Origin of the sequence: Vreelandella arctica, assembly GCF_037070215.1 — a bacterium.
Lineage (GTDB): Bacteria > Pseudomonadota > Gammaproteobacteria > Pseudomonadales > Halomonadaceae > Vreelandella > Vreelandella arctica.
Map to the genome: position 1 here is coordinate 1 of NZ_JBANSN010000007.1, position 226,152 is coordinate 226,152.

Annotated in this window: 205 protein-coding genes, 2 tRNA genes, 2 pseudogenes and 2 riboswitches; of the genes and pseudogenes, 125 read left to right on the top strand and 84 right to left on the bottom strand. The window is 54.2% G+C overall.

Annotated elements, in window-relative coordinates; translation table 11 throughout:
- From V8L70_RS08065 to V8L70_RS08075, 3 genes and pseudogenes are all read left to right on the top strand, one after another.
- Nucleotides 1-119, top strand: a pseudogene (locus V8L70_RS08065) (IS1595 family transposase); the annotation flags it as partial.
- Nucleotides 120-268: 149 nt separating this feature from the next.
- Nucleotides 269-997 (top strand): SDR family oxidoreductase, encoded by a 729-nt coding sequence (locus V8L70_RS08070; RefSeq protein WP_101145036.1) that lies wholly within the window; start codon nt 269-271, stop codon nt 995-997.
- Between the two features lie 71 nt (nt 998-1,068).
- Complete coding sequence (locus V8L70_RS08075) at nt 1,069-1,605, top strand: DinB family protein (RefSeq protein ID WP_008956996.1); 537 nt, start codon at nt 1,069-1,071, stop codon at nt 1,603-1,605.
- Nucleotides 1,606-1,735: 130 nt separating this feature from the next.
- Here V8L70_RS08075 and pgi read toward each other — a convergent pair whose 3' ends face one another.
- From pgi to ptsP, 4 genes are all read right to left on the bottom strand, one after another.
- The gene (gene pgi, locus V8L70_RS08080) at nt 1,736-3,403 is read right to left on the bottom strand and encodes a glucose-6-phosphate isomerase (protein ID WP_101145035.1); all 1,668 of its coding nucleotides are present in this window, start codon (nt 3,401-3,403) and stop codon (nt 1,736-1,738) included.
- A 197-nt stretch (nt 3,404-3,600) separates the two neighbouring features.
- Nucleotides 3,601-5,343: a PTS fructose-like transporter subunit IIB gene (locus tag V8L70_RS08085; RefSeq protein ID WP_101145034.1), complete on the bottom strand. Its 1,743-nt coding sequence runs from the start codon at nt 5,341-5,343 to the stop codon at nt 3,601-3,603.
- On the bottom strand, nt 5,340-6,311 hold the full coding sequence (pfkB, locus tag V8L70_RS08090) for a 1-phosphofructokinase (RefSeq protein ID WP_101145033.1): 972 nt from the start codon (nt 6,309-6,311) through the stop codon (nt 5,340-5,342). The genes V8L70_RS08085 and pfkB overlap by 4 nt, the downstream gene beginning before the upstream one ends.
- Nucleotides 6,311-9,181, bottom strand: a complete 2,871-nt coding sequence (gene ptsP / locus V8L70_RS08095) for a phosphoenolpyruvate--protein phosphotransferase (RefSeq protein ID WP_101145032.1) — start codon at nt 9,179-9,181, stop codon at nt 6,311-6,313. The genes pfkB and ptsP overlap by 1 nt, the downstream gene beginning before the upstream one ends.
- A gap of 289 nt (nt 9,182-9,470) precedes the next feature.
- On the opposite strand from ptsP, the gene cra reads away from it, so the two are divergent.
- Nucleotides 9,471-10,448, top strand: coding sequence for a catabolite repressor/activator (gene cra / locus V8L70_RS08100; RefSeq protein ID WP_101145031.1), 978 nt, complete (start codon nt 9,471-9,473; stop codon nt 10,446-10,448).
- Between the two features lie 24 nt (nt 10,449-10,472).
- Here cra and V8L70_RS08105 read toward each other — a convergent pair whose 3' ends face one another.
- Nucleotides 10,473-10,949, bottom strand: coding sequence for a methylglyoxal synthase (locus V8L70_RS08105; RefSeq protein WP_008956990.1), 477 nt, complete (start codon nt 10,947-10,949; stop codon nt 10,473-10,475).
- A gap of 219 nt (nt 10,950-11,168) precedes the next feature.
- Between V8L70_RS08105 and gap the strand changes: the two genes are divergently transcribed.
- The 4 genes from gap to V8L70_RS08125 all read left to right on the top strand — a co-directional run bounded on the left by gap (nt 11,169) and on the right by V8L70_RS08125 (nt 14,266).
- Complete coding sequence (gene gap, locus V8L70_RS08110; protein ID WP_008956989.1) at nt 11,169-12,170, top strand: type I glyceraldehyde-3-phosphate dehydrogenase; 1,002 nt, start codon at nt 11,169-11,171, stop codon at nt 12,168-12,170.
- A gap of 161 nt (nt 12,171-12,331) precedes the next feature.
- Nucleotides 12,332-12,853, top strand: a complete 522-nt coding sequence (locus V8L70_RS08115; RefSeq protein ID WP_101145030.1) for a DUF3455 domain-containing protein — start codon at nt 12,332-12,334, stop codon at nt 12,851-12,853.
- Between the two features lie 118 nt (nt 12,854-12,971).
- Nucleotides 12,972-13,526, top strand: a complete 555-nt coding sequence (locus V8L70_RS08120) for a sigma-70 family RNA polymerase sigma factor (protein ID WP_232774470.1) — start codon at nt 12,972-12,974, stop codon at nt 13,524-13,526.
- The gene (locus V8L70_RS08125) at nt 13,523-14,266 is read left to right on the top strand and encodes an anti-sigma factor (RefSeq protein ID WP_008956986.1); all 744 of its coding nucleotides are present in this window, start codon (nt 13,523-13,525) and stop codon (nt 14,264-14,266) included. Before V8L70_RS08120 ends, V8L70_RS08125 begins: the two co-directional genes overlap by 4 nt.
- A 30-nt stretch (nt 14,267-14,296) precedes the next feature.
- Here V8L70_RS08125 and trkA read toward each other — a convergent pair whose 3' ends face one another.
- Genes trkA through V8L70_RS08145 form a run of 4 tightly spaced genes read right to left on the bottom strand, consistent with a single transcriptional unit; the run spans nt 14,297 to nt 19,072 of the window.
- Nucleotides 14,297-15,670 carry a Trk system potassium transporter TrkA gene (gene trkA, locus V8L70_RS08130; RefSeq protein ID WP_008956985.1) on the bottom strand — a complete coding sequence of 458 codons (1,374 nt, stop codon included), beginning with the start codon at nt 15,668-15,670 and terminating at the stop codon, nt 14,297-14,299.
- Entirely contained in the window at nt 15,667-16,389 is a 723-nt protein-coding gene (locus tag V8L70_RS08135) for a response regulator (RefSeq protein WP_101145028.1), read from the bottom strand. Before V8L70_RS08135 ends, trkA begins: the two co-directional genes overlap by 4 nt.
- Complete coding sequence (locus V8L70_RS08140; RefSeq protein ID WP_232774468.1) at nt 16,379-17,572, bottom strand: sensor histidine kinase; 1,194 nt, start codon at nt 17,570-17,572, stop codon at nt 16,379-16,381. Before V8L70_RS08140 ends, V8L70_RS08135 begins: the two co-directional genes overlap by 11 nt.
- 9 nt (nt 17,573-17,581) lie before the next feature.
- Nucleotides 17,582-19,072 (bottom strand): TrkH family potassium uptake protein, encoded by a 1,491-nt coding sequence (locus V8L70_RS08145; protein ID WP_008956982.1) that lies wholly within the window; start codon nt 19,070-19,072, stop codon nt 17,582-17,584.
- Between the two features lie 289 nt (nt 19,073-19,361).
- Between V8L70_RS08145 and zwf the strand changes: the two genes are divergently transcribed.
- The 4 genes from zwf (at nt 19,362) to V8L70_RS08165 (ending at nt 24,124) form a co-directional block, all read left to right on the top strand.
- On the top strand, nt 19,362-20,867 hold the full coding sequence (gene zwf, locus V8L70_RS08150) for a glucose-6-phosphate dehydrogenase (RefSeq protein WP_101145026.1): 1,506 nt from the start codon (nt 19,362-19,364) through the stop codon (nt 20,865-20,867).
- Nucleotide 20,868: 1 nt separating this feature from the next.
- Nucleotides 20,869-21,534: a 6-phosphogluconolactonase gene (gene pgl, locus V8L70_RS08155; RefSeq protein ID WP_101145025.1), complete on the top strand. Its 666-nt coding sequence runs from the start codon at nt 20,869-20,871 to the stop codon at nt 21,532-21,534.
- Nucleotides 21,535-21,605: 71 nt separating this feature from the next.
- The gene (locus V8L70_RS08160) at nt 21,606-22,268 is read left to right on the top strand and encodes a bifunctional 4-hydroxy-2-oxoglutarate aldolase/2-dehydro-3-deoxy-phosphogluconate aldolase (protein WP_008956979.1); all 663 of its coding nucleotides are present in this window, start codon (nt 21,606-21,608) and stop codon (nt 22,266-22,268) included.
- Nucleotides 22,269-22,528: 260 nt separating this feature from the next.
- Nucleotides 22,529-24,124, top strand: a complete 1,596-nt coding sequence (locus tag V8L70_RS08165; RefSeq protein WP_008956978.1) for a solute:sodium symporter family transporter — start codon at nt 22,529-22,531, stop codon at nt 24,122-24,124.
- Nucleotides 24,125-24,283: 159 nt separating this feature from the next.
- Here the strand turns inward: V8L70_RS08165 and V8L70_RS08170 are convergent, their stop codons facing one another.
- From V8L70_RS08170 to V8L70_RS08190, 5 genes are read right to left on the bottom strand one after another with little or no spacing between them, the layout of a single operon-like run.
- Complete coding sequence (locus V8L70_RS08170) at nt 24,284-25,180, bottom strand: SMP-30/gluconolactonase/LRE family protein (protein WP_101145024.1); 897 nt, start codon at nt 25,178-25,180, stop codon at nt 24,284-24,286.
- Between the two features lie 18 nt (nt 25,181-25,198).
- Nucleotides 25,199-25,801 (bottom strand): 2-dehydro-3-deoxy-6-phosphogalactonate aldolase, encoded by a 603-nt coding sequence (locus V8L70_RS08175; protein ID WP_101145023.1) that lies wholly within the window; start codon nt 25,799-25,801, stop codon nt 25,199-25,201.
- A gap of 30 nt (nt 25,802-25,831) precedes the next feature.
- The gene (locus tag V8L70_RS08180; protein WP_101145022.1) at nt 25,832-26,818 is read right to left on the bottom strand and encodes a 2-dehydro-3-deoxygalactonokinase; all 987 of its coding nucleotides are present in this window, start codon (nt 26,816-26,818) and stop codon (nt 25,832-25,834) included.
- Nucleotides 26,819-26,821: 3 nt separating this feature from the next.
- Nucleotides 26,822-27,970 (bottom strand): galactonate dehydratase, encoded by a 1,149-nt coding sequence (gene dgoD / locus V8L70_RS08185; RefSeq protein ID WP_101145021.1) that lies wholly within the window; start codon nt 27,968-27,970, stop codon nt 26,822-26,824.
- A 42-nt stretch (nt 27,971-28,012) separates the two neighbouring features.
- Nucleotides 28,013-28,732 carry a FadR/GntR family transcriptional regulator gene (locus V8L70_RS08190; RefSeq protein ID WP_008956973.1) on the bottom strand — a complete coding sequence of 240 codons (720 nt, stop codon included), beginning with the start codon at nt 28,730-28,732 and terminating at the stop codon, nt 28,013-28,015.
- A gap of 311 nt (nt 28,733-29,043) precedes the next feature.
- Here V8L70_RS08190 and V8L70_RS08195 point away from each other — a divergent pair, with 311 nt between their 5' ends.
- Nucleotides 29,044-29,715 carry an inorganic diphosphatase gene (locus tag V8L70_RS08195; protein ID WP_232774458.1) on the top strand — a complete coding sequence of 224 codons (672 nt, stop codon included), beginning with the start codon at nt 29,044-29,046 and terminating at the stop codon, nt 29,713-29,715.
- Between the two features lie 99 nt (nt 29,716-29,814).
- Here the strand turns inward: V8L70_RS08195 and V8L70_RS08200 are convergent, their stop codons facing one another.
- The 4 genes from V8L70_RS08200 to edd all read right to left on the bottom strand — a co-directional run bounded on the left by V8L70_RS08200 (nt 29,815) and on the right by edd (nt 34,625).
- Complete coding sequence (locus V8L70_RS08200) at nt 29,815-30,777, bottom strand: carbohydrate kinase family protein (protein ID WP_101145019.1); 963 nt, start codon at nt 30,775-30,777, stop codon at nt 29,815-29,817.
- A gap of 65 nt (nt 30,778-30,842) precedes the next feature.
- A complete protein-coding gene (locus V8L70_RS08205) occupies nt 30,843-31,712 on the bottom strand; it encodes an aldo/keto reductase (RefSeq protein WP_101145018.1) in 870 nt (289 codons plus the stop codon).
- Between the two features lie 55 nt (nt 31,713-31,767).
- A complete protein-coding gene (gene glk, locus V8L70_RS08210; RefSeq protein WP_101145017.1) occupies nt 31,768-32,736 on the bottom strand; it encodes a glucokinase in 969 nt (322 codons plus the stop codon).
- The gene (gene edd, locus V8L70_RS08215; RefSeq protein WP_101145016.1) at nt 32,733-34,625 is read right to left on the bottom strand and encodes a phosphogluconate dehydratase; all 1,893 of its coding nucleotides are present in this window, start codon (nt 34,623-34,625) and stop codon (nt 32,733-32,735) included. The genes glk and edd overlap by 4 nt, the downstream gene beginning before the upstream one ends.
- Before the next feature lie 280 nt (nt 34,626-34,905).
- On the opposite strand from edd, the gene cobT reads away from it, so the two are divergent.
- The 11 genes from cobT to V8L70_RS08270 all read left to right on the top strand — a co-directional run bounded on the left by cobT (nt 34,906) and on the right by V8L70_RS08270 (nt 45,284).
- Nucleotides 34,906-35,955, top strand: coding sequence for a nicotinate-nucleotide--dimethylbenzimidazole phosphoribosyltransferase (gene cobT / locus V8L70_RS08220; protein WP_101145015.1), 1,050 nt, complete (start codon nt 34,906-34,908; stop codon nt 35,953-35,955).
- Nucleotides 35,952-36,956 carry an adenosylcobinamide-phosphate synthase CbiB gene (gene cbiB / locus V8L70_RS08225; RefSeq protein WP_101145014.1) on the top strand — a complete coding sequence of 335 codons (1,005 nt, stop codon included), beginning with the start codon at nt 35,952-35,954 and terminating at the stop codon, nt 36,954-36,956. The genes cobT and cbiB overlap by 4 nt, the downstream gene beginning before the upstream one ends.
- Complete coding sequence (gene cobD, locus V8L70_RS08230) at nt 36,953-38,056, top strand: threonine-phosphate decarboxylase CobD (protein WP_101145013.1); 1,104 nt, start codon at nt 36,953-36,955, stop codon at nt 38,054-38,056. The genes cbiB and cobD overlap by 4 nt, the downstream gene beginning before the upstream one ends.
- A complete protein-coding gene (locus tag V8L70_RS08235; protein WP_101145012.1) occupies nt 38,040-38,591 on the top strand; it encodes a bifunctional adenosylcobinamide kinase/adenosylcobinamide-phosphate guanylyltransferase in 552 nt (183 codons plus the stop codon). Before cobD ends, V8L70_RS08235 begins: the two co-directional genes overlap by 17 nt.
- 16 nt (nt 38,592-38,607) lie before the next feature.
- Nucleotides 38,608-39,378, top strand: a complete 771-nt coding sequence (gene cobS, locus V8L70_RS08240) for an adenosylcobinamide-GDP ribazoletransferase (protein WP_101145011.1) — start codon at nt 38,608-38,610, stop codon at nt 39,376-39,378.
- On the top strand, nt 39,315-39,968 hold the full coding sequence (locus V8L70_RS08245; RefSeq protein WP_101145010.1) for a histidine phosphatase family protein: 654 nt from the start codon (nt 39,315-39,317) through the stop codon (nt 39,966-39,968). Before cobS ends, V8L70_RS08245 begins: the two co-directional genes overlap by 64 nt.
- Complete coding sequence (locus tag V8L70_RS08250) at nt 39,920-40,345, top strand: bifunctional adenosylcobinamide kinase/adenosylcobinamide-phosphate guanylyltransferase (protein ID WP_101145009.1); 426 nt, start codon at nt 39,920-39,922, stop codon at nt 40,343-40,345. The genes V8L70_RS08245 and V8L70_RS08250 overlap by 49 nt, the downstream gene beginning before the upstream one ends.
- A gap of 67 nt (nt 40,346-40,412) precedes the next feature.
- Nucleotides 40,413-40,648, top strand: a riboswitch (cobalamin riboswitch).
- A 143-nt stretch (nt 40,649-40,791) separates the two neighbouring features.
- Nucleotides 40,792-42,630 carry a TonB-dependent receptor domain-containing protein gene (locus V8L70_RS08255; protein WP_101145008.1) on the top strand — a complete coding sequence of 613 codons (1,839 nt, stop codon included), beginning with the start codon at nt 40,792-40,794 and terminating at the stop codon, nt 42,628-42,630.
- A complete protein-coding gene (locus V8L70_RS08260) occupies nt 42,611-43,534 on the top strand; it encodes a cobalamin-binding protein (RefSeq protein WP_198555966.1) in 924 nt (307 codons plus the stop codon). The genes V8L70_RS08255 and V8L70_RS08260 overlap by 20 nt, the downstream gene beginning before the upstream one ends.
- On the top strand, nt 43,534-44,514 hold the full coding sequence (locus tag V8L70_RS08265) for a FecCD family ABC transporter permease (RefSeq protein ID WP_101145007.1): 981 nt from the start codon (nt 43,534-43,536) through the stop codon (nt 44,512-44,514). The genes V8L70_RS08260 and V8L70_RS08265 overlap by 1 nt, the downstream gene beginning before the upstream one ends.
- Complete coding sequence (locus V8L70_RS08270; RefSeq protein ID WP_101145006.1) at nt 44,514-45,284, top strand: ABC transporter ATP-binding protein; 771 nt, start codon at nt 44,514-44,516, stop codon at nt 45,282-45,284. The genes V8L70_RS08265 and V8L70_RS08270 overlap by 1 nt, the downstream gene beginning before the upstream one ends.
- A 3-nt stretch (nt 45,285-45,287) precedes the next feature.
- Here the strand turns inward: V8L70_RS08270 and V8L70_RS08275 are convergent, their stop codons facing one another.
- Complete coding sequence (locus V8L70_RS08275) at nt 45,288-46,178, bottom strand: NAD-dependent epimerase/dehydratase family protein (RefSeq protein WP_101145005.1); 891 nt, start codon at nt 46,176-46,178, stop codon at nt 45,288-45,290.
- Nucleotides 46,179-46,346: 168 nt separating this feature from the next.
- On the opposite strand from V8L70_RS08275, the gene V8L70_RS08280 reads away from it, so the two are divergent.
- The gene (locus tag V8L70_RS08280; RefSeq protein ID WP_101145004.1) at nt 46,347-46,958 is read left to right on the top strand and encodes a Yip1 family protein; all 612 of its coding nucleotides are present in this window, start codon (nt 46,347-46,349) and stop codon (nt 46,956-46,958) included.
- Between the two features lie 33 nt (nt 46,959-46,991).
- Here V8L70_RS08280 and V8L70_RS08285 read toward each other — a convergent pair whose 3' ends face one another.
- The 3 genes from V8L70_RS08285 to V8L70_RS08295 are packed head-to-tail and all read right to left on the bottom strand — an operon-like array spanning nt 46,992 to nt 49,833.
- Complete coding sequence (locus V8L70_RS08285) at nt 46,992-47,756, bottom strand: ABC transporter ATP-binding protein (RefSeq protein ID WP_101145003.1); 765 nt, start codon at nt 47,754-47,756, stop codon at nt 46,992-46,994.
- On the bottom strand, nt 47,756-48,820 hold the full coding sequence (locus V8L70_RS08290) for a FecCD family ABC transporter permease (protein WP_101145002.1): 1,065 nt from the start codon (nt 48,818-48,820) through the stop codon (nt 47,756-47,758). Before V8L70_RS08290 ends, V8L70_RS08285 begins: the two co-directional genes overlap by 1 nt.
- Nucleotides 48,817-49,833 (bottom strand): ABC transporter substrate-binding protein, encoded by a 1,017-nt coding sequence (locus V8L70_RS08295; RefSeq protein WP_101145001.1) that lies wholly within the window; start codon nt 49,831-49,833, stop codon nt 48,817-48,819. Before V8L70_RS08295 ends, V8L70_RS08290 begins: the two co-directional genes overlap by 4 nt.
- A 64-nt stretch (nt 49,834-49,897) precedes the next feature.
- A riboswitch (cobalamin riboswitch) is annotated at nt 49,898-50,089 on the bottom strand.
- 335 nt (nt 50,090-50,424) lie between these two features.
- On the opposite strand from V8L70_RS08295, the gene V8L70_RS08300 reads away from it, so the two are divergent.
- From V8L70_RS08300 to cobJ, 9 genes are read left to right on the top strand one after another with little or no spacing between them, the layout of a single operon-like run.
- The gene (locus V8L70_RS08300) at nt 50,425-52,182 is read left to right on the top strand and encodes an AAA family ATPase (protein ID WP_101145000.1); all 1,758 of its coding nucleotides are present in this window, start codon (nt 50,425-50,427) and stop codon (nt 52,180-52,182) included.
- On the top strand, nt 52,179-52,772 hold the full coding sequence (gene cobO, locus V8L70_RS08305) for a cob(I)yrinic acid a,c-diamide adenosyltransferase (RefSeq protein ID WP_101144999.1): 594 nt from the start codon (nt 52,179-52,181) through the stop codon (nt 52,770-52,772). Before V8L70_RS08300 ends, cobO begins: the two co-directional genes overlap by 4 nt.
- The gene (locus V8L70_RS08310) at nt 52,772-54,142 is read left to right on the top strand and encodes a cobyrinic acid a,c-diamide synthase CobB (RefSeq protein ID WP_101144998.1); all 1,371 of its coding nucleotides are present in this window, start codon (nt 52,772-52,774) and stop codon (nt 54,140-54,142) included. Before cobO ends, V8L70_RS08310 begins: the two co-directional genes overlap by 1 nt.
- Nucleotides 54,129-55,265: a cobalamin biosynthesis protein CobW gene (gene cobW / locus V8L70_RS08315; protein ID WP_101144997.1), complete on the top strand. Its 1,137-nt coding sequence runs from the start codon at nt 54,129-54,131 to the stop codon at nt 55,263-55,265. Before V8L70_RS08310 ends, cobW begins: the two co-directional genes overlap by 14 nt.
- A complete protein-coding gene (gene cobN / locus V8L70_RS08320) occupies nt 55,265-59,101 on the top strand; it encodes a cobaltochelatase subunit CobN (RefSeq protein WP_101144996.1) in 3,837 nt (1,278 codons plus the stop codon). Before cobW ends, cobN begins: the two co-directional genes overlap by 1 nt.
- A complete protein-coding gene (locus V8L70_RS08325) occupies nt 59,079-60,242 on the top strand; it encodes a cobalamin biosynthesis protein CobG (RefSeq protein ID WP_101144995.1) in 1,164 nt (387 codons plus the stop codon). The genes cobN and V8L70_RS08325 overlap by 23 nt, the downstream gene beginning before the upstream one ends.
- Complete coding sequence (locus V8L70_RS08330) at nt 60,232-60,861, top strand: precorrin-8X methylmutase (RefSeq protein ID WP_022523073.1); 630 nt, start codon at nt 60,232-60,234, stop codon at nt 60,859-60,861. Before V8L70_RS08325 ends, V8L70_RS08330 begins: the two co-directional genes overlap by 11 nt.
- Entirely contained in the window at nt 60,858-61,583 is a 726-nt protein-coding gene (locus V8L70_RS08335; RefSeq protein ID WP_101144994.1) for a precorrin-2 C(20)-methyltransferase, read from the top strand. Before V8L70_RS08330 ends, V8L70_RS08335 begins: the two co-directional genes overlap by 4 nt.
- Nucleotides 61,580-62,329, top strand: coding sequence for a precorrin-3B C(17)-methyltransferase (gene cobJ, locus V8L70_RS08340; RefSeq protein WP_101144993.1), 750 nt, complete (start codon nt 61,580-61,582; stop codon nt 62,327-62,329). Before V8L70_RS08335 ends, cobJ begins: the two co-directional genes overlap by 4 nt.
- 12 nt (nt 62,330-62,341) lie before the next feature.
- Here the strand turns inward: cobJ and V8L70_RS08345 are convergent, their stop codons facing one another.
- Nucleotides 62,342-63,079: a cobalt-precorrin-6A reductase gene (locus V8L70_RS08345; protein WP_101144992.1), complete on the bottom strand. Its 738-nt coding sequence runs from the start codon at nt 63,077-63,079 to the stop codon at nt 62,342-62,344.
- Between V8L70_RS08345 and cbiE the strand changes: the two genes are divergently transcribed.
- The 10 genes from cbiE (at nt 63,078) to rho (ending at nt 71,341) form a co-directional block, all read left to right on the top strand.
- Nucleotides 63,078-64,301, top strand: a complete 1,224-nt coding sequence (gene cbiE, locus V8L70_RS08350; RefSeq protein WP_101144991.1) for a precorrin-6y C5,15-methyltransferase (decarboxylating) subunit CbiE — start codon at nt 63,078-63,080, stop codon at nt 64,299-64,301. The two genes, V8L70_RS08345 and cbiE, sit on opposite strands and share 2 nt — an antisense overlap.
- Nucleotides 64,298-64,681 carry a cobalamin biosynthesis protein gene (locus tag V8L70_RS08355; RefSeq protein WP_101144990.1) on the top strand — a complete coding sequence of 128 codons (384 nt, stop codon included), beginning with the start codon at nt 64,298-64,300 and terminating at the stop codon, nt 64,679-64,681. Before cbiE ends, V8L70_RS08355 begins: the two co-directional genes overlap by 4 nt.
- Nucleotides 64,681-65,484 carry a precorrin-4 C(11)-methyltransferase gene (cobM, locus tag V8L70_RS08360; protein WP_101144989.1) on the top strand — a complete coding sequence of 268 codons (804 nt, stop codon included), beginning with the start codon at nt 64,681-64,683 and terminating at the stop codon, nt 65,482-65,484. The genes V8L70_RS08355 and cobM overlap by 1 nt, the downstream gene beginning before the upstream one ends.
- Nucleotides 65,481-66,245, top strand: a complete 765-nt coding sequence (gene cobF, locus V8L70_RS08365) for a precorrin-6A synthase (deacetylating) (protein WP_101144988.1) — start codon at nt 65,481-65,483, stop codon at nt 66,243-66,245. The genes cobM and cobF overlap by 4 nt, the downstream gene beginning before the upstream one ends.
- Before the next feature lie 70 nt (nt 66,246-66,315).
- The gene (locus tag V8L70_RS08370; RefSeq protein WP_101144987.1) at nt 66,316-66,756 is read left to right on the top strand and encodes a YtoQ family protein; all 441 of its coding nucleotides are present in this window, start codon (nt 66,316-66,318) and stop codon (nt 66,754-66,756) included.
- 583 nt (nt 66,757-67,339) lie between these two features.
- A complete protein-coding gene (locus V8L70_RS08375; protein WP_101144986.1) occupies nt 67,340-67,990 on the top strand; it encodes a hypothetical protein in 651 nt (216 codons plus the stop codon).
- An 87-nt stretch (nt 67,991-68,077) separates the two neighbouring features.
- Complete coding sequence (locus V8L70_RS08380; RefSeq protein WP_157826446.1) at nt 68,078-68,623, top strand: hypothetical protein; 546 nt, start codon at nt 68,078-68,080, stop codon at nt 68,621-68,623.
- A 105-nt stretch (nt 68,624-68,728) separates the two neighbouring features.
- A complete protein-coding gene (locus tag V8L70_RS08385; protein ID WP_101144984.1) occupies nt 68,729-69,247 on the top strand; it encodes a hypothetical protein in 519 nt (172 codons plus the stop codon).
- 179 nt (nt 69,248-69,426) lie between these two features.
- Nucleotides 69,427-70,023 carry an AbiU2 domain-containing protein gene (locus V8L70_RS08390; protein WP_157826445.1) on the top strand — a complete coding sequence of 199 codons (597 nt, stop codon included), beginning with the start codon at nt 69,427-69,429 and terminating at the stop codon, nt 70,021-70,023.
- 361 nt (nt 70,024-70,384) lie between these two features.
- Complete coding sequence (rho, locus tag V8L70_RS08395) at nt 70,385-71,341, top strand: transcription termination factor Rho (RefSeq protein ID WP_101144982.1); 957 nt, start codon at nt 70,385-70,387, stop codon at nt 71,339-71,341.
- A 67-nt stretch (nt 71,342-71,408) separates the two neighbouring features.
- Here the strand turns inward: rho and V8L70_RS08400 are convergent, their stop codons facing one another.
- Entirely contained in the window at nt 71,409-72,593 is a 1,185-nt protein-coding gene (locus V8L70_RS08400; RefSeq protein ID WP_101144981.1) for a DEAD/DEAH box helicase, read from the bottom strand.
- A 163-nt stretch (nt 72,594-72,756) separates the two neighbouring features.
- Nucleotides 72,757-73,221, bottom strand: a complete 465-nt coding sequence (gene soxR, locus V8L70_RS08405) for a redox-sensitive transcriptional activator SoxR (protein WP_101144980.1) — start codon at nt 73,219-73,221, stop codon at nt 72,757-72,759.
- Between the two features lie 109 nt (nt 73,222-73,330).
- On the opposite strand from soxR, the gene V8L70_RS08410 reads away from it, so the two are divergent.
- The 4 genes from V8L70_RS08410 (at nt 73,331) to V8L70_RS08425 (ending at nt 75,638) form a co-directional block, all read left to right on the top strand.
- On the top strand, nt 73,331-73,756 hold the full coding sequence (locus tag V8L70_RS08410; protein WP_101144979.1) for a VOC family protein: 426 nt from the start codon (nt 73,331-73,333) through the stop codon (nt 73,754-73,756).
- A 285-nt stretch (nt 73,757-74,041) separates the two neighbouring features.
- Nucleotides 74,042-74,467: an N-acetyltransferase gene (locus V8L70_RS08415; protein ID WP_008956380.1), complete on the top strand. Its 426-nt coding sequence runs from the start codon at nt 74,042-74,044 to the stop codon at nt 74,465-74,467.
- Between the two features lie 168 nt (nt 74,468-74,635).
- A complete protein-coding gene (locus V8L70_RS08420; protein ID WP_101144978.1) occupies nt 74,636-75,058 on the top strand; it encodes a Replicative DNA helicase in 423 nt (140 codons plus the stop codon).
- Nucleotides 75,059-75,152: 94 nt separating this feature from the next.
- The gene (locus V8L70_RS08425) at nt 75,153-75,638 is read left to right on the top strand and encodes a YehS family protein (RefSeq protein WP_101144977.1); all 486 of its coding nucleotides are present in this window, start codon (nt 75,153-75,155) and stop codon (nt 75,636-75,638) included.
- Between the two features lie 43 nt (nt 75,639-75,681).
- On the opposite strand, the gene V8L70_RS22895 is transcribed toward V8L70_RS08425, so the two are convergent.
- The gene (locus V8L70_RS22895) at nt 75,682-75,822 is read right to left on the bottom strand and encodes a hypothetical protein (RefSeq protein ID WP_431313215.1); all 141 of its coding nucleotides are present in this window, start codon (nt 75,820-75,822) and stop codon (nt 75,682-75,684) included.
- A 143-nt stretch (nt 75,823-75,965) separates the two neighbouring features.
- Entirely contained in the window at nt 75,966-76,445 is a 480-nt protein-coding gene (locus V8L70_RS22900; RefSeq protein WP_431313216.1) for a class I SAM-dependent DNA methyltransferase, read from the bottom strand.
- Between the two features lie 201 nt (nt 76,446-76,646).
- Here V8L70_RS22900 and V8L70_RS08435 point away from each other — a divergent pair, with 201 nt between their 5' ends.
- The 3 genes from V8L70_RS08435 to V8L70_RS08445 all read left to right on the top strand — a co-directional run bounded on the left by V8L70_RS08435 (nt 76,647) and on the right by V8L70_RS08445 (nt 79,432).
- Nucleotides 76,647-77,054 (top strand): DUF4019 domain-containing protein, encoded by a 408-nt coding sequence (locus tag V8L70_RS08435; RefSeq protein WP_101144976.1) that lies wholly within the window; start codon nt 76,647-76,649, stop codon nt 77,052-77,054.
- A gap of 180 nt (nt 77,055-77,234) precedes the next feature.
- Nucleotides 77,235-78,584 (top strand): NfeD family protein, encoded by a 1,350-nt coding sequence (locus V8L70_RS08440; protein WP_101144975.1) that lies wholly within the window; start codon nt 77,235-77,237, stop codon nt 78,582-78,584.
- Nucleotides 78,585-78,643: 59 nt separating this feature from the next.
- Nucleotides 78,644-79,432, top strand: coding sequence for a slipin family protein (locus V8L70_RS08445; protein ID WP_101144974.1), 789 nt, complete (start codon nt 78,644-78,646; stop codon nt 79,430-79,432).
- 52 nt (nt 79,433-79,484) lie between these two features.
- Here V8L70_RS08445 and V8L70_RS08450 read toward each other — a convergent pair whose 3' ends face one another.
- Both V8L70_RS08450 and V8L70_RS08455 read right to left on the bottom strand, forming a co-directional pair.
- On the bottom strand, nt 79,485-80,087 hold the full coding sequence (locus V8L70_RS08450) for a YqaA family protein (protein WP_008956387.1): 603 nt from the start codon (nt 80,085-80,087) through the stop codon (nt 79,485-79,487).
- 14 nt (nt 80,088-80,101) lie between these two features.
- Nucleotides 80,102-80,920 carry a DUF1206 domain-containing protein gene (locus V8L70_RS08455; RefSeq protein ID WP_101144973.1) on the bottom strand — a complete coding sequence of 273 codons (819 nt, stop codon included), beginning with the start codon at nt 80,918-80,920 and terminating at the stop codon, nt 80,102-80,104.
- A 236-nt stretch (nt 80,921-81,156) separates the two neighbouring features.
- Between V8L70_RS08455 and V8L70_RS08460 the strand changes: the two genes are divergently transcribed.
- Entirely contained in the window at nt 81,157-81,948 is a 792-nt protein-coding gene (locus V8L70_RS08460; RefSeq protein ID WP_101144972.1) for an AraC family transcriptional regulator, read from the top strand.
- Here the strand turns inward: V8L70_RS08460 and V8L70_RS08465 are convergent.
- Together V8L70_RS08465 and V8L70_RS08470 are read right to left on the bottom strand one after the other, a co-directional pair.
- Nucleotides 81,934-82,539: a LysE family translocator gene (locus V8L70_RS08465; protein ID WP_008956390.1), complete on the bottom strand. Its 606-nt coding sequence runs from the start codon at nt 82,537-82,539 to the stop codon at nt 81,934-81,936. The two genes, V8L70_RS08460 and V8L70_RS08465, sit on opposite strands and share 15 nt — an antisense overlap.
- Nucleotides 82,540-82,642: 103 nt before the next feature.
- Nucleotides 82,643-83,563: a glutaminase gene (locus V8L70_RS08470; protein ID WP_101144971.1), complete on the bottom strand. Its 921-nt coding sequence runs from the start codon at nt 83,561-83,563 to the stop codon at nt 82,643-82,645.
- A gap of 215 nt (nt 83,564-83,778) precedes the next feature.
- On the opposite strand from V8L70_RS08470, the gene V8L70_RS08475 reads away from it, so the two are divergent.
- Nucleotides 83,779-84,642 carry a bifunctional transcriptional activator/DNA repair enzyme AdaA gene (locus V8L70_RS08475; RefSeq protein ID WP_101144970.1) on the top strand — a complete coding sequence of 288 codons (864 nt, stop codon included), beginning with the start codon at nt 83,779-83,781 and terminating at the stop codon, nt 84,640-84,642.
- Here the strand turns inward: V8L70_RS08475 and V8L70_RS08480 are convergent.
- From V8L70_RS08480 to V8L70_RS08505, 6 genes are read right to left on the bottom strand one after another with little or no spacing between them, the layout of a single operon-like run.
- Nucleotides 84,639-85,505, bottom strand: coding sequence for a phosphodiesterase (locus tag V8L70_RS08480; protein ID WP_101144969.1), 867 nt, complete (start codon nt 85,503-85,505; stop codon nt 84,639-84,641). The two genes, V8L70_RS08475 and V8L70_RS08480, sit on opposite strands and share 4 nt — an antisense overlap.
- Nucleotides 85,498-86,580 carry an ABC transporter ATP-binding protein gene (locus V8L70_RS08485; RefSeq protein WP_101144968.1) on the bottom strand — a complete coding sequence of 361 codons (1,083 nt, stop codon included), beginning with the start codon at nt 86,578-86,580 and terminating at the stop codon, nt 85,498-85,500. Before V8L70_RS08485 ends, V8L70_RS08480 begins: the two co-directional genes overlap by 8 nt.
- A 58-nt stretch (nt 86,581-86,638) precedes the next feature.
- Nucleotides 86,639-87,427, bottom strand: a complete 789-nt coding sequence (locus V8L70_RS08490; protein WP_008956395.1) for an ABC transporter permease — start codon at nt 87,425-87,427, stop codon at nt 86,639-86,641.
- The gene (locus V8L70_RS08495) at nt 87,424-88,320 is read right to left on the bottom strand and encodes an ABC transporter permease (RefSeq protein ID WP_101144967.1); all 897 of its coding nucleotides are present in this window, start codon (nt 88,318-88,320) and stop codon (nt 87,424-87,426) included. The genes V8L70_RS08490 and V8L70_RS08495 overlap by 4 nt, the downstream gene beginning before the upstream one ends.
- A 2-nt stretch (nt 88,321-88,322) precedes the next feature.
- The gene (locus V8L70_RS08500; RefSeq protein ID WP_101144966.1) at nt 88,323-89,339 is read right to left on the bottom strand and encodes an ABC transporter substrate-binding protein; all 1,017 of its coding nucleotides are present in this window, start codon (nt 89,337-89,339) and stop codon (nt 88,323-88,325) included.
- A gap of 11 nt (nt 89,340-89,350) precedes the next feature.
- Nucleotides 89,351-90,373, bottom strand: coding sequence for a LacI family DNA-binding transcriptional regulator (locus V8L70_RS08505; protein WP_008956398.1), 1,023 nt, complete (start codon nt 90,371-90,373; stop codon nt 89,351-89,353).
- Between the two features lie 231 nt (nt 90,374-90,604).
- Between V8L70_RS08505 and V8L70_RS08510 the strand changes: the two genes are divergently transcribed.
- Complete coding sequence (locus V8L70_RS08510; RefSeq protein ID WP_101144965.1) at nt 90,605-92,071, top strand: cobyric acid synthase; 1,467 nt, start codon at nt 90,605-90,607, stop codon at nt 92,069-92,071.
- Here the strand turns inward: V8L70_RS08510 and V8L70_RS08515 are convergent.
- Nucleotides 92,031-92,429 (bottom strand): RidA family protein, encoded by a 399-nt coding sequence (locus tag V8L70_RS08515; RefSeq protein WP_101144964.1) that lies wholly within the window; start codon nt 92,427-92,429, stop codon nt 92,031-92,033. The two genes, V8L70_RS08510 and V8L70_RS08515, sit on opposite strands and share 41 nt — an antisense overlap.
- 170 nt (nt 92,430-92,599) lie before the next feature.
- On the opposite strand from V8L70_RS08515, the gene V8L70_RS08520 reads away from it, so the two are divergent.
- Complete coding sequence (locus V8L70_RS08520; RefSeq protein ID WP_101144963.1) at nt 92,600-93,163, top strand: hypothetical protein; 564 nt, start codon at nt 92,600-92,602, stop codon at nt 93,161-93,163.
- Between the two features lie 31 nt (nt 93,164-93,194).
- Here the strand turns inward: V8L70_RS08520 and V8L70_RS08525 are convergent, their stop codons facing one another.
- The 3 genes from V8L70_RS08525 to V8L70_RS08535 all read right to left on the bottom strand — a co-directional run bounded on the left by V8L70_RS08525 (nt 93,195) and on the right by V8L70_RS08535 (nt 97,310).
- Nucleotides 93,195-94,376 (bottom strand): vWA domain-containing protein, encoded by a 1,182-nt coding sequence (locus V8L70_RS08525; protein WP_101144962.1) that lies wholly within the window; start codon nt 94,374-94,376, stop codon nt 93,195-93,197.
- A 3-nt stretch (nt 94,377-94,379) separates the two neighbouring features.
- Complete coding sequence (locus V8L70_RS08530; RefSeq protein ID WP_101144961.1) at nt 94,380-95,234, bottom strand: AAA family ATPase; 855 nt, start codon at nt 95,232-95,234, stop codon at nt 94,380-94,382.
- A gap of 105 nt (nt 95,235-95,339) precedes the next feature.
- Nucleotides 95,340-97,310 carry a sigma-54-dependent Fis family transcriptional regulator gene (locus V8L70_RS08535; protein WP_101144960.1) on the bottom strand — a complete coding sequence of 657 codons (1,971 nt, stop codon included), beginning with the start codon at nt 97,308-97,310 and terminating at the stop codon, nt 95,340-95,342.
- 290 nt (nt 97,311-97,600) lie between these two features.
- On the opposite strand from V8L70_RS08535, the gene V8L70_RS08540 reads away from it, so the two are divergent.
- Together V8L70_RS08540 and V8L70_RS08545 are read left to right on the top strand one after the other, a co-directional pair.
- Entirely contained in the window at nt 97,601-99,415 is a 1,815-nt protein-coding gene (locus V8L70_RS08540) for an NAD(P)/FAD-dependent oxidoreductase (RefSeq protein WP_101144959.1), read from the top strand.
- Between the two features lie 15 nt (nt 99,416-99,430).
- Nucleotides 99,431-100,495 carry a 2,3-butanediol dehydrogenase gene (locus V8L70_RS08545; protein WP_269801086.1) on the top strand — a complete coding sequence of 355 codons (1,065 nt, stop codon included), beginning with the start codon at nt 99,431-99,433 and terminating at the stop codon, nt 100,493-100,495.
- A 62-nt stretch (nt 100,496-100,557) separates the two neighbouring features.
- Here V8L70_RS08545 and V8L70_RS08550 read toward each other — a convergent pair whose 3' ends face one another.
- Entirely contained in the window at nt 100,558-101,322 is a 765-nt protein-coding gene (locus V8L70_RS08550; RefSeq protein ID WP_101144958.1) for an SDR family oxidoreductase, read from the bottom strand.
- Nucleotides 101,323-101,471: 149 nt separating this feature from the next.
- Between V8L70_RS08550 and V8L70_RS08555 the strand changes: the two genes are divergently transcribed.
- The 5 genes from V8L70_RS08555 (at nt 101,472) to V8L70_RS08575 (ending at nt 109,510) form a co-directional block, all read left to right on the top strand.
- A complete protein-coding gene (locus tag V8L70_RS08555; RefSeq protein WP_198555965.1) occupies nt 101,472-103,235 on the top strand; it encodes a GAF domain-containing sensor histidine kinase in 1,764 nt (587 codons plus the stop codon).
- The gene (locus tag V8L70_RS08560; protein ID WP_101144957.1) at nt 103,222-106,413 is read left to right on the top strand and encodes a response regulator; all 3,192 of its coding nucleotides are present in this window, start codon (nt 103,222-103,224) and stop codon (nt 106,411-106,413) included. The genes V8L70_RS08555 and V8L70_RS08560 overlap by 14 nt, the downstream gene beginning before the upstream one ends.
- Nucleotides 106,410-106,802, top strand: coding sequence for a response regulator (locus V8L70_RS08565; protein ID WP_101144956.1), 393 nt, complete (start codon nt 106,410-106,412; stop codon nt 106,800-106,802). Before V8L70_RS08560 ends, V8L70_RS08565 begins: the two co-directional genes overlap by 4 nt.
- Nucleotides 106,789-108,456 carry a GGDEF domain-containing response regulator gene (locus V8L70_RS08570; RefSeq protein WP_101144955.1) on the top strand — a complete coding sequence of 556 codons (1,668 nt, stop codon included), beginning with the start codon at nt 106,789-106,791 and terminating at the stop codon, nt 108,454-108,456. The genes V8L70_RS08565 and V8L70_RS08570 overlap by 14 nt, the downstream gene beginning before the upstream one ends.
- 457 nt (nt 108,457-108,913) lie before the next feature.
- Complete coding sequence (locus V8L70_RS08575; protein WP_198555964.1) at nt 108,914-109,510, top strand: OmpW/AlkL family protein; 597 nt, start codon at nt 108,914-108,916, stop codon at nt 109,508-109,510.
- A gap of 83 nt (nt 109,511-109,593) precedes the next feature.
- Here V8L70_RS08575 and pepQ read toward each other — a convergent pair whose 3' ends face one another.
- From pepQ to V8L70_RS08610, 7 genes and pseudogenes are all read right to left on the bottom strand, one after another.
- Nucleotides 109,594-110,889 carry a Xaa-Pro dipeptidase gene (gene pepQ, locus V8L70_RS08580; protein WP_101144953.1) on the bottom strand — a complete coding sequence of 432 codons (1,296 nt, stop codon included), beginning with the start codon at nt 110,887-110,889 and terminating at the stop codon, nt 109,594-109,596.
- Between the two features lie 43 nt (nt 110,890-110,932).
- Nucleotides 110,933-111,844: a LysR family transcriptional regulator gene (locus V8L70_RS08585; RefSeq protein ID WP_035557189.1), complete on the bottom strand. Its 912-nt coding sequence runs from the start codon at nt 111,842-111,844 to the stop codon at nt 110,933-110,935.
- A gap of 49 nt (nt 111,845-111,893) precedes the next feature.
- Nucleotides 111,894-112,967: an ABC transporter ATP-binding protein gene (locus V8L70_RS08590; RefSeq protein WP_035557192.1), complete on the bottom strand. Its 1,074-nt coding sequence runs from the start codon at nt 112,965-112,967 to the stop codon at nt 111,894-111,896.
- Nucleotides 112,964-113,980, bottom strand: a complete 1,017-nt coding sequence (locus tag V8L70_RS08595; RefSeq protein ID WP_035557195.1) for an ABC transporter ATP-binding protein — start codon at nt 113,978-113,980, stop codon at nt 112,964-112,966. The genes V8L70_RS08590 and V8L70_RS08595 overlap by 4 nt, the downstream gene beginning before the upstream one ends.
- A 7-nt stretch (nt 113,981-113,987) precedes the next feature.
- Nucleotides 113,988-114,944 (bottom strand): ABC transporter permease, encoded by a 957-nt coding sequence (locus V8L70_RS08600; protein ID WP_101145731.1) that lies wholly within the window; start codon nt 114,942-114,944, stop codon nt 113,988-113,990.
- Entirely contained in the window at nt 114,941-115,990 is a 1,050-nt protein-coding gene (locus V8L70_RS08605; RefSeq protein ID WP_008956414.1) for an ABC transporter permease, read from the bottom strand. The genes V8L70_RS08600 and V8L70_RS08605 overlap by 4 nt, the downstream gene beginning before the upstream one ends.
- Before the next feature lie 185 nt (nt 115,991-116,175).
- Nucleotides 116,176-117,756 (bottom strand): annotated as a pseudogene (locus V8L70_RS08610) (ABC transporter substrate-binding protein).
- Between the two features lie 275 nt (nt 117,757-118,031).
- Here V8L70_RS08610 and V8L70_RS08615 point away from each other — a divergent pair.
- Entirely contained in the window at nt 118,032-118,601 is a 570-nt protein-coding gene (locus V8L70_RS08615) for a hypothetical protein (RefSeq protein WP_035557206.1), read from the top strand.
- 57 nt (nt 118,602-118,658) lie between these two features.
- Here the strand turns inward: V8L70_RS08615 and V8L70_RS08620 are convergent, their stop codons facing one another.
- Nucleotides 118,659-119,045, bottom strand: a complete 387-nt coding sequence (locus V8L70_RS08620) for a glutaredoxin family protein (protein WP_008956417.1) — start codon at nt 119,043-119,045, stop codon at nt 118,659-118,661.
- Between the two features lie 278 nt (nt 119,046-119,323).
- On the opposite strand from V8L70_RS08620, the gene mpl reads away from it, so the two are divergent.
- Genes mpl through V8L70_RS08635 form a run of 3 tightly spaced genes read left to right on the top strand, consistent with a single transcriptional unit; the run spans nt 119,324 to nt 122,064 of the window.
- Nucleotides 119,324-120,775: a UDP-N-acetylmuramate:L-alanyl-gamma-D-glutamyl-meso-diaminopimelate ligase gene (gene mpl / locus V8L70_RS08625; RefSeq protein ID WP_101145732.1), complete on the top strand. Its 1,452-nt coding sequence runs from the start codon at nt 119,324-119,326 to the stop codon at nt 120,773-120,775.
- Nucleotides 120,772-121,437 carry a flavin prenyltransferase UbiX gene (locus V8L70_RS08630; protein WP_101145733.1) on the top strand — a complete coding sequence of 222 codons (666 nt, stop codon included), beginning with the start codon at nt 120,772-120,774 and terminating at the stop codon, nt 121,435-121,437. Before mpl ends, V8L70_RS08630 begins: the two co-directional genes overlap by 4 nt.
- A 3-nt stretch (nt 121,438-121,440) precedes the next feature.
- Nucleotides 121,441-122,064, top strand: coding sequence for a LysE family translocator (locus V8L70_RS08635; protein WP_198556008.1), 624 nt, complete (start codon nt 121,441-121,443; stop codon nt 122,062-122,064).
- 19 nt (nt 122,065-122,083) lie between these two features.
- On the opposite strand, the gene V8L70_RS08640 is transcribed toward V8L70_RS08635, so the two are convergent.
- Genes V8L70_RS08640 through V8L70_RS08650 form a run of 3 tightly spaced genes read right to left on the bottom strand, consistent with a single transcriptional unit; the run spans nt 122,084 to nt 125,305 of the window.
- Nucleotides 122,084-123,481 carry a bifunctional DedA family/phosphatase PAP2 family protein gene (locus V8L70_RS08640; RefSeq protein ID WP_101145734.1) on the bottom strand — a complete coding sequence of 466 codons (1,398 nt, stop codon included), beginning with the start codon at nt 123,479-123,481 and terminating at the stop codon, nt 122,084-122,086.
- A gap of 40 nt (nt 123,482-123,521) precedes the next feature.
- Entirely contained in the window at nt 123,522-124,454 is a 933-nt protein-coding gene (locus V8L70_RS08645; protein WP_008956618.1) for a diguanylate cyclase domain-containing protein, read from the bottom strand.
- Nucleotides 124,451-125,305: a hypothetical protein gene (locus V8L70_RS08650; RefSeq protein ID WP_101145735.1), complete on the bottom strand. Its 855-nt coding sequence runs from the start codon at nt 125,303-125,305 to the stop codon at nt 124,451-124,453. The genes V8L70_RS08645 and V8L70_RS08650 overlap by 4 nt, the downstream gene beginning before the upstream one ends.
- Nucleotides 125,306-125,651: 346 nt before the next feature.
- Here V8L70_RS08650 and V8L70_RS08655 point away from each other — a divergent pair, with 346 nt between their 5' ends.
- From V8L70_RS08655 to lipB, 11 genes are all read left to right on the top strand, one after another.
- A complete protein-coding gene (locus tag V8L70_RS08655) occupies nt 125,652-126,959 on the top strand; it encodes a glutamate-5-semialdehyde dehydrogenase (RefSeq protein ID WP_101145736.1) in 1,308 nt (435 codons plus the stop codon).
- A gap of 9 nt (nt 126,960-126,968) precedes the next feature.
- Nucleotides 126,969-127,628 (top strand): nicotinate-nucleotide adenylyltransferase, encoded by a 660-nt coding sequence (gene nadD, locus V8L70_RS08660; protein ID WP_101145737.1) that lies wholly within the window; start codon nt 126,969-126,971, stop codon nt 127,626-127,628.
- Nucleotides 127,629-127,706: 78 nt separating this feature from the next.
- Entirely contained in the window at nt 127,707-128,093 is a 387-nt protein-coding gene (gene rsfS / locus V8L70_RS08665) for a ribosome silencing factor (RefSeq protein WP_008956614.1), read from the top strand.
- Nucleotides 128,090-128,557, top strand: a complete 468-nt coding sequence (gene rlmH, locus V8L70_RS08670; RefSeq protein ID WP_008956613.1) for a 23S rRNA (pseudouridine(1915)-N(3))-methyltransferase RlmH — start codon at nt 128,090-128,092, stop codon at nt 128,555-128,557. Before rsfS ends, rlmH begins: the two co-directional genes overlap by 4 nt.
- 71 nt (nt 128,558-128,628) lie before the next feature.
- Nucleotides 128,629-130,536, top strand: a complete 1,908-nt coding sequence (gene mrdA / locus V8L70_RS08675; RefSeq protein ID WP_101145738.1) for a penicillin-binding protein 2 — start codon at nt 128,629-128,631, stop codon at nt 130,534-130,536.
- Between the two features lie 3 nt (nt 130,537-130,539).
- Entirely contained in the window at nt 130,540-131,700 is a 1,161-nt protein-coding gene (rodA, locus tag V8L70_RS08680) for a rod shape-determining protein RodA (protein WP_101145739.1), read from the top strand.
- Nucleotides 131,701-131,821: 121 nt separating this feature from the next.
- Nucleotides 131,822-132,895, top strand: coding sequence for a lytic murein transglycosylase B (mltB, locus tag V8L70_RS08685; RefSeq protein WP_101145740.1), 1,074 nt, complete (start codon nt 131,822-131,824; stop codon nt 132,893-132,895).
- A complete protein-coding gene (locus tag V8L70_RS08690; protein ID WP_101145741.1) occupies nt 132,892-133,938 on the top strand; it encodes a septal ring lytic transglycosylase RlpA family protein in 1,047 nt (348 codons plus the stop codon). The genes mltB and V8L70_RS08690 overlap by 4 nt, the downstream gene beginning before the upstream one ends.
- Before the next feature lie 97 nt (nt 133,939-134,035).
- The gene (locus V8L70_RS08695) at nt 134,036-135,250 is read left to right on the top strand and encodes a D-alanyl-D-alanine carboxypeptidase family protein (RefSeq protein WP_101145742.1); all 1,215 of its coding nucleotides are present in this window, start codon (nt 134,036-134,038) and stop codon (nt 135,248-135,250) included.
- A 53-nt stretch (nt 135,251-135,303) separates the two neighbouring features.
- On the top strand, nt 135,304-135,615 hold the full coding sequence (locus V8L70_RS08700; RefSeq protein WP_035557238.1) for an HP0495 family protein: 312 nt from the start codon (nt 135,304-135,306) through the stop codon (nt 135,613-135,615).
- Between the two features lie 2 nt (nt 135,616-135,617).
- On the top strand, nt 135,618-136,280 hold the full coding sequence (gene lipB / locus V8L70_RS08705) for a lipoyl(octanoyl) transferase LipB (protein ID WP_035586226.1): 663 nt from the start codon (nt 135,618-135,620) through the stop codon (nt 136,278-136,280).
- Between the two features lie 54 nt (nt 136,281-136,334).
- Here lipB and lipA read toward each other — a convergent pair whose 3' ends face one another.
- Both lipA and V8L70_RS08715 read right to left on the bottom strand, forming a co-directional pair.
- A complete protein-coding gene (gene lipA, locus V8L70_RS08710) occupies nt 136,335-137,393 on the bottom strand; it encodes a lipoyl synthase (protein ID WP_008956605.1) in 1,059 nt (352 codons plus the stop codon).
- A gap of 172 nt (nt 137,394-137,565) precedes the next feature.
- On the bottom strand, nt 137,566-138,552 hold the full coding sequence (locus V8L70_RS08715) for a LysR family transcriptional regulator (protein ID WP_008956604.1): 987 nt from the start codon (nt 138,550-138,552) through the stop codon (nt 137,566-137,568).
- 248 nt (nt 138,553-138,800) lie between these two features.
- Here V8L70_RS08715 and V8L70_RS08720 point away from each other — a divergent pair, with 248 nt between their 5' ends.
- The 6 genes from V8L70_RS08720 to V8L70_RS08745 all read left to right on the top strand — a co-directional run bounded on the left by V8L70_RS08720 (nt 138,801) and on the right by V8L70_RS08745 (nt 146,606).
- Nucleotides 138,801-141,437 (top strand): DUF3141 domain-containing protein, encoded by a 2,637-nt coding sequence (locus V8L70_RS08720; protein ID WP_101145743.1) that lies wholly within the window; start codon nt 138,801-138,803, stop codon nt 141,435-141,437.
- A 293-nt stretch (nt 141,438-141,730) separates the two neighbouring features.
- Complete coding sequence (topA, locus tag V8L70_RS08725; protein WP_101145744.1) at nt 141,731-144,358, top strand: type I DNA topoisomerase; 2,628 nt, start codon at nt 141,731-141,733, stop codon at nt 144,356-144,358.
- A complete protein-coding gene (locus V8L70_RS08730; protein WP_008956601.1) occupies nt 144,355-144,816 on the top strand; it encodes a DUF6586 family protein in 462 nt (153 codons plus the stop codon). The genes topA and V8L70_RS08730 overlap by 4 nt, the downstream gene beginning before the upstream one ends.
- A 52-nt stretch (nt 144,817-144,868) precedes the next feature.
- Complete coding sequence (locus tag V8L70_RS08735; protein ID WP_008956600.1) at nt 144,869-145,333, top strand: ferritin family protein; 465 nt, start codon at nt 144,869-144,871, stop codon at nt 145,331-145,333.
- 154 nt (nt 145,334-145,487) lie between these two features.
- Nucleotides 145,488-146,117 carry a L,D-transpeptidase family protein gene (locus V8L70_RS08740; protein WP_008956599.1) on the top strand — a complete coding sequence of 210 codons (630 nt, stop codon included), beginning with the start codon at nt 145,488-145,490 and terminating at the stop codon, nt 146,115-146,117.
- 225 nt (nt 146,118-146,342) lie between these two features.
- Nucleotides 146,343-146,606: an Lpp/OprI family alanine-zipper lipoprotein gene (locus V8L70_RS08745; RefSeq protein ID WP_008956598.1), complete on the top strand. Its 264-nt coding sequence runs from the start codon at nt 146,343-146,345 to the stop codon at nt 146,604-146,606.
- Between the two features lie 154 nt (nt 146,607-146,760).
- On the opposite strand, the gene V8L70_RS08750 is transcribed toward V8L70_RS08745, so the two are convergent.
- Complete coding sequence (locus V8L70_RS08750; protein ID WP_101145746.1) at nt 146,761-147,927, bottom strand: L,D-transpeptidase family protein; 1,167 nt, start codon at nt 147,925-147,927, stop codon at nt 146,761-146,763.
- Between the two features lie 109 nt (nt 147,928-148,036).
- On the bottom strand, nt 148,037-151,486 hold the full coding sequence (mfd, locus tag V8L70_RS08755; RefSeq protein ID WP_198556009.1) for a transcription-repair coupling factor: 3,450 nt from the start codon (nt 151,484-151,486) through the stop codon (nt 148,037-148,039).
- 261 nt (nt 151,487-151,747) lie between these two features.
- Between mfd and V8L70_RS08760 the strand changes: the two genes are divergently transcribed.
- The 9 genes from V8L70_RS08760 to sthA all read left to right on the top strand — a co-directional run bounded on the left by V8L70_RS08760 (nt 151,748) and on the right by sthA (nt 161,603).
- Nucleotides 151,748-153,202, top strand: coding sequence for a glyceraldehyde-3-phosphate dehydrogenase (locus V8L70_RS08760; protein WP_035586224.1), 1,455 nt, complete (start codon nt 151,748-151,750; stop codon nt 153,200-153,202).
- A 320-nt stretch (nt 153,203-153,522) separates the two neighbouring features.
- Nucleotides 153,523-154,872, top strand: a complete 1,350-nt coding sequence (locus tag V8L70_RS08765; protein WP_101145748.1) for a Na(+)-translocating NADH-quinone reductase subunit A — start codon at nt 153,523-153,525, stop codon at nt 154,870-154,872.
- Nucleotides 154,872-156,098, top strand: a complete 1,227-nt coding sequence (locus V8L70_RS08770; protein WP_101145749.1) for an NADH:ubiquinone reductase (Na(+)-transporting) subunit B — start codon at nt 154,872-154,874, stop codon at nt 156,096-156,098. Before V8L70_RS08765 ends, V8L70_RS08770 begins: the two co-directional genes overlap by 1 nt.
- Entirely contained in the window at nt 156,098-156,919 is an 822-nt protein-coding gene (locus tag V8L70_RS08775; RefSeq protein WP_101145750.1) for a Na(+)-translocating NADH-quinone reductase subunit C, read from the top strand. The genes V8L70_RS08770 and V8L70_RS08775 overlap by 1 nt, the downstream gene beginning before the upstream one ends.
- A gap of 2 nt (nt 156,920-156,921) precedes the next feature.
- Nucleotides 156,922-157,590 (top strand): NADH:ubiquinone reductase (Na(+)-transporting) subunit D, encoded by a 669-nt coding sequence (locus V8L70_RS08780; protein ID WP_101145751.1) that lies wholly within the window; start codon nt 156,922-156,924, stop codon nt 157,588-157,590.
- Nucleotide 157,591: 1 nt separating this feature from the next.
- Nucleotides 157,592-158,209: an NADH:ubiquinone reductase (Na(+)-transporting) subunit E gene (gene nqrE, locus V8L70_RS08785; protein ID WP_008956590.1), complete on the top strand. Its 618-nt coding sequence runs from the start codon at nt 157,592-157,594 to the stop codon at nt 158,207-158,209.
- Between the two features lie 71 nt (nt 158,210-158,280).
- The gene (nqrF, locus tag V8L70_RS08790) at nt 158,281-159,513 is read left to right on the top strand and encodes an NADH:ubiquinone reductase (Na(+)-transporting) subunit F (protein ID WP_008956589.1); all 1,233 of its coding nucleotides are present in this window, start codon (nt 158,281-158,283) and stop codon (nt 159,511-159,513) included.
- Between the two features lie 266 nt (nt 159,514-159,779).
- Nucleotides 159,780-160,034 (top strand): (Na+)-NQR maturation NqrM, encoded by a 255-nt coding sequence (nqrM, locus tag V8L70_RS08795; RefSeq protein WP_008956588.1) that lies wholly within the window; start codon nt 159,780-159,782, stop codon nt 160,032-160,034.
- A 177-nt stretch (nt 160,035-160,211) separates the two neighbouring features.
- The gene (gene sthA / locus V8L70_RS08800) at nt 160,212-161,603 is read left to right on the top strand and encodes a Si-specific NAD(P)(+) transhydrogenase (protein ID WP_008956587.1); all 1,392 of its coding nucleotides are present in this window, start codon (nt 160,212-160,214) and stop codon (nt 161,601-161,603) included.
- Between the two features lie 38 nt (nt 161,604-161,641).
- Here sthA and V8L70_RS08805 read toward each other — a convergent pair whose 3' ends face one another.
- From V8L70_RS08805 to leuS, 6 genes are all read right to left on the bottom strand, one after another.
- Entirely contained in the window at nt 161,642-162,841 is a 1,200-nt protein-coding gene (locus V8L70_RS08805; RefSeq protein WP_101145752.1) for a GGDEF domain-containing protein, read from the bottom strand.
- A 289-nt stretch (nt 162,842-163,130) separates the two neighbouring features.
- Nucleotides 163,131-164,099 carry a PA2778 family cysteine peptidase gene (locus tag V8L70_RS08810; protein ID WP_101145753.1) on the bottom strand — a complete coding sequence of 323 codons (969 nt, stop codon included), beginning with the start codon at nt 164,097-164,099 and terminating at the stop codon, nt 163,131-163,133.
- 10 nt (nt 164,100-164,109) lie between these two features.
- Nucleotides 164,110-164,514, bottom strand: a complete 405-nt coding sequence (locus V8L70_RS08815) for a PA2779 family protein (protein WP_008956584.1) — start codon at nt 164,512-164,514, stop codon at nt 164,110-164,112.
- A gap of 85 nt (nt 164,515-164,599) precedes the next feature.
- Complete coding sequence (gene holA / locus V8L70_RS08820) at nt 164,600-165,667, bottom strand: DNA polymerase III subunit delta (RefSeq protein WP_101145754.1); 1,068 nt, start codon at nt 165,665-165,667, stop codon at nt 164,600-164,602.
- Nucleotides 165,664-166,158, bottom strand: coding sequence for an LPS-assembly lipoprotein LptE (locus V8L70_RS08825; RefSeq protein ID WP_008956582.1), 495 nt, complete (start codon nt 166,156-166,158; stop codon nt 165,664-165,666). Before V8L70_RS08825 ends, holA begins: the two co-directional genes overlap by 4 nt.
- Complete coding sequence (leuS, locus tag V8L70_RS08830) at nt 166,155-168,764, bottom strand: leucine--tRNA ligase (RefSeq protein ID WP_101145755.1); 2,610 nt, start codon at nt 168,762-168,764, stop codon at nt 166,155-166,157. The genes V8L70_RS08825 and leuS overlap by 4 nt, the downstream gene beginning before the upstream one ends.
- A gap of 161 nt (nt 168,765-168,925) precedes the next feature.
- Between leuS and V8L70_RS08835 the strand changes: the two genes are divergently transcribed.
- Nucleotides 168,926-169,447 (top strand): zinc ribbon-containing protein, encoded by a 522-nt coding sequence (locus V8L70_RS08835; protein WP_101145756.1) that lies wholly within the window; start codon nt 168,926-168,928, stop codon nt 169,445-169,447.
- A gap of 4 nt (nt 169,448-169,451) precedes the next feature.
- On the opposite strand, the gene V8L70_RS08840 is transcribed toward V8L70_RS08835, so the two are convergent.
- On the bottom strand, nt 169,452-170,765 hold the full coding sequence (locus tag V8L70_RS08840; RefSeq protein ID WP_101145757.1) for a hypothetical protein: 1,314 nt from the start codon (nt 170,763-170,765) through the stop codon (nt 169,452-169,454).
- A gap of 682 nt (nt 170,766-171,447) precedes the next feature.
- Between V8L70_RS08840 and V8L70_RS08845 the strand changes: the two genes are divergently transcribed.
- Together V8L70_RS08845 and V8L70_RS08850 are read left to right on the top strand one after the other, a co-directional pair.
- The gene (locus V8L70_RS08845; protein ID WP_101145758.1) at nt 171,448-172,089 is read left to right on the top strand and encodes a hypothetical protein; all 642 of its coding nucleotides are present in this window, start codon (nt 171,448-171,450) and stop codon (nt 172,087-172,089) included.
- A 941-nt stretch (nt 172,090-173,030) separates the two neighbouring features.
- On the top strand, nt 173,031-173,813 hold the full coding sequence (locus V8L70_RS08850; protein ID WP_101145760.1) for a hypothetical protein: 783 nt from the start codon (nt 173,031-173,033) through the stop codon (nt 173,811-173,813).
- A gap of 442 nt (nt 173,814-174,255) precedes the next feature.
- On the opposite strand, the gene V8L70_RS08855 is transcribed toward V8L70_RS08850, so the two are convergent.
- The gene (locus tag V8L70_RS08855; protein WP_232774684.1) at nt 174,256-174,387 is read right to left on the bottom strand and encodes an RlmF-related methyltransferase; all 132 of its coding nucleotides are present in this window, start codon (nt 174,385-174,387) and stop codon (nt 174,256-174,258) included.
- 192 nt (nt 174,388-174,579) lie between these two features.
- Nucleotides 174,580-174,726: an RlmF-related methyltransferase gene (locus V8L70_RS08860; protein WP_232774672.1), complete on the bottom strand. Its 147-nt coding sequence runs from the start codon at nt 174,724-174,726 to the stop codon at nt 174,580-174,582.
- A 377-nt stretch (nt 174,727-175,103) separates the two neighbouring features.
- On the opposite strand from V8L70_RS08860, the gene V8L70_RS08865 reads away from it, so the two are divergent.
- Nucleotides 175,104-176,717, top strand: coding sequence for an endo-1,4-beta-xylanase (locus V8L70_RS08865; RefSeq protein WP_232774673.1), 1,614 nt, complete (start codon nt 175,104-175,106; stop codon nt 176,715-176,717).
- Between the two features lie 163 nt (nt 176,718-176,880).
- Here the strand turns inward: V8L70_RS08865 and rlmF are convergent, their stop codons facing one another.
- Entirely contained in the window at nt 176,881-177,825 is a 945-nt protein-coding gene (gene rlmF, locus V8L70_RS08870; protein ID WP_101145761.1) for a 23S rRNA (adenine(1618)-N(6))-methyltransferase RlmF, read from the bottom strand.
- Nucleotides 177,826-177,901: 76 nt separating this feature from the next.
- Here rlmF and V8L70_RS08875 point away from each other — a divergent pair, with 76 nt between their 5' ends.
- Nucleotides 177,902-178,585, top strand: a complete 684-nt coding sequence (locus V8L70_RS08875; RefSeq protein WP_101145762.1) for an NAD(P)H-binding protein — start codon at nt 177,902-177,904, stop codon at nt 178,583-178,585.
- A 72-nt stretch (nt 178,586-178,657) separates the two neighbouring features.
- Here V8L70_RS08875 and V8L70_RS08880 read toward each other — a convergent pair whose 3' ends face one another.
- From V8L70_RS08880 to pgaA, 4 genes are read right to left on the bottom strand one after another with little or no spacing between them, the layout of a single operon-like run.
- Nucleotides 178,658-179,068, bottom strand: coding sequence for a hypothetical protein (locus V8L70_RS08880; RefSeq protein WP_101145763.1), 411 nt, complete (start codon nt 179,066-179,068; stop codon nt 178,658-178,660).
- On the bottom strand, nt 179,058-180,308 hold the full coding sequence (pgaC, locus tag V8L70_RS08885; protein WP_008956184.1) for a poly-beta-1,6-N-acetyl-D-glucosamine synthase: 1,251 nt from the start codon (nt 180,306-180,308) through the stop codon (nt 179,058-179,060). Before pgaC ends, V8L70_RS08880 begins: the two co-directional genes overlap by 11 nt.
- Nucleotides 180,305-182,266, bottom strand: coding sequence for a poly-beta-1,6-N-acetyl-D-glucosamine N-deacetylase PgaB (pgaB, locus tag V8L70_RS08890; RefSeq protein ID WP_101145457.1), 1,962 nt, complete (start codon nt 182,264-182,266; stop codon nt 180,305-180,307). Before pgaB ends, pgaC begins: the two co-directional genes overlap by 4 nt.
- The gene (gene pgaA / locus V8L70_RS08895) at nt 182,263-184,689 is read right to left on the bottom strand and encodes a poly-beta-1,6 N-acetyl-D-glucosamine export porin PgaA (protein WP_101145456.1); all 2,427 of its coding nucleotides are present in this window, start codon (nt 184,687-184,689) and stop codon (nt 182,263-182,265) included. Before pgaA ends, pgaB begins: the two co-directional genes overlap by 4 nt.
- A 341-nt stretch (nt 184,690-185,030) precedes the next feature.
- On the opposite strand from pgaA, the gene V8L70_RS08900 reads away from it, so the two are divergent.
- Nucleotides 185,031-185,447: a GFA family protein gene (locus tag V8L70_RS08900; RefSeq protein ID WP_035586089.1), complete on the top strand. Its 417-nt coding sequence runs from the start codon at nt 185,031-185,033 to the stop codon at nt 185,445-185,447.
- 39 nt (nt 185,448-185,486) lie between these two features.
- Here the strand turns inward: V8L70_RS08900 and V8L70_RS08905 are convergent, their stop codons facing one another.
- Nucleotides 185,487-186,413, bottom strand: a complete 927-nt coding sequence (locus V8L70_RS08905; RefSeq protein WP_101145455.1) for a LysR family transcriptional regulator — start codon at nt 186,411-186,413, stop codon at nt 185,487-185,489.
- A 153-nt stretch (nt 186,414-186,566) separates the two neighbouring features.
- On the opposite strand from V8L70_RS08905, the gene leuC reads away from it, so the two are divergent.
- The 18 genes from leuC (at nt 186,567) to V8L70_RS08995 (ending at nt 206,778) form a co-directional block, all read left to right on the top strand.
- Nucleotides 186,567-188,018, top strand: coding sequence for a 3-isopropylmalate dehydratase large subunit (gene leuC, locus V8L70_RS08910; RefSeq protein ID WP_101145454.1), 1,452 nt, complete (start codon nt 186,567-186,569; stop codon nt 188,016-188,018).
- 3 nt (nt 188,019-188,021) lie between these two features.
- A complete protein-coding gene (leuD, locus tag V8L70_RS08915) occupies nt 188,022-188,669 on the top strand; it encodes a 3-isopropylmalate dehydratase small subunit (RefSeq protein ID WP_008956190.1) in 648 nt (215 codons plus the stop codon).
- A gap of 159 nt (nt 188,670-188,828) precedes the next feature.
- The gene (gene leuB, locus V8L70_RS08920; protein WP_101145453.1) at nt 188,829-189,908 is read left to right on the top strand and encodes a 3-isopropylmalate dehydrogenase; all 1,080 of its coding nucleotides are present in this window, start codon (nt 188,829-188,831) and stop codon (nt 189,906-189,908) included.
- A 213-nt stretch (nt 189,909-190,121) separates the two neighbouring features.
- Entirely contained in the window at nt 190,122-191,234 is a 1,113-nt protein-coding gene (asd, locus tag V8L70_RS08925) for an aspartate-semialdehyde dehydrogenase (protein ID WP_101145452.1), read from the top strand.
- A gap of 182 nt (nt 191,235-191,416) precedes the next feature.
- Nucleotides 191,417-193,528, top strand: coding sequence for a type IV pilus assembly protein FimV (locus V8L70_RS08930; RefSeq protein WP_101145451.1), 2,112 nt, complete (start codon nt 191,417-191,419; stop codon nt 193,526-193,528).
- A gap of 9 nt (nt 193,529-193,537) precedes the next feature.
- The gene (truA, locus tag V8L70_RS08935) at nt 193,538-194,476 is read left to right on the top strand and encodes a tRNA pseudouridine(38-40) synthase TruA (RefSeq protein ID WP_101145450.1); all 939 of its coding nucleotides are present in this window, start codon (nt 193,538-193,540) and stop codon (nt 194,474-194,476) included.
- Entirely contained in the window at nt 194,473-195,111 is a 639-nt protein-coding gene (locus V8L70_RS08940) for a phosphoribosylanthranilate isomerase (RefSeq protein ID WP_101145449.1), read from the top strand. The genes truA and V8L70_RS08940 overlap by 4 nt, the downstream gene beginning before the upstream one ends.
- Nucleotides 195,112-195,299: 188 nt before the next feature.
- Nucleotides 195,300-196,487: a tryptophan synthase subunit beta gene (gene trpB / locus V8L70_RS08945; RefSeq protein WP_045812255.1), complete on the top strand. Its 1,188-nt coding sequence runs from the start codon at nt 195,300-195,302 to the stop codon at nt 196,485-196,487.
- Between the two features lie 23 nt (nt 196,488-196,510).
- Nucleotides 196,511-197,314 (top strand): tryptophan synthase subunit alpha, encoded by an 804-nt coding sequence (trpA, locus tag V8L70_RS08950; RefSeq protein WP_101145448.1) that lies wholly within the window; start codon nt 196,511-196,513, stop codon nt 197,312-197,314.
- Between the two features lie 94 nt (nt 197,315-197,408).
- Entirely contained in the window at nt 197,409-198,431 is a 1,023-nt protein-coding gene (gene accD, locus V8L70_RS08955; protein WP_101145447.1) for an acetyl-CoA carboxylase, carboxyltransferase subunit beta, read from the top strand.
- The gene (gene folC / locus V8L70_RS08960; protein WP_101145446.1) at nt 198,424-199,767 is read left to right on the top strand and encodes a bifunctional tetrahydrofolate synthase/dihydrofolate synthase; all 1,344 of its coding nucleotides are present in this window, start codon (nt 198,424-198,426) and stop codon (nt 199,765-199,767) included. Before accD ends, folC begins: the two co-directional genes overlap by 8 nt.
- Nucleotides 199,754-200,470, top strand: coding sequence for an SPOR domain-containing protein (locus V8L70_RS08965; RefSeq protein WP_101145445.1), 717 nt, complete (start codon nt 199,754-199,756; stop codon nt 200,468-200,470). The genes folC and V8L70_RS08965 overlap by 14 nt, the downstream gene beginning before the upstream one ends.
- A 3-nt stretch (nt 200,471-200,473) precedes the next feature.
- A complete protein-coding gene (locus tag V8L70_RS08970; RefSeq protein WP_008956201.1) occupies nt 200,474-201,049 on the top strand; it encodes a CvpA family protein in 576 nt (191 codons plus the stop codon).
- A gap of 87 nt (nt 201,050-201,136) precedes the next feature.
- Complete coding sequence (purF, locus tag V8L70_RS08975; RefSeq protein WP_008956202.1) at nt 201,137-202,657, top strand: amidophosphoribosyltransferase; 1,521 nt, start codon at nt 201,137-201,139, stop codon at nt 202,655-202,657.
- Between the two features lie 12 nt (nt 202,658-202,669).
- Complete coding sequence (locus V8L70_RS08980) at nt 202,670-203,884, top strand: O-succinylhomoserine sulfhydrylase (protein ID WP_008956203.1); 1,215 nt, start codon at nt 202,670-202,672, stop codon at nt 203,882-203,884.
- Between the two features lie 201 nt (nt 203,885-204,085).
- Entirely contained in the window at nt 204,086-204,667 is a 582-nt protein-coding gene (locus tag V8L70_RS08985) for a cytochrome b (RefSeq protein WP_101145444.1), read from the top strand.
- Between the two features lie 83 nt (nt 204,668-204,750).
- The gene (locus V8L70_RS08990) at nt 204,751-205,335 is read left to right on the top strand and encodes a YceI family protein (protein ID WP_035557424.1); all 585 of its coding nucleotides are present in this window, start codon (nt 204,751-204,753) and stop codon (nt 205,333-205,335) included.
- Between the two features lie 96 nt (nt 205,336-205,431).
- A complete protein-coding gene (locus V8L70_RS08995; protein ID WP_101145443.1) occupies nt 205,432-206,778 on the top strand; it encodes an MATE family efflux transporter in 1,347 nt (448 codons plus the stop codon).
- Here the strand turns inward: V8L70_RS08995 and V8L70_RS09000 are convergent.
- The 4 genes from V8L70_RS09000 to V8L70_RS09015 all read right to left on the bottom strand — a co-directional run bounded on the left by V8L70_RS09000 (nt 206,775) and on the right by V8L70_RS09015 (nt 210,861).
- The gene (locus tag V8L70_RS09000) at nt 206,775-208,259 is read right to left on the bottom strand and encodes a uracil permease (protein ID WP_035557427.1); all 1,485 of its coding nucleotides are present in this window, start codon (nt 208,257-208,259) and stop codon (nt 206,775-206,777) included. The genes V8L70_RS08995 and V8L70_RS09000 overlap by 4 nt on opposite strands.
- Before the next feature lie 139 nt (nt 208,260-208,398).
- On the bottom strand, nt 208,399-209,589 hold the full coding sequence (locus tag V8L70_RS09005; protein ID WP_008956208.1) for an amino acid aminotransferase: 1,191 nt from the start codon (nt 209,587-209,589) through the stop codon (nt 208,399-208,401).
- Nucleotides 209,590-209,928 carry a 4a-hydroxytetrahydrobiopterin dehydratase gene (locus V8L70_RS09010; RefSeq protein WP_008956209.1) on the bottom strand — a complete coding sequence of 113 codons (339 nt, stop codon included), beginning with the start codon at nt 209,926-209,928 and terminating at the stop codon, nt 209,590-209,592.
- 30 nt (nt 209,929-209,958) lie between these two features.
- Nucleotides 209,959-210,861 carry a GGDEF domain-containing protein gene (locus V8L70_RS09015; RefSeq protein ID WP_101145442.1) on the bottom strand — a complete coding sequence of 301 codons (903 nt, stop codon included), beginning with the start codon at nt 210,859-210,861 and terminating at the stop codon, nt 209,959-209,961.
- Between the two features lie 266 nt (nt 210,862-211,127).
- Here V8L70_RS09015 and cobA point away from each other — a divergent pair, with 266 nt between their 5' ends.
- The 4 genes from cobA to dcd all read left to right on the top strand — a co-directional run bounded on the left by cobA (nt 211,128) and on the right by dcd (nt 214,935).
- Nucleotides 211,128-211,928 carry a uroporphyrinogen-III C-methyltransferase gene (gene cobA, locus V8L70_RS09020; protein ID WP_101145458.1) on the top strand — a complete coding sequence of 267 codons (801 nt, stop codon included), beginning with the start codon at nt 211,128-211,130 and terminating at the stop codon, nt 211,926-211,928.
- Nucleotides 211,929-212,115: 187 nt separating this feature from the next.
- Nucleotides 212,116-213,405, top strand: a complete 1,290-nt coding sequence (locus V8L70_RS09025; RefSeq protein ID WP_101145441.1) for a coiled-coil domain-containing protein — start codon at nt 212,116-212,118, stop codon at nt 213,403-213,405.
- A gap of 151 nt (nt 213,406-213,556) precedes the next feature.
- A complete protein-coding gene (gene apbC, locus V8L70_RS09030; protein WP_052703755.1) occupies nt 213,557-214,357 on the top strand; it encodes an iron-sulfur cluster carrier protein ApbC in 801 nt (266 codons plus the stop codon).
- Nucleotides 214,358-214,368: 11 nt separating this feature from the next.
- Nucleotides 214,369-214,935, top strand: coding sequence for a dCTP deaminase (dcd, locus tag V8L70_RS09035; RefSeq protein ID WP_101145440.1), 567 nt, complete (start codon nt 214,369-214,371; stop codon nt 214,933-214,935).
- 88 nt (nt 214,936-215,023) lie between these two features.
- Here the strand turns inward: dcd and purN are convergent, their stop codons facing one another.
- Both purN and purM read right to left on the bottom strand, forming a co-directional pair.
- Complete coding sequence (purN, locus tag V8L70_RS09040) at nt 215,024-215,773, bottom strand: phosphoribosylglycinamide formyltransferase (protein ID WP_101145439.1); 750 nt, start codon at nt 215,771-215,773, stop codon at nt 215,024-215,026.
- Nucleotides 215,770-216,837, bottom strand: coding sequence for a phosphoribosylformylglycinamidine cyclo-ligase (gene purM, locus V8L70_RS09045; protein ID WP_101145438.1), 1,068 nt, complete (start codon nt 216,835-216,837; stop codon nt 215,770-215,772). Before purM ends, purN begins: the two co-directional genes overlap by 4 nt.
- Before the next feature lie 225 nt (nt 216,838-217,062).
- On the opposite strand from purM, the gene V8L70_RS09050 reads away from it, so the two are divergent.
- A complete protein-coding gene (locus V8L70_RS09050; protein ID WP_035557450.1) occupies nt 217,063-218,208 on the top strand; it encodes an AI-2E family transporter in 1,146 nt (381 codons plus the stop codon).
- Nucleotides 218,205-218,912 carry a DnaA regulatory inactivator Hda gene (hda, locus tag V8L70_RS09055; RefSeq protein WP_101145437.1) on the top strand — a complete coding sequence of 236 codons (708 nt, stop codon included), beginning with the start codon at nt 218,205-218,207 and terminating at the stop codon, nt 218,910-218,912. The genes V8L70_RS09050 and hda overlap by 4 nt, the downstream gene beginning before the upstream one ends.
- Before the next feature lie 141 nt (nt 218,913-219,053).
- On the opposite strand, the gene V8L70_RS09060 is transcribed toward hda, so the two are convergent.
- Nucleotides 219,054-219,428, bottom strand: coding sequence for a phasin family protein (locus tag V8L70_RS09060; protein ID WP_101145436.1), 375 nt, complete (start codon nt 219,426-219,428; stop codon nt 219,054-219,056).
- A 234-nt stretch (nt 219,429-219,662) separates the two neighbouring features.
- Here V8L70_RS09060 and V8L70_RS09065 point away from each other — a divergent pair, with 234 nt between their 5' ends.
- Entirely contained in the window at nt 219,663-221,039 is a 1,377-nt protein-coding gene (locus V8L70_RS09065; RefSeq protein ID WP_101145435.1) for a class II fumarate hydratase, read from the top strand.
- A gap of 20 nt (nt 221,040-221,059) precedes the next feature.
- On the opposite strand, the gene V8L70_RS09070 is transcribed toward V8L70_RS09065, so the two are convergent.
- Nucleotides 221,060-222,130 carry an endonuclease/exonuclease/phosphatase family protein gene (locus V8L70_RS09070; protein ID WP_101145434.1) on the bottom strand — a complete coding sequence of 357 codons (1,071 nt, stop codon included), beginning with the start codon at nt 222,128-222,130 and terminating at the stop codon, nt 221,060-221,062.
- Between the two features lie 216 nt (nt 222,131-222,346).
- On the opposite strand from V8L70_RS09070, the gene V8L70_RS09075 reads away from it, so the two are divergent.
- Both V8L70_RS09075 and V8L70_RS09080 read left to right on the top strand, forming a co-directional pair.
- Nucleotides 222,347-222,423: transfer RNA gene (locus V8L70_RS09075), tRNA-Val, on the top strand.
- Nucleotides 222,424-222,446: 23 nt separating this feature from the next.
- Nucleotides 222,447-222,523: transfer RNA gene (locus V8L70_RS09080), tRNA-Val, on the top strand.
- Nucleotides 222,524-222,598: 75 nt separating this feature from the next.
- Here the strand turns inward: V8L70_RS09080 and V8L70_RS09085 are convergent.
- From V8L70_RS09085 to V8L70_RS09100, 4 genes are all read right to left on the bottom strand, one after another.
- A complete protein-coding gene (locus tag V8L70_RS09085; protein ID WP_101145433.1) occupies nt 222,599-223,078 on the bottom strand; it encodes a GAF domain-containing protein in 480 nt (159 codons plus the stop codon).
- A 101-nt stretch (nt 223,079-223,179) separates the two neighbouring features.
- A complete protein-coding gene (locus V8L70_RS09090) occupies nt 223,180-223,971 on the bottom strand; it encodes a MetQ/NlpA family ABC transporter substrate-binding protein (protein ID WP_008956223.1) in 792 nt (263 codons plus the stop codon).
- A gap of 103 nt (nt 223,972-224,074) precedes the next feature.
- Nucleotides 224,075-224,728 carry a methionine ABC transporter permease gene (locus V8L70_RS09095; protein WP_008956224.1) on the bottom strand — a complete coding sequence of 218 codons (654 nt, stop codon included), beginning with the start codon at nt 224,726-224,728 and terminating at the stop codon, nt 224,075-224,077.
- Nucleotides 224,709-225,767 carry a methionine ABC transporter ATP-binding protein gene (locus V8L70_RS09100; RefSeq protein WP_035557469.1) on the bottom strand — a complete coding sequence of 353 codons (1,059 nt, stop codon included), beginning with the start codon at nt 225,765-225,767 and terminating at the stop codon, nt 224,709-224,711. The genes V8L70_RS09095 and V8L70_RS09100 overlap by 20 nt, the downstream gene beginning before the upstream one ends.
- Between the last annotated feature and the right edge of the window lie 385 nt (nt 225,768-226,152).

Sequence of the window (226,152 nt, forward strand, 5' to 3'; positions counted from 1 at the left end):
GGACAGCGTACTTACCTAATTACTTGGCATGGCGACGGTTATTTGAAACCACAAGGCCAGCCGAGGAAGCGTGGCTTCGTGCGGCGATAGGCGCTGACCAACAGCAGATGCCAACATAGCCTTATATATACAGTAGTTGCCGGGTTTAAAGAAATCAATAGCAAGTAAATGAGTTAATTCGCTAGGGAGCATGATGGAGCTACCCAAGCCACTAGTACGGGGGGTAATGTGCTAGGTGGGTTAGGTAGCTAAAAAGCGAGGAAGCACTATGAACGTTGTTATTGTGACAGGCGGAAGCCGAGGTATTGGGGCAGCAACAGCAATCCTGCTTGGCTCCAAAGGCTATGCGGTGTGTGTCAACTATCTGGCGAACAAAGACCGTGCGAATAAGGTGGTCGATTCCATTGTACGGGATGGGGGCCAGGCGTTTGCCCATCAAGCGGATGTCAGCAAAGAAGCAGACGTTGTCCGCCTGTTTGATGCCGCCGAGGCGCACTTTGGCGGTGTTACCCACTTGGTCAACAATGCAGGGATTTTGCTTACTCAATCCAAGCTGGTGGATATCGAGCTTGAGCGCTTTAACCAAGTACTCAATAGCAACGTGGTCAGCTGCTTTCTCTGTTCCAGGGAAGCCGTCAGGCGCTTCCAAGCAGGTGGTGCCATCGTCAATGTTTCATCACTTGCCTCAAAAACAGGCTCGCCCTTTGAGTATGTTGACTACGCTGCATCGAAAGGGGCCATGGATACCCTAACCAAGGGGTTGTCTCTTGAAGTGGCTGCCTCAGGGATTCGTGTTAACGCCGTTCGTCCCGGATTTATCTACACTGATATGCATGCCGATGGTGGCGAGCCTGGGCGAGTCGATCGCTTAGCACCACAGATTCCCATGCGGCGTGGCGGTACCGCGGAAGAAGTTGCGAATACCATCGCCTGGTTGCTGTCGGACGAAGCCTCTTACGTGACGGGGTCATTTATTGATGTAGCAGGCGGGCGGTAGCGGGGTTATCTGCCCATATTTAACGCGTTCTGTAGGGATGCTGCTTTTGACAAGGAAAGGTCTTTTAATCCATGAAACTTCAACAACACTTCGAGCAATTGGCCACTTACAATCAGTGGATGAACGCCAAGGTATACGGCGCCGCTAGCCAGATGAGTGCCGAAGAGCTAAGCAACGATAGAGGTGCGTTCTTTGGCTCTATTTTTGGCACCTTAAACCACATCGTGGTTGCCGACACTCTCTGGCTTAAGCGGTTTGCAACCCATACTTCCTCAGCTACAACGCTTGCGGTAATGATTCCTTTGCCCATTCCAGAGCGCCTTGATCAAAACATGTTTGACGATTTGGAAGGCCTGAGGGCGCATCGCCAATGGCTAGATAGCGTGATTATCAACTGGATAGCCGCGCTGACTGACGACGACCTCAATACCGTGTTGAATTACCAAAACACTAAGGGAGTGGAATCAAGCAGGTGCTACTCAAGCCTGATTGTTCACTTCTTCAATCACCAAACCCACCACCGTGGGCAGGTAAGTACTTTGTTCTCCCAGGCCGGTATCGATATTGGTGTCACTGATCTATTGGAGCTGATTCCGAATGAGTCTTAAGAAGTATGCTTAGACGCCGGAAACCGAGTTGCTGGAAACCGTCAGTTATTACGAACCGAAGGTTTCAGGGTTGCGAAACGCCTTGGCTTTCTCAAGCCAAGGCGTTTTTTTACCCGGTTACCAAACTAGCCTAGCGCTTCTTCCTCGCGGGCTTTTTATCGGTACTGGCAGTCGGGCCGGTTTCCTTTTCGCTGCCGCCATTAGGGAAGTGAGCACGAACCAGTTCCAGCAGGCCTTGAGTGGAGGCGTCGAAGTCGGCGGCGTGGGCGTCGATGCGTTCGCTGATTTCACCCGCGATGCGTTTGCCGAGCTGTACGCCCCACTGGTCAAACGAGTTGATGTTCCAGATAACGCCTTGGACGAACACTTTGTGCTCATAAAGCGCAATCAGCGCGCCCAGGTTTTTCGGCGTTAGCTCGTCCAGCAGTAGCGTGCTGGAAGGGCGGTTGCCGGGGCAGCTGTAGGGGTCGTGCTGGCTTAGCTCTTTGCTGTCCCCCTGGCTGCCTTCCATAAAGGCGTTGGCCTGGGCGAGCATATTGGTCAATAGAGCGAAGTGGTGGTCTTCGACTCCCGGCTCGGGCTTGAGCGAGGCAATAAAATCAATCGGTACGTAGCGGGTGCCCTGGTGCAGTAGCTGGAAGAAAGCGTGCTGGCCGTTGGAGCCAGTTTGGCCCCACACAATCGGGCCGGTTTTGTAGTTCACCGGGTGGCCAAAAATATCCACCGACTTACCGTTAGACTCCATATCAAGCTGCTGCAGGAAAGAGGGCAACTGATTCAGCGCTTGATCGTAGGGCACGATGGCCTGGGTTTCGGCACCAATAAAGTTGATGTACCAAATACCAATCAGCGCCATTAGTACGGGCATGTTTTGCGAGAAGGGCGCGTTGATGAAATGGTTATCCATCTCATGAGCGCCTTCGAGCAGCTCGATAAAGCCTTCGAAACCGACCGAAAGCGCAATAGGCAGGCCGATGGAGGACCACATGGAGTAGCGGCCGCCCACCCAGGCCCAGAACTCGAACACGTTCTCTTCGCGAATGCCGAACTCCATCGCCGCTTTGCGGTTGGTGGAGGCGGCAATAAAGTGCGCACCCACGTCGGCGTCTTCGCCAGCGTTCTCTAGGAACCAGCGCCGTGCGGTTTTGGCGTTTAGCAGCGTCTCCTGTGTAGAAAAGGTCTTGGTAGAGACGATAAACAACGTAGTCGCCGGGTCGAGGCGCGAAAGCACCTTCTGGATATGGGTGCCGTCTACGTTGGAAACGAAGTGAAAGTGCAGTTCCGGATGGCGGTATTTGAGCAGTGCGCGCACCGCCATATTAGGGCCGAGATCCGAGCCGCCAATACCGATATTGACCACATCTTTAATACGTTTGCCGCTGTAGCCTTTCCACTCGCCATTGCGCACCGCTTCAGAGAACAGCTTGATCTGCTCACGTGTCCGGGTGATCTCGGGCATAACGTCTTCGCCGTCCACATACACCGGCTCATCGCCTAAGTGACGCAGAGCCGTATGCAGTACCGGGCGGTTTTCCGTAACGTTGATAATATCCCCGGAGAACATCTGTGCCCGGCGCTGTACCAGTGCCGAGTGGTCGGCTAGTTCAATCAACTTGGTAAGCACTTCATCGGAAACATGGTGCTTGGAGTAATCAAGAAACAGACCGCCCACCCGAAGGCTCATTTTCTCAAAGCGCTGAGGATCATTGGTGAAGTAGTCACGAATGCGGTCGTTAGCGGTTTTGTCGCGTAGGCGGTCAAGCGCCTGCCAGGTGACACTACGAGTGAGCTGAAACATAGGGCGATCCGTTTGTTATTAAGTGAATGTAGTAACCAGAACCGAATGGCAAACTAAACGTGGCGTTATGTAAAAATACTACATAAAAAGCGGCGAGGAGTAGAGGGTATTTATGACTAGACTTGCATTAACTGCGTAAAGCTACGTATTTGTGTGGGCAGGCAATTGTGCCTGCCCACACAGGGTAGGGTCAGCCGTTAGGTAGCAACCGCTACTTGAGCCGCGCCGCGTTTGATAAACGCATAGCCTAACCCGGTAACCAGTGAGCCCGCTATAATAGCGCCCAGGTAGAGCAGCGCCGGGGTAATGGCGTTGGGGATCAGCAGTACGAAGATACCGCCATGGGGCGCCATTAGCTTCGCACCCACCAGCATCGAGAGCGCGCCGGTGAGTGCCCCGCCCGCGATACAGGCCGGAATGACCCGCAGCGGATCTTTCGCCGCGAAGGGGATCGCGCCTTCACTGATAAAGCAGAGGCCCAGCACGAATGAGGCTTTACCCGCTTCGCGCTCCGGTGCTGAGAACTTGTTGCGCGCGACAAAACTGGCAATCCCCATACCAATGGCAGGCACCATCCCCGCTGCCATAATCGCCGCCATGGGGCCGTAAGTTTCCGAGGCGAGCAGGCCCACGCCAAAGGTATACGCGGCTTTGTTGACCGGGCCACCCAGGTCAAAGCACATCATTGCGCCCAGCAGAATACCCAGCAGTACCGCATTGGTGGAGCCCATGGATTCGAGGAAACTGGTCAGCGCATTCAGCAGTGCCGCGACCGGCTCACCAATCACGTAGATCATGGTCAGGCCGGTAACCAAACTGGCGACCAGCGGAATGATCAGAATCGGCTTCAGGGATTCAACGCTGGAGGGCAGTTTGACGTAACGAGTGACCGCCAGCGCCACATAGCCCGCCAGGAAACCGGCCAAAATACCGCCGATAAAGCCGGAGCCGATATTGGACGCCAGCATGCCGCCAATCATACCCGGTGCGATGCCGGGGCGGTCGGCAATAGAGTAAGCGATATAACCTGCCAGTACCGGAATCATCAGCGCAAAGGCGGTGCCACCACCGATTTGCATCAGCGCGGCGGCCAAGGTGCCTTCCTGCTCAAACGCTTCAATGCCAAACACAAAAGAGAGCGCAATCAGCAGGCCCCCCGCCACGACCATCGGCAGCATAAAGGAAACGCCGGTGAGCAGGTGCTTATAAACGCCTTTCTCTTTGACGCTCTTAGTGTCGCTAGCGGTATTGGCCGAACCGCTATTTTCCAGTGCCGCGTTTTCCAGCGCGGCTTCAATGGTGGGGCGCGGCTTTTTCAGCGCGTTGCCGGTAGACGTGCGGTAGATGCGCTTGCCTGCAAACCGCGACGGATCAACGTCGATATCGCAAGCTAGTAGCACCACATCGGCCTGAGCGATCTCTTCTTCCGTTAATTTGTCTTGTGCGCCCACCGAGCCTTGAGTTTCCACGCGAATGGCGTGGCCCATGGCTTTACCTGCTCCCGAGAGCGCTTCGGCGGCCATAAAGGTGTGGGCGACGCCGGTAGGGCAGGCGGTGACCGCGACAATTTTCTTGCAACCCGCGCTGCTTGAAGCGTTAGAAACGGAAGTTGCAGGCGCGGCAGGCGCGCTGTAAATCGGCGCTTCACGCTTGGCCTGGGCCAGAAAACCGCTAGGGTCGGGGAGCGCGCTGGCAATCGGTGCCTGGAACAGGCGCTTGCCTTCGAAGCGTTCCGGGGCGGGCACGTGATCGGCGGCGACCACAATCAAATCGGCGTTAGCAATCTGATCAGCAGTAGCAGCCTGCAGTGGCGCGATTTCGCCATGCATTTCAACGTGTACCGACCAGCCTTGGCGCTGGGCAGCCTGCTCCAGGCGCTTGGCAGCGAGGAAGGTGGTAGCCATGCCGCTGGGGCAGGCGGTAATCAGAATTATGTTCATAGCGTAGCTCCCTCGGTGATGGAGTCATCAAGACGCCGTATCCGGGTGTGTTGTTGGAGTGAGTCGAAATCCGCAGCGTTGGCGTTGCCGACACCGACATGGCGTACGGCCTCGGCAGAGAGTGCGGTAGCAAAGCGCAGCGTTCGTTCCGGGTCGTGTTGATTAAGTAAGCCGTGGAGCATGCCCGCGACAAAGGTATCGCCAGCGCACACCGTGTTGGTTGCCGTCACCTTGGGGGGCGTGGCGTGCCAGGCACCTTGGGCGTTCACCCACAGCACGCCTTCGGTACCCGCTGAAACAAGCGCATGGGCGATGCCGCTTTGATGTAGCCGCTTGGCGGCCGCCAAGCGTGCTGGCGTCGTGTCGAGAGTGTCCCCTGCCCAGTCGGCGAGTTCATTTTCATTGGGCTTGATGCCCGCCGGGTGGGCGTCGATGGCGGCGTTAAGAGCCGGGCCGCTGGTATCCACCCATAGCGGCGCACCACTGGCGTTCAAGTGCTCCAGTAGCTGGCGAAAACCATCCAATGACAGCCCTGGGGGCAGGCTGCCAGCGACAACCACTGCCTGGGGTGGCATCGCGCTGCTCAGTTCGGCGTCCAACGTGTCGATTAGCGTTTGTAAATGTGTGGCGTCAATCGGCATGCCGGGACCGTTGATATCGGTAACGCGGCCACCCTGTTCAGCCAGTTTGGCATTGATACGCGTGCTGCCAGGCACCCGCACGAAGGCATCGGCCAGCCCCAGCTGTTTGAAAGCCAGGGCGAAGGGCGCGTCGTTCTCGCTGCCTAAAAAGCCGCTGACCGTGACGCTATGACCAAGCTCTGCCAATACACGGGCAACATTAACGCCTTTACCAGCGGCTTCGAGCTGCGCGCTGGTAGGGCGGTTGACGCTGCCCAATACTAAGGCGTCAAGGTTAAACGCTAAATCCAGCGCTGGGTTGAGCGTAATGCAAAGCACGCGGGCCATTAGCGCGCCTCCAGTGCATCACGCACTTCGTCACTGGTCGCTTGTGAAAGCGCTAGCTGAGCGATGGCCTGGGCGTCTGCAAAATCAAACTCGCGCAGGCGAGCTTTCACCAAAGGAATCTGCCGCGCGCTGACCGAGAGTTCATCCACGCCCAGGCCAACTAATACGGGAATAGCCACGGCATCCGAGGCCAGCTCACCACACACACCGACCCACTTGCCTTGGCTATGCGCTGCGGCCACGGTCATCTGGATTAGACGCAGCACCGCCGGGTGTAGGCCATCGGCCTGGGCAGAAAGCTCCGGATGACCGCGGTCAATCGCCAGGGTGTACTGGGTCAAATCATTGGTGCCCACCGAGAAGAAGTCCACCTCGGCGGCAAGGCTGGGTGCCAGCAGCGCGCTGGAAGGTACTTCAATCATCACCCCGAGCTGCACATCGGTAGCGCGCTGGGAGGCGGGGATCTCTTGCAGCAGGCGATCATAGATCACCTTGACCGCACGAAACTCGGCAATGTCCTTGATCATCGGTAGCATGATGCGCAAAGGGTGATCTTTGCTGGCCATCAACAGCGCGCGCAGTTGGGTCTCGAGCACGTCGGGCTGGGTCAGTGCCAGGCGAATGCCGCGCAGCCCCAGGAAGGGGTTATCTTCCTGGGGAACCGGCCAGTAAGGCAGCGGCTTGTCACCGCCCACATCCAAGGTACGTGCCACCAGCGGGCGGCCGCCCAACGCTTCCACCGCTTGGCGGTACTCTCCAATCTGGGTAGTCAAATCCGGGGCGCTGGCGTGGGCCATGAACAGAAATTCAGTACGCAGCAGGCCAACACCCTCGGCGCCGCGCTCTACTGCATCGGCAGCGTGGGCGGTATTGCCCAGGTTGGCGGCGACTTCGACACGGTGGCCATCGCGAGTTTGACCAACCTCAAAGCGGGTTTTCCAGGCAGCTGCTTCGCGCTGCTGGTGGTCGAGCAACTGCTGCTCGGCACGCTGTAACCGCTCTTCGGAAGGTTGCGATGTTACCCGGCCACGATCACCATCCAAAATCATCATGCTGGCGTTGTTGAGCGCCATCACCGCTTGCCCCGCGCCAACGACGGCAGGAATACCCAGTGCGCGGGCCAGAATGGCACTGTGGGCTGTCGCACCACCGCGTACAGTGAGCAGGCCACGCACACGGGAGGTATCCAGGCGCGCCACATCGGAAGGGCCGATGTCGTCCATGACCAGAATATAGGGGTGGTCAGGCGGTTCAGGAAGCGTCACATCGCAGAGCACGCCAAGTACGCGGCGGCCCACGTCGCGGAGGTCGGCGGCGCGTTCGGCCAGCAGGCGGTCGGCCAGCATTTCCTGGGCGTGGGCAGCGGTTTCAATCGCTTCCCACCAGCCCGCTTCCGCTGAGCGTCCTTCGCGAATGGCATCCGAGGCCGCGTGGTGAAGTTCCGGGTCGACGAGCATCTCTTCGTGCATCGAGAGAATATCGGCGACTTCGCCGCCCTGGGCATTGCGAACCAGCGCCTCCAGTTGGGCCGCGCCCTCTTTAATGGCGTGATTCAAGCGGATGAGCTGTTGCTCCGCGTCATCGGCGTGCTCGGGGTAGTCGAACAGCATGGGGCGGATAACAAACACCGGGGCAATGGCCAAGCCCGGAGAAGCGGCCACGCCGGTATGGGGCGTGTCGGCAGCCAGTGGCTCGACGGCCGGTTGAGTCGTGCTGGCTTCGGGCGCGGTGTCAAAGCCGCCGTCAAGGGACGTCACTTTCTCGCCCAAGCCAGCCTCAATCGTTTCCGCCACGCTCTCGAGCGCTTGACGCGCGTTATCACCTTCGGCGGACAGCACCAGCCATTGGCCGCGGCGAGCGCCCAGGCCGATCACCTTGGTCAAGCTGGCCGCCGAGACCAGCGTGGCGCTGCCTTCTTCCAGCCGCACATTGATCGACATTGCCTGGGCGCGGGCGACTTGCACCAACTGCTTGGCGGGGCGGGCGTGCAGGCCATGAGGGTTAAGCACCCGCACGCGACGGGTTTGCGTGCTAGCGGTCTCGCCCGCCAGCAGGGAAAGCAGTTGAGTGCTGTTGCATGTGAGCAGCGAGTCGCTGGCGCCGCTATCCAGCAGTGCCATTAATTGCTCTAACAGCGGACGGTGGGCATCACCGTGGGCAGCTAAGCAGAACAGCGCATGGACCGGGTGGCCAGCGCTTTCCAAGGTATGCGACGCTGGCGTGGCGACCCCAAGCGCGGGCTGATTAACCCCTTGCGAGCTGCTGGCCAGCCACAACCCCTTGCCTAACCAGGTGGGTTGAGCGGCGGCGACAGCGGTAATGAAGGCGTTATCGACGCAGCCACTTTGACGCAGGCGGGCGGCGGAGGCCAGGGCGAGCTCTTGGGGGGCGCGAGCGGGAAAGTTGACACAGAGCGTATCAGCATCCAAGCGTGGCTCAAGCGTTGGTTTGGACAGCAGGCGCGCCACATCGGCAGCGGAACTGGCGCTGGCTAACTGTTCGGCAACCCCTTCACGATCCAGCACGTGAGTGAGCTGGCGCAAAATATCCAAGTGCTCATCGTTCTGGGCCGCGATGGTCACCAGCACATGCACCTGTTGACCGTCGTGCCACTCGATTCCTTGGGGAAACTGCAGCACGCGGACGCCGGTCTGCTTCACATGTTGGCGGCTTTCTGGCGTGCCATGGGGGATCGCGATGGCATTGCCCAGGAACGTCGATGACTGGGCTTCGCGGGCGTGCAGGCCGTCACGGTACTCGGCCTCAACCAGTCCGGCGTCTACCAGCGCTTCAGCGGCACTGTCCAGCGCGGTTTGCCAGCTATCCGCGTGGCGGCCTAGCAGGATGTCATCGGGGCCGAGTGTCAACATAGCATTCTCCTGTAAACGCGCTCTGTTGCTGCGAAGTACTTCCGGTGAGTACTTTGGGCCGAGTGCAGGGCGTGTACATAAGTGATCGTCGTTAAATGATCATGGTAATGGCATTGATGCCAGTGGGATGAATCGACCCTTCAGCGGTGATTCATCCTTGCCAATGAATCTAGTGTTAGTGCTATGCTGAATCGATTCACTTCGTGACGCAAGGTTCGTGCTTTTAGACTTTGGTCTGGTAGGCGCTTACTTGCTGATAAACTGCCCGGTCACACCAAGGGGAACCCGAATGACACTCGCCGATATTGCCCGGCTAGCCGGCGTCTCGCGCACGACCGCTAGCTACGTGATTAATGGCCAGGCCGAGCAGCGCCGTATTAGCGTGGCAACGATTGAGAAAGTGATGGCAGTAGTACGTCAGCACCGTTACCACATAGACCCGCAGGCGGCCGCTCTGCGTCGTGGGGCTAGCCGTCTGCTGGGCCTTATCGTGCCGGACCTGGAGAACATCAGTTATGCCCGGCTGGCGAAACGCCTGGAGCGTGGTGCGCGGGAGCAGGGCTATCAGTTGCTGATTGTCAGTTCGGATGACTGTGCAGAGAGCGAGCGAGCACTCGCCCTGGCGCTGCGTGCCCAGCGCTGTGAGGTGTTGATCACCGCCAGTTGTCTGCCCAGCGACGACACCTTCTACGCCGATCTGGTAGACGAGGGCTGGTGTGTGGTGGGCATGGATCGTGGCCTGAATCCCGCACTGTTTTCCAGCGTGGTGAGCAATGACTGCGAAGCGGCCGAGGCGTTGACACGCTCGGTAATCGGTGGGGCGACCAAACGTGTGGCGTGGCTGGAGGCAATGCCGAACCTGTCGATCAGCCGCGAACGGCGGGGCGGTTTCCAGGCGGCATTGAGTGGCACGGAGGTTGTGCCGCTGATCTTGAGTGGAGTGAGCTATGAGCGTAGCGAAGGGGCGCGCCTTGCAGCCCGGCTGTTGGATGAGGAGGGCGGCGCCGATGCACTGGTAACGGCGTCGTACACGCTGCTGGAAGGGGTCTTTGATGTGTTCTTGGAGCGTGGCGGCTTGCCAGACAATATCCGTTTGGCCACCTTTGGCGATCACCGGCTGCTGGATTTTCTCCCCCAGCCGGTCAATTCAGCGTTGCAGGATTATGACCGGATTGCTGCGTTGACGCTGAACTGCGCGTTGGCCGCCTTGGACGGCCACTACGAGTGCGGGCTGCAGGTAGTTGCCCGCCACCTGCACACCCGCTGAACAGGGCGTTCTGATGCTTGCTGCTTAGACCGTTCTGGCCTGGGCCCAAGCGTTGGCATCCGGAATCGACATATCGTAGCTTTCGCCCAGATAGGGCGATGAAAGCAGGAAGTCTGCGGTGGCCGCATTGCAGGCAACAGGCACATTCCACAGGGCGGCCAAGCGCAGCAGCGCCTTGACGTCGGGGTCGTGAGGCTGCGGCGAGAAGGGGTCCCAAAAGAAAATCAGTACATCAAGGCGCTGTTCGGCGATGCGTGCACCAATTTGTTGGTCGCCGCCCAACGGCCCGCTCATCAACCCTTCAACGTCGAGTCCCAGCGCGGTTTTCAAGCGCCCGGCGGTGGTGCCGGTGCCGATCAGCTCATGCTGGCTGAGCACGCTTTGCCAGCGGGTCGCCCACTCCAGCATTTCGACCTTCTTACCGTCGTGGGCAATCAGTGCAATGCGTTTGCGTGCTTGTAGAGTGCGGATAGCTTGGCGGGGCGGTTGTGCATCACTCATGGCGGAACCCTTTACTTGTATTGGCTTTCTAAGACCAGCTTTTAATGTTGGACTACGGTAGCGTTTATATAGTAATTTTACTACATATTGGATATTTACAAGCCTTTTGGGGCCGTTGTTATACGAATTTTCAGCCTCATGACGCTTAAATACGTATTTTTAGTAATTTTTTTACTAAATGCGACACTTGCTACCATTGGTTAATTGAGGAGCTATATCATGACAATAAGAGTTGCGATTAACGGGTTTGGCCGTATCGGCCGCAATGTACTGCGCGCCCTTTACGAGAACAGCTACCGCGACCGTGTACAGGTTGTCGCTATCAACGATTTGGGCGATCCTTCGCTGAACTCCCACCTGTTGCGTCACGACACCGTGCATGGCCACTTCCCTTTCAAGGTAGAGCATGACAACGAGAGCATCACGGTGGATGGTGATCGTATCGCGATCTCCTCCGAGCGTGACCCAGCACAGTTGCCGTGGTCGTCGATGAATATCGACCTGGTGATGGAGTGCACAGGGCTGTTTACCAAGCGTGAGGCGGCTGCCAAGCACATTACTGCTGGCGCCAAGCGGGTGCTTATTTCCGCGCCCAGCCCCGACGCCGATGCCACCATTGTATACGGCGTGAATGACGATATTCTAACCGCCGAGCATACGGTGGTTTCCAACGCCTCCTGCACCACCAACTGCCTGGCGCCGGTAGCAAAAGCGCTGAACGATGCGGTAGGGATCGAGAACGGTCTGATGACCACGGTGCACGCTTACACCAACGACCAGAACCTGTCGGATGTTTACCACTCTGACCCTTACCGCGCTCGTAGTGCGACCCACTCCATGATCCCGACCAAAACCGGGGCAGCAGCGGCGGTAGGTTTAGTATTGCCGGAACTGGCTGGCAAGTTCGATGGCTTGGCAGTTCGCGTGCCGGTGATCAACGTGTCGCTGGTGGATCTTACTTTCACCGCCAGCCGCGATACCACCAAAGAAGAAATTAATGCCATCGTCGAGAAGGCTGCTGCGAATTCGCCGGTGCTGGCGGTTAATGCCGAGCCGCTGGTCTCCATCGACTTCAATCACGATGCCAACTCATCCACCTTCGATACCAATCACACCCGTGTAAATGGTCGCTTGGTTAAGATTATGGCGTGGTACGACAACGAGTGGGGCTTCTCCAACCGCATGCTGGACACCGCCATTGCGATGCAGAAGACCGCTTAAGCTATAGCGAACACTGCTAACTATTCCTACTCGTTACCCTGAGCCCTTGCTCAGGGTTTTTTTATTTTTTAAAAATAGTGCATCCAAAACGTCTTCTCGCGGGTATTCCCTATACAGCCGCCATTGTAGGCAGCTGATAACAACCCTTTTAGGAGACTGAAATGACACTTCATCATCTAACGCGCGCTACCTTGGCCGCCACTCTGATTGCATCCTTCAGTCATGCCGCTTTGGCCGAAACGCCTGCGGATGTCCAAGTACCGGACGGCAACACTATCGCCCTCGAAACAGTTGGCGTTGGCGCTATTACCTATATGTGTGAAACCAACGACGACGGCAATATGGGCTGGGTATTCAAAGGCCCACACGCTACGCTTAATGCTAGCGACGGCAGCCAAGTAGGAAGCTACTATGGCCCGCCAGCAACATGGGAAGCGCTGGATGGTTCAAAAATTACCGGCACCCAGCTAGCCACGGCCGCCAATGGCGATGGCAACATTCCGCTCCAGCTTGTTGAAGCCAACCCCGCTGAAGGGGAAGGCGCAATGACAGGCGTTAGCTACATTCAGCGTTTAAACACCCAGGGTGGCGTTGCGCCCAATGTGGCTTGTGATATGGAACATGACGGTGCAACCGCCGTAGTTACCTATCAAGCGGATTACATCTTCTGGGCGGCTGAATAAGTCGACTGGAGCGCTAATTCCGCTGGGGACTCGTTTGTTGAGTCCCTAGCGGATATGCTGTCTGTGAAAACGACGACTGGCGTCGGTGCCGTCACCAGGGAGCTAGGGTTTGACTGACGTGTCTTCAGAATTTGATCATGCTGCTGTATTGGCCAAATGTGCCCGCGGCGAGCATGACGCTTTGCACCAACTCTATATTCACGAAGGTGCCAGGCTTTTAGGTGTGGTACTACGAATCGTTAAAGATCGTGGCATGGCGGAAGATATTGTTCACGATGCCTGCCTAAATATTTGGCAACGCGCCGATAGTTTTGACCCTGACAAAGGGTCTGCGCGAGCATGGATATTTAGTGTCGCGCGTCACTTGGCATTAAATGCTATTCGTTACCGTGACCGTGAAATTACCTTCGATAGCGACGCACCCACCGAATTAGGTCAGGACGAACATTTCCAGCACGCTGATGTTGCCGAAGAAGCCTTTGATTGGCAGACCGGCCAGCGGATGGATAGCTGTTTAAAGCAACTGGAGCCCGAGCGGCGTAACTGTGTACTTCACGCCTATGTCGATGGCCTCAGTCACGCGGAAATTGCTGCCCATACTGGGGCGCCCCTCGGTACCGTTAAAGCCTGGATAAAACGCAGTTTACTGCGCTTACGGGAGTGTATGGCATGACCCGCCCTAATGATAACGAACGCGAAGATGACCATGCCTTGGCGGGTGAATACGTGCTAGGCACACTGTCGTTAGAGCAGCGCAAAGCGCTGGAAGCTCGTTTGCCCAATGAGCCTGAACTGCAAAAAGCCGTGATGGCTTGGGAAGAGCGTTTCTTGCCCTATACCGCTATCACCGATCCGGTATCGCCCTCTGATTATTTATGGCCACGTATTGAGCGCAGCCTAAAGGCACGAGAAGCGTCCGCTAAACGTACCAGTTCTGTTGTTGTGCCTCCAAGGCCTCGGCGCATGCTACACAGCTTGCCACTTTGGCGTGGCGCTGCCGGGTTTGGCCTGGCGGCGGCGTTAGTCATGGGCGTAATGCTGGCAAATGAAGTCACTGAGCCAACTATTTCAACTACGCCCGAGTACATGGTGGTTCTGCTCGCGCCGCAAACTCAGTCAGCGGGCTGGGTAGTCCAGGCCTCATCGCGACAGGAAATAGAGCTGATCCCGCTGGGTACGTTCGAAGTGCCTGAAGGGAAGGCGCTAGAGTTCTGGACCAAGGCGGATGAGTGGCAGGCTCCGGTATCACTGGGGTTAGTCGAACCTGGTCAGCCCATTCGGATGCGCTTAGACCAGTTGCCGCCGCTTGAAGATAACCAACTGTTTGAGCTAACGCTGGAAGACGAAACCGGTTCGGCCACCGGTCTGCCCACCGGTCCCATTGAGTTTATTGGTCGCGCGGTCGAGATTTAGCCACTCTAAAAGCGCCTGTTAAAAGTGTTTTTAAAAGAACGATAAGCCAACTTGGAACAGGCGTTCCACGTCGCGAATGCGGCGCTTGTCGATCACGAACAAAATCACGTGATCGCCGCTCTCAACCATCACATCGCCGTGTGCGATGATGACCTCTTTGCCGCGCACAATTGCCCCAATCGTGGTGCCTTCCGGTAGGTCGATCTCGCGGATGGTGCGGCCGACCACTTTAGACGACTGCTTGTCACCGTGGGCAATGGCTTCAATCGCTTCGGCGGCGCCCCGGCGCAGCGAGTGGACGTTGACGATGTCGCCGCGTCGCACGTGCGTCAGCAGGCTGCCGATAGTCGCCTGCTGGGGCGAAATAGCGATATCGATCTCGCCACCCTGCACCAAATCCACATAAGCGGCGTTGTTAATCAGCGTCAGCACCTTCTTGGCGCCTAACCGCTTGGCCAGCAGCGAGGACATGATATTGACCTCGTCGTCGTTGGTCAGCGCGCAGAAGATATCGCACTCTTCGATGTTCTCTTCTTCCAGCAGGCGCTTGCTGGTGGCGCTGCCGTGGAGCACCACGGTGCGATCCAGCCGCTCGGAAAGCGTGGTGCAGCGCTCCAGGTTGTGCTCGATGATCTTGACCTGGTGGCTATGCTCTAGATGCTCTGCCAAGCGTTCGCCGATATTGCCACCCCCGGCAATCACCACCCGACGAAAATCCCGCTCGACCCGGCGTAGCTCACTCATGACCGCACGGATATCGCGACGAGCGGCGAGGAAAAACACCTCATCGTCGGCTTCGATGACCGTATCGCCGCGGGGAATAATCGGTCGATTGCGCCGGTAGATCGCCGCCACACGGGTATCCACGTTGGGCATATGGCGGCGAAGAAAGGCTAAATCCTGACCTACCAGCGGGCCGCCGTAGAAGGCTTTCACCGCCACCAGCTGTACCAGTCCACCGGCAAACTCCAGAACCTGTAGGGCGCCGGGGTGCTCGATCAGGCGGCGTACGTGGTCGGTCACCACCTGCTCGGGGCTGATGAGTACATCAATGGGAATCGCTTCGTGGGCAAAAAGGCCTTTACGGGTTAAATACGCCGTAGCGCGCACCCGGGCGATCTTGGTCGGAGTGCGAAACAGCGTGTGGGCGACCTGGCAGGCGATCATGTTAATTTCATCGCTGCTGGTCACTGCAATCAACATATCGGCGTCTTCGCAGCCTGCCTGGCGCAGCACAATGGGGTATGAGCCCGCGCCGGTCACGGTGCGGATATCGAGTTTGGTGTGCAGGTCGCGCAGTTTTTTGGCATCGGTATCAACGACAGTGATGTCGTTCTCCTCACGGGCGAGGTGTTCTGCCAAGGTGCCGCCGACCTGGCCGGCGCCGAGAATAATGATCTTCATGGGCTATTGTCCTCACGGTCAGGCTCAAGGGAGAGCCGGTAACCAATGCCGGGTTCTGTTTGTAACAGGGTAGGCGACTGGGGATCGTCGCCGAGTTTGTAGCGCAGTTTGCTCACCACAATACGCAAATAGTGGCTGTCGTCCTGGTGGGTAGGGCCCCAGATCTGACGAAGTAGCTGGGTCTGAGTCACGACGCGTCCAGCGCAAGCGATAAGATGGGCCAGAACGGCAAACTCCTTAGGCGTTAAATGAACCGCGATGTTATGCAAACTGACTTGGTGGGCGGCGATATCGACCACCAGTCCGCCATGCTTGAATCGCTGAGCACTTGGGCTGGCGCGCCGTCTTAATAATGCCCGAATACGGGCCAACAACTCTTGGATACCAAATGGCTTGGTAACGTAGTCGCTTGCACCGTTATCCAGGGCACGCACTTTTTCTGCCTCGTGCCCGCGAACCGAAACGATGATAACGGGCACTTCATAATGCTGGCGGATGGCATCGAGTACCTGCTGACCATCCATATCGGGTAGGCCAAGATCCAACAGAACGATGTCCGCGTTGGGTGCAGATGCACCGGCGCTGAGTTTTACCAGTCCTTCACGACCAGTGGCGGCCTCGATCACCTGAAACCCCTGGGAGGCAAGGCTGATGCGCAAGAAGTGGCGAATATGCGGTTCGTCATCGATGACCAATACTCGCACTTGATTACTGCTCATTGTCTGCCTCCTCGCGGGGGGAGGGTAGCGGCAGTGACATGGTGATCGTAGTGCCGATCCCTGCGGGCCCTTGACTGGCGTGGATCTGCCCTGCGTGGGCGCCCAGCATACCGCGGCAAATCGCCAGCCCCAGGCCACTTCCATGTCGGCTGCGATCACCTTCATGGCCAGTAACGAACATATCGAATACCCGTTCGCTCAGCGCTGGCGGAATTCCGGGGCCCTCGTCGGTGACTGAAAATAGCAGGGTAGGCGTATCATCAGTGTTGGGCTTAGTAGAGCCACTTTTCCCAGCTCTGTCAGTGCCGGAGCAGCAGGCTTCGATAGTGATGCAGCCATTTGGGGGCGAGAAACGAGCCGCATTCTCCAGCACATTGACCAGGGCCTGTTCGATCAGGGCCGGATGCACATAGAGCAGCGGCAGGTCGTCAGGCCAGTGCTGCTTTATCTGGAGGTCATCAAGGATACTGCCCAGGCGCTTACGAGCCGATGAGACCAGATCGTCAAACGCGACCCAGTCACGCTCGATTTTCATATCGCCATGGCCGAGGCGGGTCATGTCCAGCAGGTTCTGTATATAGCGATTTAGCCGTTCGCTTTCGCTCAATACGCCATCCAGCAGCTCGAAGCGATCCTGCTGGGTCAACTGAGCATCCAGGGTGCGCAAAGAGCTGGCGGCACCAATGATTGATGCCAGCGGGGTACGCAAGTCGTGGGATACCGATGAGAGTAGCGCGGACCGCAGCCTTTCCTGCTCTTCTGCAAGGCGCGCTTCACTCAGCTCCAGCAGCCGTTGTCGGCTATCGCCAGCGAGCTTACCCACTACGAGTGCCACCAATAGGAAGAATAGCAGCGTCAGTAGCTGCTCCTGCTCTTCGACCGCAAATGAAAAATGCGGGACGGTAAAGCAGAAGTTAAAGGTCAGAAACCCCAGCAGGGCGCTGAGCAAAGCCGCATAGCTCCCAGCCACAACAGCGCTGGTGAGTACTGCGGTAAGAAAGATCAACGAAAGATTGGCTAGTGCCAGCCAAGCGTACAGACCCCAGGCGATCAGCAGCGCAGCGCCGGTACTCGCCAGGGCGATGAGGATTTCAAACGGCGTGGGAGCGCGCAGCCGGCGAACGAAGTGCGAGTCGGACCTGCTAATTGATTTGCCAAGCGGCATGATGTTGTCGTCCTTCATGGTAATTCGCTAGCGGCGCCAGAACATCGGGGTCAGCAGTACGACGACCGTCAAAATTTCCAGACGTCCCATCAGCATGCCGATACATAGTAGCCACTTTGCAGCGTCGGGCAGGGAGGCGAAGTTGCCCGCAGGGCCAATGATGTCACCCAGACCGGGACCTACATTGGTAACCGCCGTGGCGGCACCGGAAAGGGCGGTTACCAAATCAAGTCCCAACGCGGAAAGGCCTAGTGCTAGTGCGGCGATGGTAATGAAGAAAAAGAACGAAAAGGCGACTACGCTGCGTGAAATGTCGCTGGTTACCGGCTGCTGATTGTAGCGAGTGGTAAATATGCCATTGGCATGGATCAAGTAGTGCAACTGATTACGCAGCATCAAGGTGGCAATCTGCAGGCGGAAGATTTTCATCCCACCGCTGGTCGAACCGCTGCAACCTCCGACAAAGGTGAGGTAGAAAAATGCCATCATCGGGAGTGCACCCCAAAGCGTATAATCGTCAGAGGCATAGCCGGTGGTGGTTACTATGGATACGACGTTAAAGGTGACGTGGGTCAACGACTCAAACCAGTTATCTCCGTGAGCAACCCGCCAGAGGCTAATAAGCAGAACCGCGGTAAGCAGCAGCTTTAACAGCCCCCGTACCTGCTGGTCTTGCCATAAGGCGCTACTTGAACCTCGTATGAAACGGATATACAGCACAAAGGGAAGCGCGCCGCTGAGCATGAAAAAGCTGGCCATCCAGAGCAGCCAAGGTTGCCCGCTATAGGCCCCAAAGGAGGCGTCTGAGTTGGCAAATCCGCCGGTGGAAAGCGATGTCATGCCATGTACGGTGGCGTCCAACAGCGTCATCCCACCGGTCCAGTAACTGCCAATCGCGACCAGGGTCAAAGCCACATAAATGGTAAGGGTTGCTTTGGCGATACCACCCGTACGCGGCATCACTTTATCCGACCAGTCGGATGATTCAGTATGGAACAGCCGCATACCGCCTACTTTCAGAAACGGCAAGATTGCGATGCCCATGACGATAATGCCGATGCCGCCCATCCACTGCATTAGCCCTCGCCACAGTTTCAGGCCATCGGAAAAGTGTTCGATGCCGACCAGGATGGTCGACCCCGTGGTGGTAATCGCCGAAACCGATTCAAAGACGGCATTGGTAAACGTCAATTGGGGGGCGCCAAGTACGAGCGGTAGGCTGGCAAAACCGCTGATGGTGACCCAGCTGGCAGCGGTCAGAATGAACATCTGCCAGGGCTTCAGCTCAAGCGTGGCCCGGAAGGTGAGTAGCCAGGTAAGTGCGGCCGCCCCCACTATGAACAGCACAGAGATACCAAAGGCGGGTGCGTCGGGGTCATGCTCGATAAGCAATATAATCAGGGGAGCCAGCATGAATAGGGCCAGTACTACCCAGAGAATCGACATGATTTTAAAGACAGGGGCCCAGTGCCGATAAACATCCCTACTGCGATGAAACAACGGTGTAAAAGGTGTCATATACCTGACTCGCCATTTAGTATTCTTAAGCATGCGCTAAGAGAACATGCCCTTCCATAAAAAGTCTGTAAAAACCAAGCCGTTTGGATAATTATTTGTGAAATGGCTCTGCTGTCACGGTTCCATTTCGCGCTTTAGCGACGCAGAGAGAATGTTATGAACTGTTGGCGGTAGATAATCCCAATTTTTGTAGTAAAATTACACAAATTATTGCGTACAATGTCTTCTTTCAGGTAGGTTTTAGGTAATCTAACTACATTAGATTGACTAACTATAAATAGGAGCAACGATGAGCCAGTCCAATGCTTCCCAAGGTGCGCCGCTGGGCGATCCAGATAATGCTATCGATTTAGCGCTGTTTGGGGCGCTGGGTGATCTTGCCATGCGCAAGCTGTTTCCTGCCTTATACCATCTTGACCGTGAAGGCTTAATGCCTGAAAGCACGCGCATCATGGGACTGGCTCGCCAAGAGCACGATGTGGCGTCGTTTCGGCAACTGGTTAACGACGCGCTGCAAAAGCGACTGAAAAGCGGCGAGCAGGACAAGCAAAGCTTGGAACGCTTTCTCGCCCGCCTGGATTACCTGCAACTCGATTTTTCCAGTGTCGACGGGTACGACGCAATCCGCCAGTGGCGAAAGGGGTCACCCCGCCCGATGGTGGTGTATCTTTCCGTTGGCGCGCGTATTTACGGTGATATTTGTCGTCACCTTCAGGCCAGCAAAAGCCTGGATGAAGAGTCCCGCGTGGTGGTTGAAAAACCGATTGGTTCCGATCTGCACTCCTCAATTGAAATTAACGACGCCATTGGCGAGGTGTTTCCCGAGTCGCGGATTTATCGCATCGACCATTATTTGGGCAAAGAGACCGTACAGAACCTGATCGCACTGCGTTTTGCCAACCCGCTATTCGGTACTCAGTGGAATCAGAACAACATCTCCCATGTGGAGATCACCGTAGCGGAAAAAGTGGGCATTGAGGGTCGCTGGGGCTACTTCGATGAAGCGGGTCAGTTGCGCGACATGGTGCAAAACCACCTGCTGCAGCTACTGTGCTTAATCGCCATGGATCCACCCTCGAACCTGGATGCCGATGCCATCCGTGACGAGAAGGTGAAAGTGCTTAAAGCACTCAAGCCCTTTGTGGGCGAAGCGCTAGATCGAGACGTGGTGCGCGGTCAGTACATCGCGGGCAACAGCGACGGTCAGTCGGTACCCGGCTATCTAGAAGAAGAGGGCGCCAATACCCAGAGCCAGACCGAAACCTTTGTCGCGATGAAAACCGAAGTGGCTAACTGGCGTTGGGCGGGCGTACCGTTTTATTTGCGCACCGGTAAACGGATGCCGGAAAAACTGTCGCAGATCGTGATTCACTTCCGCCAGCAGCCGCACTATATCTTCGACCCGGACCAGCGCAATATTGCCTCCAATAAGCTGATTATCCGCTTACAGCCGGAAGAGGGCATCGCCCTCCAGGTGTTGACCAAAGACAGTGGCCTGGATAAAGGCATGCGCCTGCGGCCTGGCCCGCTACATTTGGACTTTAACAGTGCCTTCCCGAAATCGCGCATTCCCGATGCCTACGAACGACTATTGCTGGAAGTCATGAAAGGGCAGCAGTATCTGTTCGTTCGCCGCGATGAAATCGAACACGCATGGCGCTGGTGCGACCAGCTCATTGACGGCTGGAAAAAACGTGACACGTCGCCGCGTCGTTACCCTGCAGGTTCTTGGGGACCGGTCGCCTCCATCGCTATGATTACCCAAGACGGCCGCAGCTGGTACGAGGATTATTAATATGAGCCAAGCACGCCAACAGCTCGCCGAGCAGCTTGCCGAAGCGGTGTTTCAAGCCCTGCAAGAAGATTTAAATCATCAAGAGCGCGCTCTGTTAGTCGTCTCAGGTGGCTCGACGCCGGTACCGTTTTTTAAGGCGCTGTCGGCCAAGCCACTGCCGTGGGAGCGCATTGACATTACCCTTGCCGACGAGCGGTGGGTCGGAGAGGAAAGCACCGATAGCAACGCCAAGCTGGTACGCGAACACCTGTTGCAGGGTGAAGCGACGGCTGCCCAATTTATACCGTTAACTTGTGATGCCTCGACACCGGAAGAAGGTGTCGAGGAAGTCGCTAAGCGAATGGATGCATTGGCGTGGCCTGCCAGCGTCGTAATTCTGGGCATGGGCGGCGATGGTCACACTGCCTCGCTGTTCCCTGATAGCCGTGAGCTTGACCTGGCACTTTCCACGGATGAGTTGCTGGTGGCAGTGCGCACCCCTAGCCAGCCGCAGCCACGAATTACCTTCTCAGCGGATCGCTTACATCAAGCGCGCCGTCATTTTCTACATATTACCGGCGACGATAAACGCGCCGTATTGGCCAAGGCATTGAACGGCGACGACGTACGTCAACTGCCGATACGTGTCTTTTTAACCTGCCCCCTGGCGATTTACTGGGCGCCCTAAGGTCAATCCTTTAGGCCCGCCCTTGAGAATTAACCGCCTTAGTCAATAATAATTTGCTTGGAGACTCACTCATGACTATCGATAAACAGTTACCGTCTACACGTACCGCCGAGCTTGATAGCATCTGCTTAAAAGCCGAAGTGATTCCCGTCATCACTATTGAGCGCTTGGAAGACGCTGTCCCGTTGGGTCGCGCACTGGTGGAAGGAGGATTAACCGTACTGGAAGTCACCCTACGTACCGATTGTGCTCTGGAAGCGGTTAAACGCATGCGTGAAGCGCTGCCCGGTGCCAGCATTGGCGTGGGCACGGTATTAACCCCGGCCCAGTACCGCCAAGCCGAGCAGGTCGGCGCTGATTTTGTGGTAACTCCCGGTGCTACCGATGCCCTCTATCGCTATGGCGTTGAAAGCCCTGTACCTATGCTGCCAGGCGTCTCAACCGTTTCTGAGTTGATGACTGGCTGGCAGTACGGCTACCGTCGGTTTAAGTTCTTCCCTGCGGAATCCAGCGGTGGCGCTAAAGCGATCAAAGCGTTTGGAGCGCCGATTCCTGAAGCACGCTTTTGTCCCACTGGCGGTATCACTGTTGATAACGCCGATGACTATTTATCGTTGCCCAATGTGATGTGTGTCGGCGGTTCATGGTTGACGCCTAAAGCAATGGTGGAAGCGGAAGATTGGGACGGTATCCGTGAACTCGCACGCCAATCAGCCGAGCGTTTTCATCATTAAGTAAGCTGCCGCTGCGTATCGATAGCAGCGCTGGCAGCCGCCCTGGTTTATGTTTTTAAACGTCATGTTTAAGAACTGAGCCGGGGCTTTTTTATGCGCTGATTGTGTCCACTTGGCGCTTTGAAGGAGCGACTAAGACCAAAGATGTATAACGGGGCTATATTCAGCTCGTCTAAAATGACTGAATAATATGTCTGACATTTTAATCCGCGCATACCGTAACGTGCGTGCCACTTATAAAGATGATGAGGTAAGTCAATATGCACGCGTTGACCCTGGCGTCTTTCCTGTTCTTTACAGGACTTGTCGCCTTCATTACTTGGCGCATTACGCGCCGCGATGACCACTCAAGCACCAGCGGCTACTTTCTCGCCGGTCGCACGCTAACCTTTCCGCTGATTGCTGGCTCACTATTGATGACCAACCTCTCTACCGAGCAAATGGTAGGGTTGAACGGGGCTGCCTTTGCCGATGGTTTAAGTGTAATGGCCTGGGAAGTGGTAGCGGTTATTGCGCTGGTAGCGCTGGCGCTATTTTTCCTGCCGCGATTTTTGAAAAGTGGCATTGCCACGTTACCGCAGTTACTCGAAATACGTTTCGATAAAACCACACAGCTAATCACCAATATCATTTTCTTGATTGCCTACGCGGTGATTCTGCTGCCGATTATCCTCTATTCGGGCGCCATCGGGTTGCAGGGAATGCTTGATCTTCCTGGATTAACCGGCATTGAGTCGTCCTCGACGCTGCTCTGGTTAACGGTGTGGATCGTCGGCATTATCGGCTCGGTGTATGCGCTGTTTGGCGGGCTGCGCACGGTAGCGGTGTCCGACACGCTTAACGGCGTCGGGCTGCTGATCGGTGGTTTTGTGATTGTCTACTTCGGCCTGCAGGCCGTGAGTGGCGGCACAGGTATTATGGAAGGTTGGAGCATCCTGAAAGAGAGCGACCCGGATAAGCTGAATTCGATTGGTGGCGCTGATCAGCAGGTGCCTTTTTTCACTCTGTTTACCGGCGTATTCCTGATCAACCTGTTCTACTGGAGCACTAACCAGCAGATTATCCAGCGTACTTTTGCGGCCAAAAACCTTGCTGAAGGGCAGAAGGGCGTTCTGTTGACCGGTCTCTTCAAGCTGCTGGGGCCGCTGTACCTGGTTCTGCCGGGCATCATTGCTTACCATCTTTATGCTGACCAGGGCGTACGTGCCGATGAAGCCTACGGCCATTTGGTGTTTAACGTACTGCCCCCTTACCTCACCGGTTTCTTTGCCGCAGTGATGGTGGGTGCGATTCTGTCGTCGTTTAACTCGGCGCTTAACAGCACCACCACGATTTTCAGCCTGGGCATCTATAAAGGTGTGCTGAATAAAGAAGCTACCGAAGAGCAGGTGGTTAAATCAGGCAAGGTGTTTGGCTGGATCATGGCCATCATTACCATGATCATTGCGCCGCTGCTGGCCGGCCAGGAAAGCCTGTTTGGCTACCTGCAGAAGATGAACGCGATCTACTTTATTCCAATTCTGGCGGTGGTGCTGGTAGGCCTGCTGACCAAGCGTGTTCCGCCTATGGCTGCCAAGATTGCTCTGGTGGGCGGTTGCTTATTGATTGCTGCCGGTTACTTTGTGCCACCGTTCACGCTGCTGCCGCAGGTCATGCACGAGTTCCACTTCGTGGCGCTGGTATTTGTGTTACTAGTGGCGGTGATGCTGATCATCGGCAAGCTTCGCCCGCGTGAAACGGATTGGATTCAGGAGCACAGCGGCGACGTCGACCTAACCCCCTGGAAAGGCGCCGTGCCTGCTGGCATCGTGTTGGTCGTATTAGTGATCGTTATGTATATAAGCTTTGCTGGTTAAGCTGGGATTGTCGGGAACGAGGCCGCGTCGTTGCGAGGAGCGCAGCGACGCGGCAATCTCAACTTCCGGTGGCAGATACCCCGAGATTGCTTCGCTTCGCTCGCAATGACAGTGAGTGAGCTTGCAATGACAGTGAGTGAGCTTGCAATGACAGGGAATCTACTCTAGGCGCAGCGGCGGCTCAGCTAGCCCAGCAATATCGAGTTCGACCACATAAAGCGAACCTGCCGTTGGCTCTTGGGCTAGCTGCTCAGCGCTAAATCCCTCTTGGGCCGTGGTGATATAGAGCGTTTTTAGGTCGGGACCTGCAAACGCTGAACAGGAAGGTTGGCTGACCGGCAGCTTGACACGGCCTATCACTTTTCCGTCATGATTCAGGCGCACAACTTGTCCCGCACCCCACAGTGCTAGCCAAAGACAGCCTTCGCCATCGACTACCGCGCCGTCGGGGTTACCTAGGGTAGAGGAGAAGTCCGCCCAGGGCTGCGGTTCGCCTTCTGGCCAACCTTCATTATTGAGCGCCCAGCGCATCACCACGCCCGTCACCGTATCGGTAAACCAAGCAAAACAGCCATCGGCTGAGAAGCAAATAGCGTTAGGAATCGTTAAGCCTGAGCGTAACCGTGTGAGCTCGCCACGATGTAGGCGGTAAAGGCTGCCCGCGCCTTTTTCGGCCTTCTTGCCCATGGTGGAAAGCCACAGACTGCCATGGCAATCGACACGGGCATCATTGCTACGCGTGATCGGGTTATCGGCCTCGAAATCACAAAACGCTTCTACGCTACCGTTATTGGAATCGAACCTGCATAAGCGATCTTCACCGACTAACAGCAGCCCGCCGCCTTCAAGCGGCGTGGCCAGCGAGACCATATGATCAAGCTGATAGTGGCCGCTTTCCCCGGTAGCGGGGGAGAGCCAGTGCAATCGCTTTCCGAGAATATCGCACCAATAAAGGCGCTGATTAATAGCATCCCACTGCGGGCCTTCCCCCAGTGTGCAGCGGCTATCAACCGCTAACTCGGCCTGCCACGTTGAAACACTGATGTCTGTATTCATTGTTGTTTGCTCTCCTTATTATTCTCCCGCTGACCAAGCATCAACAAGGGCTTGCGCTTGTTGCCGTACCTGAGCAGCGCTTTGGCCGGGTTTGTATAGCGCACTGCCCAGGCCTGCACCGTCAACGCCAGCGGCGCGCCACTCAGCGAAATTATCGACCCCAACGCCACCCACGGCATAGAGCAGTGTGCCTGCCGGTAGCACTGCACGTACCGCTTTCATGCCTTCTAAGCTTACCTGTACCGCGGGGAAGAGTTTAAGCCCGGTTGCGCCAGCGTCCAGCGCATCAAAGGCTTCAGAGGGCGTGACAATCCCCGGCCAACTCGCCATACCCAGCCGGTGGGTTTCTTCAATCACCGCTGGCCGACAGTTGGGCGAAACGATCAAGCGTCCCCCAGCGGCGTGAACATCGCGTACTTGAGCTGGCGTGAGCACCGTACCTGCACCAATCACTGCACGCTCGCCAAATGCGTCTACCAAGCGACGAATGCTATCTAGTGGGTTGGGTGAGTTAAGCGGCACCTCAATTTGGGTGATGCCCGCGGCTAGCACCGCTTCCGCGATATCCACGGCCTCATCAGGCGTTACACCGCGCAAAATACCAATCAGTGGCAGCGACATGGGTAATTTCTCCGTTAATAGTGAGCAGCATTAAGCCTTCAATGCATGATGAGCAAGCCGAAGGCCTGCTAGCACGGCCTCATCGCCATCCACATGCCGTGTCTGAAAACCGATTGCATTGAGGGCTAACGTATAGCGCTGACAAAGGGCTTGGTTACCGATTAGCGTGATGGGCGCTTGGCTTGACGGCTCACGGCAGGCGCCAGCGAGTTCAAGGCCGATAGCGAGCCCGGAGAGCCTGGCCGCCAGTATGGCCCCTCGCATTTTGCCGATAGGTAGTCGACCATCGAGTAAATCTTGCGCACGCAGGCCGAACAGACGGCTGCTAAAGGTTTCGGGCGCTTCATAGCTTTCGCTGACCGCTGTCACAAAGGCGTCACGACAGGCCGCATCATTCAAGTCATCACTGCCGATGGAGTGCTGCAAAACCGATTGGCGTGCCAAGAGCTGATAAAGCTCACCTGTCAGATAGGTAGTGAACTGGGTGACGGCGCCTGCTTCCAGGGTAGCCCATTTGGCGTGCGTGCCGGGCAGACAAGCGAGGCCTGAAAAGTCAGGCGTATCGGCGACCAGACCCGCCAGCTGGGTCTCTTCGCCGCGCATCACGTCAAAGTGTTTTGTCGCGCTGCGGGTTTGGCTTAAACCAGGCAGCAGATAAACGTGCAGCTGGCTGCCCGTAAGCGTTGGCGTCACCGCACCCTGGCTGAGTTGATCGAGCCGCGTTGGCACGGGCAGGTAGGCGGCTTCCAGCCAGCCCTGACGGGCGCCCGCCATCCCACAAACCATCACATCCGTCTGGCCGGAGGCAGGCAGCCAATCACCCACTAACCGTAGCAGCTCGGCTGCATACTCATCGGCTTTAAGCGATAGCATGCCCTTGTCGCTGCTGGCTTGGGCAATTACCTGGTCGTGTTGATCCAGACCCCAGGCGCGCAGGTTGCTAGAGCCCCAGTCCACGGCAATCCAGGCCAACTGATATGCTATTTCAGTCGTTTCACGCATCGCGCTTGATTCCATGGCTTACCACTCCGCAATTGAACCGTCTTCATGCGTCCAAACCGGGTTACGCCAGCGGTGCCCCACTTTGGCGCGCTCCTCAACGAACTCTTCGTTGATCTCGACGCCAAGCCCTGGGCCTTGGGGAATGGCGCAGAAACCGTCTTCAATGGCGAGCGGCGATTTATCGACCAAGTAGTCGAGAACGTCGTTGCCCTGGTTGTAGTGGATGCCCATGCTCTGCTCTTGAATAAAGGCGTTGTGGCTGACTGCATCCAGCTGTAGCGATGCGGCCAGCGTTAACGGACCGAGCGGGCAATGGGGTGCCAGGGCGACATCGTAGGCCGATGCCAGGGCGTTGATCTTTAGCCCCTCGCTGATCCCGCCGCAGTGGGAAATGTCGGGCTGAATAATGTCGATCATGCCGTCGGCCAGTAGGTCGCGGAACTGAAAGCGGGTGTGCAGCCGTTCCCCGGTGGCTAGCGGGTAACCCAGGCCACCGGCAATATCCTTCAGGCAAGGCAAGTGCTCCGGGGCGACCGGCTCTTCCACGAACATCGGGTGAAAAGGCTCCAGCTCGCGCAGCAGTGCTTTGGCCATTGGCCGATGCACACGGCCATGAAAGTCGATCCCAATGCCAACATCCGGGCCCACGGCGTTTCGCGCTTCCGCGACTCGTGCTACTGCTTCATCAATCTTGCGATGGGAGTCGACGATCTGCATCTCGGGGGTGCCGTTCATTTTGAAAGCCGTAAAGCCTTTTTCGACCAGCGCTTTGGCGCCAGCGCCCACGTCGCTTGGTCGATCGCCGCCGGTCCATGCGTACATACGCATTTTGTCGCGCACGGCACCGCCTAACAGCTGGTGAACGGGCACACCCAGGTCGCGACCTTTAAGGTCCCATAGCGCCTGGTCAATACCGGCAATCGCACTCATCAGAATAGGGCCACCGCGGTAGAATCCGGCGCGATACATGATGTTCCAGAGGTGTTCGATTCGGTGCGGGTCCTGGCCGATTAGGTAGTCGGAAAGCTCGTGCACGGCGGCTTCAACGGTTGCGGCGCGGCCTTCAATCACCGGCTCGCCCCAACCGTAGCAGCCTTCGTCAGTCTCGATTTTGAGAAACAGCCAGCGCGGAGGAACTTGCCAGGTCTTGAGCTTGGTAATTTTCATGTCCGGTCATCCTTTTGGATAGGAAATATTTAGTGAGTAATGTTAGCTAACAATGCCAAGGTCAATGGCGGTGCGGCGCAGCACTTCTCTGGCGGCGGTTTCTGCAGCGCTGGCATCGCGATGGCGAATAGCGTCAAGTACTTGACGATGGCGGGCGAGGCTGTCGTCCAAGGTGTCAGTACGGTGTTGAGAGCCATGAATCAACGCCATGATAGATGGGCGCAGTAAATGCCCCATTTGTCGCCAGACTAAATTGTGACTAGCGCGATAGGTGGCATCGTGAAAGGCAACGTCGTATTCCGCATGCTCATCGCGCGCATCAACGCTGCCTGCGGTGTTTTCCATACCCGCAAAGGCGCGCTCCAAGCGTTCGAGGTCTTCAGCTTCAGCGGCCTGGGCGGCGAGCCCGGCGACTACTGGTTCGGCAGAAAAACGAAAGGCGTAAATAGCCCGTACCAGCTGAGGGTCAAGATTGACCAGGCCGGTCATCCACTCGCTCATCAGCGGGTCAAGCAGGTGCCAGTCGCCCATTTCTCGCACCAGCGTGCCCCTACCCGCCGTACGTTCCAGTAGCCCTGCCGCGGAGAGGCTGGTTAGCGCATTGCGCACCTGATTGCGGCTCACCGCAAAGTGTTTGCTGATATCAAGCTCGCGGGGGAAGGTAGCACCCGGCTGCCAATGGCCTGTCAGCAGCGCCTGGGCGAGTAGGCGCGCTAACTGTTCAGCGCCCCCCTGGTGGGGCGGTAGAGCGTCCAGCGTCATGTTTATCTCTTATTTTTTATTGGATGAATCTTAGTCTAGTAAATGTCTGACATTTAAACAAGTCATGCCATAAGAGTCTTTAGATAGCCGGTGACGCCTTACCCAATCAAAAAAGCCCACACCGGTTTGCAACAGATGTGGGCCAGTGACTAACGACTCGTGGGGATGCCGTGGCGTAGCATCCAATTTTGAAAAGTAAGAAATGCCAACTTCAGACTGTCATTACTCCGTCATTTCTCCTCGCTAACGTATCTCAATAACCAATGGAGAACATGATGCGGAAAAAACTATTACTCACAGGTGTCGCGTGTATGACGGCTTTAGCGTCTGCTGCTCAGGCTGAGGTGCTAGGCGGATTGGCGTTTTCTGACACTACGCCCATTGCCCAAAACATGAACGCAGCAGATGAGTTCACAATTGTAGGTGATGACGACTTGATGACTATGGATGCCATCAATGCAGATGGCTCGGTAAGGGCTATTGTTGAAATACCAACGGGTACATCGGCGAAATGGGAAGTCAGTAAAGATGATCCCAAAGCGGTTTATTGGGAATATAAAGACGGTGAGCCGCGCGTGGTGAGTTATCTGGGGTATCCCGGTAATTATGGCGCTATTCCAGGCACGGCTCTGCCAAAAGAGTTGGGCGGTGATGGGGATCCGCTCGACGTGATCGTTTTGGGTCAAGCCGTTCCTCGTGGTGAAATTGTCGACGTGAACGTGATCGGTGTACTGAAAATGCTGGATGGCGGCGAGCAAGATGACAAGCTAATTGCCGTTCTCACCCAGGATTCACCTTTTGCACACATTGAAAGCATGGCGCAGTTGGATAGCGAGTACCCAGGTGTCAGTCAGATCATTGATCTATGGTTTGCCAATTACAAAGGGCCTGATGGCGGGATGGAAGGGCTTGGATTTGACGATGCAGAATCGGCAAGGGCGGTGCTAGAAGCCGCAGCTGAAAACTTCGCAGCGATGCAATAGTATTCAAATCACAGTAATTGACATGCCCAACTAACATTGGTGACCGCTCTGGCGGTCACCAAACTCGCTGATCAAACAAGCCAACCTTACTGGCCAGTGTTAAGTGTTCCGGATCGCCTCGATATCCCTATACGTTGGCAGCGCTGCGTAGGCACCTGGCCGAGTGACCGCGTGGGCACCGCAGTGGCAGGCGGTATCCACTGCGCGACGAAGAAAGTCGGCATCGTTGTGCCAGTTCTCATTGATGCCGTGGGCCGAGAGTTCCGCCAGCAGCCCGCCAATGAAAGCGTCGCCACCCGCGGTGGTATCGACTGCTTCAACCTTGGGTGGTGTGATGCGCTGGTCGATACCGACGCCTTTGAGTACGACATCGTTGGGGCCGTCGGTGATTAAGATAACTTTTACCCCTGCCGCTAGCCGCTCTGAAAGCCACGACTCCGCAGGGTGGTCGGCACGCAAGTAGTCGAGCTCTTCCTGGGAGAGCTTGAGCAGCTCAGCGCCGTCTAGCAGCTGCGTGACTAAGCTGGCATCCGCTTCGCCACCGGGCCATAAATTGTGACGCAGGTTGGCGTCTACGCTGACCAGGCAACCTGCCCGTTTGGCCATGGTGGCCATTGCCAAGGTGACATCGGCAATCTCAGGGTCAGTCAGGCTGTTGCTACACAGGTGTAAAATAGCGGGGTTCTCAAAGACACCGTGGGGTAGGTGCTCAAGACGATAAAGCAGATCAGCCGCGGGTGGGCGATAAAAATCAAAAGTGCGCTCGCCCACGTCATCCCGGGAAACAAACGCCAGCGCTGTGCGGGCTTCTCGGGTAAATACCACGCCGCTGGTGTCGACGCCGTGACTGTTGAGTTCGCGCACGATGAAGTGCCCAAACGTATCGTCGCCCACCATGCCTAGAAACTGGCTGGGTACGCCTAAACGAGCGCAGGCGACCGCCACATTAGCGGGAGCACCACCGGCGTAGGGCGTAAAGGTTTCCTGTGCATCCGTTGCCGCCCCTAGACGGCTGGAGAGCATATCCACCAGTGCTTCCCCAAAGGCGATGATTGGCGTCATCAGTGGCTCCTTAGTGTAATTAACGTAATAGTTGTTTTGTACCGCGTCGTTTTATACAAATAGCCTTATGCCACGCAGTGGCCGCGGGCGGCTTCTAGCAATTCATACCAGGCTTCCCGAGGTAGCGTGGCAGGGCCTTTGAGCATGTCGTTGATTCGCTCAGGTTTAACGCTGCCAATGACCGGTACTGGCGAGTTAGGAAGACTGCGCAGCCATGCCAGCGCTAAAGCACTAGGGGTGCTATCAAGCTCTGTTGCCCACTTATCCAAACATTCGCCAACGGCGCCTTGCATCAACTGCCCACCTGCCAAAGGTGACCACGCCATGGGCGTGTGGCCATCGGCACAGAGGTCATCAAAGCTACCGTCAAACAGCGGCGTTGTGTGGGCAATCGAGAGCTCGATTTGGTTAGCTGATAAGCGGTGATGCATGGCGCCCTGCAAGCGCCGCCACTGGCTGGGCAAATGGTTGGAAATCCCCGCAGCGCTAATTTTGCCTGCTTCTATGGCATCGTCCAGCGCCCGGCCGGTCACTTCCGCATTCATCAGAAGATCAGGGCGGTGAATCAGAAAATGGTCGAGACGTTCGACATTCAAACGCGCAAGTGAGGCATCAATGGCACTATGAAGATAAGCAGGGCTGGCGTTGTAGTGCTTTACCTTACCCGAACCGGGTGCAGGGTTGTCGTTGGCGATGCTCGCTTTGGTGACGACATTGACCCGCTGAGCCAGGGCAGGGCGCGCCCGCAGTGCGGCGCCAAAAAGCGTCTCGCCTTGGCCGTTGCCGTAAATGTCCGCATGGTCAAACCAATTAAGGCCCTGTTCCAGGTGCGCTTCGATCCAGTCCGCCAATCCCTCAGGTTCGTGCATGGCGGGTGTTTCGTGCAGGCGCATCATGCCGAGTAAAAACGGCACATCAAAAATGGCGGCGGGCATAGCAGGTTCCGTATTGGTGTTGTTAGGAGTGTTGTTAGAGGTGCTAGAAATGTTATTAAAAAACCTCTTCGTTATGCAGTGCCTCAGCGGCGCCTAATAAGCCTGTCCATGGGGCGGTAACCACCCAAATGGGGATATCGGCATTATAAGCACCCATGCGTCCTTTATTGACGAAAGCGGCGCGCAGTTCACTTTTGGGTAACCAATCGAGCAGGCGCGGCAGAATGCCCCCACACAGATAAACACCGCCCCTTGCGCCCATGGTCAACGTGGCGTCGCCGCATACATCGCCCAGAATTTTTAGAAAACGCAGCAGGGCGGCAGTGGCGAGGGTATCGCCTTCATTAGCGGCTTTTGTGACATCCGCCGGGCTAGCTAAGCGTGGTTCAGCACCTTCAAACGTGCAGTAGGCTTGATAAAGTTCTAACAAACCCTGGCCGCATAAGACCCGCTCTACACTGATACGTGTACGACGCTGTTTAAACACATCCACAATCGCTCGCTCGGTATCATCCGTGGGCGCGAAGGTGACATGGCCGCCTTCAGTAGGCAGTGGAATCCAGGCGCGTTGGCCGGGGAATACCCCGGCAACGCCTAGCCCCGTGCCAGGCCCGATGACAAGACGTGTGGCGTGCGCTTGTGACTTGCCCGGCTGGACTTCAACCAATTCACTGGCAGCGACATGAGGCACACCCAGCGCCTGGGCGGTGAAGTCGTTAATGACTTTAAAAACAGCGAGGTTCAGCGCTTGCTGAACCTCGCTTTTTAAAAATTCCCAGTGGTTATTGGTCATCTTGACCCGCTCAGCGTGAACGGGGCAAGCAAAGGCTAAGCACGCCTCTTGAGGTGCTTTATCGCCGGTAGCACCGACACGCTGTAAATAATCCTGCACCGCTTCAATAACGCCGGGGTAGTCAGCGCAGGGAAGATTCACAATATCGTGCGGCGTGATCTCGCCTGGCGTGACTAACGCCAGGCGTGCATTGGTGCCACCTATGTCGCCAATGAGGGCCGGTCGGCTCATTGGTCCTCCTGCTCGATTTTTTCCAGCTCCCGCGCTAGTACTTCTGCCTCAAAACCACCAAACACGCCCGCTCCCTCTTCGGCCTTGGTGGCCAAGTGGCGGAAGCCGCCAAAGAGCTCACGGCCCATGCCAAAGTGGTTGTGTTCCAGATTGGCTTCGGCGCACGGACGGGCATTGAATTTTGCGGCGTCTATCAATACGTTTAGCTCGCCGCTGTCGGCATCCAGGCGAACGATATCACCATCCTGAAGTTTCGAAAGCGGCCCACGGTCAACGGCCTCTGGTGTTACGTGGATAGCGGCCGGAACCTTACCCGACGCCCCAGACATACGTCCGTCCGTTACCAGGGCAACTTTATAGCCGCGGTCTTGAAGCACACCCAAGAACGGAGTGAGCTTGTGTAGTTCAGGCATGCCGTTGGCTTTGGGCCCCTGAAAGCGCACCACCACAATCACATCACGATCAAGCTGGCCGGATTCAAACGCCGCTTTTACCTGATTTTGATCATCAAACAGCTGTACCGGCGCTTCGATGACGCGATGATCCTGTTTTACTGCCGAGATTTTAATCACGCCGCGGCCGAGGTTGCCGTCAAGCACGGTAAGCCCGCCGGTGGGCGAGAAGGGATTACTAACCGGACGCAGAACGTCTGAATCATGGCTGGACGTAGGGCCTTCTTTCCACGTGAGCTTGCCCTCTTCAAGGAAAGGCTCCTGAGTGTAGGCCATCATATCGGTGCCAAAGACGGTAGCGATATCCGCATGGATAAGCCCAGCACCAAGTAGCTCACGAATCAGCAGGCTCATACCACCAGCAGCCTGGAAGTGGTTAACATCCGCTTGGCCATTGGGGTAGATACGGGTCATGCTGGGCACCACGGCGGAGAGGTCCGTGAAGTCATCCCAGTTAATGGTAATGCCCGCCGCAGCCGCCATGGCAACCAAGTGCAGGGTATGGTTGGTAGACCCGCCGGAGGCCAGCAACCCTACGATAGCGTTAACGATCGCACGTTCGTCAATCTGCTTGTAGAACGGACGGTAATTGCCGCTTTGCTCGGTATTGCGAATCGCTTGTTCAGTGGCGTAACGAGTAAGTGCTTCGCGCAGCGGAGTACCTGGGTTAACAAAAGAGGCGCCGGGCAGGTGTAGCCCCATCATCTCCATCATCAGCTGGTTGGAGTTGGCAGTGCCGTAGAAGGTGCAGGTGCCAGGGCTGTGATACGACTGTGATTCGGCTTCTAAAAGCTCATCGCGACCTACTTTGCCTTCTGCATAAAGCTGACGCACTCTAGCCTTCTCATCGTTAGGTAGGCCCGTTGTCATGGGGCCGCCGGGGACAAAAATGGCGGGTAGATGGCCAAAGCGTGCGGCACCAATAAAGAGACCTGGCACGATTTTATCGCAGATACCTAAATACAGCGCTGCATCAAACATATTATGGGAAAGCGCAACCGCGGTTGCCATGGCGATCACATCACGGGAGAAAAGCGATAGCTCCATGCCCGGTTGCCCTTGGGTAACACCGTCGCACATGGCGGGCACACCCCCGGCAAACTGAGCGGTTGAGCCCATGCCGCGTGCGGCTTCTTTAATAGCGGCAGGATAGTCTTCAAATGGCCGGTGGGCTGAAAGCATATCGTTATAGGACGATATGATGCCCAAGTTGGCGCTATTGGTTAACTTCAGTCGGCCCTTATCGGTAGGCACGTCGCAACCTGCAAAGCCGTGCGCTAGGTTCCCACAGGAAAGTTCACCGCGATGTACGCCTTGCTTATGCTGGTCAGCCATATGAGATTCATAGAGAGCACGCCGGTGCTTGGAGCGCTCACGGATGCGCTGGGTAACCTCAGCAACGGTGGGGTTTAGAGTGGCAGGTGTTGAGCTCGGCATAGGGACCTCTGCATGATAAAGACGGTGTGTAACACATGTAGTTATTTTACATTTTTTAGTGTCGATATAAGAGACTTTACGGCAATAAAAACCACAATTGTAGTTTTATTACCCGAATATGGGGCGTCGAATTTTTCCCGCAAATGCGCGGATGAATCCAAAGAACCCCAACAGCTTGGTAGAGCCACCAGTGAAATAGCAAGTATAGCACTCAGGCTTTTGCTACCCTTTTGCGCGCTACGTTTAATATTTCTTGTCTACTCACCAAGCCGGAGCCTGCATGCACGCGATTCTTGACGACATCCAGCCAGTTAATTTTCATGCAGGTGAGCAAGCGCGTCGCTACTTGGATACGTTAACCAAGCCGCCAGGCAGCTTAGGTGACCTAGAGGCGTTAGCCATTCAGCTTAGCGCTATCACTGGCGAACTGAAGCCCAGCGTAATACCGCCGGCCGTGATTGTGTTTGCCGCCGATCATGGCGTTGCCGCGGAGGGTGTTTCAGCCTTTCCGCAAGCGGTGACTGCTCAGATGGTGGCTAACTTTGCCCAGGGCGGCGCGGCGGTTAACGTGTTTGCCCGGCAGATTGGCGCGCGTGTTGAAGTGGTGGATGTCGGCGTGGCGAGCGATATCACGGCAGCTGGTGTGGTGAATGCCAAGGTATCCCGCGGTACCGCCAACATGGCGATAGAAGATGCGATGCAGCCTGAGCAGGCAGCAGAGGCCATTAATGCAGGCGTGGTGGCGGTAGAGCGGGCAATAAAGGCGGGGGCAAAGTGCCTTATAGTCGGGGAGATGGGTATTGCCAACACCACCGCCAGCAGCGCCATGTTAGCAGTGTTAACCGGCGAGCCGGTAGCAAGCCTAGTGGGCGCTGGCACGGGCATTGACCCACAGCAGCTAACCCATAAAGTGGCCGTCATTGAGCGTGCCATCGCGGCGCGCAATGCTGATTCACAGGCACCCTTAGAGGTGTTGACCAAGCTGGGCGGGCTGGAGATCGCCGCCATGACCGGCGCGTATTTAGCTGCAGCAGCGCATCGGTTGCCTGCGATTGTGGATGGCTTCATCGCCACCGTCGCCGCACTCACCGCCTGCCGGATGTGTCCCGCAGTGCGCGGCTATTTGATTTTTGGCCATCGTTCCCAAGAGCCGGGGCACGATGTTGCGTTACGTGCACTAGACGCCAAGCCGCTGCTGGATATGGGCATGCGGCTAGGCGAGGGCAGCGGCGCGGCGCTGGCGTACCCCTTGCTGCAGGCGGCCACAGCGATGATGGCGGAAATGGCCACTTTCGCAAATGCCGGTGTTAGCGATAAGGCATCACCATGATCCCAGGCGCCACTTTTGGCGGTATTGTGCTGATCATCTTAGCGATCATAATTGATTTGCTCATCGGCGATCCGCGCTCACTGCCACACCCGGTGGTGCTGATCGGGCGGTTTATCAGTCGTTTTGAACAGCTTTGGAATCGCGGGACTGCGCAGCAGCGTAGAGTGTGCGGCTTCCTGCTGACGCTCATCGTGGTAGGTGGCGTATGGAGTATCAGCTGGCTGCTGCTAGCAGTGTTAACGCAGTTGCACCCTGGGTTGGCTTTGGTCGCCGAACTCTGGCTGCTCTCTACGACACTGGCGATCAAAGGATTGGGCGATGCGGCCCGCGCGGTGGTAGAACCGCTAACCAAGGGCGATTTGCCCGCCGCACGCCAAGCGCTGGGCATGATTGTGGGCCGCGACACCCATCGCTTGGATGAAGCGGAAATCACCCGGGGCACTGTGGAAACCGTGGCTGAAAACACCGTGGACGGCATCACTGCGCCGCTGTTTTTTGCTCTTATTGGCGGGGCACCGCTAGCGCTGGCGTATAAGGCGGTAAATACTCTGGATTCGATGGTCGGCTATAAAAACCAGCGTTATGCTGATTTTGGTTTTGCCTCCGCGAAGCTGGACGATGTGGCCAACTGGGTACCCGCACGCTTAACCGCGCTGTGTCTATGGCTCGCTGGCCTGCTGCTGAGCACTTTTACTGTTTTAACGTTACGCTGGAAAGGTGCGCTACGTGGCACGTGCCGGGATGCGCCTCGCCATCCCAGCCCGAACGCTGGTTGGCCGGAAGCCATGGTAGCGAGGCTGCTGGGTGTACAGTTGGGCGGCACCAACTTCTATAAAGGCGTGGCTTCCCACCGTGCGACCCTGGGCGAGCCGCTTGAGACGCTGAGTGTTGCTCATATCGGCGCTACTGTCCGTTTGATGCACGGCGCCTGGATGCTATTTATGTTGCTGTCAGTGGTCGTGATAATGGGGCTACTATTCATTTTTCAGGGGCTATTATGAGCAAATTAATATGGCCCAGCCACGGTGGCCAGGCCGAGGCACTATTAGCCCACTTTGGGTTGCCCGCCGATCATCGCCTGGACGACTTTAGCGCCAACCTCAATCCCTTGGGGCCTCCGGCGTGGGTTCGCGATTGGTTAGCAAAACAACTGACAGGTCTTGAACGCTACCCCGCGCCCGATTATTCCGCTGCTCGTCAGGCCATCTCCGCCCACCACCAGCTTCAGCCCGAACAGGTGCTGTTAACCAACGGCGGTGCCGAGGCCATCTTTCTGACCGCTGCGTTACATGCGGGTAAGCGAGCCGCTATACTGACCCCAAGCTTTGGCGAGTATGCCCGCGCCTGTCATGCCCACTGGCTGTCGATTAGCGAGATTCCGCTGTCCCCACTGGATTTCAGTCTGGATATTGATGCGCTGATAGCTGCGTTAAGCGATACCGATGTGCTGTTTCTATGTCGCCCGAATAATCCTACTGCAACGCTAATCGACTTCTCGACCATGGTGGTCTTGCTGGAGCACACCGCTGCTCTGAATTGCCGCGTGGTGGTCGATGAAGCCTTTATCAATATGGTGGGTAACAATCAAGAAGAGGCTTCGCTGGCAACGTTATTGGCGCGCTATCCGCATCTGATCTTGCTCCATTCTATGACCAAATTTTATACCCTGCCGGGGCTCCGGCTGGGCTACCTACTAGCAGATGCGGCCACGGTTCAAGCGGCACAGACCCATCAACCGCCCTGGAGCGTTAATCACTTAGCGGCAGAATTGGTAGCGCCGCTGCTGGCGGATGATGCCTTTACCCGACGCACTCAGCGGTGGTTGGTCAGTGAGCACCCACGCATGACACAAGCGCTCGCTCAATTGGGGCTACAAGTGGTGCCCAGCCAAGCGTGCTTTTTCCTGCTCCGCCCGGGGGCCGAACAGCGTGCAAGCGGCATCACTAGCGACGTGCTGTTTGAGCGCCTGTTGCGCCGGGGCGTACTGGTGCGCCATACGCATAATTTTGCCGGGCTTAATGGCGAATGGCTGCGAGTGGCGCTACGCGACGAGCCCGCCAATCGACGCTTGGTAAAGGTGCTGAATGATTGTCTTCGTTAGCGGTGGTGCGCGTTCTGGTAAAAGCGATGTTGCCGAGCAGCAGGTTGTGAATGCAGCGGGCAGTTCGCCCTGTTACTACTTAGCCACCGCAGACGTATACGACGCCGAAATGGCCGCGCGCGTAGCCCGTCATCGTCAATCCAGACAAGAGGAGTGGCAGAGCGCTCAGTGGAAAACACTGGAAGAGCCACTTGCCATTGATCAAGCGCTGGCTAAGGTGCCAAGTGGTAGTGCCGTGCTGCTGGATTGCTTAACGCTCTGGGCCAGCCAGGTGCTGTACGCCAGTGAGCTGAGCGAAGAGGAGGGCTTGGCGCTGCTAGCAAGCGCACTTGCCGATGCCCGAGCACGTAGCCTCTATCTAGTGATTGTCTCCAATGATATCAACGAAGCGCTGCCGCCCTCGGATGCTGAAACCTGGCGCTATCTGGCGTTTCTTCAGCGCGTTCACCGCTGGCTAGCGGCAGAGGCGGACTCGGTAATAGAAGTGGTGGCGGGGTGCGTCATTGATTGGAAGTCCGCAAAGGCATTTTGTTAATGAAGGAGCTGTCGATTTGAGAAATGCCCTGTTCGGTCTTCTGCTTGCGCTGCAGTTCCTTACTCGCGTCCCAATTCCAATAGCCGTTCCCTGGACACCTGATACCCGACGCTGGGCAGTACGCGCCTATCCGTTAGTGGGGCTGTTGATTGGCACTGTGCTAGCGCTAGTGGCGCTGGGGATGCAAAACGTTCCCGCGCCGATCACCGCGCTGACATTGCTAAGCATTTGGGTGGCTATTTCGGGCGGGCTGCATTTAGACGGCGTTATGGATATCGCCGATGCGCTGGGTAGTAATCAGCCCCTGGCGCGTCGTTGGGAAATCATGAAAGACCCGCAAATCGGCAGCTTTGGTATGTTGGCGCTGGTGTTTCTGCTTGCCTGGAAGGCTATGATGCTGTGGGCATTGCTGGCTTATCACGCACCCTGGTGGTGGCTATTAGCAGTCCCCGCGCTAGGGCGCTGGGCAGGCGTGGCGTTACTGGTGCTGACTCCCTGCGCACAACAGAAGGGCTTGGCCTGGAGCTGGCAGCAGTCGCTTAGCGGCCAGGATGTGGCGCTTGCATTGGTGCCGATCGTGCTGATGGCATTGCTAGCGCCCGCGATAGTGTTGATGGTGCTAACGGTCACTGTTTTTGTGTTACTAATCCGCTGGCTAATGTTGCGACTGTTTAACGGAATTAACGGCGATACGGTAGGCGCCACCATCGAAGGGGGAGAGCTTTGGCTACTGATCTTACTGTGGAGCTGGTGGCAGTTCGCCACGGTATCACCGCTTGGAATTTAGAGCGTCGTTATCAAGGCCAGCGCGATATTCCGCTGCTGCTTCCTGACGCTGAAGTTGGGCTTCTAGCACTGCGCGACGCGTTGGTGGATGAGCGGTTTGATGCTATCTACTCAAGCGACCTTAACCGCTGCCAACAAACCCTGGCGTGGACAGAAGTCACAAAGGCTGGCGTGCCACTCACTCTTGAACCACGCCTGCGGGAACTCGATTTTGGCGAGTACGAAGGCAAGGTTTACGACGAGCTAAAAGACTTGCCGCACTACCGTGCCTGGATTGATAGCGTGGGCGAGCTGCAAATTCCTGGGGGCGAATCGGCGGCTCAACTGCGCGAGCGTCTTGATGACTGGCTTTATGATTTGGCGACCAACTCTCTTGCCGATGGCCACAAAAAAGTCTTGGCTGTCACCCACGGCGGCGTGATCCGTGAGCTACGTCGCCGCTTTGAGACGATCCATTTCTGGGACGGTACCGTGCTTCAAGCGCAAGGCAGGCGCTGGCAGCTTATTTATCAAAAAGACGAACATGGCAAAGGGGAATGGCAATGCAGCTCTTCATCGGCGGTGCCTGCGCTGGCAAACGCGACGCCGTAATCGCTCGCTTTCCCGAAGCGCAGTGGTGGCTGCTTGATGCTGCGCAGCCTTTCATCGTTAGCCAGCAAGCGCTAGTCGCCAATACGCCGCTGATTATCACTGGCGTGCTTGAGTGGCTAGGTGCTGCTCTTGAACGTGATGATAACGATGCCCTGCGCCAGCAGTGGCAGCGCGATATGATCCAGCTTTGCCAGCGCGCCGACGAGTTAAACGCGGCGTTAATCATGATCGCCACCGACGTCGGCCGTGGGGTTGTGCCCATGGAACCAGGGCAGCGGCGCCTGCGTGATCTCAATGGCTGGTTCACCCAAGACGCCACCGCCCAAGCTGAACAGGTGTGGTATGTGCGCCATGGGTTGGTGATGGCGCTCAAGTAGCCACTGGCGGCTTTCCTGTGCGTGATACCCCGCTCCAATTCAATTGACCTCCCTTTGGCAAGTTGCTAGTTTACGCCCACTCTCAGGTGCTGGCGGCTGAAAAGCCGCTAGTGAAACGGGAAGTTGGTGAACGCCTCGCGCGATTCCAACGCTGCCCCCGCAACGGTGATCGAGATAAGAACGGCTAAAACGCCACTGTGCTTACGCACGGGAAGGTGGTCGTTCGGAAAAGCGTGGCTCTGCTCTTGCTAGAGACGCCTTTCGCTCGTCAGCCCGGAGACCGGCCCGAGAGTAATGGTTCTAACTGAACCAACCATGCCGAGACGCGGAGGGCGTTCTTAGGGCAGTGAACGGTAGCGCAACGCTATCGTTACTCCCTTGTTTTGCCCTGCGCTCGGTCAAAAAACTGCGTTGTGCGGGTGAGCACGACGAGCAAGGGGTCTCACATGAACCACCGTTTTCACACCTCCGCCAAACGGGCGGCGTTTTGTATGGCTGCGTTACCGCTAGCCATCTCCTTTTCTGCCCAGGCCCAATATTCTGAAGCGACGACCGAATTAGCCGTGCTAGATCCCGTCGTTGTGACTGCTGCGTTAGCGCCCCGCACCGCCAACGAAAGCCTCTCTTCCGTTACTGTGCTGGATGAGGCCACTTTTCGCCGCCAAGACCCAGTAAGCATTACCGACCTGTTGCGTGGACAACCTGGTGTTGATGTCTCTAGTAATGGCAGCTTTGGTAAAAACAGCAGCGTCTTTATTCGTGGCACTGGTAGTAGCCAAAATGTTCTCTTAATTGATGGTATTAGATTGCGTTCCGTTACCAGCGGTGGGGCTGCTTGGTCATACCTTGATCCGCGCATGTTTGACCGCGCTGAAATCGTTCGCGGCCCACGGGGTAGCCTTTACGGTGCAGATGCGGTCGGCGGTGTTATTCAGCTTTTTACGCCTGATGGTGACGAAGAGGGCCCGCAACCGAGAATCTCCGTCGGCGGTGGTTCATTCAATACCCAGCGGTTAAGCGCAGGCGTTTCGGGACGCGAGGGAGGCACGCGTTACAGCTTTGCCGGTAGTCATTTCAATACCGACGGCCAGCCCATTCGACGGGGTGGTGAAGACAAAGGCTACGACAACACTTCTGCGCTGGCCCGTGTTGCGCATACCTTTGAAAGCGGTGCTGAGGTGGGTGTGCTGGCGCTGCGCGCTCGCGGTAACAACGAATATGATGGCGGAGAGAATGATTTCGTCCAGCAGGTGGCGGGTATTTACGGTGAGTTGCCGGTTACCGATACCTGGCGCAGTCGTTTAACGCTTAGCGAATCACTCGATCAAAGCGATAATTATGATGATTTTGGTGATTCAGTATTTAACACTAAAGTGCGAACTGCACGATGGGAGAATACCTTTACTGCTGGTACTCACGAGCTCATTGCTGGTGCAGAGTATCAAAATGACAGCATCGCAGACAGTGACACTGGTTTTGGAACTTATGCTGAAGAAGAGCGGGATAACCGGGCAGTATTTGCCCAAGGGCTATTAGACTTTTCTCCATTAACGCTACAAGCTAGTTTTCGCCTTGATGATAACGAAGCCTATGGCGATGAATTGACCGGTAGCTTGGCGGCAGGCTACGCATTGGATGGTATTCACATGCTAAGGGCAAGCTTTGGCACTGCTTTCAAAGCTCCTACTTTCAACCATCTTTACTATCCGGGATTTAGCAATCCCGAGCTTGAGCCGGAGAGTTCTGCAACAGGTGAGGTGGGTGTGCGGGCACAGTACAAGCACTGGTACTGGGATTTAGCTCTCTATCAATCTGATTTCGATAACTTGATTATCAACGTCGATACCAGCGGGGATGATTTTGTCGATACCCCTCAAAACGTCGATAACGCCCGTATCCGTGGAGCTGAACTGGCTAGCGGAATTGATCTGGATTCATGGACAATTCAAGCGGCATTTACCTATACCAACCCTGAAAATCGTGATACCGGTAACCGTCTCCACCGGCGTGCCAGCGAAAGTCTGCGCCTTGATATCGACCGTGACCTGGGCGACTGGTCGTTGGGCGGTTCATTTGTTGCCCAGAATCACCGTTACGAAGATGCTAACAATGAAGAGCGTCTTGGGGGTTATGGCCTAGTGAATCTTCGGGCTGGATGGGCGTTTGCGCCGCTCTGGACGGCGCGTGTTACGGTAGAAAATGCCTTTGATAAAGAGTATGAAACGACGAGCGACTACATCAACGCTGGCCGAGCAGGATTCTTGAGTGTTCACTTTGGTCAATAAAAAGAGTGATTTAGCGCGCGGGGCCTTGGGCCTCGCGCTGTTGCTAATGGCGTCTGTGTCGTATGCCAACGATCACTCACGCTGCGCAGTGGATGATCGTGACCGAGAAGTCTGCCTTCACAATGCTGCTCAGCGAATTGCCACGCTCTCGCCTGGCGCAACCGAGCTGACCTATGCGGCTGGCGCGGGCGGTCAGGTAGTCGCCGTCGTCTCGTATAGCGACTATCCGCCGGAAGCCAAGCAAGTGGCGTCTGTGGGCAGCCATACCCGAATTGATTTAGAAAAGCTGGTGGGCCTGGCGCCGGATTTAGTGATTGGCTGGGTAACCGGCAACCCCGCTGAGCAGCTTGAAACCCTCGAAGCCTTGGGCATGCCGGTGTTCTATATAGAGCCTCGCGATATGGACGGCGTGGCCAGCGCCATCGAGCGCTTGGCGCGGCTGGCCGGAACGGAAGCGGCCGGGCAGGCGGTGGCCGATAATTTCCGTACTACCATGAATGCCTTGGAAGACCGCTATCGAGACCGCGAGCCGGTAGCCACGTTCTACCAAGTGTGGGATGAGCCATTAATGAGTGTTAACGACCAGCACCTTATCGGCCAGGTGGTTGAGATTTGTGGCGGTAAGAATGTGTTTGGCGAGCAAACGCGCCTTGTGCCGCGTATCGACGATGAAGCTGTGTTGGCAGCCAACCCTGAAGCGATCGTGGCGGGTGGCATGGGCGAAGAGAACCGCCACTGGCTGACGCATTGGGAGCAGTACGCCAACTTGAAAGCGGTTGCGGAAGATAACCTTTTCTTTGTGCCGCCTTCACTGATTCAGCGGCCCACGCCGCGCCTGATGGAGGGCACACAACTCCTGTGTGAAAAGCTTGACATCGCCCGCCAAAAACGTGAGCGCAGCTAATGCTAGCGCGCCTGGGTCTCCCGCTTAGCCTGCTATTACTAGCGGCGCTGGCTTCGCTAATCATCGCCATTGGCGTCGGCAGCGCGCAGATTTCACCGGCTGAAATTTGGCAGGTTTTGATGGGCAACAGAATGCAGGACGATGCACTGGCGCGAACCATGGTGATGGAGCTGCGCTTACCCAGAGCGTTATCGGCGTTTGCCGTAGGTGGTTTGTTGGCGGTAGCCGGTGCACTAATGCAGGTGCTGCTGCGTAACCCTCTTGCGGACCCATACGTGCTGGGCCTTTCCGGCGGCGCTTCCATTGGTGCACTGGCTGCCATGCTCGGTGGGTTAGGCGGGCTGGTGATTTCTGGTTCGGCATTTGGCGGCGCACTGCTATCGACGTTTTTAGTCTTTGGCTTGGCCCACGGCAGCGGCGGCTGGACACCTTCGCGGCTGCTGCTTACCGGCGTGGTGGTCGCAGCGGGGTGGGGCGCGGTGATTACCCTAATGCTGGCGATGAGCCCTGCCGAACGCCTGCCGGGTATGCTCTACTGGCTGATGGGCGATCTCTCCTATGCGCGCACGCCTTGGCCGCCGTTACTGCTGTTACTGGCCACCTGCGTGGTGCTGATTCCGCTTGGGCGTAGCTTGAATGTGCTGGCCCGTGGCCCACAGCAAGCCGCCGCACTGGGCGTTGCGGTTCGGCCGCTTGAGTGGTGTATCTACGTTGCCGCTAGTTTACTAACCGCCGCTGCAGTCACCACGGCTGGTAGCATTGGTTTTGTCGGTTTAGTGGTGCCGCATATGCTGCGTCTGCTGTTAGGCAATGATCAGCGGCTGATACTACCGGCCTGTGCACTGGCAGGCGGCACGTTATTAGTGCTGGCCGACACCCTGGCGCGCACGATGATTGCCCCGGAACAGTTGCCCGTAGGAGTAATCACCGCGCTATTGGGTGTGCCTACCTTCCTGTTTCTGCTCTACCGGAGCCGCTGATGAGCGTACTGGCTACCCGCGATCTCATCATCGATGTGCCTGGCCGTGAAGGTGGTACGCCGCTTAATATCACCATCGAGCCAGGGCAGGTGTGGGGCGTGTTAGGGCCTAACGGGGCGGGTAAAACGACGCTATTACACACCTTAGCTGGCCTGCAGGCGCCACGTTCAGGCAGTGTTCAGCTTAACGATTTAGCGCTTAGTCAACTGCGCCGCCGCCATGTTGCTCAGCGATTGGGGTTGGTGTTTCAGGATCGCCAGGATGGCTTTCCCGCAACCGTGCTGGAAACCGCGCTGATTGGCCGTCATCCCTATCTCTCGCCGTGGCAGATGGAGGGCGCCGATGACTACGCCCGTGCCGAAGCTGCGCTTGAGCGATTAGATGTGGCGCATCTGCATGACCGTTTAGTCAGCACGCTTTCCGGCGGCGAACGCCAGCGGGTAGCGATTGCCACCGTGCTGACCCAGGCGCCCAACCTGTGGCTGGCCGACGAGCCCACCAACCATCTTGATCTTCACCACCAGAGCGCCGTCATGGCGCTGATGGCAGAGCAGGCTGCCCAGGGGCAGGCGGTCATCATGTGCTTACACGACCTAAACCTGGCTGCCCGCTGGTGCGACCATATTTTACTGCTCTACCCCAATGGAGAGGCGTGCTGGGGCCCGCGGGATAGCATGCTGATGCCCAGTGCTTTAGAAAGCCTCTACCGCCAGCGGCTAGCGGTGGTAGAGGTGGATGGGGCACCGGTGTTTGTGCCGATAAAGGGCTAATGCCTACTGGGCCAGCTCTTCCCGCCAGGAGTGGCGTGGTTCAAAGCCGACCAGACGACGGGCTTTTTCGATGCAGTAGAAGGTTTCGAATTCGCCCATTTCGCGCTTGATGGGTACGCCGGAGTAGAAGCGCTCTATCACCTGGGCGTTGGTCAGGCCCACTGATAGCTCGTTATTCGCCACGTTAAACACCTGATAGCCCAGGCCATCCGTTTTCAGGCAGCAATCGACCATCTGGCCCAGGTCGCGGGCGTCGATGTAGGCGAATATATTGCGGCGGCGCAGGGCAGGATCATCCATGTAGGCTGGGAAATCCTGACGGTATTCGTGGGGCTCGATAACGTTGTTGATGCGCAGGCCGTAGATATCGATGCCCGAGCGCGCCTGGAAGGAGCGTGCCGTAACTTCGTTAACTACCTTGCTCATGGCGTAGCTATCTTGAGGCACGGTGGGGTGCTCTTCATCGACGGGCAAGTAGTCGGGTTTTTGCTCGCCATCAGCGAAACAGACACCGTAAGTGGTCTCGCTAGAAGCGAAGATGACCTTGGGAATACCTAGCTTGGTGGCAGCATCAAGAATGTTGTAGGTACTTAGCGTATTGATGCGGTAGGTCTCGTTATCCGGCCTATGCAGAATAGCTGGTATGGCCGCGAAGTGGACAATCGCATCATAGCGCGGCACGCCGGTGCCGGGTTCCAGCTCATCGAATCCCGCGTTGGCTTGGCAAGCATTAAACACTTGCCCAGCATCGGTCAGATCTGTTTTCAGGGTAGCAATGCCGGGCACATCAGACGCCACCCAGTCCAAATTGGTTACGCGATGGCCTTGATCGCGAAGATAAGCGGTCGCATGACGACCAGCTTTGCCACTGCCGCCAGTGAACAGAATACGCATATGAACTCCACCAATGAATAGAATGAGCTACTCCACCTTAGCAAAGAACATTCCTCATCTCCGAAAATGATTTTGTGTTCTACACTAAAATTTGATTCGGAGCGTTATTGATCCGATCGATCATTGTCTGGCCCTAATAGTTCAACTACAAAAAAATGAGAGGTCGTTATGGTCAATCATGTTTGGGGACTCCTCCATCATCCTGAACAGGAGTGGTACAAGATCAATGAGGAGCATGAGTCTGTTAGTCATCTCTATGCTCACCATGTCCTGTTGCTCGCTGCCGTTCCAGTTGTCTGTGCCCTGATAGGTACCACCCAGGTAGGCTGGACTTATGGTGGCTCGGAAACCTATAAAGTCTCCCTTGCTAACGGTATTGCTTTGGGCGTGGCTTTTTATTCGCTGATGCTAGTGGCAGTGGGTGTTGTGGGCAGTATGATTTACTGGATGGCTCGTAATATAGATAATCGGCCCAGTCGCCGCGATTGTCTTATTTTCGCGGGGTATATTGCGACACCGATGTTCCTGTGTGGCGTTTTTGCGCTCTATCCGGCTTTCTGGTTTTGTGTGCTGGGTATGGTGATCGGCCTACTCTATAGCACCTATCTGCTCTATAAGGGAACGCCCAGCTTTCTGGGAATCAGTCATAAGCAGGGGTTTATTCTGTCGACCACGACGCTGGGTATCGGTGTTTTGGTGCTGGAGGCGCTGCTTGTCGTCGTCGTACTTCTGTGGAGTATGGGGACGGATCACAGTGTGGTTTGGCACCTTTTCCGATGAATGCACGTCGTAGCGCTTGGTAGCGACGCTAGCTTAAATCGCACTCCGAAAAAGCATGATCTGCTTGCCATCGGCAGGGTCGTCAATCATGCGAGCATGCACCCCAAAGGTTTGCTGTAGCATGTTGGGAGTGAGCACGTCTTGGGGTAGGCCGCTATCGATCAAGCGGCCGCTATCCATCACGCCGATGCGGTCACACTCCATGGCTTGGTTAAGATCATGCAGCGAGATAACCACCGTGATCGGTAGTTGCCTGACCAATTCTAGAATCGAAAGCTGGTGGCGAATATCCAGATGATTGGTGGGTTCATCTAGCAGCAGGATTTTAGGCTGCTGTGCCAGCGCCCGGGCAATATGCACGCGCTGGCGCTCACCGCCTGACAGGGTATGCCAAAGGCGATCTGCCATATGCGCCATATCCACATCCACCAGTGCCTGAGCCACGATGGCATCATCTTCAGTTGACCAAGGGCGCAACGCGGTAAGAAAGGGCGTCCGGCCAAGCGCCACTACGTCACGCACGCTAATTCTATCGGTTGTGTCGGCCTGTTGCTCGACTAGCGCAATAGATTGAGCAATCGCTCGCTGCTTTAGCGTGTGTAGGGACTGGCTACCCATTCGCACACGTCCTGCTTTAGGTTTGTTCAAGCCTGCCAACAGGCGAAGTAGCGAGGTTTTGCCCGAGCCGTTCGGCCCTACCAAGCCAAAGGTTTGGCCGGGTTCGACGGTAAGGTTAACGTCAATAAGCAGGGGCGTGCCATGCACCGCCCAGGCGAGTTGCTCAGCTGATAACTGCATTAAGACCTCTTGCCGCGCACGAGAATTAGCGCAAAGGCAGGCGCGCCGATCAGCGACGTAATCACCCCGATAGGGAGTACCTGGCCGGGCACCAGCACCCGGGAAAGAATATCCGAGCCGATTAAAAATACCGCTCCCGCCAAGGCGGTGGCCGGTACCAGCCGGGTATGACGGCTACCGACGATAAAGCGCATGGCATGGGGGATCACCAAGCCAACAAATCCGATGGCCCCCACGATAGACACCATCACTGCCGTGACCAGTGCCATGGCGATAATCAGCATTCCACGCACTGGACGCACCGCGATGCCCATGGAGGCGGCGCTGTCGGCACCGAAGGTAAACGCATCCAGGGAGCGTCGGTGCCACAGGCAAACCAGTAGCCCAAACAGCGCAGCAGGCACGGCCAAGGTCACATCGGCCCAGCGCACTCCGGAAAGATTGCCCATCAGCCAGAACATGATGCCCCGGGCCTGCTCGGCGCTTGCTGACTTGGTAATGATAAAAGCGGTCAGCGCATTGAACAGTTGCGAGCCTGCAATGCCCGCCAAAATAATTGCCCCGGCGGCTTGAACGCCGCGCCCGCCACCGACGCCGCTGTTGGCCGCATGGGCGAGCATCACCACAATACCAAAGGAGAGCAGGGCGCCGATAAAGGCGCCTAGGGAGAGCGAAAGCGCTCCAGCGCCCAGTCCGGCGACCGCCACTGCCACCGCCCCGGTAGAAGCCCCGGCGGAAATGCCCATCAAGTAAGGATCGGCCAGGGGGTTACGCAACAGTGCTTGTAGCACCACCCCGGCCAGGGCCAGACTGGTGCCGCAACAGGCGGCGACCACGGCGCGGCTGAGGCGATAGTTCCAAATAATGCCCGCGTCGATGCGGTCTACCGGGTAACTTGTTCCTATTAGCTGATTGGCGAGCACTTTGACAATGGTATCCACGGGAATCGGCGTCTCACCGATGGCGGTGCCCGCGATCAGTGCCGTTACCAGCACGAGCGGCGTTATCCATAGCCAGCGCAGCCCGAAGCCTGCGGAGGAAGCTCTCGTTAGCGCTATGCTCATTCGTTAAACGACATATTGGATAGTGACTCGGCAAGTGTTTCAAGGCCGTAAATAGTGCGCATGGTGGCGCTCATGGCGTGGGCGTCCATCTCGACGATACGGTTATTTTTAACAGCGTTCATCTCCCGGGTGACCGGGTCACTGCGTAAAAACTCGCGTTTTGCTTCAATGTTGTCGGCAGGAAAACGGCGGCGATCCATGTTGGCGATAACAAGTACATCGGGGTCGGCTCTGGCGATGCTCTCCCAGCCCACCGTGGGCCACTCTTCGTCAGACTCGATGACATTACGAATGTCGAGTTTTTCCATCATATACCCCGGAGCCCCCAGTTGCCCTGCCACGAAAGGGCTAACCCCCAGGTCTGTCGATGAAAACCAGAATGCTGCCGATAAGTCTTCCGGTAAATCAAGGCTGCTCGCCAGGTCGATGGCGCGCTGTTCGCGGGCGGCAAGGTCGGTTATCAGCGCCTCGCCAGCGTCTTGAACATCGTAGATATCGGCTAACTCGGTGATCCCTTTATAGATGGAGTCAGTCGAGAAGGCGGCGGTGCGGGTGCCATCGCCACCGGTCGAGTTATCTTTGGTGTCGCAATCGGCGGGCATGATGTAAGTATTGATGCCCAGCTCATGAAACTGTTCACGGGTGGCGACACTGCCGTTGGGGCCCACGTGCCACTCATACTGCACCGCCACCAGATCAGGCCGTTTATTGACCACTGCCTCGAAGCTTGGGTCGTCGTTGGCGATCCGCTCGATCGCTTCATTGGCATCAGAAAACTGGGGAAGAACCGGATTAAACCACACCGAGGTGCCATTTATTCGATCCGCGAGCCCCAGCGAATAGAGAATCTCCGTGGCTGACTGGCCTACCGTCACCGTTCGCTCGGGTGCTGACACCACACTGATGTCTATGCCGCAATTGGTTAGCGTAATAGGGTAGTCAGTGGAGGCGTAAGCCGCCTGGGCAAGGCCAATAGCACTCGCGGCGATGGCCGTGGTCAATCTCAACATCATGTACACTCCCGTGCATGATGAGCTTAGCATTCGGGCAGAAAATACTGACCGAGCCACTTCGCTCGAGGTAAGTAATATATCGGCAGTTCTCCTGACTGACGGGTCATAGCTAGCTCGCCTTCCCAGACAATGTGTCCAGTGGCATCAAAGAGCATCGCTCGCCGCCTACAGTTGCGGGGGCAGTTCCGTTTCGCGGCAAGCCGCGGCGGATTCTCTATTAAGTTCCGGGGGGAACACCGACGTCGGCCATTCTAGGTTGCAGGTAGATAGCGAACAACAGAAAGCCTAAGGATCTTATGAGATCCCACTATAATCGCAATGTTATAACATTATATTTTGATGTGGCGTAAAAATCCAGCGGCATTCTTAGCGTCAGCTGATATACGCCTTCGCAAAGTTAACTAATTACAACAGATTGGCCTCGCCGCCATGCCTTCCTCTATACTGAACGCCTTTTAAATTCCCGCTTCTTTATGAATGGTTTTATTATCACTCAGCTAGTTACCATGAATCATATTCAAGTACCACGCTCCCCAGATCAGTTGGCTATTAGTGATCGGTTAGCGGGCTTGGCCAGCACGGGAGGTGCCGGTGAGTGAGTTTCCCTTTGCGGCAGTGGTTGGCCAGGAGGCGCTGAAAACCGCGCTGCTCCTTAACGCCATTAACCCGCGTATCGGCGGGGTGCTGATCAGCGGGCCAAGAGGCAGCGCCAAGTCGACCTTAACCCGTGCTCTAGCCGCCATTTTGCCTAGAGATAGCGAAGGGCAGAGTGCTCCTTTTGTCACTCTGCCGCTGGGTGCCAGCGAAGACAGGCTGGTTGGCAGTCTGGATCTGCAAAAGGTACTGGCCAATGGCGAAGCTACCTTTCATGCTGGGCTGCTGGCTAAAGCCGACGGCGGGGTGCTCTATGTGGATGAAGTCAATCTGCTACCGGATACCCTGGTTGATTTGCTGCTAGACGTGGCCGCCAGCGGTACCAATATTGTTGAGCGCGATGGCATTAGCCACTCCCACCCGGCGCGCTTTAGCCTGATCGGCACCATGAACCCGGACGAAGGCGAGCTGCGCCCTCAGTTGCTTGACCGCTTTGGCCTCTGCCTTGAACAGGCTGGAACCATAAGCATCGACGAGCGCATTGCCATTGTGCAGCAACGGGAAGCCTTTGACCGCGACCCCACTGGCACGCTCGAACGCGTTGAGGATGCCCAGGCCGCTCTGGTCGGGCGCATTGCTAAAGCGCAGCGCTTGCTCAAAGAGATCACCACCGACACCTGGGTGTATCGAACGATTGCCAACTGCTGTGAAGCCGCGGGCGTTGAAGGTCTGCGGGCAGACGTTACCTGGCACCGCGCCGCCCAGGCCCATGCGGCCTGGCGTGGTGTGGCTAGCGTGGAGCAGCAGGATATCGACACCGTTGAACCCTGGGTGTTGGCTCATCGGCGTACCCAACCGCCTGAGCAGAGCCCGCCATCATCTCCACCTAATGGAACACCTTCGAAAGACGAGAGCGGTTCGTCGTCGGGCAATAACGCATCGACCGCTGGTTCATCCCAACAGAGCGCTGAACAGGGCCAGTGGGGCGCAATGCCTCCCATAGCCCAGGAAGCGATTATCCAACCAGCGGTGAAATTGCCCGATAGCGAAGATCTTTTTAAGCTGGCCAACCGCACCGATACCAACGCTAGCGCTGGAAAAGGTGGTGCGTTGGGCCAGGGGCGATCCCAAGTGACGACTTCCCGGCTGGATGGGTTTGCGACCGTTATCGCCAATCGCGGTCAGTGGCCTTGGCAGCAGCTAAAGATGCGCAAGACCCGCTCTGGGCAGGCGACAGCGCACCTGGTGCTGCTGGACACCTCCGGTTCCACCCTGGGTCAGCGCCTGCTGGGCCAGGCAAAGGGGCTGGTCGAATCGCTGGTTAGCCAAGCCTACGCCGCGCGGGAGCAGGTGGCGGTGCTGGGGTTTGGCAACGGCGGTGTCGTGCCGATACTTTCCCGCCGCCGGGCGCCGAAAAACGCGCGGAGCACTCTGGATAGTGCCAAAGGCGGTGGCGGTACCCCGCTGCGGGAAGCGATTATTGAAGCCAAGCGGCTGATCCGCCAGTGGCAGCGCCGGGAGCCCGGTCTGAAGGTGCGCACCTATCTGATCACCGATGGCCGCACACGGGAAACCGTTGACGATCTCGCCCCGCTGGAGGACTGCCTGCTGATCGATACCGAACAGTCCAAAGTCAAACGCGGGCAGGGCGCACGCATCGCCAAGCAGTTGGGCGCGCGTTACTGGCCTGCCTCGTTTGGCAAACCATCTTTGGCGCCTACAGTCTCTGCACATCAACCTGGAAGCTTCTCATGAGCGACGCAAGCCATTTAGATCGCATGCAGCGTAAAAAAGACGTGGTCGATGAACGAATCAGCAAGGCGACGGAAGAGCGCGGCGTGCTGATTCTGCTCAAAGGCAACGGCAAGGGCAAAAGCAGCTCCGCCTTCGGCACCATGGCGCGCTCACTGGGGCACGACCAGCAGTGCGCGGTGATTCAGTTCATCAAAGGCCGCCGCGAAACCGGCGAGTATCTGTTCTTTCGTGATCATCCCAAGCTTGACTGGCACATCATGGGCCACGGCTTTACCTGGGAAACCCAGAACCGCGAGCGGGATATCGAGGCTGCCGAGGCCGCCTGGGCAGTCGCCAAAGGGCTGCTGGAGAATCCCGCCTATCATATGATCGTGCTGGACGAGATGAGTTATATGTTCAAGTACGGCTATCTCGACCCCGAACCGGTGGTGGAAGCGCTTAAGCGCCGCCCGGCGCACCAGAACGTCATCATTACCGGACGCACCATGGCCACGCCGCTGCAGGAAATCGCCGATACCATCAGCGTCGTTCAGGACGAACGCCACGCCTTTCGCGGCGGCGTTAAAGCCCAGGCGGGGATCGAATACTGATGACGACACCAACCGCTCGCTGCCCCGCGCTATTTATCGCAGCTCCGGCCTCAGGCCAGGGCAAAACCACCGTCACGGCGGGCCTGGCGCGCCTATTGCGCAACCAGGGCAAGGTGGTGCGAGTGTTCAAGACCGGCCCGGACTACCTGGATCCGCAGATATTGGCCCAGGCCTCCGGCCAGCCGGTGGATCAGCTGGATCTCTGGATGGCAGGCGAAGCCTACTGCAGCCAGCGGTTTTATGACGCCGCCTGTGAAGCGGATTTAATTTTAGTCGAAGGCGCCATGGGGTTGTTCGACGGTGAGCCCTCCAGCGCCGATCTGGCGGCCCTGTTCGATATTCCCATGGCGATCGTCATGGATGTAAAAGGCATGGCGCAAACCGCCGCCGCGCTGGTCTCGGGGTTAGTCGGCTTTCGCGACGACATCCATATCGCCGGGCTAATTGCCAATGCCTGCGGCTCGCAGCGCCACCGCGAACTGATCGAAGGCGCGCTGCCAGCGACGATTCCTTTGCTGGCCGCCATGCCCCGCGACCCCGCGCTGTCGCTCCCCGAGCGCCACCTGGGCCTCGTCCAGGCGGCGGAAATTCGTGAGGATCTGGAAGCCCGCTTCGAGGCGGGTGCCAAAGCGCTGGAAGCCGCCGGGCTGCTGGACGCGCTCGCCGAACTTTCACCCGTGATCTTTACCCCCCCCCAGGAACAGCTTGCGGCCGTTAAGCCGTTGCTCAAAGGCCACACCATTGGCGTGGCCCGCGATGCTGCCTTCAGCTTCGTCTATCAGGCCAACCTTGATCTGCTGGAGCAGATGGGCGCCACGCTGCACTTCTTTTCACCGCTGACGGATAGCCACCTGCCGGAATGCGACGCCCTCTGGCTGCCCGGTGGCTACCCGGAGCTTCACGCTCAAACCCTTGCTGATAACGGCGCCATGCGCTCGGCCATTGAGGCTTTTTATAGCGCCGACAAGCCCATTCTGGCCGAGTGTGGCGGCCTGCTGTACTGCCTGGAAAGCCTGACCGACTACGACGATATTACCCATACCATGCTGGGCCTGCTGCCTGGGCAGGGCGCCATGCGCGGGCGCCGTGGCTGCCAGGGGATGCAAACCGCCGAGCTGCCGGAAGGCCCGGTTCGCGGTCACGCGCACCACCGCTCCATGGCGGAAGGCACCCCCGAGCCGATTGGCCACGGGCGACGCCAGCGGCATCCTGCACCGGGGGAGGCGATCTACCGTCAAAAGCGTCTGACGGCGACCTATTTACATCTGTTTTTCCCTAATAATCCTGACGCTGTGGCAAGGCTCTTTTCTGCCAGCCCGGCGTACTGCGAACCGCAACACAGCGAGGCATTTACCCATGCAGCCCAATAACGTACAGCTGAATAAGATTCCTGCCACGGTCGTGACCGGTTTTCTCGGCAGCGGCAAAACCACACTGCTGGCCAACATTCTGCGCCAAGTCACCGGAAAGCGGATCGCCGTGATTGTTAATGAGTTCGGCGAACAGGATATCGATTCCAGCCTGCTGCGCAGCTGTGCGCTGGGGTGTGAAGAGGGTAGCGAAGGCGGGCAGCTAGACGGGGAAGACGGCAGCATCTATGAACTGGCCAACGGCTGTATCTGCTGCACTGTGGAAGAAGAGTTTCTGCCGGTGATGAAAAAGCTGGTGGCCCGCCGCGACGATATCGACCACATCCTGATCGAAACCAGCGGCCTGGCGCTGCCCAAGCCGCTGGTGCAGGCGTTCAACTGGCCCGACGTCCGCCAGCACTGCACCGTGGATGCGATTATTACCGTGATCGACGGCCCCGCCGTGGCCGCCGGGCGCTATGCCAGCGACGTGGATAAGGTGGCAGCCCAGCGCCTCGCTGATGAAAGCCTGGATCACGACCCCAGCCTGCGCGAGCTACTCGATGACCAGCTCAGCGCAGCGGATCTGGTGCTGGTCAGCAAGGCCGACCTGCTCAGCCCGGAAGAGCGCACAAAGGTGGAAGCAGTGATTCAGGCGCGGGTGAGTGCCTCGGTGAAAACGCTATTTATCGATCAGACCCAGACCACCGACACCACCCAGCTGGAAGCGCTGATGGGCATTGGTGCGGCCAGCGAAAAAAATATCGATAGCATCACCAATCACCACGACAAGCACCATGCCGTCGGCGCTCACCACGATCACGCCCACGATAATTTTGACTCCTGCGTGATTACCCTGGGCGAAGTCGATGGCGATGTTCTGGCCGACAAACTGCAACAGCTGCTAAAAAGCCACGAGATCTACCGCGCCAAAGGCTTTGCAGCGATTCCCGGCAAGCCCATGCGCCGGGTCATCCAGGCGGTGGGCGAGCGCCTGGAAGGCTACTTCGACCGACTGTGGAGCCAGGACGAGACGCGCCAGACCCAACTGGTGATCATTGGCAAATCGCTGGATAGCCAATTGCTGCAAGACGAACTTGCCGCTGCTGAAATGAACCCTGAACAGGCGCACACGGCTAGCTAATGCACTTATTTGCCGTCAAGCCCGGAGGCTTTGTCGATGATGAAGGCATCATCGACCTGCAACAGAGCCCCGCCGAGGTCGTAATACTCTCCGCCGCCGATAGCAATCTCTCGGCGCTGGCCCAGGCGGTCGATCGTCTGGGCGAGGCGTACCCTTCGGTGCGGCTGGCCAACTGGATGAACCTGGTAAAACCGGCCGCCTATGATCTCTACGAAGATCGGGTGCTGGAAAAGGCTCAACTGGTCATCGTCTCGCTGCTGGGCGGCAAGGCCTACTGGCAGTACGGTCACGAACGCCTGCTGGCCTGGGCGGCGGCCAAACCCGAGCGCCAGTTGATAATGGTGCCGGGCTGCGATGCCCCGGATGATGCCCTGCTGGAAGATTCCACCATCGCCTTCGATGACGCTTACCGCGTGTGGCGCTACCTGCGAGAGGGCGGCACCGATAACGCCGAGCAGCTGCTGCGTTTTGTCGCCAATGAGTATATGGACAGCCAGTGTGTAGATAGACACCTGGGCGACTGGCAGGAGCCCAAGGTCATTCCGCCAGCGGTGATTTACGCGCCGCAGGAGCAGCAGGCGTCAGGTCTCAGCGAGTGGCGCGATCGCCAGGTGCCCGGGCGGCCGGTGTGCCTGCTGCTGTTTTATCGCAGCCATTTGCAGGGGGCGAATACCGACGTACCCGACGGTATGATCGCGGCGCTCAAAGACCAGGGGCTTGAGCCGTTGGCGGTGGCCGTGGCGTCCCTAAAAGAAGGGCCGTGCATTGATTTTATCAATCATCTGATTGAGCAGACCGGCGCCATGCTGGTGATCAATACCACCAGCTTTGCGGTCAACCGCAACGCTGACGGATTAGATGCCCTGGGGGAAGAATTACCTGACAACCTTTTTGTAGGCCGACCCGTGGTACTCCAGGCGATACTTGCCAGCAGCACCTCAGAAGACTGGCAGGGCATGGCCGCCGGGTTGCATAGCCGCGATGTGGCGATGCAGGTGGTGCTCCCCGAGATGGACGGGCGCATCATCACCCGGGCGGTGGGCTTTAAAGCTGAAGCCCACTACAACCCGCGCTGCCAGCTGGCAGTGACCCACCACGTGATCCACCCGGAGCGGGCCGCCTTTGTGGCTGAGCTGGCGCGGCGCATTTGTTCGCTGCGGCTGACCCCCAACGGGCAGAAGCGTGTCGCGCTGATCATGGCCAACTACCCCAATCGCGATGGCCGGATCGGCAATGGAGTCGGGCTGGATACCCCCGCGTCGACGCTGCAGATTCTAAGCGCCCTGAAAGGGGCGGGTTACCCGCTCAGCGAGCTGCCGGAAAATGGCGATGAATTGATCCGCCTGCTTCAGGGCTCGGTGACTAACGATCACGCCAGCCTCGACCAGCGTGCCTGCTGGCAGAGCATCAGCGTTGATGACTACCTGACCTGGTTTCAAACCCTGCCCGGCGAGCTGCAGGAAACCGTATGGACGCGCTGGGGCGCGCCTCACGAAGACCCCAAGTGCCGCCAGGGGCGATTGATGATCGCGGGCGTTCGTCTGGGTGAGACCTTCGTGGGTATCCAGCCGGAAAGGGACTTTATCGACGATCTAACCCAGTCCTACCACGATATGGAGCTGGCGCCGCCGCACAGCTACCTGGCGTTTTATTTTTGGCTGCGCGAGCACTATCAGGTGGACGCGGTCATCCATGTCGGCAAGCACGGTAATTTAGAATGGCTGCCGGGCAAAAGCATTGCCTTGAGCGCCAACTGCTGGCCGGACATTGCCCTGGGGCCGCTGCCGCACTTTTATCCGTTCATCGTCAACGACCCCGGCGAGGGCGCCCAGGCCAAGCGCCGCAGTCAGGCGGTGATTATCGACCACCTGATGCCGCCGCTGGCGCGGGCCGAACTCTATGGCCCCATGGCTGAGCTTGAAGCGCTATGTGATGAGTATTACCAAGCACTGAATATGGATACTCGCCGGGAAGCGCTGATACGTGACCAGATTTTAGCCCACCTGCGCCAAACCGGTATTGACCAAGAGCTTGCTCACAGCAGCGACGATACCGAACTTCTCAACGAGCTGGATACCTTTCTGTGCGACATCAAGGAATCGCAGATTCGTCACGGCCTGCACATACTCGGCACGCTGCCGCCGGAAGAGAAGCGGGCGGGTACCTTGGTGGCGCTGTTGCGACTACCCCGGGGCGAAGCGGTGGCAAGCCGCGGCCTGCTGCACAACCTGGCAAGCGATCTAGGCTTGGATTTTGATCCGCTAGCCGCGGGCAACGAGCCCTGGCAGGGGCCCGAGCCGCCTATTTTAAGCCAGCAGCTCGATGCTCCCTGGCGCACCGGGGCGGATACCCGCGAGCGCCTGGAACTGCTGGCCGAGCGCTGGGTGGCCGACTACGTATTGGCAAACGGCTGCCTGGACGGCCTGGCCCAGGATTACCCCGCTACGGCAGAGCAACTGCGCTACGCCCGCGACCAGCTATGGGTCACCATGCAGCGTGGCGTGAAGATGGAGATTCAGTCGCTGCTCGATGGCCTTGAAGGCATCTTCGTGCCCGCCGGGCCCAGCGGCGCCCCCAGCCGGGGGCGGCTGGATACGCTGCCCACCGGGCGCAACTTTTTCAGCGTGGATAACCGCTCGATTCCATCGCCCGCTGCCTGGACGCTGGGCGAAAAATCCGCCCAGGCGTTTGTCGAGCGCTACCTGCAGGATCACGGCGACTACCCGCGCCGGTTGGGGCTATCCATCTGGGGCACCGCCACCATGCGTACCGGCGGCGATGACATCGCCCAGGCCTTTGCGCTAATGGGCGTGCGGCCCATCTGGTCGCTGGGTTCTCAGCGGGTGAGCGACTTTGAAGTCATTCCCTCGATGTTGCTCAATCGCCCACGGGTCGATGTCACGTTGCGGGTCTCAGGATTCTTCCGCGATGCCTTTCCCAACGTGATTCGGCTGTTTGACGCCGCCGTGCAGGCGGTGGCGCGCTATGAAGAGCCGGGCAACTGCAACACCATCCGCGAGGCGGTGATTTCCCGCCAGCAGGAACTGGAAGACCAGGGGCTAAGCCCGGAGATGGCCGCCCAGGAGGCGAGCTACCGAATATTTGGCAGCAAGCCCGGCGAATACGGCGCGGGCCTCAACCGGCTGATTGAAAACCGTTCTTGGGACAGCGCCGACGATTTAGCCGAGGCCTACATGGCGACAGGCGCGTACGCCTACGGTCAGTTCAAGGCCTCCGGTACAGCCGCGCGGGCGGCGTTCGAGCAACAGCTCCAGGGCCTGGATGCGGTGATGCAAAATCAGGATAACCGCGAGCACGATATTCTCGATTCCAACAGCTATTACGCTTTTCAGGGCGGCATGGCCAACGCCACCCGCTCGCTAAGCGGGAAGGCACCGGAGATTTACCACGCCGACCACGCCAACCCCGCGATGCCCAAGATTCGCACTCTGAAAGAAGAACTGGCGAAGGTGATTCGCTCGCGGGTGTTGAACCCCAAATGGATAAACGCCATGCGTGAGCACGGCTATAAAGGCGCCTTCGAAATGGCCGCCACGGTGGATTACCTTTTCGCTTATGACGCCACCACTGATCTGATTGCCGACTACCAGTACGCCCAGGTGAGCGACGCCCTGGTGCTCGACAAAGCCAATCAGCAGTTTCTGCGCGAGCACAACCCGGCCGCCCTGGAAGAGATGGCCGAGCGATTACTCGAAGCCGCCCAGCGTGGTATGTGGCAAGCCCCCGGCGAGCATGGCGAGGCGCTTCAGGATTTGCTGCTGGAAATGGACGAAGCCAAAGAGACCAATGGTCATGACGCCCAGCCCGCGCATTAAAGGCTGGTGCCCCGGCGCGTGGCGACCCATGGCCACCGGCGATGGTTGGCTTGTACGCGTGCGTCCGCCGCTGGGTGAGCTTTCACAGGAACAGGTAGTGGCACTGTGCAACGCCGCCGAGACCTTCGGCAGCGGTTTAATCGAGCTAACCAGCCGGGCCAACCTGCAGCTGCGTGGGGTGACCGACGAAAGCTGGCCGCTACTGATGGCGTTTCTGGTCGAGCATCAGTTGGTGAGCGATGACCCGGAAGCAGAACGCCTGCCACAGCTGATGCTGGCGCCCGCCTGGCAAAAGGGCGATGACACCCATACCATTGCCCGCTTGTTGCAGGCGCGGGGCAGTGAATTGGCATCCATGCCCGGCAAGGTCGGCATCGCCATTGACGCGGGAGAAGCGCCGGTACTGGGCGATAACGCCGCTGATTTTCGCATCGAGCGCTCAACGGAAGGCGGCCTGCTGGTACGCGCCGATGGTTACGCGCTAGGCACGGTGGTGAGCGATATTGATGCCGCCGTCGAGCAGCTGATACGCCTGACCCACTGGTTCGTGGACACCGGCGGCTGGGAGTCAGGCCGCATGCGGCGGCATACAGCAACGCTGCCCGATTGGGCGCCCGCTGATACCGCCCCCGCATCCCCCGGCGAGAAGCTGGCGCTGGGCGAACATGGCGAGGGCATGGTGGTGGGGCTTCCCTTTGGCAGGGTGGCGGCTGATACGCTGCGCGAGGCGGTCTTTCCGGCAAGTGGCTCGCAAACAAGTATCAGTGCTGTGCAGGTCACCCCCTGGCGGCGCCTGTTGTTGAAGGATTGCGATACACTACCCGCGGTGGATGGCTTGATCCGGCATAATAGCGACCCGCGGCTAGCGATGGACGCCTGCCCCGGCGCGCCCTTTTGCGAACAGGCGAGTGTCGCCACCCAGCCGCTTGCCGAGAAGCTAAGCGGCTGGGTGGAAGGAACCGTGCATATATCCGGCTGCGCTAAAGGCTGTGCCCGTCAACGAACGGCAGCGCTGTGTCTTACCGGCCGCGATGGTCGCTTTGACGTGATAATCAATGGCCGCGCCGATAGCGCACCGCAGGCCACCGGGCTAAGTGAATCTGAAGTTATACGTTATTTGGAGAGTTTGGGTGCCCTATAAGTACGAAACCAGTGGCCCGGCGATTTACCGGGAATCGTTTGCGATTATTCGCAGTGAAGCCGAGCTTGGCCGCTTTTCAGTGGAAGAAGAGACCGTGGCGGTGCGCATGATTCACGCCGCCGGGCTGGTGGAATTGGCCGCGCATATTCATTTTCAAAACGACGTGGTCAATAAGGCCCGCGCCGCGTTAGAGCAGGGCGCACCGATTCTTTGCGACGCACGGATGGTTTCCGAGGGCATTACCCGCAAGCGGCTGCCCGCTGACAACGAGGTTATCTGCACCCTCAACGATGAGCGCACGCCCGGCCTCGCCCAGGAAATGGCCAACACCCGCTCGGCGGCGGCGCTGGAACTGTGGCGGCCGCACCTGGAAGGCGCCGTGGTAGCCATTGGCAACGCGCCTACCGCGCTGTTTCACTTGCTCAATATGCTCGAAGACCCGGCGTGCCCGCGTCCGGCGGCGATTATCGGCTGCCCGGTAGGCTTTGTCGGCGCGGCCGAATCCAAGGAGGCGCTGTTGGCTAACCCGGCACTGCCCAGCTGTATCGTCCGCGGTCGTCTAGGCGGCAGCGCCGTGACGGTGGCGGCCATCAACGCCATGGCGGATCGCATCGAATGACCCAGGGGACGGTAGTTGGCGTTGGCCTGGGGCCAGGCAGCCAAGACTTGATGAGCGTGCGCGCCGACCGCCTAATACGCGGGGCGACCCACGTGGCGTATTTCCGTAAAAAGGGCCGCTGCGGCCATGCGCGCACCATCGTGGAGGGCATGATCCCGCCCGGCGCAATCGAGCTGCCCATGGAGTACCCGGTCACCACGGAAATTCCCTTTGACGACCCACGTTACAACGAGTTGTTATCGACCTTTTACGAACGCAGCGTGGCCCAACTGATCGAGATGGCAGAAGCCGGGTGCGATGTGGTAGTCCTGTGTGAAGGCGACCCGTTCTTCTACGGCTCCTTTATGCACCTCTATACGCGGCTGCTAAACCGCGTGCCCGTCTCGGTGGTGCCGGGGATTACCGGGATGTCGGCGGCGTGGACGGCCACCGGGCAGCCAATTACCTGGGGCGATGACATCCTGACCGTCCTCATGGCCACGCTACCCGAAGACGCGTTGGCCGAACGCATCGCCCAGACCGATGCGCTGGTGGTGATGAAGATTGGCCGCAACCTGGCCAAGCTACGCCGGGCCCTGGTTCACGCTGGTCGTGAAGGCGAGGCATGGCTGATCGAGTACGCCGCCATGACGCAACAAAGAGTGCTTCCATTAAGTGAGGTTGGCGAAAGCGTGCCGTACTTCTCGATTGTGCTGATCCATGGCCACGGGAGGCGGCCATGAGCGGCTGGCTAAAAATCGTCGGCCTGGGGCCGGGCTCAGAAGCCATGATTACCCCCGAGGTAACGGCTGCGCTGCTGGATGCCACCGATGTAGTGGGTTACGTGCCCTACGTTAATCGGGTCGCACCGCGTGCTGGATTAGTCCGCCACGGTTCCGACAACCGCGAAGAGATCCGCCGGGCGGAGCAGGCGCTACAGCTGGCGCTTGAGGGCCACCGGGTAGTGGTGGTGTCTTCCGGCGACCCTGGCGTGTTTGCCATGGCCGCCGCGGTGTTCGAGGCCCTGGAAGCGGGCGATGCCCAGTCGCGCAAGCTGGATATTCAGGTGCTGCCAGGCATTTCCGCCATGCTAGCCGCCAGCGCAAGCGTCGGCGCACCGCTGGGGCATGACTTCTGCTGCATTAATTTATCCGATAATTTGAAGCCCTGGGCGCTGATTGAAAAGCGCCTGCGCCTGGCTGCCGAGGCCGACTTCGCCATGGCGTTCTACAACCCGCGCTCCAAGGCGCGCCCAGTGGGTTTCGAGCGCACGCTAGACGTACTGCGGGAAGCCTGCGGGCCGGATCGATTGATTATCTTCGCCCGCGCGGTTTCAACCCCGGAAGAGTCAATTCGCGTCACCACCCTAGGCGAGGCGAAGCCGGACATGGCCGATATGCGCACCCTGGTGATAGTCGGTTCTCAGCAGACGCGATTGATAGAGCGCAGTGGATCGCCGCTGGTTTATACGCCGCGTTCTGCTGATTAAGCGTACTGAATATTAAGAGGGGCTATCAAGCCAGCTAATCACGTCATCAATACGATGAAGTTCGTGGCGGGGTGGCAGCGCTGGCCGTTCGATCATCACAATGGGCAGGCCGAGGGTTCTTGCCGCGGTGAGTTTGGACGCGGCCCCTTCGCCGCCGGAATTTTTACACACGATGCGCTGGATGCGCTGATTTTCCAGCAGGGCGAGATCGCCTTCCAGCGTAAACGGGCCTCGATCAATCACGGTGCTGACATCCGCCAGTGGCAACGGGCTGCTAGGCCGGTCAACCAAACGCAGCACGTAATGGTGCTGGGGCTGGGCGGCAAAGGCCGCAAGGTGCATGCGGCCAATGGCGAGCAGCACTCGCTGGGGCGGGCCCGCCAGGGTGCTGACGGCTTCATCGATACTTGCCACGCTTTGCCACTGGTCGCCCTCAACAAGTTGCCAGGCAGGCCGGGTAAGAGCGACGGCCTTTACGCCGCACTGTGCCGCCGCGGCGACTACGTTCGTGCTCATCTGCGCGGCAAAAGGATGGGTGGCATCGACAATATGGGTGATGCGCTCCCGGGCCACAAAGGCGGCAAGGCCGCTAACGCCGCCAAAACCGCCAATGCGGGACGGCAGCGGCTGGGGTTTAGGCGTGGCAACACGACCTGCATAGCTGAAAATGGCGGGAAGCCCGCGCTTGGCAACCGCACTGGCCAGGGCGCTGGCCTCCGAGGTTCCCCCGAGAATTAGGATCTTGATCATGGTTGAAATTTCTCACGCTCCAGTGGGTCAGGCTCCCTGGCTGACCCTTTTAGGCTGGGGGGAGGGTGGCACACAGGCGCTAACGGCGGCAAGCCGCGCCGCACTGGAAAGTGCCGAGGTGGTGTTCGGCGCGCGCCGTCACCTGCGTCTTTTGCCGCCCCTAAATGCCGAGGTGATTGAGTGGCCGGTGCCCTTTGCCGATGGCATTCCCGCGCTATTAGATCAGCGCGGCCTCCGGGTGGTCATGCTGGTCTCAAACGACCCATTCTGGTTTGGGGCGGGTACCACCCTGGCGCAGCATCTCGGCGCTGACGAGTGGCTGGCATTGCCAGCACCTTCCACCTTCAGCCTGGCGGCTGCACGCTTAGGCTGGCCGCTAGAGCGCTGCGCCTGCCTGGGCCTGCACGCCAAACCACTGACCCGCATTCGGCCTTACCTGCATGTCGGTAGGCGTTTGCTGGTACTGGTAAGGGACGGCGAAGCGGTGGCCGAACTCGCCTCTCTGGTCAGCCGGTTTGGCTTTGCGGCTTCCCAGCTAACGGTGCTGGAAGCCCTGGGCGGCGATAACGAGCGAATTCGCCACAGCCGTGTCGACGCCAACTTGCCCCAGGACATCGCCCACCCGGTGGCGGTAGGGCTGGAAGTAGCCGGTAGCGGCCCCGCCTTACCGCTGACGCCCGGCCTGCCGGATCATTTTTTTGACCACGACGGCCAGATCACCAAACAGACCATTCGCGCCATCACCCTGGCGGCGCTGGCCCCCATGCCCGGCGAGCGGTTGTGGGATATCGGCACCGGTTCAGGCTCTATCGCCATTGAGTGGTTGCTCGCTCATCCGGATAATCAGGCGGTAGGCTTCGAGCAAAACGCAGAACGGGCAGCGCGAGCGCGCAGCAATGCAGACAACCTGGGCGTTGACTGGCTTGAGGTAAAAGAGGGCAGCGCGCCGGACGTACTGAACGATACGCCGCTGCCGGATGCGGTATTTATCGGCGGCGGGTTATCTCAAGCGCTTTTGAACGACTTATGGCAGCGCCTGCCCGAGGGTGTGCGCGTCGTCGCCAATGCCGTCACCCTGGAATCCGAAGCGCTTCTGGCCCACTGGCAGTACAAAGTCGGTGGCGAACTGATACGCCTGGAACTTGCCAACGCCGCCCCTATCGGCACCCGGCGAGGCTGGAAGGCCAGCTACCCGATTGTTCAGTGGCGGGGCGTTCGATGAAGGGGCAGGCGTTGCACGTCGCCGGATTTGGCTTTCGTCGCGAGGCCACGATTGAATCCCTCGGCCAGGCGCTGGATCAGCTGATCGACCAATACGGTGATGTCGATAAGCTGGCGGCGGCTTGCTCCATGCTGCCGTTAGTCGAAGAACTGGGCCGACTGCGAGGCATTGAGGTCATCGCCCTAGCCGACGCCGAGCTACCGACAGTGACAACGCTTACTCATTCAGAACAAAGTTTGCAGGCCCGAGGCACGGGCAGCGTGGCCGAGGCCGTAGCGCTGTTAGCGGCGGGCCCTAATGCTAAGTTAGTGGGGCCAAGAATCATCTCAGTGGATCGACAGGCCACCGCCGCGTTGGCGTTAGCAGAAGGAAATAGATAATGACCGTACACTTCATTGGCGCAGGCCCCGGCGCACCGGATCTGCTTACCCTACGCGGGCGCGACCTTATCGCCGCCTGCCCGGTGTGCCTGTACGCGGGTTCACTAGTGCCGGAGGAAATCCTCGAACACTGCCCGGCAGGAGCAAGGGTGATCAATACCGCGCCGCTCTCGCTGGATGACATCATGCAGGAGATCAGCCGCGCCCACGGCGAAGGCCAGGATGTCGCCCGGCTGCATTCGGGGGATCTATCGGTGTGGTCGGCCATGGGCGAGCAGCTGCGCCGCCTGCGCGGGATGGATATCCCCTACAGCATTACCCCCGGCGTACCAGCCTTTGCGGCTGCTTCGGCAACTTTGAGCCAGGAGCTGACGCTACCCGGTGTGGCCCAGTCGGTAGTGCTCACCCGCACGCCGGGCCGTGCCAGCGCTATGCCCAGCGACGAGACGCTGGCCAATTTCGCCCGCACCGGCGCCACGCTGGCCATTCACCTCTCCATCCATAATCTTTCCCAGGTCGTCGAGAGCCTGACGCCTTACTACGGCGAGCAGTGCCCGGTGGCGATTGTGTGGCGGGCAAGCTGGCCCGATGAGCGTGTGGTTCGCGGGCGGCTAGCCAGTATAGAAGCGTTGATCGACGTCACCATGCAGCGCACCGCGCTAATTCTGGTGGGCCCGGTGCTCGAAAGCGAAGACTTCCAGGAGAGCAGCCTCTATGCCGTTGGCTACGACCGCCGCTTTCGCCCCCAGTCGGCGGATTCGCCTTTTGCCACGGCAAGCCAAGACCAAGAGAGCGAGTCATGATCACGCTGTCGCTAATAGGCATCGGCACCGGCAACCTCGACCACGTCACCCTGGCCGCCGTGCGCACCCTCAATAACGCCGACCTGATCCTGCTGCCCCGTAAAGGTGAGGTCAAGTCGGATTTGATCGACCTGCGCCGCTTGCTCTGCGAACGACTGTTGGAAGAACCGGTGACCACACAGATCGTCGAGTTCGATCTGCCCAGCCGTGATGGCCGCAATGACTACCTGGGCGCGGTGGACGACTGGCACGCTGCCATCGCCGGCGTCTGGGCGCAGCTAATCGATGAACATCAACCCAACGGCGGGCGGGTAGGGATGCTGGTGTGGGGCGACCCCTCGCTTTACGACAGCAGCCTGCGCATTACCCAGCGCCTAAGCGCTGCGAGTAAGCAGGTTGATGTAGAGGTAGTGCCAGGCATCACCAGCCTGCAAGTGCTCACCGCCGAACACAAAATCCCTCTCAACGCCCTCGCCGAGCCGATCCAAATCACCACCGGCCGCCGCCTGCGCGAGCGCGGCTGGCCAAACGATGCAGCCACGGTAGCCGTGATGCTGGATAGTGGTGGGGCGTTTACCAAGCTGCCACAAGACGATACCTACATCTGGTGGGGCGCCTACCTGGGAATGGATAAACAGTGCCTGATCAAAGGCTGGCTAAGCGACGTCGGCGACCAGATTATCCAGCGCCGGGCGGAGTTGCGCGACACCCACGGCTGGATAATGGATATTTATCTGCTGGCTAGGCAGCCCTTGCTATAACGCCGGTATTAATATGGAATGATTTTCCATAAAATAGTGCTACTGACCAACTAACCTTTGAGGAATGGCCATGAGCTTTTACGTTTACCTATCCGGCGAGATCCACACCGATTGGCGCGAAGAAATCCAACGCGGCGCCGAGGCCGCGGGCCTGGATATCGTGTTTACCGCACCGGTCACCGACCACGCCGCCTCTGACGCCGCCGGCGACCACCTGGTCAAGCCGGAAAATGGCTTTTGGCGCGACCACCAGTCCTCCAAGGTCAACGCCATCCGCACCCGCACCATGATTGAGCAGGCGGATCTGGTCGTTGTACGTTTCGGCGACCAGTACAAACAGTGGAACGCCGCCTTTGATGCAGGCTACTGCGCCGCCCTCGCCAAGCCCTACATCACACTGCACAGCGAAGACATCGTCCACCCGCTGAAAGAAGTCGACGCTGGCGCGAACGCCTGGTGCACCACGACGGATCAGGTAGTCGAGACACTGCGCTACGTTCTGAAAGCGTAAAGAATCGAAAACGTGCCTGATCCATCTCACTACCATTGCTGTCATGCTTGAGAGGGGATAGGGCAACGTGCGACACGATCAGCGCTTATCTCGGCCCGTTGCAATGGGTTGCAGCGGGCCTATTTTATTGGGCAACGACAACCCATCGTGCCTTCATGGCCGGTGTATGGGGTTTGTAGGAGCACAACTTGTTGCGCTATCAGCATCCATCTCGCCACTGCTGCATGGGGTGTTATAAGAGCCCAATTCATTGGGCGATCAGCGTCTAACCCGTCTCTAAACATCATCATTACCCACCAAAGACGTATACCGGCATATGCCCGGTGCTAAGGTGCGATTAGAAATTTTCCTGCCGGGGCGTGACCTAAGCCAAATTTATGAATAAAGTATGATTGAACAGAGCATAACGAGCGGGCACGCGAATTTTGGATATATTGCCAAGCAGCCAAGCTAATTTTATATAAATCAATGAGATATGGTCGTTTTGGTACGCCAGAAAACGTCAATAGACGCGTAGGCGCGTTCATCAGTGTTATATGGCGGGCTACATAATTACTGTTAGATTTCACTGGAAGCGAATCGCATGAATCACGAGGAGCGGATCAAGCAGATTGTTGAAATAGCCTACGATCGCCTGTGCGGAAAGATCACTGGGCAGCGCATCGAGGTATCTAACGAAGCTTCTTTGCAGCTACAACTTGCCTCGATATTAAAGACGCTTGGGGAACTATACGAAGAGACACCAGATGAGCGTTTCATTATCGAACTCGAAAAAAATGTCACGCTGGGCAGCGGAACGTTTGTGAAGAGTAAAACCGAAAAAGCGAAAATTGACATCTGGTTCTCTTTGGAGAATGTGAAAAACGCGGAGAAGCATTCTTGCGCGATCGAGCTAAAGTACTTCAAGAAAACTAATCATCGTGAACCGAACAATCGATACGACGTCTTCAAGGACCTCCATAACCTGGAGCGTTATGGCGGTTTTGTAAACGCCGGGTATCTATTGGTGGCTACGGACCATCCTCACTACATCAATCAAGACAACTTTTCGCCGGACACCGGCGACTTTGATTTCCGAGAGGGACGAAGTTATAGCGCTGGAACAGAGCTCCTGTATAGAACCTCGAATCCCTATGGTCCTCCCATCACACTGAAAGGCACCTACGATTTCTCATGGCGAGCCGTCGAGACTGGCCTGAGCTTTCTCTTTATTCGGGTAGATCCGTGGGGTTAAAATCTAACAAGCGCATGTTGTCGGACTGGTTTTCCGCTGCGCTTCAAACCAGCCGCAAATACGGGCGTTATACGTCAATGTGAAGTCATGAAGCGAATCAAAGACGATGATCCAAGACAGCCTAGTTCCTACTTCCGTTTGGTCTTCTGTAGGAGCAAACGCACGTCTGAGATCTGCCTCTTATCCTGGGTGTGGTTGACGTTAATTGAATTGATTTTAGGCGAAGAGCTGATTGAACAACTTATCATCACAGCAGCTTACAACGAGCCAACGGCAGCAAATTCCGGGCATCTGCTGCATCTGAATGATCTAGTTCCCTACGGGTTGGTCACCAATTTATTTCGTCAAAAAATCCTGCAAATCTTCTATTACAAGTATCACAAGCAGTACGACTTCTTACGGGCGGAAGCCAAACCAGACGAGAGTGATAATGAAGTCGATGCTAGTGGATCGCGCTTTGCAGTTTCACACGATAGCTTGCATCGATTTATTTCTTTTAGGCGGGTTTACGTCGTCGCAGGCGTCGTCTTTAACTTTGTTACCAGCTTTGCTGTATTATTATTCGGTGACCTAACCCTTGCGCTACTCACGAGTTTAGCAATAGAAGGCCTGCGGAGACTAGCGAGGCTATGACGTACAACAAGTCGCTCAAGTTCGTTCCGCGCTTCGCGCTCCACCGGACGCGGCTAAAGCCGCGCCGCTTAGCTTAGACGTTAGCTTTCATCGGAGAGTCGTCGAATGACGGAAGCAATATGGTCACTCCTTGGGGTTGTATTGGGGTTTGTTTTGGCCGAAAGCGCTCAATGGTTGAAACGGCTTAAATTGAGATTCAGGCTTCGGAAGTCACTTGTGGCTGAATTGCAATCAATCACGCGTATGGTGCCAAGTAAGTTGGATGTTTTGAGTCAAGCTGAGAGCCATTTCAAGGCCGAGCGTGTCATGCCGACTCAGTCAACCCATTTCCCACGGGAGATATATTCAAGAGTAATCATCGAGGCACCGGAGATTTTAAAAGACTGGGAAAGAGACTGTCTTCATATCATTCATGAAAGGTTGAGGGTCGTTGATGCTTCCATGGATTCGATGGAAGAGCGGTTTCTCTCCATAAATTCTTCGTATTCGGGTGAACAAGCAATATCAGCCGCTGTGGGTTCTATCAACGATTTAAAAGAAGCTCTATCGCAAACGAGCGAACTGGCTCAGTCTGTTATATCAGGAGCACGCATTGATGTTTATGCGCTTGGAAACCAAAGCTAACAATCGTAGTCACGGCGACGCCTTTTTCGTTTCGGCTTCGCCTCCACTACAAAGCCGCGCGTGCTGCGGGCGTTATGTACTTCGAGGGAAAAATGCGGAACGAACAACTTCCTAAGTTTAAAAAGCAAGTCAATGCTGCGATGATCGGCTATCTCAATTTGCTCGAACGAAAATAGTTGTTGTCAACATCAATTGATTTACATGAATCTCTTAAAAGTTTGGAGCCACAGGTTCAAAGGAGTATTCTTGTTATACAAGATACAATGTATACCTCTTTGATTGTTGAAACTCATGCTTGGTTATTTGATAAATCAAATAAATCATCAAATTTTAGCCTACATCAATTGTTAAATTTGTTAGTTGATAGAAATTTCCAACCAAAGTACTTGCTAGCGGAATACGTACAACCACCAAAAACCATTGTTCTTAGTGGGCAAAGTAGTGTTTGGCACGAAAAATACATTGAAGACCGAAAACTTGAGTTTAATGAAAGCTTTAGTGTCTGTGTAACATGTATTAATGCATTACTTTCCTCTGGCTTAGTTGATAGAGTTAAGTTATTGAGGGATAGCTTGCTTGTGCACAAAGATGGTGATTATGATGTAGCTGGTAATGGGCATACAATTCAAGACGTATTTAGTCTTTTATCACACATGAAAGCAATCTTGGTTAGCTTAAACAAGTTACTTCAACGTATTAGTTATCCAATCTCCGAATCAGAAAAAAGTGCCAGAGCAAGTGCTGAAAAATTTTGGAACCGGCTGGCACGTACATAACAAGGTGTTCCAATTGACCTCATACTGTCACGAATTTTTGTTCTCAAAATATCGCGCCAGTATTCGGCAACTGAACTTAGCGTTGAGGGTGTAGAATAATAACAACACTGACGCCTAAGCTTTGGTAAGATCGATAAAGCAGACGAGAAGCGGCCAGCATACCGCGCTTCAAGCGCTACAAACACGATCAAAATGTTATGGTGGTTACTAACCACTAAGAACAGCTCCAATCCAATATCTTTGAGCACTAGCTAGACTTATCCGTTTTCCATACCGAATGCCGCAACAGTGCGATCAGTCGTCTGGCCTACGATACAGCTATTCTACAAATTCAAGTTTTTAAAAGCGATCCATCAATATCATGACGAGAAAAACACTAAGTCTGAAGACGAAAAAACAGACAGACGCCAAGCCCGCCGACGACGTTGAAGATCAATTCCCTAATGATCCCGAAAAACGGTTTTTAAATGGCGTCGCTGTTCATCCTTCCCCACGCATTTATTTAGAGCCTGGCTCTCAAGAGCGTACTGTGCGAGCGATGGATTTGATTACGCCCATTGGGATGGGGCAACGAGGGTTGATTGTGGCGCCACCAGGCTCTGGCAAAACGACGATGTTGAAAAATATCTGTCAGGCCGTGGCAAAAGCGCATCCTGACATAAAGCTGTATGCTTTGCTGATTGATGAGCGCCCGGAAGAAGTGACCGATTTTAAGCGCAGTGTGTCGGCAGAAGTACATGCATCGTCTTCAGACGAAAGCTACACACACCATGTGCATATGGCTAATAAGCTCCTTGAGACGGCGCGTAAGCAAGCAGGTGAAGGTCATAATGTGATGATTGTGATCGATTCTCTTACCAGACTCTCGCGCGTTCATAATGCCGAGCAGCGAGGCAATGGTCGCACTATGTCGGGTGGGCTGGATTCCCGAGCGATGGAAATACCGCGCAAACTGTTTGGCGCTGCGCGAAAGATCGAAAACGGCGGATCGCTCACCATTCTGGCCACCGTGCTGGTGGATACGGGAAGCCGTATGGATCAGGTGATTTTCGAGGAGTTCAAGGGCACGGGCAATATGGAACTGGTGTTATCCCGGGATGTGGCCAATCAACGGATTTTTCCGGCGATAGATATTGCTAAAAGCAGTACCCGTCGAGAGGAGCTTTTGATTGATGCAAAAGATATTGAAAAGGTAAGGACATTACGTAGAGGTTTGACAGCGCTTAAGCCAGTAGAAGGCGCGCAGAGGCTGCTTGCGTTATTGGATAAATATCCCACTAATGCCGAACTGTTAGATGCATTTTTACCGGATTCGTGAAATATCGATAATAAAGAAGCCCACCCTTTTAAAAGGTGAGCTTCTTGGGTAAGTTTTAACGATTACTTTATTTTCTGTAATTCAAGTTTGATTCAGGTACTGCTTTTCGAACCGGGAACCCTGCAATCTCTTTGCGCTCAATAATGCTTTTTAAGCGTCTTTCAATAGCGCAAAGATTTTTAAAGTCACTCATGTCGACTAAAGAGATGGCTTCACCGGAGGCGCCCGCGCGGCCGGTTCGGCCAATGCGGTGGATGTATTCTTCTGGCTGAAAAGGTAAATCGTAATTCACCACACGACTCAGTTCATCAATATCCAAACCGCGCGCGGCAACCCCCGTGGCGACCAAGTACTTTAGCTCGCCAGATTTGAACTGAGCCAAAATCTTTTCGCGCATTGCTTGGCTTCTATCGCCATGAATGGAGTCCGCTGTGATGCCGCGTTTTTCCAGTTGAGCAACAAGCTTGGCCGCATTGTGTTTTTTCTCGGTAAAAATGAGCGCCTGATCCCACTGTTGCTCGTTGATCAAGTAGCTCAACAAGGCGGACTTAGTGTCTTTGTCGACGGTGATTAGCCACTGTTTGACATTAGCGGCGGCGCGGACGTTGGGAGAAATGGATATTTCAGCCGCTAGATCGGTCATCTGGCGATCTGAAAAATCGTAGGCCAGCGCCCGAACGTCGTCTGTGATGGTGGCCGAAAACAGTAGGTTCTGACGGTTTGCAGGTAGGCGCTCTATGATCTTATGGATATCGTCGGCAAACCCCATGTCGACCATTCGGTCCGCTTCGTCCAGCACCAAGACTTTAAGTTCGTCAAAATGCAGCGCACGCTGATGCGCCAAATCAAGCAATCTGCCGGGCGTGGCGACCAGAATATCGACGCCTTCGATTAGGCGCGCTTTTTGAGCTTCCGTATCCACACCGCCATACATCGCCATAGAGGTTAAGTGTGTGTGTTTAGCGTATTGAGCCACATTGGCTTCGACCTGAACCGCTAACTCACGGGTCGGCACGAGAATCAGCGCACGTATCCGCTTGCCACGTAACGTGCCCGCGTTACTGAATCGCTCTAGCAGAGGAAGAACAAAGGCAGCGGTTTTACCTGTGCCCGTTTGTGCGGTGGCGATTAAGTCCTTACCCGAAAGAATGGCAGGAATCGCTTGTTCCTGGATGGGCGTTGGCGTTTGGTAACCTAGTTCGGAAATCGCTTGAACAAGAGGAGGGGATAATCCTAGTTTTGCAAATGGCATAAGGCGCCCTGACAGATTGTCGTAAGGTGTGTCGAAAATAAAAGATGAGGCAGTATAAGGTAAAACCTCTGAAGCGGAGGCTGATTGAGGCGCTAGAAGCCAATACTTGGCGTCACAATTCTAACATCAACCATCATCAGGCGGTTTGTGTACGTTAACTGGTCTAACAATCCAACCCAGCCCGCTGCTCAGCCTGATCTAAAAGCACTGGCCCGCTACCGAGCTCAGCCAGTTTGTCATCCGGGTTATAGAGCGGGCAATTGGTCATGCTTAGGCAACCACAGCCGATACAGCCTGCCAGGTTATCACGCAGCTTTTGCAGGTAAGCTATACGGCCATCAAGCATTTGCTGCCAGTTTTTTGAAAGATGCTGCCAGTCTTCCACCGTCGGTGTGCGGTTATTGGGCAGTGATTCAAAGGCCCGCTTGATCTCTTCCAGGCTAACACCAACTTTCTGTGCGGCTTTGATCACCGAAATCCGCCTTAGTACTTCCGGTTTATAGCGGCGCTGGTTGCCCGCATTGCGCCAGCTTTGGATCAAACCTTGTTGCTCGTAAAAGTGCAGGGTACTGACCTTAATACCGCAACGCTTAGCGACCTTACCGACACTCCAGATTGTTTCTGCCATCACCTATCCCATGCCTTAATCTTTTTTGCTATTTTTTCGCAAAAACTGCTTTACCTCAAGTGAAGTTGAGGTTTTATCCTGCCATTTCACTTAACGCAAGGAGACTCTTATGTACTTAGAACACGTGAATCTGGTCGTTGATGATATGGATGCCATGCTGGATTTTTACCGCGCCGTATTCCCACATTGGCGGGTGCGCGATCAAGGCCATGGCGAGTGGTATGGCAAACCACGTAAATGGGTGCACTTTGGTGACGACGAACATTACCTGGCGTTAAGCGATCACGGTGAAGGGGAGAACCGCGATCTGAAAGGCCACAGCGTAGGGCTGGCCCATTTTGCCTATGTGACCGATAACCTGGATGCCGTTGTGGCTAGGTTGAATAACGCGGGTTATCCCATTGCCAAACCCGGCGCGACTGAGCCGTTTCGCAAAAATGTCTATTTTGTCGACCCCGCCGGTTTTGAAGTGGAGTTTGTCGAGTATCTAAGCGACCTCCCAGCTGAACGAAATTTAAACCAAGATGCCCAGTAATAAGCAGGTCAGCGCTCTCCAGGGTGCTGGCTTGTGAACAATTGAGATTTTCCGCGCCTAAAAATATTTTTGAATAATCTGGTAAAATCTCTTTTTGCTTTCGGTAGAAATTGAAGGAAGATACTTCATCTTCTGGAAGAATCAGATTTACCTTAAGGAAGGCAAAGCATTTCCGCCTTATTTTATGAAGCTGCCTAGATCTGGTACCGGTGCAAACCTATTCCAGGGCTCGGCAGCTTTTCAGTAACGCTTTTGGCGCCGATGACCCTCATTAGGAACGTCTAGATGATTCGTGAATACCGGAAGGCGGATATTGAGTACATTTTGGATATCTGGCTTTCAGCATCGATTAAAGCTCACTCCTTTGCTGGGTCAGAATATTGGCAGTCCAAAGTTAGCGAAATGCGTGATGTATACATCCCTGCATCGGAGACCTTTGTCTATGAAGCGGATGATCAGATAGCAGGGTTTTACTGCCTCTATGGAAGTACGTTGGCAGCGGTTTTTGTGTCACCCAGCCTTCAGGGCCAAGGGATAGGGTCAGCATTAATTGATGATGCCAAGAGCAGAAGGTCGTGTTTGCAGCTCAGTGTTTACAGTCAGAATGCGCCCAGTATCAATTTTTATAAGCAACATGGCTTTATTTCATTAGGTGAGCAGATTGATGAGCAAACGGGGCAACCTGAGTTCATCATGGAGCATTACTGTTAATAGCGGTCAACGGTATGGACTTGCTACAAAAACCAAAAAATGAGCGCCCGTAGCGCTATCCTCAAAGGGTATAATGTCACCGGCCACGGTGAGTTGGCGGTTCCACAACGTTGTTTTGAGCAGGTTTTTAGCTTGTTACTGTTTTTAATAGAGAAAAGGTAGTCGTTCATGATTAACACCAAAATATACAAAGCGGTTTACGAACTCGCTGAAAAGCTCATGAAGGCTGCTGATAAAGAGGATAGAGAGGCGTTTGACGCGCTTTATGCGCAGTTGGAAGCGATCTGCACCGAGAACGAAAACACCGATAAGGATCACCCTGAGCAGTGGGAAACGTTGGCTGATTTCACGGAAGAACTGGATGAGGCGCTTGCAGTCTATGAAAAAGCCTTTGAAAAGGCCGTTGCAGTTAACTCGAAAGACCACATGTCATCCATCGCGTTCTCCATGGCGAAGCTGCAGGTTGAGCTTGGTCAAACTGATGCGGCGATCAACAATCTTAAAAAGGCCCAAGTCACTGCCAACAAGATTGAAGATGGCGAGCTTAAAGACGAAATTGATGAGCTGCTTGGAAAGCTGACATCAGGTTAGTTGTTAAGCTGCTGATGTTAGTGGTATTGATGATAGACGTAGATGCACATAACGCCTGATTGTGCTGGGTTTGCCTAAGACTAGGGACACTATTTTGACCAATAACGATATTTTCCGCCGCATACGTTACACCTTTGATTTAAAAGACAGCACCATCGTGGATATCTTCGCCTTGGCAGAGGTCAGCGTGGCTCAAGAGCAGGTGACTGCCTGGCTGAAAAAGGATGAAGACGACGCCTTTGTGACTATGAAAAATAGAGAGCTGGCGGCGTTTCTGAACGGCTTTATCAGCTTCAAGCGTGGCAAGCGCGAAGGCCCGCAGCCCGCGCCAGAGACGCAGTTGAACAACAACATGGTGTTTCAGAAACTGCGCATTGCACTAAATCTGAAGGCTGACGATATTCTGGCTATTTTTGAGCTGGCAGGCTTCCGTATAAGCAATCATGAATTAAGCGCTTTTTTCCGCAAGCCCAGCCATAAGAATTATCGCGAGTGCAAAGATCAGGTGCTGCGAAACTTTTTACTCGGCATTCAGCGCCAACTTCGCCCGGGCGCAAGCGATTCCACTTCAGAAGACTAAACCGAAAAGGGCCATAGCTTGGCGGCGCCATCCCGTTAGTCGTTTAACGCTTCACGCACACAAAAAGCGCATTGCCCGAGACGTTATCCCACGGGGTAATCGTCTCGTAGTTATGCTCAAACACGTGCACCTCGAAGTAAGGCGTCAGCAGGGCGATGAGCTCATTAAAACTCACTGCCACCATAGGGTGCTCGTCATTCCAAACCTGCTTCTCTTCTGCGTTGGTTTTCTCGATGCTTAGCCTAAGCGACTGCTTTTCACCCTGCCCACTGTAGTGCCAGCCTGAGCGGAACGTGAATAAATCGTCTGCTTGTTTGGCGCTGTGTTTTACCGATAAGCCGTTATCGATTTTGTCTTTATCGACTGCGTTAAAACAGAAAATTCCGCCTTAAAACAGAAAATTCCGCCAGACTTGAGCGCGCGATGCGCGCTTGAAATACATCCATCTAGCTTCTCGATCCCGTCGCTGTAATGAATCGAGTATAAAAAACAGGTGATTAAATCCAGCGGCTCGCTGACGTCAAAGCTACTCATATCCTGCAACGAAAAGTGGGCTTCTGGGCAGCGTGAGGCGGCGATATCCAGCATCGGCTGATTGATATCCAGCCCGCCACTGGTGTAACCAAAATCAATAAAATGGCGCACGTGGGGGCCGGTGCCGCAGGCTAAATCCAGATGGGCGGTGCCGTCGTTACCGAAAAGCTGATGCAGCCGTCGAATGGCGTTGCTTTGCGCTTGGTAGTCGATATCTACGCACATCAAATCGTAGTAGCCGGAAAGGTCGGTATAGAGTGCGTTGACGGACATGGTCGCCTAAAGGTGAGGGCTGGATAGGTTGGGTGGCGCATAGTAAACGAGCAGGTGGGGTTTGAGAAGCGCGGACCAAGACAGGTGAATCCCTTTCTATCATTAGTTTCCGCTAGGCGGGATTAACGCTAAAGAAATTTCCCCAGCTTCCGATAATGACTTAAGACGCACGATTAACCCTGGCTGCCACAAGAGTTTGCTATGTCCAAAACAGTGACTTTTATCATTGCTACCTTGCTTCTCTTGCTCACCACGAACGCGCATTCGCACACCGATGCGGCTGAAGCGGCAGCACTGGCGTGGCTTGAAGCCATCGACAGCGGTGAGTATGAACAAGCGTGGGAGGCATCCTCAACGCTGCTGCAGGTGCCGCTCTCTTCCAATATGCTGGCCCGTACCATCAATGCAGCCCGACGTGATTTTGGGGCAGTTGAGTCCAGGCGGCGAATACGTGTTATCCGCGAAACGTCTATGCCCGGCGCGCCTGTTGGTGATTATGCGGTGTTTACGTTCCAAACCCGTTTTGAAAATAAGCCTCAGATTACCGAAACTATCACGCCTCACCTAGAAGGAGGCGATTGGAAGGTAAGCGGCTATTACGTCAACTAACCAACTCCCAGCCAACCTCCTCGAACGTCCTTCCAGCCATCGCTGTTGCTTAGCATAACCTTCTGCGGTTAGGCGTTATTACGCTTAACCGCCCGCTATCACGTTGTTCATGACGAAGCTCACCGTGGGTGCTACGTTGAGTAGATACCCTTGAGCGTATTGGTAGCTGCTGGAGCGGATATGCACTCCCTTTCTCACAAATCGCACTGGCTGTGGCTATTGGTGGCGGGATTACTGATGGCGGCGCTGTCACTCACGTGGCAGGCCAGGGCACAAACTTCGCCCAGCGCTTTAATCCTCAATATTGAAGGCGCTATCGGCCCTGCGACCAAGGATTATTTTGAGCGTGGTCTTCGTAAAGCCCGAGAGCAGGGCAGCGAAATGGTGATTGTTGAGCTGGATACCCCTGGCGGGTTAGTTGATACCACCCGCGATATGATTCGGGAAATGCTCAATTCAGACCTGCCGGTAGTGATGTACGTCTCCCCCAGTGGTGCGCGCGCAGCCAGCGCAGGCACCTATCTGCTTTACGGCAGCCACGTAGCGGCCATGGCGCCTTCTACCCATTTGGGCTCTGCGACACCGGTGCAAATGGGCGGCGGCGGGCTGACTGGTGGTGATGAGGCGGGCGAGGGGTCTGAAGGCGAGCAAGATGGCAGCGCGATGGAGCGCAAGGTGATTGAAGACGCGGTGAGTTTTATCCGCAGCCTGGCGGAGCGCCACGGCCGCAATGCCGACTGGGCGGAAGAGGCAGTGCGAGATGCAGTAAACCTCACCGAGAGTGAGGCCCTGGAGCAAAATGTCATTGATGTGGTGGCGCGGGATATGAATGACCTGCTCGCTCAGCTTGACGGTAGGACAGTGGTGATGGAGCGCGGCGAGGAGTCATTGGCGACGGCGGAACTTGCCATTGAACGTTACTCCCCGGACTGGCGTACTCAACTGCTCTCGCTGATCACCAATCCCAACGTTGCCTATTTCCTGATGATCATCGGCTTTTACGGGCTGATTTTTGAGCTTTCTAGCCCCGGCAGCCTCTTTCCCGGCACCATTGGGGTTATCTCCCTGCTGCTGGCGCTGTTCGCTTTTCAGGTTCTGCCCATTAACTATGCGGGCCTGGCACTGATGGTGGTGGGAATGGCGCTGATGGTAGGCGAGGCGTTCATGCCTAGTTTCGGGGTGATGGGGGCGGGCGGCATTATCGCCTTTGTGTTGGGGTCGGTGATGCTGATGGATGCCGAACACTTGGCCATTTCGTTACCGCTGATTGGCGGTGTAGCCCTGATTTTTGGCGGCTTGATGCTATGGACGTTAACGCGCTTTGCAACGCTGCGGCGGCGTCCGGTGCACAGCGGTGCGGAGCAACTGATTGGTGCAACGGCAGTGGCGCTGGAGGATTTTGAAACCAACGGCCATGTGCGTCTGCATGGCGAACGCTGGAACGCGGTGAGCGATGCGTCCGTTAAACAGGGTGATGAGCTTGAAGTAGTGCGCCTTGAGGGCTTGACGGTACATGTGACGCCCCGGTGATTCTCGCTATTGTGACGTGCTTTCCCCCATAACTAACCATCTGCAAAACGAGGTGCCCAATGATTATTTCGTATTTAGTCCCTGTGGTGCTGGTGGTGATGTTGATCGCTGCCTCCATTCGTATATTGCCGGAATACAAGCGCGGCGTGGTGTTCTTTCTGGGCCGTTACCAGAAAGTGAAGGGGCCAGGGTTGGTCATTGTGATTCCTGCCATTCAGAAGATGGAGGTGGTGGATTTACGTGTGATCACCATGGACGTACCTGAGCAGGATGTCATTTCCCGGGATAACGTCACCGTTAAGGTCAACGCGGTGCTTTACTTCCGCGTTGTCGACCCTGAAAAGGCGATCATTCAAGTTGAGAATTTCACCCAGGCGACCAGCCAGTTGGCGCAGACCACGCTGCGTTCCGTGCTGGGTAAACATGACCTGGATGAGATGCTTTCCGAGCGGGATAAACTCAACGACGATATCCAGGAAATCATTGATACCCAAACCGAAGCCTGGGGCATCAAAGTGGCCAATGTTGAAATCAAGCATGTGGATCTGGATGAGAGCATGATCCGCGCCATTGCCCGCCAAGCCGAAGCGGAGCGCGAGCGTCGCGCCAAGGTGATACACGCCGAAGGGGAGCTTCAGGCGTCCAAAAAGCTGGTGGAAGCCGCCAACGTGATGCAGGAGAATTCCGCCGCGCTACAGCTTCGCTACCTGCAAACCATGAGTGACATGAGCAACAAAAACGCCTCGACGATTGTGTTTCCACTACCCATGGACATCATGGAGGCCTTCAAAGATATGAAAGCCAAGCATACGGCAGCAACGTCTGGTAAGACGCAGGATGATATGTAAGCCAATGCCAAACGCGCATTGCTAAGGTGGGGCTGGATATTTCAACCGCCGGTTAAGCAATCAGCCCCGCCAAAGCCTGCATTCCCAGCGCCACCACCAGCACCACTACACCCGCCACCAAGCTGGTTACTAGGGCTTGTTGTTTCCATAACATCAGTACTCGGCTGCCAAAGCGGTGGACGAGCCAGGCGAGGCCGAAGTAACGCAGGCCGCGGGCAATTAACGCCGCTAGCGCGAAGAGAAGAACCGGGTAGCCGGAAAGGCCTGCGGTAATCATCGCGACCTGAAAAGGAATGGGCAGAATGCCAATGGCTAAAATCGCGGCAAAACCATACTGATCGAAGAAGGTTTGGAACGACTGATAGCTCTGTTCCATGCCCATAAACTCAATAAACCAAGTACCTATCGACTGAAAAAGCAGCATGCCAACGCCATAGCCGACCAGCGATGCAATTAAGCAACCTGCGGTAGTGACCGTCGCTAAAAGCCAGATACGTTGTTTATTGGCTGCCATCAGCGGGATCAGCACCAGCTCAAGCGGAATGGGCAGAATAATCGTTTCCAAAAAGGAGAGGGTGCCGAGTAACCACAGCATGTTCTTCGAGCCATTAATACGCTCAAACCACTGCTTGGTTCGCTTTGTTGTGTTGGCCATTAGGGAGTCAGTCGCTACATCTCTGGATTAATGCGGCGATAGATAGCCGCTAATAGGCTGTATAGGCCAAACGCGAAGAGTCCTATAGCGACAACGGCCAGTAACCATTGACCGTATGCTTGGCTGCGCAGTGTACTAAATACTTCAGCCGTACCGCCTGCCTGGTCGGGATTAAACTGATAAGCGGCAATCAGAAAGAAACTACCCACGATAACAAATACAATCCCGCGAATGACTAAGCCAAAACGGCAGATAGGATAGGCCCATTGTTGAGTTTGTGGTGGCATAGCGAAGTGCTTGTCGAACTTGGCCTTGTAGCCTTTAAGCGCATGGGCGATCCCTACCCCAATCATGACCAAGCCAACGGCCCCTACCAGCCAGCGGCCAAAAGGCTGCTGCATCAACCAGCCTGCCACGCCCTGCGAGCCTCCGCCTGAACCCCCGGAAGAGCCCGTAAACTGGAAGATGAGTGTGGCGGCAAAAAAGGCCAATAACGTATGGGTAATCGCACTCGCTAATAAGCCCGCACGAATAGCTAAGCCTTTAGCGCCGTTGCCGTGATGGTCCGCGTCTTTGACCGCTTGAATGGTGCGCCACATGGCGTAGCCGACCAAACCCACGGCGATGACACCTAACAGTACTTTTCCAAAAGGGGCGATGAGGACTCTTTCCAATGCACCGCGGCTGCCTTCTGTTTGGCCACCTTGCCCAAAGGCTGCCAGCGCGGCAAGACCACCTACTAACACATAAACGATGCCGCGGGAGGCGTAGCCCATGCGGGCGAAAAGAGTAATCGCATCACGGTGATCGGGGTTTTTCATACTATTAGCCATGGTGTCCTCCTGACTTGATATGGCGTTGCGAATTCCTATGCAAACTAGTTCATCTCAAGCTTTTTGGCGGCCCATACTGTGCGTGTGCTGTGCTATTGTCCAGTGTAGTTTCTTCAAAAAAGACGAGTCGCTATTTTTATTAATGCGAGCAAACCATGAGTGCACCTTTGTCAATTAACAAGTCGTCAGCTACCACATCTAATACATCGACACCTGTCTTTTGGCGCGATATACGGATGCCATATGTGGAACTGCGCAAGATCAGCGACGCGCGACAAGTTTGCTATGCACCTCATAGCCATACGCATTGGTCGCTGGGGGCGGTTACCTCTGGTCAAAGCACCTTTTGCTATCGCGATGCGACACATCAGATTAGTGCGGGAGATATCGTTATGATGAATCCCCATTGGGTGCATGCCTGCAATCCCCTCGAGAACCAGCCCTGGGCGTACATGATGCTCTACGTCGATACCGAGTGGCTGAGTGAATTGCGTTACCAACTGGGCCTGTTGAATACGCCGTACTGGCAAGATATCGCTACCGCCGTCATTACTCAGCCAGCGCTTTATGCCGGGTACTGCGATATGGTCGCTTGTTTGCTGAATGAACAACGCGACATTGGCGATAAGCAAACGACGTTAGTCGAGTACTTGTCTGCCATGCTGCAAGTGCTGGCTCAGGAATCCTCCGCCGCATTGCCTCAAGCGCCCAGTAGGCTAGAGAATGTCGCGGCTTATTTACGTGCCAATTATGCTTCCGATATATCGCTTGAGCGGCTATGTCAGCAGTCGGGCTATAGCGCTGGGCACCTAATTCGCGCCTTCAAACAGCACTTCGGACTAACGCCTCATGCCTACCTGATTAATCAGCGCATCCAGATGGGACAGAAAGCGCTTAAGCACGGGCAGCCCATTGTTGAGGCGGCTTTGAACGCTGGATTTAATGACCAGCCCCACTTTCAAAGAACCTTTAAGCGGCTGGTAGCAGCGACACCAAACCAGTACCGCTACCCATTACTCAATCAGTAAGGCAATAGCGCTAGCCGCCAGGCAGATAGCGAGTGCGCGGTTAACCGTTAGTAAGATGATAGGACGATGAACATAGCGTTTCAGAAAAGCGCCTGCATATACCCAACTGGCTAGCGATATCCAGCAAATAGGCAAATAGAGACCGGCAAACAGCCATAGCTGATAGGGGGCATCAGCACTGGTGTAGGCACCAATGCCAGCGGCAGATGCCAGCCACGCCTTGGGGTTGAGCCACTGCATCATGGCGCCTGTCATAAACCCTGGGGCTTTGACGCCGGCTCGCTCCTGCAAGCGCCCATCGTGCTGTAAAAGTTGATAGCTGAGATAGAGTAAAAACAGAATGCCTGCCCAGCGTAAAAACGTTTCCAGCAGTGGCACCACACTCAGCAGGGAGTAAAGGCCAGCGCCGATGGCTAAAAACAGTGCGACAAAACCCAGCGTGGCGCCGGTTACAAAAACAAGCCCTTTAGCGATAGGGTAATGCGTACCGCTACTCAAACAAACGATGTTGACCGGCCCCGGCGAAATAGACGCAGCAAGAGCAAATGCAGTCATGGGCAGAAGTGTAGGCAGCAGTAGTGTAGCGCTCATTGTCATTCTCCTTGTTAGTGCAAGGAGTTTGTAATGGTTCTTGTTGGCGGTATTGAACAAAATTGAGGTGACTGATTAAACCATTGCCTTTAACTCTTTGCTTTTAATGCCCAAACACCGACCAGCCTGTGCGCTGTACAAACATTTCAAGCGCCTGGGTGCCTAGCAAGCTGTTGCCGTAGGCGTCTAACCCCGGTGACCAAACGGCAATGGCGCCGTGGCCTGGGGCGATGGCCAGTATGCCGCCGCCCACGCCACTTTTGCCGGGCAGGCCCACCCGAAAAGCGAATTCCCCTGAGGCGTCGTAGTGCCCACACATCATCATCAGTGAATTGATACGCCGTGCCCGCTGAGGGGCGACGACCCGAATATCGCTGGGTTTATTGACGCCATCCGAAGCCAGGAACAGGCCGGCATGAGCGAGCTGCTCACAGCTCATCGCAATAGCACACTGATGAAAGTAGGTGCCTAGCACCTTATCGACATCGTGGCGAAGATGACCAAACGCTTTCATAAAGTGCGCCAATGAAGCATTGCGGTCGCGGTGCGCCATCTCTGATGCAGCTACCGCATGGTCAAAGCAAATGCTGTCGTCATCGGCGATATAACGCACAAAGCTTAGAATCTCACCCAGCGTCTCTTTGGGTTCATGGCCCATCATGATCGCATCGACTACCGCAATGGCACCGGCGTTAATAAACGGGTTACGCGGTTTGCCGCTTTCGTGTTCAAGCTGCACGATAGAGTTGAAGGGGTCGCCCGAGGGTTCACGGCCCACTTTTGTCCAGAGTGAGTCGCCCATCTGGCCTAGCGCAATCGTCAGCGTAAAAACTTTGGAAATGCTTTGGATTGAGAAGGGGGTGGTCGCGCAGCCCGCCGAATATACCTGGCCATCGACGGTGGCGAGCGAAATGGCAAATTGTTGTGGGTCTACATGACCAAGTTCGGGAATATAGTCTGCGACCTTGCCACGTTCCTCTGCTTTCGCCATGGCTGCGGCAATGTCATCAATTAAGTCTTGCATGGGCTTAGTGTGCACTGTCAATGGAGGCGGGGCCTCACCCTAGCGGAAAACAGGAGAATTGTCTTTTTTGCATCACCGAAACAATAACGCTAAAACAGTGGGTGTTTGCCCACAACGCATTGAGCAAGATACGGGTCGGCAACGGGGCCTTGAGCGCTTAGGCTGCCATGATAAGCCCATAAGTAGCCTGAAACGAAACGGCTAGAGAGATAAACATGAACGATTATGCGCGTATCGAAAAAGCCATGACCTACATGGTTGCCAATGCTACTGAGCAGCCTGATTTGGAAACAGTGGCCGCTCACGTTCATATTAGCGCCTTCCATTTCCAGCGGCTGTTTTGTCGTTACGTGGGGATTAGCCCTAAACGGTTTTTACAGGCGCTAACGCTGGAGCGGGGTAAGCAATTGATGCACTCCTCTACTTCGTTGCTGGATATTGCTCATACTCTGGGGCTTAGCGGCGGCTCACGGCTTTATGATCACTTTGTTCAGCTAGAGGCCGTTACGCCTGGGGAGTATAAGCGCCAGGGTGAGGGCGTTGAGATTACTTATGGGGTTCATGAAACGCCTCTTGGCAGCATGTTTGTGGCAATGACGCCCCGTGGTATTTGTCGCATGGGCTTTATTGATACCACCAGTGAAGAAGAACTGCTAACAAAGCTAGCCATGGAGTGGCCGCGCAGCACCTTCCACCCTAACCGAGTTGCCACGCGCTATGCGGTGGAGGCGATTTTTGCCAAGTCAGAAGAGGCGCCGGCTGCTTTGTCATTGCACGTGACGGGCACCAATTTTCAAGTTGCCGTGTGGCGGGCACTACTCACTATTCCCGAAGGCCAGCTGGCCAGTTACTCGCATATCGCTAGGGCATTAGGCACGCCAAAATCATCCCGTGCAGTAGGTAATGCCGTGGGCGCTAACCCGATCGCGCTGTGGATTCCCTGCCACCGGGTGATTCAGCAAAGCGGTGCGCTTGGCGGCTACCGGTGGGGTGTTGAGAAAAAGCGGATGGTGCAAGCCTGGGAGCTGGCGCTGGCTCACACCGACAACACAGCGCTCGCCCCCAGTTTAACGACCTAATCAATCAGCCCATTAGCATCAAAAAACGGGAAAGGACCAGGGTAGCGCTCGATAAACCCTTGGTGTGTCACCATGCCGTTAGTGGCCGACCATTGGTGTAGCAGGTAACCGGGTGGCTCTAGCTGAAAGCTGGAGGGGCCGTCTGGGCTGAGATCCAAACTCACCTGGTGGGAAACCCCAGGGCAGCTAATCGCCAAAGTGTTAGCAAAGCGCGCTTGGATCGAACGGTGCAGATGCCCGCAGAGCACGCGCTCGACCTGGGCATGTTTGCCAATGACGTCGGCTAGCGCGTCTGGTCGCTTCAGCGGCTGGCGATCCATATGGTCGATGCCACTAACAAAAGGGTGGTGATGCACCATGACAAGAGTCGGTTTTTCAGGGTTTTTTGCCAGGGTGGTGTCTAGCCACTGCAGGCTTTCATTACTTAGCTCGCCGTGGGGTTTTCCCGGTACCGATGAGTCAAGCCCCACCAAGCGAACCGGATAGTCCTCAACGGCCCACTGCAAATAGTCGTGATGCTGGAATAGGTAGCGGTGGTCGGGAAATGCGGCACGTAGATGCTGGCGATCATCATGATTGCCAGGGATCAAGTACACAGGCAGCGTTAATTCAGCCAGGATCTGCTTAAAGGTGGTGTACTCGTCAGGGTGGCCAAAATCAACCAAGTCACCGCTAATTAGCACCAGGTCGGGCCGCGGGGCTAGCTGATTGAGCGTGCTGATTGCATGGCGCAGAGCACTGGCGGTATCTACATGGCGGTAAGAGAGTTTACCGCCCGCCTTGATATGCGGATCGCTGATTTGGGCGATAAGGCACTGCTGGGCATAAGGGTCTTTCTTAATGTTTAAACCTTGATCAGCCATTGGCCATCTCCTTGGCATTAACAGGGGCAGTGGGCTTATCTGGATGAAAAAGCACGCTGGAGGGGAGTGCCAAACCAATCGCGGTACCGTTTGGCCAGCGCTCGCGGGAGGGGGCCTCAATCTGGAGTGTCGAAGTGCCGCCCGTGTCCACCATGAGGCGCTGGGTCTGGCCCAGGAAAATGCTCTGTACCACCCTGCCTTTTACATCGGCTTGGTCAACGGAAACCACCTGAATATCTTCAGGTCGACAGTAAACCATGGGTGCTCCCTGCAAATGGGTGGCGACAAGTTCTCCCCCATGTACGATTAACCCTCCATCGGCTTGCATACCGATAACTTCCAGGCAGTTAACCGCACCAATAAAGTCCGCTACAAAAGCATTGGCCGGTCGGTGATAAATCTCCTGGGGCGTGCCCAGTTGGGCAATGCGGCCTGATTGCATCACTGCGATGCGGTCGCCTAACGCCATTGCCTCGTCTTGATCATGGGTAACATAAACCGCTGTAGTGCCTAGCTCTCGAAGCAACTGGCCAATTTCAATTCTCAGCCGATCACGCAGTTTGGCGTCGAGGGCAGCCAAGGGTTCGTCAAACAGCAGCACCTTTGGGCGAACGGCGATGGCGCGAGCGAGCGCAACACGCTGCTTTTGCCCGCCGGAGAGGGCGTCAATGCGCCGTCCACCAAAGCCTTGCAAGTCGACCATACGCATGACTTCGTCAAGCCGATGGGCGATCTCGCTACGTGGCAAACGCTGTATTTTCAAGCCGTAGGCAATATTGTCGGCAACGCTCATATTGGGAAAGAGGGCATAGTTTTGAAACACCATTCCCACATCGCGCTTCTCAATCGGCAGAGCGGTGACATCACGCTCTCCAAACAGCACTTGCCCGCCTTTGTCGGGGCTTTCCAGGCCGCTAATAATGCGTAGTGTCGTTGTTTTGCCACAGCCAGAAGGCCCTAACAGCACTAACGTTTCGCCCGCGTTGACGTGCAGATCCAGCGGCTGCAGGGCGGTGTTGCCGCCAGCGAAGGTGCGGCTGCATTGGGTAAGCGTAATGCTGACAGATGAACTCATATAAGTTTCTCGAATAAAGCAATCAGATGACTGTAAAGGTGGGTGACGACTCGATTGCTCAGTGTCGCTGCTGGGTGAGTTTTCCTGCCCACTGAATCGCCACCAGCAGCGGCACCACCATGACTAGAAATATCAACGTGTAAGCCGAGCCAACTTCGAGGCGCATGGAGGCGTAGCTATCGGCCAAGCCGACCGGGAGTGTCTTGGTCAAGGGTGTGTGCAGCATCCAGGTAATGTTGAACTCACCAATGGATAGGGTGACCACCATCAACGCGCCCGCCAGAATGCCGCTCATACTGTTGGGGATGACCACTCCGAAAAAGCGTTGCCTGAAACTGGCACCTAAGCTGGCAGCGGCTTCTTCCAGTTGGGGAAGTTTGGCGGTTTGCATCACGGATAGCACCGCGCGCACCATAAAGGGCAGGGTAAACAGCACATGGCCAACAAGAATAAACAGCCAGCTACCGCGAAACTCACGATAGCTGCCGTAGGCGAGTAACAAGGCAAGCGCGGTGGCCAGCCCCGGCACGGCAACCGGTAGCAGCAGGAGCTCTTCAATCGCGTTGGCCCAGCGGCGACGACTGCGTAGCAGACCATAGGCAGCAGGCACGCCAACCAAAATAGTGATCAATAAGCAAGCGAGTGCCAGTTTAATGGAGAGCCAGATGGTATCGGCATAGAGCTGCCACACCTCATTCACCCAGCGCAGCGTCAGCCCACTCTCCAGGCCTACAAAGTAGTTCTCAGTCAGCCCCGCCATGACTGACATGGCGACGGGCACAATCATGAACAAGCACACCAGCAGGGTGAAGCCCAATTGCAGCGTGAAGCGAAGGCGAGATTTCATACCGAAGCCCCTAAGTTGCCGCCTGCCAGCCTACGGGCAAGGCTCAATGCCATCCAGGTGATGACCCCCAATACCACTGAAAGCGCGGCTGCCATGGCGAAATTGGCGTAGTTGGTGAATTCACCGTAGATGTTGAGGGGAAGAATGCTCAATCGCGTACCAAGGGTAAACGCCGTGCCAAACGCGCCCATGCTGGTAGCAAAACAGATAGCCCCAGTAGAAAGCAGAGCAGGTGCAATGCCGGGTATGATGACGTCTTTGGTGACCTGCCAAGTATTAGCGCCTAACGAGCGGGCGGCTTCTTCGAGACTTTTGTCCAGGTTGTCGCAGGCCGCTATCACCGTGGTGATCACGCGAGGAATCGAAAAGTAGAGGTAGCCAATAAATAAACCGGCCAGCGAGTAGGCGAACATCCAGCGCTCGCCAAACAGCCATAGGCTGGTCTGCGCCAGCGCTCCTTGGCGACCACCCAGCATAATCACCAGAAATCCCACCACTACGCCTGGAAAGGCCAGTGGAAAAGTGAGGATCGCCACCAAGGCCGCCTTACCGAAAAAACGGTGTCGAGCCAGGAAAAAGCCAACCGTGCCCGCTATGGCCACCGCCGTGATCGATACAACAAGCGAGATGCCCACGGTGGTCACGAGGCTGATCAAGTACTGGCGATGGGTGAGAATGGTGAGATAGGCGCTGATGCCACTACTTCGGTCAGCCTCGGCACCCATCACTATCAAGCGTGAAAAAGGCAGCAACCAGAAAGCGCAGAAGATGACCAGCGCAGGCATCAACGCTAACAAAGCAATAAGGCTTTTACGCCTCGCTGGGCCTACGCTAGCTGACTGGCGACTAAAGTAAGAAGCAGCCCCAGAGGGCTGCTTGGATGCCGCGGTCATGATTAACGAACCTCCGACAGATACCGCTCAGAGAAGCTGCGTTGGGCAGCCGCCATGGCGGTGTAATCGACAGCTTCTGCGCGGGCATAATCGCTATCCGGTAAGAAGACTTCCCGTGCTTCAGCGGAGATGGCGCTTTCACGTACGGGGCGTAAATAGGCGTCTGCCCATACCGCTTGACCTTGGTCAGACAGCACGAAGTCAAGCACCTGCTGGCCGTTCTCAGGATTCGGACCCTCTTTTACCAGGCTCATCACATAAGGAACGACCACGCTACCTTCTTCGGGAATCACAAACTCAACGTTAGCACCGTCGCTGTGGCGGGCACGGTAAGCGTTGAAGTCGTAATCGAGGAGAATCGGTATTTCGCCAGAAAGCACCCGCGCATAGCTAGTCTGCTTAGGCACAATGGGGTCGTTTTCGGCGAGCTCATTGAAGTAGTCGATGGCGGGGGTGAAATCGTTAAGATCGCCACCCATTGCCAAGTTGACCGCAACGGCGCCTACATAGCCGACAAAAGCGCTGGCGGGGTCAAGGTAGCCCACCATACCTTGGTACTCAGGTTTCAGTAAGTCTTCCCAAGAGGTGGGCACCGGCGCACCATCCAAGGCATCGACATTAACCATAAAACCGAGCGTGCCGGAATGAATGGCGAACCAGTTGCCCTCAGGATCTTTCAGGCCTTCAGGAATCTCATCCCAGTGCTCGGGCTGGTAAGGCGCTACTACATCCTCTTCCATGGCTTGAATGCCAAAGGTCACACCGTAGTAGACGACATCCGCTACCGGACTTGCCGCTTCGGCTACCAGCTGAGCTAAAGACTGGCCGGAGTTCTTGTTGTCTTGCGGTACGCGAATGCCGGTTTCCTGTTCAATCAAGCGTAGCTGTGTGCCCCAGTCGGCCCATTCCGGCGGGCAGTTGTAGCAAATTGCATTATCATTTGATTGCGCAAAAATGCTTCCCGACGAGCTGATAATCGCCGTGGCCAATACTGCCTGATAAAGACGTTTAAGATTCATACCGTGCTCCTCTATAAAGTGCCTAACGTGGACTTGCGGGATGTCGGGTTTCCGACACTTTCGCCCTTACGCAATGCGTGGGGCAGGGGAGCAGGTGTGCAGCTTTCTCCCCGAATCATGGCTAACAAGGTGTGCACCGCGGCTCGCCCAATGTCGGCGCGAGGCTGCTCAATGGTGCATAGCGATGGGTAGAGGTGCTTGCCTAAGGCAATGCCATCAAAGCCCATCACAGAAAGGTCGCCAGGCACGTTAAAACCAGCGCGTTGCAATTCGCCCATCAGGCTGATGGCGAGCAGGTCATTGGTACAAACCAATGCGCTGAGAGCGTCTGGCCCTTGCAGTGCAGGTGTTAGGCTTTTCAGGTCAGCTTGGGTATGGCGGGCCATCTCAACCAACGGACGTGCGATCAGGCCTGCCTCGCGCATAGCGTGGCAGTAACCGTCAAAGCGCTGCCGGGCGCGGTCTGATTGCAGCAGCGGGCCAGCGACCATGCCAATGCGCTCATGGCCCAAAGTAATTAAATGGCGGGTGGCATCAGCGCTGGCGGCGCGGTTATCGACGCCGATGGAGGGGAAACCGCTGTTCCCAGGTGGGTTGTAGACTAGTAAGCACGGGGTGGTTTCGAGACTGAGCTTGTCCAGCACGGCACTGTTATCGGCTTCAGCCACGGTAAGCACCAAGCCATCCACGCGCTGACGCAGCATCTCCTCAACAATGTCACCCTCCCGGCTGGGCGAGTATTCGCTGGTGGTAACGATCAGTGAGTAACCAGCCGCTCTGGCTGCCACTTCCATGGCTTGTAGTTGCTCCGCAAACACCGGGTTATCGAGACTCGGTACCATGACGCCAATCATCTGCGTGGCTTGCGAGCGTAGCTGTTGAGCGACCTTGTTGGGCCTGAATGACAGCTGTTGAGCAGCGCTAAAAATTTTTTCGCGGGTCGCTGGGCGAACTAGATCGGGGCTTGAAAAAGCCCGCGCCGCGGTTGCCCGGGAAACCCCGGCTAGTTTGGCCACACTGACTAAATCGGACATAGAGAGTCTCTATAAATGAAAAATGAGATCGATCTCATTTGTTGTTGATCAGCCTAAAGTTGGCGTGTGACAAATTGATGGCGGTAAGAAGTATTTTTGAAGTACGGTTTTGAGTGTCATTAAAGAGGGAGTGTGATGAAGAGGGCACTGGTCGATGAGCTTGGTCACAATTGCGCTGATGCTCCCAGGTCGCTACAGTCTCGCTCTTGTTCACCTGGGCGGGATAACGTGATGGCCACACTAATGATTCAAGGCACCACCTCGGATGCAGGTAAAAGCACTGTGGTGGCTGCGCTCTGCCGTGCACTGGCAAGGCGTGGTATATCAGTGGCGCCGTTCAAACCCCAGAACATGGCGCTGAATAGCGCAGTGACCAGCGATGGCGGCGAGATTGGCCGCTCCACGGCGCTGCAGGCCCAGGCATGCTATTTGGCCCCTCATAGCGATATGAACCCGGTACTGCTAAAGCCGGAAACGGATCGTGGCGCCCAGGTGATTTTGCGCGGCAAGGTGCATGGCCATATGGATGCGCTGGATTACCATGCCTATAAACGCACTGCAAAGGCGAGCGTAATGGCGGCTTGGCAGGCACTGGAAAGCCGCTTCGATGTGATTATTGCCGAAGGCGCGGGTAGCCCTGCAGAAATTAATCTTCGCGAAGGCGATATTGCCAATATGGGTTTTGCCGAAGCCGCCGACTGCCCAGTGCTGCTGGTGGGCGATATTGACCGCGGCGGTGTATTTGCCCAGTTGGTGGGCACGCTGGCGCTGCTAAGTGAGAGCGAGCAGGCGCGCACCAAAGGTTTTATTATTAACCGCTTTCGAGGAGATATTGCGCTGCTGGAACCGGGGCTTGATTGGTTGGAAGCGCGTACGGGTAAACCGGTACTGGGCACGCTGCCCTATCTGCAAGGGCTGGTGCTCGATTCTGAAGATAGCATTGGGGTGACCCAGGTCGAGAAGCAGAGCAAGGTTCTTACTATCGTCGTGCCAGCGCTTCCACGCATCAGTAACCACACTGATTTCGACCCGCTGCGCTTGCACCCTCAGGTGGCGCTGACCTTTGTGGGGCCCGAGCAGCCGATTCCTGCTGCTGACGTGATTATCCTGCCTGGTAGTAAAAGCACTGCGAGCGATCTTGCCTGGTTACGGCGCCAGGGCTGGGATAAAGCCATTCTGCGCCACCTGCGTTACGGCGGTAAGGTGTTAGGTATTTGCGGTGGCTTTCAAATGCTGGGCGAGTGGGTGGATGACCCTGATGGGCTGGAGGGCCAGCCGGGGAAAGAAGCAGGATTGGGACTGCTGCCGCTAACAACGCGTATGATGGCGGGCAAACAGCTGCGAAATGTGAGCGGCATAACGGTTACTGAAGGCGCGACAGTCACCGGCTATGAAATCCATAATGGCGTGAGCGAAGGGGCTGCCTTGAATTCCCCCTTATTTACTGTGGATGGTCGCCCGGAAGGTGCCGTTAGCGGTGATGGACAGATTCTAGGAACCTACCTGCATGGCTTGTTTGACCATCCCGACGGCTGCCAGGCACTGCTGAAACAGTTAGGTTTGGTTAACGGTGAACAAAGCGATTATCAAGCCCACCGAGAGCGTGAGCTTGATCGCTTGGCCGATATGCTGGAAGCCCAGGTCGATATTGAGGCGGTTATTGCTCTGATTGATGCTGGCGCTTCGCCATCACGGTGATTTCAACATTGCTACCGCCGCATATATGGGGGGATTCGGTACAGGTGCGCGCCGGGTAGCGGCCGGGTTCAAAATACTCGGCGTAAACACCATCCATGTCTTGAATAGCGTGTAAGTCAGTAATATGGATATCCACGCGCACTACATCGGCAAAGCTACCACCTTCCATTTCAAGCATGCGCAAAAGTGCGCGCATCACAAGGCGCGTCTCTTCTTTAATATTTCCCCGTGCGGCGTGGCCGTTGGAGAGGTCGGCGACGGTTAGCCCTGAAATAAACACATAGTGATCATCTATGACCATGTGGCTGCCGGGGAAACTCGGGGTGGGCATGGTGGGGTCATTCGTAAAGGTGGTCATGTTAGCTCCTTCTAAGTCAATGTTCACATTTACAGTGACTGACGACAGCCTGTTGGCAGTCGTGTTCAGTATCAGTATAAATGAATGGTCTATCGCGTGGCACAAGGCACTGTCCAAACGGCGGTGATTGCTCTAGGCTTGCGGCTTTTCAGTCGGCGAGGTTGATTCCAATGAAGGTCGTACACGTTAACGCAGAGGCCCAGCGCAATGCCTTTCTGGCGCGTTTATGCGCTGAAGTTTACGGACAAGATGCCGGTCTAACGCCGCTTGTCGTGTTTACCGGCACTTGCAGTGTGCTCTTTCCTCAAGAAGCTGCACGATTATTTGCTGCCGTTGATGCCCAGGGTAAGCCTCAAGCGTTGGCACTACTAGTGCTGGACGAAGAAGGCGTGGGCATGACGGTTACCCACGCCTGCTCGCTTGACCAAGCAGACGCCCAGCAGCGCTTGATTAGTGAACTTACCTTGAAAGCCCCTTTGCGCGTCGATGTGGATAGCGCCGAGCAGGAAGCGTTCTACCAGAAGAGTGGTATCAAGCGTTGGTTCGGCGGGGCAGGGGGTAAACGCATTGGTTTAGGCGCGCGCCACCCCGCTAAAAGCGTCAATGAGCTGGCACCTACCCTTAGCTTGGATGAAGCGCTGATTCTGCGTCGTTTTAAACACGACCCAAAAGCATTTGAGCAGGCGAAGCAGGCATTTTTAACCGGTCTTGACAACTTTCCTACCGCCTTATAGGGCGCTGTGTTGCGTAAAAGCTGGCTACTTTTTACTTTTTCGCCAGTTCGCGCATGGCGGTTTCTAACCCTTCAAGCGTCATGGGATACATACGGTCTTCGATAATCTCGCGAATGAGCTTTGTCGAATAGGTGTACTCCCAGGCGCGAGGCGGCAAAGGGTTAAGCCATGCCAAACGCGGAAACGTGTCACATAGGCGCTTCAGCCAAACGCCGCCCGGTTCGTCGTTAAAGTGCTCAACGCTGCCACCTGGATGGGAAACTTCGTAGGGTGACATCGCGGCGTCGCCTACGATCACCACTTGGTAATCTGCACCGTAAGTATGCAGCACATCCATCGTTGGAATGCGCTCATTGCCACGGCGCAGGTTATTTTTCCAGACACCTTCATATAGGCAGTTATGAAAGTAGTAGTGCTCCAGGTGTTTAAACTCGGAGCGGGCCGCCGAGAATAGCTCTTCACATACGCGAATATGGTCATCCATCGATCCGCCCACGTCCAAAAACAGCAGCACTTTAACGGCGTTGTGGCGCTCGGGGCGCATCTGCACATTAAGTAGCCCGGCATCTTTGGCGGTTTCGCGGATGGTGCTATCCACATCGAACTCGTCCTGCGCGCCCTGGCGGGCAAACTTGCGCAGCCGCCGCAGCGCCATCTTGATATTGCGGGTGCCTAGCTCCAGCGAGTCATCGTAATCCCGAAAGCGTCGCTCATCCCACACCTTGGTGGCGCGGCGGTGGCGCGAGCCATCCTGGCCGATCCGGATGCCTTCCGGGTTGTAGCCATAGGCGCCAAACGGGCTAGTGCCGCCGGTACCGATCCACTTGTTGCCGCCTGCGTGGCGCTCTTTCTGCTCTTCCAGGCGTTTTTTAAATGTCTCAATGAGCTCTTCGAGGCCGCCCAGGGATTCGATCTTGGCTTTTTCTTCATCGGTGAGCTGTTTTTCAAACTCGCGGCGCAGCCAGTCATCGGGGATCAGCGACTCAATGGCGGCGTCCATGTCCTCAAGGCCTTTAAACCAGGCGGCGAAGGCGCGATCAAAACGGTCGAAGTGGCGCTCATCTTTGACCATCACCGTGCGCGCTACCTGATAAAACGCCTCCATATCGGCGAACACCACGCCGCGCTCCACTACGGCATGAAGGTCTAAAAGCTCGCGCAGTGAGACGGGCACGCCCGCGCGCTTTAACGTTTCAAATAGGCCAATAAACATGGCTTAGCGCCCTGTGTTCTTCTGGCGACGCATCATGAATGCCAAGCGCTCGAGCAACTGGGTGTCCTGCTCATTCTTGACCAAGGCGCCAGCCATGGGCGGCAAGGCCTTTGCTGGGTCGCGGTTATAGAGTGCTTCTTGCGCCAGCTCGTCGGCCATCAGCAGTTTGAGCCAGTCGACCAGCTCGGAGGTGGAGGGTTTTTTCTTGAGTCCGGGCGCCTTGCGAAGCTCGAAAAACACTTCTAACGCTTCGCTGACCAGCTTAGGGGCGATATCTGGAAAGTGAACATCGACAATCGCCTGCATGGTCTCGCGGTCGGGGAATTCGATGTAGTGAAAAAAGCAGCGGCGCAGAAAGGCATCCGGCAGCTCTTTTTCGTTGTTGGAGGTGATAACAATGATCGGGCGCTGCTCGGCACGGATGGTTTCGCCGGTTTCGTAAACGTGGAATTCCATACGATCCAGTTCCTGGAGCAGGTCGTTGGGAAATTCGATATCGGCTTTATCGATTTCATCGATCAGCAGCACCACGCGCTCGCCAGCGGTAAAGGCTTCCCACAGTTTGCCAGGCTTGATGTAGTTACCGACGTTCTCGACACCTTCCACGCCCAGCTGTGAATCCCGCAGGCGGCTTACCGCATCGTACTCGTACAGCCCCTGGGCCGCCTTGGTGCTGGATTTGATGTGCCAGGTGATCAACTGAGTATCGAGAGATTCAGCCAACTCTTCAGCCAGCAGTGTTTTGCCGGTGCCTGGCTCGCCTTTGATGAGAAGCGGCCGCTCAAGTACTACGGCGGCATTTACCGCCTGCTTGAGCGCATCGGTTGCGATATAGGAAGAAGTGGAATCAAACGCCATGTGAGAGCCTCAGCTTGCCGAAAGCGGGTTTATAAAAGGATAAACGGATTCAAACAAGTGTACGTGAGGCTGGCCTCCCAGGCCAAGCGGTAGGGCCGTCAGCCGTCAGGCCTTATTCGGTGGCACGATGCCCTGGCGCTGCATTTGCCGATACACCGTTGGCCTTGAAACGCCCAGTTCACGGGCAACGGCGCTGATATTCCACTGATGTTGCTGAAGTCGTGTGACGAGGTGACTATCGGCGGTTTCCCTTGCAGGGGTGGTTAGCGAAGGCGCGTGGGTAATGCGTTGGCTCAGGCACTGTTCGGGCAAGTCGTAAACGGTGATTTCATCGCTCTCGGCAGTCACTAAGGCAAACGCCAGGGCGTTTTTAAGCTGACGAATATTGCCGGGCCAGGCGTAGGCGAGCAGGGCGCTGATGGCATCGGCCCGTAGACGGGTCGATTGGCTGCCGCCGCGCTCGCTCACCACATCGTTAAACACCTGACGAATCACGTAGAGCTTGTCGGCGCGTTCACGCAGCGGAGGCAGGCGCAGCTGGGCGCCGTTTAAGCGGTAGTAGAGGTCTTCGCGGAAGGCTCCCTCCTCAATCAACTTGTCGATATGGCGGTGGGTGGCGGTGATCACGCGGAGGTCGACCTTGACGGGTTTGTTCGCCCCCAGCGGCATCACTTCACGCTCGGCGAGTACACGCAGCAGGCGGGTTTGCAGGGCCAGCGGCATATCGCCAATCTCATCTAAAAACAGCGTGCCGCCATGGGCCTGGGGGATGAGCCCGCGCATGCCTTTTGCCCGCCCGCCGGTAAACGCGCCGGGCTCGTAACCAAACAGCTCACTTTCGATCAGCGCTTCGGGAATGGCGGCACAATTCACCGCAATAAAAGGCCCTTTTGCGCGGTTGCCGCTGTCGTGCAGGGCACGGGCGACGACCTCTTTGCCGGTACCGGTTTCACCGCTGATCAGCACGTTGACACTGGCTTCGTTACGCAGCCTTTCTGCCAGTTTTTGCAGCTTACGTATGGCGGGGTCGTCAGCACCCAGCCGTGCTAGCGGCTTGGGCAGCGTGGAAGTTGTCTTATTCAGTGGCGCAGTGCGCGGCCTACGCGGTTCCAGCAGGCTAATAAAATAAATGGCGTTGCTCGCACGGGCACGGAACGCGCGAAGCTGGTCATCGGTGGCGCTGTTAATGCTTAGCACATCGGCAATCTCGCATTCAAACAACTCGCTGAGCATCGGCGCGTGCTGAGCGGACCACGGTGGCCAGCGGCGCTGGTGGTCGGCGATCAGTTCGCGACCGACGGCATTGGCGGCGATCACTTGGCCGTTCTCCTCAATGGCGATGAGACCACGCCCGTTCACATGGACAAACTCTCGGGAGGTATCCAGCCGCACCATCAAACAGTCGCGGTAACGCTGTAGAAAGTAGGCGTCTTCGATCATGCGGGCGTAAAGCGTGACCAGCGATAGGCTGAAATTCTGGCTTTCATGCTGGGCAGGCGATTGCAGCGCCGAGATATCCAACACGGCCATCACGTTGCCTTGCGGGTCGGCGATGGGGGCAGCGGTGCAGGTGAGCGAAATATGCGTGGCGTCGAAGTGTTCCTGGCGGTGGCAAATAATGGCTTGGCGGTCGTGCAGGCAGGTACCTACGGCGCAGGTGCCCGCGAAACGCTCGTCCCAATCCGCACCTAAATAGAGGCCCGCTTTGCGCAGCTGCTGGTCTTGGTTTGGGTTGCCGCGAAACTCGACGGTAATGCCGCGATGGTCGGTAAGCAGCAGCACATAGCCCAGTTGGGCGATTTGCCCGTAAAGCTGCTCGACCCCGGCGCGGGCAACGTGCAGCAGTTCATCGACAGATTCACGATGTTCTATGAGTGTTTGCTGAGGCACCACGCGGGCAGGACGTGGCTTCGTGGGGTCGAGCTGGTACTCGTTCAGGCAGCGCAGCCAAGATCGCCGAATCATGGGTTGAGCCGGTAGTTGTGGTATTTCCAAGCCTTCGCCGAGCTGGAAAATATGCTCGATATGCTGGCGCTGAACGGATTGAAGCCGTGCAGGTGGCGACTGAGTTGGCATGGCGTTTTACGCTCTGGGGCTTGTTGTTGTTCTTCAAGCCTATGCGCTCTGGGGGCGGTGTCAACGTGAGTGTATTACGTCGTTAGTCGTGCGTTACACCTGTAACGTTTGACTGTAAACGGCGTGACAGGTGTACGTGTTTTGCAACGCCTTAGCGAAAGCAGATTAAATTACATTGTATTTATTTTTCAATCGCTTATTGATGGTTTGGTGTATTTGGCACGGCGGGTGCTTGGGGTTGGGTGTCTTATCGACAGTTCAACAATAACAACGACCCTGGAGTACCCGCGATGACTGACACACAAGTACGCACACCGCAAAACGCTACCAGCACCGTCAACGCATGGCTGCATGACTTTGATGAGGCGCTGCAAGCGCAGGATATTCAGCGTGTGCTATCGCTATTTAACGACGAGTGCTATTGGCGCGACTTTCTTACCTTTACCTGGAATTTAAAAACCTGCGAAAGCAAAGATGATATCCAGGCGATGCTGAACGCCACGCTAGCCAATACCCTACCCACGCAGTGGCAGATTGAGGGCGAGGCCAGCGAAAACGGCGATATCGTTGAGGCGTGGTTCACCTTTAAAACAGCCGTGGCTAGCGGCAAGGGTTACTTGCGCCTGAAGAACGGCAAGTGCTGGACACTGCTCACCACCATGCAGGCGCTGGATGATTTTCCAGAGCCGCGCAATCATCACCGCCCCAAAGGGGCAGAGCACGGTGCCAACAAACAGCGGGAAACCTGGCTGGAGGCGCGGAAGCGCGAGGAAGCCGAACTGGGCTACACACAGCAACCCTACTGCGTAATTATCGGCGGTGGCCAGGGCGGGATTGGCCTTGGGGCGCGGCTGAAACAGATGGGCGTGCCGACCATTATCATCGAGCGCAACGAGCGCGCGGGGGACTCCTGGCGCAACCGCTATAAATCGCTCTGCCTGCACGATCCAGTGTGGTACGACCACCTGCCCTATATCCCCTTCCCCGAGAACTGGCCGGTGTTTGCCCCGAAAGACAAGGTGGGCGATTGGCTGGAAATGTACACAAACGTGATGGAACTCAATTATTGGGGTGCCACCGAGTGTCAGAATGCACGCTTCGATGAAGCCGCAGGCGAGTGGATCGTGAACGTGAAGCGTAACGGCGAGGAGATCACGCTACGCCCGAAACAGCTGGTGATGGCCACCGGTATGTCCGGGGTGCCTAACTTGCCCAAATTTCCAGGAGCCGAAAGCTTTAAAGGCGAGCAGCAGCACTCCAGTCAGCACCCAGGGCCGGATGCTTACGCGGGTAAAAAGTGCGTGATCGTAGGCTCGAATAATTCTGCCCACGATATTGCCGCGGCACTATGGGAGCACGATGCCGATGTGACCATGCTGCAGCGTTCCTCGACCCATATCGTCAAGTCGGATTCATTGATGGAAGAAGTGCTGGGGCCACTCTACTCGGAGGAGGCGGTGGCCAGTGGACTGACCCATGACAAAGCCGATCTGATTTTTGCCTCGATTCCTTACAAAGTACTACCGGACTTCCAGCGCCCAGCGTTTGATGCCATTAAACAGCGCGACGCTGAGTTCTATCAAAAGCTGGAAGACGCGGGCTTTATGCTCGATTTTGGCGACGATGAATCCGGCCTGTTTTTGAAGTACCTGCGCCGTGGTTCGGGTTACTACATCGATGTCGGCGCCTGTGACTTGGTGGCTAATGGAGATATCAAGCTGCGCAGCGGCGTAGGGATCGAACGAATCAACCCACACTCCATCACGCTGACCGATGGCAGTGAGTTAGAGGCAGATTTAATCGTTTATGCCACCGGCTACGGTTCCATGAATGGCTGGGCGGCGCGGCTTATCTCTCAGGAAGTGGCGGATAAAGTGGGCAAGTGCTGGGGCCTGGGCTCCGACACCACCAAAGACCCCGGCCCCTGGGAAGGCGAGCTACGCAATATGTGGAAGCCCACCCAGCAGGAAGCGCTTTGGTTTCATGGCGGCAATCTGCACCAGTCCCGGCATTACTCGCACTATTTGGCACTGCAGTTAAAGGCTCGTATGGAGGGGCTGGAAACGCCCGTCTATGGACTGCAGCCAGTTCACCATACGTCGTAACAGGAAGCGTAAGCCATGAGTCAGACAAGCATGCAGGCAGCGGTTTGGTATGCCGCCAAAGATTTACGCGTTGAGCAAGTCTCGGTTCCCACTATCAGCGACCCCCATGAAGTGAAGGTGAAAGTGGCTGCTTGTGGTATTTGTGGCAGCGACTTGCATGAGTATGCCGCCGGGCCGATTTTTATCCCGGTGGGCAAGCCGCACCCTATTAGCGGCGAACAGGCGCCGATCATCATGGGCCATGAGTTCGCTGGGGAAGTGGTAGAAATTGGCGAGAAAGTAACGCGGGTGAAGGTAGGCGACCGCGTGGCGATTGAGCCGATTCTCTCCCCCAATAAGGATGGCGCTTACCAGATGGAGCGCTACAACCTCACGCCCTTGCTGGGCTTTCACGGCCTCTCGGGCGGTGGCGGCGGCTTTTCCGAGCTCACCGTGATGGGCGAGCATATGGTGCACAAGCTGCCGGATGATCTCAGCTTCGAGCAGGGTGCGCTGGTAGAGCCAGCTGCTGTGGCGCTGCATGCGGTGCGCCAAAGCTGCCTGAAAGCTGGTGATAGTGCGGCGGTGTTTGGTGCCGGGCCGATTGGCTTGATGACCATCGAAGCGCTAAAAGCAGCAGGGGCTGCGCAGATTTATGCGGTAGAAGTGGCGCCTTCACGGAAAGCCAAAGCCGAAGCGTTAGGGGCCATTGTGGTTGACCCGCAGCAGGACGATGTGGTGGAGAAACTGCAAGCTTTGAGCGGTGGCGGGGTGGACGTGGCGTTTGAAGTCACCGGCATTCCTGCCGTGCTCAACCAAGCGCTGCACAGCACCCACGAAGGTGGCGAAGTAGTGGTAGTGAGTATTTGGGAAGGCGAGGCCAGCTTTCACCCCAACGACTTGGTGATTAAGGAGCGCACCATGAAGGGCATTATTGCCTATCGCCATGTGTATCCGGCGGTGATGGCACTGATGCAGCGGGGCTACTTTCGCGCTGAGGATATGGTTACCCAACGTATTCCATTGGCAGACATTGTGGAGGAGGGCTTCGAGGCGCTGCTAAACGATAAGGCCCAGGTGAAAATTATCGTCACTCCCTAGGGTTACCTTCCGGCATAGCGTAAGGCCATCTTCGGATGGCCTTTTTTGATGCGGCTTTGTCGCTACTCGGCATAGATCATTTTGCGCGTCATACCGCCATCGGCCACAAAATTTTGGCCGGTGATAAAGCCTGCCTCTTTGGCGAGCAGAAAACGGGTAAGTGCGGCAATATCCTTGGGGGTGCCAACGCGCCCCACCGGGTGCTGCTCGTGGTCAACGGCACGGTGCTCCACCGGTTGCTGGTGGCTGGGCTTTTGCCAGTCGCCAACTTCAATCCAGCCTGGGCTGATGGCGTTGACGCGAATATCAGGGCCGAGGCTGACTGCCAAGGCGTGAGTAAGGGCGACGATACCGCCTTTGCTGGCGGCGTAGGCTTCGGTATCCGGCTCGGATTGAATCGCTCGTGAAGAAGCCATCAGCACGATGCTGCCGCCGTGAGGGCGTAAATACTGCGCCCCATGTTTTGCACACAAAAAGGCGCCGGTGAGGTTGGTGTTTAAGTAGGCTTGCCACGTATTCAGTGAAAGCTGCTCTACCGGGCCATGGAAGGGGTCTGCGATGCCTGCGTTATGCACGATGCCGTTTAACTGGCCAAAATGGCTGGTGGCTTTTTCGAGGCTGCTAGCTACCTGCGCCTCATTGCTGGCATCCGCCATAAGTGTTAGCAGGTTCTCACGGCGGGGCAGCCGCTCAGCGGCCGCACTTAGGGCTTCTTCATCAATATCGGTAATGGCAACGCGGTAGCCGCCGGTGAGCAGCGTGTGGGCGATACCGAGGCCAATTCCCTGGGCACCGCCAGTGATATAGATGGTTTGAGGTGTGGTCATCACTGTTTTCCATAGTGGGGGGAGCGGCTACAAGTGGCAGCCGTATGAATGTGAAATATTGATACAACTAGCGACAGCCGATGAATTAATGCATACATTTAGACTAATTAAATCAGCTTAGCTGCACAATTCCCGATGGATTATTAGATATGCTGTTATCTAACCCGCGAGGTTTGAAAATAGTGGAAAGTGAACAGGCTCGGCTAGAGGCGCTGCACAGCCTAGCCATTTTGGACACCCCGCCAGAAGAGCGTTTTGATCGGATTACCCGGCTCGCAACGTACCTGTTTGGGGTTGATATCGCACTGGTCTCGTTGGTGGACGAACAGCGCCAGTGGTTCAAATCTCGCCAAGGCCTTGCGTTAACCCAGACCTGCCGTCAGGAGTCATTTTGTGCCCATGCTATTCAAGGGGAAGGTATTTTTGAAATAGAGGATGCCAGCAAAGACTCTCGTTTCACCGACAACCCGCTTGTGACGGTCAGCCGAGGCATCCGGTTTTACGCCGGTGTACCCTTGAACACTTCATCAGGTTTTAGGGTGGGGACACTGTGTATTATTGATACCAGCCCCCGACGGCTGGATGACGCACAGCGCCAAGCGCTGATCGATCTTGCTGCTTGTGCCGAAGAAGAGATGAATCGAAGCGGGCTCGAAAGTGAGCTTTCGAGAATGCGTGAAACACGCAGTCGCTTAGCGGAGGATGAAAAACACCAGCGCTTATTGGTGGCTGCACTCTCTTCGCTGAACGAGATTAGTACCTCAAGTGATTTAAGCTTTGCCGAGCAGCTACAAGCATTGTTGGCCCTAGGGTGTCGATATTTACAAATGCAAATCGGTATTGTCAGCCGTATCGAGAATGACCTGTTTAAGGTTGTTTCAATCCTGGCGCCACAGGATGTAACGCTAAATGCTGGCCAGTGTTTACCTTTGGCCAATACCTATTGTGATATGGCGCTAACCGCTGGCGGCTTTTTGGCCATACACAATGCAGGCCAAGAGCCTGCACAACATCATCCTTGCTATACCACGTTTGGATTAGAAGCCTATATCGGTAATGTTGTTTATGTGGATCAACAGCTGTTCGGTACCGTTAGTTTCTCTTCATTAATCCCGCGTGGGGCTGCTTTTGCAGAAACCGACAAGCTATTTTTAAAACTGCTTAGTCGGTGGATAGGTGCCTCATTAGAGCGTCAGCGCGTTGATACGTTAAAAAATGAGTTTGTATCTACCATCAGCCATGAGCTGCGTACGCCACTCACTGCCGTTTCCGGTGGGATTAAGCTAGTGCTCGGCGGTGCGACTGGTGAGTTAACAGATAAAACCCAACAGATGCTTGCTATGGCACTCAAGAGTAGTGAGCGGCTGGGTATGCTCATTAATGATCTGCTTGATATGGAAAAGCTGCTTGCTGGCCAGTTTTCGTTTGTTTTTCAACCGCATTTATTGAGTGCGTTATTAACTACCTCACTTCAGGAGAATCAGCCTTACGCGATTCAGTACGGGGTCTCCCTCAAATTGCTACCACTACCGGCGGATCGGTTAATCAAGATTGATGCGCTACGTTTTCAGCAAATCATGACTAACTTACTTTCAAATGCAGCAAAATTTTCCATGCCGGGAGACGAGATCGTTATTTACTGTGATGTGTGTGATGAAAGTACCCGCATTAATGTGAAAGACGTTGGCTGTGGTGTTCCCAATGAGTTTAGAAGCCGCATATTTCAAAAATTCTCTCAAGCAGATGCTAGTGATTGCCGAGTTAAAGGGGGAACAGGTTTGGGTCTTTCGATCAGTAAAGCATTAACTGAAAAAATGGGCGGTGACATTGGTTTTACTTCTCGTGAAGGTGAAGGCAGTACATTTCATGTCACGTTTCCTTGGGTGAAGGAAGAAAATCGTGAAATATTTTAACTCGCTAGTCTGGCCTGGTGGTTCTAGTTTTTCTGCGGGTATGTGGTTGCTAGCAGCGCTTTTAGTACTGGGCGTGGTTGGTAATATGCTGCAACTGTCCGTTTTGTTTAATGTTTATTTCTTGTTTGGGTCAGTGGCGGTGATGCTGGCTATAGCTTGGTTAGGCTCCGGCCCCGCGATTTTAGTAGCGTTGGTATCTGGGGTTTACACTTATGTTTTTTGGGAAAACCCAGTCACTGTGGCGGTGTTCGTGCTTGAGGCCGTCGTCGTCTCTTGGCTTTATCACTACAAAATTAAAAACCTTATTATCGCTAGCCTTATTTTTTGGATAGCAATTGCGGCGCCAATCGATTTTATTTTTTTTCCGTACTTGCTGGGGTGGAGTCAAGAACTAACGCTACTGGTGTTTTTAAAGCAGGCGGTGAATGGCGTGCTAAATGCCGTAATCGCCAGTGCGATTATTATTGCCTGTGGTTTATCAAAGTGGACTTGGCTGCCTACTGCCGGTGCATTGGTGAAGCTACGTCATCTACTCTTCTGTGCACTGCTTTCCGTCACGCTAATGACAGGCACTCCGCTGATTCTCTACGAAGGCCATTCTATGCGGCAGGGCCAGGAGAGTTTTGTCGATCAAACCATGGTTGCACTTGGTAATGAGCTGATTGAGCGCTTAACTGAACCAGGTGCCGAACAACGCTATATGTATCACATTGGCCGGGTTCGAGGTGGGAGTGACGTCAGTATTGGCTTATTAAGTGCGAGTGATGAGCTAATTAGCCAAGTAGGTAACCTTAACTCTTTAACACTTGAGCCTGGCGATGAGTTACTGCCGGTTAACCAGCGAATCATGATGTGGCTACCCGGCGGCTTGGAAAACCCGGCGGTTCGTTTTGCGCAAGGCCAGTACACTTTGCGCATGCCCGCACAAGGGGTTGACGGTGTCGACCAAATTATATTGGAAACCTCTGCATTGCCGACCGTACGAGCGATGGAGGCGTACCGCACGGTACTGTTCTTGATGTTATCTGGGGTTATAGGCTTGGGGATTTTAGTGGCGGAGCTGTTAAGCCGTATGATTACCAAGCCCCTGACACGCCTTGGCAAAAGCGGTCAAACCTTAAGCCATACGATTGGAAACGGCGAAACGCCCCAGTTACCCCGTAGTCGTATCGTTGAGTTTCAGCAGCTTTCTGATTTACTTGGGGATATGTCCGTTGAGTTGGCTGGGGCGTTTAAGCGCCTGCGCCATACCCAAAGCAACCTAGAACAAGAAGTGGAACAGCGCACGAGAGCGCTTGCCAGTAGCAACGATTTGCTTAGCTCAGTACTCAATGCCGCAGAAGATTTTGCCATTATTGCGACCGATACCCAGGGAACAGTGATGCTGTTCAATAAAGGCGCTGAGAATATGCTGGGTTTCGCGGCGAAGGATGTGGTTGGCCAACATACACCGATGCTCTTTCACGATGCAGATGAAATTGAGCAGCGTCTGAATGAATTAAACCTTGGCGCAGGTCGCTCATCCTCACCGTTTGAGCTCTTCAAGCATTTAGCTTTGATGGATAAGCGCGAAGCAAAGGAGTGGGTATATGTCACACGTTCAGGAAAACGTCTACCCATAAAGCTTGTTATCACTACGATCCAGGATCAGCAAGGAAACATCACCGGTTACCTGGGCGTTGCTGAAGATATTTCAGAATCCAAGCGCATCGAGCAGATGAAGAATGAATTTATCGCCACGGTAAGTCATGAGTTACGTACGCCCTTAACCTCCATTTCAGGAGCATTGGGAATGGTGTCTGCGGGAGCGCTGGGCAGCGTGCCTGATAAAGTTATGCAGATGGTAAGCATCGCCCATAAAAATAGTCAGCGCTTAACGCATTTGATCAATGACCTACTGGATATTGAGAAAATAGCTGCAGGGAAATTAGCTTTTGATATGCAGTGGCAGCCATTGCAGCGCTTGCTTGAAAGCTCAATTGAAGAAAATCGTCACTACCAGCATGAGCGTCGTGTCAGTCTTAAGCTTCATAACCCTTTTCCAGAAAGCCAAGTCAGGATCGATGGTCAACGCCTTCAGCAGGTAATGGCCAATTTATTATCCAACGCAGTGAAGTTTTCGCCTGAAGGCGGCAATGTTGATATCGTAGTCGAAAAGCAGGCGCACAAAATTATCGTTAATATAAAAGACGATGGGCCAGGCATTCCTGATACGTTTAAATCTCATATTTTCAACAAGTTTGCGCAGGTAGACGCCTCTGACTCCCGTGCTAGGGGAGGGACAGGCCTAGGGTTGGCGATTACCAAAGAGCTGGTGGAGCATATGGGCGGCGAGATGGGGTTCATCTCCGAAGAGGGGCTGGGAAGCTGTTTCTGGTTTGCATTGCCTGTCCATCCTTCAGAAGTGGTTAACGCACTTGTTGATCATCAATGGAGTAAAGGCCATGTGCTCATCATAGAAGACGACCCTGGGGTTGTACGTGTTTTGCAGGAAACGCTTATTCAGGCAGGTTACCGAGTAGACACGGCTGTCAATGGCGCGATGGCGCTAGAGAAGCTAGCCCGCCACCATTACGATGCCATTACGGTAGATATTGGCTTGCCCGATATGAGTGGTTTTGATGTTATTCATTCGTTTCGCGAACAGCCAGCTATTAAACATACTCCAGTGCTGGTGGTTAGCGGCAATGTTGATGGCGCCCAAGTAGCATTAGAAGGATATTTAGAAGATGTCCCTTGGCTAGCTAAGCCGATTCAAACCCAGCAATTGCTTGCGCTGTTAAGTCAGCAAATGAAAGCGAATCAAGACCGCTTGACGCTATTACACATTGAAGATGACCAAGATTTGCATGCGGTCATTCGCATGATGTTAAGCGAGCAAGCTAACTGCGAGCAGGCTCTAAGCGTGGCCATGGCGCGTCGTTTGCTATCACAGCAGCAGTACGATGCTATTATTTTAGATATAGGGTTACCGGATGGAGAAGGCTGGGAGTTGTTAGCGCAAATTCGAAGCAGTCAGCCTAACGCTCGCCTTATTATTCTTTCTGAACAGTCAGTTAGCCAAACCGATCAACATCGCGTTGAAGCGGTGTTCCTTAAGTCACGTATTAGCCCGGCGCAACTATTAACGGCTATTCAACAACGAACTGAACGCGTACAGATGGTGGATAACGAATGAGTAGTTTAGAACGCATTTTGTATGTCGAAGACGATCCTGATATTCAAACGGTGGCAACACTTGCACTTGAGGTGGTGGGCGGGCTCAAAGTAAAGGTGTGCTCTTCTGGAGAGCAGGCGCTAAAAGAGGCAGAGGCATTTTCCCCCGATATACTACTGCTTGATGTCATGATGCCTAGTATGGATGGGCCAACAACATTAGCAGCATTGCGTAATCTACCAAGCCTTAAGACGGTACCAGCAGTGTTTATGACCGCTAAAGTCCAGCCGCACGAGGTTGATCAATTAATTGCACTAGGTGCCGAAAGCGTAATTGCCAAGCCGTTTGACCCGATGACGTTGGCAAATCAAGTCCGCCGTATTTGGGAGCAAGCGTGTGGTAAACAGTGAACAGTCGTCGCTTGAGCATAAGCTGGCGCTATTAAAGCAGAACTATCAGCAGAATTTACAGGTGGAGCTGACGTCTTTATGCCACGTATTAGCCACCTTGCAACAGCATGTTAGTGATCTATTAACAACACCGGCTGATAGCGATCACGGGTTGCTAGGGTCTTCTCCGGTGGACGTATTGGAGGATGTTTACAGGCGCCTTCACAAATTGGCAGGCTCGGCAGGTACCTTTGGATTTGACGCCATTGGCAACCAGGCACACTCGTTGGAAGCGAGCCTTAAGGGTTGGTTGGAAGAGAGCGATCGAGGCATAGATTTACAACTAATAGCCGTGATCAACAGCCAGCTTCAGGCTATGCAAGCGGAGCTGCTTCCTAGCCAGCAACCACAAGCGCGCAAGGCTGAAGCAAAACCGGATGGCTGCGTTTTTACCGCCAGGGTATGGCTTATTGAAGAGGATGCTGAACTTGGTAAGCGTATTCTGGAGCAGTTAACGAATTTTAGTTATGACGTTAGGCTATTCTCCTCAGTGCCAGAAGCATGTCAGGAAATCGGCATGGAAACGCCGGACGTCTTGATTGTCGATGCTATGTCGGGTTTTCCTCACCAGTCGCCACTGCAGGCCCTTTCTTGCCCACTGTTGTTTATCAGCGATTACGATACCTTTGATGACCGACTGCGTGCGGCTCAGCTAAATGCTTACAGTTATTTTTTAAAGCCCCTCAACATCCCTCAATTGATCAATCGTCTTGAACAATTACTGCAGGAGCGTCATGCGCAGCCTGCGCGAATTTTAGTGGTCGATGACGATCATCAGCTCGCCGCGTATTACCAGTTGGTGCTGGAAGCGGCGGGCATGGAAGCACGTATACTGGATACTCCTCGACATATCATTGAGCAATTAGGATCGTTTAGGCCGGAACTGTTGCTGATGGACGTACACATGCCGGAATGTGACGGCCCAGATTTAGCCTCAGTGGTCAGGCAGTATGATGAATGGAGCAGCCTGCCGATTGTATTTCTTTCCGCCGAAAAAGAGTTAAGCAAACAGGTTGATGCGCTTAGTCATGGTGCAGACGACTTTTTGACTAAACCTATTCTCGCCGCCCAGTTAGTCGCTTCTGTGCGTACACGCGTAGCGCGGGCGCGTACCTTGTCAGCGTTACTCAATAAGGACAGTCTGACGGGATTGCTTAAGCACGCCAGTATTAAAAGCGCCACCATCAACGAAATTGCTCGTGCCTACCGGCAGCAGTACCCAGTAGTGGTAGCGATGATAGATATTGACCATTTCAAAAAAGTTAACGATACGTACGGTCATGCGGTAGGCGATGTCGTAATTGCTTCTGTTGCCACACTCCTGCGCCAGCGTTTGCGTCAAACGGACATCATAGGTCGCTATGGGGGCGAGGAATTTTTGGTCGTTCTTCCATATTGTGAAGCAGAGGATGGGTGGAAAAAACTGGAAAATATACGGGAATATTTTTCACGTTTGCGCTTTAGACAAGGCGACATTGAGTTTGCCTGTACGCTTTCAGCGGGGATGGTATGTAGTGTCGATGTGCTAGTAGAGGAGCGAGAGAGGCTGCTTGTGATTGCAGACGAAGCACTTTACCGCGCTAAACGTGGTGGTCGGAACCAAGTGTGCCAGTAACCCTGACTCGTTTTGAAGCAATCAGTCAGCAAAATGCGCACTGTTGGTGCGTTTTGCAGTGTGCGAAAGTGCTATTTAGATATTAAATTGCCTTTTTGTTTTATAAGTTATTGTTTTTTATAATTTAAAAATATAGTGGCACGCCGTTCGCAATATAAAGAGTAAGCAGCAAATGAATAGAGCGACCAATGATTTCGCGGGTGCTTTCCCTTCTTTGCTACATCGTTGCGGTTTAGCCGCGCGATACATCGAGTGAGCTGGCGTGCTCCACCTGGGTCCCCTTCGGGGGACTTTTTTTATGCCTGAAAAACCATCAGGACTAATTTACTTATATTAATATTTCACAAGATGTTTGGAAACACTGTTTTTATACTATATACTGTATAGGATGTTGGATAGCAAGAATCGCAATCCCTAAGCGCAAGGAACGGCGCGCTGCATAAAGAGGATGACCCTGATGAGTAATATGAAACTGATTTCTGCCGCTGTAATCACTGCTGGTTTCGCACTGGCAAGCTCTGCGGCTCTCGCTTATAACGCTGGCGATGTATTTGTCCGTGGCGGCGTTGCCCAGACGGATACAGGGTCAGATAACGGCAATGTAGACGGTGACTCATTAAGTATTGATGAAGCGCGCGGATTCACCTTTGGCGCTGGCTACCTGTTTACCGACAAGGTTGGTGTTGAGCTCAACAGTTCAGAAAAGTTTGAGCACGGCATTAGCACCGCTAGCAGAGGCGATGTGGGCAGCGTCGACCGTCTCCCGGTTAATCTGTTAGTGAACTATTACCCGATGGGCGGACTGGACTCTCGCGTACAGCCTTATGTCGGCGCTGGTCTTAACTACACGCGTTTCTCCGGTGAACCGAGCGGCCTAGACATTGATGAAAGCTACGGTGCAATTGGTCAAGTGGGTGTTGATCTGGCCGTGACTGAAAATGTCATGCTCAATGGTTACGCAAGCTACGCTGACGTGAGCGCTGATATTAGCGGCGGTGGTGAAGTTGATATGGAACCCGTCACCATTGGCGGCGGTGTTACTTACCGCTTCTAATCGAGTGCTGAAACATTTTGTGGTTATCCAACGCCCGGCCTTGTGCCGGGTGTTGTTCGTTTAGGGAGCGGAAAAATAACGCATTACGTTAGATTATCAAAACCGCTTTCTGTGACCGCGATGTTATCTTCAATGCGGATGCCGCCACAGGGTGAGAGCTGATCAATTAGTAGCCAGTTGATGGGCAGTGATGTGCTACGCAGAGGGGCAAGCAGCATAGTGATAAAATAGAGACCTGGCTCTATGGTCACGACCATACCTGGACGCAGCGTACGCGTTAGCCGCAGCGCTGGGTGCTTTTCTGGGGCTGGTGCTGGCGTGCCGTCTGGGTGACGCAATCCAGCTACATCGTGTACTTGTAGCCCCAGCGAATGACCTAACCCATGAGGGCAGAAGGCTCGTGTTACGCCTTCAGCAACCGCTTGCTCTGCGGTGCCTTTGAATAAACCGTGGGCCACCAATATCTCAGCTAGCTGTTGATGCATTTGCTCATGTAGGGCAATAAAGCTAACGCCTGGTGCAACGCCTTTCACAAGCTCATCTTTTAAATCATGCATGGCTGTGATCAGTTCGCCAAACGCAACGGGGGCATCGGGGCCAGCGTAGGCGCGAGTAATATCAGCGCAGTAACCACGAAACCGTCGACCAGCATCTACTAGCAGGCTGTAACGCCGTTTAGGCGCGTTCAGGTCGTAATGCTGGTAGTGCAATACACCCGCGTGCTCATTCAAACCGATGATATTTTGGTAAGGTACGTTCGATTCGCGCTGACGACTGGCACCTAAGTAAGCCAATTGAATATCCAATTCACCGGAGGCGCCAATAAACGCTGCTTGCGCTGCTTGATGGCCCGCTATCGCTAGGCGGTTGGCTTCACGGATACAGGCGATCTCATAGGGCGTTTTAAATAGCCGTAATTCATCCAGTGAATTCACCAGCTGCTCAGGCTGACGTTCGGCTTGCATCGTCTGCTGATGACTGGCTTCGAGTTGGTCAGTATCGCCGATAATGGCAGCATTACCGATCAAGGGTGGCGTGATTTTGTCGTTGCAAAAGTGAACATCGAAGGCGGCCACCCAAGGTTCTTCGGGAAGATGAGTGGGTAAATGCCAAAAATCGGCGGGCGCATACAAGTATAGCTGTGGGCGCTTTTCTGGCTGAATAATCAGCCAGCTATGCTGTACATCGGCTAAGCCCACCCAGTGCATGAAATGGCCGTAAGTCTGAAAGGGGGGCGTATGATCATCAGCAAAATGCATGCTGGCATGACCACTGTAAATCGCTAGGCTATCAAATCCATGTTCGGTCAACATCGACGCATAGGCGCGCTGAAGGTGGGCTATGTGATCGAGTTGCAAGTTAAAAAGAGTGCTCGACATGCAAACCGTGTCCTTTCTCAATTAAGCTTTCTCAAAGACGGCTTCAAGTGCGTGGAGTGACGAGTTCACTCCAGAAACCGTCGAGTTCAGCGTGGTGGTGGCTTTGATGGCGATAGAGCCGTAGCTCCATCGGCACATCCCAACGGCTATCGCCTGCTCTTACCAGCGTACCTTGAGCAAGCTCTGCGGCCACGTTGCGCTCAGGCAACCAGCTCATGCCGTAGCCAAGCAGCACCAGCTCTTTAATGCCCGCCGCGTAGAGATTTTCACTCTGCGCCGTTAAGTAAGTGCTCTGTGGCAACCTAGCCAAATGGGCTTTAACCGCTGAGCCAAGCAAGCCGCGCTTTGGGTAAGCAAGCCAAGGTGCAGGTTGATGGCGCGACCCTGGTAGCAACGCACAAGGCTCTCCCTCTGCATTTAACCCAGTCACCGGAATCAGCCTTTCATGACCGATTACCCGGTAGGTGCAGGCACTGGTATCAATATCCAGATCGCAGCGCCCAATTGGCCAGTAGCAGATGGCAAGGTCGCACTCGGCCCGCGCTAACGCTTGAAAATAGTCGTTAGCTACCCAGCCGGTAGCCCGCAAATAGGGCTGTACGCGGTCTTGCCAGCCTGTAGAGGCAAGCCATTCAGGCAAAAAATGCGGTAATAGGCTCTGCGGCGCCGCCACCATAATACGCCGCTGCTGGCCAGCATTGATTTCACGCACCCGGTCTCGCGTAAGCCGCACTCGTTCGGTCACCTGTTCACACAGGGTTAAAAACTCCTCACCAGCGGGCGTGAGCGAGAGGGGTAGCGTTTGACGATTAATCAGCGTTACGCCCATCTCCTCTTCAAGCAACTTAATCCGCCGGGAGAAGGTGGGCTGGGTAACGTGTTGATCATCTGCTGCGCGGGAGAAGTGCCGCGTTCTGGCCAGGGCAATAAAATCTTCTAGCCAGCGAATTTCCATGCTCTACCTCTCAGCGCCTTGGCTCGCTGTATATTAACGGGGAGCCTACTCATAGGCGCCCCTCTTCAACAGCGTGGCATGCGACACGGGTTCCGTCATCCTGTGTTTGCAAAAGGGGGATCTCTTGCTTACAGCGTGCATTTGCATGCGGGCAGCGACCATGAAACACGCAGCCGCTGGGCAAATTAACCGGGGTCGGCACTTCACCGGATAAGCGAATATGCTGAGGGCGGTCATCCTTTAAGCGCGGGATCGCCGAGAGCAGCGCCTGGGTGTAAGGGTGGCGCGGCTTTTCAAACAGCGTGGCCGTCGTGGCAATTTCACACACTGTACCCAAGTACATCACCGCCACACGGGTGCCAAAATGCTCGACCACGGCTAAATCGTGAGTGATGAACAGATAGGTCAGGTTGCGCTCTTGCTGGGCTTCCATCAGCAGGTTGAGCACCTGGGCTTGAATCGAAACGTCGAGGGCAGAAATAGGCTCATCGGCGACGATGAATTCAGGGTCCACGGCCAGGGCACGGGCAATCGCGATACGCTGACGTTGACCACCCGAGAACTCGTGGCCAAAACGCTTGCCCCAGTCGGGATCAATACCCACTGAGTGCATCACTTCTTCAACTTTTTCGAGAATTTTTGGCCGCTTCCAGTCAGGGTGGTGCAGGCGCAGCGGCTCTTCCAAGGTTTGCTGAATAGTCATGCGCGGGTTAAGCGATGCATAAGGGTTCTGGAAAATCATCTGCATACGCTTGCGATACGGCAGCAACTGACGCGAGCTTAAATTATCGATACGTTGGCCATCGTAGCGAATCTCGCCTTCAGAGGGTGTCAAAAGCCCCATCACCGTACGCGCCACGGTGGACTTACCGCAGCCGGATTCGCCCACCACACACAGTGCTTCACCGCGTTTGATATCCAGATTCACGCCGTTAATAGCATGGACATACTCTTGATGCCGTACCAGCTTGCCGCCCTTGAAGCGCAGTTGATCAAGGAAATCACCCGAGAGGGAGAAGCGCTTTTTCAAATCGCGGATCTGCAGCAACGAATCAGCACTCTCTTCGTTCTGACGAGGAGTGGGCATAGGGTTTTCCGTCATGGCCTCAGCGTGCGCATTCATGAGGTTTCCTCCTTCAAACGGCGATCTTCAAGCATTTCAGCCACCATATGGCACGCCACGCGGCAATTGCCGGACTCGACAAATTCGGGCACTTGCTGGGTGCAGGCGGGGCGGGGCTGACCATCGACGCGATTGATAAAATCGCAGCGTGGGTGAAACGCGCAGCCGCTTGGCAGGTTAGAAAGCGATGGCATACTGCCACGAATCTGGTTGAGCTTTTCACCCGGCGTTGCCATCTGTGGCAAGGCGTTGATTAGCCCTTGGGTATAGGGGTGTTGCGGGTCATTAATGATTTCCCGTGTCGGCCCTTGCTCAATGACGCGTCCAGCGTACATGACCAGCATGCGCTGGGTGACCTGGCTGACCACGCCCAGGTCGTGGGTGATCAGAATAAGCCCCACATTGTGCTGCTCGCAGAGATCAAGCAGCAGCGCCATGATCTCGGCTTGAATGGTCACGTCAAGCGCCGTAGTGGGCTCGTCGGCGATAATGATGTCAGGATCGAGCAGCAGCGCAATGGCGATAATAATCCGCTGGCGCATACCGCCGGATAGCTCGTGAGGGTACTGATCCAAACGCGTTTCCGGTGAGGGAATTTGCACCTGTTGCAGCTTATCCAAGGCAATTGCGCGGGCTTCTTTGGAGGAAATACGCCGATGCGCTTTCAAACACTCAACCATTTGCTCGCCAATGGAGAGCACCGGGTTGAGCGTCATCATCGGATCTTGGAAGATCATCGAAACACGATTGCCGCGCACTTTGCGCAGGCCGCGCTCAGACATATGGTTGAGCACTTGGCCGTCAAAGTTGACGGTGCCGCCGGCAATAAAGCCTGGCTTGGAAATTAAGTTAAGCAGCGAAAAAGCCGCGACAGATTTACCTGCGCCAGATTCACCGACAATGCCCAAGCGCTCACCGCGCTCAAGGCTGAAACTAATGTCCCGCAAGGCGTGGACTTCACCCTGGCGCAGCGCAAAGCGGACATCAAGATTATTGACTTCAAGTAGTGCCATGGTGTCCTCAGCCTTTGTAGAGTCGTGGGTTCATGACATCGCGCAGCCAGTCACCAAGTAGATTGATCGACAGCACCAGCACGACCAGTACCGCACCAGGAATGAGAGTGATCCACCAGGAGCCGGACTGAATATAGTCAAAGCCTGATTTAATCAACGAGCCCAGAGATGGATGCGTTTCTGGCATCCCAAGCCCCAGAAACGACAGCGCCGCTTCAGAAATAATCGCGTTGGCAATCTGTACGGTCGAGATAACGAAGATCGGCGACATGGTGTTGGGCAACACGTGACGGAACATAATGCGCTTACTGCGCAGCCCCATTACTCGGGCAGCATCTACGTACTCTTTGTTTTTCTCTGCCAGCACCGAGGCGCGAACGGTGCGGGCATACTGTGGCCATTCGGCCAGGCCGATAATCAGGATCAGCATCATCACTGCGTATTGGCTATAGAAGGCGCTGCCCATGGTCGCTTTGACCAAAGCGCCTACCACGATAGCGACCATTAGCGTCGAGAAGGAGAGCTGAATATCCGCTAGCCGCATCAATATAGTATCGACACGCCCGCCAAGATAGCCCGCCATCAGGCCGAAAGTGACCCCTAGCAGCGCTTGCAAAATGACCGCGCCAAAGCCGATCAGTAGCGAGACGCGTGTGCCGTACAGCACAATTGACCATAAATCACGGCCTTGGGCATCGGTGCCCAAGGCATAGCGCTCATCGGCGCCGTCAATCCAGAAGGGCGGCAGTTCAGATGACATGATGTCAATCTGAGCAAGGTCGTAAGGATTGGTTGGCGCCAACAGCGGGGAGGCAAAGGCAGCGATAACCATGCAAATAAACACGGCCAGACAGAGCTGTGCGGTGCGGTCACGCTTGAAGCTGTACCACATATAGGAGTCGCGCACGCGCTCCCAGCGGCCGGGTGAAGCACTCGCTTGTGAAGAATTACTTGTGGTGCTCATGCGGGCTTCCCAGTCAGTTTAACGGTGGGGTTCACCAGACCGTAGATCAGATCCACAATCGTATTGGTGACGACAAAAATAACGCCGACAATCATCAGGTAGGAGACGATGAGCGGAATATCAGCGCGGTTGATCGCATCCAAAAACATCAAACCCATGCCCGGCCATTGGAAAACGGTCTCGGTCAGAATGGTGTAAGCCACCATGGTGCCGATCTGTACGCCGCCGACGGTAATCACCGGTAGCATGGTGTTTTTAAGCGCGTGAACAAAATATACGCGGCGCATAGAGATACCCTTGGCGCGGGCGTACTTAACGTACTCCGACTGCAGGACTTCCATCATTTCGGCGCGGATAAGGCGAATAAATAGCGGCAACATGATAGAGGCCAGTGAGACGGCCGGTAATACTAGATGCTGTAAGCCGTTCCAGGTGGCTAAATTGGTATCCCAGTTACCCACCACATTCACCAGATCATAGCCACGGCCAAAGGACGGCATGTTTCCTTCGGTAGAAAAGAAGGCGTTTAACCAAGCGCCCCAGCCGGTACTTTCTGGGAATAGCGTCACGGTAACGCCAATCGCGAAAATTTGAATAAGCACGATCGCGGTTAGAAACACGGGGATTGAAATACCGATGATCGATACACCCATGAATAGTCGTGAAATTGGCGATCGCGGTTTGATCGCGCTGTATACCCCGATAGGTACTGAAAACAGCACAATTATCAGTGTCGCCGCAAATACCAGCTCCAGGGTGGCGGGTAAGTGGCGAGCAATGACTTCTAACGCCGGTTCGCGGTAAAAATACGAGTAGCCAAAATCACCTTGAACGGCATTTTTAGCAAAACGCGCGTATTGCACCAGGAAGGGGTCATTTAGGCCTAAACGCTCGCGAATCTCTTCGCGTTCGCTTTCCGGCACTGATTGGCCGACCATCTGCTGTACGGGGTCACCCAGGTTGTCCTGAATGGCGAAGGCCAACACGCTGATGACAAACATCACCAAAATCGCGTGCATCAGCCGCTTGATTAAAAAGGCAATCATGGCGTACGCCACCTATGTGAAGGGTTCATCAAAGAAAGTAGGGGCATGGTTATTCAAAGTGCTTGCAGGTTCGTGCCGCCAAATAAAAGGCTTCGCTCCCTAAACGCTTAGGGAGCGAAGCATACTGGCAGTTAATATTGCAGTGACTCTTTTGGCACTATGCAATTAATGCGCGATGGACATGATTAGTCGTCGCTGCTTTTAACGACCAAGTCACCCAGGTAAGGGAAGTCGATAGCGTTCACCACCGGCTCGACCTCAACACCATCCGCCGCGGCGTAGGCAAGGTTCTGCCAGTGCAGCATGATGAAACCGACGTCTTCGTAAAGCATAGCTTCGGCTTCACGCAGCATTTCGTTGCGTTTTTCCAGATCCGTTTCGCCATCCGCTTCGGTTACTAGTGCATCAATCTCTTCGTTGCAGTAACTGCCGTAGTTGTACTGACCCGCGCCGGTTTCTTCATCGATACAGAAGGTGAGGTACTGGAAGAAGTTAGCGCTGTCTTCCGTATCGGCGTGCCAGCCGATCATTGCCATATCGGATTCGCGGGTATCGTACTCAGGCCAGTACTGGGCGAGAGGCATGGTGCGTAGATCAACTTTGATGTTGATTTGCGCCAGCATGTTGGCCACTGCTTGGGCAATCTGGGCATCGTTCACGTAGCGGTTGTTGGGGGCGATCATTTCAACACTGAAGCCCTCTTCATATCCCGCTTCTGCCATTAGCTCTTTGGCGCGTTCGATATCGTAGCGTGGCGTTAAATCAGGGTTGTGGCCTGAGTAACCCTCTGGCGAGAACTGTCCAGCCGGGTTAGCAAACCCACGCATTAAACGGTCAGCAATGCCTTCTTGATTAATAGCCAGATCAACCGCTTGGCGAACGCGGGCGTCTTGGAAGGCTTCTACGCGCTCTTCGTTCATTTGGAAGCCAATGATGCGGGTACCGTCTATCTCAATCAGATTGACGCCATCTGCTTCACGGACTCGGTCTAAATCGTTGGGCGGAACGGCATCAATAAAGTCAACGCCGCCAGAAAGCAGTGCCGCAACGCGAGAGGCGTTTTCAGCGATAGGCGTCATGACGATGTTGGATACGTTGCCTTCGCTCTCAGTGTCCCAGTAATCTTCGAAACGTTCGAAATCAACCCGAACGCCTTGGCGACGGTCAGTCACAATGAACGGGCCGGTGCCTGAAACGTTGCGTGAAGCGAAGGAGTTGCCCGCTTTGACGATTTCAGCTTTGTCGCTACCGTCGTCGGTTTCACCCGTATAGAACTCGCTATCCATCGGGAAGATGTACGTAGCAAGGTTGAGCAACAGTGGGTAAGGTTCAGTGGTAACGATCTCAACGGTGTAGTCGTCCACCGCTTCGGCACTGGCAACCGGTTCAAAAATAGCGCGGTAATCAGGGCTTTCTTTCAGGCGTTCAATCGTCCATACCACATCTTTAGCGGTGAATTCGTTACCAGAGTGGAAGGTAACGCCTTCACGCAGCGTCATGCGCATAGTGGTGTCGTCTACTTATTCCCACTCGGTGGCTAAGCGCGGCTCAAACTGGAAGTCTTTGGTCCAGCGAACAAGAGGATCAAACGCAAGGTGAGAGAAACGCAGCACGCCGCCAGAGAGTTGTTCATGTAAATCGAGCGTTTCAGGGTCGGCAGAGTAACCAATACGGAGGGTTTCAGCACTTGCCGTCATCGGCAGCAATGTCGTACCTGCAACCACTGCACCAATAACAGAAGCCAGTAGGGTTTTCTTGAACGTCATAGTTGTTCCCTTGGGTCATTGTTTATTGTTCGTTTTGCGGGCGCTTTCCCCTCGCTAAAGGACGAAAATACCCGTAAAACAGACACGGTCAGCTTTAAAGCTATCTTAATAACATAGGCTAACAACATAGAGACTGCCTGTTGCGTCATACAATCGAAATAATGACAGGCATCATTCATCTGCTACATGACGTGGCTAATAGCGGCACATTACGTGCTTGTCATTAGACGAAAGTAGTAAGAAAAAAGATACGCCAGAATAGTCGGAGAAGCCGTATGTGGAAAAAAATCATAGTCGCAGCCATGGCTTGGTACCTTCCTACCCTAGCTGTCGCCGTTGAACCAACGCCTGGAACCAATGCAGAGCAGGGCTCTGAGCATGATTTGCCACCCAACTCGGAAACGGCGGCTCAGATCAAAGGCTTGTTAGATGGTGAATTACGAGAATGGTTTATTTTGAGCCATGGCAATGATTCAAACGCATCATTTATTGAGTCAAGTGATGACCATATCACTATCGATATTACGGGATTTGTTGATGATGAGGCCTGGGAGACTCAAGAAGCGCTGTCTATTAGCCTGACGATAAACGAAGGGGAGCTGATCAGCGCCGTGGTGTTACACCCGCTGGGGGACTCGACCTCACCGCCGCTCTACACCTCTGAAGGGGGCGATGTAGAAGTAACGCTGACGCACTATGAGCGGGCCAGTCAACGAGTTCACGTGGCTGGCAAGATACAGGGCGTACTGGCGCTACAAATACAGCTGGATGAGCCTCCGAGTCAGGAAGAGACCATTGAGATTGATGTGGCGTTTGATGTGGAGGCGCAAAAAATCGAGTTTTGATACCCGAAACCGACATCTGCCCGTTTCGGGTAATACATGACGGTGTAACGCAGTTAGTTAGTCAAACTGCTTATGTAACCAGGCATTGATTGTGTCAGATTCGTACATCCACTCTTCCCGGCCATCATCATGGATAATTTTGAGGCAGGGCACTTTAACTTTTCCCCCGCCTTCCAAGAGCGCTTGCTTATGGTCAGGGTCAAGCTGGACATCGCGCAGTTCAATGTTCAATCCCAACCGCGCTATCTCTTTGCGTACCTTGATGCAAAACGGGCAGGTGCGAAATTGATACAGGGCCAGCCGCTGGCATGTCTGATCAATAGTGGCTTGCTCTTCAGGCGAGCGTTCAACTGACTTAGGCGTAGAGAGCTTTTCAGAAATCAGCATAAACGGGGCAAGCACTAAGCGAACGCCACGAAAAAAATAGCGGATTAAAATGCGCATCTAAAGGCTCCTTTCGCTGATGATTAGGCTCATGTCAGCGTGCCGAGTGGAAAGAGAGTGATGGTGAACATTGATAAACAGTGGCCGCATCCTGCAACAACTAAAAGGATTTGTCACTTGAAGGGTGTTTTGACCCCGTTAATCGCAGTTTATAGTGATGAGTAGATGAGCAAATTGAGTCAGCATGCTAGGCTATTTGGCTATTTTTACGCCATATTTTGGCTTTTTAATTAAACGTCTTTGCGAATAGTTTATTGGCGAATAACGGGGCGAAAGCCATGCATCTGCATATTATTGGTATCTGCGGCACCTTTATGGGAAGCCTAGCGCTGCTGGCGCGTGAGTTAGGTCATCAGGTAAGTGGCTCTGACCAGCATGTCTATCCGCCCATGAGTACCCAATTGGTTGATGCGGGTATTATTTTGAAAGAGGGTTACCACGCGGATAATCTCTCGCTAGCACCGGGTATTGTGCCCGACCTTGTGGTAGTCGGTAACGCTATGTCGCGCGGTAATGAAGAGGTGGAGGCACTACTTAATAGTGGCCTGCCATACACCTCCGGCGCGCAGTGGTTGGCAGAGCACGTATTGCCTGGTCGACGAGTGATTGCGGTAGCAGGTACCCATGGAAAGACGACCACTGCGAGCATACTGGCGTGGTTATTGGAAAGCGGCGGATTAACACCAGGGTTTTTGATCGGCGGCGTACCGCGTAATTTTGGTGTGTCAGCGCGTCTAGGCGATCCGCGGGCACCGTTTGTAGTGGAAGCTGACGAGTACGATACGGCGTTCTTCGATAAGCGTTCCAAGTTCGTTCACTACCGTCCGCACATCGCGATACTCAATAACCTTGAGTTTGATCACGCGGATATCTTCCCTGATCTGGCCGCGATTGAGCGCCAGTTCCATCATTTAGTGCGTACCGTGCCCAGCCAAGGCCAACTCTTGGTGGCCGATGAACAGCCCGCGCTTGAGCGTGTGCTTGCCCAGGGCGTTTGGACCCCGGTCGCTCATTTTGGTGACCAAGCCACGAGTGAATGGCAGCTTACCCTTGAGCGTGACGATGCCAGCCGTTTCCAGGTGCTTCATTGTGGTGGCGAGCCCGTCCAGGATAGCCATTCTCAAAATAACAAGGGCCAAGACGAAGATGGTGTCGTTGAATGGACCCTCACCGGTGAGCATAACGCTCGCAATGCGTTGGCAGCATTGGCGGCAGCCAACTTATGTGGGGTTGATTTAGCTCGTGGTTGTGCGGCGTTGGCGCGTTTTGAAACCCCCAGAAGGCGGCAGGAAGTGCGTGGTGAAATCAATGCGATTCAGGTTATTGATGATTTTGCCCACCATCCCACGGCAATTGCCGCCACGCTTAAAGGGTTACGCGCGGCGACAACTAAAGGGCGGCTGCTGGCAGTGATTGAGCCGCGCTCCAATACAATGCGCTTGGGCGCGCTGCGCGAACGTTTGGTTGAGAGCGTGGCTGATGCTGATAGTGTGTTTTGGTTTCAGCCCGTTGGGCTGGATTGGTCCATGGAGGAGCTAGTAGCCACTCAGGGGGCGCGTGCGCAGCTGCATAATGACATTGATACATTGGTGGCGGCGGTGGTCACGCAAGCGTCACCATTGGACCGTATTGTAGTGATGTCTAATGGTGGTTTTGAGGGCGTGCATGAGCGTTTGCTGGCCGCGTTGAAGACTGCCCATGAAGCTGCTGCAAAAGAGGGGCATGTGTGACCAATCAAACTGAACCGCTATTCAAAAAGCCAGTTACCGTCGCACTTACCGGTGCCTCTGGGGCGCAGTACGGCCTACGTCTGATTGATGTGCTGGTCGCAGCGGGGCATGAAGTGTGGGTGATGATTTCCAAAGCTGCACACATGGTGATTGCCACCGAAACGGATATCGAACTGCCAGCGCAGCCTCAGCGGTTAGCTCAGGCGCTAAGTGAGCGCAGTGGTGCCCAGCCGGGGCAGATTCGCTGCTTTGGGCGCGAAGATTGGATGGCGCCCGTGGCTTCAGGCTCCGGTGCGCCATCGGCAATGGTGGTGTGCCCGTGCTCAACGGGAACGCTTTCAGCGGTAGCCACGGGGGCTAGCAATAATCTGATTGAGCGGGCGGCCGATGTCGCGATTAAGGAGCGCCGTACGCTGGTGTTAGTGCCTCGTGAAAGTCCGTTTTCCCCCATTCATCTTGAGCACATGCTGGCATTAAGCCGCCTGGGCGTGGTCATCTTGCCAGCGGCGCCGGGGTTTTATCATCGCCCACAAGGTATTGAGGATCTAATCGATTTTATTGTGGCGCGTATCCTAAACCAGTTGGGAATCGAGCATTCGCTGATGCCTCGCTGGGGTGAGGTGGAAAGCACTGCAAACCCCTCATCAACTAAGGATAACTAATCTATGATGTCGTGGGCGACGCTCTCGGTTTTTGTACCAACGTTTTTGTTTGTCTCGCTTACCCCAGGCATGTGCATGACACTTGCTATGGTGCTGGGTATGACCCAAGGCGTTAAGCGTACGCTGTGGATGATGATTGGCGAGCTGTTCGGCGTCGGCTTGGTAGCGGCAGCAGCGGGTGCTGGGGTGGCGGCGCTAATGTTACGCCAGCCAGAACTGTTTGTGCTGTTCAAATGGGTGGGCGGCGCCTATTTAGGCTATTTGGGCATTATGATGTGGCGTTCCCGCGGACGAATGGCAATACCTAGCGAGTTGGATGCTGGCCCACCAGCCAGTCGGCTACAGCTAGCGACGCAAGGCTTTGTGACCGCGGTAGCAAACCCCAAGGGGTGGGCGTTTTTTATGGTACTACTGCCACCTTTTTTAGACAGTAATCGCCCATTGCCAGGCCAGCTCAGCCTGCTGATTGCGGTCATTTTAACCATCGAGTTCGCTAGCATGCTGGTCTACGCCACTGGGGGTAAAACGCTACGTAATGTGCTCGGCAAGAGCGGCAATGTGCGCTTACTTAACCGTATCGCTGGCACGTTGATGATAGGGGTTGGGCTCTGGCTTGCCCTTGGTTGAACAAAACGGTGTTAGTGCTTTAAACCGGCGGCAAAAAACCGATGCGGGCGCTGAGAAGTGCCAATGATGCCACGCTGAGTAGAGGCCAAGGGCATGGCCGTAGGCTTGGCCGAGGCTGCTGCTGCCAATGCAGCAGGGTTAGTGCGCAGACAACTAAGCCTAACAGCGCGCCTCCCACCAGGTCGCTAAACCAGTGCACACCCACCACCAGTCTCGATAATGCCATAGGCAGTGCAAGCGCAAGTGCACACCAATAGGCCAAAAAGCGCTTATGGCGAGGCATTTCGGCTGCAATAAACGCTGCTGTCAGACCAAATAGCACCACAGCGGTGGATGTATGCGCGCTTGGGTAGGAAAAAGAGCCCATCAGGTAGTCCGGTGTGTCAGGGCGGGCACGTCCAAACAACCCTTTGCCAATAATGTTAAGCAGCGCGACCCCTGCAAAAGCGCCGCCCCAGTGCCGTAGGGCATCCCAGCGTTTGCCTAACAGTAGCCACACCGCCCATGGCAGCGCGAACGCGATAATGCCAAAGGTGTCGCCAATTTTTGCAAAAACATTCCCTACGCTGTAAGAAATATCGCCGTGCAGCCCTGTAAACAGCCGATGAATAAAAATATCCATATCCAGTGGGCCGTTTTCGCCGATAACCATTAACGTCCAGCCCGAGAGGCTACCAAGTGCTATGACCAACAGCAGCAGGGAGGCTAATGGGACATCTCCAGATTGGCTCATCGCTAGCCAGGGACGCCGTAGCAGTGGCAGCCGACGAGCAGTACCGGCGATCATCCGGTAAAGTCGCCCATGCCGTGTGGCTTGATGGCGGCCCCATGAAAAAATAACCGCGAGAGCGACAACAATAACGGCCAGCACCAGTAACGCGGCTTCAAGGCCTGGGGGGAGATTCAAATGATGCTGCCAAGTGCGGCCTAGTAAGTAGCCGGGCAGAATATAAGCAGGTGCCCACAGCGCTGCCGAGGTTAGATTGGCCCAAATAAAAGTGCGCGGCGGCATCTGCATCATGCCTGCCACCAGGGGAATAATGGGTCTTACAGGGCCTACAAAGCGGCCGATAAAAACCGACCATATACCGTAGCGCTCAAAGAAGCGTGACCCTCTTCCCAGCCACTCGGGATGCTGAGACAGTGGCCAACGCTGGGTAACTTGATCGCGATGTCTATAGCCGAGCAAAAAGCTGATGCCGTCACCTATAACAGCCCCTATAAAGGCCGCACCAATCAGCCATGCCAAGGTAATATCCTGATGTCCTGCCATAGAGGCCGTTGAGGTGATTAACACCACGCCAGGTACTAGCAAGCCCACTAGTGCAAGCGATTCCACTAATGCAATGACCAGCACCAAGCAAAGTAGTAGTAGGGGCGATGGCGTTAATGAGAGGAGCATATCGGCTAGCGGCACATACTTCTCCGGCGACAAATGAGGGGGGGCTAACAATAAATTAAACGTTGGAGAGTGACGCGCCGCGTGCTTCCAGGCGCTTTAAATAGCGCTCAAAGCTTTCTGCTCGACTGGGTAAGCAGGCCGCAATACGTGCTTCAAGCTGGCCAGTTTCCACCAGCACGCGCTCAGAAAGAGCTCGCTGTAAGCGCTCGCGAACCAATAGTGCGCCGCTTTCACTGGTGTCTGGCAGAACCAGCCAAAACGTAGCGTTATCGGCGCGACCCAGGACATCATGGTCACGGCAGCGGCTATTCACTTCGCTACATAGTGCGCCTAATAGAGCCGTCTGGGCGCGATGGCCAAATTGCTCTGCGGCCATATCCAGCTGCGGCAAGTGCACTACTAGCACCGCTAGCTGTTGATTGAGCATGGCCGCACGCTGGAATTCGCTATTTAAGCGTTCTTTCAGCGTATCAATGTGATAGGCGTTGCAGTCGCTATCGTTTGGGTCAGTCGCCCGAAGTAAAGCACGGCGACGGGCGTGTTCCCAGCGAGGTAGCGCAAGGAGCAGCGTTAAGGCGGCATAGCCGACAATAATCGCGGGTGGCGCAGCGGCGACGGAGGGAAGCAGCCACCATAAGGGGCCAATAGCAACATTGATCAGTAACGCAGCCCACAACGGTAACAATAAAAAAGTGGCGGTAACGGGCAGGCCAAGCCAAATGGGCGATGCCCCAGGGTGGTAGTAAAAAGCACTAAGTACCACCGAGTAAGTACTGCAAAGCAATATGATGCGCGGCAGATAACTTTTCAGCCCTTGCCCGATATGCATGAGTAACGCTGACATGAGCAGCAGGGTCATGAACGTAGGGATCAGCAGGTCGCGGTAGTCACCCATGGCATATAGCCAAAGCGCATAACCCGCCATTAGCGCAATGCTGGCGGCGTAGGCGAGCGTCATCAACCGCTTGGGAATATGGTGCTCGGTCATATCGTCTCTCGTGCTCGCTCAGCCGGTAACTTACTCATCTCACATACCGATAGGGTTGCCGGTTCGATATCGATCAATTCAAGGTATTCACTCGTGATATTGTCGGGTAAATCGGCGAGCAGCAAGCTGCGTCGTTGAGTGGCTTCTTTCGGTGAACGTGCGAGAAGCAGGGTGACCAGCGTCGTACTGCTTAAACGGTACACGTTTTCAAAATCATGCGTTAATTCACACAGTTTTTGTGCGGTTGGCCAAAGTTGATGACGTTTGACGTGCAGTATAAATACTTCTGCATGAATGCCTTCACGCTCACAGCGCGTTTGTTCGCGGGCAATGTCGCGCAGTAATTGTTCACCGGCCCATAAATTGAGCCCTGGAATCAAGCGTAAGCGTTGGCGAATAGAGCCGTTCATATCAATAAGCTGCTGTGCTCTGGAGAGGGCCAGCAAGCCAAGCACGAACAGGCAGCAGAGCAGCAGAATAAATTCAGACTTTTCCAGTTGGGGCGCCACCAGAACAGAGCTAACCAATGCGGCGCTGAGGTGAAACGCCGCCACCCAATTATTTTGTGGCAGCATCAGCATGGCGGCCCAGGCCCAAATCAAAATGCTGTGCCGTTCAGGAGCAGCCGCAATTAACGCGACCAGCAGCACGCCCGGCACAAGCTGCCATGGCAACCCTCGCGAGCGTCGGTGACTGAAGTCGAGCATTAGAGCGGTAATAAATAGCCAGCCGACTGAAAGCCACAGCACGAGTGCTGCAGCGGGCGGCGTAGAGGGCGTCCAAAGCGCCAAAGCAACGGCAGCCGCTAAAAGGTTGGCACGTAGTAAGCGTATTTTGTACTTGCTTTGCATGGTGACTTACTATTCGTCCTGAATAACCAGAAATATCTGAGCAAGTGGGTGAGCGTATTATGAACAACGTACGCGACACATATTAGCGCCTTAATCATCCTCAGTATAACGTCGAAATGGCGTAACATAAGCACAAACGTAAAAACGGCTGCACAATCATGCCATTCAAAGCTATTGGGTTTATCATTTCATAACCACTGAACAGCGTACCTCGACCCTGCTTAGGGCATTATTCACTTTAGATTTTAATCTTGGTAGTTATTCTGAGCACTCGGCTTGAATACATGGCTTGAGTACTGGAATTTCATATTTGAACTTAGCACGCACGATGCCGCATGGAGACACTATGAGCGTTTCAACACCGTTCCAAGAAGAGGCCCATCAGCACCTAGCGTCTGGAGACGTGCCCGCCTATATGCAGGCGTTGGGTCAGGCGGCACGCCGCGCAGCCAGTGAGCTACGCCGGGCGGATACGGGATTGAAAAACAGTGCCCTGATGGCAATGGCGCAGCGTTTGGCAGAAGCGCGTGGGCGCATTCTAGACGCCAATGCTGAGGATTTGCAGCGTGGCCGCCAGAACGGCTTAGAGAGCGCGCTGTTAGACCGTTTAGCGCTAAACGATGCTCGAATCGACGCCATGATTGAAGGGCTTCAGCAAGTAGCGAGCTTGCCAGACCCAGTGGGCGAGATTAGTGATATGCGTTACCGGCCCAGCGGGATTCAGGTTGGCAAAATGCGCGTGCCACTAGGCGTTATTGGCATTATTTATGAGTCGCGCCCTAACGTGACGCTGGAAGCCGCTAGCCTGTGTCTAAAATCGGGTAATGCCTGTATTTTGCGTGGCGGTTCAGAAGCCAGCGCCTCAAATGCTGCGATTAGTGCCTGTATTCAAGCAGGGCTTGCGGATGTAGGTCTGCCAGCAGGTAGTGTTCAGGTGGTAGCAACCACCGACCGGGCGGCAGTAGGCGCCATGATTAGCATGCCGGAATATGTCGATGTCATTATTCCCCGTGGTGGGAAATCGCTTATTGAGCGTATTACCCGTGAGTCGCGCGTACCGGTTATCAAACACCTTGACGGGGTTTGTCATGTTTATATCGATACCACCGCTGACCCTGCCAAGGCCTTAGCCATCGCCGTCAATGCGAAAACCCATCGCTACGGCACTTGTAACACCATGGAGACACTGCTGGTCGATGCGCCGATTGCTGATTTACTGTTACCCGAGCTAGCACGTGCCTATGCTGAACATGAGGTGGAACTGCGTGGTTGTGAGCGTACTCAGGCACTGTTACCTCAGGCTATCGCAGCCGATGAGGCGGATTGGTACGCTGAGTACTTAGCCCCGGTCCTGGCGATTAAAGTGGTCGATGGGGTTGATGAAGCGATCGCCCATATCGAACAGTACGGCTCACACCACACCGACGCGATTGTGACCCAAGATTATTCACTGGCGCGACGCTTTATGGCGGAAGTGGATTCGAGCTCGGTCATCGTTAATGCCTCGACTCGCTTTGCTGACGGTTTTGAGTATGGCTTGGGCGCTGAGATTGGGATTTCAACCGACAAGCTGCATGCCCGCGGGCCGGTAGGGTTAGAGGGCTTAACCACCCAGAAGTACGTCGTATTCGGTGATGGCCAAGTGCGTGAATAAGGGGGTGGTGTGAGTCTAAAGTTTCAGCGTATCGGAATGTTGGGGGGCACTTTTGACCCCATTCACTTGGGGCATTTACGCAGTGCTGTGGAGTTGCATGAGGCGCTGTCGCTTGATCAGCTACATATGATACCTGCTCAGCAGCCCCCTTTACGGGATCAGCCCCAGGTGTCAGCGCGGCAGCGGTTGGCGCTCTTAAAGGCAGGTATCGGTGACACGCCTGGCTTGTTGGCTGATGATCGTGAGCTGATGCGTGACGGCCCCTCCTACAGCACCGATACGCTTGCCGAGCTGCGTGCGGAGTATGGTGAGCATGCGCGCTTGGTCATGGCGATTGGTTTCGATGCTTTTTTGCGGCTTACACAATGGCATCAACCGGCGCGCATATTTGAGTTTGCCCATTTGGTGGTTATTGCTCGTCCAGGCTATGGCGATCCATTGCCAGCACCATTAATGGAACTGGTAGAGCATCGGGTAGTCGATAGCGTAGAAGAATTAATGCAGCGGTCATGTGGGGGCTTTTTGTCGCTTGAATTGCCATCGTTAATGGCCATTTCAGCGACCTATATTCGAAAGCGGCTAGAAGCGGGTAAAAGCGTGCGCTATTTGGTGCCGCCCCCCGTTGAACAGGCTATTGCGCACTACGGACTTTACCAGCAGTGTGAATAGCGCTGGCAGTCGTCAAATAAGCCGTTACAATGGCCGGCTTTATTGACCGATTACCCCATGAGGTTGTCTTTAGGAGTCATGCACATCGATACATTGAAAACTCTAGCGGTTGACGCGCTAGAAGAACTGAAAGCACGCGACATTACGCAGTTAGATGTTGCTAAATTAACCGAGGTCACCGACCTCATGTTGATTGCCAGTGGTACGTCGACCCGTCACGTTGCTGCTCTGGCGCAAAACGTAGTGGAAAAAGCCAAGGCTGCAGGACTTGGCCCTTTGGGCGTGGAAGGTGGTGATAACGCCGACTGGGTGCTGGTCGACCTGGGTGACATTGTGGTTCACGTCATGATGCCTGAGGCGCGCACGCTCTATGATTTGGAGCGGCTATGGGCCGATCTGCCGACGGATTCGGGCGCGATTGGTGAGTCGCTTGAGCGCTTTCAAGAGCGAGCCGGCATGTCATGAAAATCCGGCTGTTAGCGGTGGGAAGCAAAATGCCTGGGTGGGTAGAAGAGGGCGTGGAGACCTACCGTAAGCGGCTTCCGAGAGATTTCAATCTCGAGATCGAAGAAATTACCCTCGGCCAACGTGGCAAAAATGCAGATATCGCGAAAGCGCGCGCCCAGGAGGCGCAGCGTATTCGCGATAAGTTGCGTGGCGACGAATACGTGGTAGCACTGGAAGTGAAAGGTAAGCCATGGACCACCGAGCAGTTGGCACAAGAAGCTGACGCTTGGCGCATGGCTGGGCGGGATATTGCTTTGCTTGTAGGTGGGCCAGACGGGCTTGAGCCTTCGCTCTCAGCCGCGGCCGACAAAACCTGGTCAATCTCTCCACTGACGCTACCACATCCACTGGTACGAATTATGCTGGCCGAGCAGCTCTACCGTGCCTGGACACTATTAGTGGGTCACCCTTATCACCGTTAACGGCTGAATGGTAAGCCATTACTGTTTGTGTCCTGTTGCGCCCTTTGTTTGTTTTGAGAGTCTTCGTTGCCATGCTCAAGCGCCCCAACACGCTAAAAAACTCCGAGCAAGAACTGCGTATTTTTCGTGTTAGAGCGCTGCTCGCCGTGTTGGTGGTGTTGACCCTGGCCAGCTTGCTAACGGGGCGGCTAATTTATTTACAGATCGTCCAGCACGATATGTATAGCACGCGCTCTGAAAATAACCGGGTTCGCGTCGAACCGCTGCCGCCTAATCGGGGGTTAATTTACGATCGTAATGGCGTACTGTTAGCCGAAAACCGTCCAACCTATAACCTGACCCTCGTCCGCGAGCGCGTCGATAATCTGGATGAAACGCTGGCGCTGCTAGTAGAGCTTCTTGAGCTACCTGAAGAAGAGATTGAAGCGTTTAACGTGCGCTCACGCCAGCGTCAACGACCTTTCCAGCCAGCGCTGCTTACCAGTGATCTAAGCGAAGACCAAATTGCCCGTTTGGCAGTTAACCGCCACCGATTGCCAGGGGTGGAGATAGAGGCACAGCCGCTGCGGTTTTATCCGGATGCCGAAATAATGGCCCATGCGCTAGGTTACGTTGGTCGTATTAATGTTGAAGAGATGGAAACGCTGGATGCAGGCCGTTACGCGGGTACTCACTTTATCGGTAAAACCGGCATTGAACGTTTTTACGAAGAAGAACTTCACGGTGAGGCGGGTTTACGCAAAGTGGAAACGAACGCCCGCGGAAGAGTGCTACGAGAGCTAGGGCGCACTGACCCGGTGCCTGGGAAGAATTTAACATTGACGCTGGATAAGTCCCTCCAAATGTTGGCTTATGAATTGTTAGATGGTCGTCGCGGTTCTATCGTCGCTATTGTGCCAGCTACGGGTGAGATTCTTGCTATGGTCTCGACACCGGGTTTTGACAGTAATCAATTTGTCACCGGCATTGATGTGGCTTCTTATCGTGGTTTGCAGGAGGATCTCGATTTACCGCTCTTTAACCGTGCTATCCGTGGCCATTATCCTCCTGGCTCTACTATTAAGCCCTTTCTAGCGCTGGCCGGGTTGGTGAAAGGCGTCATTACCCCTGATAGCACGATTAATGACCCCGGTTATTATCAGTTACCCAACGACTCCCGCCGTTACCGCAACTGGTTGCGCTGGGGGCACGGTCGTGTCGATATGGAGCGTTCCCTGGCTGTTTCCAATAACACTTACTACTACACCTTGGCACATGATTTAGGTATCGATAATCTCCATGAACAGATGAGTAATTTTGGTTTTGGTCAGCGTGTCGCCCATGACGTGCAAGGAGAAAGCAGCGCATTGATGCCCTCGCGTGATTGGAAACGAGGACGCTTTAACCAGCCTTGGTATCCCGGTGAGACCCTTTCCGTGGGGATTGGGCAAGGCTACTGGCAGGTGACGCCTTTGCAGCTAGCCAGCGCCACTGCAACGCTGGCCAATCGCGGCCACTGGGTGAAGCCGCGCTTGGCGCGTCAGATTGGCGATTCCCCTGTCCCCCGTGACCTGCCCGATACCTTGGATGACATTCAGTTAGCCAATGATAACTGGTGGAACCGGGTGTTCAGCGGTATGGAGAAGGTGATTAGTGGCACCGAAGGGACAGCGCGTCGAACTGGCGTGGGCCTTGAGTACCGCATGGGCGGCAAGTCAGGCACTGCACAGGTGTTTTCGCTGGGCCAGGACCAACGCTATAACGCTGATGAGTTAGCGGAGCGGCTCCGTGACCACGCGCTGTTTATGGCCTTTGCACCGCTGGAAGACCCTCAGATTGCGGTATCCGTTATTGTTGAAAACGCAGGCGGCGGCAGTACACACGCGGCTCATTTGGCGCGTGCTATGACGGATGCCTGGTTACTTGAGGATGAAGCGCCGGACGTAGAAGAAGTACGCGAAGTGTTAGAAGAAGATAACGCCAACGTGGAGGGTAACTAACCCATGCCTTGGCATTATCTAGCGCGTTCTATGCGTGGTTACCCTGTTCGCCCGCCCGAAAGCGGCATCGCCCGGCGTAAAAGTATTTGGGAGCGAATCCATCTAGACCCCTGGCTGCTTGGCTTGCTACTGGTATTGATGGGCAGTGGTTTGATCGTTCTTTATAGCGCTTCTGGGCAATCCATTGATGCCGTGATTGCTCAGGGCGTACGGTTTTGCATCGCTCTGGTGGTAATGGTGATCATTGCCCAGTTTTCACCTTCAACTTTTTTGCGCTTCGCTCCGCTAGCCTATGGCATCGGGGTTGCCATGCTGGTTGCCGTTGATGTATTCGGTGATGTGGGTATGGGCGCTAAGCGCTGGTTGGACATTCCTGGCGTCATACGCTTTCAACCCTCGGAAATGATGAAACTGGCAGCCCCGTTAATGGTGGCGGCCTATCTTAATCGCTGTGAGTTGCCGCCGCGTCTGCGCGATATACTGGTGTGTGGGGTTATCATTGGCGTACCCGTCGTGCTGACGGCTATTCAGCCTGACTTGGGAACCTCATTGCTAGTAGCCAGTGCTGCTCTTATCGTGGTTCTGCTGGCAGGTTTGTCGTGGCGGTTGATCGGGTTTATTACGGCGTTGGGGGCTGCCGGGGTGCCGGTGTTATGGATGAATATGCATAACTACCAGCGTCAGCGCGTGTTGACTTTTTTGAACCCTGAAAGCGACCCACTGGGTTCTGGCTGGAATATCATTCAGTCAACCACCGCCATCGGTAGCGGTGGATTGTGGGGGAAAGGGTGGCTGCAGGGTACCCAGTCCCAGTTAGAGTTTTTGCCAGAGCGGCATACGGATTTCATTATTGCCGTTTTAGGCGAAGAGTTTGGTTTAGTGGGTATGCTGGTGCTGTTGTGTCTGTATCTATTAATCGTGAGCCGTGGAGTATGGATGGCAAGCGCTGCCCAGGATACCTTTGGTCGCTTAGTCGCAGGCAGTATCATCCTCACCTTTTTTATCTATGTATTTGTCAATATGGGCATGGTGAGTGGCATTCTGCCTGTCGTGGGTGTGCCGCTACCGTTGGTTAGCTTTGGCGGCACCTCAAGCGTGACCTTGTTGGCGGGTTTCGGTATTCTCATGTCCATACATGCTCATCGTCGGCTGCTGTCGCGCTAGTAAAGTTGCCCAGCCCAAACATATAGTTCAGACGCCTGTGTTGCTCGGCAATGGAGAACTCAGGAATAGATGATTCTGGAATTAATCGTTTTGGGATAAAGAGCTCAGGAGTGGAGAGTTAATGAACAAGGTTCAAGGGAAGACGAGCCGCTATTGTTTGGCAGCCATGATGTGCTGGGTAACGCCCATATCAATTGCTGATGAGCCTTCTGAGGGTGGCCAGCAAGCTGCACCACAGCACTTTGCACCTCAGCAAAATGCTGACAGCCAAGCGCTGATGGAAGAGCTAGTTGAGCAAGGGGTGCCACAAACGTGGCTGGAAGAGGCGCTCGGGCAGGCTAATTATACTCAAAGTGTATTGGACGCTATGGAAGGGGCCGCCGAGCGACGTTTAAAGTGGCATGAGTATCGCGCTATTTTCATGACCCAGCAGCGCATTGAGGAGGGCGTTGAATTTATCGATGCGCATGCTGACGCCTTGGCGCGAGCCGAAAGTACCTATGGTGTTCCCGCTGAAATAATTACCGCTATTATTGGCGTTGAAACTTACTACGGCCGTCATAAAGGCCAGCACCGTGTATTGGATTCGCTAGCCACGCTGGCGTTTCATCACCCGGTGAGAGGCGCTTTTTTTCGGGGTGAGCTGGCAGCATTTTTACGTATAGCGTATGAGCAGCAGGTTGACCCTACTGGGCTACGCGGCTCTTATGCAGGTGCCATGGGCTATCCGCAGTTTATCCCCACCAGTTACCAAGCCTATGCAGTAGATTTTGATGACGATGGCCGTCGCGATCTGTGGGAAAACCCAGTCGATGCGATTGGTAGTGTCGCTAATTACTTTGCCGAGCATAACTGGAAACCAGGGGCTGATATTTATCACCAGGCCACTGGGCCAGACGAATTGCCTAAGGAGCTATTACAGGAACTCTCGTTTAACCAAACGGCGCCTCCTGCAGTGAGTGTTGCTCAACTTGCCGTGCATGGACTGACGCCTAATGAGTCTCTTGATAGTGAATTGTTGGTCGTGCCATTGGCACTTGAGTTCGCTGATGGCGAGATTCACTATCGGTTTGGCGAGTATAATTTTTATGTGATTACTCGCTATAACCATAGTCACCTGTATGCCATGGCTGTAGCCGAGTTGGCAGAAGAGATCGCCGCACTGCACGATAAGCTGCATGAGGACGAGGTATGAATAGCAAACTGACGATAACCAGGCGTGCTGGCGGGGTAATCGCCTTGCTGGCGCTGGTCAGTGGCTGTGCTAGCAACGATACCCAGCGTATTGATGTGCCTAGCTCGGCCAATCAAGCAGCTGCCCCCAGTTCATCGGTCGCTACGAGTGACGGTCGTTATGCCATGAGTGGAGATGCCTACCCACTTGAGCCGCCGGATGTTACCAAAGTGCCCGATGCAGAGCCGCGCGTTGAGCAGCCCTCTCGAGGCGGCAACCGCTCAACCTATGAGGTATGGGGAAAAACCTACCATGTGCTGCCCGATGCCACAGGCTATGAAAAACGTGGTACGGCCTCTTGGTACGGTGAAAAATTCCATGGCTATGCGACCTCAAATGGCGAAATTTACGACATGTATAAAATGTCGGCAGCTCACCGTTCGCTGCCCTTACCCACGTTTGCTCGGGTAACCAGCTTGGATAACGGGCAATCGGTGATTGTCAGGGTAAATGATCGCGGCCCGTTTCATAGTGACCGTGAAATAGATCTCTCGTATGCGGCAGCGGCACGATTGGGCTTTCTCGACAATGGCACCGGCTCCGTTAAAGTTGAAGCGATCAACCCGGAACAGTGGCTAGCCGAGCGTGGTCGAGGGGGAAGTGGTTCTTCCCAACAAGCAAGCACTCCAGAGCCGAGGCAAGTTGCTTCAAACGCTCCGTCGGCTGTTGCCCGGCAAACGGCGTCTAATATTTCAGTATCTAATTCCTCAGTGCCTACTGCTTCAGCGCCTGCTGCGTCCTCTCGAGAATCGGTATCTCAGCCGACGCCAAGCCAAGGCGAATCAGATGGCGAAGTTTATCTACAAATTGCCGCGTTAGGGAATCCAGAAGGCGCTCAGCAGTTACAGCAGCGTTTACAGGGGGAGCAGCCTCACGACGTGCGTATTATGAGTGATGCTGACGTCTACCGTGTGCAAGTAGGTCCGATTAGGCCGGGGCAGGAGACTCAAGCACGTGAAACGCTGCGTCAAGCAGGGTTCCCCCAGGTCTTTGTTGTGCGATAATTAGCACCCTATTTATTTCTTGTGGCGCGTTTTACGCGCCGCCTTGTTTTTAAAAAAAGCTTTACAAGTAAGCTTTCAAGTAAGTGAGACTGACGTTATGAACGTGTTTACATCCATTGGTCGCTCTGCACGGCTATGCCTTTTTGCTGCAATGGCGACGGTTGCTGTGCCTGCCAGTGCACAGCAAGTTCCTCAGCCGGTAATTCCGCAACCGCAAACCATTATTCCTGCGGCTCCCCAGTTAGCGGCAAGTTCGTGGATACTCATGGATGCCAACAGTGGCCGCATCTTGGCTGAGCATAATTCCGATGAGCGTCTGCCGCCAGCGAGTTTGACCAAGCTGATGACGGCCTATTTGGTTGAGCGTGAGCTTGATCGCGGCACTATTAATCTGACTGACATGATTAATATTAGTGAGAACGCGTGGCGTACCGGCGGCTCTAAAATGTTTATCGAAGTGGGTGATCAAGTTTCAGTAGATGACCTTCTTCATGGAATCATTATTGTGTCGGGTAACGATGCCAGTGTCGCCATGGCTGAGCATTTAGCGGGTGGAGAAACGCCCTTTGCCGATCTGATGAACCAACATGCGACTCGGCTGGGAATGAATAATACAAACTTCCAAAATGCCACGGGGTTGCCGGGGGATAATCACTACTCAACTGCCCACGATATGGCGCGCTTATCCCAGCATATTATTAATGATTACCCCGACCACTATGAAATCTACTCTCAGCGCACTTTCTCTTATGGCGGCATCGACCAGCCTAACCGTAACCGCCTGCTGTGGCGCGATCCTTCGGTCGATGGCCTAAAAACCGGCTGGACAACGGAGGCGGGTTTCTGCCTAGTCTCATCGGCTAAGCGTGATGATATGCGCTTGATTTCGGTTGTGATGGGCACCACCTCTGATGAAGCGCGTGCTCAGGAAACGCAAAAGCTGCTCAGCTATGGTTTCCGCTTTTTTGAAACCATGAAGCTCTACGAGCGTGGTGCTGTTCTGGCAACGCCGCGTGTGTGGGGTGGCGACATTAACGAATTACGTGTGGGCGTCGATGAAGAGGTCTTTATGACCTTGCCGCGTAACCGTAATGAAGAGCTGCGTGCGCGCCTTAATCTGAATCCAGATCTACAGGCCCCGATTGCTATTGGTGATGAGGTCGGCACCCTTGAAGTTCATCTGGGCGACGAGGTGGTCGGTGAACGGCGACTGGTGGCCCTGGAAAACATTGAAGAGGGCGGTCTCTTTAAGCGTTTGTTTGATCAGGTGCAGCGCTTTTTTAGTGGCCTAATCAGCAACTTTACCGACTAAATATTGATTAGGTTTAAGCCGTTGGTTTTCTTTTTTGCAATGATGGGGTTGCTATGAAAAAAGGTACGCCACAGGGACTGCGTGATTTGCGCCAACCAGCGGTTCAAGAGCCGCCTAAAATCACTTTTCCTTGTGATTACTCGTTAAAGGTCGTCGGCGATGCTGCTGAAGACTTTCCTGCTTGTGTGTGCCAGGTCATTGTGCGCCATGCGCCTGATTTCGACGCTACGACAATGCAGGTAGTTGATAGCCGTAATGGTCGTTTCCAATCGGTTCGTGTGGTGATTAGAGCGACCGGAGAGCAGCACATTAAAGAGCTGTTTGAGGCGCTAAAAGCCACCGGCCGTGTCCATATGGTGGTGTAAGCGTGAGCGACGCCGTGCCAATCAGGCTGCATTACTTAGGGCGCCAACCCTATCTTCCTGTTTGGGAGGCAATGCGTGCGCTGACCGATACGCGCGATGCCAATACCCCTGATCAGTTCTGGTTGGTCGAGCACGATCCTGTGTTTACTCAAGGGCAGGCAGGCAAGCCAGAGCATTTGCTTTTGCCCGGCGATATTCCGGTAGTGCATACGGATAGGGGCGGGCAGGTGACCTACCACGGCCCTGGGCAAGTGGTGCTGTATCCGTTGCTGGATGTACGACGAGGTAAAATTGGCGTGCGCGATTTAGTTACTGCATTGGAGAATGCGGTAATTGATGTTTTAAGCAGCTATGGGGTAAGCGCGCGTGCGCGCCCCGATGCGCCAGGGGTCTATGTCATGACAGCGGCGGGTGAGGCCAAAATTGCCTCATTAGGTCTACGTATTCGGCGTGGTGCAAGCTTTCATGGCGTGGCATTAAATGTCGATGGCGATCTAGCGCCTTTTTTACGAATTAACCCCTGCGGTTATGCAGGTATGCCCATGGTGAGGTTGGCCGATTTTACGGCACTGCCAAGTGATCATCGGGTCGGAGAGCAGTTGGCGAAAGCGCTAGCCAAACGGCTAAATCGTGAATTAGTCAGTGTAGATAGCTCGCCCCTGTAAAAAGGGAGCCACTGGCTCCCCGTTTCAGCAAACTCTATAGCGCTAGAGTTAGGCCTATCCTACGTTTAGCGCTGGAATAATGTTGGGATTCGCTTCTTGTTCCTGACCAGGAATTGCAGCGGGTGAGGCGAGCCCCAGGTTGTTCTTTTCAAACACGCGATCAGCGCGATAGCTGGAGCGCACCAGCGGGCCCGAAGGCACTTCCATAAAGCCTTTCTCCAAACCGATCACGCGGTAGCGGTCAAACTCTTCTGGCGTTACCCAGCGCTCTACCGACAAGTGATTTTTGGTTGGACGCAGATATTGACCAAGCGTGACGATATCGACACCGATTTCACGCAGATCATCAAAAGTCTGCAAAATCTCTTCGTCAGTTTCCCCCAGCCCCAGCATCAAACTGGTTTTGGTGATGATGTCAGGACGGTAGCGCTTGGCATGGGCAAGCACATCAAGCGTTTTACGATAACCGGCTCGCCGATCGCGTACACGGCCTGTTAATCGTTCAACGGTTTCAACATTTTGGGCAAATACTTGTAACCCAGAATCAACAACGCGCTCAATAGCACTCAGCTCGCCATCGAAGTCAGGCGTTAAGGCTTCCACGACTACTTCAGGCGTGCGCGCTTTAATGGCACTAATACAGTTGGCATAGTGCGATGCACCGCCATCGTCGAGATCGTCACGGTCTACCGAGGTGAGCACGATGTAACGAAGGCCCATTAACTCCACAGACTTCGCGGTGTTTTCAGGTTCTTCATGATCGAGCCAGCCTTGTGGGTTGCCGGTATCTACCGCGCAGAATCGACAGGCGCGGGTGCATACTGACCCCATAAGCATGATGGTCGCCGTACCGTTGCTCCAGCACTCGCCCATATTGGGGCAATGAGATTCAGCGCAAACGGTGCTCAGTCGGTGAGTGGCGACGTTTTTCTTGACCGCCTCAAAGCGCTCCCCTCCAGGGATCTGTGCGCGCAGCCACTTGGGCTTGCGTTCAAGAGAAGGGGCTTCTGCCTGCGCTTTGCGCTGCTTCATGCCATCCTTGATCACCGACATGCCATGTTCATTACGGAATTTTTCACCGCTAGACACGCGTTGCGGAGGGATATTGCTCATAGGGACAGAGCCTCTCTTTTGTGCGGTAGGCCAAGTACGTTTGCGGGCGTTAAGCCCTTACAAGACCTGCCAATTGATACCTGATTAATTAATACGAAGTGAATCCGATATTTCATCGTGCTAATAGCTACTAATGTAACATATCTCACTGTCAACAGGACACCGCATGACCCTAGGGCGCAAGCATTGGCAGGCAAGCGACGCCGTGGCTCGGTAACGGGCTTGAAGGCGCTTGAAAGTGGCGGCGATAATCGGGTAAGTGCTCACGGATAAAGCTTAAGAAAAGCTCTGCCACCGGTGTGGGAAAACGTTTCCGCGCATACACCGTGCACCAGGATCGGTGGATCGGGAAATCGGGAAGCCCAAGCTCAAAAAGTAACCCTTGCTCAAGTTCAAGCTGTACCGCCAAGCGGGGGAGAACGGCAACGCCTAAGTGGGCCATGACTCCGCCTTTAATTGCTTCATTGGTGCCCAGCTCAATACAGTGGGGAAGGGCGACCTGCTGATTGGCGGCCATTTGTTCAAAGGCATTGCGCACGCCAGAGCCTGGCTCGCGCATCAATACGTAGTGGCGTGCAAAGTCTGCCAGAGAGGGCTCTGGCATGGAAAGCAAGGGGTGTTCCGGCCAAACCACCGCGATTAATTCATTATCAAGAATTGGCATCACTACTAAGCGATCATCCTCTGGCACCATCGCCATAATAACGAGATCGTCCTGCTGCTCAGTCAACCGCTCTAGGGCTTGGCTGCGGTTGCATACCTTTAAGCGAACGTGCACCTCTGGGTAGTGAGCACGGAACCGGGCGAGTAAGTAAGGCACCACATATTGAGCCGAGGATACTGCCGCAATATTAAGTTCGCCGCTTATTTTGCCGTTAATGTCCGATAGGTTCATTTCCAGACGTGAAAGCTGACCAAAAATTTCTCGTGTCGAATGGGCGAGCGTGTCGGCGGCGGGAAGTGTGTGGAGCGTTTTGCCCGCGTAGTTAAAAAGCGGCTGACCCAGTGCCAGCTCAAGCTGGCGTATTTGTGCGCTCACCGCGGGCTGAGTAAGTCCCAGCTGCTCAGCTGCGCGAGAATAAGAGCGTTGCCGGTGCACCGCCTGGAAGACCTGTAGTTGCCGAAATGTAAGGCGATTGAGCAGAGTAGGGGATGACATAGCAACCTCATAGTGAACACCCTTTAATGTCGCTAGGACTAATGCCAAATACAGGCTTTATCGTCAGCGCAACGCATGCTAACACTGAATCTTTGGCGCTGCTTAAAGAGAGCTATGTCACCCCATTAGTCGTAATTATTAGGGGTAAAGATCGACGTCACGCACGTAGTGGCCTAAACTATATTGCATTGCAGCATCCTGATTGCTGCCCGGTTTGATGCCGGCGCATCATCCCAATGGGAGAACCTATGAACTTTCTCGCCAATCCTTTGCTCTCCACCAGCGCTTTTACTGACGCCTGGCTAAAGCAACAAAATGGTTCCACAGCGTTGCCAAGTAGTGAAACGATCGCTTCCTTGTTCGACCCATTTGGGTTTGGACGGGCGGCTTTCGGTTACTGGCGCGATAGCATGGAGCGTAGCGTTTTGTACCTGGACGTTATGCGCGAGCGTGGTAATCAGTACCTTGAGCATATGGAGCAAACCAAGCCCAGTGTGTTGGGGTTTGATACCGAAGTGCTGATGGATGGACGGACGCTACCGCAGCCAACTAACTATGAACTGCTGCGCGTACTGCCCCATGAAGGGACTGAAACTGACCTACAAAAACGTCCTTTTGTAGTGATCGACCCGCGAGCGGGGCATGGGCCAGGGATTGGTGGCTTTAAGCCAGACAGCGAGTTGGGGGTGGCGCTAAAAGCGGGGCATCCCTGCTACTTTATTGGTTTTTTACCTTTTCCTGAGCCGGGTCAAACCGTCGAGGATGTAGTTGATTCAGAAATTGCATTTCTACGCCATGTAATCGAGCTTCACCCCGAAACCACCGAAAAGCCAATGGTGGTGGGCAATTGCCAAGCAGGCTGGCAAATCATGATGGCGGCCGCACTAGAGCCAGATGTGTTTGGGCCGATCCTTATTGCCGGTGCGCCGCTTTCTTATTGGGCGGGCGAGCATGGTAAAGCCCCAATGCGTTATACGGGCGGTATGACCGGGGGTAGTTGGATTACGGCACTCACTAGCGATATTGGCAATGGCCTGTTTGACGGGGCGTGGCTGGTGCAGAATTTTGAGCGCCTCAACCCGGCTAATACGTACTGGAAAAAACAGTATCACCTTTACGATAACATCGATACAGAAGCGGGCCGATACCTCGACTTTGAACGCTGGTGGGGCGGTCACGTCCTGTTGGGCGGTGAAGAAATTCAATATATTGTCGATAATCTGTTTGTTGGCAATCGACTTTCTACCGCGCAGTTGGTGACTCGTGATGGGCGCCGAATCGACCTACGGAATGTGCGCTCACCGATCGTGGTGTTCTGTTCTCGTGGGGACGATATTACCCCGCCGCCGCAAGCGTTGGGCTGGATTCGTGATTTATATGAAAACACAGATGACATCATCGCCAACGAGCAAACTATCGTCTATTGCCAGCATGATACTACCGGCCACCTAGGTATATTTGTTTCGGGTAGCGTGTCGCGCAAAGAGCATACCGAATTCACTGCCAATATGGATTACATCGACGTACTACCGCCTGGGCTGTACGAAACCTCCATATCCCCGGCGGAAAAGGGCGAAGATGCTGACCTGTTCGAGCGTGATTATCTGCTCGAATTTATGCCGCGTAACTTTAAAGAGTTAGATCAGGCAGTGATGCACAAGCCTGAGGATGATCGTCGCTTTGCCACCGTGGCGCGTATATCAGAAATTAATCTGGGGCTGTATCGGATATTTATGCAGCCCTGGCTAAAAGCTATTATGACGCCGGAAGCTGCCCGCTTTATTCGTCGTATGCACCCGATCCGGCTGGGCTACAAACTGCTTTCCGACCGTAACCCGCTTTCCGTGCCGTTACCGGTAATGGCAGAAGCGGTGCGTAAAAATCGTCACCCTGTGTCTCAAGATAATCTGTTTAAAGCACTTGAAACCATGGGCTCTGACCAGTTGGTTGCAAGCCTCAATGCGGTGCGCGACTTACGCGATAGTAGCACCGAAAAAATGTTTATGGATATTTACGGCCAGCCGCTGTTGCAGGCCGCCGTGGGCCTTTATGGCGATGCTCATGTGCATCGCCGCCGCCCCGGGGCTGAGCCCGAGCACCGCCGCTTCATGGAGCAGCGTCAGGAAGCGCTGCGCGAGAAAATTACCCACGGCGGTGCGCATGAAGCGGTTATGCGCTCGCTGATCTACGTGCTCGGCGGTGCTCCAGCCACGGATGAGCGTAACTTTAAGCGGTTACGCGCCTCCCGTGCCGAGCTTGAGCCAGGCATAGAGCTGAGTGAATTTAAACGCCTAGTGCGCGAGCAGTTCTTTATCTTGAAGCTGGATCGTGAGCAAGCACTGAATGCACTGCCTATTTTGCTCAAGGGTAATAGCAACGACGATATCGATGGTTATATTAGCCATCTTGAGCACGTGTTTGCCGCCAGTGGCGAGCTTACGGAGCATGCTGCAAATCGCTTTGTTCAGATAAAGGCGCTTTTTGATCAGGCACGGACTAGCAAAAAGGAAACACCTGCTTCTCCTAACGCTGCCAAGACAAAGGCGAAAACACCAGCAAAGTCACAAACCGCCAAGACTGGTGTGGTTGGTAAAGCTGATAAAGAAGGTATTAAACCAGAAGCTACCAAACCGAAAGCTGCTAAATCAGAAGCTATCAAACCCAAGCAGGAAGCTGTTAAATCGGAAGGAGCTAGTCAGGCAAAAGCTAATGCAGAAGAAGCTAAGCCAAAAGCAGCTAAGCTAACCTCTGTTGAGTCCTCGGCTGTGCCTGACAAAGCAGAGGGAAAAGCCACTAAACCCTCTGCAACCGATGAGGAAAGCACCAAGTCAACAGTGAAATCTGACAGCGCTAACGGCGGTAGTAAGCCATCTGACAAACGCTAAAACAGTGCGTTAGCTTACAGCGCCCCCGCCTATATGGTGGGGGCGCTTTGTTTGTCTGTGTGCCTTTTGGGTTGCCGTAATGCCAGTGGCAGTCTAGTGTCTAGCTACTCTTTGTCTGAAATCTACGGATTCTTCCTACGGCTTGGTTGCTACTGGCGCTTAGCCAAGGGCTGGGGTAGGGTAGGCGCATTTTTTCATCCGTATCTTTGTTAATGGGCTGTTTCATCCCGGCGATACGGCACCGAATTTAGAGCACGTGCTAGACAGCCCGTGCATTAGGAAAGTGGAGCACTATGGGCAAGTCACTGGTCATCGTCGAGTCGCCGGCTAAAGCGAAGACGATTAACAAATATCTCGGCAACGATTTCATCGTGAAGTCGAGCGTGGGTCACATTCGTGACCTGCCGACCAGCGGCTCAGGTAAGGCAGCCTCCGACCCTAAGGAGCGCGCGCGCCAAGCCGCAGCGACACGCAAGATGTCGGCGGAAGAGAAGGTGGAATATAAGAAGCGTAAGAGCCAGGATCAGCTGATTCGGCGGATGGGCATTGACCCCAATAATGGCTGGGAAGCGCGCTATGAAGTGCTGCCAGGCAAAGAGAAAGTGGTGGCTGAGCTGAAAAAGTTGGCTGAGAAAGCCGACGCTGTCTATCTCGCAACGGATTTGGATCGCGAGGGGGAAGCCATTGCCTGGCACCTGCGTGAGACTATCGGTGGAGACGACAGTCGCTATAAGCGCGTGGTGTTTAACGAAATTACCAAAAATGCCATTCAGGACGCGTTCAAAGCGCCGGGCGCGCTAAATATTCCCCGGGTGGAAGCACAGCAAGCTAGGCGTTTCCTGGATCGCGTGGTGGGCTTTATGCTTTCGCCTTTGCTGTGGGCGAAAGTAGCACGCGGCTTATCGGCTGGCCGTGTACAGTCAGTCGCGGTACGTCTAATTGTTGAGCGCGAGCGCGAAATTCGCGCCTTTATTCCCGAAGAGTTCTGGGATGTGCATGCGGATTTGGCCTCCCCCGAGGGTGAGCTGGTGCGTTTTGCACTGGCTCGTCAGGATGGCAAAGCCTTTAGGCCCACGTCTGAAAAAGACACCCTGGCGCGCATTGAGCAGCTTAGAAAAGCCAAACTTGCGATTACTTCGCGGGAAGATAAGCCCACCAGTTCCAAGCCGACAGCGCCCTTTATTACCTCTACGCTACAGCAGGCCGCGAGTGGCCGGTTAGGGTTTTCTGTTAAGAAGACCATGACCATGGCCCAGCGTCTGTATGAAGCGGGCTATATCACCTATATGCGTACTGACTCCACCAATCTTTCAAAAGATGCAGTGGAAGGCGTGCGCACTTATATCGGCGAAGAGTTTGGCGAACGCTATCTGCCTGAAGCACCTAATCGTTACAGCAGCAAAGAGAGTGCTCAAGAAGCCCACGAAGCGATTCGCCCCTCCAGCGTTGAACGCAAAGCATCAGACCTGTCCGGCATGGAGCGCGATGCAGAGCGCCTCTACGAGCTAATCTGGCGCCAGTTTGTGGCTTGCCAGATGACGCCTGCTGAGTACCTGTCCAGCACGCTTAGCGTCGAGGTTGATGGGTATGAGCTGCGTGCTAAAGGGCGCGTGCTTAAATTTGATGGTTATACGCGGGTGATGAAGCCCAGCGGTAAAAATGAAGATCAGACCCTGCCTGACTTGCCTAAAGGCACGCCGATGGCGTTGGAAGCACTCGATCCTCAGCAGCACTTTACCAAACCTGCACCGCGTTACACCGAAGCAAGCTTGGTGAAAGAGCTTGAGAAGCAGGGGATTGGTCGTCCTTCTACCTATGCATCGATTATCTCCACGATTCAGGATCGCGGCTATGTGAAGCTTGAAAACCGCCGCTTTTATGCCGAGAAGCTTGGCGATATCGTTACCGAGCGGCTGAAAGAGTCCTTCCCTGATTTGATGGATTTCTCTTTCACTGCGCGCATGGAAGATAGTCTTGATGAAGTCGCCGAAGGCGAGCGTAACTGGCAGGCTTTGCTAGATGCTTTCTACGGCGAGTTTCGTGAAGAGCTAGCCAAGGCGGAGAGCGAAGATGGTATGCGGCCCAATCAGCCGGTGCCCACCAATATTGACTGCCCGAAATGTGGCCGCCATATGCAAATTCGCACCGCTTCCACAGGCGTGTTCCTGGGCTGTAGCGGCTACAATTTGCCGCCAAAAGAGCGCTGCAAGACCACCATCGACCTGATCCCAGGTGAAGAAGCGGTAGCGGAAGACGCGGGCGAAGAGGCCGAAACTAATGCACTGCGTGCTAAGCGTCGCTGCACCAAGTGTGGCACGGCAATGGACAACTACCTGATTGATGAAACGCGCAAACTGCACATTTGTGGCAACAGCCCTGACTGTGATGGCTACGAAGTGGAAAGCGGTAAATTCAAGATTAAGGGCTATGACGGTCCTGTGATCGAGTGCGATAAGTGTGGCTCTGAGATGCAGTTGAAATCAGGTCGCTTCGGTAAGTATTTTGGCTGCACCAATAGCGAGTGTAAAAACACTCGCAAATTATTGAAGAGTGGCGAAGTGGCACCGCCCAAAATGGATCCAATCCCGATGCCGGAGCTGGCGTGTCAAAAAGTGGACGACCATTACGTGCTGCGCGATGGCGCGAGTGGCCTATTTTTGGCGGCGAGCAAATTTCCTAAAAATCGCGAAACGCGGCCGCCGCTGGTGAAAGAGCTGAAAGCGCATGCCGAAGAGCTGCCTGAGAAGTACCATTTTATTCTCAAAGCGCCTAGCGAAGACCCCGATGGTCGCCCCGCTCAAATCCGTTATTCGCGTAAGACGAAAGAGCAGTTTGTAATGACTGACGAAGAGGGCAAAGCCACCGGCTGGAAGGCCATGTTTGAGGCTGGCAAATGGCACGTGGAGGATAAGCGCAAGTGAATGCACGCTCGCGGACCAATCAGTTACTCTACCAAGCGGAGCTGTTAGCCATTATGCCAGCGGGGGAAGATGAGCATGCCCCTTCGCGGCAGATGGCACTGGAGGAGGGCGCGTTGGCGCTCTTTGAGCTGGCGTTAGAGTCGCTTTTACGGGAAGTCACCGAGCATGCTCGCTTGCCAGAGCATCGCTGGCATGTATTGTTATCTCAGCAAGGCCCGGCTTTGGCAGAGCTACAGCGCCTGCGCGACTTAAACGCTCAGCCGGAAAGTTGGTTGAATTGGCTGACGGGTCAGCTTGAACGCCTACATAGCGATGAAGGTGCTGCGCGGCGTACTACTCATAATCCCGCTATGATTAAGGTGGATAGTCAAGCGAGTTTGCCTCAGCAATTGCTGGATAACCTTCAGGCCGCAAAGCGCGAAATAAGTGCTCTGCGTGAAACCAGCCTGGAGTGGTAAAAGGCTCGATTTTACCCGCTGGTCAAGTAAGCACCACGAAAAGGAGATCATGATGCGCTATAACCAAGTTAAAGATTTAGTCGAATGGGCGGCAGGCTTTCACGCGCGAATGGCGCGTCAATACAGCGAGGCCGCTGATAAAGCCGACAATGAACGCTTAAAAATGGGATTAGATTATCTCGCCAGCCGTGAATTGAAGATGAAAACGGGTCTTGAAGACTTGTTCCATGACGGTACGGATCATTCTGAGGTGCTGGAGACGTGGTTCGACGAGTCGAGCGAATTTCCCGAACCACCAGAACTGGATCGAATTGCGGAGCAAACCGTTACAGGCTCCATAGAAGATGCCATGAAAACAGCCACCACCGCCCATGAGCGTTTGCAGGCATTGTACAAGCATCGTGCCGCACGTTCGAGAATTGAACCCGAAGCAGAGTTCTTTGATTCGCTAGCTGAAGGGCATAATTCTGAAATACGCCACATGATGGCGAGTATGGAAGAGTTGCAGGGCGTTTAATGAGTATGTGCCACTGGCGAGTACATCATCGCTTCGGGACGACCCAAAGCGATACTATGACGAAATTACTTACGGCGGATGTGGGAATAAGGTATAACAGCCACCCTATGCGTTTAGTTGGTCAACCACAGGCTACTATGTTTCGAGAGCTGTCATGTTTTTAATCAATCGCCGTCGATTTTTAGCTATGGTGCTGAGCTTGCCAGCGGTTGCTAGCGCTGCTGTCACTGCACCTAACCAGGCTGCTCCCTCTGACCTTATCGAAACAATGCTTACGCGCGCCCATGTGCCGCGCCATAGCAATGAGCTGTGGGTACTGATTGATGATCAAGAGGCTACACTCAGTGTGTTCCGTGGTAATACGCTTTTGGAGCGCTATGCACCCATATCCCTAGGGCGTGCAGGGGCGAAGACTCAGCGCGTTCGTGGCGATAACGTGACGCCTAAGGGTGAGTTTCGTATCAATCGTTTTAATTACGAAAGCCAGTGGCGTACGTTTATGGGGATTGATTTCCCAACGCCAGCCCATGCACGCATGGCGCTTGAAAAAGGAATTTATTCCCAAACCGATTATGAAGATTACTTCGACTACTACCGACGTAACGGTCAACCACCGCAAAATACTGCCCTGGGTGGGGCGATTGGGATTCATGGCTTGGGTAGCGCGGACCCCGATATTCATGGTCGCTATCATTGGACTCAAGGGTGTGTCGCCGTTACCAACGAGCAAATTGATCGCTTGGCATCGCTAGTGGGTGTTGGCACCCGTGTAGTGATCCGTTAAGCTAATGCCGTTGAAGGAAGTTCGAGGTTTTAAACAAGTGGCTATAGACAACCGCTGTAGTCTATTATAAAACAGCGTTTGACTTGCGAGCATCGCAAAACAAGTCACTGTAAAGAACCTGCACCGCAGGTAGACAAATTTAAGCTAAGTACGTTAGTAAAGTGCGTAGCCTTATTTTTGTCATACCCTTAATGTAGTACCCAAGGACGACTCAAGGAGAACATTATGACTTTGAAAACTACTCTGAAGATGACTGCTGCTGCCGCTTCTCTGGCAATTCTTGCTGGTTGTGCTTCTACCGGCGCGCTGGAAGAAGTCCGCATGACTGCAGAATCTGCACAGGCTGACGCTGCAGAAGCACGCAGCATGGCTTCACAAGCTATGAACACTGCAAACCAAGCCCAGCGCGATGCGCAGGCTGCTCTGCAGATGTCTGAGCAGAACCGTGAAGAAATGAACCGCATGTTCCAGCGTTCCATGCAGAAGTAATTCTGCTTGGAGCTGCTGGGGAGTCAATAGGCTCTTTCAGCGGTTGCTGTATGCAAGTCGTAGTTGGTAAAGATATTAGGCAAGTAGTTTTTGCCGCTAGCTACGCAAAAAACCCCGCCTCGGCGGGGTTTTTTGTTACTGCCGTATCAGCGTATTAAGTTTCTTCTTCGCCATTAGTTGCAGCGCTGAGCTCAACTTCGTTAATCAGCTCAACAGGTTCGGGCTCTGGCGCCGGTGCTGGCGCTTGTGGGCCATGCAGGGCAATAAAGCGGCCATCGGGGGCTTCAACGGCCCGCTGTATCTGTTCGGCATCTATTTCAATGTCATTGTCAGTCAGCTCAGTGACGCGCTCTACGGCATTTAACAGAGGTTCAAAGCCTTCCACGTTCTCTTCCAGCTGCGGAAATGACTGCACAAACAGCGTGCCGTCGGAAGCCCAGCCTGCTTTAAATGGCGCATCCATCAAATTAACCTGCGTACCGCTCGGTAAGCGCTCGTAAAGCGATTTGATATCCTCAGGGTACATACGGATACAGCCGCGGCTAACGCGCATACCGACGCCATCAGGGCGGTTGGTGCCATGTATTAGATAGCTCGGCATGGCCAATAGAATCGCATGCTCGCCCAATGGGTTGTCAGGACCTGCTGGTACCACGGACGGCGCTGGTTCACCACGTTCAGCTGCTTCACGACGCATGGAGGAGGGGGGCGCCCAGGCAGGGTCTTTAACTTTAACGGTGGTGCGGGTAATGCCCACAGGCGTTGCGAACTCTTCACGCCCCACGCTGACCGGGTAGGTTTCAACGATGCCGGGTTTATCAGCAGGGTAATAGTAGAGACGTAGCTCTGAAAGGTTCACCACCACCCCTTCGCGTGGGGCAGGCGGCAGAATGTACTTAGCGGGAATCACTACCTCGGTACCCACGCCAGGCACCCACAAGCTGACATCGGGGTTGGCCATGCGAATTTCTTCATAGCCAATGTTATGACGACGGGCGATATCAATCAGCGTCTGTTTGGGGTCTTCGACCACAACCGTGTAGTTCTCACCAATAATGTCACCGCTTTCGGGTAGGCGGAAGTGACCACGAGGCAGTTCATCTTGGTCAGCAACCTGAGCGGCGCTGTCGACAGCGTCGATGCTGATTTCCTGTGGTTGCTGCTGCTCTTGGTTCTGCTCCTGCTCCTGAGCTAGCTCTTGGGGTTGGCTGTCGGCCTGCTCGGCAGCTGATTGCGCAAAAGCAGGGCTCGCCAAGCTCGCGGCTAGTAGCACTGCCAAGCTGGTGGGGCCCCAGAGGGTAAAGGTGTCGCGAATGTTCATGATCATTCCTAATATGTTAATTCACTGCTGATGCGCGTCGTTGGGCCACTGATGTTAGTCCACGAGGTGGGTTAACTAGGCATGGCTACTGGTAAGTTTGCCCCAAGCGTCACGCCGCCGCTACTTTTTGATTAAGCGTACTAAGTAGGTTTTCAAGCTGTTGAAAGCGTTTGTCGACGCTTTCCATTGATAATTCAAATCGTAAGGTGTCAGAGCCATCTAAACGATAGTGCTTTGGTGACGTCTGAATGAGGGTCACCAGGGTTAAGGGATCCACCTGGGTGCTGCTATTAAACAGTACTCTACCGCGGCTCTCGCCAGCCTCGATTTTGCTGATTCCCAGTTGCTCGGCACGGTGGCGCAGCTTGGTCTGGCGAATCAGGTTTTTCAACGGATTGGGCAGCAAGCCAAAGCGGTCAATTAGCTCAACCTGTAACTCTTTAAGTTCGCTATCGCTCTGGGTGTTGGCAATCCGCTTGTACATCACCAGGCGCTGCTGAACATCGTGAATATAATCACTTGGAATCAGCGCGGGCAGGTTGAGGTTGATTTCCACGCCGGTATTGAAGGGTGCATCAATATTGGGTGTTTTACCCGCACGAATGGCCTTCACTGCCCGGTCAAGCATCTCCATATAAAGTGTATAGCCAATGGTTTCCATCTGGCCGCTCTGTTCATCGCCCAGTAGCTCGCCTGCTCCGCGAATCTCCATGTCGTGGCTGGCCAGGGTGAAACCAGCACCTAGATCGTCCGAAGCGCTAATGGCTTCCAGGCGTTTGATGGCATCACGGGTCATCGCTTTAGGGGGCGGTGTCAGCAGGTAAGCATAGGCCTGGTGGTGGCTACGGCCAACACGGCCCCGCAACTGGTGAAGCTGTGCCAAGCCAAATTTATCGGCGCGTTCGATAATAATAGTATTGGCGCTAGGCACATCAATACCGGTTTCAATAATGGTCGAGCACACCAGCACGTTAAAACGGCGATGATAGAAATCCGACATGATGCGTTCGAGGCTGCGCTCAGGCAGTTGGCCGTGGGCAACCGCTACCCGCGCTTCAGGAATCAGCTCACGGATTTTTTCAGCACTGTTTTCGATGGTTTTGACTTCGTTATGCAGCACATACACCTGCCCGCCACGCAGTATCTCGCGTAGTAGGGCTTCTTTAATGATACTGGCATCGTGCTGCTGAACAAACGTTTTGACCGACAGCCGCCGTGCGGGCGGGGTGGCGATAATCGACAAATCGCGGATGCCGCTCATGGCCATATTTAGCGTGCGCGGAATAGGTGTCGCGGTCAGGGTCAAAATATCGACTTCTGCGCGCAGTGTTTTAAGTTTCTCTTTTTGCGCCACCCCAAAGCGGTGCTCCTCATCGATGATCAGCAAACCCATTTTGGGTAGCTCAACGCTTTTGGCGAGCAGCTTGTGGGTACCGATAACGATATCGGTTTGGCCGCTTTTAACACTCTCTAATGTTTGGGTAACCTCTTTGCCGCTGGTGAAGCGCGATATCAAGCCGATATTGACGGCAGTGTCGGCAAAACGGTCACGGAAATTTTCGAAGTGCTGGCGCGCCAATAGCGTGGTAGGCACCAGGACCACTACTTGGCGACCTGATTGCACGGCGATAAATGCAGCGCGCATGGCCACTTCGGTTTTGCCGAAGCCTACGTCCCCACATACCACGCGATCCATGGGCTGCGGCGACGTCATGTCGCTGATCACCGCTTCAATGGCTGCGTGCTGGTCGGGAGTCTCCTCGAATGGGAAGTTGCTCGCAAAGCGAACATACTCATCGCCTGGCGCTTCGTAGACCACGCCCTGTTGAGCTTCCCTGCGAGCGTAAACATCCAATAGTTCCGCGGCGGTATCGCGAATCTTCTCGGCGGCTTTGCGACGGGCTTTTTCCCACTGATCGGAACCCAGCTTATGCAGCGGCGCCAGTTCGTCACCGGCACCGCTGTAGCGGGAGATCATATGTAGGCTGTCGACCGGCACATAAAGTTTGGCGCCATCGGCGTAGGAAAGCGCCAAAAACTCGTTGGCCTGACCACCGGCCTCCAATGTTTCCAGCCCTATGTAGCGGCCAACGCCATGCGCCTGGTGAACCACTGGCGCGCCTTCGCGTAGTTCTGACAGATGGCGGACCGCAAGCTCGTTATCATCGGTAGCTTTTTCACGCCGCCTGCTCTGGCGTACCACATCGCCAAATAGCTCTGTCTCACTGATCACTGCAACGCTTGGGTTGTTCAGCCACAGGCCGCTGTCCACCAAGCCTTCGGTGATGGCATAGGTGTGATCGCTGGCTAGGAAGTCGTGAAAGCTATCGGTATGTGGGAGCGAAAGCTTAAGCGGGGCCAATATCTCTTCCAGCGCTTCGCGGCGGCCCCGTGATTCCGCTACAAACAGCACCCGGGTTTCGGCGTGAGACTTCAAAAACGCCGTAAGCTCGCCAAGTGGCTGCTTAGCGCGGGCATTAATCGACAGCGTAGGCAATGGTGCTGCTTCAGGCATATGCGCATGGCGTTGCTCGCTGTCTTCAGTTAGCTCTATGCGCGGGCGTGCTTTTATAGCCGAAAAAACATCACTGACCGGGAAAAACGCCCGGTGAGGTGGTAGCAGTGGCCGTGTAGGATCAACACCCAAGTTAACGTAGCGTGCATCAATAGACTGCCAGTGCTGTTCGGCCGCATTAAGCACACCAGGCAGTAGGGCGACCCGGGTGTCGTCGGTTAGGTGCTCAAACAGCGAAGCGGTCTGCTCAAAAAACAGCGGCAGATAGTGCTCAAGCCCCGGGGAGGGAATGCCCTTTAATGCATCGTTATAAAGCGGGCACTGGCGCGGGTCGACATCAAAGAGGGTTTCAAACTGCTCACGAAAGCAGGCGATGGCGCTACGGCTTAGCGAGTACTCGTGGGCGGGCAGCAACTCTAGCGACTCAAGTTTATCGGTTGAGCGCTGAGTGCCGGGGTCAAAGTGACGCAGTGTGTCGATCTCATCGTCAAACAGGTCGATGCGAATCGGTTCGTCCATGCCCATCGCAAAGAGGTCGATCAACGCGCCACGCATGGCGTATTCGCCGGGTTCATACACCGTTTCCACGGCGCGATAGCCCGCTCGCGAAAGCGATTCCCGGAACGTTTCGCGATTCAAACGCTCACCGGTTTTGAGCGTCATTACCCGCCCGGCGATGTACTCAACCGGCGGTAAGCGCTGCATCAGCGTATTGATCGGCACCAATACAATGCCGCGCACGCCATCTTGGAGCTGGCGCAGGGTACGTAGCCTCGCTGAGACAATGTCCTGGTGGGGCGAAAAGCTATCGTAGGGCAGCGTTTCCCAATCAGGGAAGGGTAATACGGGGACATCGCTATAAAAGTAAAGATCTTGTTCCAGGCGCTGCGCACTGGCCGTATTGGGGGTAATCACCAATAGCGGGGCGTGCTTGGCCACGCGTGAAAGAGCCAGAGCAGTCGCGCTGCCCGGTGGCGATGACCAGTAGAGCGTATCGCGAGTCCCTTGAGGCTGGGGCGGTTCGAGCAGAGAGAAAGTCGGCATAAGCAAGATATCGTTTTGCGGTGAAACGGAAAACAGATCATACACGATCACCCGTTTCAGTTAGAGTGCCGCGGCTTTAGGTAGCGGGTTAATCTGTTATGAAAGTGGTTTTGTAGTGAGATTGGCGTTTCTGTAATACCCCTACATGTTGTGCGACTATCCTTTCATTGCGACGACTGCGCTTGCCCCGGATAATAAACCGAATTATTAGTTTACGACCCCGTTTCCACTTCCTGTTTCCACTACCTGATGAGGCCGCCCGTGAGTCAGCAAGCGCTCGAAAACGTTTTTCAAGAATGGCAAGGCAACGAAGCCTTGGCGGAGCAGATGATCCCATTGGTAGGGCAGCTCTATCGTCAGAATAATGTTGTTGCCACCATGTTCGGACGCTCGCTCATCAAACGGTCAGTCATCCGTATTCTCAAAGACCACCGTTTTGTACGCAAACTGGAGGGAACTGAGCTCTCCGTTGAAGATACCTATCCGATTCTTAAAAGCATGGTTGAGTTAAACCTTGGCCCTGCGCATGTCGATGTGGGCAAGTTGGGGGTAATGTTTAAGCGCCAGGGCGGGGGCGATGTGGAAGCCTTTCTGCGCAAAGAACTGCACGAAATTATTGATGGTTATCAGCCAGGTGCCAGCACCGGTGAGCCACAAGATGTGGTGCTTTATGGTTTTGGCCGTATTGGTCGGTTATTGGCTCGGGTGATGGTTGAAAAAGCCGGTGGCGGCAACCTGCTACGCCTACGGGCTATTGTTGTACGTGGCCGTGGCGATGTGGCAAAGGACCTTGAAAAACGTGCCAGCCTGCTGCGCCGCGATTCCGTACACGGGCCGTTTGATGGCACCATCATGGTTGATGCAGAAGCGCGCACGCTAACCGTAAATGGCAATGTCATTCAGGTTATCTATGCCGATTCACCGAGTGAGATCGACTACACCACCTACGACATCAACAATGCCGTTATCGTTGATAATACCGGTATTTGGCGTGATGAAGAGGGCTTGGGCCAGCACTTGAAGTGCAAAGGTGCTGCCAAAGCGCTGCTGACCGCGCCGGGTAAAGGCGATATCAAAAATATCGTTTACGGTATTAATCACGAATCGATTGGCGATAACGATCTTATTGTTTCAGCTGCATCATGTACCACCAACGCGATCGTGCCGGTATTGAAGGTGCTTAACGATGAGTATGGTGTGGTAAACGGTCACGTTGAGACCGTGCATGCTTACACTAATGACCAAAACCTGATCGATAACTACCACAAAGGCGACCGTCGTGGCCGCAGCGCGGCGTTGAACATGGTGTTAACCGAGACGGGCGCGGCTAAAGCTGTCTCCAAAGCACTGCCTGAGCTTGAGGGTAAGCTAACCGGTAACGCAATTCGCGTGCCGATCCCCAATGTTTCCATGGCCATTCTTAACCTGACACTGGACAAAACGACTGATGCGGCTGCGCTAAACGACTACTTGCGTCGCATGTCGATTGATTCTGCTTATCAAAAGCAAATTGACTTCGTTGACTCGGCAGAAGTGGTCTCGTCGGACTTTGTAGGCAATCGTCATGCTGGCATTGTTGACGCCAAAGCGACTATCGCCAACGGTCATCATGCGGTTGTCTATATGTGGTACGACAACGAATTTGGCTATAGCTGCCAAGTCGTGCGTATTTTACAACAGATGTCTAATGTGCGGTTCTTAAAGCTGCCGCGCTAAATAGCTAAATAATAATATTGCTAAATTAGCTTCTCTGCGGGGGCTATCAAGCGAAATAATGATGCAGCGCCACCTTCGGGTGGCGTTTTTTTGTCTCTATGCCTTCCGTTTGCCAATGTATATAGCACTTTTGGAGATCATCAGGGATGTGGTCATTGGACGCGCTTATCTTTATAATACGATGGATTTTTCGGGGTGGTTCAAGTGCTGCTTGGGCCGGACTGGTAACAATCTGAGCAGAAAATAACAATTCGCTGAGCAGAAAATAAGCATTCGAACCCCATACCTTCGTATATCCGATCCAACAACTGGGCGAGACTATGATCGAAGTCAAAAAAGGCCTGGATCTCCCCATCGCGGGAGCGCCCGAGCAGCGTATTGAAGATGCGCGGCCTGTGCGCCACGTGGCAATCCTGGGTACCGACTACGTTGGCATGAAGCCGACGATGGAAGTTCAGGAAGGGGATAAGGTCAAACTAGGCCAATTGCTCTTCACCGACAAGAAAATTGATGGTGTGCGCTATACAGCGCCCGCTGCTGGTGAAGTGCTTGCAATAAACCGTGGCGAAAAACGTCGTTTACTATCTGTTGTGATCAAAGTCGACGAGACTGAGGAGGCGATTGAATTCGCTGCTCATGACCGTAATGCCTTAACGCAGCTTGAACGCCAGGTCGTTGTTGACCAACTGGTGGAGTCGGGACTCTGGACGGCGCTACGCACCCGTCCTTTCTCGCGTACACCGGCAATCGATAGCACTCCGACCGATATTTTTGTAACAGCCGTAGATACCCATCCTTTAAGCCCTGATCCTGCACTGATCATTAATGAGCAGCCGCAAGCATTTGAAGATGGCCTCAAGGTGTTAGCGCGCCTGACCGAGGGCAACGTCTTTCTTTGTACAGGGGAAAACGCCTCTATTCCGGGCGGTGAGGTGGAAGGCGTCAAAACCGAAAGCTTTGCCGGGCCGCACCCAGCCGGGCTAGTGGGTACCCATATTCATTACCTTTCTCCCGTCGCTCTGCACAAACAGGTGTGGCACATCGGCTATCAGGACGTTATCGCGTTCGGTAAGCTCTTTGTAGAAGGGAAACTGGATATGAGCCGCGTGGTTGCCATTGGTGGCCCGCGTGCTGAAAACCCTCGCTTGGTACGTACCCGTATCGGCGCTAGCACGGATGAACTCCTGGCAGAAGAAGTCATCAAACCCGATGACACCCGTGTCATTTCTGGTTCTGTATTTTCTGGCTTTACCGCGGAAGGCAAACTTACCTATCTGGGACGCTTTAGCAATCAGTTTAGTCTGATTGAAGAAGGTAATAAGCGCATCTTACTTGGGTGGCTATCACTGGGCGCAGATCGACATTCTGTCCTGGGGATCTATCTTTCCAGAATTAAAGGCTTGCGTAACTACGCACCCACCACATCAACCAATGGTTCAGAGCGCGCGATGGTGCCCGTTGGCTCATATGAAACGGTGATGCCGCTGGATATCATGCCAACTCAGTTACTGCGTTCGCTGATCGTGGGCGACATTGAGGTTGCCATGCAGCTTGGGTGTTTGGAGCTGGACGAAGAGGATCTGGCGCTGTGTACGTACGTTTGCCCCGGCAAATACGAATATGGCCCCATCCTGCGTGACAATCTCACCATGATCGAGAAAGAGGCCTGATGATGGGTATTCAACAAACACTCCAAAATATCGAGCCGCATTTCCACAAAGGCGGAAAGTACGAAAAGTTCTATCCGCTCTTTGAAGCGGTAGATACCATTTTTTATTCACCGCCAAGCGTTGCTAAAACCACCGCCCACGTGCGTGACGGTATCGACCTTAAACGCATCATGATTACCGTGTGGCTGTGTACCTTCCCAGCAATGTTCTTTGGTATGTGGAACGCGGGTTGGCAAGCAAACACGGCTATCGATGCAGGCTACGCATCAATGGGTGGCTGGCGCGAAGCAATTATGATGACATTGGCGTCAGGTCATGATGCCAGCAGCTTATGGGCTAACATTGTCCTCGGCGCGACTTACTTCTTGCCAATCTACTTAGTCACCTTTGTGGTGGGTGGTTTCTGGGAAGTGTTGTTTGCCATTAAGCGTGGTCACGAAGTTAACGAAGGGTTCTTCGTTACCTCAGTGCTATTTGCATTGATACTGCCCGCGACCATTCCGTTGTGGCAAGTTGCGCTGGGTATCACCTTTGGTGTGGTAATCGGCAAAGAGATCTTCGGTGGTACGGGTAAGAACTTCTTGAACCCCGCGCTGACTGGCCGTGCATTTCTTTATTTTGCCTACCCCGCGCAGATTTCCGGTGACGCTGTATGGGTTGCCGCTGACGGTTACACCGGTGCTACTGCACTCTCGCTGGCGTTCCAAGAGGGTATGGCCGCGTTAACGGATACTTTCAGCTGGTGGGACGCCTTCCTTGGCTTTGTTCCCGGTTCTGTGGGTGAGGTATCGACGCTTGCGATCTTTATTGGTGCTGCAGTGCTGCTGTGGACGCGGATTGCCTCGTGGCGAATCATGCTTGGCGTATTTTTGGGCATGGTGGCTACCAGCACACTCTTTAATCTCATCGGCTCCGACTCCAATGCGATGTTTGCCATGCCGTGGTACTGGCACCTGGTAATCGGTGGTTTCGCTTTCGGTATGGTGTTCATGGCCACTGACCCGGTGTCAGCATCGATGACCAACCAAGGCCGTTTGATATTTGGTGCGCTGATTGGTGTGATGACCGTATTGATTCGCGTTGTGAACCCGGCTTTCCCGGAAGGCATCATGTTGGCTATCTTATTTGCTAACCTGTTTGCACCGCTGATTGACCATTTCTTCGTCCAGGCCAACATCAAGCGTCGCGTTAAGCGAACCGGCGTACCGGCCGAGGAGACTGCCTAATGGCACAAGGTAACAACTCCATCAAGAAAGTCCTGATTGTGGCGTTTGCACTCTGTATCGTGTGCTCCGTCATTGTCTCGACTGCGGCGGTCGCACTGCGACCCGCCCAACAGCTCAACCAGGAGCTTGATCGTAAAACCAATATCTTGAACGTCGCCAAGCTGTATGAGCCTGGCATGGACGTTGAAGAGGTGTTTAGCGAAGAGATCACCGCTCGGGTCGTTGACCTGGATACCGGTGAGTATTCTGATGAGTTTGATCCTGATACCTACGATAGCTTTGAAGCTGCCCGTGACCCTGCGTCGGGTCGTACGCTATCCGGTGACCAGGACATCGCAGGTCTATCGCGGGTCGAAAACTACGCCACCGTATATTTGATTGGTGGCGAAGATGATCCGGAACAGATCGTACTCCCTATTCGTGGTCAAGGTCTGTGGGGCTTAATGCGCGGTTTCCTGGCAGTAGAGGGTGATGGCAATACGATCGTCAGTATCACCTACTATGAGCACAGTGAAACGCCAGGCCTGGGTGCTGAAGTAAACAATCCTCGCTGGCAGGCTCAGTGGGAAGGTAAAAAGATTTACGATGAAGAGGGCGACCTCTCACCGGAGATCCACCTGACCAAGGGCGGCGCTAGCGACGAATACGAAGTAGATGCGCTATCTGGCGCTACGCTTACCAGTAACGGCGTAACTAACATGCTGCAGTTCTGGTTAAGCGAAGAAGCTTTCGGTCCCTATTTGGCTAAATTCCGCAGTGGTACTGAGCCGGAAGACGCCGAAGAGACTGATACCAACTTCGAAGACGTTGAGGGGGCCTGATCATGGCGGACGTAAATGCAAAAGGCGTTTTAACCGCGCCGATTTTCCAGAACAACCCCATTGCGCTGCAAATCCTGGGGATCTGTTCGGCACTTGCGGTAACCACCAGTATGAGCGTATCGCTCGTTATGGCGCTGGCGGTTATTTTCGTAACGGCATTCTCTAATCTATTCGTATCGCTGATCAGGAATCATATTCCCTCTTCGATTCGTATCATCGTGCAGATGACCATCATTGCCTCGCTGGTAATCGTGGTAGATCAGATTTTGAAAGCGTATGCCTATGAGATGTCTAAGCAGCTTTCCGTATTCGTTGGCTTGATCATTACTAACTGTATCGTCATGGGACGTGCAGAAGGTTTTGCGATGTCCAACACGCCGGGCATGTCATTTTTAGACGGTGTTGGCAACGGCCTTGGGTATGGTTTCGTGCTTATGGTGGTTGGCTTCTTCCGTGAGCTACTCGGTTCAGGCAGCATCTTTGGTATCACTATCCTTCAGACCGTTCAAAATGGTGGTTGGTACGTTCCCAATGGCTTGCTGTTATTGCCGCCTTCAGCGTTCTTTATTATTGGTCTACTAATCTGGGTGATGCGTGCCGTTAACCCGGAACAGGTAGAAGATAATGAGTTCAAAATGAAGGAAAACACCAAGCCCAAGGAGGCCGTGTAACATGGAACATTATCTGAGTCTTTTTGTTGCTTCGGTGTTTGTTGAAAACATGGCGCTGGCTTTCTTTTTGGGGATGTGTACTTTCTTGGCAGTGTCCAAAAAAGTCTCCTCAGCGATTGGCCTGGGTATCGCGGTAATCGTTGTATTAACCGTAACGGTGCCGGTTAACAACTTAGTATTCACCTACTTGCTACAAGAAGGTGCGCTAACGTGGACTGGTATCAGTGGTGCTGAAAACATTGACCTGTCGTTCCTTGGGCTGCTCTCCTACATCGGTGTTATTGCTGCTCTCGTACAGATCATGGAGATGTTCCTTGATAAGTACGTGCCGTCGCTCTACAACGCGCTGGGTGTATTCCTGCCATTGATTACCGTTAACTGCGCCATCCTGGGTGGCGTACTGTTCATGGTAGAGCGTAGTTATAACTTTGGTGAGGCCGTGGTATATGGCTTTGGTGCAGGCACCGGCTGGGCGTTGGCCATTGCCGCCCTGGCGGGTATCCGTGAAAGGCTGAAGTACAGCGATGTGCCGAGTGGCCTTCAAGGGCTGGGCATTACTTTCATCACCGTGGGGCTAATGTCGTTGGGCTTTATGTCCTTCTCGGGCATTCAGCTTTAATCGGAGCCGGTTTTTCCCAGCGGTGTCAGACACCGCTGGGTAATAGAAACCTCCAGCAATAGGAAACCGACATGGTTGATACAACAGTCATCTTGCTCGGTGTTGTCATGTTCACGGTCATCGTTATTAGCTTAACGGCGATCATTCTGGCAGCGCGCAGCAAGCTTGTGAGTAGCGGGGACGTGACCATTGAGGTCAATGGCGACCCCGAACACACTTTGAAAACCCAGGCTGGTGGCAAGCTGCTTAATACACTTGCTGCTAACGGTATTTTTCTCTCTTCCGCCTGTGGTGGCGGTGGTTCTTGTGCCCAGTGTAAGTGCCGTGTAGAAGAGGGCGGTGGCTCTATTCTGCCCACGGAAGAGTCGCACTTCACTATGCGTGAGAAGAAAGAAGGCTGGCGCCTCTCTTGTCAGGTACCTGTGAAGCAGGACATGAAAGTCGAAGTGCCTGAAGAAGTGTTTGGGGTGAAGAAGTGGGAATGTGAAGTTATTGCCAATCCCAACGTTGCCACCTTTATCAAAGAGCTGAATCTGAAACTGCCTGAAGGCGAAGAAGTTGCCTTCCGCGCTGGTGGCTACGTTCAGCTCGTTGCTCCCCCTTATGATGTCAAATTCTCTGATTTTGATATTGAAGAGGAGTACCGGGGTGATTGGGAAAAATTTGATATGTTCAAAATTTCCCATAAGAACAACGAGGAAGTGATTCGCGCCTACTCCATGGCGAACTACCCAGATGAGAAGGGTATCCTCAAGTTCAACATCCGTATTGCGACGCCGCCTCCTGGCACTAATCATCCGCCCGGCCTGATGTCGACCTACGTCTTCAATCTTAAAGAAGGCGACAAGGTGACCGTAATGGGGCCGTTTGGTGAGTTCTTTGCTCGCGATACTGACGCCGAAATGATCTTTATCGGTGGTGGTGCGGGTATGGCGCCAATGCGTAGTCATATCTTTGATCAGTTGAAGCGCTTGAAGTCTGATCGCAAGATTACCTTCTGGTACGGTGCACGCTCTTGGCGTGAGACCTTCTATAACGAAGAGTATGACCAGTTAGCCGAAGAGTTCCCGAACTTCGAGTGGCACTTGGCGCTTTCTGATCCACAGCCGGAAGATAACTGGGAAGGGCCGACAGGCTTTATCCATAACGTACTGTACGAAAACTATCTGAAGAACCATCCGGCACCTGAAGATTGCGAGTACTACATGTGTGGTCCGCCGATGATGAACGCCTCGGTAATTAAGCTACTGCTTGATATGGGCGTTGAACCAGAAAATATCCTATTGGATGATTTCGGTGGCTAATCAATCTTCATAATCGCAATGGGTTATGAAGCGAGATTACTGCGGTAACAATGAACGGGGCTGGCCTTTTGGTCAGCCCCGTTTGTGTTACTGATAGGTATTGTTAATGAGAAGTGCGCCGCGCTGATAACAACAGCCCACTGAGGTACAATAGGCTTAACAAACAAAGATTGTGAGGCACTAATCGGCCTGAATGCTGTAGATAGAGGTGATGGCCGGTTAGGTCAATAATAGAAAGCTAAGCAGTGACATGCTGGGAGGTTAATATGGCGATTTGGTTACTGGTATTCGGCTTTATGGCACTGATTATGGGTGTCATGGCCGTGGGTGTCATCATGGGTCGTAAACCTATTGCAGGTTCATGCGGTGGTTTGAATCAAATAGGCATGAAAGACGGCTGTGATATTTGTGGCGGTAAAGACGAAGTGTGCGAAGAAGAGAACCGCAAGCGTGGCAGCGAGCGGCGCCGTAGTGACGAAAGTCGCGGCGCTGACCTAGGCTATGACGCCACCCGTCGTTAATAAGCCATATAGATAACGAAGAGGCGCATGTTCATGTGAACTGCGCCTTCTTAACGTTTATGCCACAAGTGCCTGTTTGTCTTGGACTGTTTGCCTGGGACTATCAGCCTTGGATCGTTTGTCGGCGATAGTTTGACGAGAATGGGTTAACCCGAATAGGAAGGAGACGCAGAGAGTATGGCGGTTCACAATTACGATGTCGTGGTAATCGGTACAGGGCCTGCGGGTGAAAGCGCTGCCATTAACGCTGCCAAGCATGGCAAACGGGTAGCGATTATTGAAAAGCAGGCTCAAGTAGGCGGTAACTGTACTCACTGGGGCACCATTCCCTCCAAAGCGTTGCGCCATCAGGTCAAGCAGATCATGGCGTTCAACACAAACCGCATGTTCCGCGATATCGGTGAGCCGCGCTGGTTCTCCTTTCCGAAAGTGATGGAGCGTTCACGTGGCACCATCGACAAGCAGGTAGAGATGCGCACGACATTTTATGCGCGTAACCGGATTGACCTCTTCCACGGTGTTGCCCGCTTTAAAGATGAACATACGTTGATAGTTCATGACCGCCAAGAAGGCATGGAAGAGCTGGTGGCCAAAAAAATCGTCATTGCTACCGGTTCACGTCCCTATCGCCCGGCGGACATTAACTTTCGGCATCCGCGCATTTACTGCTCCGATACCATTTTGAGCCTTTCGCATACGCCACGTACCCTAGTGATTTTCGGGGCAGGGGTAATCGGTTGTGAGTACGCGTCAATCTTTTCTGGGTTAGGCGTCAAGGTTGATTTAATCAATAACCGTGACAGCCTACTGTCATTCCTGGACGATGAAATCAGCGATGCGCTCTCCTATCACTTGCGTAAGCACGGTGTGTTGGTTCGCCATAATGAAGAGTATGAGAGTGTTGAGGGCGATGAATCAGGCGTCGTCGTGCGCCTCAAGTCAGGCAAGAAAATCCGCGCGGATGCGTTTTTATGGGCCAACGGTCGTACGGGTAATACCGATAGCCTTGGGCTTGAAAACATTGGCTTGAATGCCAATGGGCGGGGCCAGCTCAGTGTTGATGAGCACTACCGCACCGAGGTGCCCCATATTTATGCAGCAGGCGATGTTATCGGTTGGCCAAGTTTGGCGAGTGCCGCCTACGATCAAGGCCTTAATTCATGCAACGAGCTGCTCGATAAAGAGTATCGCTTTGTCAGTGATGTTCCCACCGGGATTTATACCATCCCCGAAATTAGCTCGTTTGGCCCGAATGAGCGTGAGTTAACCGAAGCAAAAGTGCCCTACGAAGTAGGCAAAGCCTTTTTCAAAGATACTGCCCGAGCACAGATTACCGGTGATACCGTGGGGATGCTTAAAATACTTTTCCACCAGGACACCCTGGAAATACTCGGGATTCACTGTTTTGGCGATCAGGCGTCTGAGATTCTGCATATCGGCCAAGCGATCATGCAACAGAAGGGCGACGCCAATACGCTAAAGTATTTCGTTAACACTACTTTCAATTATCCCACCATGGCAGAAGCGTATCGGGTGGCCGCTCAAAATGGCTTGAATCGTGTTTTTTAACCTCAGCTTTCATTTCTTTCTAGTTTGGTAATACGCTGTTAGCTGATGAGAGAATGGCTGTAGTTTTTTGCTTTTTCAGCGTTTTCTGAAGCCTTGGCGATGGGTGGTAACAAGCTTTCAACACGGTTACGACCCAGCGACTTGGCTTGGTAGAGCGCTTTATCAGCAAATGAATACAGCTGCTCAAACGTAAGTGAGCCGTCATAACCCGTCGTTACGCCAATGCTAATGGTCGGGTTGGCATGTAAACTTAGGTCACCCAGCTCGCTAACTTCAATTTCTCGGCGCAGCCGATCCGCCACCTGTAGTGCATCATGGGTGGATGTGTTGGGCATTAACAAACAAAATTCTTCGCCACCAATTCTCGCTAATGTATCGGAGGGGCGACTTAGTTGACGCAGTTTTTTGCTGACCTGGCGTAGCACCTCATCGCCAGTAGGATGCCCATAGGTGTCGTTTATTTGCTTGAAGTGATCTAGATCTAACAACAGCAGGCTAAGCGGCGTTTTATCACGCTGCGCTTGAGTCAGCACTGCGAAGGCTACATTGACCAAATGGCGCCGGTTATACAGCCCAGTTAATTCATCGGTGAGCATTAACTGATGCATTACGTTGCGTTGTCGGTGTAGATGGATAACCGCCATGCAAAGCGTAATTGCCGCGCCGATTATGACTACCAGTAGCACATTGATAGCAATTGAGAGCCGCTGCATCACCAAGCTTTGTTGCGAGGATATTGTGTAGACTTCTTCCAATAGTTGGTCATAAAGCCATGCCAGGGAGCCGCCAACATTCATTGCACCACGCTGCAACGGTTCAATTAGCTCTGGATGCTGATGGACTTCACGGGCCTGCTGGTTCAGGTCAGAAAGACGATTATCAAGCTCGCTAAAATGATTAATAAGGTAGTTAACGTTAGAAGTGAGAAAGCGATTTTGCTCAATGTTGCTCTGTATGCTATTTAAATGCTGCTTGGAAGTTGAAATGAAGTGATCAATGTATTCAATATGTTCGTTGTTAGGCTGACGACTATTTCCTTCTTCCAACGCTTCTCGTAATTGAGGTGTCGCTTGCTGGGCCAGCATAATATCACTCACCAGTTTGGTGTAGTTGGCACTGGCTTTTTGACAAGTGTTGTATACATAGCTGCCCATGATTGCCGACAAGGTGCAGAAGATGACGGCGAAAAGGAATGCCAAACATCCGCGAGGCTGGCGCAAATGATGAAGAATCGTCATGACGCAATCAACGAGCTGTTAGTGATGACGTCTCTCTTTGCAAAATGTCGCAAACGAGCCAGCTCGTATAGTAAATATACACAACCATTAACAGAGCACTTACGTTTCAAAGGACAGTTCTGCATGGCACCTCTCCCGTCAATGGTTAGGTAGTCCAATGAACAACTTGAAGGCTTATCCTTATGTAACTTAAGCACTCACTCGCAAGGTATGCTATCCAACAACTTTACTAATCGCAGGATCATACTTGTGCTCGTTATTATTAGTAAATTTTATAGGTCTTTGATATTTATTGTGTATTCATGCTTTCTATGGCTAAGCGGGCTTTTTCCTGCCAGCTACCTGTCAGCGAGGCGGCCTGTTCCAACGCTTTTCGAGCAGCGACGGGTTCTTCTTGCTGAAGCAGTAAAAGGCCTAGATTTAGCCAGGCAGCGCCCATTTTTTCATCAAGCTTCGTTGCTCGTTCAAAGGCGTTGCGAGCTTTCTCTGGTTGTTGGTCAGCGTACAGCGCGTTGCCTAGCGCAAATTGTCCGATAGCATTGGTAGGGTGGTGCTCGATAAATGCTTGCCAGCTTGATAATGCAGCCTGGGGGCCGTTCGTTTCTTCGTAGGCACTGATGGCTTCAAGGGCATTACGGGCGGTGATACCCGCAGGTAGCGTGCCGGGCTCGGCAACGACAAATCCCCAGCGTTCAGTGCGCGCCCAGGTGGCGTCGAAACGGCTAAACGACATCGTATGGCGTTCAATTTCGCCACTGCGCAGAATAAGCGTTTCACTAGGCAGGTCGTAGCCAATGGCCACCGCGTAGTGCCACATCGGGTAGATAGGGAGTGATAAGTTTTGCATCACCACCACCGGATCGCCTGCTGCCAGATGGCCTAACAGCGCATCCATGGTGCCTCGAATGGGATAAGCGAGTTGATCATAGCGTCGCACAGTCGCCAGCATTTCTGGCTGTACGCTGCCGTCGCGTTCAGGCAAGAACACCTGGGGGATCAGTTGCTCAACGTCTGTTTCGACATCCTGATGGTTGAGAACCATCGCCAGCGTGGCAGGGCCGCACTGAAACTCCGTTTGGGCGTAAAACGGTACGCTGGTGATTTCTGCATGGGGCGGAAGCGCTTGATAGGTACTTTGTAGCAGTACCGGGTTTCGTGCGCAGCCGCTCAGCAGTAGCAACATAATAAAAACGCCCGCGAAGCGGGCGTTAGAAAACGTGTTATTCAAAAACACGCTATTCAAAGACTTAGGGGTCATGAGCTGCCTATCAACGCGTAAACGGATAAACGTCGGTCAGGCCGAGAATATCGGTAATCAACAGAATGATAAAGACGGCAAAGAGGGCACCGATAACGCCACCACCGGCACCGGCAGGCATCATCTCGAGCTGGTCAGCCATTTGCTTTGCTTCAGAATCGCTTAAGGCAGCAACGCGGGCATCTACTTCGTTCAGGTCAACACCCTGTTTTAGCAGTTGATCCTGCACATCGGCGCGGGCCAGGACCTCGTTAATACGCTCACGGTCAGCGCCAGCACGATCAGCTGACAAAACAGATTGGGTAGAGACTAAATCAATGGATTGAGGCGCAGTGGGAGCTGCTGCAACGGGTAGGCTGGTAATAACAAGCGCCGCAATCAGGAGGGTGGAGAGGTATGCACGCAATGTTTTCATCGTCTTCTTCCTTATAGACTAGTCGGGGGGTGTGGAGTGAGTATAGAAACAATTGGTTCAATTTTTAAGTCTAATGTGCAAAGTACTAATTATTTGCACTAATGCGATAGGTCCAGGCGGATTCAGAAAGCAGCCCACGACCACCGGCCATGGTCATTGCCAAATCATTTAGGCCTGGCCACAGCGGTATTGTTGCAGCGCCTTTAACGGCTAAATCGAGCCGCTGTGCCATTAACAGCAATTTATGCAGGCGCTTCATTGGCAGGCGGCCAATCGCTTTTTGATAGGCCGGACGTCGCTTATCAAAAATCATCGGCTTTTGGCTTTTGCAGGCATGTTCAAAGCTTTGCCCTTGATCCAGATGCTGATGCAGCGAGAGGAGAGTGCGCAGCTCCCGGGTCAGTGACCAAAGCACGATGGGGGCCTCGACCCCTTCACTACGCAATCCATTGACGATACGCGATGCGCGGCTAGGTTCGCCTTTTAGGCAGGCATCGGCCAAATTGAAAACATCGAAGCGTGTGCTGTCTTCAACGCCTTGGGCAATGCTTTCCACATTCAAGCGCGTGCCCTGCGGGTGAATCAGCGCTAGTTTCTGCAGCTCCTGGTCGGCGGCCAGTAGGTTACCCTCTGTGCGCTCACCCAGCAGGCGAGCTGCATCAAGGTCAATTTGTAAGCCGTGGAGTGAAGCGCGATCCCTCAGCCAGTAACCCAACCGGGAAACATCGACAGGCCAGACCGGTACGAATAACCCTTGCTTATCCAGCGTTTTGAACCATGCACTTTTCTGCTGCTTGGCGTCTAATTTGCCCATACTGATAAGCAAGATATCATCGCTGTTATCCAGTGTTTCGGCATACTGCGCTAGTGCTTTACTGCCTTCTTGCCCTAGCTTGTGATTGCCCAAACGCAATTCCATGAGCTTGCTGGTCGCAAACAATGAGAGGTTGCTGGACATCTCCATCAACCGACCCCAAGCAAAGTTGGGCTCTACATCGAGTACTTCACGCTCTTCAACGCCTGCTTGGCGAGCTGCTTTCCTTACAGCATCGCAGGCATCGCGATGTTGTAAGGGCTCATCCCCCGCCACGATAACCACGCGGGGCAGCTTTTTTGCTAACGCAGCGGGTAGCTGATCAGCAAATACCTTCACTGCATGCCCTCAATGTAAGCAAGGCGTTCGATGATTTGCTGAGACAATTGTCGAGCAAGCGTTTGCTCGGCTTCCATCATCAGCGTTTCACGGTTAAGGAGATCATCGTCGCTAACGCGAATACGCGTGCTCGTCGTCAGGGTCGCGTTATTGAGGTGATAGGCATTGGATGCCCGCTCTTGTACCGAAAGCGAAGTGCTCAGTGTCAGCTCATGTTCACGACTTGCGCGGCCATCACCACCCAATCGCCGCTCAATTAACGCAGGCGTACCCAGGGTGACCCGCCATGGGGCATCAGCCGTTACCTGAGTGCCTAACTGTTGAAGGCGCGCAGCGACCTGTTGGGCAACGGCACTGTTGGTGTCGCCCTCTAGGGAAAGGGGAGGCAGCGTGGGCAGTGATTCAGTACCCCGTAGCTGAAACCCGCAGGCGCTAAGCAGCACCGCCGCTGAGGCGGCGATGCTGGCGGTTAAAAATGTGCGTCGATTCATCCGCTCACCACGATGTTGACCAATTTGCCGGGCACCACGATCACTTTACGCACGGTGTTACCTTCAAGATAGCGCTGCACGTTTTCGTGTTCCATGGCGAGTTTTTCGATCGATGCCTTATCGGCGCTTGCGGGCACCTCAAGACGGGCACGCAGTTTACCGTTGACCTGCACCACCAGCTCAATGCTATCGCGGGTTAGGGCCGTTTCATCCACGGCAGGCCAAGTCGCTTCAATGGCCGGGCCCGTATGGCCCAGTGCTTCCCATAGGCTGTGGCACAGGTGCGGGGTAATCGGCGAGAGCAGTAATACACCGGCTTCCAACGCTTCACGGCTAACCGCGAGACCCAGTTCAGACGTGTCGTCGAACTTGCCGATCGCGTTGGAGAGCTCCATGACGGCCGCGATCGCCGTATTGAAGGTGGTGCGGCGGCCAATGTCGTCGCTGGCCTTCTTGATGGTCTCGTGAGTTTTACGCCGCAGTGCCTTCTGGTCATCATTGAGCGCGTCAATGTTGAGCGGCCCAGGCGTACCAGCCGCCAAATGCTCATTGACCTGACGCCATAGGCGCTTCAAGAAACGGTGAGCACCCTCTACGCCGGAATCCGACCACTCCAACGACTGCTCGGGCGGTGCGGCAAACATCATAAACAGGCGCACGGTATCGGCGCCGAACTTGTCGATCATCGACTGCGGGTCAACGCCGTTGTTTTTCGACTTGGACATCTTCTCAATGCCGCCCATCTCCACAGGCTCGCCGTCGCTCATTAATATAGCGCTCAGCGGGCGGCCTTTCTCGTCGCGTTTCACTTCCACATCAGCGGGGTTAAACCACTGCTTGCCGCCGTTATCGGTAGGGCGGTAGAAGGTTTCCGCGATGACCATGCCCTGGGTCAGCAGCTGCTGGAAGGGTTCGTCGGAATCCACCAAGCCAAAGTCACGCATCAGCTTGTGGAAGAAACGGGCATACAGCAGGTGGAGAATGGCGTGCTCGATACCACCAATATAGAGATCGACCGGCAGCCAATAGTTGGCGCGCTCGTCCAGCATCGCCTCGGTGTTATCGGCACAGCAGAAGCGCGCGTAGTACCAGGACGACTCCATGAAGGTGTCGAAGGTGTCGGTTTCACGGGTCCAGCCATCGCCCAGGTCAGAGAACGCGGGCATTTTCTTCAGCGGCGAGCCCGAAGCATCGACGGTGACTTCCATCGGCAGGGACACCGGCAGTTCGTCATCGGTCAGCGGTACGGTTTGACCCTCCGGGCCGTATTTGACCGGAATCGGCGCGCCCCAGTAGCGTTGACGGGCAACGCCCCAATCGCGCAGGCGGTAGTTGGTTTTGACTTCACCACGGCCAAGCTCGGCCAATTTGGCAGCAATGGCATCAAAGGCCTGTTCAAAACCGAGCCCATCAAACTCACCTGAATTCACTACCGTGCCGTATTCGGCGTAGGCGGCTTCAGAAACATCGGCGGGTTGGCCGCTTTCGTCGGCGATAACTGGTTTGATCGCAATGCCATACTTGGTGGCAAACTCCCAGTCACGCTGGTCGTGGCCGGGCACCGCCATCACCGCGCCGGTGCCAAATTCCATCAACACGAAATTAGCCACATAAACCGGCACTTCATCGCCCGTGAGCGGGTGAACCGCCCTATGGCCGGTGAGCATGCCTTTTTTCTCTTTGGTGGCCATTTCAGCTTCTGAGGTGCCGCCTTTGGCGCACTCATCGCAGAAGGCTGCCAGCTCACTGTTCTGCTCAGCCGCCTGCTTGGCCAGCGGGTGGCCTGCCGCAACCGCCACATAGGTCACGCCTAGCAGCGTATCCGGGCGCGTGGTGTACACCGCTAACGGATCGCAGGTGCTGCCGTCTTTCGCCTTGATATCGGAGCCTTCAGCGGTCTTGATATCAAAGCTGAGCTCAACGCCACGGGATTTACCAATCCAATTGCGCTGCATGGTTTTGACCTGCTCCGGCCACTCAACCTTATCCAAATCGGCCAGCAGTTCATCGGCGTAGTCGGTAATCTTCAAGAACCAAAGCGGGATCTCTTTGCGCTCAACCAATGCGCCAGAACGCCAGCCGCGGCCATCGATAACCTGCTCATTGGCGAGAACGGTTTGATCCACCGGGTCCCAGTTGACCGTCGACATCTTCTTATACACCAGGCCTTTTTCGACCAGCTTGGTGAAGAACCACTGCTCCCAGCGGTAGTAGCTGGTATCGCAGGTGGCGAATTCGCGGCTCCAGTCGTAGGCAAAGCCCAGTGCCTTCAACTGATTGCGCATGTAGTCGATGTTTTGATACGTCCACTTGGCGGGCGGCACCTGGTTCTGTATCGCCGCATTTTCTGCGGGCATACCGAAGGCATCCCAGCCCATGGGCTGCATGACATTTTTGCCCTGCATACGCTGGTAACGCGAGACAACGTCGCCGATAGTATAGTTACGCACATGGCCCATGTGCAGCTTGCCGCTGGGGTAGGGGAACATGGAGAGGCAGTAGTACTTCTCGCGGTTCGCGTCCTCTACGGCTTTGAAGCACTGATGTTTGTCCCAGTACTGCTGGGCGTCGCGTTCGATATCACGAGGGCTGTAGTGTGCGTCCATCGGTTTATTAATGCCTTGGCGTATTCGCCCAAAAGGGGCGCAAAGTGAATGTGAGATGACATCTGTCAGATAAGTGAGGTCGATTGTATCCTATGCAGGTGTATCCTTGAACGGTAAGCCGATGATAGGAAACCGCATGCGTCGACAAAAGGAGAGGCACCATGAGTGAACAACAGAATGACAACCGCCTACGCGAAGGTTACGAAAGATTGTTGGAGCGGATGCAGGGGGGCGCAAATGAGCTCACCTGGGAAAATTTACAGAAGGATCTGGACGACGCGGTTGAGTTTGAATCGGAGCTTGAAGAGTACACCAAAGACGAGCTAGCGCTGCTGCGCGCCTGGGTAGAGCGCGACCTTAAAGATATGCGCTACTTCATGGCGGATACCGGCAAGCAAGTAGCCAGCTGGCTAGGCATCGATATTGACGGGCTCTCCCGTCGCGTGGCGGAATCGCTGCTTTCGATTGCCGACCGTAGCGTGGTGGAACGCGAACGCTTTGAAGAAGACCTAGAAGCCGCCCGCGCCGACTACTGCGAAGGCGAAATGGCCGCGCCCGGTTTAATGGCCTGCACCCACTGCGATGCACAGGTAATGCTACCCACCGTTGCACGCCTGGAACCTTGCCATGAGTGCGGCCATCGCTACTTCTACCGCTTTCCCAGCAAGATCATTGAGACCTGATTCACTAAATCACCAGTAAACTGACGCCTGCGATCGCCCCCAGCGAAAGCAGGCTCATTACCGCCGCATACAGCAGGTTATTCTTCATCATGCGATAACCGCTTACCCCGTAGCGCCCCTGCAATGAAAGATTAATGCCGGAAAGCGGCCCGACGCTGGTGCCCACCGCCCATGAGCTTAATGCCACAAACGCAAATAGCGTTTGCTCCCCGTTTTGCAGATTAAGTATCGACGCCAACACCGACACGCCAATAATCGGGTGTAGGCCTGCTAACGCGCTCAGCGTAATGGCCGCAAAACTAATCATCGCCTGGGTTGTGCCAAAGCGAGTGAACAGCGTCCAGTCGCTGCCTGCGGCAGCCGTGACCAGCGTCGAAAGGCCAATCGTCAAAAGCCCTGCGGCTAAAAATAACGAAATTTCCCCACGCATGGCGGGTAAGCGCGTCGTGGTGTGTTGACGAATTCGCCGTAGGGTAAAGCGTGGCCCATGGTGCAAGTTGCTCAGCACGGCAACGCTAGGCAGTAGAAAGGTGATAATGCTGACAATGGTGAGGGTAGGGGTGAGCACAAAGTGAAACAGCATTACCATCGCGGCCATACCGACTGGCATCATTAGACTGCGCGGCGCCAGTGAGTAGCCATCCACCTCGCTAAGATCAAACCGTCGGCGTAGTTCCAGCGTGGTTAACAGCCCCGACAGCATCGCCATGGGAAAACCCACCACGGCGATTTGCGCATACTCAACCTCCGGCACCAGCGCGATCACCACGCCCATGGAAGCAAAAAACGGCGACCATAGCGCCGCGCTAGAAAGTCCACGGTTCAGCGCCAACAGCTGTGGTGTGGTCAACGGCCCCCGCCGAGCGAGCTTATCGCCGACCATAAACACGGTCGAGAGATTCAAAATCGTACCCAGGAAGTGAACCCCCAGCCAGGTACTCATCACGCCGCTAGCACCAGTCACACGTTTACCCGACGCACCTTTAGTTCCTTGCTTACCAATCAGAGAGATAAAGCTAACGCCCACCAGCATCGCCGCCACGAACGAGTTGCCCTGCAACATCGCGGGCCAATCGACATCCGCACCATACACAAACCGCGCCACCAGCAGCATGCCAGCGCCCAGCGCAATCAAAACGCCCGCCTGAATCCGCGAGCGCTTAGGAATATCCCGCCACAGCAACACAATCGCCGCCCACAGCAAATAGCTCACCGCATGCGCAGTGCTCAGCCAGCCAGTAAACCCAATAATTTGCGCGATCAAACCAAGCAGAATCAGCACGCCCGCCAAGCGCTGCCGAGAATTCGTCTCTTGCATGCCAAACCCTTAATAGTGAATTAGCAGGCTAATCGGATTTTTAGCGGAAGGCTAGCGGTAAGCTAGGAGATAGGGCAGATGCTTTTCTTCGCGTGTGATAACGAGCCAAGCGAGGCGCCCGCGTATGCATCGCCCAACGATGCCAGTTCAATGCAATCAACGAGCTTTTTGGTTCCGAGAGGCAACACTTTTTGCACCGACACGTGACCTAAGCCGAATTTATGAATAAGGTATGGTTAATGAGACAAGCACGGTCGCAATTGGAGCGTTTTAACGTAGCCCAAGTGTGCCATAGCGGTAGTGTGGTTTTGCTTCGAGAGGTGGGAAACGATGCTTCATTCAGACGAATGAAGTAACGTATTCAGCAGCAATTTGTTTTTTCAGTACGGGCTATGGCGCTTTAACCGGATAACAGCTTTCACACGATCTATGAGTTTCGGGGGCCTGCTTTACATATCCATTTGGTATCTATTTCCTGATGGTGGATATGCAAACAGCATCATTGTGCTTGGCAAAGCATACGAATTCTGAAAATAGAGCCTAAGCAATATTAATTTATTTTAAAATCATGTGGTTATAATCGAAAAGGTAGGCTACAAGTGCTAAGTAAACATGCTGGTGCGTTCATCCAATCACAGGACGCGCCATTTAATATCTGTCGGGCCGGGGGTGTACAGCCTGAATGAGTAAAATTAATTTAAGCCTTATAGCCGCTCTGGTAGTAATCCCTACGGGGTTCGGCGCGTTCAAAATGCCCACAGAGATGGGCTTAGCAATAACAGCGATCGCGTTAGCACTTGCCTTTGCTAATTTGGACAAGTTTTCGCGCTTTAAAGGAGGAGGCTTTGAGGCTGAGCTTAAGTCTGCTGTGGAGAAAACATATGCGGCCTTGGAGGAACTTAAAGATCTGGCGTTATCGCTTTCAGCCCCAATAGTAGATGAGTTAGCCATATCTGGCCGCATGCTACAGTACATTCCCTTGCAACATAAGCTCGACCGTGTAGAAAAAATATCATCTGTACTTCGCGATCTCGGAGCGTCAGATGGTGAAATTAATGACGCCTGCTCGACAATTATCCAACGGGTGAAAGTTGATCATATTAAGTCCGTGTTGCAATGCCTAAAATCAGAAAATGAAACTAAGATTGACGTCTTAGAGGGTATAGATAACCAGAATATTGATAATTGGGACAAAAGCAGTCTAGAGAAGTTTATTAGTGATCATGCGCTCAAGAAAAATGAAGAAGTTGATGAGTGGATTCAGGATCTGGACTACTTTATTCATGCGAAAAAGTTGAGGCGTGAAGATCAATGGCAGAGTTGAGTTCGCCCAACAAGGCCATGCAGCCGACGCTCGTACCTCGCGGGGCTGATGGCTGTCGTTGGGCGAATGGGTGCCGGGAGGGTAGTACGTGGACCAACTGAATAACTATGCTGATGATCGACTCATAATTGGTTGCATATATTGCGGTGGCCAAGAAGATACTCGGGAGCACATTCCTTCGCGAGTGTTTTTGGACCCACCCTTACCCAGCTACCTTCCGGTGATCGGTGCATGCCGGAACTGCAACAATGGATTCTCCTTAGATGAAGAATACCTAGCCTGCCTCATCGAATGCGTAATCGCTGGAACCACTGATCCAGATGGCATTAGACGAGAAAGGGTAGCAAAAACTCTCCGACACTCCGCGGCTCTGCGCGCGAGACTTGAGGCAGTGAGATATCAGCAGAATAGACGAACTCACTTTGCGCCGGAGCGGGACCGAGTTGAACGTGTTCTTGCAAAGCTAGCTAAAGGACACGCTGCGTTCGAGCTCAGCCAGCCTTGTTCAGGTATTCCAAGTGAAATCTGGTATGCACCGTTGGAGTCCCTAACAGATGAGGGGCGCGACTCCTACGAAGCTAGCCAGGTTGTCCAGACATACGGTGAGATTGGATCTCGCGGGATGCAAAGGCTGCAGGTCACGCAGCTTACGCTCCAGTCCTCGACTGGCGAATCGTTTACGCATGAATTGTTGCTTAATGACTGGGTGGAAGTCCAAGAGGGTAGATACCGCTACCACGCGGCGGATTATGGTGATGAAGTGAGGATCAGAATTGTGATCAGTGAGTACTTGGCATGTGAGGTAGCATGGGAGTTGTAGTTCATAAACCTCGCCCAACAAGCGTAAGCACTCGGACCAATTTTCCGCTTCACTACAAATTGTCCGGTGTTGCAAGGCGTTGGATTTTCCTAGGCACTTCTCGGCGACCTAGACCAAGGAGTTGAAAAAGAACAAAGTGATCAAAAAATCGGATAAAGACAATAGAGCGAGTATGGCTGATAGGAGGACATCAGTGTTGTCAGCCACCGGCTCGCTGTCTGGCGGAGCAGCTGGAGGACTTGTTGGAGCCCTCATCGGGGGACCCGTTGGAGGCATTGTTGGGGGAAGCGCCGGTAGCCTCATATCACTCCTTGCGAACATCCCGGCAGCGAGGCGACACCGCGAGAGAACGGAGCAAGCGCAACGAGAAATTGCCGACAAGCTGTCTCGACACGAAGGTGCGCTTGAAAAGCTGAACGATGAGCAATTCAAAATTATTTGTGAGTGCGTACTGGCATTAAATGAGACCGTCGAACGGGAGAAGATTGCCTATCTGCAACAGATTGTAAATGCAGCTGTCGACTATGGTGAGTACAGTTCGTACGAATCTATATTGCTATCACGAATAATCCGAGACATATCTGGAGAAGAAATAAAATTTCTCATTGAAAATTTTAGTTATGCAACTATAAATATATTTTCTTGGCATGATGCCAAGGATAAGTCAGACAAAAAGTTGGAAGAGCTCGAAAAACTCAGAAAAAGAATAGCGGAAGAAAATGGCCTTTTGCTGCTTCCAAGTGATTCTAATGCGCTCGTAGCTAATGGACTAGTAAGCCTCGGCGTGCTCGCTCCAGCGCAGCTTTCCCTTGGAGTTCATAAGTACAAATATTCAGATATCGCATTGAAGCTGATGGTTTTTTTACAAATGTCAAATAAAAACACTAGAGTATATAGCGAATAAAGACTTTTCGATGGAATATGCGTTGATAAAAAACCAAAAACACGATGGGCTTGTCAACCTAGCCCGTCCTGTAATTTAGCTTCCGCTCCGTCCACCTCGAATTGCAGGCTATCGCTGGGTGTTTAGACCCTAAATAAACCCCGCTGATGCTTAAGTTTTAGTAATATCGAGAAAGCAGACGAAGAGTGACCAGCATGTCGCGCTTCAAGCTGTATAACCACGATCAAAATCTCATTGTGTCAATATAAGCTTCAGTCAGGGATCCCTGAAAACGCAGTGCAATGTCTGATCGAGCACATGTTCGACTTGTCGTTTTTCCCACCCCAAACGATGTACTTATATAGGAGTAATGTCACGGCAGGTTTCGCATCATCATGCGCTACCTTGAGAACGGATCACATGAATGTCCAGGCCAGTATCCTCGTCATCTTATTTCCCTGTTTCATCTCTTTTTCCGACTATCCACTGCACCGAACTTAAGAATCAGCTTCTTGGTAGGCTTAACATTATCGGCTTTTGAAACCAGGCTGCTAAACCAGCGGCATTGAGTTGAATATACTTGGCTTTCTCTTATTAGATTTTTAAGAAGCCACTGTTCGCCCCCCTACACCAAAAGCTCTGCTCCCAGCCCGCCAAAATTCAGCGTAGGCGATTGAGTTTTTGCTTTTTGCTCGCCGCGATTACGCGCAAGGTTATTAGTTTACGCTGGCTGCCTTTAAGTGCTTCATCGAGCTAGGCATGGGAGGGTGGGTTGCATACGCGGACGTCAAAGAACTCCTCCTTGAATGATCCCTTCAAAAATGTGGTTTTTATCGTGCTGCGTGAGCAGCGTTAAGCGATCTTTGAGCGTGGGGTTGTGGGAGAAAATCGTGGCGACGTTCTCAAACGACTGACCGTTAATGTCACTACCCACACACTGCCAGCCGTAAATTTGGCAGGCCAGTAGCGGGTAAATGCCATTAGCCCCGTTCCTGTATTGAGCAGCTTGATGCTGGGCTTTTCATGTCCCAGCAAATCAGCCATTTCATGGATATAGTCGGCTCTGCGGATAGTGCATATTGTCTAGCTCTCGCCGTATTCGTCAGAACTGAACCCGAGTTACGGCAGCGAATAGCGGATTACTTTTTTATAGGTACTTATGATGTCTGGTTCCCACTTTAATACTTACGAGGCATTGTAATGGATCTTATAAATGCGGAATAACGTAATGCAGGTGGCGACCTTGTTCCTCAAAAACTAACAACCGATGCGTGGAAAAGCGCACTGGTACATTTCTTTGGAGGCATTCCCGTGCCCAATGCTCCATTACATTTGTGGGAAGGTTTTTCTGGCGCCACTGTGCAATCCAATGGCGTGCTGTTTGAAGGCCTCGACCGTAAGCTGTCGCCGTTGCCTGAAAGTACAGATGCACCGGTGCATAACCCGTCGCTCAACCTGGCAATGCGCTTTCAGGTCTCCGGTGACTTTGAGATCAATATCACCGCTACGCTGACTGCCGCCAACTCCACCTACTTCCTGTTCCACGGGGTTATCCCGATGGTGCAGGATGAGTGGTACTACGCGCAGAGCACCTTCAAGGTCCAGATCGTCAATGGTGACTGGTGTTACTGGACAATGTATCACCCTGACAATACCGAGTCGGGAAATGCTGCTGCCAGTGTCGGCACCAATGTGATTTACACCTTCAAGCGTGAGGGGACCGAGCTTGTGTTCCTGACCAACGGTGTGGAAGTTACTCGTCAATCGGATATGTGTCTGTTTGCCGATGGGGTGGTTTATCTAAGCCTGGATGAAGCGAACGTGGGGGCAACGTTCCTTGTCACCGAGATCACCACGACTGGTACCGTGGAAGAGACGCCAGTGCCTAGTGTGCCTAAGACAGCGGGCACCTTGCGTGACAAGGCCGGTAAGTTCCGCATCGGTACCGCGGTGGCCACCTACCCGATGGTGTTCGATGAGCAGTACCGCACGATTCTGGGCAATGAGTTTAACCAGCTCACTCCTGAGAACTGCATGAAGTTTCAGTTCATCCAGCCTGCCCGTGGGGTCTACGACTTCTATGAGTCGGATAAGCTGATCGACTACGCCGAACGTAATGGTATGGAGGTGCATGGCCACACGGTGGCGTGGAACGAAGCGACCCCGCAGTGGCTTTGGGATGGCTGGCTCAATGGAACCATCACCGCTAGTGAAGTAGGGGAGATCCTCGACGAGCATATCGAGACATTGTTCGGTCGCTATAAGGGCCGCATGGTGTCGTTCGATTTGATCAACGAGCCGTTTCTGGACTGGACAGACCAGCTTCGTGACTCCGTCTGGTACCAGGCATTAGGACGTGGCTACATTGAACGGGCATTACGTAAAGCCCATGAAGTGGATCCGGACGTGCTGCTGTTCATTAACGAGTGGGGGTGTGAAGAGGCGGGTGACAAACAGGACTTCCTGTTTAACCTGGTGGTCGAGTTGCAAACCGCCGGCGTGCCCATTCATGGCATTGGCTTGCAGATGCACGAAGACGTGAACGCTGATTACCAGGCGACCTGGCCACGCAATACTTCGTCTGTGACCAAGGAACACTTGAAGTCGGCCATTGCCCGCTTCAAGTCGCTGGGCATCGAGGTACGGGTGTCGGAGCTGGACATTAACCAGTATCAGAACTATGCCGATACCCCAAAGGCCGTAGCCGATTGGTATGCCCAGTACTTGGAAGCGTGCATAGAAGAGGGGGCGCACTCGTTTACCATGTGGGGCTTCACCGATCGCTGGTCGTCACTTAATGAATGGTACGACTATTACAACCATGGTAACGGGCTGATTTACGATGCCCAGTATCGACCCAAGCTGTCCTACCAAGCGCTTTCCAATAAATTGGACGAGATGGCAAGTTCTCTTACCTCCCTTTGACAGGAATGATCTTTTGAATATCTGCATCAGATAGGAGCAGCACAACGCGGAAGACCATGCTTATCGTCCTGGCTAAACGGGTCAGGATAAGCATGGCGGAAAATATGTGTTCGAGTAATGTCACGGCAGGTTTCGCATCATCATGCGGCTTCTCAAGAACGGCTCACATGAATGTCCAGGCCAATATCCTCGTCACCTTATTTCCCTGCTTCATCTCTATTTCCCGACTATCAACGGCACCGAGCTTACTAATCAACTTCTTTGCGGGCTTAATATTGTCGGCTTTTGAAACCAAACTGCTAAACCAGCGGCATTGAGTTGAGTACACTTGGCTTTCTCTTATTAGCTTTTTAAGAAACAGCTGTTCGCCGCCTTTACACCAGAGCTCTGCTCCCATCCCGCCAAAATTCAGCGTAGGCGATTGGGTTTTTGCTTTTTGTTCACCGCGACTACGCGCAAGGTTATTGCGTTTAAGCTGGTTACCTTTAAGTGCTTCATTGAGTGAGGCATGGAAGGGTGGGTTGCATACACTGACGTCAAAGAACTCCCCAGATTGAATGATCCCTTCAAAAATGTGGTTTTTATCGTTCTGCGTGCGCAGCGTGAAGCGATCCTTAAGCGTGGGGTTGTTGGCGATAATGGTGGCGACGTTCTCAAGCGACTGAGCGTTAATGTCACTACCCACACACTGCCAGCCGTAAATTTGACAGGCCAGTAGCGGGTAGATGCCATTGGCTCCCGTCCCTATATCGAGCAGCTTGATGCTGGGCTTTTCAAGTCCAAGCCCAATTAAGTCCGCCATGTGATGGATATAATCGGCTCTGCCTGGGATGGGAGGGCAAAGCGCACCCTCAGGAATATCCCAATCGACGATATTGTAGTAGCGGTTTAATAATGCGGCGTTGAGCGTTTTGACGGCCAATGGGTCTGCGAAATCGATGGAAAGTTGGCCATAAGCGTTCAGTTTCACATGAGGGGCTAGTGCTGGGTGGCTTTTTACGAGAGCAGGGAAGTCATAGCCTTGGTTGTGTAGATTCTTCGGGTGCAGGCCTTTGCGAACAGGCCTAGCGCGGCTTTTTTCACTTCCATTGGGGGTGTTCACAGTCATAGGCCCGAGGCGTTGAGTTAAATAGTCGCGTGGGTTTTGCTTGGTCCGTGATTATAACCTTAAAAAAGGAGAGATAATGTCTAACACTGCCATTGTGCTAGGCGCGACGGGGGCTATAGGTACGCAATTAGTCATTCAGTTAAGCCAACGAGATGATGTAGCCAGCGTCATATTGATTACCCGCCGTGAATTAAATCTGCCGCTTGATTTTCCTAACGCCATCACCTCAAAAATCCACACGCATGTTGTCGATTTTGAGCAGTTGGAGCAGCAAGCAGCGGCTTTGATGCCGTCAGGCTCAGTCGCCTTTGTCGCTTTAGGAACAACAAAAAAGCAGGCAGGCAGTGAAGAGGCATTTCGCCGTATTGATCATGGTTTGGTGCTGTCGTTTGCCCGTGCCTGTAAGGCAGCGGACGTTAGCAGGTTAGGAGTGGTCACCGCGCAGGGCGCTAACGTTAGTTCTGCGGTTTTTTATAATCGCGTTAAAGGAGAAGTGGAGCGCGATATTCAGGCGCTAGCGTTGCCAAGCGTATTTTTTGCGCGACCTTCCTTGCTGTTAGGGCGGCCCGACGATGGTCGTTTTGCTGAAAAGCTGGGAAGTATGTTGCTTACTCCAACCGCCTCGCTTTTGCCTAAAGCAGTGCGGCCTATTTCAACTACACGCGTTGCGGCGGCGATGATTGAGGCGGCTTTTGATGCAGGTGCTAAGCCCCCATCTTTTGTACTAACAAATGCGGAGATGCATGAGCGGGAAGATTGAGTCGCCTGTCCACGCGAAGAAGGAAGTACGTTCCATTCAGGCCATAGGCGGCCTGAATGGAAGCTGGCGGTCTTAGCTGGTTGCTTGGTTGGTTATGCCGACTTTTTCTTGTTCGCGCATTTGGTAGCTTTCGATTTCGTTATCCATATCGTTATCAGTGTCGTTCTCTATTGTCAGCGTTGGCTGCTGGAAGTGGCGCAGCTGGCGTTTTAGGTAGCTGGTGTAGAGGTATCGGTTATAAACCGCCCAGAAGTGAAAAGTTAGGAAGGTGACGACAAAGCCGATTAATACCACCTTGATCATGACCGAGGAGTAGAGCTGTTCCAGAATTGCTTCTTCCACGATGAAGAACATATACATCCTGGTTATTACCAACATCCACAGCACGAGGGTGGCGAGTGTGATTAAGATATCGCGTGTCCGATAGCCCCAGCCTTTTTGGCAAGGGTTGTCGATGATGACGGGCACCAGTTTATTGTTCATTGAATTGCTCCCCTCGGTCAGGACTAGTCCATGTGGCGAGCCTTCCTTTTTGGCGCAGCATAGCTTTCGGGAAGGCAATTACAACTGTCGCCATATTGAGAATCCAATAGGCGAACGGGTACCAGATACTCCAGTAAACGCAGCGGAATATCTCTTTGTCGTAGCGACTGTCGATATAGAAGCTGACGGTGAACTGGATGAAGCTGATAGCGATGAGGATGCTGCCAAAATAGGAAAGCAGCGTAGCGGTGATAGGCCACGACATGGGCACAAAGAACTGAGAAACCAGCCAAGCAAAAAGCAAAGTGATCACCGAGTAACACCACACCACGCTGACGATGTACTCCAGCATCAGCAGCCAGAAGCGGCGGTTTTTCCAACGAATGGTTTGCGAGAAGTAGCGCAGGAACACTTCGCCGCCACCTTGCGCCCAACGCAGCCGCTGCTTGAAAAGCCCGCGTAGCGTTTCCGGCATCAGTACCCAGCACATGGCCCTGGGTTCATAGCGAACTTGGCCGCCTGCCAGCTGTAAGCGCCAGCTGACATCGATGTCTTCGGTGATCATGTCGGTATTCCAGCCACCGACTTCTTCGAGCGCCTTGCGACGGAACGCACAGATGACCCCTGAGATGGTGAACACCATTCCATAGATGCGCTGTGCGCGTTTGATCAGGCCGATGATGGCGGAGAACTCGCCGGTCTGGATCTTGCCAATGGCGGTCGAGCGGGTTCTGACCCGTGGGTTGCCGGTAACCCCACTGACCTTTGGACTACTGAGAAAGTGACTGACCATATAGCCAATCGCATCGTAGTCGAGTATCGCATCGCCATCGATGCCCACGATGATATCGCCGGTGGCGTGGCTCAAACCGTTGTTCATGGCGCTGGCCTTGCCTTGGTTGGCTTGATGCAGCACTTTTAAGGCGGGGTATTGAAGCACCAAGGCGTCAAGCCGACTGGCAGTGTCATCTTTGCTGCCATCGTTAACGGCAATAACTTCCATGAACGGGTAATTCTGTTTAAAGAGGTGATAAATGGTCTCATCCACATTGGCCTCTTCGTTATAGCAGGGCAACAGCACAGATACTTTCGGGGCATTTTCATCCCACGTGAAGGTGGTGGGCCAGGGCTGCTTGCGCTCCCAATGAACGTAGAAGTAGATGCCCCCGCATATCCATATGGTTGCCATCAGGCTGGGATAGCCGAGGGTAAAGATGGCTAGGTGGTCGAGTATGTTCATTGGATGGCCCTGAATCGACGTCCGATGGAAAATACCGGTCTCATCACATTGATATCAGGATGGTTTTGATGAAAATCATCCGGGTAGTAGCCAATGTTTTTAATACCTTCTTCGCGCAGTATGCGTACCCACTGGGCTATCTCTGCACTGGGAATGGGGGTTTGGGTGTTCCAATCTTGAGCTTGTAGCTCGAACACCAGTTGGTCAGCGCTCACCTGTTCCAGTGAACGCTGGGCTAGGCTTCTCAGCCACTGGTTGGGGTTCTCGGCTTTTTCCATATAGGGCATGGCCATCACGGCAACGAAGTCGTAAGCCGAGGCGAAATTCTGCATGTCTTGGGCAAACCAACGCTTGCTGCGCGGCTCCATCACCGTGACGGCATACAGGTTGCGAGAGGTCGTGAATACCTTGTTGTCGGACTGGCGATAGTAGTTAGCTGCTTTCTCCAGCTCTAGCGTGAAGTCGGTCAGGTGTTCTCCCTTAAAGCGGGCCCAGGTGGCCATCAAGTTTTCGTCGTTACGAATGGCGTTAATATCGCGGGGTAACGACGCCCGCTCATAGGCGTCCAATGCCTCGGGGTTGGCATCTTCAAAGTCGGTAAAGAAGGCATCATCGTGGAATAGCAGACCGTCAAACTTGGTTAGGCGGCCAAGGTCTAGGTAGATCTCACGAATGGTGTTGCGGTTCTCGATCACATAGGGCGAGAGTCGGCGGTAGTGGTCTGGAGACTCATTACCGGTTCTTACATCTGTGACGTATTGATAACCATCCCCCAGATCAAACGATAGTACCGGCATCCATGCATACACCTTCACATTGGCGCGTTTCTTTAACTGCCAAGCAACCCGGTTGAAAAGGTCGGCTCTTACCGGTAAGTGGCGGTTGGGAAAGTAGAGTTCATCGGCCACACCGTCGCCATCCGGGTCAGAATAGGCCTGAAGGTAAACGGTGCTGACGCCGTAACGTGAAATACGTTCAATTAATCGGTCCAGATTTTGTTCTTGCTGGATGGGGTCCGGGTCATACACGTAATCCAAGTCAACGTGCACAATGCGTTGCTCTTCTGTCTCCCATAAGCGGTTAGAAAGAATCTCCTCAATTGTTTCCAGGGTGGTTTCCTGGTCAATCAGGAAGCGGTTCATGCTGCGCATGGAATCGTTAAGCCGGTTGGGCTCACCGAGTAGGCTGAAGGTGTACTTCATGCCATATTCGGAGGCGATATTGAGCGTCGCTTCACTGTAGGCGCCGTAGGGCCATACCATCACGCGCGGACCCTTGCCTATTTTTTCTTGGAATTGCTGCTGCGTCCGTGCCATATCATTGCGTATGCGTTCGATGTAGTCCGCTTCGCTTTCATAACCATTGCCCGCGTTCCAAATGCTAGTCACCGCAGCTGCTTGCTCATTGCCCATCGGGTTACCGACAGCGCCGTAGTGAAGGTTGTAAGTGTGGGAGGCAATTTCTACCAGTGGTGATTCATCTAGGGTTTTAACTTGTTCCCAGGATAGAAAGCGTTCGCGGGGGAGGTTGATTTTGCCGTAGGGCACTTGTCCGCCTGCTGGCACATCCAGCCAACTGCCTACCACTGCCTGCACCGCAGGGAAGTCGTATAGCTTGAGCAGCGGGAAAACAATATCGTAAAAGCTGCGATAACCGTCATCGAACGTCAGCAGTACCGCTTTTTCAGGCAGGGGTTGCCTGCCCGCTTTGGCATCGATGATCTGCTGTAAACTCACTGGTTGATAGCCGCCTAAGGCAATCAGGTTGAAGTGTTCGACTAGTCGGCCACGTGTAATCGTCTGTGAATAAATATCTAGATCGGGCGTGACCGTGGAGTCCACGACATCGTGGTAGCTGATCATCACATAATCATCCGCTGAGCGTGCGGCTTGAGCCTGCTGAATATTGACGATAACAAGCAGAACCGCGCTCATCATAATGACGCGCCAGAGTGTCATAGGAATCTCCATACAAAACCGGCTGAAATAACGTTGTCGTATTCAGGAACGCCGTCGTAGACGGCTCTTTCGCGGGCGATGCCGTATTCAAAGTTCACGTTGGGGGCTAACTCCCAGCTATGTTGGTAACCAATTGACCAGGTGTTTTCGCTGTCGAAGTCTTCTTGCCAGTAGCGGCCTGAACCTAGGGAAACGGTTTGGATAAAGGACTGCCGGTAATCGATCGGGATCTCATAATTAACTGACAGGACGCCTGCTAAACTGGCATCGCGCTCTGGATTGTAATAGCTGGCTTCAACGTCATCGTTGCGTGATGCAGAAGCTTGAACCCCGCCATTAACCTGCCAACGGTCCAGGTGGTAGAGCGTTTGATTCCAGTAACCGTAAACAGACTGCCGAAGGTTGCTATCTTCAAAGTCCGTGGCCATGACGCCGAGCGCACCTGCGCCGCGCTCATCTTTTCGATAGGCCACTTCAGCCCGGTAGCGGTCGGCATTGATACCGTCCCGCAGCGCCCGCAGCGGTGTATCAGTGGTGTTGATTTCGACACCCAGCGTCGTGGTGATGTGATCCGTTGGGGCGTACTGCAGTTCGGCAAGCGCCAGGAAGTCCTCGTTAAGCTGAGACCCATGGCCTGCCGCCAGCGTTACCGTGGCGGGGTGCAGGTTCCATTCGTAACCCGCCACGTTGTAAGAAGCATAAAGATCCTCATCTTCAAACTCCCCATACTGGCCAATGCGCTGAGCAAAAGGGCGGGAACCGTTGTCATTACGAGGTCCTTCCAAAAGTACTTCATAGCGCCACTCACGAGATGCCTGCGTGCCGCTACCTTGGCCTTTGCTACGCTCGACGGTGGAGCTTAGTTGCGGTGCACGCTGTTCTCGCCACTCGCGGGCCATATCGTCCCGTGATGCGCTTGGTCGTGCGGTTGCAATTTCTGTTGCTATCTCGCTGGTCGTGCCTTTCCATTGGCCACGCTGTAACCGCGAAAGCAAGACACCATGTTCGGCGACTTCTTGCTGATCAGGAGGCAATAAGGACATCGCTTGCTGATAAGACTCCTCGGCTTTTCGTGGCCAGCCTCTGGAGCGTTCGATATCGCCTTTGATGATCCATAAGTAAGGGTCAGCTGGCGCTTGAGCCTGATACGCGGCAAGGCGTTCGCTGGCCTCAGCTTCACGGCCGCGCCAGGCATCAAGTAGCACTTCTAACAGTAATACTTTCTGGTAGTTGGGGTTTTCGATACGAACGGTTTGAGTGAAGTCCAAGCGTTGCTCGGGCTCACTGGCACGCCACTGTTCTAGCAACTTATCCGCATCACGAAAGCGCTGGGCGTCGGTATAGCTGTAGAACAACCCTTCATTAAGCGGGTCGTCAGGGTTTGTGGCCTGCTTGGGAGATTGCCGAATCAGGTTTTCATAAAGCGTGATGGCCTCTTCTGGGCGGCCCATCCCATTAAGCGCATGGGCTCTGGCACGAGCAACGTAGCTGGGTAGCTGGCCGTGTTGATTCTCTAGTCTCACCGCCAGCGCTTCAGCTTCAGAGAAGCGCCTTAATTCAGCTAGAGCCACTACCTTGTCGTATTCGGCAATGGTAATGAGTTCCTGGGGGGCATCCGGTGCGCTCAGAACAATATTCAGCTGTTCTAGGCCGCTGCGGGTTCTTGAGGGTTGGTCAGTGTGAATACCCAGGCGTATATCGGTTACCCCTTCATAATAAGTAAGCCATAGGCGGTCACTATCGCTGAAAACCTCGGGGTTCGTTTCCATAATACGGCGTGCTGCAGAGCTAGCACCCAAGCCTACCGCCAGCCGATAAAGGGCATTTAGTTCACTCGTGTTACTGGGGTCTTCCGCTATCAACGATTGGCGGGCATCCAGTTCTTGTGTGGCATTGGCGGTTCTTGCTGCTAAATAGCCCCTTGCCTCAAGGCCCGCCGTCGTTATACCCGCTACTTGGTTGTATTGCTGTAGAGAGATATCCGCCAAGGTATAATTTTCCATATCCGTATGGACTAACGCCTGCCCTAGCCATCCCTGAGCGTTGGAAGGGTCACGGTAGGTGAGCGCTCGAAACAGTTCCAGCGCCTGATCGTAATCACCTGCACTGCGTGCCGCCCCTGCTAGGTTGGCGAGTTCTGAATCGCTGTAATTTTCTGTTAGACACCAATCGCAAACGGCGAGTGCTTCCTGGTGGCGCCCGGCTCGCACCAGTAGTGCTACCAAATCTTCACGAACACGAATATCGCGTGTTTGGTAATAAAGCGTTTTTAAGCCGTCGATTGATGTTTCCAGAGCTCCCTGGCGTGCTTGGATAACGAATGCTTCGCGTTGCGCATCGGTCGTCGTTTGCCCATATGCTACACCCGACGTTAAGCAGGCGAGCAGGCAAATCGGCAGTAGGGAGCTAGGACGATTTTGCATGGTGATACTCCTACCCAGAAAGCTAATGACCACAGATTTGTAATCAAATGTATATTTCTAGTGTATAGGAGTATCTTTAAGTAAATATTGGAATAAAACGTGAACTTGAAGAGGGATATCATCAGGAAAACAGCTGAGAAAAACCATTACACCCCTATGAGATCGGCCCTTGTGGGGGTGATTAAAGAGGTTGATATCTTTCTCTAAAAGATTTTTTTGGTTCTTAAAATAGTGCCAGTCACTTTTAGGCTATCTTGTGTTGATGAGTTTTCCGACAGCTTATTCATCAGAAAATTCTATTTTATTTACACAATGTTACAAATCTAGAGGGAGCTGTGATAATGGCTATTTCTCATCAGGGAGCTTGTCTCTGCGGCGCTGTTAGCGTCACTCTTACCACCAAAAGCAACCATGTCGGCGTTTGTCACTGCTCGATGTGTCGAAAGTGGGGAGGTGGCCCGATGTTTGCCGTTGACTTTGCAGAGGATGTGGATTTTAAAGGCGCAGAGCATATAGCAACGTTCAGTTCATCAGATTGGGCTGAGCGTGGTTTTTGTCGGCAGTGTGGTACGCACTTGTTTTATCGGTTAAAGCAGAATGGGCACTACGCGCTTCCCGTTGGCCTTCTGGATAGCACTGATGCGTGGAAAATAACCGAGCAGATATTTATAGAGCAAAAACCTGCTTACTACTCTTTGGCGGAAAAAACCAAGCAGCTAACCGGTAAAGAAGCATTTGCGCAGTACGACGAGCAATAATCTTGGTTGAGGCAGTAACATTTGATGAATAAGGCACTTTTATTGAGCCTCTTTGTTCTCCCGTGCTGCCTCTAGCTGCTCAATCATCCGGAGCGCTGCATTGGAGAGCGTTCGATTGGTATGTACTAAATACCCCAGCGGGCGATGGATAGGGGCAGTATCGACGTTAAGCTCTACTAGCTCACTATCGACCATCTTTTCCGGCAGCAGGCTCCAGCCTAAGCCAACGCTGCACATCATCTTGAGTGTTTCTAAATAGTTGGTTGTCATACTGACCGGCAGTTTTAACCCTGCTTTAGTGAAGCGCTGCGCAATCAACGAACCGGTAAACGTTTTGGCCCCTGGCATCACACAATTAAAATGACACAGCGCGGAAAGCGATAACGCTTCTTGGTGAGTGTGAATGTGAGTGTGAGCTTGGGGTTTGGCATGAGAGGCGAGTGGATGGTCAATAGCACAGGTAAAACAGAGCCGATCACGCCACAGTTCAATAACCTGCAGCTGCTCGTGAGGGTGGGGCGCCAGTGTTACCACCGCCATTTCCAGTGTGCCATCCAGTACGCCTTGGTAAGCCTGCTCTGAATCCAAAAAATGAAGATCGAGCTCTACTTCTGGGTGGCGTTGGGTGTACTGCTTTAATAGTGGCGGTAAGCGGTGTAGGCCAATATGGTGGCTGGTGGCCAGGGTGAGCTTGCCGCCTACCTGGCCGGAGAGATTGGCGAGCGCCCGCCGGCTATCCTCAACGCTAAAAAGTATGCGCTGTGCTTGTGGCAGTAGCACGCTACCCGCCTCGGTTAAGGCGATGCGTCGACCAATTCGGTCAAATAGCCTTGTGCCCACCTGGGACTCCAGAGTGGCGATACGTTTGCTAACGGCGGGCTGAGTAAGGTGAAGCTGCTCGGCTGCGCGTGAGAAACTTTGCGTATCGGCCACCGCCACAAAAGCTTGTAAGCTTTGGGTATCCATTTACTTATCCTTAACGTATTCCATATTGGAATCTAAAGTATGAATAACATGAATTGCTTTTATGCGCGAGCCGCGTAACACTCGCTGCATTACTGGTGCGAAGACGCCAGCACAACTAACTAGCAAGAAATGGGCATCGCCCGGGAGAGCCACATGTCAGGCCAAACGCTTTACGACAAACTTTGGAATCAGCACTTGGTGAAACAGCGCGATGACGGCACCGCGTTAATCTACATTGATCGCCAATTGCTTCATGAAGTGACTTCGCCCCAGGCGTTTGAAGGACTTCGCCTGGCAAACCGTAAGCCGTGGCGCCTGGATGCCAACTTGGCAACACCAGACCATAACGTGCCCACTACGATTAAAGAGCGCGCTGAAGGCAACAGCGGTATCAAAGATCCGGTATCGCTGATTCAGGTACAGACCCTGGACGACAACTGCCTTGAGTACGGCATTGAAGAGTTTAAAATCAACGACCCGCGTCAGGGCATTGTCCACGTAGTCGGCCCCGAGCAGGGTGCAACGCTGCCGGGTATGACCGTGGTGTGCGGCGACTCCCACACGGCTACCCACGGTGCCTTTGGTGCGTTGGCCCACGGTATCGGTACCTCGGAAGTCGAGCACGTAATGGCAACCCAGTGCTTGCTGGCGCAAAAAATGAAGAACATGCAGGTACGTGTGGACGGTGAGCTTGGCCTTGGCGTTACCGCAAAAGACGTCGTGCTGGCGATTATCGGCCAGATTGGTACCGCTGGTGGTACCGGCTACGCCATTGAGTTTGCCGGCAGTGCAATTGCTTCGCTTTCGATGGAAGGACGCATGACCGTTTGCAACATGGCCATCGAAGCGGGCGCTCGGGTGGGGTTGATTGCAGTCGACGAGACCACCATTGATTACCTGGGCAAGCGCCCCTTTGCGCCTACCGCAGAGCAGTGGGAAGCTGCCGTGGCAGACTGGCGCAATCTTGTCTCCGACGACGATGCGCAGTTCGATAAAGTGGTTACTTTGCAGGCTGATGAGATCGAACCACAGGTGAGTTGGGGGACTAGCCCTGAAATGGTCACCGGTATTTCGGGTCAAGTGCCCGACCCGCTAGCTGCACTGGATGAAACTGTGCAGCGCAGCCACACTCGCGCACTGGAATATATGGGCCTTCACGCCAACCAGAAAATCACCGATATCAAGTTGGATAAAATCTTTATCGGCTCCTGCACAAACTCGCGTATCGAAGATTTGCGTGAAGCCGCCAAAGTCGCCAAGGGCAAAAAGGTGGCTGACTCCATCAAGCTCGCCATGGTGGTGCCGGGTTCTGGCTTGGTGAAGCGCCAAGCAGAAGCCGAAGGGTTGGATAAAATCTTCATTGAGGCTGGTTTTGAGTGGCGTGAGCCAGGCTGCTCCATGTGTTTGGCCATGAACGCGGATAAGCTGGGGGCCGGTGAACACTGTGCCTCTACTTCTAACCGCAACTTTGAAGGTCGTCAGGGCTACGGTGGCCGTACGCACTTGGTCAGCCCGGCCATGGCAGCGGCAGCGGCGATCGCCGGTCACTTTGTTGATGTTCGCAGCTTACCCGCCAACGACGCCACTCACGCTCAGGAGGCCTAAGCCATGAAAAAATTTGAACGTTTGGAAGGTGTAGTAGCGCCTCTTGATCGTGCCAATGTCGACACCGATTTGATTATCCCCAAGCAGTTTTTGAAGTCGATCAAGCGTACCGGCTTCGGCGTTAATCTGTTTGACGAACTGCGCTATTTGGATGAAGGCCAGCCGGGTCAGGACTGCTCGCAGCGCCCGCTGAACCCAGATTTCGTCTTGAATCAGCCGCGTTTTAAAGGTGCTGAAGTATTGCTGGCGCGGCGCAATTTTGGCTGCGGCAGCTCTCGTGAGCACGCGCCTTGGGCGCTGGAAGATTTTGGTTTCAAAGTGGTGATTGCGCCTAGCTTTGCCGATATTTTCTACAACAACTCGTTCAAGAACGGCATTCTGCTAATCACTTTCCCAGAAGACGTAGTAGATCGCCTGTTTGCCGAAGTGGACGCCAATGAAGGCTACCAGTTGGATGTCGACCTGGAGCATCAGCGCGTCATTACCCCCAGCGGCGAGATTTTAGAGTTTGAAGTGGATGAGTTCCGCAAACACTGCTTGTTGGAAGGGTTGGACGATATTGGCTTGACGCTAAAAGACGAAGACGCCATTCGCGCCTTTGAGCAGAAACATAAAGCCGCGCGCCCGTGGTTATTCCGGCAGTCTGCGTAAGTATTTTTGAGATCTCGCAATGCGTGGGCAAGGGCAGGTCGACGCGAGGGTCTTTCGCCAAGGATGGCGAAAGTAGCGCCTAGGGATGGGTTTACAGCGCCCTCGCAGAGGCCTGCCGTTGACCCTAAGTTATTTAGTTGTAAGTGCTAAGGATTCAGCATGACTCATAAGGTTTTATTGTTACCGGGCGACGGTATTGGCCCCGAGATTGCGGCCCAGGCGGCACGCTTGTTAGAAGCTTGCCAAGAAGCGGGTTTGGATATTGAAGTGGAAGAGGGCTTAGTGGGTGGCTCTGCCTACGATGTCCACGGTGAGCCGCTGCCCGCGGAAACTCTGGAAAAAGCCAAAGCGGCCAGCGCTATTTTGCTGGGTGCGGTGGGTGGCCCCAAGTGGGATAAAATCGAAGATCTTTCCAAGCGTCCTGAAAAAGGGCTGTTGGGCCTGCGTAAAAACCTGGGTTTATTCGGTAATTTGCGCCCAGCCATGCTTTATCCGCAGCTCGCCAGCGCCTCCAGCCTCAAGCCTGAGTTGGTCGCCGGGCTGGATATTATGATCGTTCGCGAGCTGACAGGCGGGATCTACTTCGGCCAACCTCGTGGCATTGAAGTCCGTAATGGCGAGCGCGTAGGTTTTAACACCTATATTTATTCTGAAAGCGAAATTGAACGCATTGGTCGCGTTGCGTTTGAAATGGCTCAGAAGCGTGGCAAGAAGCTTTGTTCTGTCGATAAAGCTAACGTGCTGGAAGTCACCATTCTATGGCGGGAAGTGATGGAGCGTTTGGCGCCGGAGTATCCGGACGTAGAGCTTACCCACATGTATGTGGATAACGCCGCTATGCAGCTAGTACGTGCACCGAAGCAATTTGACGTGGTGGTCACCGGTAATATGTTTGGCGATATTCTCTCTGATGCCGCCGCTATGCTCACCGGTTCTATCGGCATGCTGCCTTCCGCATCGCTCAACGAAAGTGGGCAGGGCATGTATGAGCCTTGCCACGGCAGCGCGCCGGATATCGCTGGTCAGAATGTAGCTAATCCCTTAGCGATGATGCTCTCCGTCGCCATGATGTTGCGCTACTCACTGAATGAAAATGCCCTGGCGGAGCGTATTGAAGCCGCCGTCGGCAGCGTGCTGGATGACGGCCTGCGCACGGCGGATATCGCGTCAGAAGGTATGCAAACCATTGGCACAGACGCTATGGGTGATGCGGTATTGGCGGCGTTTGCCAAGCAGTAAAGTAATGGCAGTGTGACTGCGTTAAGGGCGCCTGGGGCAGGCCGTAGAGGGGGTCATTTGCCAAGGATGGCAAATGTAGCGCCCAGGGATGGGTTCACAGCGCCCCCTCCTAGGACTGTCGCAGGGGTAGCCCTTAACCTATCTCCTGGTTTCAAAATCAGCGTAAAGAAGTGTGTATAATATAGAGACTCATTTTTTGCAGGAGGACTTCATATGTTGAAAGTCGGTTTCGTGGGATGGCGAGGTATGGTGGGCTCTGTACTTATGCAGCGCATGCTGGACGATGGTGATTTTAACGGCATTGAGCCGGTGTTCTTCACCACCTCCCAGGTTGGCCAGCCCGGCCCCGATATCGGTGTAGATGTGCCTCCGCTTAAAGATGCCTTCGATATTGAAGCTCTCAAAGCGCTGGATGTTATCGTCACCTGCCAGGGTGGTGACTACACCAAGCCGGTCTACAAAGACCTGCGCAGTGCAGGCTGGAAAGGCTACTGGATTGATGCCGCTAGCACCCTGCGTATGGAAGATGAAGCGACGATCGTGCTGGATCCGGTTAACCGCAAGGTTATTGATGACCAGCTAGCCAAAGGCGCCAAAACATTTGTTGGCGGGAACTGTACTGTAAGCCTGATGTTGATGGGCTTGGGCGGTTTGTTTGAAGCCGATATGGTTGAATGGATGACCTCCATGACCTATCAGGCGGCTTCTGGTTCAGGCGCTAAGCACATGCGCGAGCTGCTCAACCAAATGGGGCAGTTACACGACAGTGTTGGTGAAGAGCTGAAGGACACCTCCAGTGCGATTCTGGATATTGATCGCAAGGTAACCGCCGCAATGCGCGGTGGCGATTTCCCGATCGATAACTTCGCCGCACCATTGGCAGGTAGCCTGCTACCGTGGATCGATAGCAAGCTGGAAAGCGGTCAGAGTCGTGAAGAGTGGAAGGCCAGTGTTGAGACCAATAAAATTCTTGGGCTCGGCAACAATCCGATCCCCATTGATGGCCTTTGTGTTCGTATCGGCGCAATGCGCTCGCACAGCCAGGCATTCACCATCAAGCTGAAGCACGATGTGCCGTTGGATGAGATCGAAGATCGCATTGCCAAGCACAACGAATGGGTCAAGCTGATCCCGAACGATAAGGATGCGACCATTGCTGGCCTAACACCTGCCGTTGCCACTGGTACGCTACAGGTGCCGGTTGGCCGCCTGCGTAAGCTGCAAATGGGGGGTGAATACCTCTCCGCATTCAGCGTCGGTGACCAGCTGCTGTGGGGCGCAGCAGAGCCCCTTAAGCGTATGTTGAAGATTCTGCGCGAACAGTAATTATTCGCTGTTATACGCTAGTCGAAAACGGGAAGCTGTTTGCAGCTTCCCGTTTTTTTGCGCTGCTAATAATTACGGTAGTGGGAAATACGGCTTTATTTCGTTAAGTTATGATAAAAAAGACGTAATACAATAAGCTTGCATCCATGGTAAAAAAGTAAGTAGGCGATCAGGGATCATTCATGAAAAAGACACTGACATGGATTACATGGCTCTCATTGAGTGCAGTGAGTCCTTTTGCACTAGCCGTTGGGCTGGGGCAGGCGAGTGTCGGCTCGTATCTGAATGCGCCTCTAAATGCTTCCATTCCATTGCTGGAAAGCAGTGACTACACCCTTGACGATATCCGAGTCAGCGTTGCCGAACCGGCAGATTTTGCCGCGGCGGGCCTTGAATGGACGCCTCTAGCCGCAAGTGTTCGTGCCCAGATTGTAGAGCAGCAAGGGCAACGACAAGTGCGTTTAAGCTCCGGTCAAACGATGCAGGAGCCTTGGCTTGACCTGCTGCTGGCGGTTGAGTTTCCGGGCGGCCAGCAATTTCGTGACATCACCTTGCTGTTTGATCCCCAGGGCTATTCCCAACAAGGGCAGGCGCAAAGCGCTGCTCCCAACGCTGCGCCAACACCGAGTAACGCAGCGACTCCTCCGGTGGCTGAAGCCAGATCAGCGGCGCCACCCGTGGTAAGCGAACGTGGAGATGGCAGCAGCGCGTATGTCGGTAGCGGCGATACGCTATGGGGCGTCGCAGAGCGCGTTAAACCCCCTCAAGCCAGCGTTCAGCAGATGATGGTGGCGCTACTGGAAGCCAATCCAGACGTCTTTCCTAGCGGCAATATAAATGATATGCGTGCAGGCCAAACGCTGAGTGTCCCTGATGCTGAGCGAATTTTGGCGCGCTCCCATCTTGATGCTGACGCTGCTATCAAAGCGATGAATGAAGCCTGGCGCGCTCGCCGCAACGGCTCATTGGAGGCAGTGCCGATACCTGACGTTGAAGCAGATACAGTTTCAAACCTCGCTATAGCCGTGACCCAAACCCTTGAGGCTACTGGTGCAACTGGGCCCGACAGCGCGCTTGCCGCGGGTGGCGCTGAAACAAATGAGCGAGAAGCAAGCGAGCCCGCAGTAAACGACCCAACTGCGCTGGAAGAGGCTGCCGACGAGCCCGAGGCGTTGACGCGGGCAGAATTAACCGAGCAGCTGCGGCTAAGCCAAGCGACGCTTCAGCAGGTAATGGAAGAGCGCGCGTTAATGCGTGCCGAGCTTAATGCGCTGCGTAGCGAAGTGGCCTCGCTAACTCAGGCGTTGAGCGATGCGTTGGCTGCTCAAGAGCAGTCACCAGAACCACACATTGCCAGCATGGACGAGATGGGCAGCCCGGGAGTGGCTGCCTTGGTTGAGCGTTATCAGTGGCCGCTCGCGTTAGCTGCCATCGCGCTGCTTCTGGGAGTGTTGGTGTGGCTGCGCAAGCGACGTGAAGAGACCTGGGAAGATGTCCCGCTTGCTGAGCCAGTAGCAAAGCCAACAGTCACGCCTGGTGCTGCACCTAAAGCGGCCTCTAAGACAGCGCCGATGTCTGAGGCTGTTCCTATTGCGTACCCAATCCAGGCGAATGATGACGACGTGGAAGAGCCACATCAACAAAGCGAGCCACAGGTCGCCATCGAAGACGAACCCGAGATTTCTTACACCAGCGCAGCGTCAACGGCGAACTCCGATCAGTGGTTAATTGATGAGCAAGCGCAAACGCCCGAGCAAGATGACACGCTTCGCTATGAAAACAGTTATGAAACAAATTATGAAAATAGCTATGAGAATAGTTATGAAAAAAGCCAGGCATCCGGGTTGGCTGAGCAGGGGCGTCAGCGTCGCTTAGGTCTGCATGTTGCCCCCGATAACGGTTCTGATCACTTGTCATTAGCGCCGCCACTAAGCCCAGCGCCCATGCGTTTGTTGCTGGCTTCTCTCAGTGCTGACTTAAAATCGGCTGAGCCAGCGGCACCTGTTGATCATGTACAGCCAACCGAACGCGCCCCCAAAGGGTCTGAGGATGCCGAGCACCGCTTCATCGATTACCACCCGCCCACTTTAATGAACACGCCAAGTAGCCAAGAAGCCCTGCGTACCGAAACCCCAATGCAGCCTACGGTAGAGTTCGCCAGTCAGCCTGACGCCGAACCTGTTTCGCCTGCGAAACAACCTCGTCGGCCGATTGAAGAGGAGTGGGAAATTGAAGAGGTAGCATTCAAGCCGCGAGGCCTGGATAATAGCGAACCTTCAAAATCTTCAAAATGATGTGGCTTGATGACGCTGTTCTATCACTTCGATGAGAAAATTCCGCTTACGGGTCGTTTGGCAATGGGTATCGAGTACGACGGTACCCATTACTGTGGCTTTCAGCGCCTTAAGCACGCCGCATCTGTTCAGGCTTCGCTAGAGGCAGCGCTGGCCAAGGTGGCCAATGAACCTATTAGGGTGCACGCCAGTGGGCGCACCGATTCTGGGGTGCACGCCACTCGGCAAATTGTCCATTTTGATCCGCCAGTAGGGCGCTCCGAAAAAGCCTGGATTTTTGGTGCCAACACCCAGTTACCTCGCGACATAGCCGTGCGCTGGGTGAAACCAGTGGGCGACGACTTTCATTCACGCCTGTGCGCCCTGGGGCGCCGCTACCGATACGTCTTGCTGAACCAGATTAGCCGCCCCGTACTGGAGCGCGCCAATGTGACCTGGTGCCGAGATCCGTTAGACGCCGATGCCATGCATCGAGCCGCTCAGGCGCTGGTAGGGGAGCACGATTTTTCGAGCTTCCGTGCCGCTGGCTGTCAATCAAAAACCCCCTGGCGGCATATGCACTTTGTCGACGTAAAGCGCTACGGCCAGCTAGTCATGATTGATATTCAAGGAAATGCGTTCCTGCACCATATGATCCGCAATATTGCCGGTGCGCTGGTGAGCGTTGGCCGCGGTGCTCAAAAAGAAGCCTATATTGGTGAACTTTTAGCGCTTCAAAACCGTCGCAAAGGCGATGTCACGGCGCCCGCCTGCGGGCTGCATTTTGTTGATTCGGTATACGATGAGCGCTTTGATTTGCCTAAGGAGCCTTTAGGGCCGCAATTACTCGCATTTACCGGCGAGTGGACAGGTGAGCGTGAGCTTCCCGATACGCCACGGGTTGCCTATCGTCGAAACCGGTCATTAAGCAACCGGGCCAATAGTCCTGAACAGGAGGCGTCTTCATGAGTGATATGCCCCGAACCCGAACACGCATTAAATTCTGTGGTTTTACCCGCGGCGAGGATATTGATCGTGCCGTGGCGCTAGGGGTGGATGCCTTAGGCTTTGTGATGTGGCCGAACAGTGCCCGTAGTGTGGATGTCGAACAACTGGCGGTGCTTTCAGCGCGCGTGCCGGCATTTGTGACCCGCGTAGGGCTGTTTGTAGATCAGGATGATGAGCTGATTGAGCGCTGTCTGCCCTATTTAGATATGCTCCAGTTTCATGGCAGCGAAACGCCTGACGCCTGCCAGCGCTTTTCGCTGCCCTGGATGAAAGCGCTACGCATGCGCGATGAAATAGATTTAGCGTATGAAGCTGAACGCTATCATGGAGCTCAGGCGCTGCTGTTAGATGCTTACCGGCCCGGAGTGCCGGGGGGCACAGGGGAGACCTTTGATTGGTCGAGAATCCCCGCAAATCTAGCAAAACCTGTTATCCTCGCCGGTGGGTTGAGTGCTGATAATATCGCTGACGCTGTGCGCCAAGTAGCGCCTTATGCAGTGGATGTCTCCGGTGGTATTGAAGCCTCCCACGGCTGTAAAGATGCCGATAAGATGGCGTCTTTCGTTCGTCATGTGGCATTAGCCGACGCCTGTTAGCGCTCTTTGCGCACGTTTAGATAGACGCAGTTCATGTATGTTGCCTATGGGTATTTTATCGAGCTACGTTGTTAAGTTGATTCATTTATTGGTTGCCTGTTCTGGCGATCTTGTGAGGTGTCTCTGTGACCGCTTCTGAAACCGTTTCTAACACTGTGCTGAAAACAAAGTTCAGTGACCTGACCCGAATGCCGGATGCCCGTGGTCATTTTGGCCCCTACGGCGGTCGGTTTGTGTCAGAAACCCTCAGCTTTGCTTTGGAAGAGCTGGAAAAAACATATTTCAGCTTACGTGATGACCCCGACTTCCAAGCTGAGTTTGACTATGATCTTGCCCACTATGTGGGGCGCCCGTCGCCGCTTTATCATGCCAAACGCTGGTCGGAAAGCCTTGGTGGCGCACAGATTTGGTTGAAGCGGGAAGACCTGAATCACACCGGCGCTCATAAGGTCAACAACACCATCGGCCAGGCGCTACTGGCAAAGAAAACCGGTAAGCCACGCATTATTGCTGAAACGGGGGCGGGTCAGCATGGCGTTGCCTCGGCCACTGTTGCTGCTCGCCTTGGCCTTGAATGCGATATTTATATGGGGGCGGAAGACGTCCAACGCCAGAAACTAAACGTCTATCGTATGCGCTTACTGGGCGCACGGGTGATTCCGGTAGAGTCCGGTACGCGTACGCTTAAAGATGCCATGAACGAAGCGCTGCGTGACTGGGTCACCAACGTTGATAACACTTTCTATATCATCGGTACCGTGGCTGGCCCACACCCTTATCCGCTGCTCGTACGTGATTTTAACGCGGTCGTGGGCCGTGAAGCGCGTCGCCAGTCGTTGGAGCAGATCGGCCGTTTGCCAGATGCGCTGATTGCCTGTGTTGGGGGCGGCTCGAATGCCCTGGGGCTGTTCTATCCGTTCGTTGAAGATGATGACGTTGCTATGTACGGCGTAGAAGCCGGTGGCGATGGGGTTGAAACGGGCCGCCACGCGGCACCGCTGGCGTCCAACGCCCCGCGCGGTGTGCTGCACGGTAACCGCACCTATTTAATGTCCGATGAAGCTGGTCAGGTGTCAGACACTCACTCTATTTCAGCTGGCCTGGATTACCCGGGCGTAGGCCCGGAGCACGCCCTGTGGAAGGATGTTGGCCGTGTTAAATATGTGGTGGCTAACGACAACGAAGTGCTGGAAGCGTTTCGTGAGTTGACGCATATGGAAGGCATTATGCCCGCTCTTGAGTCGGCGCATGCGCTGGCCCATGCCAAGGTATTGGCACCTACCATGCGTCCGGACCAACATATCGTGGTCAACCTTTCTGGGCGTGGCGACAAAGACATCATGACCGTTGCTAAGATTGATGGCATCGAATTTTAAGGTCAGCTTTTTTAAGGGCGAGCATGAACCGTATTGATCAGCGTTTCAGTGAACTTAAACAGCAGGGCCGCAAGGCTCTGATCCCTTACATCACCGCAGGGGACCCAGCACCGCAGTATACGGTGGGCTTTATGCACGCACTGGTAGACGCCGGTGCCGATGTCATTGAGCTTGGCGTGCCTTTTTCCGACCCAATGGCCGATGGCCCAGTGATTCAGAAAGCCTGTGAACGTGCGTTAAAGCAGGGCACCCGACTGGTTGACCTGATGCAAATGGTCAAAGAGTTTCGCCAAACCGACACCACGACGCCGGTCGTGTTAATGGGATATTTAAATCCTATTGAGCGTATTGGTTACGAGAACTTTGCTGACCAAGCTGCCAGTGTCGGCGTCGACGGCGTGTTGATTGTCGATATGCCGCCGGAAGAAGCCGATGAAATTGGCCCATTGCTGAAATCTCGTGATTTAGCGGCGATTTTTCTCGTTGCGCCTACCACTTCTAACGAGCGTGCCGCTACAATATGCGCCCATGGCGAGGGCTACTTATACTATGTTTCGCTGAAAGGCGTGACAGGCGCCGCCACCCTGAATGCCGAAGACGTAGCCGAGCACTTGGCTCCACTGCGGGGGATGACCGATTTGCCGCTTTGCGTTGGTTTTGGCATTCGTGATGGCGTTACGGCCGCGGAAGTGGCTAAAGTCGCCGATGGTGTAATTGTCGGTAGTGCCTTGGTTAACCGTATCGCCGAAAGCTTGGATGCGCCGGAAACCATTGCGGGCCAGTTGAAAAGTGTATTAGCAGAAATGCGTACGGCGATGGATGCCTAAAGCTAAATGCTTTATCGCCTATACTTAACAGTTTGACGACACTCATCAAGCCTGGTTTTGCCAGGCGTTGACGTATAACGGAAGCCTTTTTGATATGAGCTGGTTAGACAAGATCGTACCCTCCATGGGTCGTATCCAGCGTAAAGACCGTCGCGCTAGCGTTCCCGACGGCCTCTGGCGTAAATGTCCCAAGTGCGAAGCGGTTCTCTATCTTCCTGAGTTAGAGAAACACAATAGCGTCTGCCCCAAGTGCGATCACCACCTGCGCTTGACGGCACGTAAACGCTTGGACTGGTTCTTGGATAAAGCAGGACGCGAAGAGATCGCGGCGGAAATCGAACCCAATGATCGATTGAAGTTTCGCGACTCTAAAAAATACAAAGACCGCCTGACTGCAGCGCAAAAAGATACCGGTGAGAAAGATGCACTGGTGGCCATGCGCGGTGAGCTGGACGGTTTGCCGGTAGTAGCGGTTGCCTTTGAGTTCACCTTTATGGGCGGCTCAATGGGGGCGGTGGTAGGCGAGAAGTTTGTGCGCGCCGCTACGCTCGCACTGGAAGAGAATATTCCACTGGTGTGTTTTGCAGCTTCGGGCGGTGCGCGTATGCAGGAAGCGCTCTTCTCGTTGATGCAGATGGCCAAAACTTCTGCGGCGCTTGAGAAGCTCAAGCAGGCGGGAGTGCCGTATATTTCAGTGCTTACTGATCCTGTCTTTGGCGGCGTTTCAGCCTCGTTGGCTATGCTTGGTGATTTAAATATTGCCGAACCCAATGCATTGATTGGCTTCGCTGGCCCACGGGTCATCGAACAAACGGTGCGTGAAACTCTACCAGAAGGGTTCCAGCGCAGTGAGTTTCTGCTTGAGCATGGCACTGTCGATATGATCGTTCATCGTCATGAAATGCGTGCCCGCGTGGGCAGTGTGCTGCGTAAACTGACTCATCACGATGCTACGCCAGTTAGTTCGTTGTCGACGGATGATGCGGACGTTTCAGAACCTATCGTCGAAGAGGCAGCGTTAGCGGACACTGCTGACGTCACTTATGAAAGCATTGAGCCAGCTAAGAAGGACACTTCCTCTACCGCTAAGAGTGACGACCATACACGCAATGCCTGATTCTTTGCAGCCAGACTCTTTGTCGCCCTTGTCTTTAAACCAATGGCTTCAACATTTGGAAACGTTGCACCCGGTCGGAATCGATATGGGCCTGGAGCGAGTTTCCAAAGTGGCAAAGCGTATGAGGCTGCTTTCAAGCCCGATTGCTCCCCGCGTTATTACCGTGGCGGGAACGAATGGCAAGGGCTCAACCCTTGCCATGATCGAGAGCATTGCCCGTGCCCACGGTTGGCGGGTGGGTACCTATACGTCACCCCACTTATTGCGCTACAACGAACGCGTCAAAATCGACGGTCAGGAAGCTGAAGATCAACTGCTCGTAGAAGGTTTTGAGCACGTTGAGCGAGCACGCTTGCAGGATGATGAAATCAGCCTGACCTATTTTGAGGCGGGCACACTGTGTGGGCTGTGGTGCTTGGCCAACGCAGAACTTGATCTTGCGGTACTTGAAGTAGGTCTTGGCGGTCGGCTTGATGCGGTCAATATCATTGATGCAGATGTAGCCATCGTCACCACGATTGCTCAGGATCATGCTAACTTTTTAGGCACCGATCTGGCTCAGATTGGGCGCGAAAAAGCCGGTATCTTCCGTGCTGGTAAGCCAGCCATCTTAGGCAGTCAAGCGCTACCTGTAAGCGTTTCCGAATGCGCGCAGTCGTTAGCAGTGCCTAAGTTTGCATTAGGGCAGCAGTTTACCCACCAAACCATGGGTGAAGAGTATTCCAATTGGCGCTGGCAGGGGCAGCAAGCGGATGGCACAAGCATCGTCGTTGACGCGCTTCCTGACCCTGGGCTACCTATCGATAATGCGGCGACTGCATTACAAGCGCTCGTACTTGCCGGAATGGCGTTGGTGCCCGCTCATGTAAAAGTAGGGCTCGCAACGGTGCAACTGGCTGGGCGGCTACAATGGATTGGTCCATGGTGCCTGGATGTTGGGCATAATCCGCATGCCGCCGAGTACGTCGCTCGCCACTTACCGTCACCGCCCGAAGGGGGCCAGCAGTGGGGCCTTATCGGCATGTTGAATGATAAGGATATTGACGGTGTCATACAGGCATTATCAGCCCGCATCAGCGATTGGGTATGCGTGTCGCTGACAGGCGAACGAGGTTGCCTGGCAAGTGAGTTGTCGCAACGTATTATAGCTCAGGGAGGGCGGGTGCACTTTTGCGCAGAGTCGCCGCACGCTGGCGCCGATTGGCTCGCTAAGGTGTTAACGCCCAATGATCGTGTCTTGGCCACCGGGTCGTTCTTTACTGTAGCGGCACTGCTAGCTCGGCCACTGCCAACAGGCGCCGCGTCGCTTGATGGAGACGGAAATGAAATACGGTAAAACTGAACGCATTAGCGGTATTGTAATTTTGCTCGCGTTGCTGGCGATCTTTGTGCCGTGGCTAATGAGTGACCCCGCACCCCGAGAAGAGCGTCCCCAGCCGAGCTTTGTCATTGAGCAGCCGGTAGAGGTGGAGCGCCGTAATGTACCCGCGCCAGAAAGGCCCTCAACCATTGATGAGCCTGCATTATCTTCAGTACCCAGTGAAGAGAGTGATGACGGCTCTATTCCTATTGATGCCAACCCGCGAGCGCCGCAAACCGATCAAATCGCTGCTTCAAACCCGTCGCCTTCTAGTACTGAAGCGGCAGGCTCCAATGAGCCCGACGAGGCGCCGACTGTTCCTGATAGTGACCCCATCGCTGATTTAATTGCCTCGAACAGTGGCAGTGGTCAAAGCAGCGCTGGAAGCGAGTCACAAAGCTCATCACAAAGTTCTTCACAAAGCGCTTCTAGTCCTTCTTCCACCGCTCAAGGGGAGTGGGCGGTGCAAGTGGGCAGTTTTGGTGAACCAGCGAATGCCCAGCGACTTAGTGCACAACTGTCAGAAGAGGGGTTTAGCGTTTATCAACGTGAGCGTGATAACAATATGACCACTGTATTTGTTGGCCCTTATGCCACCTCCGAAGACGGTGAATCCGCCATGTCCTCGATCAAAGAACGCGCCAATGTTCAGGGCCTTCTTGTTCGAGTAAGAGACTAAACCATGGCGTTAACATGGATTGATGCGGTGTTCTTGGCCGTGCTGGCGTTATCGATGCTAGCCGGTTTCGTAAGAGGGTTTGTACGCGAAGCATTAGGATTGGCCGCCTGGGTCGTCGCGTTAATGGTGGCTCGGGTGCTTGCCGAACCGGTGGCGGAACTGATGAGCGGGTTTATTGAAAGCTTTGATGCCCGCCTTGTGCTCGCTTTCGTGCTGGTAATTTTTGCCGTCATTTTACTGTGTGGCATTGTGATTCGTTTAGTGCATGCCGCGGTTGAGTGGGTGGGCATGGGGCTTTTGAACCGCGTGGCGGGGGCCGCTTTCGGTGTCGCCCGCGGGGCGGTTGTTTTGCTTGTGGCGACGGTGCTGATTACGCTCACCCCGTTATCTGAGCTACAGGCGTGGCAACAGGCGGAGCTGCGCCCGACCTTTATCCAACTGCGCGATTGGGCGGTGAGTCAGTTAAACCAGTGGGATCGCGAGCTGCCTGATGCGCCGTCGTCACTACGAGACATTTCTCTGCCTGCGTTGCGCCTGCCGGGTGCAGCGGAACGTGAAGTTATCCCGACAGGTGATTGACCTGTTACTGAAGTCGATTCTACGAACGTACGGGCTTGCTTAGGTAAGTGACTTAGGTAAGCCATGGCATTAAGCGAGGTAACGTGAATGTGCGGTATAGTGGGCCTTCTAGGCAAACAGGCGGTAAATCAGGGAATCTACGATGCCCTGACCGTACTTCAGCATCGTGGCCAGGACGCTGCTGGCATGATGACATGGAGCGAGGGACGCTTCTTACTGCGCAAGAGTAACGGACTGGTTCGTGACGTATTCCACACCCGCCACATGGCTCGCCTGAAAGGCAACCTGGGCATTGGTCATGTACGTTATCCGACGGCAGGCTCTTCAAGTGAAGCAGAGTCGCAGCCGTTTTATGTCAACTCGCCTTATGGTATTGCGCTGGCGCACAACGGCAACCTGACCAACTCCGAGCAGTTGAAACAGGAGCTATTCTCGACCGATTTACGCCACATCAATACCAGTTCCGATTCTGAAGTGCTGCTCAACGTATTTGCCCATGAGCTGGGCAAGCAAGGCTTACATCTGGAAGCGGAAGATATCTTTGATGCCGTGCGTCGCGTTCACCGTCGCTGTAAAGGTGGCTATGCCGCCGTGGCGATTATCAATGGCTTTGGCATGGTGGCGTTCCGCGACCCCTTCGGTATTCGCCCGGTGGTCTTCGGTACCCGCGAAGAGGAAAACGGTCAAGCGGTCATGATCGCCTCCGAATCCGTTGCGTTGGACGTCGGTGGCTTTGAGCTTGAGCGTGATCTGTCGCCTGGTGAAGCTATTTTTGTCGATATCGAAGGCAATATTCATACTCAAGTCTGTGCTGATCGTCCGCTGCTTCGCTCGTGCATTTTTGAACACGTTTATTTAGCGCGCCCAGACTCGTTGCTAGACGGTGCCTATGTTTACGGTACCCGGATGCAGATGGGCCGTAAGCTGGGGGATCGAATCCTCAATGAATGGCCGGATCACGATATTGATGTGGTCATTCCTATTCCCGATACGTCGCGCACCTCTGCCCTCGAAATGGCACAGCACCTTGGGGTGACCTATCGCGAAGGGTTTATGAAGAACCGCTACATTGGCCGTACCTTTATTATGCCGGGGCAGACTCAGCGGAAGAAATCGGTACGTCAAAAGCTCAACGCTATCGACGTTGAGTTTAAAGGCAAGAACGTGCTGCTGGTGGATGACTCCATCGTGCGCGGCACGACCTGTAAGCAGATCATCCAGATGGCGCGTGATGCCGGTGCCCGTAAGGTCTATTTTGCCTCGGCGGCGCCGCCGGTTCGCTTCCCCAATGTGTATGGCATCGATATGCCCGCCGCGTCTGAGCTGATTGCCCATGGCCGTAGCGAAGAGGAGGTCGGTGATTTAATTGGGGCTGACCGCATCTTCTATCAAAACCTGGAAGATCTAAAAGCGGCGTGTCGTGAAGTGAATCCTGAAATGGAAGAGTTCGATTGCTCGGTGTTTGACGGCAACTACGTCACCGGCGATATCGACGACGCTTATTTGGCCGCGCTTGAAGCTAGCCGTAATGATTCTGCCAAGGATCAGAGCGCTGGCGATCACGCTCTTGTCGATATGCACAATCAAGACGATGACCTGGACGATTAGGAGTGAAGCCTTATGCATGATGACAATCATCAGGAAGACGGTCACCAGGATGAATGGTCATTAGAGACACTGGCGATCCGGGCAGGCCATCAGCGCACCTTTGAGCAGGAGCACTCGGAGCCTATTTTTCCGACCTCGAGCTTTGTTTATGAAAGCGCTGCAGAAGCGGCGCGTAAGTTCGGTGGCCAAGAGCCTGGTAACGTTTATTCGCGCTTTACCAACCCGACAGTGCATACCTTTGAGCGTCGCCTAGCGGCGCTTGAAGGCGGCGAGCGCTGTGTTGCCACCAGTTCGGGCATGTCGGCCATTCTGTCGACAGCGTTGGCATTGCTTTCCGCAGGGGATGAAATTGTGGCCTCCCGGTCGCTATTTGGCTCAACGGTTAGCCTGTTCGATAAGTATTTAGGCAAGTTTGGTATTACCACGCGTTATGTCGAGCTTTCCAATGCCGCTGCATGGGAAGCGGCGATCACGCCCAAAACGCGTCTATTGTTTGCCGAAACGCCCTCGAACCCGCTGTCTGAAATTGCCGATATTCCGGCCCTGGCCGCGTTGGCCAAACGTCACGACGCGCTGCTGGCAATTGATAACTGCTTCCTCACACCGGCCCTCCAGCAGCCGTTGGCGCTAGGTGCTGACCTAGTCATCCATTCGGCGACTAAGTATTTGGATGGGCAGGGCCGTGCCATTGGCGGGGCAGTAGTGGGGAGCCATGCGCTGCTTGAAGAAGTGTTCGGTGTGGTACGTACCTGCGGCCCGTGCTTGAGCCCTTTCAATGCCTGGATATTCACCAAAGGGTTGGAAACACTATCACTGCGTATGAAAGCGCATTGTGAAAATGCCTTGATCCTTGCCCGTTGGTTAGATGCACATCCGGCAGTGAACCGCGTGTTCTATAGCGGCCTGGAGGATCATCCACAGCACGCCTTGGCCAAACAGCAGCAAAAGGGGTTCGGCGCCGTATTGGGCTTTGAAGTGAAGGGCGGTCAGGAAGGCGCGTGGCAGGTAATTGATGCGACTCGCATGCTTTCGATAACGGGTAATTTAGGTGATGTTAAAACCACGATTACCCACCCGGCCACCACTACCCATGGGCGTCTTTCTGATGACCAAAAGGCCGCTGCCGGTATCGCCCCTGGCTTGATCCGAGTCGCGGTAGGGTTAGAAAGCCAGGAAGACATTCAGCGTGATTTAGCCCGTGGGTTGGATGCCCTGGCTGCGAGTTAACTAGCCGCTTGATAAGCAAAACCGGCCCAGCAGTAGGCCGGTTTTTTTCTGCGCCAATCTCAATCAGCACGCTATCTTCAAACAGTGGTTTTTACGAATGATGTGTTCTGCTTTTTTCAGCGGTTCCTAACGCGGTTACACGATATGCTTGCGTTGTTAACGTATTCGCTAACGGGTAGCGACGAATAAGGGAAAACAATGATGTGGAGTAATAGTCGCAGCGGGTGGGGGTTGATCAGTATTCTGTTTCACTGGCTAAGCGCGCTGGCTATTACCGGTCTGTTTGCGCTGGGCTGGTGGATGACGGACCTTGGCTATTATGACCCCTGGTACAATCAGGGCCCATGGGTACATCGCTCGATTGGTATGTTGCTACTATTTGCCACCTTGGCGCGATTAGTATGGCGTTTTGCTCAGCCAACCCCTACGGCAGAAGGCGGCCGCCTAGAGGTTATTGCTGCCCATGTGGGGCATATCGCTCTTTATGTGCTTGTATTGCTGGTCATGGTGAGCGGCTACTTAATTTCTACCGCTGACGGGAGCGGTATCAGTGTCTTTGGTTGGTTTGAGGTGCCTGCACTGGTATATGACTTCCCCAACCAGGCAAGCTTGGCAGGTAACGTACATTGGTATAGCGCTCTGGCATTGATGATTATATCGGCAGGTCACGCGCTTGCCGCGTTTAAGCATCACTGGCTAGACCGGCACTCAACATTGGTACGTATGCTAAACCCAGCGCATAGCCGAGCTAGCGATCATAGTGCAACAAAGTCATCACGTTAGCCGTTTACACTTTTTCTAAACATCGCGCGTAAGATAATTGACTTTCCGCGGTGCCTATTAAGTAAAGCAAGGAGCAATTCAATATGTTCAAGAAAACAGCATTTGCATCCGCGATTGCCGCTGTAGCGCTGGTACCATTGAGCCAAGCACAGGCAGCTGATTACCAAATCGATACCGAAGGCCAGCACGCCTTTATTCAATTCAAAATTTCTCACTTGGGCTTCTCTTACATTCTAGGTAGCTTTGAAGAGTTTGAGGGCCAGTTCGCTTACGATCCTGAAGACCTTGAAGCATCTTCAGCAGAAATCGAAGTCCAAGTGGATAGCCTGACCAGCAACCATGCTGAGCGTGACCGTCATATCCTGAGCGGCGACTTCCTGAATGCCAGTGAATTTCCGACAGCGACCTTTACCTCCACAGGCTTTGAGTCAACGGGTGATAATGAAGGCGTGTTGACCGGTGATTTGACCCTGCACGGCGAAACTCAAGAGATTGAAATGCCGGTTACCCTGATGGGTGAAGGCGATGACCCGTGGGGCAACTACCGCGCTGGTTTTGAAGGCAGCACTACGCTGACCTTGGGCGATTACGGTATTAATATGAGTGACTTCCCTGAATCTATGCATGAACTTGAGCTATATGTGACGTTTGAAGGTATTCGTCAGTAAGAACTTACTGAGCTAAGTACGCCACTGCCCTTTAAGGGCGGTGGCGTTTTACGTTACAACCGATAAATAATTATCCATCACCTAAGGAGAGAGTGCTTGGCTGCTGTCATGCAACAAAAAGAGTTGGCGATAACCCTATGGCGCCAAACGTGGCCTATGGCCATTGGGGTGTTGGCGCTATTGGGTTTTCAACTTGTTGATAGCGCATTTATTGCTCGTTTGGGTACTGCGCCGTTGGCCGCGCAATCATTTACCTTTCCGTTGTCGTTTCTGATTATCGGCATTCAGGTAGGGATGGGTATTGCGATTGCCGCGCTTATTTCGCGGGCATTGGGGGCGGGTGAAGAAGCCCGGGCGAGACGCTTAAGCAGTTTGGTGCTTATGGCGGGTGGCGGCGTCATCGGCCTCTTGGCGATCGCATTATGGATATTTTATGTGCCTATCTTTCGACTGCTGGGCGCGGATGAAACGACGCTTTCCTATATCCGCATTTATTGGGCACCTCAGCTGCTATCCGCATGGTTGGGGGCACTGCTTTATTTCAGCTACAGCGTTTTTCGTGCCCACGGTGACACCCGTCTACCAGGCAAAATGATGGTGCTGAGTAGTCTTGTGAACCTTGTTCTCGATCCACTGCTAATCTTTGGTATTGGTGATTGGGAAGGCTGGGGTCTACCTGGCGCAGCCTGGGCAACCGCGATTGCTTTTTCAGTAGGTCTATTGGTGACCACGCGTAAATTACTTAAACGCCAGTGGGCCGCTCAGCAGGGACTGTGGCAAGAGGCCAAACAGTCGTGGCGGCCATTTACGGGTATTGCCGCACCGGCCATGGTCAGCCAGCTGATGCCACCCTTGGCTGCGATGCTGGCAATCTCTGTTGTGGCGGGCCTGGGTGAAAGCGAAGTGGCCGCCTGGGGCTTGGCAAGCCGTTTGGAGACACTCTCACTGATGGTCATTCTGGCCATGACCATGTCGCTGCCGCCGTGGTTAGGGCGTTGCTACGGGGCTGGTGATTGGGGGCAGATACAGCAGCTGATGACGTTAGCCATTAAGGTCGCGCTATTTTGGCAACTGGGTCTCGGCATAGTGTTGGCACTGGGAGCGCCCTGGCTAGCGATGGCGTTGGCAGGCAACCCGGATGTGAAAAGCGAGCTGACGCTGCTGATTCGTTTTCTCTTGCCTAGCTATGCGGCACTAGGTGTTTGCATGCTAGTCGTCTCGGCAGGTAATGCGTTAGGTTGGCCATTACGAGCCATGCTGTTATCCAGTGCGCGGCTGTTTATTTGTTATTTGCCTTGCCTATGGTTGGGCTCGCAGTTCTTCGGTTGGTGGGGGCTGGCGGCGGGTGCGGCCGTGGGGAATCTGCTGGCAGGCTTTATGGCATGGCTCGTTATGCGGCGTATGTTATCCCGCCCGCATCGGCAGGCGGGATTCATCCATTAACGCTTGCGTGCTGCTTCCTGATAGGAAAAATACATAAACAGTAGTGCCATACCCAAGTAGCCCATGACAAACTCTGGCGCTGCATTGAAAGAGAGTTTAGGGGCGTGCATTAGTCCGAAAAACGAAAAGCCCGCCGCAATTGCCGCGAAGGCGGCTGCACGCCTAAACTGATGATCAATCACCGAGACCGTCATAGCGCCCAGTAGGATCGCCATAAACATGGCCCCTTGGCCCATTACTACGATGGCACTTGAGATATCGGTCACTACCTCGCCAGCCCCGCGATTAAAGCGCGTCATCACGTAGTTAGCAAAGTAGGGCAGCATGGCCAGCGCCACGGCAGGGTAGTAGCGCGTGTCGTTGGCTTGAAAGGCGGTCGCAATCATCGACATGCCAACAAAGACTAGAATGGGCGCTACTACAGAAACGGGAATAATTGCTGCCAGCGCAGCAATGAGACCGAACATGGTGGCTAAGGCATATACAGCGCCATTCAGCAGGCTGTATCCCCGGCCCGCGCCCATCCATTTAGCGCCTACCGTTGCGATATAAACCGTAGTTGGAAAGACGCCGCCAAATAGCGCGCCAATCATGGTGCCTGCGCCATCTACTGCCTGGCATTCGCGCACATCGTATTTGTCGCCTGCCGCCTCCATTGCTTCCACGTTGTTCATGGTTTCAATAGCGTTATACAGTGTAATGGGCAGCACCACGGTCAGCACTGCAAGCATGCTGGTCAGCAGTAGCCCCAGCCCCTCAAACCAGGCCAGATTGGGAAGTAATGGATAAAAGCCTAGGTGGGTAAAGGCATCGCTAAACCGTTCGGTGCCAGCGTCGCCAATCAAGTAGGCCATGGCGGTACCGACAATAATGGCAAATAGCGAGGTTGGAAGCTTAAAGGGCATGCTGACGCGGGCCACTAAGCCAACAATAATAATCGCTAACACCAGCAGGCCGATAATCGGCATTTCGAGTGTTTTAAACAGCATTTCTCCGGCAATAAACGTCAGTGCAACGCCGGCCACTGCGCCAAGCATAGCGGCTCTTGGTAAGTGGTATTGCACCCAGCGACCAATGACGCTAATCGCGGCTTCAATGGCACCGCTTATAAAGCAGGCGGCAACAGCCACTTTCCAAGCCATTTCCGCATCGCCGGTGAGCTGTTTGGCGGGTAGCAATACGCCGAACAGGAATACGAACATCACCGGCGTCGAGATACCGTAAGAGAGCGCTGTCACATCCGCCCGGTTCTCTTTGCGTGCCAGCCTTGCCGCGCTCCATGCATAGTAGAAGTTGCCTACCATCACCGCTACCGCTGCGCCGGGCAGCACTTGCCCATAGACAATGGAGGCAGGAAACCCCATGCCCAGCATAGTGATGGCGATAATGACAAAGTTGGCGATGTTGTTTTGGAAGAGAGCGAAGAATGCGTCAGTGTCTTCTTTTTTGTACCACGGATAGTGAGTGCTGGCAGCCGCCATGTTATGCCTCTTGATTATGGTGTGTTGTATACAAGGCTATACTGAGTGTGCCGAAGTGTTGACTAATCGGTCAAATGCCTAATACATGAAAACGCCCAGGCGTTGCCTGGGCGTTTGTTACTGCGTTGCTGCTTGGCGATTAGTCGTTAACAGCGGCAATCGCTTTGGCCAAGTAGGGGAGATTCTCGTGGGAGAAGCCCGCTACGTTGGCGCGACCCGAGCGCACCATGTAGATACCAAACTCGTCACGCAGGCGATCGACCTGTTCCGGCGTTAAGCCGGTGTAGGAGAACATGCCACGCTGCTCAGCAACGCAGGCGTACTTCTCGTCCAGTCCGTAGGGCTTCAGTGCTTCCACAAAGTCGCGGCGCAGGGTATTGATGCGATCACGCATTTCGGTGAGTTCTTCACGCCACATCTCGGTCAGTTCGGCGTCGTGGAGAATTTCGCTGACGATAGAGCCGCCGTGAGCGGGCGGGTTCGAGTAGTTCTCACGGGCAACGATGGCGACTTGAGAGCGGATGTTGTCCATCTGCTCGTTATTTTTGGCCACCATGATCAAGCAACCGGTACGCTCGCAGTAAATACCAAAGTTTTTAGAGCATGAGCTGGTGATGATCGCTTCATCAAGGTTCTCTGCCAGCAGGCGCACGCCATAAGCATCTTCATCCAGACCTTCGCCAAAGCCTTGATAGGCGAAATCGATCAGCGGAAGCAGCTTGCGTTCACGCACGATTTCCAGCACTTCCTGCCACTGGTCATGGGAAAGATCAAAACCGGTAGGGTTATGGCAGCAGGCGTGTAGCACCACCACATCACCTTCAGGAATGCTTTTCAGCGCTGACCGCATGCCGTCAAAGTCGAGACGGTTGTCGGGGTCAACGTAAGGGTACTTGTGCAGCTCAATACCAGCTGCCGTAAAAATGCCGTGGTGGTTCGGCCATGTCGGGTCACTTACCCAGATACCCTTACCCGGCAGCTGTGTGGCAATAAAATCTGCAGCCAAGCGCAGCGCGCCGGTACCGCCTGGTGATTGGGTGGCGCTGGCACGATTGGCTTTTAAGACGGATGAATCAGCGCCAAAAACCATGGGCAGCACGACTTCGCCATAGCTAGGCGCGCCGTGAGAACCGATATAGGTTTTTGTCGTTTCGTTTTTGAGCAGGCGAGCTTCTGCTTCCTTAACAGCGCGCATTACCGGCGTATTGCCTTGGGTATCACGGTAAACACCGACACCTAAATCCACTTTTTGCGGGTTGGTATCTTTTTTGAAAGCTTCGATCAGCCCGAGAATGGCGTCTCCTGGGACTCGCTCAATATGCTCAAACATTTATTCGGCTACCTCGTCGGTTCTGGCGGCAAGAATGAAGTCATTTAGATGCAGGCCTTTAATAGCATGAGACCACCACGTGACGGTGGCTTTGCCCCACTCTGTGGTAATAACGGGGTGGTGGCCAGCCTGCTCTGCAATATCACCAACGCGTTGGGTGAATGCCAATGCGCTGGCGAAGTCGCGAAATGTAAAACTCCGTGACAGCTTCATGATGCCATCGTGCTCGACAATCTGCCACTGGCTGAGGCTTTTTAGCCGCTCTTGGGCTTCTCCTAAGCTTAGCGGCTGAGCATTTTTACCGCAGGGTTCGCAGGTAGATTCAGCGAGCGTTGCCATCTTTTTGCTCCTCTAGCGGGGTATTTCTTACTAGCGTAGAAGGCAAACGCAGTCGCGACCAATATCCTTGGCGTTATACAGCGCTTGGTCGGCCCGTTCGATCAAACTCGTAAGAGGCTCGCCACAACGAAATTCGGCAATTCCGATGCTTAGTGTTACCTGGCCAGCACCCATGCCGAAGTCGTACACACTGAAGGCATGGCGTATTCGGTCGGCAAGTGTATGGCAATGCTGCAGCGATGTGAGCGGCAGCACGACCATAAACTCTTCTCCGCCCAGGCGGGCGATCATGTCTTCACAGCGCAGTAGTGACTGCGCTTGTGTCGCCAACTGTTTGAGCACGTCATCACCGTGCAAATGGCCCCAGCGGTCGTTAAGGCGTTTAAAATGATCGATATCGATCATCATGATGGAGAGCGGCGTGCCATGGCGGGTGCTAAGTGAGGCTATATTAGTTAAATGCACCATCAATTTGCGCCGATTGGGTAACTCTGTGAGCGGGTCTGTATCGCATAGCTTGCGAAGCCGCTGCTCCTCGGAGACCTGGTCGCTAATGTCCATCATTATGCCGTTCCACTGCACTCCATCCACGACCGTCTTTGGTCGTGCGCTCACCGCAATCCAGTGTGGTTTTTCTTTCGGGAACGGTAGTAAGAAGCGGGTCGTCAGCGGCAGCATCCAGCGTGCTGAGCGTTCGATCGCTGACATGATTTTGGGGTGATCATTGCCCGTTAATTGCTCAACCAACTCACCAGCATTTTGTGCGAGCAGATCTCGGTCAATATATTTGAGAGCCACGCCGCCACCCTCTATATAGGGAAAGCGCATATGACCGTTACGAGCGCGGTGTAATTGAAAGATGACGCCAGGAATCTGGGGTATCAAGTGGTCAGCGCTGATTCGCTGGGGTGCGTCTATATCATTCACGGGCATGCGTGAATCTCCAAGCATATGCCAATTTAATTTTGGTCGTGAAGATTAGCGCTATTTGCGTAATCAGTATGTAAGTAATTGCAGACAATATGGTTAAAATCTATATCTTTTAAGAATATGTATATTATTTTATATAATACAAAATATTGAATTATAAGCAATAGTCGATGCGTTATTGGCATTTAGTGATAAAATTAATTACTTTTTTGCATATTAAAAAACTTTTTTATTCCTGAGGTGGTTTCTTGAAAGAAGCACAAGAGCAAATGTCTCGCTCGTATGGCTTTGTCAGTTTAGTGGGGGCAGGGCCCGGCGATCCAGAGTTATTAACGCTGAAAGCTTACAAGCGCCTACAGGCCGCTGAAGTCGTGCTGTATGACCGTCTAGTCAGCGATGAAATTGTTGCGTTTATACCCGCGCAAGCACAGCGCTTTTATGTCGGGAAAGCGCGCTCGCAGCACAGCGTTCCTCAAGATGGCATTAATCAGGCGCTAGTAAAATGGGCGCAGCAAGGTAAGCGCGTTGTTCGTCTTAAAGGTGGCGATCCGTTTATTTTTGGCCGCGGAGGTGAAGAGCTTGAGGCTCTGGTGGCGGCGCACATTAGTGTGGAAGTTATACCGGGAGTAACCGCGGCGTCGGGCTGTGCGGCGTATGCGGGAATACCGCTGACCCATCGCGATCATGCTCAGTCGGTGCGCTTTGTGACCGGTCATTTGCAGCAAGGCGAATGTGATCTTGATTGGGATGCGCTCGCGCGGCCAGGGCAGACGTTGGTGTTTTATATGGGGTTGGGTAGCGTGAACGTCATTAGTCAGGCGTTGATCAAGCACGGATTAGCGCCAGAAACACCGCTTGCCTTGATTGAGCAAGGAACAACGCGCCAACAGCTAACTCATATTGGATGTTTGTCAGCGTTGCCAGCTACTTTCTTGGCGGGTCACATTAAACCGCCTACGCTGCTAATAGTGGGAAGTGTGGTGTCGCTGCATACGACGCTCAATTGGTTTGATGTGCACAATGGACAAGCATCAGGCTTCCATGAGGGGAAACACCCTTCTGCAAATTAACGTGATTCATCATCGAGGGTGGTGGTAACGTTACAGCAACATTTATATACGATTGTTACTAACAAACTGGCTAGATACAGTGAGCTGTGTATGCTGAAAGGAAGATCATCCACGGCTAGCGCATTACAAATGCAATTGATTACCGTTAGCTGGGCCAACGTTAGCTTAGACCAAAGAGGAACGCATAATGTCGGAAACAAATAATACGGATCACCCGTCACCGGCCAACAAGCCGGAGCCAGCTAAAAAGACAGGGCCGGCTAAAAAGGCGGATATGAAAACTCTCTTTCAAGATAACCGAGTAAAAGCGATTGCAGGGATCGCTGCTATTGCGGTTGTCTGGGCGATCATGGCGCAGTCTAATGCAGGCTCTCGCCAGGATCGCGTCGATAGCTTAGAAGAGCAGCTCGCTAGCGTTGAGCAAGAAAATAGCCAAATGAGCCAGCGCATTAGCGAAATAGAGGAAGCTGAAACCAATTTAGCCGCGCTGCAAGAAGAAATGGCTTCTCTTGAGGCTCAGCAGCAAGAGGCCAGTTCGTCGCTTGAGAGTGCCCGAACTAATGTCAGCGATGTGCAGTCGCGGTTAGAAGAACTTGAATCCGAGCGAAATGCGCTAGAAGAAGAAATCGCCTCTCTTAATGAGCAGATAGAGAGCGCTGACAGTGAGATGAGCGCGCTGCGTGAAGAGCGCGACGAGATCATCAGCACTCGCGATGAGGCGGAAAGTACTCTCCAGCAAGTTGAAGAAGCGCGTTCTAGCGCTGAAGAAGCTCGTCAGGAGGCTGAAGCCGCCCGTCAAGAAGCCGAGGAGCAGCGCCAACAAGCGGTTGAAGAGCTGGGCAGCATGGAAGAGGAGCTGTCAGGGCTAGAAGAGCAGATTAGCCAGTCAAATGAACAGCTAAGCGGTTTAGAAGAGGAAATCTCAACTGCCCAAAGCGAGCTTGATGAACTAAAAAGCGAGCGTGATTCCATCACTAGCGAACGCGATGAGCTGCAAAATGAAGTGGATTCGCTAACGGCGCTTCGCGAAGAGGAAGAGCAGAGCTTGAGCGACGTGCGCACCGAGCTCGATGACGTCATGGTCGCTTTAGAGATGGGCCGTGAGGAAGTGTCGAGCGTTGAGAATGATATTGAAGAGCGTGAGAGCCAACTAGAGCGCTTAGAGAGTCAGCTTGGTGAATGGCGCGATGAGCTTTCCACACTAGACAGCCGTTTGGCCGACGCTGAGGAGTCTGCTGGTGAAGCCACTTCTTCTTCCCAGAGCAGCGGTTCAGAAAGTGGCTCGTCAGAAAGCGGTTCGTCTGAAGACAGCTCTTCAGACGACGGCGCTTCAGACGATGGCTCTTCAAATAGTGGTTCTTCAAATGACAGCTCTGCACAAGAGAATTCGTCAGAAGAAGCGTCTAGCAATGGCGATGAGAGCGCCAACGATAGCGATGGTGGTAGTGAGGAAGCACAGCAAAACGCTGCTGGCTAATAGTGAAAAGCGGTAACGCTGTAGACTAGCAACACGAGAGCGGATGTCGGGCAACCGGCATCCGCTTTTTGTTTGCTGGTTTATGATTGAGCCCCCGAGGAGTATCATTCACTCAACGTTAATTAAGTGCCTAAATGAGGAGTGCCATTGAATGGATGGGGTTAAACATATTATTGCAGTGGCATCGGGTAAAGGTGGCGTGGGTAAATCCACGGTCACCGTTAACTTGGCGTTAGCCTTGTCTGCGCAAGGATATCGTGTGGGTGTTCTTGATGCAGATATTTACGGCCCCAGTCAGGCTCAGATGCTGGGTGTTAAAGAGGGTGTACGCCCTCAAGCGGCTGCCAACGATAAATTTCTGCCGCTGGAAGCGCATGGCCTTCAAGCCATGTCGATGGCGTTTATGGTTAACACTCGCGAGCCAATGGTGTGGCGTGGTCCTATGGTGGTGGGGGCGTTTCAACAGATGCTGACGCAAACCCAATGGGACAATCTCGACTTTCTGTTGATCGACATGCCGCCGGGCACTGGCGATATCCAACTGACGCTGGCGCAGAAAGTGCCGGTGGCAGGCGCTGTGATCGTCACAACGCCGCAAGATATTGCGCTTTTAGATGCCCGCAAGGGGATCGAGATGTTCCGCAAGGTTAACGTGCCGGTACTGGGCGTAGTGGAAAATATGAGCCTTTACCACTGTGAAAACTGTGGCCATGAAGCGGCTATTTTTGGTACTGGTGGCGGAGATAACATCGCTCAAGAATACGATACCCAAGTGCTTGGACGGCTACCACTCACGCTCTCCATCCGTGAACTGACGGATTCAGGGCGCCCGAGTGTCATATCTGAACCTGAGGGGACGGTGAGCCAGACCTTTGCTGTTATCGCCCAAAAAGTAGCCGAAGCGGTTAATGCCAATCAAGGCGATGGACCCACTATTTCCTTTAGCGAGTGATGAAGTAACACATGAGTATCAAATCTGATAACTGGATTCGTCGCATGGCCAAAAGCGACGCGATGATTGAGCCTTTTGAAGCCGAACAGGTGCGCTATGTGAACGACCAGCGCGTTATTTCCTACGGTACTTCAAGCTATGGCTATGACGTGCGTTGTGCTGATGAATTCAAAGTCTTCACCAATATTCACTCAGCGATTGTGGATCCGAAGGCGTTTGATGAAAAAAGCTTCGTCGATATTAAGGGCGATGTGTGCATTATTCCGCCGAACTCATTTGCACTGGCGCGCACGGTTGAGTACTTCCGTATCCCGCGTAATGTGCTGACGATCTGCCTGGGTAAATCCACCTACGCGCGCTGCGGTATTATTGTTAACGTAACGCCGCTGGAGCCTGAGTGGGAAGGCCACGTTACCTTAGAGTTCTCTAACACCACCAATCTGCCCGCGAAAATCTATGCCCATGAGGGCGTCGCGCAGATGCTGTTCTTGGAGTCTGATGAGGTTTGCGAAACGTCATATAAAGATCGGGGCGGAAAATATATGGGCCAGCGCGGGGTTACGCTACCGCGTACCTAGTCCTGCGAAATGCATTGCCAAAAAAAGCGCCTTACGGTTTTGCCGTAAGGCGCTTTTTGCTGCTTGCTGTGACGATATCAGTCTAGCCTTACGACTCTTCGTCAAACTCCTCATCAAGCTCTTCAGCCGCATCGGCGTGGGAGAGGCGCATCCCGTGTTCTGGTAGTAGGTGGCCATCCATTTTGGCACCTTCTGGACTGAACTGGAGCCTGCCTTCTAAAAACCACTGCACGGCAATGGGATAAAGCAGGTGCTCGCGAGAGCGCACCTTCTCTTGCAGTGTTTCCACCGTATCGTCAGCGCTGACCTGAAGCTCGGCCTGGAGTACTACGGGGCCCCCGTCCAGCTCTTCGGTGACGAAATGAACGCTACAACCATGACTTGTAACGCCGTCTGCCAGGGCGCGGGCATGGGTGTTTAAGCCTTGGTAAGAAGGGAGCAACGAAGGATGAATGTTTAGCATACGGCCCAAAAAGCGTTGTACAAAGCGAGGTGTCAATATACGCATGAAGCCCGCCAGAACGATAAGGTCCGGCTCATGGCGCTCAATGACCTTGATCAGGGCGCCGTCGTAGGCTTCACGGCTATCATATTCGCGATGGGGCAGTGCCACCGCTTCAATACCTGCTTCGTGGGCACGTTTTAAACCATAGGCATCAGCGATATTGGAGATGACGGCAACAATTTCGCCACCTCCTAAACGGTCGTGGGATTGGGCATCAATTAACGCCTGCAGGTTGCTGCCATTGCCTGAAACCAGCACCACGATGCGACGCGCGCCTAGTGGGTCTGGGACCACATCTCTAATGGTATCGCTTTGATAATCCGTATTGGTCATGCCGAGAGGTTCTCCAAAATAACGGCTTCCTCTTGGCGCTCAACGATCTGTCCTAGGCGGTAAACAGTTTCGCCTTCGGCTTCCAAGTGAGCTGTTGCCTGCTCAGCTTGCTGTTGGGAGACCACGACAACCATGCCAATACCGCAATTAAGCACACGATGCATTTCGGTTTCATTGACATTGCCCTGGGCCTGGAGCCAATCGAACACGGCAGGGCGCTCCCAGCTGGCAATATCAATATGCGCCGCGAGATTATCAGGCAGTACGCGGGGAATATTTTCAAGCAGCCCGCCACCGGTAATATGCGATAGGGCATGTACCGCAATATCGCTGCCGCGCATTAAAGAGAGCAGAGATTTTACATAGATGCGAGTAGGCGCCATTAGCGCATCACCGAGAGACTTGCCGTCAATGTCTGTGTCTAGCGAAGCGTTGCTGACGTCGAGTATTTTACGAATCAGCGAGTAACCGTTGGAGTGAGGTCCTGATGATGCCAGCCCCAGAATCACGTCGCCTTCGGCCACTTTACTACCATCTAAGATGTCTGCTTTTTCAACAACACCGACGCAAAAGCCAGCTAAATCGTAATCGCTGCCTTTGTACATGCCCGGCATTTCCGCGGTTTCGCCGCCTACTAGAGCGCATCCAGCCAGCTCGCAGCCAGCACCAATACCGGTGACAACATCAGCGGCAATATCCACATCGAGCTTGCCCGTGGCATAGTAGTCAAGAAACAGTAGCGGTTCGGCACCCGCCACGATCAAATCGTTGACACACATAGCGACTAAATCAATACCAATCGTGTCGTGTTTGCCAAGATCCATCGCTAGGCGCAGTTTCGTGCCGACGCCATCGGTTCCCGAGACTAAAACGGGTTGCCGATAGCCTGCTGGAATTTCACATAGCGCGCCAAAACCACCCAGCCCGCCCATGACTTCTGGGCGTGTGGTGCGTTTGGCAACGTGTTTGATGCGGTCAACCAGGGCATTACCGGCATCAATATCGACGCCTGCGTCCTTATAGCTGAGGGAAGGAGTAGCCGAAGAAGAGGAGGTCTCGGTCATGACAGATCCTGTGAAGCAATTAGCGGTGCTGGTAGTGCTGGCGACAAAGCCAGTGCTGGGCTTAACTTGAGCGGATTGTAACACTCAGCGGCTCAGGTCGCACCGCTGTGACACATGATGAAAAGCATACGAGCAGCTTTTGTTCATATGCGGCATAGTAGTGGTAAGTAAAAATAGTAGTGTTTAATGAAAATGTTGGTTTAAAGCCACGTTTGAGAGGGAACTATGCGGAATTCTTGGTGGGGTGTCCTGTTTTTAGTGGTGATCGGCGGTTTGATTTATTTGTTAGATGCAGTACTGATGCCTTTTATTGCTGGGATGATTCTCGCTTATCTAGCCGATCCGTTAGCAAACCAGTTCCAGCGTTGGGGGATGAACCGCCCATTAGCAGTCAGTAGTGTGTTTTTGGTGTTACTCCTCATTCTAGTGGTGAGTTTGCTCATATTGATTCCGCTGATTGTCCAGCAGCTTAAACAATTGGGAGAGGCCATCCCGAGTATCTTCAACTGGGTGGAAAATATCCTTGCCCCACAGGTGCAGGAGTGGACTGGCTACGATGTGACGGCGGAATTAACCAATGTCCGCGAAACACTCGCTGAAAACTGGCGGGATGCCGGTGGCTATTTAGCCCAGGCCTTAGGCCAAATTGGCCGCTCAGGGATGGCATTCGTTTCTTGGATTACCTATGTGGCCTTGATCCCTGTCGTTACTTTCTATTTGCTTTTGGACTGGAACCGTTTGCTCGATAATATTGCCAATTTGATTCCGCGTCAGTGGGCAGATGATACCTTTCGCTTAGCGCGCCGCTGCGATGAAGTGCTTTCATCATTTTTGCGCGGGCAGTTGCTCGTTATGCTGTGTTTAGGAATTATTTATTCGGTAGGTTTGACGTTGATGGGCCTAAATTTTGGCCTACTCATCGGCTTTGTGTCGGGGCTAGTAAGCATCGTGCCGTTTTTGGGCTTTATCGTTGGGTTAGTAATCGCTCTAGTTGTCGCGCTTTTCCAGTATGCTACTTGGTGGGCCTTGGTCGGCGTCATTTTGGTGTTCAGTATCGGCCAAGTGGCTGAGAGTGTGATTCTACAGCCTAAGTTACTAGGTGATAAAATTGGCCTGCATCCGGTCGCCGTCATATTTGCGGTGCTGGCGGGGGGGAATCTATTTGGACTGACAGGGGTGTTGTTAGCACTGCCCGTCGCGGCGGTCATTCTAGTGCTACTTAAAGAGGTTAAGGTTCGTTACCAACATAGTGAGTTGTACGACGATAAAAACATCGACAAAGAGTCAACGATAATTGAATCCAGTTCTTCATATCATGATGAGTTAGGTCGTGATAAGCAGGGTCGTAACGATTTTGGGGAATCACCATGAGCCGAATACCGGCACAGCTTCCACTGGGGATCGGGCTGCGGGATGACACTACTTTCGATAACTATTATGCGTCGCGGGCAAACGCACCGCTGGTTGAGCATATTACCCAGCAGTTAACCCCCACGGGAGAGCAGTTTCTTTATCTCTGGGGTGCTCCTGGTGTTGGCCGTAGTCATTTGCTTCAAGCCGCCTGTCACGCCGCATCGGATGCTGACAAGCGCACGCTTTATTTGCCACTAAGTGATTTAGGCCATTTTCCGCCATTAATGCTGGAAGATATCGAGCGCCTGGACCTTGTCGCCATTGATGACCTGGAGTGTGTGATTGGTCGTAAACGTTGGGAAGAGGCGCTATTTCACGCCTTTAATCGGCTGCGTGATGCAGGTAAAAAGCTGGTGATTACGGCAAGCGCCTCCCCACGCCAATTAAATGTGGTGCTGCCCGATTTGGCTTCGCGCTTGACTTGGGGAGTGACTTTTCACGTACATCCTTTAGAGGATGATGAAGAGCGCTTGGCAGCTTTAAAACTGCGCGCCAGCGTGAGAGGAATGCAGCTACCCGATGACGTCGGGCGCTATATTTTGCATCGTGGCCCGCGCGAGCTGGGCGAGCTTTGCCGCGCGGTGGAAACGCTGGATAAAGCGTCTTTATCGGCCAAGCGAAAACTAACCATTCCGTTTGTGAAATCTGCACTTAATTGGTGAAATGAGATAGTTGGTGAAAATGAGATGGTTGGTGACGCGAGAGATTGGTGAAACGTAGATGAAAATTGATGGCGCAGTAACTAAAACGCCACCGCTGGCAAGGCCAGCGGTGGCGTTATCGATTACTTAAACCTTGTTGGTTTAGGCAGTTTTCGTCATTTTGCTAGCAGCAGTTTGCGCCTGCTTGACGTTATCTTCAGTGATTTTCTGGCTTTTCTGGATAAAGTCCTGCTGTAGCGATACCACTTTATCGGCATCGCCTTTAGCGCGCTCGGCTAAGTCTTTAGCAACTTTCTGCTGACTTTCCATGTAGCTACGCAGGCCTTCAGCATCCTTGACATCCATCATCTGGCGCATCTGTGCAACGCCTGTGTCGAAATAGGCTTTGCTGGCATCCATTTGAGCATTGACCATTTTTTCGCTGTAATCAATGCTCAATGCCATATAGGCGCGTACCGGTGCCATAAACATATTGTCGAACTGCTGAGTCATTTCGTTAGTATTTAAAGTGCGCATCGTCATACCCTCCAGGGTTCAGTCTTGCCAAAAGCAGCTATCCTGAGGTTGGCGCTGCTTATTAATGAATTAGCTTTTTAAGCTATCTTGCGGTGCAGCATAGCAAGTCTGTTTGTGCAGTGCAACATTTTCGTTTAATGCTTTGTAATAGCGGTGGTTAACACCCATAACGAACGATACAGCGACGCTGTGCTCAAAGCCTGAGCAGCCCGCATTTTCAAAGGAGGACGAGCAATGGCAACACGTATGGAACGCGACAGCATGGGTGAGTTAGCAGTGCCGGAGGATGCGCTTTACGGTGCGCAGACGCAGCGGGCGATTAATAACTTTCCTGTTTCTCATTCGCCCATGCCCCCGGCCTTTATCCACGCGGTCGCCCGTATCAAACTAGCGGCCGCGCGCGCCAACCAAACGTTAGGAGGGCTTGATAGCGCACGTGGCGAAGCTATCCAAAAAGCGGCTCGTGACGTATTAACCGGCAAGTATGATCAGCATTTCCCCATTGATGTTTTTCAAACCGGTTCAGGTACTTCCACCAATATGAACGTCAACGAGGTGTTGGCGACCTTAGCAAGCCGTGAAGGCGTTGAGGTAACCCCGAACGATCACGTTAATATGGGGCAATCAAGTAATGATGTGATTCCGACGGCGATCCATCTTTCGGCGGCCATTGCCGTTCACGAATCGCTGCGCCCAGCCCTCGTTCATCTGCGCGATACGATTGATCAGCGCGCGAGCGAACTAAGCCATGTGGTAAAAACCGGCCGTACGCATCTTATGGACGCTATGCCGCTGCGTATGGATCAAGAGCTGGGCGCCTGGTCGAGCCAGATTAATCAGGCCATTGAGCGTTTTGACAGCGCAATGAAGCGACTCTGCAGATTAGCGCAAGGCGGAACCGCTGTGGGTACCGGTGTTAACGCGCCAACCGGTTTTGCTGAGCAGGTTGCTCAAGAGCTGAGTGAACAGACCGGGTTAATGTTCACACCCAATGACAGCTTTTTTGCCAGCCTCTCGTCACAAGATGCGGCGGTAGAGCTCTCAGGGCAATTGAAAGGGCTCGCTTGCGTGATCATGAAAATTGCCAATGATTTGCGCTGGATGAACTCTGGCCCATTGGCAGGGTTGGGGGAAATTGAACTTGAGGCATTGCAGCCCGGTAGCTCCATTATGCCAGGCAAAGTGAATCCGGTGATTCCAGAATCAGCCGCTCAGGCTGCCGCGCAAGTAATCGGTTTAGACACCGCCATTACGGTTGCCGGACAAAGCGGTAACTTTCAATTGAACGTGATGTTGCCGCTGGTGGCTTCCAATCTACTGACCTCCATTAGCCTGATGAGCAATACCGCCCGACTGCTGGCAGATCGAGCGATTGCTACCTTTAAAGTGCGCGAGGAGAATGTAAAAGGTCCGCTAGCGAAGAACCCTATTTTGGTAACGGCATTAAATGGCGTGATTGGTTATAACGCTGCCGCGGCAATTGCTAAAGAGGCTTATCAAGGCGGGAGGGCGATTATTGATGTCGCTGAGGAGAGGACCGACCTGGATCGCGAAACGTTAGAGCGGTTGCTAGACCCGGCCGTGCTTACCCAGGGAGGCATCCCTGAGTAAGCAATTCATATAGCCAGCGATCAGGTCTCTTGTTTTTCCGTTTTACCTTCTTGGATGGTTTCGCTGGCTTCACTTCGCTCTTCCGTACTGGCCTCTGGGGTTTCTGCTTCATTTTTGCGCGAAGGGCGATAGCAAAACGTTGCCAACATAGGAAAATGATCAGAACCGAAGTATTTAAGCCGCTGCATGCCCACCAGCGTGAAGTGTTCGGTCACAAAAATATGGTCCAGTGGCCAGCGCAATATCGGGTATTTGGCGTGGAAGGTGCTGAACAACCCGCGCCCGCGGCGTGGGTCGAGCATGCCGCCAATACGGCAAAAAAGGCGTGTGGTGCGTGACCATGCCACATCGTTTAGATCTCCAGCGACGAGTGTCGGTTGGGGGTCTTCATGAATACGTTTGCCTACCAACAACAGCTCTGCATCGCGCCAAAGGGATTTTTCACTCTCGCTAGGTGCTGGCGGGCGAGGGTGCAGGGCAAATAGGCGAATAGAGTCACCGTTAGCCAGCGTTACTCTGGTATGAATAGACGGGATGTCATCTTGAATCAGCCATTCAACGGAGGTGTCGGTAAGCTCAAGATGAGAATAGAGGTGCATGCCATAAAGATTGTCTAGCGGGATTTTAACGCTATTGGGCCATTGCTCAGCTAACGCGGGATCCAATTGGTCTTGCCACCATTGGTCAGACTCTAGCGTTAATACGATGTCAGGCTGGTGCTGTTTGATCATATCGATTAACGGTTGAACTTGCCGATTAGGCGTCAGCACGTTAGCAATCAGCAGGGTAATGGTTTTATCTTCGTCGTTACTTTTTGCTGTTTTAACCTGTATAGGCCATAGGCGAGTAAAAGGCATAATGTAGTAGCCTTGGATCAGAAAAGTGATGCCTGACGCAAGTAGTGCTACCCATTGCCATGGGCCAGCCTCGACCAGTATTGCCGTTGCAATGAAGGTGACTAACGCTAGGCTAATAATCTGTAGGCGTGGAAACTCAAAACTGCGAACCCACCACCAATGTAATTCTATGCGCGCCATCAGTGTCGCTATTAATAACACGATGGCTATGCTTCCTAGCAAAATACCCAGCATGGTCTATCACCCTTAATGAATATCAAGAATATTAAAATACCCAGCCTAGCGGTATAAGGATTATAAAGATAGAAATGCGCTATAAATGACGATCTATATCCCGTTGAGCGGCTCAGGGTGCATTCGCTCGTGGTGTAAAATAGCTTGCAATTCAGTGATGAAAGCGTAAAATACGCATCCGTTGCTTAGCTAGCGCCATCTGTTTCAGCGCGCAATAGGACCATAGCTCAGTTGGTTAGAGCGCCACGTTGACATCGTGGAGGTCGGCGGTTCAAATCCGCCTGGTCCTACCATTCGCTAGCCAGCCCCAATTTCTAGGACCATAGCTCAGTTGGTTAGAGCGCCACGTTGACATCGTGGAGGTCGGCGGTTCAAATCCGCCTGGTCCTACCAGCTGTTATCAAAACACCCCGGCATTTATTGCTCGGGGTGTTTTCGTATGGGCGTTGTTAGCGTTTTATGAAGCCGCTAGCGTTCAATTAAGTCGGGAAGCTCTGTCTGACGTATAAAAGTGGCGACTAGGGCTTCAATGCCTGCTTGGTCTTGTGAGGTAAAGCGCGCATGGAGAGGGCTGTCCAGATCAAGAACCCCCCAAAGGGTGCCGTTGACTACAATGGGCACTACCAACTCGGAGCGTGAGTTGGCGTCGCAGGCAATATGGTCAGCCACCGCATGCACATCGTCGACTCGCTGAGTGATTTGCTGGCGTGCAGCGGCACCGCATACGCCTTTGCTGAATGGGATCGGGTGGCAGGCAGGCTGCCCTTGGAACGGGCCCAGGCCCAAGACGTCAGGCTGGCGCTGGAGATAAAAGCCGACCCAGTTAAGGTCGCTAAGCTGCTGCTGAATAAAAGCACACGTTTGGGCGCTGTTGGTGAGCCAGTCGCGCGTATCAAGCAGCGCTTCGAGCTGGCGATTAAGAAGTGGGTAGTCAACGCTGTTTTGCATGAAGCCTCTCTTGCTACTAACGCAACAGGCCGGCACTTTTTGCATAGGAGATACCTATGCGTGCCGGCCTGATGTCATCTATTGATTACTAATTCGCGGTTTTACTCGGTCCAGCCAGGTACCGCAGCACCTTTAAATAGCTCTTCCGCTTTTTCAATCACTTCATCACGCTGATAGGCGTCGACCAGTTGGCGAATCTCTTCGCGCTCTTCGTCACCGCCACGTACGGCGATCAAGTTAACATACGGAGATTCAGGGCCTTCTTTAATCAAGGCGTCATCCAGGCTCAGGCCAGCAGGCTGCGCGAAGGTATTATTGATGAACGCCATATCGACATCAGGCAGTACGCGAGGAAGCTGGGCCGCCTCAATTTCGCGGAAACGGAAGTCACGGGGGTTTTCAGCGATATCAATAGGTGTTGATTCCAGAAACTCTGGGTCGTTAAGGGTGATCAGCCCTTCGTTGTGCATCAGGATCAACGCGCGGCCCTCATTAGAAGGATCGTTGGGCAGCGCGATTTGCGCACCGTCAGGTAGATCGTCGATGCTGTCGTATTTTTCTGAGTAAGCGCCGATTGGGTAAACGAAGGTATAACCCGCAATTGCCAGGTCATAGCCGCGATCTTCTACCATCGACTGCAAGTAGGGCTCGTGCTGGTAGGCGTTGGCATCCAGGCTGCCGTCGGCCAGAGCAGCATTGGGCGTGACGTAATCAGTGAACTCAATGATTTCGACATCCAGATCATACTCTTCTTTGGCAATGCGCGCTGCCACTTCCATTACTTCCGTTTCAGGGCCGGCAACGGTACCCATCTTGATGCTGCGCGTTTCAGCGTTAGCGACGTTAACCGCAAGGGCTAAGGCGGTAAGACTACCAATAATGAGTTTTTGCATGAGGTCTCTCCAGTAACGTTGTACGTAATGGTTCAATGATGCGGTAATAAGAAGCAGTTGTCTAATGCGTTTTGGTTATATTGGATTATTCCGTTGGGCGCTTTTATTTACGATCACTCTTGCGCACCAAGTAGTCACCCAGGCTTTGGAAGCCTTGCACCATAACAACCAGAATCACTACCGTAATCAGCATGATGGTGGGGTTGAAGCGGTTGTAGCCGTAGCGAATGCCCAAGTCGCCTAGGCCGCCGCCGCCGACGGCACCCGCCATGGCGGAGTAACTGACCAGCGTGACGGCGGTAATCGTTAAGCCAGTCATGATTCCGCCACGGGCTTCTGGGATCAGTACTTTGCAAATGATCTGCCACGGCGTTGCCCCCATGGCTTGGGCGGCTTCAATTAATCCTGGCGAAATCTCATTCAGCGCTGCTTCTACCAGCCGAGCAACAAACGGAATGGCAGCAATAGTAAGCGGCACTGACGCGGCGTTAATACCAATTGAGGTACCTACCAACATGCGCGTAAAAGGGATGATGGCCACCATCAAAATAATGAACGGAATAGAGCGGCCAATGTTGGTAATAATGCTCAGCAATTGATTGAGCACCGGCTTCGCCAATATTTGGCGTGGGCGAGTGACATACAGCATCACGCCAAGCGGTAGGCCCACTAGGGTAGAAATAAGCCCTGAGACGGCCACCATATAAAGGGTATCCAGCGTGGCCTGTAAAATAAGATCAATCATTGCGCTGGACATGGCCGAGTACCTCTACCTGTAGTTGATGAGATTCAAGATAGGTCATGGCTTGCTGAGTTTGCGTCGGCGTGCCCAGCAGCTCAGCGATCATCAGGCCCAGTGTGCGTTCCTGGATCGACTCTACCTTGGCTTGCAAAATGCTGACATCGACCCCGCACTCGCGAGCCAGGCGTGAAATCAGCGGTGTGGAAACCGCGTCGCCAGAAAACGTTAGGCGTACCACCGGATGTGTATTATCGCCAGGGGTATCAACGAGTCTTTCTATCAGCTCTTTAGGCGGCGTTAGCTGAAGAAAGTCATTGAGAAACTCACGGCCAAGCTGGGTGCGAGGGGCGGTGAAGAAGTCGCCGACTTCGGAATCCTCCACCAATTCGCCGTCTGAAATCAGGCTGACGCGGTGGCAGATCGATTTCACCACTTCCATCTCGTGGGTGATCAGTAGAATGGTGATCCCCAGTTGATGATTAATGTCACGCAGCAGTTCTAATATAGAGCTGGTGGTCTGTGGATCTAACGCGGAGGTGGCCTCATCGCACAGTAATACCTGCGGCTTGCTGGCCAGTGCCCGAGCAATCGCGACGCGCTGTTTCTGGCCGCCTGAAAGCTGGGCGGGATACTGATCCGCTTTATCTGCCAGGCCAACCATTTCCAGCAGTGGAATAACACGTTCGCGAACGGTATGACGTTTTTGTCCCATCAGCTCAAGCGGTAGGGCAACATTATCGAAGACCGAGCGCGTGGTTAGCAGATTGAAGTGCTGAAAAATCATACCGATGCGGTGACGTGCCTGGTTAAGGGCTGCGTTACTCAGGCTCGTCATTTCCTGGCCATCCACTGTCACGGTGCCACTAGTGGGGCGCTCTAGCAGATTAACGCAGCGAATTAGTGTCGATTTCCCCGCGCCAGACAGGCCAATGACGCCGTGAATGGTGCCTTTGGGCACGATGAGGTTGGCTTCTTTAAGCGCATGGATGGCATTGGAGCCGTTGCCTTTGTTGTTGCTGAAATAGGTTTTACTGACGTTGCTAAGTTCAATCATAGCGTCTGCCTTAACGGTAGGCCGAAGACGGAGTGCGGGGTGCAAGCATTGGGCGGGTCAGTATAGGGCGGGCCTGCAGCGAATGAGAAACAAAAAAGGCCACCCTAATGGGCGGCCATCAACGCTGGACACACCCTTTTAGCTGCACTTCACCGAGTTAGAAACTTGGTGGACGCCCGCAATCTGGGTACAAATCGGCGTCATTACATTTGCGGCAAAAGCTTAGAGATAGGTAGGTGTTTTGTCAATTATAGCCGTCTGATTGAGTTAAGCTCAAGTCTGGTGTATGGGAGGAGGTAGGAAGGGTGGCGTATCCTGTTGATTGATCACGACCAAGATCTCAACCAACACGAGTGGATACGCCATGACCGATTCTACCCTCCGG

Bases quoted from the DNA above. Each gene is read 5' to 3' on its own strand.
- V8L70_RS08070 (WP_101145036.1), top strand. From the start codon at position 269: ATGAACGTTGTTATTGTGACAGGCGGAAGCCGAGGTATTGGGGCAGCA.
- V8L70_RS08075 (WP_008956996.1), top strand. From the start codon at position 1,069: ATGAAACTTCAACAACACTTCGAGCAATTGGCCACTTACAATCAGTGG.
- pgi (WP_101145035.1), bottom strand. From the start codon at position 3,403: ATGTTTCAGCTCACTCGTAGTGTCACCTGGCAGGCGCTTGACCGCCTA.
- V8L70_RS08085 (WP_101145034.1), bottom strand. From the start codon at position 5,343: ATGAACATAATTCTGATTACCGCCTGCCCCAGCGGCATGGCTACCACC.
- pfkB (WP_101145033.1), bottom strand. From the start codon at position 6,311: ATGGCCCGCGTGCTTTGCATTACGCTCAACCCAGCGCTGGATTTAGCG.
- ptsP (WP_101145032.1), bottom strand. From the start codon at position 9,181: ATGTTGACACTCGGCCCCGATGACATCCTGCTAGGCCGCCACGCGGAT.
- cra (WP_101145031.1), top strand. From the start codon at position 9,471: ATGACACTCGCCGATATTGCCCGGCTAGCCGGCGTCTCGCGCACGACC.
- V8L70_RS08105 (WP_008956990.1), bottom strand. From the start codon at position 10,949: ATGAGTGATGCACAACCGCCCCGCCAAGCTATCCGCACTCTACAAGCA.
- gap (WP_008956989.1), top strand. From the start codon at position 11,169: ATGACAATAAGAGTTGCGATTAACGGGTTTGGCCGTATCGGCCGCAAT.
- V8L70_RS08115 (WP_101145030.1), top strand. From the start codon at position 12,332: ATGACACTTCATCATCTAACGCGCGCTACCTTGGCCGCCACTCTGATT.
- V8L70_RS08125 (WP_008956986.1), top strand. From the start codon at position 13,523: ATGACCCGCCCTAATGATAACGAACGCGAAGATGACCATGCCTTGGCG.
- trkA (WP_008956985.1), bottom strand. From the start codon at position 15,670: ATGAAGATCATTATTCTCGGCGCCGGCCAGGTCGGCGGCACCTTGGCA.
- V8L70_RS08135 (WP_101145028.1), bottom strand. From the start codon at position 16,389: ATGAGCAGTAATCAAGTGCGAGTATTGGTCATCGATGACGAACCGCAT.
- V8L70_RS08140 (WP_232774468.1), bottom strand. From the start codon at position 17,572: ATGAAGGACGACAACATCATGCCGCTTGGCAAATCAATTAGCAGGTCC.
- V8L70_RS08145 (WP_008956982.1), bottom strand. From the start codon at position 19,072: ATGACACCTTTTACACCGTTGTTTCATCGCAGTAGGGATGTTTATCGG.
- zwf (WP_101145026.1), top strand. From the start codon at position 19,362: ATGAGCCAGTCCAATGCTTCCCAAGGTGCGCCGCTGGGCGATCCAGAT.
- pgl (WP_101145025.1), top strand. From the start codon at position 20,869: ATGAGCCAAGCACGCCAACAGCTCGCCGAGCAGCTTGCCGAAGCGGTG.
- V8L70_RS08160 (WP_008956979.1), top strand. From the start codon at position 21,606: ATGACTATCGATAAACAGTTACCGTCTACACGTACCGCCGAGCTTGAT.
- V8L70_RS08165 (WP_008956978.1), top strand. From the start codon at position 22,529: ATGCACGCGTTGACCCTGGCGTCTTTCCTGTTCTTTACAGGACTTGTC.
- V8L70_RS08170 (WP_101145024.1), bottom strand. From the start codon at position 25,180: ATGAATACAGACATCAGTGTTTCAACGTGGCAGGCCGAGTTAGCGGTT.
- V8L70_RS08175 (WP_101145023.1), bottom strand. From the start codon at position 25,801: ATGTCGCTGCCACTGATTGGTATTTTGCGCGGTGTAACGCCTGATGAG.
- V8L70_RS08180 (WP_101145022.1), bottom strand. From the start codon at position 26,818: ATGGAATCAAGCGCGATGCGTGAAACGACTGAAATAGCATATCAGTTG.
- dgoD (WP_101145021.1), bottom strand. From the start codon at position 27,970: ATGAAAATTACCAAGCTCAAGACCTGGCAAGTTCCTCCGCGCTGGCTG.
- V8L70_RS08190 (WP_008956973.1), bottom strand. From the start codon at position 28,732: ATGACGCTGGACGCTCTACCGCCCCACCAGGGGGGCGCTGAACAGTTA.
- V8L70_RS08195 (WP_232774458.1), top strand. From the start codon at position 29,044: ATGACGGCTTTAGCGTCTGCTGCTCAGGCTGAGGTGCTAGGCGGATTG.
- V8L70_RS08200 (WP_101145019.1), bottom strand. From the start codon at position 30,777: ATGACGCCAATCATCGCCTTTGGGGAAGCACTGGTGGATATGCTCTCC.
- V8L70_RS08205 (WP_101145018.1), bottom strand. From the start codon at position 31,712: ATGCCCGCCGCCATTTTTGATGTGCCGTTTTTACTCGGCATGATGCGC.
- glk (WP_101145017.1), bottom strand. From the start codon at position 32,736: ATGAGCCGACCGGCCCTCATTGGCGACATAGGTGGCACCAATGCACGC.
- edd (WP_101145016.1), bottom strand. From the start codon at position 34,625: ATGCCGAGCTCAACACCTGCCACTCTAAACCCCACCGTTGCTGAGGTT.
- cobT (WP_101145015.1), top strand. From the start codon at position 34,906: ATGCACGCGATTCTTGACGACATCCAGCCAGTTAATTTTCATGCAGGT.
- cbiB (WP_101145014.1), top strand. From the start codon at position 35,952: ATGATCCCAGGCGCCACTTTTGGCGGTATTGTGCTGATCATCTTAGCG.
- cobD (WP_101145013.1), top strand. From the start codon at position 36,953: ATGAGCAAATTAATATGGCCCAGCCACGGTGGCCAGGCCGAGGCACTA.
- V8L70_RS08235 (WP_101145012.1), top strand. From the start codon at position 38,040: ATGATTGTCTTCGTTAGCGGTGGTGCGCGTTCTGGTAAAAGCGATGTT.
- V8L70_RS08250 (WP_101145009.1), top strand. From the start codon at position 39,920: ATGCAGCTCTTCATCGGCGGTGCCTGCGCTGGCAAACGCGACGCCGTA.
- V8L70_RS08255 (WP_101145008.1), top strand. From the start codon at position 40,792: ATGAACCACCGTTTTCACACCTCCGCCAAACGGGCGGCGTTTTGTATG.
- V8L70_RS08265 (WP_101145007.1), top strand. From the start codon at position 43,534: ATGCTAGCGCGCCTGGGTCTCCCGCTTAGCCTGCTATTACTAGCGGCG.
- V8L70_RS08270 (WP_101145006.1), top strand. From the start codon at position 44,514: ATGAGCGTACTGGCTACCCGCGATCTCATCATCGATGTGCCTGGCCGT.
- V8L70_RS08275 (WP_101145005.1), bottom strand. From the start codon at position 46,178: ATGCGTATTCTGTTCACTGGCGGCAGTGGCAAAGCTGGTCGTCATGCG.
- V8L70_RS08280 (WP_101145004.1), top strand. From the start codon at position 46,347: ATGGTCAATCATGTTTGGGGACTCCTCCATCATCCTGAACAGGAGTGG.
- V8L70_RS08285 (WP_101145003.1), bottom strand. From the start codon at position 47,756: ATGCAGTTATCAGCTGAGCAACTCGCCTGGGCGGTGCATGGCACGCCC.
- V8L70_RS08290 (WP_101145002.1), bottom strand. From the start codon at position 48,820: ATGAGCATAGCGCTAACGAGAGCTTCCTCCGCAGGCTTCGGGCTGCGC.
- V8L70_RS08295 (WP_101145001.1), bottom strand. From the start codon at position 49,833: ATGATGTTGAGATTGACCACGGCCATCGCCGCGAGTGCTATTGGCCTT.
- cobO (WP_101144999.1), top strand. From the start codon at position 52,179: ATGAGCGACGCAAGCCATTTAGATCGCATGCAGCGTAAAAAAGACGTG.
- V8L70_RS08310 (WP_101144998.1), top strand. From the start codon at position 52,772: ATGACGACACCAACCGCTCGCTGCCCCGCGCTATTTATCGCAGCTCCG.
- cobW (WP_101144997.1), top strand. From the start codon at position 54,129: ATGCAGCCCAATAACGTACAGCTGAATAAGATTCCTGCCACGGTCGTG.
- cobN (WP_101144996.1), top strand. From the start codon at position 55,265: ATGCACTTATTTGCCGTCAAGCCCGGAGGCTTTGTCGATGATGAAGGC.
- V8L70_RS08325 (WP_101144995.1), top strand. From the start codon at position 59,079: ATGACGCCCAGCCCGCGCATTAAAGGCTGGTGCCCCGGCGCGTGGCGA.
- V8L70_RS08335 (WP_101144994.1), top strand. From the start codon at position 60,858: ATGACCCAGGGGACGGTAGTTGGCGTTGGCCTGGGGCCAGGCAGCCAA.
- cobJ (WP_101144993.1), top strand. From the start codon at position 61,580: ATGAGCGGCTGGCTAAAAATCGTCGGCCTGGGGCCGGGCTCAGAAGCC.
- cbiE (WP_101144991.1), top strand. From the start codon at position 63,078: ATGGTTGAAATTTCTCACGCTCCAGTGGGTCAGGCTCCCTGGCTGACC.
- V8L70_RS08345 (WP_101144992.1), bottom strand. From the start codon at position 63,079: ATGATCAAGATCCTAATTCTCGGGGGAACCTCGGAGGCCAGCGCCCTG.
- V8L70_RS08355 (WP_101144990.1), top strand. From the start codon at position 64,298: ATGAAGGGGCAGGCGTTGCACGTCGCCGGATTTGGCTTTCGTCGCGAG.
- cobM (WP_101144989.1), top strand. From the start codon at position 64,681: ATGACCGTACACTTCATTGGCGCAGGCCCCGGCGCACCGGATCTGCTT.
- cobF (WP_101144988.1), top strand. From the start codon at position 65,481: ATGATCACGCTGTCGCTAATAGGCATCGGCACCGGCAACCTCGACCAC.
- V8L70_RS08370 (WP_101144987.1), top strand. From the start codon at position 66,316: ATGAGCTTTTACGTTTACCTATCCGGCGAGATCCACACCGATTGGCGC.
- V8L70_RS08375 (WP_101144986.1), top strand. From the start codon at position 67,340: ATGAATCACGAGGAGCGGATCAAGCAGATTGTTGAAATAGCCTACGAT.
- V8L70_RS08380 (WP_157826446.1), top strand. From the start codon at position 68,078: ATGAAGCGAATCAAAGACGATGATCCAAGACAGCCTAGTTCCTACTTC.
- V8L70_RS08385 (WP_101144984.1), top strand. From the start codon at position 68,729: ATGACGGAAGCAATATGGTCACTCCTTGGGGTTGTATTGGGGTTTGTT.
- rho (WP_101144982.1), top strand. From the start codon at position 70,385: ATGACGAGAAAAACACTAAGTCTGAAGACGAAAAAACAGACAGACGCC.
- V8L70_RS08400 (WP_101144981.1), bottom strand. From the start codon at position 72,593: ATGCCATTTGCAAAACTAGGATTATCCCCTCCTCTTGTTCAAGCGATT.
- soxR (WP_101144980.1), bottom strand. From the start codon at position 73,221: ATGGCAGAAACAATCTGGAGTGTCGGTAAGGTCGCTAAGCGTTGCGGT.
- V8L70_RS08410 (WP_101144979.1), top strand. From the start codon at position 73,331: ATGTACTTAGAACACGTGAATCTGGTCGTTGATGATATGGATGCCATG.
- V8L70_RS08415 (WP_008956380.1), top strand. From the start codon at position 74,042: ATGATTCGTGAATACCGGAAGGCGGATATTGAGTACATTTTGGATATC.
- V8L70_RS08420 (WP_101144978.1), top strand. From the start codon at position 74,636: ATGATTAACACCAAAATATACAAAGCGGTTTACGAACTCGCTGAAAAG.
- V8L70_RS22895 (WP_431313215.1), bottom strand. From the start codon at position 75,822: ATGGTGGCAGTGAGTTTTAATGAGCTCATCGCCCTGCTGACGCCTTAC.
- V8L70_RS22900 (WP_431313216.1), bottom strand. From the start codon at position 76,445: ATGTCCGTCAACGCACTCTATACCGACCTTTCCGGCTACTACGATTTG.
- V8L70_RS08435 (WP_101144976.1), top strand. From the start codon at position 76,647: ATGTCCAAAACAGTGACTTTTATCATTGCTACCTTGCTTCTCTTGCTC.
- V8L70_RS08440 (WP_101144975.1), top strand. From the start codon at position 77,235: ATGCACTCCCTTTCTCACAAATCGCACTGGCTGTGGCTATTGGTGGCG.
- V8L70_RS08445 (WP_101144974.1), top strand. From the start codon at position 78,644: ATGATTATTTCGTATTTAGTCCCTGTGGTGCTGGTGGTGATGTTGATC.
- V8L70_RS08450 (WP_008956387.1), bottom strand. From the start codon at position 80,087: ATGGCCAACACAACAAAGCGAACCAAGCAGTGGTTTGAGCGTATTAAT.
- V8L70_RS08455 (WP_101144973.1), bottom strand. From the start codon at position 80,920: ATGGCTAATAGTATGAAAAACCCCGATCACCGTGATGCGATTACTCTT.
- V8L70_RS08460 (WP_101144972.1), top strand. From the start codon at position 81,157: ATGCCATATGTGGAACTGCGCAAGATCAGCGACGCGCGACAAGTTTGC.
- V8L70_RS08465 (WP_008956390.1), bottom strand. From the start codon at position 82,539: ATGAGCGCTACACTACTGCTGCCTACACTTCTGCCCATGACTGCATTT.
- V8L70_RS08470 (WP_101144971.1), bottom strand. From the start codon at position 83,563: ATGCAAGACTTAATTGATGACATTGCCGCAGCCATGGCGAAAGCAGAG.
- V8L70_RS08475 (WP_101144970.1), top strand. From the start codon at position 83,779: ATGAACGATTATGCGCGTATCGAAAAAGCCATGACCTACATGGTTGCC.
- V8L70_RS08480 (WP_101144969.1), bottom strand. From the start codon at position 85,505: ATGGCTGATCAAGGTTTAAACATTAAGAAAGACCCTTATGCCCAGCAG.
- V8L70_RS08485 (WP_101144968.1), bottom strand. From the start codon at position 86,580: ATGAGTTCATCTGTCAGCATTACGCTTACCCAATGCAGCCGCACCTTC.
- V8L70_RS08490 (WP_008956395.1), bottom strand. From the start codon at position 87,427: ATGAAATCTCGCCTTCGCTTCACGCTGCAATTGGGCTTCACCCTGCTG.
- V8L70_RS08495 (WP_101144967.1), bottom strand. From the start codon at position 88,320: ATGACCGCGGCATCCAAGCAGCCCTCTGGGGCTGCTTCTTACTTTAGT.
- V8L70_RS08500 (WP_101144966.1), bottom strand. From the start codon at position 89,339: ATGAATCTTAAACGTCTTTATCAGGCAGTATTGGCCACGGCGATTATC.
- V8L70_RS08505 (WP_008956398.1), bottom strand. From the start codon at position 90,373: ATGTCCGATTTAGTCAGTGTGGCCAAACTAGCCGGGGTTTCCCGGGCA.
- V8L70_RS08510 (WP_101144965.1), top strand. From the start codon at position 90,605: ATGGCCACACTAATGATTCAAGGCACCACCTCGGATGCAGGTAAAAGC.
- V8L70_RS08515 (WP_101144964.1), bottom strand. From the start codon at position 92,429: ATGACCACCTTTACGAATGACCCCACCATGCCCACCCCGAGTTTCCCC.
- V8L70_RS08520 (WP_101144963.1), top strand. From the start codon at position 92,600: ATGAAGGTCGTACACGTTAACGCAGAGGCCCAGCGCAATGCCTTTCTG.
- V8L70_RS08525 (WP_101144962.1), bottom strand. From the start codon at position 94,376: ATGTTTATTGGCCTATTTGAAACGTTAAAGCGCGCGGGCGTGCCCGTC.
- V8L70_RS08530 (WP_101144961.1), bottom strand. From the start codon at position 95,234: ATGGCGTTTGATTCCACTTCTTCCTATATCGCAACCGATGCGCTCAAG.
- V8L70_RS08535 (WP_101144960.1), bottom strand. From the start codon at position 97,310: ATGCCAACTCAGTCGCCACCTGCACGGCTTCAATCCGTTCAGCGCCAG.
- V8L70_RS08540 (WP_101144959.1), top strand. From the start codon at position 97,601: ATGACTGACACACAAGTACGCACACCGCAAAACGCTACCAGCACCGTC.
- V8L70_RS08545 (WP_269801086.1), top strand. From the start codon at position 99,431: ATGAGTCAGACAAGCATGCAGGCAGCGGTTTGGTATGCCGCCAAAGAT.
- V8L70_RS08550 (WP_101144958.1), bottom strand. From the start codon at position 101,322: ATGACCACACCTCAAACCATCTATATCACTGGCGGTGCCCAGGGAATT.
- V8L70_RS08555 (WP_198555965.1), top strand. From the start codon at position 101,472: ATGCTGTTATCTAACCCGCGAGGTTTGAAAATAGTGGAAAGTGAACAG.
- V8L70_RS08565 (WP_101144956.1), top strand. From the start codon at position 106,410: ATGAGTAGTTTAGAACGCATTTTGTATGTCGAAGACGATCCTGATATT.
- V8L70_RS08575 (WP_198555964.1), top strand. From the start codon at position 108,914: ATGAGTAATATGAAACTGATTTCTGCCGCTGTAATCACTGCTGGTTTC.
- pepQ (WP_101144953.1), bottom strand. From the start codon at position 110,889: ATGTCGAGCACTCTTTTTAACTTGCAACTCGATCACATAGCCCACCTT.
- V8L70_RS08585 (WP_035557189.1), bottom strand. From the start codon at position 111,844: ATGGAAATTCGCTGGCTAGAAGATTTTATTGCCCTGGCCAGAACGCGG.
- V8L70_RS08590 (WP_035557192.1), bottom strand. From the start codon at position 112,967: ATGAATGCGCACGCTGAGGCCATGACGGAAAACCCTATGCCCACTCCT.
- V8L70_RS08595 (WP_035557195.1), bottom strand. From the start codon at position 113,980: ATGGCACTACTTGAAGTCAATAATCTTGATGTCCGCTTTGCGCTGCGC.
- V8L70_RS08600 (WP_101145731.1), bottom strand. From the start codon at position 114,944: ATGAGCACCACAAGTAATTCTTCACAAGCGAGTGCTTCACCCGGCCGC.
- V8L70_RS08605 (WP_008956414.1), bottom strand. From the start codon at position 115,990: ATGATTGCCTTTTTAATCAAGCGGCTGATGCACGCGATTTTGGTGATG.
- V8L70_RS08615 (WP_035557206.1), top strand. From the start codon at position 118,032: ATGTGGAAAAAAATCATAGTCGCAGCCATGGCTTGGTACCTTCCTACC.
- V8L70_RS08620 (WP_008956417.1), bottom strand. From the start codon at position 119,045: ATGCGCATTTTAATCCGCTATTTTTTTCGTGGCGTTCGCTTAGTGCTT.
- mpl (WP_101145732.1), top strand. From the start codon at position 119,324: ATGCATCTGCATATTATTGGTATCTGCGGCACCTTTATGGGAAGCCTA.
- V8L70_RS08635 (WP_198556008.1), top strand. From the start codon at position 121,441: ATGATGTCGTGGGCGACGCTCTCGGTTTTTGTACCAACGTTTTTGTTT.
- V8L70_RS08645 (WP_008956618.1), bottom strand. From the start codon at position 124,454: ATGACCGAGCACCATATTCCCAAGCGGTTGATGACGCTCGCCTACGCC.
- V8L70_RS08650 (WP_101145735.1), bottom strand. From the start codon at position 125,305: ATGCAAAGCAAGTACAAAATACGCTTACTACGTGCCAACCTTTTAGCG.
- V8L70_RS08655 (WP_101145736.1), top strand. From the start codon at position 125,652: ATGAGCGTTTCAACACCGTTCCAAGAAGAGGCCCATCAGCACCTAGCG.
- rsfS (WP_008956614.1), top strand. From the start codon at position 127,707: ATGCACATCGATACATTGAAAACTCTAGCGGTTGACGCGCTAGAAGAA.
- rlmH (WP_008956613.1), top strand. From the start codon at position 128,090: ATGAAAATCCGGCTGTTAGCGGTGGGAAGCAAAATGCCTGGGTGGGTA.
- mrdA (WP_101145738.1), top strand. From the start codon at position 128,629: ATGCTCAAGCGCCCCAACACGCTAAAAAACTCCGAGCAAGAACTGCGT.
- rodA (WP_101145739.1), top strand. From the start codon at position 130,540: ATGCCTTGGCATTATCTAGCGCGTTCTATGCGTGGTTACCCTGTTCGC.
- mltB (WP_101145740.1), top strand. From the start codon at position 131,822: ATGAACAAGGTTCAAGGGAAGACGAGCCGCTATTGTTTGGCAGCCATG.
- V8L70_RS08690 (WP_101145741.1), top strand. From the start codon at position 132,892: ATGAATAGCAAACTGACGATAACCAGGCGTGCTGGCGGGGTAATCGCC.
- V8L70_RS08695 (WP_101145742.1), top strand. From the start codon at position 134,036: ATGAACGTGTTTACATCCATTGGTCGCTCTGCACGGCTATGCCTTTTT.
- V8L70_RS08700 (WP_035557238.1), top strand. From the start codon at position 135,304: ATGAAAAAAGGTACGCCACAGGGACTGCGTGATTTGCGCCAACCAGCG.
- lipA (WP_008956605.1), bottom strand. From the start codon at position 137,393: ATGAGCAATATCCCTCCGCAACGCGTGTCTAGCGGTGAAAAATTCCGT.
- V8L70_RS08715 (WP_008956604.1), bottom strand. From the start codon at position 138,552: ATGTCATCCCCTACTCTGCTCAATCGCCTTACATTTCGGCAACTACAG.
- V8L70_RS08720 (WP_101145743.1), top strand. From the start codon at position 138,801: ATGAACTTTCTCGCCAATCCTTTGCTCTCCACCAGCGCTTTTACTGAC.
- topA (WP_101145744.1), top strand. From the start codon at position 141,731: ATGGGCAAGTCACTGGTCATCGTCGAGTCGCCGGCTAAAGCGAAGACG.
- V8L70_RS08735 (WP_008956600.1), top strand. From the start codon at position 144,869: ATGCGCTATAACCAAGTTAAAGATTTAGTCGAATGGGCGGCAGGCTTT.
- V8L70_RS08740 (WP_008956599.1), top strand. From the start codon at position 145,488: ATGTTTTTAATCAATCGCCGTCGATTTTTAGCTATGGTGCTGAGCTTG.
- V8L70_RS08745 (WP_008956598.1), top strand. From the start codon at position 146,343: ATGACTTTGAAAACTACTCTGAAGATGACTGCTGCTGCCGCTTCTCTG.
- V8L70_RS08750 (WP_101145746.1), bottom strand. From the start codon at position 147,927: ATGAACATTCGCGACACCTTTACCCTCTGGGGCCCCACCAGCTTGGCA.
- mfd (WP_198556009.1), bottom strand. From the start codon at position 151,486: ATGCCGACTTTCTCTCTGCTCGAACCGCCCCAGCCTCAAGGGACTCGC.
- V8L70_RS08765 (WP_101145748.1), top strand. From the start codon at position 153,523: ATGATCGAAGTCAAAAAAGGCCTGGATCTCCCCATCGCGGGAGCGCCC.
- V8L70_RS08770 (WP_101145749.1), top strand. From the start codon at position 154,872: ATGATGGGTATTCAACAAACACTCCAAAATATCGAGCCGCATTTCCAC.
- V8L70_RS08775 (WP_101145750.1), top strand. From the start codon at position 156,098: ATGGCACAAGGTAACAACTCCATCAAGAAAGTCCTGATTGTGGCGTTT.
- V8L70_RS08780 (WP_101145751.1), top strand. From the start codon at position 156,922: ATGGCGGACGTAAATGCAAAAGGCGTTTTAACCGCGCCGATTTTCCAG.
- nqrE (WP_008956590.1), top strand. From the start codon at position 157,592: ATGGAACATTATCTGAGTCTTTTTGTTGCTTCGGTGTTTGTTGAAAAC.
- nqrF (WP_008956589.1), top strand. From the start codon at position 158,281: ATGGTTGATACAACAGTCATCTTGCTCGGTGTTGTCATGTTCACGGTC.
- nqrM (WP_008956588.1), top strand. From the start codon at position 159,780: ATGGCGATTTGGTTACTGGTATTCGGCTTTATGGCACTGATTATGGGT.
- sthA (WP_008956587.1), top strand. From the start codon at position 160,212: ATGGCGGTTCACAATTACGATGTCGTGGTAATCGGTACAGGGCCTGCG.
- V8L70_RS08805 (WP_101145752.1), bottom strand. From the start codon at position 162,841: ATGACGATTCTTCATCATTTGCGCCAGCCTCGCGGATGTTTGGCATTC.
- V8L70_RS08810 (WP_101145753.1), bottom strand. From the start codon at position 164,099: ATGACCCCTAAGTCTTTGAATAGCGTGTTTTTGAATAACACGTTTTCT.
- V8L70_RS08815 (WP_008956584.1), bottom strand. From the start codon at position 164,514: ATGAAAACATTGCGTGCATACCTCTCCACCCTCCTGATTGCGGCGCTT.
- V8L70_RS08825 (WP_008956582.1), bottom strand. From the start codon at position 166,158: ATGAATCGACGCACATTTTTAACCGCCAGCATCGCCGCCTCAGCGGCG.
- leuS (WP_101145755.1), bottom strand. From the start codon at position 168,764: ATGGACGCACACTACAGCCCTCGTGATATCGAACGCGACGCCCAGCAG.
- V8L70_RS08835 (WP_101145756.1), top strand. From the start codon at position 168,926: ATGAGTGAACAACAGAATGACAACCGCCTACGCGAAGGTTACGAAAGA.
- V8L70_RS08840 (WP_101145757.1), bottom strand. From the start codon at position 170,765: ATGCAAGAGACGAATTCTCGGCAGCGCTTGGCGGGCGTGCTGATTCTG.
- V8L70_RS08845 (WP_101145758.1), top strand. From the start codon at position 171,448: ATGAGTAAAATTAATTTAAGCCTTATAGCCGCTCTGGTAGTAATCCCT.
- rlmF (WP_101145761.1), bottom strand. From the start codon at position 177,825: ATGACTGTGAACACCCCCAATGGAAGTGAAAAAAGCCGCGCTAGGCCT.
- V8L70_RS08875 (WP_101145762.1), top strand. From the start codon at position 177,902: ATGTCTAACACTGCCATTGTGCTAGGCGCGACGGGGGCTATAGGTACG.
- V8L70_RS08880 (WP_101145763.1), bottom strand. From the start codon at position 179,068: ATGAACAATAAACTGGTGCCCGTCATCATCGACAACCCTTGCCAAAAA.
- pgaC (WP_008956184.1), bottom strand. From the start codon at position 180,308: ATGAACATACTCGACCACCTAGCCATCTTTACCCTCGGCTATCCCAGC.
- pgaB (WP_101145457.1), bottom strand. From the start codon at position 182,266: ATGACACTCTGGCGCGTCATTATGATGAGCGCGGTTCTGCTTGTTATC.
- pgaA (WP_101145456.1), bottom strand. From the start codon at position 184,689: ATGCAAAATCGTCCTAGCTCCCTACTGCCGATTTGCCTGCTCGCCTGC.
- V8L70_RS08900 (WP_035586089.1), top strand. From the start codon at position 185,031: ATGGCTATTTCTCATCAGGGAGCTTGTCTCTGCGGCGCTGTTAGCGTC.
- V8L70_RS08905 (WP_101145455.1), bottom strand. From the start codon at position 186,413: ATGGATACCCAAAGCTTACAAGCTTTTGTGGCGGTGGCCGATACGCAA.
- leuC (WP_101145454.1), top strand. From the start codon at position 186,567: ATGTCAGGCCAAACGCTTTACGACAAACTTTGGAATCAGCACTTGGTG.
- leuD (WP_008956190.1), top strand. From the start codon at position 188,022: ATGAAAAAATTTGAACGTTTGGAAGGTGTAGTAGCGCCTCTTGATCGT.
- leuB (WP_101145453.1), top strand. From the start codon at position 188,829: ATGACTCATAAGGTTTTATTGTTACCGGGCGACGGTATTGGCCCCGAG.
- asd (WP_101145452.1), top strand. From the start codon at position 190,122: ATGTTGAAAGTCGGTTTCGTGGGATGGCGAGGTATGGTGGGCTCTGTA.
- V8L70_RS08930 (WP_101145451.1), top strand. From the start codon at position 191,417: ATGAAAAAGACACTGACATGGATTACATGGCTCTCATTGAGTGCAGTG.
- truA (WP_101145450.1), top strand. From the start codon at position 193,538: ATGACGCTGTTCTATCACTTCGATGAGAAAATTCCGCTTACGGGTCGT.
- V8L70_RS08940 (WP_101145449.1), top strand. From the start codon at position 194,473: ATGAGTGATATGCCCCGAACCCGAACACGCATTAAATTCTGTGGTTTT.
- trpB (WP_045812255.1), top strand. From the start codon at position 195,300: ATGCCGGATGCCCGTGGTCATTTTGGCCCCTACGGCGGTCGGTTTGTG.
- trpA (WP_101145448.1), top strand. From the start codon at position 196,511: ATGAACCGTATTGATCAGCGTTTCAGTGAACTTAAACAGCAGGGCCGC.
- accD (WP_101145447.1), top strand. From the start codon at position 197,409: ATGAGCTGGTTAGACAAGATCGTACCCTCCATGGGTCGTATCCAGCGT.
- folC (WP_101145446.1), top strand. From the start codon at position 198,424: ATGCCTGATTCTTTGCAGCCAGACTCTTTGTCGCCCTTGTCTTTAAAC.
- V8L70_RS08965 (WP_101145445.1), top strand. From the start codon at position 199,754: ATGAAATACGGTAAAACTGAACGCATTAGCGGTATTGTAATTTTGCTC.
- V8L70_RS08970 (WP_008956201.1), top strand. From the start codon at position 200,474: ATGGCGTTAACATGGATTGATGCGGTGTTCTTGGCCGTGCTGGCGTTA.
- purF (WP_008956202.1), top strand. From the start codon at position 201,137: ATGTGCGGTATAGTGGGCCTTCTAGGCAAACAGGCGGTAAATCAGGGA.
- V8L70_RS08980 (WP_008956203.1), top strand. From the start codon at position 202,670: ATGCATGATGACAATCATCAGGAAGACGGTCACCAGGATGAATGGTCA.
- V8L70_RS08985 (WP_101145444.1), top strand. From the start codon at position 204,086: ATGTGGAGTAATAGTCGCAGCGGGTGGGGGTTGATCAGTATTCTGTTT.
- V8L70_RS08990 (WP_035557424.1), top strand. From the start codon at position 204,751: ATGTTCAAGAAAACAGCATTTGCATCCGCGATTGCCGCTGTAGCGCTG.
- V8L70_RS09000 (WP_035557427.1), bottom strand. From the start codon at position 208,259: ATGGCGGCTGCCAGCACTCACTATCCGTGGTACAAAAAAGAAGACACT.
- V8L70_RS09005 (WP_008956208.1), bottom strand. From the start codon at position 209,589: ATGTTTGAGCATATTGAGCGAGTCCCAGGAGACGCCATTCTCGGGCTG.
- V8L70_RS09010 (WP_008956209.1), bottom strand. From the start codon at position 209,928: ATGGCAACGCTCGCTGAATCTACCTGCGAACCCTGCGGTAAAAATGCT.
- V8L70_RS09015 (WP_101145442.1), bottom strand. From the start codon at position 210,861: ATGCCCGTGAATGATATAGACGCACCCCAGCGAATCAGCGCTGACCAC.
- cobA (WP_101145458.1), top strand. From the start codon at position 211,128: ATGTCTCGCTCGTATGGCTTTGTCAGTTTAGTGGGGGCAGGGCCCGGC.
- V8L70_RS09025 (WP_101145441.1), top strand. From the start codon at position 212,116: ATGTCGGAAACAAATAATACGGATCACCCGTCACCGGCCAACAAGCCG.
- apbC (WP_052703755.1), top strand. From the start codon at position 213,557: ATGGATGGGGTTAAACATATTATTGCAGTGGCATCGGGTAAAGGTGGC.
- dcd (WP_101145440.1), top strand. From the start codon at position 214,369: ATGAGTATCAAATCTGATAACTGGATTCGTCGCATGGCCAAAAGCGAC.
- purN (WP_101145439.1), bottom strand. From the start codon at position 215,773: ATGACCAATACGGATTATCAAAGCGATACCATTAGAGATGTGGTCCCA.
- purM (WP_101145438.1), bottom strand. From the start codon at position 216,837: ATGACCGAGACCTCCTCTTCTTCGGCTACTCCTTCCCTCAGCTATAAG.
- V8L70_RS09050 (WP_035557450.1), top strand. From the start codon at position 217,063: ATGCGGAATTCTTGGTGGGGTGTCCTGTTTTTAGTGGTGATCGGCGGT.
- hda (WP_101145437.1), top strand. From the start codon at position 218,205: ATGAGCCGAATACCGGCACAGCTTCCACTGGGGATCGGGCTGCGGGAT.
- V8L70_RS09060 (WP_101145436.1), bottom strand. From the start codon at position 219,428: ATGCGCACTTTAAATACTAACGAAATGACTCAGCAGTTCGACAATATG.
- V8L70_RS09065 (WP_101145435.1), top strand. From the start codon at position 219,663: ATGGCAACACGTATGGAACGCGACAGCATGGGTGAGTTAGCAGTGCCG.
- V8L70_RS09070 (WP_101145434.1), bottom strand. From the start codon at position 222,130: ATGCTGGGTATTTTGCTAGGAAGCATAGCCATCGTGTTATTAATAGCG.
- V8L70_RS09085 (WP_101145433.1), bottom strand. From the start codon at position 223,078: ATGCAAAACAGCGTTGACTACCCACTTCTTAATCGCCAGCTCGAAGCG.
- V8L70_RS09090 (WP_008956223.1), bottom strand. From the start codon at position 223,971: ATGCAAAAACTCATTATTGGTAGTCTTACCGCCTTAGCCCTTGCGGTT.
- V8L70_RS09095 (WP_008956224.1), bottom strand. From the start codon at position 224,728: ATGTCCAGCGCAATGATTGATCTTATTTTACAGGCCACGCTGGATACC.
- V8L70_RS09100 (WP_035557469.1), bottom strand. From the start codon at position 225,767: ATGATTGAACTTAGCAACGTCAGTAAAACCTATTTCAGCAACAACAAA.